We start from the raw sequence: 218,241 nt of genomic DNA on the forward strand, positions 1-218,241 counted from the left end.
CCAGTCTACCTACACCACCGCGGGGTGGAGCAGCCCGGTAGCTCGTCAGGCTCATAACCTGAAGGCCGCAGGTTCAAATCCTGCCCCCGCAACCATGAAACACATAAAAATGTCATGAAATCAATGTTTTATTTGAGTTTTGCTTTGTATGCATGTTGGGTAGAGAATAAATCAAAAATAAAATCAATGGCTTGATTTCGCAGGTTCAAATTGGGGCCGTTATCCCGCAACCAGTTGCGATACAAATTGGTGTGCTTCGTCATATTACATTTTTCACGCGATGATTAATTTCGGAACACGGGCGTTAATTATGCTGGCCGCCAGGGGAGATAGAGAGGCTTATAGCCCGGACCGCCAGTTTTAGGTGTTGCAATTTACTTATACCCTGCAAATACAAATATTGTATTGATAGAGACGGTTCTCTGGAGAATTGAGTTGTTGCAGGCGTCGAAAAAATTTCAGAAAAAAGAATTTTAGGAGCTCCGAAGACTGTATCGGTGCGCATTACGCGTAAAATGGACGATTCATATTATCTGGGCCAACCAGGCCACATGGCGTTGGTCCTTGCCTGATAGGTGGTGTATTTCTCTCCTCTCTTTTCACGCATTGCGGCTTCCAAAGGCGGCACTCCGGTAACGTAGCGTAATACCAGGAACATCAGTAAAGGTGCGGTGAAGGAAAGCCATGTCAATGGTCGCCCAGGTTCCACGGCGATCAGTGGATAGGCAGTCCAGCTTACTGCCTCGAACAGATAATTTGGATGCCGACAGAGCGACCATAGGCCGACCTCGCAGATCTGTTCATGGTTTTCTGGTTTCGTACGCCAAGCGGTTAACTGGCGGTCGGCAAGGGCTTCGCCTGCCAGTGCGGCGACTAGCAGGATCGCGCCGGCGATGTCAGAAACGCGCAAATCCGGGTCGGGTCGTGCGGCGGCGAGATAAACGGAAACGGCCAGCAGCCCACTCACCGGACCTTGTCCGGCGACGAGCCGTAGTATCTGGCGCTGGAAGCGCGGCCCGGCGGCGGTTCGCATCTGTGCATAGCGGGTATCTTCCGGGCCGGTGGCCACGCGATATGCGATATGTCCGCCCAGTCGCCCGGCCCACATCAGAAGCAAGCCAGCCAGCAAGGCATGCCGCCATGAGGCTCCCGGCGCTGCGCAGGCCACGCATGCTAGCGCAATGCCGGTTGAGAATGTCCAGGCCACATCCACCCACCCGGCATTGCCTGCGGCGCGCTGCGCGAGCCACGCCAGAACCATGGCCAGGCTCACGCCAAGCCCGGCATAGAGACACAGGATCATGGGGTCGGCGCGAGCAGATAGTGGCTCACCCCCCATGGCTTGCCGCCGCCATGACCGAACAGTGCCTCGGTGGCGAGGAAGAACAGCCGCCAGCGTCGCGTCCATACCATCGCCTCTGGCCCGTAAACGTCCGCCAGCAGTGGGCGGATCTGCTCGGCGTGACGGTCGTAATTGCCCAGCCATGCCCGCGCCGTACGTGCATAATGCGTGCCTGACCATCGCCAGTCGCGCTCCAGTGTGAACAGATCTGGAAATGACGATGCCAGGGCATGGTTGGGCATGATGCCGCCGGTAAAGAAATGCCGGGCGATCCAGTCCGCCTGATTGGCGTGGTCGAACCGATAAGGGGTATGGGCATGGGCGAACACATGCAGGAACAGCCGCCCCTCCGGCTTGAGCCAGCCGCGTATCCGGCGCAACAGGCCGCGCCAATTGGCCATATGTTCGAACATCTCGACTGATACGACGCGGTCATATCTGCCATCCGGGACGAAATCGTTCATGTCGGCGGTAATGACCCGCAGATTGCCGAGTCCCAGGGTCCGGGCGCGGGCTTCGATATGGCCGCGCTGAGCGCCAGCGTTGGAGACCGCGGTGATGCGCGAGGCGGGAAAGCGGGCGGCCATGAACAGGCTGAGCGAGCCCCAGCCACAGCCCAGTTCCAGGATGTCCTGGCCGTCAGCCAGGCCGGCATGTGCGGCGGTTTCTTCCAACGCATGTTCCTCGGCCTCCTCCAGGCTTTCTCGCCCGGTGGGGTAGAGGCTGCATGAGTATTTACGCTTCGGTCCGAGAACGAGCCCGAAAAATTCCGGGGGGAGTTCGTAATGTTGGCGGTTGGCGTCGGCGGTATGCAGGGCGATGGGGTCATCCGCCATGCTGGCCGCGAAGGCACCGGTCTCTTGCGGCGCGTGGGCAAGATTGCGCCGGGTACGTGCCACGAGACTGTTAATCCCCAGTCGCAGCAACGGGTCGGGTACGCGCAGGCGTTCGGCGGCGCCGGCCATGGTAACGGCGATGCTCATGCGGCAGTCCTTCGGAACGGGTGGTGGGGATGCTGCGATCGGGAAGATCCGGCATGATGCGAAGGCGGTGGCAGCATAGCGGCCTATTTCCCTAGCAGTCGCGTCAGCCAGGGCAGGCGGAGCCCGCCCTCCAGCGACGCCAGGCAGATGCAGCCTTCAGGATCGGCTAACGGCTGGTGGGCGGTGGTCTCGTCCGCTTCACCGAGGTCGCCGGGGCCGTACCGATCATCGCCGTCGCGAAACCCGCCCCAGAGCACCTGAGTCAGTTCCATGCCGCCATGGGAGTGATGTGGCACCCTCCGGCCGCCGCCTACACGCAGCAGCATGAGGTTCTGCGCTGGAGCCCAAGGCAGGCGTACCCTGCTGTAACGCACGCCTGGGGCAACCCAAAACCAGCGGCCGATCTGGGCGTTGCGTAATGCGGCGGGCAGCCGGGTGCCCTGCGGCAAGGCGAGACTTGCCTGGCGGGGAGGGGAAGGTCGCACCGCCGGCGAGACATCCAGCCGGGCCAGTACGCGCTCGAAGGTCGCGGGCTCGAGGGGCGCCGGGGACAGTTCGCCGAGTAACTGGCCGCCCGTGGCGTCAAGCGCGTCCAGTGTGGCGCGACATTGCGGGCAGCCTTGCGCATGAGCCTCCACCACCACGGCGGGACCATCTGCAAGCGTGCCGGCGGCATGGGCCAGCAATGTTTCCAGCGTAGGGTGGTGGCGGATCATGAATCGTTCCCTATCGCGGCGCGAAGCTTCACCATCGCGAGGCGAATACGCGACTTCACGGTACCCAGAGGCAAGGCGAGCGCGCTGGAAATCGCGGCGTGAGGCGTTTCCGAAAAGAAGGACAGCCGCACGATCTCGCGCTGCTCGTCTGTCAGGCCGTCCAGTGCCATCCGTATCCTCTCCTCGCGCTCATCGGCCAGCATGAGCGTTTCGGCGGAAGGAGCATGCTCTTCGGTGTCCAGTTCCGGCATCGTGGATGCAGCGCCGCTATTCCGGCGGCGCAGGTGGTCGATACGCACATTGCGTGCGATGGCAAACACCCATGTTGTCGCGCCCGCGCGGGCTGGGTCGAAGCGGTCGGCCTTGCGCCAAACAATCAGCATGACGTCCTGTGTCGCTTCCTCGGCTTCCGCGCCCTCCATGCCGGCGCGGCGCAGATAGGCCTTCACGCGCGGAGCGAAATATTTGAACAGCGCCGCATAAGCGGTGCGGTCGCGGGAAGCCGCCACGCGGGCGATCAGCGCGGACAGGTCGGCCCCATCCGGTACCGGGGCGTCCAACGCCGTCACCGATGGCACAAGGCCCCGGCATGCTGCCGGGAGGGCGGGAAGTTGATCATGTCCATACACGACCAGTTATACGCATGCGTACGCTACGTGGATCACCGGTGATCCAAAAACTTGCCGGAACCGTATTGATGAGAGAAAGGCAAGGAAGGCGGCATGAAGCAGATTGCGGAGCGGCAGCGTATTGCCGTCGTGGGGGCTGGAATAACAGGCCTGTCCTGTGCGTGGCTGCTCGGTCAGCGTCATGAGGTGACGCTTTTCGAGACCGAACCGCGTCTAGGCGGCCACAGCCGCACGGTGGAGGCCGGTGGCGCCCCGGTGGATACGGGTTTTATCGTCTATAACCAGCCAGCTTATCCAAACCTGACAGCGCTGTTTGCGCATCTGGGCGTGGAGACGGACGCAACCGAGATGTCGTTCTCCGTGTCGCTGCGTGGCGGCAGCCTGGAATATGCGGGCTCTGGCTTCCGCGGAGTGTTTGCCCAGCCCGGCAATGTGCTGCGTCCGCATTTTTGGTCCATGTTGGCGGATATCGCCCGGTTCTACCGTCGTGCGCCACTGGATGCGGAAAGTCTGGGCGAGATCAGCCTGGATGCGTATCTGCAGGCGGGCGGATATGGCGCTGCGTTTCTGCAGGATCACCTTTATCCGATGATTGCGTCCATCTGGTCGTGCCCGCCAGGCCAGGCGGGGGGGCTGCCCGCCGCCGCCTTCATCCGGTTTTGCGAAAATCACGGCTTGCTGAAGTTGGCCGGGCGGCCGCTCTGGCGCACCGTGCGTGGTGGTTCGCGCGCCTATGTGGCGCGGCTGCGTACGGCTTTTTCAGGCCAGGTCCGCAAGGGGGAGGCTGTGCGGACCATACGCCGCGATAACGCGGGCGTGGAGGTTACGAGCGATGCCGGTCAATGGCGGTTCGACCAGGTGGTGCTGGCCTGTCATGCCGATCAGGCCTTCGCGCTGCTGGCCGATCCGTCGCAATCGGAGCGCGACATCATCGGTGCTTTTCGAACCACGCCCAACGAGGTGGTGTTGCATGGCGACCCGGCTGTGATGCCGCGTCGCTGCGCTGCTTGGGCGGCATGGAACTATACCGGCGTCGGGAATGAGGCGGCGGTTACGTATTGGATGAACCGGCTGCAACACCTGCCCACCGCGCCCGACTGGTTCGTGACGCTGAATCCCGGGCGAGCGTTGGATGACGTCGTGTCGCGGTGGCATGTCGCCCATCCGGTGTTCGACGGCGCGGCCCTGCGCGCTCAGTCCCGATTATGGTCGGTGCAGGGAACCTGTCGCACCTGGTTCTGTGGCGCCTGGTGGGGAGCGGGATTCCACGAGGACGGGTTGCAGGCCGGACTGGCCGTGGCGGAAGCCCTGGGTGGGGTGCGTCGCCCCTGGTCGGTCGCGAACGAAGCCGGACGCATTCCGGCAAGGACGCCGGCATGAACGCGCTGTATGCCGTCCGGGTGACGCATACGCGAACCCGCCCGCGACACCATGCGTTGGCCTACCGACTACCCTATCTGCTCCTTGACCTCGATTCCCCGCCTCGGGTCGCCTGGTTTTCCCTCAATCGCTTCAATCTGTTCAGCCTGTATGAGCGTGACCACGGCGACGGTATGGCGGCACCCAACCAATGGGTACGGGCATGTCTGGCTGAGGCCGGGCTGGCCGATGCGGGCGCGCGGATCACGTTAATGACCATGCCGCGCTTTCTCGGGCTGGGCTTCAATCCGCTCAGCCTGTTCCTCTGCCACGATGCTGCAGGGGAACTGCGCGCGGTGCTGTATGAAGTCCACAACACGTTCGGTCAGCGCCATGGCTATCTCTGCCCGGTTGCCCCCGGTGCTGCCATGCCGCTGCGCCAGACCGCCGAGAAGCATTTTTACGTCTCGCCATTCATGGACATGGCGCTGCGCTACCGCTTCACCCTGACCCTGCCGGGCAGCGCAGTGGGGTTGCATATCGCCGTGGAGGACGACCAGGGCACGGTGCTGCGCGCCACACTGGCCGGCCCTCGGCGTCCGCTGACGGGCGCCACGCTGCTGCGTACGGCGTTGTGTCATCCTCTGCTGGGAATCAAGGTTCTCGCCGCCATCCACTGGGAGGCACTGCTAATATGGCGGAAGGGCTACGGCGTGCGCCGCAGGTCGCCCGCCCCCGCCATGTCGGTCACAATCGGCGAAGCGGTGCCGGGGATGTCGGCATGAGCGACCGCTTGCGTATCCGGGCGGCTGGCCCCGCAATCGCCAATCCGCTTCTCGCCGCGCTTTTACGGCGTATGCTGGGAAGATTGCGTCACGGCCGGCTGGTGTGTCGGCTGCCAGGCGGCGTATGTCTGGAGCAGCAGGGCCCATTGCCCGGACCGGATGCCGTGCTGGACGTGCATCAGCCCCGCAGGACCCTGACGCTGCTAATGCATGGGGCCGCGGGGCTGCATGAAGGCTATATCGCCGGCGTGTGGAGCAGCCCGAACCTGCCCGCCCTGCTGACCCTGCTGGCGCTGAATTTCACCCCGGCGCCCCCATCAGCCCCGCTGGCCGGGCCCAGGCGGGTGATCGCCCGTTGGCGTCACGCCGCGAATGCGAACAGCCGTTCCGGGTCGCGGCGCAACATCCTGGCGCATTATGATCTCGGCAATGCGTTCTATGCGGCGTGGCTGGATGCCTCAATGCTCTATTCCTCCGCGCTTTACGCCGCACCGGAGGACACGCTCGAGACCGCGCAGGCTCGCAAGCTGGACCTCGTCACGGATTGGCTGGATGTGCGGGGTGGCGCAAATGTGCTGGACATCGGCTGCGGCTGGGGGGCGTTGGCACGGCGCCTGGGTGCTGAAGGGGGGCGCGTAACGGGCATTACGCTTTCACCGGCGCAGTTGGACCACGCGCGGCTCTTCGCCGACGGCATGATTTCTTTTGCCCTGCGCGACTATCGCGATGAGACCGGCCTGTATGACCGCATCGTTTCGATAGAAATGCTTGAAGCCGTGGGGGAGGTTTATTGGCCGACCTATTTTAGTACGCTGCGCGCGCTTGAAACCAGGTGGCCGCGCCGTGCTGCAGATCATTACCATCGCCGCCGAGCGATATGGTGACTATCGCCGCACGCCCGATTTCATTCAGCGCCATATCTTTCCTGGCGGCATGCTGCCGACCAAGGCCGCGATTTTCGCCCAGGCCCGCCGTGCCGGGCTCGAGCCCGGACGTGTGCGCCATTTCGGCGCCAGTTATGCCCGCACGCTGGCTGACTGGCGGGCCCGTTTCCTGGCAGCCGGGCCACATCTGACAGCCATGGGGTTCGACGCGCGCTTCCGGCGCATGTGGGAATACTACCTTGCATATTGCGAAGCCGGATTTTCTGCTGGCTGCATCGATGTCGGGCTCTATGAGCTGAGGGGATAAAATAATGAAAACGATTGTGGCGACATATATTTTTACCGCTATCGTGTTTCTGGGTCTCGATGCCGTATGGTTGCGGATCATGAGCAGTCGCCTGTACAAGCCCGCGTTGCAGGGGCTGTTGGCCGAGACCGTTCGGCTAGCTCCGGCGTTGCTGTTTTACCTGCTCTATATTGCCGGAATCGTGGTGTTCGCCGTCATGCCCGCGGCGACGCCCGGCCAGGCCCTATGGCGCGGTGCGGGATTGGGACTGGTGGCGTATGCGACCTACGACCTGACCAATCAGGCGACATTGCGTGTGTGGCCGGTGATGGTCACCGTCGCCGATCTCACCTGGGGCATGCTGGTCACCGGCATCGCGGCTGGTGCGGCATTCGCCGCCTGCCGCGTTCTCTTGCTGCGGTGAAGCGAACGGACTCACGGGGCGGGGAATGCCCTGCCGACGGGTGGTCGGAATGGTCATATCGATGGAAGAAATAATTTATCTGGAAATGATTTTTCGATAACGTCCAGAAAGGCGCGTACCCTCGTGCCCGTCAGTCGGCGTGAGTTCTGGAGGGCCCAGATTTCAACCGGTGGGCCGGCGTGGATGCCCCAGCAGGCGAGGCGCCCTGCCTCGATATCTGCGGCGACAAGAAGCCGTGGTAGCGTTGCAGCACCTGCGCCCGCCAGTACGGCCTCGCGCACCATCAGAAGGGAGGAGAGGCGAAGATTGCCCTCCGGCCGAAGGATTTGTGCATTTTTCCCCGCTGATTCCATCCGCCATGTGGCGCCCGGCGTGGCCGTGTTCAGCGAGACTGCATTCACTGTCACCTCGTCGTGGCCTGCCTTCGGCAAGGGCTTCGGCATGTCCCGGGGGGGTACGATCAGCCGCTCGTCCGTGAGAAAGCATCGACCGACGAGGCATTCGTCTGGCGAAGGGTCGATCCGGATTACGAGGTCGTAGCCGTCCTCGACCAGATCGACCTTCCGATCCTCGGCGACGATTTCGAGCTGTACCTCGGGATAGGCGCGCGCGAAACGGGCGGCGATTCCTGGAAGCGCGACATGGGTGAAGACCACCGGCGCACTGACCCGCAGTCTGCCTCTTGGCGTGGCGGCGCCCAGTACGACGGCCTCCCCGGCTTCCGCGATTTCGGACAGGAGCCCATGGGTGTGTTCGTGAAGCGCGCGCCCTTCTTCCGTCATGCGCAGGCTCTGCGCGCCACGGTCGAGAAGCCTGACGCCGAGGCTCTGCTCGAGTTCCGCGACCCGGCGAGACAGCGTGGCTTTGGATCGACCGGAACGGCGGGCAGCGCGGCTGAAGCTGCCGCAGGTGGCGACGACGTTGAAATCGGCCAATGCCTGCAGATCCATTCCGTCGTTCCAATATCGAGACGCCTAGTCTCGATATTGGCATCTCCTCGGCAAAAACGAAACGCCTATCTTTGCCGTCGTGACAGGCTCTCTGTCGCGGAAATCGTGAGGGTTTTCAAAATGACCATTCTCGTGACGGGCAGTACCGGAACCATCGGCTCCCAGGTTCTCGCCCATCTTCAGGATCGCGATGTGGATGTCCGTGCGCTGACGCGCTTGCCCGACAAAGCGCAGTTGCCCGCTGGCGTGGCAGCGATCCGTGGCGATCTGGCCGATCCGGATTCCCTGCGCGTGGCTTTGCAGGGTGTCAGCACATTGTTCCTGCTGGCCCCGAACGTGGCCGACGAACTCACCCAGGCCATGCTGGCGCTTGCGGTCGCGCGGGAGGCAGGTGTCAAAGGCATCGTCTATCTGTCGGTGTTCAAGGGCGACGCCTATGCCGACGTCCCGCATTTCGCCGGCAAGGAAACGGTCGAGCGGATGATCGCAGCACTCGACCTGCCCGCCACCGTCCTGCGGCCGTCCTACTTCATCCAGAATGACCTTCGCATGAAGGACCCATTATTGACGTTCGGCGCTTATGGCGCACCGATCGGTGCTAAGGGGGTCTCGATGGTCGATATTCGCGATATCGGGGACGCGGCGGCCATCGAACTGGTGCGCCGTGAGCAGGCACCGTGGCCGCTCGGTCGCGAGACCTATGCGCTGGTCGGTCCGGACGGCCTGACCGGCGACGGCATCGCCGCCATCTGGAGCGAGGCGCTGGGCCGCGCCATTCGCTACGGCGGCGACGATCTCGCGATCATGGAGCAGCGCATGAAGACCATGATGCCTGCCTGGCACGCCCTTGACCTGCGCCTGATGTTCGCCCGCTACCAGAGCGACGGCGCGGTCGCGACGGCGGATGATATCGCGCGCCTGACGACGCTGCTCGGTCGCGCGCCGCGTTCCTATGCCGCGTTCGCGCGGGATGCCGCCGCCCGGTGGGCGAACGGCTGACCATCCGCAACCCGCATCGGTCAGGGAAACGATTCATGACGAGCATCAATCCTCTTCTCCCCCAGGACGTGGCTGCGGTTGCCGCGATGCGGCAGGCCACGTCAGCGCATAAGGGGCACAGTCTCGGCCCGGAGGCGCGACCGATGTTCGACGCGATGCTTGGCGCCGTCCCTCCTGTAGCGGGGGGACGGGTAGAGGACGCGACGATTGGCGGTATTCCGGGTGTTCGGCTCCGGCCAGACGGGGCACGCCCGGATGCGCGTCTGCTTTACATCCATGGCGGTGGCTATGTGCTCGGCTCGGCGGGAGCCTTTACCAACTTTGCCGGCCAGATTGCCGCGCGCGTCGGCGTCGAGATGTTTATCCCCGATTACCGGCTCGCCCCCGAACATCCGTTCCCGGCCGCGATTGACGATGTGCTTGCGGCCTATCGCGGGCTTGTGGCCGAGGGGGGCGGGCAGATCGCCGTTGCGGGTGATTCGGCGGGCGGCGGCCTGACGCTGGCACTGCTGTCGATCCTGACGACGGCAAAGGGCAAGGGCTTACCCCCGCCCGTTGGAGCGGCGGTGATGTCGCCCTGGACCGATCTGGCGCTGACCGGCGCCAGCATGGAAACCCGAGCCGAGGCAGATCCGATCTTCATGCGGGACATGCTTGAGGCGTTCGCTGCACTGTACCTTCAGGGTCGGGACGCCGCCGATCCTGAAGCGTCGCCGCTTTACGGACGGCTTGAAGGCCTGCCACCGATCCGCATCGATGTCGGTGACGACGAGATCCTGCTCGACGATTCCACGCGCTATGCCGCGTGGGCGCGAACGGCAGGCGTGGATGTCACGCTGGCGATATGGGAGCGCATGCCGCATGTCTTCCAGTCTTCCCTCGGCCGTTTTCTCACGGCAGAGCATGCCGTGAATGCCATGAGTGAATTCCTTTACCGGCAGTTGAGCGGCGCGGCGTTGCCCAATGCAGACCTATCGGGAGCATGACATGAAAATTCTGGTACTGGGCGCCACGGGCGCCACCGGCCGCCTAATCGTCAGTCGGGCTCTGGCGGAAGGGCATGATGTCGTGGTGCTTGCTCGTTCCAGAGCCAGGACCGCCATCCTCACTGGTGTGCAGATTTTCGAGGGCGATGCGCGCGATGGGGCCGTATTGACCCGGGCCATCGCGGGGTGTGACGCCGTCATCAGTGCATTGGGCACGGGCTTGAGCCCGTTCCAGAAGGTCACGATGCTGTCCAGGGCAACGCGGGCGCTCGTGGGTGTCATGAACGCGCAGAATGTCCGCCGGCTGGTCTGTATCACCGGCCTGGGGGCCGGCGACAGCCGGGGGCATGGCGGCTTCTTTTTCGACCGGCTGTTCCTGCCGCTGATGCTGCGCCTCGTCTATGCAGACAAAAACCGTCAGGAAGATGTGATCCGGGCCAGCGCGCTGGACTGGACGATCGTCCGGCCGACAGTGCTGAACGACAAACCTGCCCATGGTCGCGTCCGCGCGCTGACCGATCTATCCGGTGTATATGGCGGAACGATCGCACGCGCCGATGTCGCCGATTTCGTCGTGCAGCAACTCGTTTCCAGTACGTGGCTACACAAGACGCCGCTGATTACTTGGTGAGTCGCGGCATGGGGGGCACGGGCGGGAGAGGGCTGGCATGCATATCCTGCCCTGCTGTGCGCGCTCGAGTGCCGTACCGGCCCCCTTTGGCTGGCCGTTCAATAGAGGAGTAGGCAGAGTGCTCCGCCGAAAAGGATCATGCTCCAGAAGAGCAGAAGCACAAGTTTATGGACCACCGCCCGATGTGCAAGCAGCATCATGAGCGGGTCCACTCCTGCGGAATTCTTGTCGCCGTCCCGTTGCAGGTGTCGGGTCGTACGGCCGCGTTCATCGACATCGACGGTGGCCAGCCAGCGCGCACGCAGAGCGAGGACATCCTCTCGCCGATAGAGTGTCACGTTCCGCACTTTCAGCGACGCGACACCGCAACCGGTCAGGGTGAGCGCACGCATTGTCCCGCGTTCGATCCCTAGCAGCCTGCAGGCTTCGGAGCGATCGAGAAGCGTCTTTTCGGTGGCGCGCAGGATGACGAGTTTCGAATGTTTTTTTTCCTCAAGATCCATGATGTCTCTTTCCTTTTTTGATCTCATCTCATCACGGAATGGAGCGATGGGTGGCCGTGCATCCGAAGCGGGCATCATGGGGGATGTTGTTTGCCGGTGAGGGGCTTTTCAGGCGAGAACCCTCTCTGCCAGCATGACGCCTGACTGCCACGCCAGTTCGATCCGTGGCCCCAGAAGCCAGTCGCCACACGCCCCCAGCGACAGATCGCCATTCCACAGCGCGCCGTGCGAGGAGGGGCGCGTCATCGCATAGCGCCAGCGATGGGCTGCCAGATAGGTCCGGTGAGGTACGGGGGCGCTGCCAGTCTGGTCCGCTAGCCATGTGGCCAATTCCCCGGCGACCTCTTGTGGCTCGGCCTCCAGGTGCCGGGTGGACCATTCCGCGCCTGCCTGCACGACCCATGTTTCGATGGCGCCGCTACGGCATGGTTTTGCACTGTCGCGCGCTGCCCAGGGAATCGGCCCGGCGCGGCGCAGGACATCCGTCTCGATCGGCAACCGATCCTCAAACGCTACCAGCGCCGTCCAGCATGGCCGAGAGCGTGCGGCGGTGGCGTAGATCGCCATTCGAAGATCGTGAGCCCCCAGAAAGGCTGCCGCCTGTTCGGCGGGAAGGGCAAGAATGGCGGCGTCATAAGGACCCTGGCAACGCCCATCTTGCAGCAGAACCTGCCATTGCTGCCCTTCGCGCGCCAACCCCATGACGTGGCTGGAGAAATGCACATCTTGTCGCGTTGCCATGTGTGCGATCGGTGCGTTCATGCCGGGTGTACCTACCCAGGCATCGTCGGCTGCGGCGGGCCACGGGGCGACGATGCCCTTCCTGTGCCATAGTACCACTTGTTCACGAAACGCCGATCCGCGCGCGGTGAAATATTGCGCCCCATGATCGAAGGTCAGGCTCATCCCGTCCAGTGATATGCGCCGTGTCGACATGCGGCCGCCCGCACCCCGCCCTTTGTCGAACAGTGTTACAGTGTGACCGGCTTCGCCGAGTGACTGCGCGCAGGCCATGCCAGCCATGCCCGCTCCGACGATGACGATCTTCATCGCTGCCTCTGCCTCAATAGCTCGTCAGGCTCCAGAGGCCGTGCGGGTCGACGGTAAATGCTCACTTGCAGTCTTGGAGCATTGGAGACAACTGATCGAGAAGAGCTCAGGCTACGTGTCATCGGCCGTTTGGCCTCGTAGATGTTCCGTCGCAGATGAAATGAGTCACAGAATGCATGGTTGCCGCTCCATGGCATGGTAGGAAAGATGTCGTCACGCCTGACGTGTATCCATCTCCCAGCAACGAGTTGTTGTCGGCAATATGGCTTAAAGGGTAGAGTCGATTGGCGAGCAATATCGATGCAGGTTGGTAGCGAGAGGGAGCAGCGACGGTCGATGGCTATTTCCGACATGATCGCTGGCAGCACCGTGGCCGCCGTGATCAGCGACCCGAGACAGCCCGACAATCCTATTATCGAATGTAACACCGCGTTCGAGGCTCTGACCGGTTACACCCGCGAGGAGGTCCTGGGCCGAAATTGCCGCTTTCTGACCGGCGAGGGATCGGAACCTCGACTAGTGGAAGCCTTGCGCGATGGTATCCGCTCGCAACGGCCGGTCATGGTCGAAATTCTCAACTACAAGAAAAATGGACAGGCTTTTCGCAATGCAGTGATGGTTGCACCGATCTTCGACAGCGAGGGACGTCTTCAATATTTTCTTGGCTCGCAGATGCAGATTGCCGACGGTGTCGATGAAAGCAGGGTTGCTGCTGCACGGCTCAGGATCGAGCGGCTGTCGCCCCGCCAGCGTGCGGTGCTGCTGGCGATGGCCAACGGGCAACTCAACAAGCAGATCGCTTACGTGCTAGGCTTGTCGGAGCGCACGATCAAGATGCACCGTGCGGCAATGCTGCGTGCGCTTGGGGTTCATACGACCGCCGATGCGATGCGTCTGGCGATTGAGGCGGGTTTCTGATCTGCCCATAGAGACAGGGTCCGCTCTCGAAGACAGCAGACTAGTTTGCTGGTATGAGAGGAATCATTCTTGTTCTGGGCGACCAACTGACTCCGACGCTTTCCTCCCTGCGGGCGGGCGACCGGGTATGCGATGTGGTGCTGATGGCCGAAGTCGTCGCCGAGGCGACCTATGTGCGTCATCATAAGAAGAAGATCGCTTTGGTTTTCGCAGCGATGCGGCACTTTGCGGCGGAGTTGCGTGTAGATGGATGGCGCGTGGATTATGTCGCACTGGGTGATCCGGCAAAATCCGGCAGCCTGCGCGACGAGGTCGCACGCGCCATCGTTCGCCACGGTGCCACACAAATCATAGTTACGGAACCCGGTGAATGGCGCCTGATGGAAGATATGGCGCAATGGCCTGTCACTAAACTGCTACCTGACAATCGCTTTCTGGCCGATCGCCACGGTTTCGCGGCCTGGGCCGAGAAACGCAAAGACCTGCGGATGGAACATTTCTACCGCTTGATGCGACGCAAGACGGGTCTCCTGATGGAGGGAGATCAGCCTGCCGGGGGAAAGTGGAATTTCGATCGCGACAATCGCAGTCCTCCGCCGGGTGCGCTCGCCCTTCCAGAACCGTTGCGTTTTGAGCCTGATGCCGTGACGTGCGACGTGCTGCAGTTGGTGTCGCGTTATTTCCCTGATCATTTCGGCGATCTGAAGCCCTTTGGTTTTGCCGTGACCCGTGCGGATGCCGAAGTCGCGTTCGCCCATTTCCTGCGTCATGGCCTTCATGATTTTGGCCACTATCAGGATGCAATGCTGAGTGACCACCGTTTTCTCTGTCATTCGGTCACGTCGGTCTATCTCAATCTTGGCCTGCTAGACCCACTTGCAATGTGCCGTGCCGTCGAAGCCGAATGGCGCGCTGGTAGGGTACCGCTCAACAGCGCCGAGGGCTTCATCCGCCAGATCATCGGCTGGCGGGAGTTCGTGCGGGGCATCTATTGGTGGCGGGAGGCTTCTTACGTACGAAGCAACGCGCTGAACGCACATCGGCCCCTGCCGGACTTCTACTGGAATGCCGACACGACCATGCATTGTGTCCATGCCTGTGTCACCCAGACACGTGAGGAGGCTTACGCCCATCATATCCAGCGGTTGATGATCACGGGCAATTTCGCGCTGCTGGCTGGCATAGACCCGCATGTACTTCATGAGTGGTATCTGGCGGTCTATGCCGATGCATATGAATGGGTCGAACTGCCCAACACTCTCGGTATGAGCCAGTTTGCTGACGGTGGTCTCCTGGCCAGCAAACCCTATGCGGCCAGCGGTGCCTATATCCACCGCATGAGCGACTATTGCGACTCGTGTGACTATGATGTGAAGGCGAGGGAAGGAGAAAAAGCCTGTCCGTTCAACCTGCTTTATTGGCACTTTGTTGGCCGCCATGCTGATCGGCTACAAGGCAATTCTCGAATGGCACGAGTTGTCAGCATTTGGCGGGGGTTTGCCGGGGAAAGGCAGGCACAAATCAAACGAGATGCCGAGCGTTTTCTCCTCTTCCTCGATTGTGCGCCGACAGATAGGTATAACGGCTGACTGCTTGGCTTTTACTTCATCCATCTTCTATTTATTTGGATCTCGTGCAATCGCGGCGGCAGGCGCGATTATGCCGTACTGTCAAGTACATATGGAATTGGTCTATCATTATTTAGAATGGTATTTTACCATACGCTTGCTTCAATGAAGAGATGATTTTTGGGAAAGCCATTGACGGATAAAAAAGATATCTCTTCGACTTCATACAATTGAGGGGCGTCTAAAATAGGCCGTCTCCAGCATGAACATGCCCAAAATGACAGGTTTCGCATGCCCTGCCTGTAGAGGATGGTGTCAGCGAAACTCTGTATTGAGGTTTGTGATGCATGTACTGGTGATGGGAGCGTCGCGTGGGATCGGGTTCGAGGTCGCCAGGATTGCGCTTGCTCAAGGCCATTCTGTCAGGGCTTTTGCCCGTAACGCGTATGACATGAAACTGGCACATCCCAGGCTACAGAAATACTCCGGAGATGCTTTGATAGAGCGGGATGTGGAACGCGCATTGGCCGGTGCAGATGCGGTGGTACAGGTGCTGGGCATACGCAATCGTGATCTGTTCCGGCCCGTCGAACTGTTTTCCAGAGCCACAGAAATATTGCTTGCTTTGATGAGCCGTCTTGGAGTGACCCGACTGGCGGCAGTAACCGGCTTTGGCGCGGGCGACAGCGCGGTGGCACTCGGTCCGTTCCAGCGCTTGCCTTTTCGTCTGGTCTTCGGACGCGCCTATGACGACAAGACCCGGCAGGAGGAACTGATTATCGCCAGTTGCCTGGACTGGACGATCTGGCGGCCGGGCGTTCTGATGAATGGTTCAGCCAGTGGAAAAGCCAGAATCCTGCGTCATCCGGCAGAGTGGCGAAACGGGATCGTTTCACGAACTGACATCGCGACAGAAATTGTATTGCATCTCCAAGATACGACGTTCATTCACGAGAAGCCGATTATTGTGCGGTTTTGATAAATTTTGAGAGTGTTTTATATAAACATTTTATTTTTACTTTATTGTAAATGATGTTCTGGTAGAGCTCTGTGTGCATATTGGAGATGAATTTTCTGTCTATTATTAAGGAGAGGCCCCGTTTCCGCAGGTCGGTTCCACGCTTGAGAGCGTAAAAAACTGGGAGCTCTTGACGAACATATGGTGAACATATAGCGTCGGCAGATGGCATCGATGACCCTACAGGACAAGCTGGCGATTCTTTCTGACGCAGCGAAATACGACGCCTCGTGCGCGTCCAGCGGCGGCGAAAAGCGAGATTCGCGTAGGGGTGGCGTCGGCTCGTCCGGCGGCAGTGGCATATGCCACGCCTATACGCCCGATGGGCGTTGCATTTCGCTCCTGAAGATCCTGATGACGAATTTCTGCATCTTTGATTGCGCCTACTGCATCAATCGGGTCAGTAGCAACGTCGAGCGTGCTCGCTTCTCGGTGAAAGAGGTCGTGAACCTCACGCTGGAGTTTTATCGCCGGAACTATATCGAGGGGTTGTTCCTGTCCTCTGGAATCATTCGCTCTCCTGACCAGACTATGAGTGACATGGTCTGTATCGTGCGTACCCTGCGTGAGACGCACGGCTTCCGGGGCTATATCCATCTCAAGACGATCCCGGATGCGGCGCCGGAACTAATCCGCGAGGCCGGCCTTTATGCCGACCGGCTTTCGGTCAACGTCGAACTGCCGCGGGATGAGAGTGTGCGCGCACTCGCACCCGAGAAGCGTCCCGAAATGATCCGCAGCGCTATGGCGCAGATCAGGCTGGAAGGCGAGGCGGCGAAAGAGAAAACCCATACCGGACGAAGAAACCAGCGCTTTGCACCAGCAGGGCAGAGCACGCAGATGATCGTCGGTGCCGATAGCGCTGACGATGTCACCATCTTAAGGAGCGCCACGCGTCTCTATACGGGCTATCGACTGCGGCGAGTCTATTATTCGGCTTTCAGCCCGATCCCCGATGCCTCGGTGGTGTTGCCTCTGATCAAGCCGCCTTTGATGCGTGAGCATCGGCTTTACCAAGCGGACTGGCTGCTCCGGTTCTATGGCTTCAGCGCGGATGAAATCGCGACCGGTGCGCATGGGGGGCACCTGGACCTGGCGATTGACCCCAAGCTGGCCTGGGCGTTGCAGCATCGCGGCCTGTTCCCGCTTGATGCGAACCGCGCCCCGCGCGAGGCGCTGCTGCGTGTGCCGGGCTTCGGGGTGCGCACGGTGGACCGCATCATTGCTGCCCGCCGTCAGGGCGCGCTGCGTTACGAAGATCTCGTGCGCATCGGTGCGCTGATGAAGAAGGCGCGCTCTTTCATCACGGTGCCGGGCTGGCATCCCGGGAGCTTGACCGACAGCTCACGCCTCTCCGATCGTTTCGTGTCGCCCCCCGAGCAACTCAGCCTCCTGTGACCTACTACGCGCCTAATCTGCCCGAGCGCGGCGCCTTCACCGCTTGGCGCACTGCGGCGCGTCGGCTGATTAGCCACCGGATCGCGCCCGAGCAGATCGACTGGACGGGCAACCCTGGCTTGTTCGCAGGCGAGCCGCTACCCGATCAGCAGGGGCTTCATACTGCGAACGTGCCCGGAGCTTTTCTGAAACTGGCCCAATCGGTCATCTGGCATTCAGCGCCGGAACGCTTCGCGCTGCTTTATGAAGCTTTGTGGCGGTTGGACATCAAGCAGGGCGCTCCGCTCTCTCAAGCCGATCCGCTGGGGCGGCGTTTGAACCTGCAGGCGAAAGCGGTCGGGCGTGACATTCACAAGATGCACGCATTCGTGCGGTTCCGGGAGCTGCCTGGTGACGCTCCCCGTCGTCGCTTCGTTGCGTGGTTTGAGCCCGAGCATCATACGCTGGAGCCGGGCAGCCGTTTTTTTGCGAACCGCTTTGCCGACATGGACTGGGTGATCGCCACCCCGCGGCTGGTTGCGCGGTTCGAAGCCGGCGCGCTCGGCTTTCACCCCCCAGGCACGCGACCCGATCTGCCCGAAGATGCCTCCGAAGCGCTCTGGGCCACCTACTTTGCCAATATATTCAATCCGGCGCGGATCAAGCTCGATGCCATGCGTTCCGAAATGCCGAAGAAATACTGGAAGAACCTGCCCGAGACCAGCTTGATCCCGTCGATGCTCGCCGACGCGGAGGCGCGCGTGACCCGCATGCACGAGGCGGCAACTCTTGCATCGCGCCGGGGTTCCGCCGCGGTATCCACCCGCTATCGCGGTGCCATGAAGCAACCATCAGATCTACCCGAGACGCTGGAAGACGCGCGCGACGCGGCGCTCCATTGTCGCCGATGCGCCTTGTGCGAGCACGCGACGCAGACAGTATGGGGAAGGGGGCCGAGCGATGCTTCCCTGATGGTCGTAGGGGAGCAGCCGGGAGATCGCGAGGATTTGGAGGGGCGCCCTTTTGTCGGCCCTTCGGCCCGGCTGCTGAGCGAGTTGATGGCCGAAGTCGGGATCGATCCTGCGCGAACCTATTTTACCAATGCCGTCAAGCATTTCAAATTCGCTGCGCGTGGAACGGAACGAATACAGCAGACCCCTGACAGTGACGAGATCAATCAATGTCGCTGGTGGCTTGGGCTGGAACTGGCTTTTGTCCGGCCGCGTCTGGTGCTTGTGCTCGGAGCGTCGGCCGTCTTTGCGATGACGGGTGACGCAAATCCGTTGCCATCGCGCCGGGGCCGCGTCAAAATCGGACTTCACGGTGGTCCGGTGCTGATCTCGCGGTATCCCGCCCTTATGCCCATGCGGCAGGGCCCGATGGCGGACGCTCTGGCTCGTCGTGAATTGACTGCAGACCTGCGCGAGGTCGCTCGATTCAGTCTTCCTCGTTGAAACTTCCGGTCGTTGCGATCGTAATCCACGGATGGTGCAGGCGGTGCATACAGGGCAGGAATTCTTGCCAGCAAAACAGGCACAACTAACGCGCGACGCCGAACGTTTTCTGATCGGTCTTGGCTGAACGACACCTGTCTGAGCAATAGCGCACGGCGCTCCATTCGCGCGCCCATTTCCTGCGCCAAGTGAAGGGCCGTATATGGGCGCCGAAGCCCATACATGACCGGCGCGATCCGGCATGAATAGACGCATAGCGCCTTGAACGTGCAAGCCGTTCGACGACTGCACGCCCGATACCCCCTCCGGCACCTAATACAACTGCAACCGTCATGTCAGCCATCGCTGTATGGTCGGTCGTACCCTTAGAAAATGGCGGTAAGTCATCTCCAGAGCCCACAAGACCGGGGGCAGCCGGGCGAGTTCGCCGAGTGGTCGCAATGCCGGAATGGCGCGCCACATGGCGGCAAAGGCTGCCGCGCCTTCGTAGGACACCTGACCTTTTCGGGTATGGAAACGATCAAGCATCAATTGCCGGTCGAGTGGGCAGGGCTGCGACGGGTCGGTCAGATCGACAAAGCGGATGCGCCGCGCACGATCTAATCGGCGCATTAATGCGATCTCGCGCAGGCAGAGAGGACAGCCGCCATCGTACCATACGATCAAGATGTTATTGCCATCACGGTCATTCATGATCGTATCGTGTGATACTTTATGCAGTGTGACGACCTGGCATTTCGGGAAGATTGCCGGATGACGCCCTGATCCATCACCGTGACAGGGGCGTTCAATATCTTGCCATGAAACTACACCCAACGCCTGGCCGAGGCCAACCTGGTGCCCTTGGTCGGCAGCGTCGGGGATATTCGTCTGACCCGCCCGGTTCGCCGTGCGGGTTTCAAAAGCCCAGCACGGCGTCGATACCGAAGGTGAACTGGCCGGTATTGCGCAGGTCGTTGAATGGGTGCGTGCCGTTCAACGACCGGTCGAAGCGGATTTCGGGCCGGAGTTCGAACAGCTTGACGGGGTGGCCGAGCGTGGGGTGCCAGGTGGCGCCCAGTGTCAGAGCCCCATACGTGGTGGCGGGGGCGGACTGAGTGCGGGTGGGTTGGCCGAGCGTGGAGCGCATATAGGCATCGTCGGCGACGAAGGATGTGACGAGCAGCCCGGTATCGTCGCGATAAATCTCGCCGCGCGCATTGAGCGTGAGCGAGGAACTGACCTGATAGCTGAGATAGCCGACGGCGCTGTATGTGTTGGCGTGCAGTCCTTCGTCGTGCAGCAGGTTGAGTTCCGCGGTCGCGGAGAAGCGGTCGGTGAATTTGAAGGTGCCGCTGAGGTCGTTCCAGAATCGCTGCGCGGAATTGGCGCGGTTGCCCAGGGCACGCACCGAATCTTCCGGCCCGACGCGCCCCAGATAGGTGACGGACAGCCGGCCGCCGGCCAGACCGGTTGCCGCGAGACCGAAATAGCCCGCCGGAGCGTCGTTGTTGTCACCCTTGCCGAACGAGACCTGATTGCCGGTGTCGATGCCGAACAGCGCATCGAGATGGCTGGTGAGGTGCCACTGGACCATGGCGCCGACATGTTCGAACGGCGTGGAATATTCGGTCGTGTAGGACAGCGTATAGAACGGGCGCAGGGCGGGATCGAGCGATTCCACCCCCATGGGGGACGAGAGGATGCCGGCCTGGATGTCCAGCCCGTGGCGCATCAGCGGCAGGTGCACGTCGAGATGCGCCTGCGGGATGATGAACTGATAGCGGCTGGTGATGGCGCGGTCGGTTATGCCCGCGATGTTGAAGTAACGGCCGTCGGCACCGTAGAGCCCGCGCACGAAGAAACCCACCTGCATCTGCTGGACGGTGGGATCGACGGCGCGCGAGACGGTGAGCGTGAGCTGGTCGAGCTGCGCCTGGTTGGCCCGGTCGCCGAAGAACTGGCCGAAATTGACGCCGTTGGCGGGGCGCGCGGGGTTGGCGTTGATGCCGCCCTCGACCTGGCCGGCGACGGTGATGCCGTGCAGCCAGTCGGCGGCGTCGTCGGCCAGGGCAGCATCGGCCAGCGCGGCCTCGGGCAGGACGATGGCCGCCATGACGGCCATGCGGCCGAACCAGCGTGCGGCGGGAGAGCGGGAAGACGGCCGGGATGACGCGCCGCCCTGTTCTCTGGTTTCGTTTTTCATGTGTCTTCCACAAGGAGTGTCGGGAATCGCCGCGACGGGATGCGTGGTGGCGATAATGGAAGGCAGCTAGGCGCAGGTGATGGCGGCCGACAAGGGCGTGCCGGGACGCCGGCGCGACTTTGTGCGGAATTCCTATGACTTTCCTATGGGATTGGCGGGTGCCTCCTCTGTCATCCCTATGGGGTTCGGCGGGATACTTCCGGTGCGTGAAAGGGAGCATTCACATGCTGGACTGTCTTTACCTTGGCATCGGGCTCGGCGGATTTGTCGTCTGCATGGGCTACGTGGCCTTCTGTGCGCGGATCTGAACGCCATGACATTCGAACTTGTCCTTGCGGGCGGGGTGACGGTCGGTCTTCTGGCCTATGTCGCCGCCGTGCTGCTGCATCCTGAAAGGTTCTGACGCCATGTCGCTTTCCGGATGGATCACCATTGCGGCCTTCTTCCTGTGCGTCGTTGCGATGACGCGGCCGCTGGGTGGGTACCTTCAGCGCGTGCTGGAGGGACAGCCCCATTTTCTGGGACGGATCTTCGGCCCGCTGGAACGCGGGCTCTATCGGGTTGCCGGGATACGGTGGGAGGAGGAGCAGTCCTGGGTGCAGTATGCCACGGGGGTGGTGCTGTTCTCGGCCGTGTCCTTCGTCGTGGTGTACGCGTTGCTGCGCTTTCAGGTGCTGCTGCCGCTGAACCCGGCGGGGTTGGGGCCGGTGGCGCCCGACCTGGCCTACAACACGTCGATCAGTTTCGTGACGAATACCAACTGGCAGAGCTATGGCGGCGAGACGACGATGAGTCATCTCAGCCAGATGCTGGCGCTGGCGGTGCAGAATTTCGTGTCCGCCGCCGTCGGGATCGCGGTGGCGGCGGCCGTCATTCGCGGCTTCGCACGACGGGGTGCGGGCACGATCGGCAATGTCTGGACCGATCTGGTGCGGGTGACGCTGTATGTGCTGCTGCCGATCTCGGTTGTCGTGGCCCTGTTTTTCGTCTGGCAGGGGGTGCCGCAGACCCTGCATGGATCGGTGGAGGTGACGACGCTGGAAGGCGCGCGCCAGACGATCGCGCTGGGGCCGGTGGCGACACAGGAAGCCATCAAGATGCTCGGCACCAATGGTGGCGGGTTCTTCAATACCAACTCGGCCCATCCGTTTGAAAACCCCACGGCGTTGAGCAATTTCGTGCAGGTGCTGTGCATTTTCGCGCTTGGCACGGCGCTGACCAACCTGTTCGGCCGTATGGTCGGGCGCGAGCGCGAGGGGTGGGCCATCTTCTCGGCCATGGCGCTGCTGTTCCTGATCGGCGTGGGTGTGACCTACTGGGCGGAGGCGCATGCCAACCCGGCCATCGCGGCGCTGGGCGTGGACCCGGCGCTGGGCAACATGGAAGGGAAGGAAACGCGCTTCGGTATCGCCGCGTCGGCGCTGTTCGCGACGGTGACCACCGATGCGTCGTGCGGCGCGGTGAATGCGATGCACGAGAGCTTCCTGCCGTTGGGCGGCCTGGTGCCGCTGGTCAACATGATGCTGGGCGAAGTCATCATCGGCGGCGTCGGTGCGGGCCTGTACGGGGTCCTGCTGTTTGCCATCATCGCCGTGTTCATGGCCGGGCTGATGGTGGGGCGTACGCCGGAATATCTGGGCAAGAAGATCGAGGCGCGCGAAGTCAAGATGACGATGCTGGCGGTGCTGTGCCTGCCGCTGGTCATGCTGGGCTTCACCGCGATCGCGGTCGTGACGGGGCCTGGACTGTCGGCGTTGTCGGCCACCGGGCCGCATGGCTTTACCGAGGCGCTGTATGCCTACAGTTCGGCGGCGGCCAATAACGGCAGCGCCTTCGGCGGGCTGACCGCCAATCCGTTCTGGAACCTGGCGCTGGGGATCGGGATGGTGGTGGGGCGCTTCTTCATCATCATCCCCGTGCTGGCCATTGCCGGGGCGATGGCGGCGAAGAAGGTGGCGCCGGCCACGTCCGGCACGTTCCCGACCGACAACGGCCTGTTCATCGCCCTGGTCAGCGGCGTGATCGTGATCGTCGGCGGCCTGACCTTCCTGCCCGCGCTCGCGCTCGGCCCCATCGTCGAGCATCTGACGATGCTGCGCGGCACCCTGTTCTGAGAGGCGGATCCTCCATGACACGTCAATCTTCCCGTTCTTCGACGACGGGCGGCCTTCTGCGGGCGGATCTGCTTCTGCCCGCGATCGCCGAAAGTTTTCGCAAGCTCGATCCGCGCATCATGTGGCGCAACCCGGTGATGTTCGTGGTCGAGATCGTCACGATCCTGACCACGGTGCTGCTGGTGCATGACCTGGCGACCGGTCATGCGCATGCGGGCTTCGCCATCCAGATCAATCTCTGGCTGTGGTTTACGCTGCTGTTCGCGAATTTTGCCGAGGCGGTGGCCGAGGGGCGGGGCAAGGCGCAGGCCGACAGTCTGCGGCGGACCCGCACCGAGACGCTGGGCAAGCGGCTGCTGGCCGACGATGCGGGGTGCTATACCCGCACGGGCCTCTACCAGCCGATCCCCGCACCCGAACTGGCGGTGGGCGATGTAGTGCTGGTCGAGGCCGGGGACCATATTCCCAGCGACGGCGAGGTGATCGACGGCATCGCGTCGGTCGATGAATCGGCCATTACCGGGGAATCGGCGCCGGTGATCCGCGAGAGCGGCGGCGACCGGTCGGCGGTGACCGGTGGCACGCGCGTGCTGTCGGACTGGATCGTCGTCCGCATCACCGCCGCCCAGGGTTCGACCTTTCTCGATCGCATGATCGCGCTGGTCGAGGGCGCGCAGCGGCAGAAGACGCCCAACGAGATCGCGCTGACGATCCTGCTGGCGGGCATGACGCTGATCTTCATCTTCGCCGTCGCGACCATTCCCAGCTTCGTGCAGTATGCGGGCGGGCATATCGGCGTGCTGATCCTGGTCGCGCTGTTCGTGACGCTGATCCCGACCACCATCGGCGCGCTGTTGTCGGCGATCGGCATCGCGGGCATGGACCGGCTGATCCGCTTCAACGTGCTGGCCATGTCGGGCCGGGCGGTAGAGGCGGCGGGGGATGTCGATACGCTGCTGCTGGACAAGACGGGGACCATCACGATCGGCGACCGGCAGGCCGCGCGCTTCGCCCCGGTGCCGGGGGTGAGCGAGCAACAGTTGGCCGATGCGGCGCAGCTGGCCTCGCTGGCCGATGAGACGCCGGAAGGGCGCTCGATCGTCGTGCTGGCCAAGGAGCAGTTCGCGATACGCGGGCGGGAGATGCATGCGCTGGGTGCCGTCTTCGTGCCCTTTACCGCCCAGACGCGCATGAGCGGGGTCGATATCGGCTCGCGCCGCATTCGAAAAGGGGCGGTGGACAGCGTGCTGGCCGCGGTGGGCGCGGAGGCCGCCGGGGCGGCGGAAGTACGGGCGATTGCCGACGATATCGCCCGCCAGGGCGGCACGCCGCTGGCGGTGGCCGATGACGGGCGCCTGCTGGGCGTGGTGCATCTGAAGGACGTGGTGAAGGGCGGCATCCGCGAGCGCTTCGCCGAGCTGCGCCGCATGGGCATTCGGACCGTCATGATCACCGGCGACAATCCGCTGACGGCGGCGGCGATCGCGGCGGAAAGCGGCGTGGACGATTTTCTGGCCCAGGCGACCCCGGAGGCGAAGCTGGACCTGATCCGCCGGGAACAGGCCCAGGGCAAGCTGGTCGCCATGTGCGGCGACGGGACCAACGATGCGCCCGCCCTGGCGCAGGCCGATGTGGGCGTGGCCATGAATACCGGCACGGTCGCGGCGCGCGAAGCGGGCAACATGGTCGATCTGGACAGCGATCCGACCAAGCTGATCGAGATCGTGGGCATCGGCAAGCAGCTGCTGATGACGCGCGGCGCGCTGACGACGTTTTCGATCGCCAATGACGTGGCCAAGTATTTCGCGATCATTCCCGCGATGTTCGTCGGCTTCTATCCGCAGTTGGGGACGCTGAACGTCATGCATCTGGCCACGCCGGAGAGTGCCGTGCTGTCGGCCGTGATCTTCAATGCGCTGATCATCATCGTGCTGATCCCGCTGGCGTTGAAGGGCGTGCGTTATCGCCCGGTGGGGGCGGCGGTGCTGCTGCGGCGCAACCTGCTGATCTATGGGGTGGGCGGGCTGCTGGTTCCGTTCGCCGGTATCAAACTGATCGACATGCTCGTGACGAGCATCGGCCTGGCCTGAGGAGGTCCATCATGACGATCGTGCGCACCATACGGCCCGCGCTGGTGGTTTTTCTGTTCCTGTCGGTTGTGACGGGCATATTGTATCCGCTGGCGATGGCGGGGGTGGCCGGATATGTGCTGCCGCGCCAGGCAGGGGGCAGTCTGGTGATGAAGGGGGACAGGCTGGTGGGGTCCACGCTGATCGGCCAGGATTTTGCCGATGCGCGCTATTTCCACGGCCGGCCCTCGGTGACCGTGGGGCCGGACCCGGCCGATCCGTCGAAGACGGTGGCGCAGCCCTATAATGCGGCGGCTTCGATGGCGTCCAATGCCGGGCCGACATCGCGGGCGCTGGTGGAGCGGGTGGCGGCGGCGGTTTCGCGGCTGAAAGCCGACAATCCGGAAGCGGTGCTGGCGGGATTGCCGGTGCCGATGGATCTGGTGACGAGTTCGGGCAGCGGGCTCGATCCCGATATCTCGCCGCAGGGCGCGCTGTTTCAGGTCGCGCGGGTGGCGCGGGTGCGGCACCTGGGCGAGGAGACGGTGCGCGCGCTGGTGGACCGCATGGTCGAACGCCCGCTGATGGGCTGGCTGGGCGAGCCGCGCGTGAACGTGCTGGAACTGAACCTGGCCCTCGATACGTTGCATTGAGCTGAACGATGGACACGCGCCCCGATCGCCCCGACCCTGATGCTTTGCTGCGCCGTACGGAAAAGGAGGACGCGGCGCGTGCCAGGGGGCGGCTGAAGATCTTTCTCGGCGCGGCGCCGGGTGTTGGCAAAACGTTCGAGATGCTGACGACGGGCCACCAGTTGCTGCGCGACGGGGTGGACCTGGTCGCCGGGGTGGTGGAGACGCATGGGCGGGCGGAGACGGCCGCGCTGCTGGACGGCCTGGAGGTGGTACCGGGCCGGGCGATCGCCTATCGTGGGCGGACGGTGTGGGAGATGGACCTGGATGCGATCCTGGCCCGTCATCCGCGCGTGGTGCTGGTGGACGAACTGGCGCATACCAACGCCCCCGGCTCGCGGCACCCGAAACGCTGGATGGATGTCGAGGAACTGCTGGCCGCCGGGATCGACGTGCTGACGACGGTCAACATCCAGCATCTGGAAAGCCTGAACGACGTGGTGGCCGCCATTACCCGCGTGCGGGTGCGCGAGACGGTGCCGGACAGCGTGATCGACGGCGCCGACGAGGTGGAACTGGTCGATCTGACGCCCAACGACCTGTTGCAGCGCATGCGCGACGGCAAGATCTATGCCGAGCAGACGGCCCGGCGGGCGATGCTGCATTATTTCTCGCCCGGCAACCTGACGGCCCTGCGCGAACTGGCGCTGCGCCAGACCGCGCAGCAGGTGGATGCGCAACTGGTCGACCACATGAAGGCCAATGCCATTTCCGGCCCCTGGGCGGCGGGGGAGCGGATATTGGTCTGCCTGACGTTGCAGGACCATGATGCCAGCCTGCTGCGCTATGCCCGGCGGCTGGCCGACCGGCTGCATGCGCCCTGGATCGTGCTGCATGTCGAGACCAGCCGCGACCTGACGCCGGACGCGCGGACGCGCATGGCCACGCAGATGCATCTGGCGCAGTCGCTGGGCGCGGAGACCGTGACCATCCCTGGCCAGGATGTGGCCCTGGACGCGCTGGCCTATGCCCGCGCGCAGAACGTGACGCAGATCGTGGCGGCGCACCCCGCCGGCAGGGGCTGGGGCGGGCGGCTGCGCCAGTGGTTCGGCCAGGCGACGACCGAGCGGCTGATCCAGTGGGCGGACGGGTTTCCGGTGCATGTGGTGCCGCGATCGGAAGCCGGCGAGCCAGATCTGGCCGGGGCGCCCCCGGCGCGGGCGCGGCGTGTCGGCCCCTATCTGGCCAGCACGCTGATCGTGGCCTGCGCGCTGGCGGTGGCGCTGCTGCTGCGGCAGGGGTTTGCGGTCAGCAATGTGTCGCTGGCGTTTCTGACCGCGATCCTGGGTGCGGCGGTGGCCTACGGGCTGGGGCCGTCGCTGTGGGCGTCGGTCCTGGGGATGCTGTGTTTCAATTTCTTCTTTCTGCCGCCGCTCTATACTTTGACGATCGCGGCGCCGGACAATGTGGTGGCGCTGTTCTTCTTCTTCGCCACGGCGGTGATTGCCAGCAATCTGGGCGCGCGGGTACGCAATCAGGCGGTGGTGGCGCGGCATCGGGCCGAGGTCACGCAATCGCTCTATCTGTTCAGCCGGACGCTGGCGGGGATCGGGACGCTGGACGACCTGCTGTGGGGGGCCAGCCATCAGATCGCCACCGTGCTGGACCGCAAGGTGGTGATGCTGCTGCCTGTGGACGGGCGGCTGTCGGTGCAGGCGTCGTACAATTCCGGACAGCGGATCGGCGAGGAGGATCTGGCGGCGGCGACCTGGGCGTGGAAGCATGACAAGGTGGCCGGCCGGGGCTCGGACAACCTGCCGGGCACGCGCTGGCTGTTCCTTCCGATGCGGACCGGGCGCGGGCCGGTCGCGGTGATCGGGCTGGATACGGACCGCGACGGGCCGATCCTGGATGCCGAGCAGCAGCGCCTGCTGGATGCGCTGGCCGACCAGACGGCATCGGCCGTCGAGCGGATCACGCTGGCGCGGGACCTGGACCAGGCGCGGCTGAATGCGGAAACCGACAAGCTGCGGGGAGCGCTGCTGACCTCGATCTCCCACGATCTGCGTACGCCGCTGTCGGCGATCCTGGGGGCGGCGTCGAGCCTGGACAGTTACGGCGACACGATGGGGCCGGAGGGCCGGCACGACCTTCTGGCGACCATTCGCGACGAGGCCGAACGGCTGAACCGGTTCGTCGCCAATCTGCTGGACATGACGCGGCTGGAGGCCGGAGCGCTGCGGCCCCGCCGGGAGCCGGTCGATGTGGCGGAAATCGTGGCGAGCGCGCTGGGGCGGGCGGCGCGCATCCTGGCCGATCACCGCGTTGAACTGGAGATGGAACCCGAACTGCCGATGCCGCTGCTGGATGACGTGCTGCTGGAGCAGGCCCTGTTCAATGTGCTGGACAATGCCGGAAAGCACACGGCGGCGGGCACGCGGATCGTGATCCGGGCGGCGTTGCGGCCGGAAGGGCTGGTGCTGGAGGTGCTGGACGAGGGGAGCGGGCTGGCCGTGGAGGACACCGAGCAGGTGTTCGGCAAGTTCCAGCGCTTTCTTTCCGCCGATCGCGCGCGGGCCGGGACCGGGTTGGGGCTGGCCATTGCGCGTGGGTTCGTCGAGGCCATGGGCGGCACGATCGTTGCACGAAACCGGCGCGACCGGCAGGGTGCGGTCTTTGTCATGACCTTTCCGTTGGAGGCGAGGGGAGCGGTGTGAGCGATCCGTGCGTACTGATCGTCGATGACGAGCCGGCCATCCGGCGCCTGCTGCGGACGACGCTGGGCAGCCAGTCCTGGCGGACGCTGGAGGCGGCGACCGGTGCCGCCGCGCTGCGGATGGCCGTCGAGGAGCATCCCGATATCGTGCTGCTGGATCTGGGATTGCCGGACCTGGACGGTGCCGAGGTGCTGCGGCGCATGCGCGCGGACAGGCCGGATATGCCGGTCGTCATCCTGTCGGTGCGTGACGACGAGCGCGGCAAGGTGGCCGCGCTGGAAGCGGGCGCGGACGATTACGTGACCAAGCCGTTCAGCACGGCGGAACTGATCGCCCGGCTGCGCAATGCGATGCGGCATGCGTTGCAGCAGCAGGGTACCGTGCCGGTCTTCGTCTCGGCCGATCTGCGCGTCGATCTGGTGCGGCGGCAGGTCTTTCGGGGGGAGGAGGAAATCCGGCTGTCGCCGCGCGAGTGGGATATCCTGCGGATGCTGGTGCAGTATGCCGGCCGTGTCCTGACGCATCAGACCATCATGGGCCAGCTATGGGGGGCGAGCGGCGACGTGCAGCAACTGCGCGTCTATATCCGCCAGATCAGGCAGAAGATCGAAAACGATCCCGAGCGGCCACGGCATATCGTGACCGAGACCGGGGTCGGCTATCGGCTGGTGCAGTCATAGGAGTGAGCGCGCTGGCCGGTAAGCGCGATCACAATGGCTGCGTGCCAACAGGTGATCGGTGCAGAAATTTTCGTAGCCACAATGCTCTCGGTCGTATTTGGCATGAGTATGATGACGATCTGGTTCGGCTAAGTTCGCAGCAGGAAGAAAAGGCAATGCACGGTAATGATTGGTGACAACCAAACGACCGTCTATCGAGCGAGATTCTATAAAACGGCATTTAAAACTAGATTGAAATGGAATCGCAGGTAAATCTCAAATCAGAAAGCACGATGGTCTTGAAAAGTGATAATGCGGAGGGATCGATAGACGCTTCTCTCGTAGAAAATTTCCCGTTCCAAGAAGTGCCGCCCTAATAAAAAATTTGATTATATTGTCCGTGATATTTGAAACGATAAAGGCTACGCGTAATCTCCTGGCGGGAAAATCAATCCAATGAGTTATCAAAGGCAGCCTCCGTACTGGTCTAGGCTCTGTTAGATCTTGATCCAATCTGTGGCTGCGGCGAGGTGAAGGATAGCGAGGAATGAAGCGGCGGTCTTTTCGTATCGCGTTGCGACGGCCCGCCATTCCTTTAGACGGGCCCAAAGGTTTTCCACCAGATGCTGGTTGCGATAAGCCCATTGTGGGCAGGTAACGGCGGCGTCCCGGCGCTTGGGCGAGATCGCTGACGGCCGCATAAACACCGTCCTCTCCGCCGATCGTCATCACAGAAGCCACCAACCCGCTAGAATGCGAGGTTCACGGCAGTGCTGAGGACGATCGCGTCCTTGAAGACGGTCGTTCCTCCGACATGGTTGATATACTGGAAGTCCGGCTTGATGGTGAAGCCCTCCATGATGTGGAAGCCGTAATACGCCTCGTAAATGGATTCGTGGCCCTGGACGCCGTACGGAAGGCCGTAATTGCCCCCAGGGAGCGGGAGGTTGTTGGTCGCCGCGTCTTCCTGCGACAGGGTGGCGGCGCGGCTGAATTTCGACCACAGGAATGCGATGCCGACGCTGTCCAGCGGACGGTTCCACCAGGCGCCGGTATCCATTAGCACGGCCGTAAAGCTGTGGCTGATCTGCGAGGTCTGGCCCGAGCCCCAGCCGAAATAGCCGCCCAGGATCAGGCCATTCATTTCGCCGGGGCCGTGACGGATTAGCATCTGGTCGGCCAGCGCCCAGACCGAGGTCTGTCCGCTTCGTCTGCGCGGCGGCAGGCCTGTGAGCACCCACGGGTTGCCGTGGATGTCGTCGTGGAGGTCGTTGTAGCGGGAATTGTCGTACATGATGCCGACCTTGTAATGCCCGATCAGGTGATCGGGGCCAAAGGCCGGAATCCAGCCGACTTCGAACTGTGACGACAGTTTGCCGAGATTGTCCTGCCCCCAGGCCCAGCCGGAGATGCCGCCATTATAGGCGTGGGGGGAGACGGCAAAGAGGCCGCCCATCAAGTAGAACTGTCGCGTCGGCATCACCCGTAGGGTGGTGCCGATATTGCCCGACGGCCAGCCACGGCTGCCGGCCATGAATTTGGTCGGGGATTCGCCGCCGCACAGCCATACATTCATGTAGTTGCAGACCCAGGGCGAGTTCTGGAAGAACGTGCCCGAGGGTACCCAGCCGACGGCTAGGTCGATCTTGCGGTGCAGCCAGGCTTTTTCGAAATAGGCCCAGACCAGATGCGCCACTACATTGCCACGGCTGCCGTAGATCTGCTGAACCTGGTTGCTGTTGTCGCCATACAGGCGACTGAGGTTGGTACCGTGGCCGTTGACCACCAGCAGGTGCAGCCAGAAATCGTTGGACCAGGCGCCTCCATTCAGGAGTTTCTGCCAGTCGACATCCAGCGTGGAGCCCACCTGTCCGGCGTCGCTGTAGGCGCGCCTCTTACCGCCTGCAACGTTGCCGGCGACATCTTCGTAAACGTCGAGCGCGAAATAGAGCCCCCGCTTCTGCAACCAGGGCTGTACGCCGCCCCAGTCGCCAAACATGTGCGTAGTCCCATAGGGCGGACCAAATGAGGGCGGTCCGTACGATGCCTGGAGGAAACCCGGAATTTCCTCGTAGAGCGGGACGGTCGGCTGGGTTTCGGCGAACGGGGTCGGGTTGGACACGATGGGCGCGCCGGAGGCCTGAGGGCGGTCGCCGACGATCCTTTGCAGCCAGGAGGGCGAGGCGGATTTTACGGTTGTCGTGGGGACGGTTGCCGGCCCGGTCGGTGTCGAGGGCGCCGGGGTGGTGCTGTCGCCAGTTGCCTGCGGCTCGGTTGTGTGTCGTGCGGGAGATGTGTCCTGCGCGCGTGCGGGAAGGGCGTGACAGGCCAGCCAGCCGGCAAGGCAGGCGATGCCGAACGGATAGGCCATGCGGGCATAATGCCGGAAACTGACGGCCTGTGCGGCACCGGATGTCCCGCGCTCCGGGTCAGAGACAAGACGCATATTGTTATTCCTTTGGAACGAGTCCGCTCCCGGCAGCGCAAGCCGTGCCGTGCCTGTGGATCGGATCATTCGGCGCGTTTATTCGTTGCTATTGTTCTTGAAAACATGAACCGTTTGCGGCCCTGTTTTATTTCCTTATCAACCGCTTCCGGTCCACAGAGTTCATTCCGGCCGGCGGGGTTGTTTCATGATTTTTCTTTTTTTGCTATTATTGTGAGTGGAGTTTGCCGAACCGGTCGTGCGTCAGTCCGCCGGGGGATGCCACAGGGTGATGTCGGATGTATTTTCGTACAGTTTTCCGTGCGGGAAGCTGACAAGTTCCATCTGCATACCCCATGGGGTGAGGAAATAGATCCATGTCTGCCCGCCACTGGGGCCGGTGGTGCGGCAGGTCGGGTGGCCCATAAGGCGGACGCCGTGGACGCGCAGGTAGGATAGTGCCGCCTCGAAATCATCGACATAGAAGGCGAGATGATGGCCGCCGACATCACTGTTGAGCGGCAGCGTCTGCCGCTGGCCGGGGGATGTATATTCGAAGATTTCGAAATTCGGCCCGTTCTTGCAGCGAAAGAAGCGGAGTTCGCGCATGACGGTGCCGGGAGGAACGTGGAGATGGACCGGCAGCCAGTCATCGTCAGACTGGAAAGGGCCCAAAGAATAGACATGCTGGCAGCCGATGATATCGACGAAAAAGCGGGTAGCTTCTTCGATGTCGGGCACGGTGAAGCCGATATGCTCCACACCGCGCAGTCCGGGTAATCCTGTCATGGTTGTTGACCCCCATTTTTGATTGTCGACAAGATCAGGTAGGCGTTCAGTCGATCATGGACAGTTTGTTTTCCTCGAATTCCAGGCGGGTACGGCGGATGTGCACCTGGAGCAGGCGTTCCGCATTGTAGTCGTCGCGCCTGCGGATGGCGTCCACAAGCAGGCGGTGTTCGGAATCGACGACCGGGCGGCGGTTGAAGCCAACCTTGTGCATGTAGGCGCGGCGATATTGCTGTGTCGTGTTCCAATATCGCACGATCATCGCGTTCAGCTCGGGCAGTGCGGAATATTCATAGCTGCGCAGATGAAATTCCCGGTCCAGTTGGATGAAGTTCTCGATCGACTTGGCCTGCTCCACCCGGTCGGCCAGGTTTTCCAGCACATCCATCGCGCTTTCCGGCATGAGACGGATGCTTTCGCTCAGCGCCAGAGGTTCGATACGTTCACGGATTTTGTAGATTTCCAGACATTCGACCCGGCTCATGCTGGCGACCCATGCCCCGCTATTGGCCTTCAGCCGCAGGAGGCCCTCGCTTTGCAGCGCCTTGAGTGCTTCGCGCACCGGAATGCGGCTGGCACCAAATTTCGCGGACAGATCTTCCTGCCGGACGCGCGTCCCCGGCGCCAGGGTCCCTGCCAGGATATCGTACCGAAGGGCATCGGCGATGCGCAAGGCCGTGGCGGCGAGTGGCTGATGAAGCGTGTCGTCTTCGATCATAGGCTATCCGATGGAGGGCGATCCGTGGGAGAAACGGTTTCGGCCGCTGCAGGGGCCGGTCAAAGTTGTAAAGGGTCTTCCGGCAGCATGGCTGTGAACTGCCCTGCTGTATGCAATGCCGGGGGTTCTTCAACAGGTGTAAAGGATTTCAGCAGAATGGCAATTGCTGCGCATCCGCCCAACAGCATGACTGACGCGCAGACGAAGGCCGCCCCGAACGAACCGGTCAGGCTGACGAGATAGCCGGTGAGAACCGTCGCGACGATGCCGAACCCATTATTGGCGAAATTGGCGATGCCCGTCACCGTGCCCCCAACACCACGGGGAGCGACCAGGGACGGCAGGCTCCAGATAACCGGTGCCGCGCTGGACAGTCCGCCCAGGGAAATCGAGATCCAGAAGATCGCCCAGTCGAGGCTGCTGGTGAAGATGGCGCCGATCATCGCCAGCCCCAGCACGAACCCAAGCAGCAGCATAATCTTTCTGGTCCGGGTCTCGTCATAACCTTTGCGGCACAAGGCGTCGATCAGCCAGCCGCCAACCAGCAGTTCGCCCGCCGTGGCGACGACCCAGGGCAGCATGGCATACCCCGCCGACTGCATCATGCTGACATGGAACTGCCTGACGAGATAGTTGGGCATCCATGTCAGAAAAAGCGTGAAGAAATAGCCGTAGGCGGCGAAACCGAGGATGATGCCCCAAATTTTCTTCTGCCGCAGCAGGTAGGGCAGCGACGCCCAGCCGCTGCCTGCGCTGGGCGTGCCTTCCGCCGCCGCGCCACCATCGCGGATATAGCGATATTCCTCTTGCGTCAGGTGAGGATGGGCGGAGGGATCGCGATAGGTGGTGAAGAACACCAGCGCATAGGCCAGGCTGAGGCAGGCCGTCATGACGAACGACCATCGCCAGCCCAGATGGACGGCCACCACGGCGACCAGCGGCACGCCGACGACGTTGGCGAAGCGCGCCGACGCGTCGAACAGGGCTGTTGCCGTACCGCGTTCGCTACGTGGAAACCAGTATCCGGTCGCCTTGGTACCGGCCGGGTAGGCCGGGGCTTCGGCCAGGCCCAGCAGCATGCGGGCGGCGAGGAAACCGGGGAAGCTACCGGCCAGGGCGGTCAGGCCCGAGGAGAGAGTCCACAGGATCGTGCTGGCGCGCATCGTCGCCCGCACGCCGAAGCGGTCGGCGAGCAGACCCGAGGGAATCTGCACGAAAGCGTAGATCCAGAAAAAGCCACTGAACAACCAGCCGAGTTGGATGCTCGTTAGCCCGTATTCGGCCTGCAGTTGCGGCGAGGCCACGGAGAGCGCGATCCTGTCAATATAATTGACGAACACGCCGAGCGCGAGAAGCGAGCCGATACGCCATCGTATGCCTGTTCCAGGTCTTGTCGTCATGATGACAGCTTTCATTCCGGGCCGGCCCGCTCGGAGGCGGCCGGCATGCCCTGAGGGGCGTCAAAGATAGCCGTTGGCGGTCCAGCCGCCATCCACAGCCAGGATATGGCCGGTGATGTGTGCGCTGCGCGGTTCGCAGAGGTAGAGCACCGCGTCGGCGATTTCTTCGGCCTGGCCGAGGCGGTGCTGGGGGATGCGGCGTTCCACCGCCGCGAGGTCGAGGCGGCCTGTGGCGGCCAATTCGCGGGTCAGGGCGCTGTCGACATAGCCGGGAGCGACGCAGTTGACGCGGATTCCGAAATCCGCCCATTCTAGAGCTAGGCATTTCGTCATCATGCCGATCGCGGCCTTGGTCGTGCAGTAGGACAGGCGTTGCGGTGCTGCCACGGTGGAATAGATCGAGCCGATATTGACGATGGCGCCCCCGCCTGCTGCACGCATGCGCAGTCCGGCCTCGCGGCTGCAATAGAACGGTCCGTTCAGGTTGATGCTGATGACCCGGTCCCAGTTGGCGTCGTCGAGTTCCAGCGTTGGCCCGTTGCCGCTGACGCCGGCATTGTTGACGAGAATGTCGGGCGCGTTACCTTCGGCATCGAACTGTTCGAACAGGCGCCGCACCGCGTCGGGGTCGGCGACGGAGGAAGTGTAGGACTGGGCGCGGCCGCCGGCTTGGGCAATGGCGGTGCAGGTGGCATGGGCGGCGGTTTCAGACACGTCGTTGACCAGTACCAGCGCGCCGGCCTGTGCGAGGACCCGTGCGGTTTCGCGCCCGATGCCCGAGCCGGCACCTGTGATCAAGGCCTTGCGGCCTGATAATGTCGTCATAATCGGATTCCTTCTGTCTGCGGGCCGTCTGTATGGATGGGCTGCGTGTTTGGTTATTTGATCACGACCGGATTGACCGGCGCGCCGGAGCCACCGACCACTTTCAGCGGTGCCGCGACGTACAGGAAAGTCCATTGCCCATCTGCCGCACAGTCTTCTGCCAGGGCGTCGAGGGCGATGATTTCGGTGAAGGTTACGCCTAGATTGCGCATCAGGGCGCAATGCAGGGGCAGGGTGACGCCGGTTTCGGGGTCCACCGTCACTTCGTTGGCGATCGTGTCGGTGACGAGGTTCGGGATTTCGCGCTCGTGGAACCAGCGCACGAGGTCCGGGCTGTAGGTCAGGCCGGGTTCGAGGAAGTCCTTGTAGAATTCTTCCTTCGGCGTGCAGTAGAATTTGCCGATCCAGCCGGTGCGGACCAGCAGGATGTCGTGTTTTGCGATGCTGACGCCCTGATGGCGAGCAGCGGCCTCAAGATCCTCATGCGTGAAGGTTTCGCCGCGATCGAGGCATTCCTTGCCGCGGAAGCGGGCCATGTCGATCAGCACGCCACGCCCGACCACGCCGCGTTCTGCGATCGGCAGCACGCTGGCCTTCGTCATGGCGCCGACGGTCGTGGTCGCGGGGTAGCCGTTATAGAGCCGGTCGTCGTACCATACATGGCCGAGCGCGTCGTACTGGCTCGACCCTTGCAGATACATCACCACCATGTCGTCCGCCCATTCGCCGCCACCCGACAGGGGCTCCGCCTTGCCGCACATGAAATGGGCGCGATCCATGACGTTGACACGTTGTGCCGTGGCGCGCCCCGGCCAGATGGGGTCGCCCTCCGGCGCGGCGATGCGGACGCCGAGTGTGAAGGGGCGGCCCTGCCGCACGGAGGCGACGCCGCGCAGGACTTCCTCCGCCGTCAGGAAGTTCAGTGAACCGACTTCGTCTTCCTCGCCCCAGCGTCCCCAATTCTTGGGAAGCTGGTCGAGAAGGCGCCCGAGGTCGGGCACGTAGCATTGCAGCTTGTTCTTGGACATGGTGATCTTCCCAGTCTCTTGTTTTTGTGTATGGACCGTTTGCAGAAGAGGGCGTTCAGAGCATCAGCCGCAGCGGCTGTTCGACGATTGTCCTGAACGCGTCGAGCCATTGCGCGGCCAGCGCGCCGTCGACGACGCGGTGGTCGGCGGAGAGGGTACAGGTCATGACCGAGGCGATGGCGACCTGCTCCTGCCGGATGACGGGCCGACGCCCGATCGCTCCCACGGCGAGGATCGCGGCATGGGGCGGATTAATGATGGCCGTCATCGTATCCACGCCGAACATGCCGGCATTGGACAAGGTGAAACAGCCACCCTGCATGTCTTCGGTGCGTAGCCTGCCCTCACGCGCGCGGGCAATCAGCGCCTGGCTTTCGCGGGCGATGGTGGTGAGGGACTTGGCGCCCGCATCACGGATGAGCGGTGTGACCAGCCCGTCGGGCACAGACACGGCTACAGCCACGTCGATCCGATGGTGGAACAGGATGCTGTCTTCAGCCCAGCAGACATTGACTGCCGGCAGAGCCTTCAGGGCCAGTGCCACCGCGCGGATCAGCATGTCGTTGATCGACAGGTGGCAGGCTTCAGCGGAACCGTCTGCTGCGGCGATCTCGTTGACCGTCTGGCGTAGGGCCAGCAATGCGTCCATCTCGACATCAATCGAGACGTAGAAATGCGGGACGGTTTGCTTGGCCGCCGTCAGCCTCTGGGCGATGGTCCGGCGCATAGCGGAAACGGGCACGCCGCGGATGTTTCCGTCGTCCTGTGGAGGCATCGACGTGGGGGGAGGTGTCGGCGTGGCCTGGGGGGCGGCGTTGGACACCGCTTGGGGCGTGGCACCTTCGACGTCGCGGCGCAGGATGCGGCCGGCGGGGCCGCTTCCGGTGATCTGCCGCAAATCCACCCCGCGCAGGTGGGCCAGGCGGCGTGCGACCGGGGACGCTACAATGCGGCGGTCGGCGCCGGCATGTGCGATGGTGGGCGGCGGCTCCGGATGGGTCACCGGCGGTGCAGGTGCCCGCGCCGATATCGAGGCTTGAGCCTCGGCCGGAGGTGGCTGGACGATGCCGGCCGGCGGGATGTCCGAAATTGCTTCGCCTGGGCCACCGACGATGCCGATGATCTGCTCGGCTTCCACGTCGGGCGTGCCGTCGGGGACGAGAATCCGCGCCAGGATTCCGTCAGCAGGGGCTTCGATTTCCATCGTCGCCTTGTCCGCCTCGATTTCCGCTAGTACGTCCCCGACCGAGACCGGGTCGCCCTCTGTCTTGAGCCAACGTGCCAGGGTCGCAAGGCCTGGGGCGGACGAGCCGCTGGGCATGCAAATATTGACAGCCATGGAAAATTCCTTCGCGGCGCGCTTTATCCGGCGATATAAAGGCCGCCATTAACGTGAATGACCTCGCCGTTCACGAAACTGGCATCGTCACTGCACAGGAAGGACACGACCGATGCGACCTCGCGCGGGTGGCCGAAGCGTTGCAGCGGCGTCTGGACGAGCAGGGCGTCGCCCTTCTGGCCGCGCAGGTCACGGGTCATGGCGGTGTCGATGATGCCGGGCGAGACCGCGTTGACGCGGGTTCGTGCGCCGAGTTCCAGTGCCAGGGAGCGGGTCAGGCTGAGAACCGCCCCCTTCGAGGCCGAATAATGCGCGTGGTTCTGGCTCCCCTTGTGGGCCGCTACCGAGGTCATCGTCACCACTGCGCTGCCGTCGCGTAGGGCGGGGATCGCCGCCCTGCAAAGATAGAAAACGCTATCGAGATTGATGGTGATGACCTTGCGCCATTCGGGCCCGGTCATGTGTTCCAGCGGGCTCTCGGGGTAGATGCCGGCACCAGGAACCAGGAAGTCGATGCCACCGAAATGCCGAGTGGCGACGGTGACGATGGCCGCGGCCTCGTCTTCCGCTCCGGCATCGTAGCGTGTTGCCACGACGTGGGTGCCCTGCGGGTCGAGCGTGCGGGCCATATCTTGCACGGCGGCCTCATCGAGGTCGGCCAAGACGAGATTGGCTTCACGCGCTAGGAAAAGCGCCGCGATTTCTCGCCCAATGCCGCCGGCGGCACCGGTCAGAAGCAGGGTGCGTCCCTTGAAAGATGTCATGGTTGATGGGCCTTCCGCGAAAGGAAAAGCGGGTGCGCTGCGTGGAGCGCGGTGAGAGTCATGCCAGTTCGAGCAGGCCGCCGAGGGCGGCCGCGATATCCTCGCGGCTGGCGCAGGCGGCCTGTTCGAGAACTTTCGAGATGCTGGGGGAGGCTTCGCTGCCAGTGACGCGCATTACGGGGCTGTCCAGCCAGTCGAACAGCCGCCGCTGGATTTCGTCGGCCAACCAGCCGCCATAGGAGGTGCCGCGCGCGCCCTGTTCGACCAGAAGTACCCGGTTCGTCTTGCGGACGCTGGTTTCGATCGTCTCCCAGTCCAGGCTGGCGCGGTCCAGCCAACGCAGGTCGATCACGTCGACATTGCCGCCCAGTTCATCGACGATATCGAGCACCGGCTTGACCATGGCGAGGTAGGTGATGACCGTCACCTTGTCGCCCGAGCGCCGCAAGGCCGCGCTGCCGGGGGGGATGATGCCGTCCAGGTCAGCCGGTGTCGGGAAGGATTGCTGGTATAGATCCACATGCTCGATCACCAGGACCGGATCGTCGATCGCGAGCGCGGCGTTCATCAGTCCCGCGTAATCGGTGGGGCAGGACGGGGCGACTATGCGCCAGCCGGGGGCGGTCGCGAAAATTCCTGCCGGGTCCATCGAATGCTGCGAGCCGTAGCCGGTGCCCATGGCGACCTTGGTGCGCAATACCAGCGGTACGTCAATCGAACCGCCGAACATATGACGGGCCTTGCCGACTTGGTTGAAGACCTGATCGGCCGCTACCCACATGAAGTCAGGATACATGAATTCGACGATCGGCCGGAAGCGGCCATCCATGGCGATGCCGCCTGCGAGGCCCATGAACGCGTTCTCGCTGATCGGGGTGCCGAGGACGCGGTCGGGGAAATGGCTGGCCAGGTCGCGGGTCGCGCCGTTGGTGCCACCCTTGAGGCGGTGGACGTCTTCGCCCATCACGACGATCCGCGGGTCCTGCTGCATACGGCGGTCCAGAAGATCGGCGATGATATCGACGAATTTCCTTGGCGTTCCCTCGTCTTTGCTGTCCTGGCGAATGGGAAAGTGGGAGAGTTCGTGCAGGTCGCTGCGGATGCCGACATCCCGGAAAGACGGTGCGGGCCAGAGATCGGCGCGGACGGCGCGGCGGTTGCCGTCCATGACTGTGAGGTCTGCGGCAATGTCTTCCATCACCATGCGGCAGCGCTCGCGCAGTTTGTCCAGCACATCCTGCGTGGCCAGGCTGCGGCGGATCATCTCACGACCGACCTGGGCAATCGGGTCGCGCGCGCGCCAGGCGGCTTCCTCCAGCTTATCTCGATAACCGAAGGCGCTTCCAGGGAGTTTTCCATTCTGGTGGAAATAGCGATAGACCGTCGCTTCGATGAGCGCAGGGCCTTGGCCGCCGCGGGCTACCGCAAGGGCCTGTTCCATCGCCAGCATCGTGGCGACGGGGTCCATGCCGTCCACGCGCCAGGCCGGGATGCCAAAGGACAGGCCGCGTGAGGACAGACGGGGTTCGGCCGTGACTTCGTCGACATGGGTCGAGACGGCGTAGAGATTGTTTTCGATGAAGAAGATCAGCGGCAGTTTCCAGGCCGCCGCTAGATTCATTGTCTCGAGCACCGAGCCGATATTGACGGCTCCGTCGCCGAAGCAGGTCATGGAGACATTGTCGCTTCCCGCATGGCGGTCCGCCCAGGCAGAGCCGGCGGCCAGGGGGACGCCGCCGCCGACGATAGCGTTGGTACCGGTGACGCCGGCATCGGCCCAGCGCAGATGCATTGACCCGCCGCGGCCACGGCAGAACCCGTCCTTCAGGCCCATGATTTCGGCGAGCGCGCCGTGCAGAACGGTGCGGATCGTGCCGTCGAAGACGGTGTCGGTGGTCAAGGGCTGGGATTCCGCGAGGTAGCCCAGGGCTTTGGCCAGAAACTGATGATGCCCCCGGTGGGAGCCGTTGACCTGATCGCCGGCGCGCAGCGGAAGGATGCTGCCGACGGCCCCGCCTTCCTGCCCAATGGACGAATGGGCCGGCCCATGTACCAGTCCATTGCCGGCCAGGTCGAGAACGGTTTCCTCGAACGCCCGGATAAGCGAGAGCCGGACCAGCATGGTGTCGAGGGTTTCGGGCGCGATCCTGTCCCAATCGCCTTGGGTCGACCGGATCTCAGTCCATGGTGCGCTGGGCTCCAGCAGAATGCTCTGCATCACGCCTCTCCTGAAAGGCACCGGATAGGCGATGCCTGATGAGTGATGCCCTTTTGAATACCGCCAAATTGGATACAATCAATGCATAATATCCGCATTAATTGTCACGAATAAGTCATTTAATGCACTATTGGATACATTCGTGCTCAAGTTCGGAACTGGCGCAACGAGATTGCGGCTTCCTGGGTGCAGACGTAGTGAATCCGGAGCCTGTCCGGAGGGGTGCATCGGGGCGTATTTGGCCGGCCGGAGATTGAGGACGCCTGCGAAGCGAAGATGCGCAACCGCGCTCTCCGTCGCGAGCTCCAGCGCGCGACCGCGCATCCGCTTGCCCTTGCCACCCGGTAGATCTGGTACCGCCATACCCTCACGCTATTTTTCGCGGCGTCCCTCGCCATCTTCGCTGCCACTTTTGTCCTGGCGCGTGCGTTGATCCTCCGGCCGCTCTGAAGCCCATAGCCTTGAGGCGGTGTCCGCGTTGCGCACCGCCTGGTCCGCCGAGCGCCGGCGGCGCGTCCGGTGACCATTGCTGCCCGTGCGCTTCACGCGGGGACTCTATCTCTGCGCCAGCCGCCGGGCCTTACGTAATCGCCTTCTGACGCCGTGGAACGCGCGTACACCCACGTCATCGTGAGTGTTTTTCGTCGGTCGTTGAATAGAAAGGGTGAACGGCTAATGGTAGGGTGTTAATCCTTATCTCGAAGGGAGGGCGGTTTCGTGCCAATCCATCATACTCCGCCCAGCCGTCGCCGGGGGCGCCCGGCGAAGGGAACGCCTGCGGCGCGCGACGCCATGCTTGGCGCGGCCCTGCACGGGTTTTCGCGGAAGGGCTATGGCGGGACGGGACTGCGGGAGATCGCCGAGGAGGCGGGGGTCGACCCTGCGCTGATTTCCCATCAGTTCGGTTCGAAATTCGCTCTGTGGAAAGCGGTGGTGGACGAGATCGCGCTGCGATTGGCCGCGGCGCGTCGTTCGATCGAGGAACTGCATGTGGCCTCGGGTTCGACCGAGGAGCGGGTGCGCGAAGGGTTGACGCGCTTCGTCACCGCGAATTGCGACATTCCCGAACTGTCGAAATTCCTCTCCGACGAACTGAGCCAGCCGGGAGAACGCCAGGAATATATCCTGCGCGAAATCTGGGCGCCGTATCAGGATGCGATGCTGCCCCTGTTGCAGGAGGCTCGCGCGGATGGCCTGCTGCGCCATGACGGGTCGCCCGAACTGACCCTGATGATGGTGATGGGTGCGGTCATGTTGCCATTGCTGATGATGCGCCGGCGCGGGCTTTCAAAGCGGGACGAGGCCGAACTGTCCCGGCGTCTGGTCTCGGACGTTCTGCCGATGGTGCTCGCGGCCTGACGGCGGGCTGCGCCGCCAGGCCGGACAATATCAGGACGCTGCGTTGATCTGCTTCGTCCACAGTGGAAGGTTGTAATAATTGGTGACGCGCGCGATCTTGCCGTCGCGGACCTCAAAGAACGCTCCGACCGGCAGAGCGTAGGTCTGCCCCTTGGCGGGCGGCAGGCCCTGTTCGGTTTTCAGATACGCGCCATGCACGACGAATTCCGCCGCGGCGCGTGCCCCGTCGGGCGTCGTCATGATCACGAGATCTTTCGATTCCTCGCGGTAGAAGCCTTCCATGCGCTTCAGAAAGGCCGCGAACTGTGGCCGTCCGATCTCTTGGCCGCCCTGGTTGATGTCATGGACGACATCCTCGGCCAGCAGGTCGAGAACCGCAGCGACATCCTCGCGGTTGAAGGCATCGTAATAGGCGCGGATCAGCGCCTGGGTCTGTTCGGCGGACATGTCTTGCCTTTCCTCAGTGATCGAAAGCGATACGGCGGGCAACGGGGACATTGTGCGGCCAGTCGCGGCAATTACGGACGGCCCCGTTTTCGCGCACCACGTCCAGTGTTGCCGGGTCGAGCGTGGCGAACACCCATCCGCCATGGTCCAGCTTGCCCTCTGCCATGATGCCGTCGGAAGGGAAGCCGCGATCGACGGGACCATAGATTCCGGCACAGCCGTGATTTTCGTCCAGCGTCGCCAGCCAGGGCGCATCGCCCACCGTTGGCGAGACCGCCACGAAGCACTGGTTTTCCAGTGCGCGCGCCTGCGCCGAGATACGCACGCGATTGAAACCGTGCATGGAGTCGGTGCAGGTCGGCACCAGGATCAGCCACGCCTCGGCCTCGATCTGGGCGCGGGCAAGCATTGGGAATTCGGAATCATAGCAGATCGAGGTACCGATCAGGCCCCACGGCGTTTCGAAGACTCCCGGCGGATCGCCAGCGCGCACGCCCCAGGATTCGTTCTCGAATCGGGTCATGACATGCTTGTCCTGGAACGCGACCTGTCCATCCGGCGCGATCAGGGGGGCGCGATTGCGCACGCCCGTTTTCTCGGGCCGGGGCAGGGTGCCCGGCATCAGCCACACTTTATGGCGCTTCGCCGTTTCGCGCATGATCTTCAGCACGGCATCGCTGTGGCGGCAGACAGCCTCCAGTTCCGCCGCCGGGTCGGGACGTTCGGTCAGCGCGGCGGCGACTTCCATGCAGGAATATTCCGGCATCAGCAGCAGGTCCGCGTGCGGCGCGGCTTCCGCCACCAGGACATCCAGATGGCGGGCATAGTCCTCGATCGTGTGGTTGCGGGCGACTTCCCACGCCAGCACCCCCAGTCGGAGTGGTTTGTTCATACAGCATGCTCCTGCGTTGCGAGGCTTGCGGGGATCGGCGCGCCGCGAAGGGATTTAATGAAGAAATCGAGCTTGTGAGATGTCTCGCCGCTCTGACCGGGCTCTTTCCAGTCCAGCGCGCACGTTACGCCGGGCAATGGCTGGAAGCCCCGTTTGGCCCAGAAGCCATGCAGCGTCGTGGCACCCGGCGGGCGCGCCGGATGATCGTCCGCGCGGCGCACCGAACAGAAGGTTGCGAAATTCGAAGCGCTGCTGGCCAGGGCATGACGCTCGCGCTCTTCGAAGAAGCGCACGCCCAGACCCTGACCACGATAGGCATCGAGTAGGACGGACTCGCCGAAATAGAAGAAATCATCCGCGCTCAGTCCGCGTGCCTCGAACGGCGCGCGAATGGCGTCCAGTTCATCGCGCATGGGCAGGCAGGTCGACGCGCCGACTACGCTCTCGCCATCGCGCGCGACGATCACGGCCGCGCCTTCGCTGCGGACATAGAACTGGAGGTATTTTTCCTCATAGGCCACGTCACCGTCATACAGATACGGCCACTCGCGGAAAACCGCGATACGCAGGCGGGCCAGATCCGGAAGGACCGGAAGGATGTGGTCACCCGTCAAAGTTTCGATCGTCACGCTCATGCGGACTGTTTCTCCTGTTCAATGCGTGCCGGTCAGGACATCGCGAAGGGTGCGCCCCAGCGTCGCCGGGCTGGCTGAAACCTGCACGCCGGCTGAGCGCAGGGCTTCGATCTTGGCGGCCGCCGTATCGTCACCGCCGGAAATGACCGCGCCCGCATGCCCCATGCGACGCCCGGGCGGAGCGGTCAGCCCGGCGATGAAGCCCACCACCGGTTTGGTGGCGCGGACATCCTTCAGGTAGCGCGCCGCCGCGATCTCGGACTGGCCGCCGATCTCGCCGATCATGATGATGGATTCCGTCTGCGGATCGGCGAGAAACATCTCCAGGACATCGACGAAGTCCAGGCCCTTGACCGGATCTCCGCCGATCCCCACGCTGGTGCTCTGCCCCATGCCCAGTGCCGATGTCTGGGCCACGGCCTCATAGGTGAGGGTGCCCGAACGGGAGACGATCCCCACGCTGCCGGGACGATGGATCGCACCGGGCATGATGCCGATCTTGCAGGCGCCTGGCGTGATGACGCCCGGGCAGTTCGGCCCTACCAGGGTGCTGGTGCCTCGCGCCAGCGCATCGCGTACCCGCACCATGTCCAGCACGGGAATGCCCTCGGTGATGCAGACGATCAGCGGAATGCCGGCATCGATGGCTTCCATGATCGCATCGGCGGCGCCGGCGGGCGGCACGTAGATTACCGTCGCATCGACTGGTGTGGCAGCGACGGCCTGCTTCACCGTGTCGAAGACCGGAAGGCAGAGATGGACGCTGCCGCCCTTGCCCGGTGTCACGCCGCCGATCACGCGTGTGCCATACGCGATTGCCTGCTGGGTATGGAATGTCGCCTGTGCGCCGGTGAAACCCTGTGTCAGAACCCGTGTCGCGTGATTGACGAGAATGGCCATCAGCCCTGCCTCTTTCCGCGCACCGCCGCCACGATCTTGCGGGCCGCGTCATCAAGATCGTCGGCAGCGATGACATTCAGTCCGGATTCTTCGAGAATTTTTCGGCCATCATCGACATTCGTTCCCGCAAGCCGGACGACCAGAGGCTTGTTCAGCGCAATGTCGCGGCACGCGGCCACGACGGCCTCGGCAATGATGTCACATTTCATGATCCCGCCGAAGATGTTCACAAGAACCCCTTCCACGCGCGGGTCGGCCAGCAGGATCCGAAAGGCCGCTGTCACACGTTCGCGCGAGGCGCCGCCGCCGACATCTAGGAAGTTGGCGGGCGCTTCGCCATGATCGCGGATGATGTCCATGGTCGCCATGGCCAGTCCGGCACCGTTGACCATGCAGCCGATCGTGCCGTCCAGCCCGATATAGGACAGGCCGAAACGCGCGGCTTCCTGCTCTCTCGGATCTTCCTCGTTTTCCTCGCGCAGTTCTTCCAGTTCCGGGTGACGGAACAGGGCATTGTCATCGAAGCTCATCTTGGCATCGAGCGCTATCAGGTCGCCGCCCGTCGTGATCACCAGTGGATTGATTTCGATCAGGGAGGCATCGAGTTGGACGAAGGCATCGAACGCCGAGCACATGAATGCGGCGAATTTGCCGATCTGTCGGTTTTTCAGGCCCAGAGCCACCGCGAGGTCGCGGGCCTGATACGCGCCCAGTCCCTGTGCGGGATGGATGTCCAGGCTCAGGACGCGATCCGGCGTGCGGGCCGCGACCTCCTCGATCTCCATCCCGCCGTCCTGCGAGGCAACGATGGCGACGCGCTGGCGCGTGCGGTCGATCAGGATCGAGAAATAGAGTTCGCGCGCGATGGCACAGCAGGCTTCGACATACAGCTTACGCACCAGGCGCCCTTCGGGACCGGTCTGGCGGGTGACGAGAACGCGGTCGAGCATATCGCAGGCGGCGCTTTCGGCCTCGGTGGCTGACGTCACGACGCTTACGCCGCCGCAGGCCGGATGCCCGACGAAACGACCGGCACCGCGTCCACCGGCATGGATCTGCGCTTTGACGACGACCCTGCCTTCGGGCAGCGCGGATGCGATGTCTCCGGCTTCGGACGCCGAGTGTGCGACATTGCCTGGCGGCACGGGCACACCGAATGATTTCAGCAGCCTTTTGGCCTGGTATTCATGAATATTCATGTGCGCGGGCAGCTTCCTGGCTGGGCTATGGCGAGGAGATCGGGGCGAGAATGGCGCTGGCGGCCATGCATGCGTCCTCGGGCGCGATCTTCACGACCAGGCCGCGCTCCCCAGCATTGACGTAGATATGCGTCTTTTCGGACGCGGCTGCGTCGATCACCACCGCAACCGGGGTTTTCTGGCCGAACGGGCTGATGCCGCCGACCTGAAAGCCGGTCAGTGCCTCGGCTTCCTCCGCCGCGATCATGCGGGCATTGCGGCCGCCGAACAGCGCGGCAACCTGCTTGAGGTTGACCTTGCAGGCGGCGGGAACGACCAGGCACACCGGTTTTTCACGGTCGATACGCACCATCAGCGTCTTGAAGACGAGCGATGGGTCTTCACCCATGGCGGACGCCGCCTGCATGCCGATCAGCGCACCGGCAGGGTTGTAATCGTAACGATGCACGCTGAAGCGTACGCCCTGCTTCGCAAGGAAGGTCGTAGCCGCTGTCTCACTCTGCTGCATGCGGGCACTCCTTCAGCGCATTAATTCACAAGCTGATGAATATAAGCCTGCCGATCGAGCGTCAAGGGATATGGCAGGTCGTCGCTTGGGAGCGCGATTGGTCGATTCTCCAGATCTGGCCGGCCAGCAGTTTGGTCTGGCCCGCTGCCGGTTTCGTGGACAGCAGGTTAAGCGAACATAGCGCAATGCGAAGGGCGAACGGGTTTAGTCTGGGAGCGTGCTCGCATCGAGGCCGGCGATGTAGCCGAAGGTCATGGCGGGGCCCAGATTGATCCCGCCAGAAGGATAGAAGCCCGCCATCACGCTGGCCTGATCGGACCCGGCCGCCCATAGGCCGGGAATGGGTTTGCCTTCCGTATTCAGGACCCGTGCCCGGGCGTCGGCGCGGATACCGGCGAACGTACCGAAACTGCCCGGAACGATGCGTAGCGCGAGATAGGGGCCATTATCGATCGGTGCCAGACATGGATTGGGCGTGTGGGTGGGGTCCCCACCTGAGCGGTTGAAAGGGGTAGAGCCTCGGCCGAATGCCGGGTCCTTGCCCTGCCGCGCGTGCAGGTTGTATTCGCGCACCGTATCGTCCAGTCCTTCAGGGGAAATGCCGCATTTGGCAGCAAGGTCGTGAAGGGTCGCGGCTTCGACGATGTAGCCGGAGCGGACGAACGGACGCAACGGAAAGGGGGCGGGTCGTGAAAAGCCCAGACCCCACCGACGCTGGAACGATCGTGTGCAGATCAGCCATGAAACGGGTGCCTCGCCGGGGGCGAGGGCCCGGAACAGGCTGGTGATGTAATCGTAATAGCCGTCGGCCTCGTTGACGAAGCGCTGGCCGTTTGCACGCACAGCGATGATGCCGGGTTTGGCGCGTTCGATGATATGCGGATAATGGCCTGTGGTGCCGTCGCGAAAGGGCACCAGGGAAACGGGACACCACGCGGCAGGCGATGCGACAGCGGTATCGATGTCCGCGCCGACGGATTCTGCGAGCGACAGGCCATCGCCGGACGTTCCTGGGGCCGCAACGGTCCAATGCTCTTGGCCGGTCGGCGTGTGCGGGAACAGGGCCTTGCGACGGGCGACGTCGTGGGGAAAGCCGCCTGTGGCGAGGATGACGCCAGCGCGCGCATGGATCGTCAGATCGCCCCCCTTCGTCCTCAGATGCGCGCCGACGACCCGGCCTTGTTCCACGATCAGGGTCCGCGCCGCGCTGGAGGGCAACAGGCGTACGCCGGCCTTCGCGGCTGACAGCATCAGGCGGGCGATCAGTGCGCTGCCGTTGACCAGATGCGTCCCGCGGCCGTAGCGGACGAGGTCGAACAGGTGCCGACCGATCCGCGACAGGACGTGCAGGCCAGCCCTGGGCGAGCGGGTCGCGTTGAGAAAGGCGCGCAGGTCGGGACCGGCCTGGATACCCATGCCGGCAAGCGTCGTCTCGCGCATCGGTCGGCGCAACAGCGGCCAGAGCGTGCCGAGTTTGCGTCCGTCGAACGGTGCCGCGACCACGGAGCGCGAGCCGGTGCCGGCGCCAGGGGTGTGGCCGTGAATGTCGCAGATCCAGGTGCCGGACTGAAATGTGACATCGGTTTCGTCGTCCAGGAAATCGACCATCTTCGGGCCGGCCTCCAGCAGGGCGCGGACACGATTTTCGTCGAAACGCTCGCCCAGTTCGTGACGCAGGTAGGTCTCCGGGCCATCCAGCCCTTCCATATTGCCATCGCGCTGGGCGTAGCGTGTGCAGGGCACCCACATCCAGCCGCCGGACCAGGCGGTCGAGCCACCCAGAACCGGCTCCTTCTCGGCGACGACGACCCTCAGGCCGCGATGGGCGGCGGTAACCGCCGCGCAAAGACCGGCGGCTCCGGACCCGATGACCAGCAGGTCGCACTGTTCGACCCGCGCGTGTGCTGCGGACATGATCATGATCCCTCGCAGGGGGTGTTAGAAGGCAAAGTGATTGTGGTGCCGGATCGTGCGGAATCCGTCACGGCGAGGGTGGCGCGCAGTGTCAGCAGCCCTTCGCGGGCATCGACGACCGGACGTTGGGTGCCGCGCGCCACAGCACAGAGATTGCGCAGTTGGGCGACATAGGGACTTTCCTTGCGGTAGCCCGTTGTTTCGCGCGTCAGCGGTTCGTACCAATCCTGTCGTTTCTGATAATGCCAGAGATCGATAGAGGGCAGGGCGAGGGAGCCTTCGCTGCCGGCGATGACGGACGTAGTGACAGGTGCGGCGGGGGAGGGATAGGAGTCGATCTCGCCCGATTGCAGGTCCCAACTCCATGGTGCGACGGTGCAGTCGCTTAGTGCGATCGTCACCAGTCCGCCACCGACCAGGCGCAGCAGGACGGATGCCGTGTCCTCGACCGCGAAACCTCGTGTTGCGTTGCTGGACATGGCATGGACGGAGACGATTTCGCCATAGAGATGGCGCACCAGGTCGATTTCGTGGATCAGGTTGATCAGGATCGGGCCGCCACCCGCTTCGCGTCGCCACGCCGCCGAGAAATAATCGTCGGGTTTGTGGAACATTGCCAGCACGGCGACGGAGACGATCCGCCCCAGTCTGCCTTGTCCGATCAGGTCATGGGCCGTGCGGATGATCGGGTTGTGGCGGCGATGGTGGCCGACCAGAACGGGAATGGTCGTAGCTTCGGACGCATCGACGATCGCCTGGGCGTCCTCAAGCGTGCTGGCGATCGGTTTTTCGACCAGCGTGACGATGCCCGATTCGATCAGGTCGCGGGCGAGTGGCCGATGGGTATGGTTGGGGGTGGCGAGGATGGCGGCGTCGGGCCGGCCGGCCACCAGGGCATCGGCCAGGGTGGGAAACCATGCGACGCCGATGGAATCGGCCCAGGCGTGTCCTTCCGGTGTGGGATCGACCACGCCTGACAGGGTGCAGAACGTACAGGCCCGCATTTCCCGTGCATGCAGACGACCGATGGCACCGGCACCGACCAGCAACACGTTGCTGACAGGGGCCGACGTCATGTCGGCCTGCCCGTGCGCAGAAGGGCGGAGGTCGCATCGAAAGCCATGCTGGCCCAGTGTGACGCGCCCTGCTGAATATGCGCGGCCTGATTGGGAATTTCGACACTGACGGGAAGATCGGGCGGGAGCGACGCGAGGATTGCCGGCAGATCGATCCCGCCGTCGCCGGGCAGCAGACGGGCCTGCCGGGCCGTATGGATCAGTCCCTCGCGCGTGGCGGGAATGTCGGCCGGCGCGTCGCAGATCTGGACATAGGCCAGTCGGTCGCGCGGGATGTTGCGCAGATCGTTGGTGGTCGTGCCCGAGCGGGCGACGTGCAGCGTATCGACGATGATGGTGCCGTTGTCTGCTGCTGCCGTCGTGACGACGGACAGGGCCGTGCGGGCGTCGCGGACGGCTGTCCAGGGCATGAATTCAAGGGCCGGCGAGATGCCGCGCGGGGCGGCCAATGTGCAGAGATCGGCGAAGGACGAGGCCAGACGCGACAGATCCGCGTCGTCGCCTGCGACCAGAATATGGGGGACCGACAGTTCGGCACATAGATCGAGGAAAGGTTCGATGTCGGCAGCGCGAAAATTGCCCGAAATCCGCACGATTTCCATGTCGGTGACCCGAATGGCCTCCTGTCGCGCCAGGTCGCGGATTTGCCGGCGGAACGACGGATCTGTCAGCAGAGGGGGCAGCGTTTCGCCCGGTACAGCGGGAAGGGCCCGCAGGCCGACACCCGCATATCCGATCCGGCGCGCCAGAGGGATCATCTCGACAGGATTCATGGGCGCGGTCGTGAGCCATGCCAGGGAAATCGGACGCGTCATGCCGTTGTCCTTTTTTTGTTCTTATCTGGTCAAATAATGATTTTACTAAAGGGACAATTCCGAGTTCGCCATGAGAGGGGCGGCTGTCGCCGTTTGCTCCGTGATGGCCGTGCCGCCGGCGACATGGTTGGCGATGCGCCATGCCATGACCAGGGCTGGGCCAAGCGTGGTTCCCGGGCCGGGATAGGTGCCCCGGAACAGGGATGTCAGATCGTTGCCGCAGGCATAGAGACCCGCGATCGGCTGGCCGCTTTCGTCGGTCACGCGTCCGTCGATATCGCCGGTCAGGCCGGCGCTGGTCGCGAGGTCGGCGGGCAGGACGGCCATCGCGAAATAGGGGCCGGCTCCTACGGGGCGGAGGCACGGATTGGGCGTGCAGCGCGCATCGCCGTTGAAGCGGTTCATGGCTGAGGAACCGCGCCCGAAATCTGTATCCACGCCGTTTTGCGCCAGGGTGTTGTACCGCGCGACGGTTTCGCGCAGCGTGGCGGCATCGACGCCGATGGCGCGGGCCAGTTCGTCGATCGTCCGGCCGCGGAACAGATATCTGGCGCGGATCAGGTGCCCGATGCGGCGCATTCCCGGCCAGACCATGCCCAGACCGTATTCGCGCAGAAAGGCGCGATCGCAGATCAACCAGGCGGGCATGCAGGCGGTCCGGCGGTTGTCGGCAATCATGCCCATGCAGAAATCGTGATAGGAATTGGACTCGTTTACAAAACGGCGGCCCGCACCGTCGACGGCCAGCAGGCCGGGCTTGGCACGGTCCAGAATGATATGCGGCCAGGTCAGGTCCGTACCGTCCTTCAGGCGCCGGCTGGAACAGGGCATCCATAGCGCCGGGCTGTCGCCGCCGTTGTCGAGGCCGGCACCTGCGCGTAGTCCTGCCTCCACCCCATCGCCGGAATTGGTCGCAGGGGCGAGAGATTTCATATTCCGCAGTGGAAACAGCCGATTGCGCAGGGTGGCATTGGTCGCGATACCGCCTGTTGCCAGGACCACGCCCTTGCGGGCGAGAATGGTCCGGTCTCCCTCCATTGTATGGAACGTCGCGCCCGTCACGCGGCCGTCGGTGACCAGCAGATCGGTCAGCGACCATTCGAACAGGATCGGCACCCCGTGCTTGCGCAGGCTGAGCAGCAGCCGCGCCACGAGGGCATTGCCCATGACCAGGCGCGTGCCGCGCGCATGGGCCCTGCGATCGGACGCCAGGCGCAGGAAGAGCGACAGCGTCTGCCGGAGATGGGAGAATGACGAAAAAGGCTTCAGCAAGACATCCAACTCGTTGCGCCCGACCATCATCCCGCCGGGAGCGAGAAATTCTCGGCGGGGCGGACGGACCCGGGCGAAATCCGTCCCGAGTTCCCGCCCGTCGAACGGCAGGGGGGCCAGGGCGCGGCCGCCATGGGCGGAGCCCGGCCCGTCGAGATAGTCGGGATGGGCGGCAGCGGCGGCGAGTTTGACGTCGGTATAATCGTGCAGTTCGGCAATGGCGGCCGGGGCGGCTTGCAGGAAGCCTTCCCGAAGGGCTTCGCCACCCCGGTCGCCCACCACGGACCGGAGGAAGCGACGGGCATCGTCGGTGCGGTCGCAGGGGCCTACGGTTTCGGACAGGGCCGTTCCGGGAGCCCAGATCGTGCCGCCGGAGGTGGATGTGATGCCGCCGACCTGATCGGTCTTCTCGCACAGAAGAACATCGAGGCCGCGCCGCCGGGCAAACAACGCGGTGCTCATGCCGCCGGCTCCCCCACCGATCACAAGCAGATCGGTTGTCATGATATCGGACGCGTCCGAAGTGGACCGGGCGGATTGGGGTGACCTGGGCATGCTTCGACCTCTTGTCGTCACGTCTGTGATGGGAAGGGAGGAAGGGAGTTCAGAAGGAAATGTTCTGCGGCGTGCGGGAGATATCTTTGGGTACGATCTGCATGTCTCCCAATTCGCGAGCGGTCTCGACCAGGATGGCACCGAGTTCGATCGCCCGCGCTTCGGAAATGCGCAGTGTCGGGCCGGCGATGCTCAACGTGCCGATGGCCTCGCCGGTGGATCGCGAGCGGATGACACAGGCGATTGCCGTCATCCACGGGGCGAATGTCGCGATGGTGACGCTGAAGCCGCGTTTGCGGGTCTGCCGCAGGAGGGTCAGCAATTGCTTGCCGTCGCGTGCGACGTTGGGTCCATACCCATCGGCCGGATTACCGTAGCCCTGTTCATCCGCCAGCTTGACCGCGATCCCGTCGGGCATGGCAGCCAGCCACGCAATGCCGGTCGCCGTAGAGGAGAGATGGGCCACCTGCCCCATTTCCGGGTCGTATTTCAGCCCGCTGCGGCTGCCTTGCGCCCTGGCGATCCATGTCAGTTTCTGCCCGTCGGGTACGGCAAGCCGGACCAGTTCGCCGCTTTCGGCAGCCAGACGGTCAAGCAGCGGTTGGGCCAGATCGGTGATGCCGCAGGATGCCAGAAACGTGAAGGCGATGGACACGGGCTTCATCGTCAGCCTGTAGCGCCCGCCTGCGCCACCCTCCTGATGCACATAACCCAGGGCCTGCAGGTCCGCTGTCAGGCGGTGGGTGGCGCTGAGCGGGATACCGAGGTCGGAACTGATCGAAGAGATCGGCAACCCTGCGGCATGGCGCGAGAGCAACTCGATGATTGCAAGGGTCCGTTCCATGACCCCGGACGGGGTGGCTTTTGCGTCGCTGCTGGCGGCCGGGCTGGTGGAAGGGGCGGTGCGGCGCAAATCGGGTTTGAGGCTCATCGGTTTCTTCGCGGTAGGAGGATGACGACTTGATAGGTATTGATAGTGGAAAATGTTTCCGATATCAATTTCTATCTCTGCATCGTGTTTCCACTTTGGCGATCGGCGCCGGAGGCTCGGCAACGGGGCAGGAACAAGAACCTCAAAAAGAGGCGTGGTTATGAAATATCTTTTCTGTAAAGAAAAATATTCTGTCGATGTCGGGCATCTGCGGCATGGAACGCCGCTCCGGCGATAGAGGCTCCGGGTCCCACGCTGGACCCGATTCCAGGATTTGCTCGGTCTGACAGAAATGGTTCCTGCCGATGTCGTTCTCTCTTTTTCAACGGGCGGTACTGTTCGGTGCCGCTCTTTCCTGTTTCGGCGTTCCCGCCGCTGCTGTAGGGGCCGGAACGGAACAGGCTGCTGATCCTGTGCGGCGGCCAGCCGGCACGCATGCGGTGGCAGGCGGGCGTGGCCCACATCGTCAATCGTCCTTGCGCGCGCAGGCGGGGCGGAGTGACGATAGCATCCAGCCGATGCAGGTGGCTGCCGTGACGGATCGTGTCACGGAACGGCTTTTGCGCGACGTCCGGGGAGCCGTCCAGGACAGCACAGCCGTGTCGCCGCAGGAGCAGGCGAAAACCGGTGTTGGCGCATCGGCGCTGGGATCGTCCTGGACCGAGGTACGGGTGGTCCCCGCGAACGACCGTCTGCTCGGGTCGATCGGTGGCTGGCGTCAGCGCCTGTCCAGGGCGGGTTTCGATTTCACACTCAGTTACATGGCCGAAGGCGTGGCAAACGTAGCCGGCGGACGCAGGACCGGCTTCGACTATTCCCATCAGGTGGTCATGGGAACCGATTTCGATTTGAACAAATTGTTCGGCATGCAGGGATGGTCGTTCCACATGCTGGGCGTCCAGCGCGCCGGTCGCAGCGTGGCGACCGATTATCTTGGCCAGACAGGGTTGATCCAGCCGCAACAGGATTACGGCGTAGGGGGCAATGTCCTGTACAAGCTGGTCTATATGTATTTGGAGAAGACGCTGTTCGATAAGAAATTGACGATCGATTTCGGCCGCATGCCGGCCAATCTGAAATACGGCACGTCTTATTTCGGATGCTATGCGCTGAACAGCGTGATCTGTGCCCATCCGACGGGTCTGTCCGTGGGATCGAAATGGCGGTCCTGGCCGTTTTCGCAATGGGGAATGACGGCGCGCCTCAATCCCGGTCACGGCCTGTATGCCCAGGCCGGGTTCTTCGAAGCGTCGGCCACCGAAGGTGGGCGGGCCGGTTTCAATTTCTCTTTCAAGCCGCTGGGTTATGTCGTGCCGGTCGAACTTGGCTGGGAACCGGCGCTTGGGCATGACAGATTGACCGGGCATTACAAGATCGGCGGTTATATCGATACCTCCAACCATCCCGACCCGTTCACGGCTTTTGATGGCAGTCCGATCCTGATCTCGCACAAGGCGGCACGGATCGAGCGGCAGCGGGGGGCGTGGTATGTCGGAGCCGACCAGATGGTCGTGCGGTTCGGGGCGGCAAAGGACCAGGGGCTGATTCTGTTCGGGATGGCTGGCTGGGATCAGGGGGCATCATTGCCTGGGCAGAGCCAATATACGCTGGGCATCATCTCGCAGGGGATGTTTCCCAGTCGGGTGACGGATGCGATCTCGCTGTTCTGGTCATGGCAGAACGTGAACAGGAAGATCACCCGTTATCAGGAGATGCAGCAGGATCTGGGCTACACAACCCTGCGGGGCGGCCTGAAATTACCCCAATCGAACTTCCAGGTTCTGGAACTGACCTATACCGCCTTCATCACGCGCGGGCTCAAGCTGTTACCGGATCTTCAATATATCGTGCATCCGGATGCCAACCGTACCTACCCGAACGCATTGGAGGCGGGTTTCCGGCTGCTGGCTCAGTTCTGAGCCTCCGGCCGGGAAGCTGTCAGGCCGTGCGGGCCTGTCCGCGCAGGGCGCGGCTGACCGCCATGGCGGCATCGACCACCGCCGGTACCACGAATTTACGCAGATCGCGCATCGGAGTGCGCGTGGCCTGCGTGCTGACATTCAGGGCGGCGACGACCCGTCCATCCGGTCCGCACACAGGGGCCGCCACCGAGCGGAGGCCGGTTTCGAGTTCCTGGTCCTGGATGCAGTATCCGTCATGCCGGATCTGCGAGAACAGATGGGCCAGGGCCGCCGGGTCGGTGATGGTGCGGGAGGTGCGGGCGTCGAGCGTGGCCGGCATGTGACGCGGGCGCTCATCGTCGGGGAGGGCGGCCAGGAGGACGCGCCCCATGGACGTACACCATGCGGGGAGCCGGGCACCGATGCTGAGATCGACGGCCAGGATGCGACGGGTTTCCGTGCGGGCGATATAGAGGATGTCCATTCCGTCCAGGATTGCCAGCGATGCGCTTTCACCCAGTGTCTGGCTGAGGCCGTTGAGAATCGGCTGGGCCAGCCGGGGTAGCGGCAGATCCTTCATGCCGGCCGACAGGTCGAGGACGCGGGGGGTGACCTGAAACAGTCGCCCGGATTGGGTCAGGTACCCGGTGGCGACCAGCGTGAGCAGGGCACGGCGCGCCGCGGCGCGCGGCAGGTCGACCCGTTGCGCCACGGCGGCCAGCGTGATGCCGTCGCGTTCCTGCGCGCAGACGCGCAGGACGTCCAGCCCCCGCGCGAGGGCGGTCACGAAATCGCGGTTTTCAGCCGGCTCGCCGGTGCGGTCGTCCACTGTGGCCATCGCCACTTTTTGCCCGAGAAGGATTGAACGGGCAAGGGAGCCGAAAGTCTCAGCCGGTCTGTCGCTCCTGTCGGAAGGCGCGGATCGTGACGCCTTCCCGGGCGCGGAACCAGCGCGAGAAATAGGCCGGATCGCTGAAGCCCAGCCGTGCTGCGATCTGGGCGGCGCTGAGGCCGGAAAACAGCAGCAGACGTCGGGCTTCCGCCGCGATCCGGCTCTGGATGATGTCCTTGGGGGTCTGCTGGCTCACGCGGATGCAGGCCCGGCGCAAGGTACGTTCCGTGGTGTTCAGAGTAGCAAGATAGGTTTCGAGCGTGGCATGCGCGGTGAAATCCCGTTCGATCAGGGTGCGGAATGCCAGGACCAGCGCGGCGTCGCGCCGGGTTGGAGGTGGGGTATCGGCGGCGTGTAGCAGGCGGCAGACGGTCGCCAGGATGATCTGCGCGGTTGCGTTGCGCACCGTGTCCGACAGCGCGTCTTCGATTTTCGGCTGAAGCTGGGACAGAGCGACGATGCGGTCGAATTCCGCGATGTCGGTCGCGACGGGGCGCGGCCTGGCCTGAAGAGGCGCGATGGTTCGGGTGCGGTCCGCGAGAGCGACAAGATGGCCGAGCCCGACCGTGATCACATGCCCGTGCGTGCGGGGATGGTAGGCCAGCGAATGGGGTGCACCGGCGGGAACCCAGATGAAGCCGGGGGCCAGGAAATCCTGGCTGACCCCATCGAGTTCGATCAGTCCACCACCGGACGCCAGCACGAAAATCTGCGCCAGCGCAGCGTGGCTGTGGCGGCGTACGCGCCAGTTCGCGGGGCGCGAGCGGCGCTCCAGCGGTTCGATGTCCAGGAAATACCGCAGACCGGCATGGTCGATCCCGTCGTGGATCAGGAAAGGGTCGCGATCTACCCTGGTTTTATCGGCTGTTTCTCCATCCGGTCCGGTCATGGGTCGCATTGTCGTGAATTGTCCGAAAACTGCAAGTCGGGAAGGCTTTGTGCATCGACTATGACGGCGCCGCACCCCATTGTGCGTTCATTGGGCCTGACCGCACAGGTGGGGCCGGGAGCGGAAAGGAAATAAAAAGATGGATATGCTCCAATATTCTCCGCAAAATCTCTCCGAGCCACCGTCGCTCTATCCAGGATATGTCAGCACCGTTCCGCGCTCGCCGCGTCAGAAACTGGTCAGCATTCCGCAGACATTGACTGAAGTGACCGGTCCGATCGATTTCGGGGATCGGCTGCTGCGCGCGCCGGTTCATGACATGACCCGCCAGGGCAAGGGGGACCCGATCGGCGAGCGGATCATCGTATCTGGTCGTATTCTCGACGATCGGGGGCGCCCGGTTCCGCATACCGTCGTCGAAGTGTGGCAGTGTAATGCCGCTGGCCGCTATATCCACAAGAAGGATCAGCACGACGCGCCGCTGGACCCGAACTTCACCGGGCAGGGGCGAGTCGTGACCGATGCGGAAGGGCGTTACCGGTTTGTGACCATCAAGCCCGGCGCGTATCCCTGGCGTAACCATCATAACGCGTGGCGCCCGGCGCATATTCATTTCTCGCTGTTCGGCGCAGGGTTTGCAACGCGGTTGATCACGCAGATGTATTTCCCCGGCGATCCGTTGATCGACATCGATCCGATCGCGGGGGCGGTGCCGGCCGATGCGCGACGACGCATGGTTTCCCGTTTCGATATTGATACGACGGAAAATGAATGGGCACTCGGCTATGTCTTCGACGTTGTGCTGAGAGGCCGGGATGCGACGCCGATGGAGAACTCGCTATGAACGACATGACTGCACCGGCCCGTCTGGGACTGACGCCATGGCAGACGGTCGGGCCATTCTTTCATTACGCCCTGCCGTGGGACGGGGGAGAAATTCTGGCGCGTGAGGGCGTGCAGGGCGAGCGGATCGTGGTGCGCGGCCGCGTACTGGATGCGGACGGCGCACCGATCCCCGACGCACTGGTGGAGATCTGGCAGGCGAACGCCGCCGGCCGCTACGATCATCCCGAGGATTGTCAGGCGGATCGCCCGATCGACCCGGCGTTCACCGGTTTCGGTCGCTGCCCGACGGACGATGACGGCATGTTCGCGTTCCACACCGTGCGGCCGGGGCAGGTGCCAGGGCCGGGCAACAGCATGCAGGCGCCGCATATCGCACTCGGCCTGTTCGGGCGTGGCTTGCTGCGTCGGCTGGTGACGCGGATCTATTTTCCGGAATCGGAGGGCAATGCCGTCGATCCGATCTTGGGTCTGGTCGAGCCCGATCGGGTCGGGACGCTGATGGCAACCCGTGAGGGCGAGCAGGACGGCATGCCGGTCTATCGGTTCGATATCCATATTCAGGGTGCAAACGAGACCGTGTTCTTCGATGTCTGACACGATGCCCGCTTCGTTCGAGGCCGGAGGCGACAGACTTCTGGACGGCATGTTCGCGACCCCCGCGACCCTTGCGGCCCTGGGCGATCGCGGGCGGCTGGACGCCATGCTGCGGTTCGAGGTCGCGCTGGCTGAGGCCCAGGCCGAGCTTGGCCTGGTGCCGGCGGATGCCGCCAGGATCATTGCCGGCTGTGCCGACCCTGACGCCTTCGCCATTCCGGACCTTGCGGCGGCGGCCGCGCGGGCGGGCAATATCGCCATTCCGTTCGTGTCCGCCCTGACGGCCCTCGTGGCGCAACGCGACGAGGCGGCGGCCCGCTATGTCCATTGGGGCGCGACCAGCCAGGATGTGATCGATACGGCGACGGTACTGCAATTGCGCGCGGCCGTTCATGCTTGCCGGGTCGATCTGCTGCGATTGGAAACGGGGCTGGCCACGATCGTGGAGGCGCACGCGGCGACGGTGCTGCCCGGCCGGACATGGTTGCAGCATGCCGTGCCCACCACTCTGGGGTTGAAGGCCGCCGGCTGGCTGACCGCCCTGTCTGCCGCACGACGCGAGGTGGATGCTGCCGTCGCGCGGGCCGCGTGCCTGCAATTCGGCGGTGCGGCCGGCACGCTGGCGTCGCTGGGTGGCCGGGGGTTGGAGATCGCACGCGGCATGGCTACGCGCCTTGAACTGCGGCTGCCCGTGCTGCCCTGGCATACGCTTCGCGGCGAACTGGCGGGGTGTGGCGGCGCATTGGGCGTCCTGTGCGGCGTGCTGGGCAAGCTGTCCCGCGACCTGTCCCTGATGATGCAGACCGAAATCGCCGAATTGCTGCCGCCCGGCGGCAAGGGGCAGGGTGGGTCCTCGACCATGCCGCACAAGCGCAACCCGGTCGGCTGCGCGATCGCCCTGTCCGTGGCAACCCAGGCGCCTGGTCTGGTTGCGACCCTGATGGCCGCCATGGTGCAGGAGCATGAACGCGGATTGGGCGGCTGGCATGCCGAATGGCAGACCTTGCCCGCCCTGCTGCGCCTGACGGCGGCCTCGGCGGCGCAGATGGCCGCGACGGTCGACGGGATGGAGATCCACCCGTCAGCTATGCAGGCCGATCTCGGCCGCACCCACGGCCTCATGATGGCCGAGGCCGTCAGCATGGAACTGGCGCGCAGCATCGGCAAGGAAGCGGCGCATCATGTGCTGGAAGAGGCCAGCCGCACGGCACTGGCGCACGGAATGGGGTTGGAACAGGTGCTGAAGCAGGACGACCGGGTAACCGGCGCCCTGTCGGCCGAGGCGATCGCACGACTGATGGACCCGTCGCATTATCTTGGAAACGCAAAAGAATTCTGCACCCGCGCCTTGCAGGCGTGGCGCGGAGGAGAGTGATCGATGTTCGTCACACTGCCCGATCTGAACGTGCATGTCCGCCTGGATGGGCCGCCGGGGGCGCCCGCGCTGCTGTTGCTGCATTCGCTCGGCACGTCATCGGACATCTGGGATGGCATGACGGAGGCCCTGTCCCGCCATTTCCGGGTGATTCGTCCGGATATGCGCGGGCACGGGCTGACCGGCGTGACGCCAGGGCCTTACACGATCGAGGGACTGGCTGCGGATGCCCTGGCGGTTCTCGATGTTCTGGGTGTCGGGACCGCGCATGTTGCCGGCGTTTCGATCGGCGGCCTGATCGCCCAGGCCATGACGCTGCACGCTCCGGATCGCCTGCTATCCGTGGCCCTGATCGACACCGCACCGGTCTTTCCGACCGAGGCCTCGTGGCGCGAGCGGGCGACGACGGTGCGGGCGTCGGGACTGGCCGGGATGGCCGATGCGGTCATGGCGCGCTGGATCACGCCGGCCGGATTGGAAACCCCCGCGGCACGGGGCCTGCGCCAGATCTTTCTGCGAACCGACCCCGAAGGATATGCTGCGGCGTGCGAAGCCCTGGCGGTGTGTGACCTGAGCGCGCGTCTTCACGCCATCACGCTGCCCGCGCTGGTCGTGGTGGGGGAGGACGACCCGTCCACACCTGTCGCCACCGCGCGGACGCTGGCGGAGGCATTGCCATCTGCCCGTCTGGTGGTTCTGTCGCATGCATCGCATATCCCCACCGTCGAGCGTCCCGATGCCGTCGCCCAGGTGCTGGTGGATTTCCTCGTGCCGACGGGTGACGACGAAATGGCGCCTGATTTGTATGCGGTGGGGATGGGTGTGAGGCGCGCGGTACTGGGCACCGCCCATGTCGAACGCTCTACCACCCGGATCACCGCTTTCGACAGATATTTCCAGACATTCATCACGCGCACCGCCTGGGGGCAGGTGTGGTCCCGCCCGCAGTTCGACCGCAGGACCCGCTCGATCGTCACCCTGGCCCTGCTCGCGGGCCTGGGGTGCGAAGAGGAGTTTGCGCTTCACGTAAGGGCCTCACGCAATACCGGCTGCTCGGATGAGGATATTGCCGAGCTTCTGCTGCATGTCGCCGTCTATGCCGGGATACCGAAAGCCAATGGTGCGATACGATGCGCCAAGGAAATCCTGGCCGAGATGGCAGCGGAGAAAAACGGATAGCCTTTTCCAGTATGCGGATTGCGGTGTCCTGTAGCCGGGCCTTCCTGAACGGAAAGCCCGGCGGTGCGCGGTCTTCTACTGAAGGGGAGAGAAGGAGGTGGGCAGTATGATCGTGGCCCGCATGTCGGGCAGCAACCAGTCCGGTCCACCTTTCGGCGGCCACGCGCCAGCACGGACGGACTCCGCTCTCTGGGTATTACGGGCGTCCAGGCTTTCATAAGGCCAGAGATGCGTGATGCGGGGTTCGCCATCCAGCGCATACAATGCGGCTGTCAGCGGTGAAAAGGCGATACGGCCGGGAATGGCGGCTTGCCATTTAGCGAGGGTCGGTTGCAGGCCGCCCGGTTTCAGTCTGTAGCTGCGCAGTTCATAGATCGGACCATAGGAGCCGGCCAGGATTTCGGGCATGAAGGGGAATGAGGCGAAAGTCTCGGTTTCCATCCGGACCAGCCATTCGCCGCAGCCGAACGGCGAGGGTGCATCAAGCATTGCCTGGCGGGCAGTCAGCAGCGCCTCCGCATCTGCGTGACTGCGCAATATGATCACCTGATTGAGGGCGCCGATCTCGGTCGTCCAGCACCCAAGAAAAGTGGCCGTCTGCGCACGATCCGTCAGCGCCTGTTCCAGCGCGGGCAAGGCCCTGCCGGTGGTCGCCGTCTGCAAGGTCAGCGTGATCAGTTCAAAGAGTTTCATGACGAGTTTCCTTCGTGGTGGATGGTGTATCCGTATGGTCGGCAAGGGCGGCGATCCGCCGGGCAGCCAGCCAGCCGAACGTCATGGCCGGGCCGAGCGTGATGCCGCCCGAGGGATAGGCACCGCGCATGATGCCGGCCATGTCATTGCCGACGGCATACAGGCCGGGAACGGGCCGGCCGTCGGTATCCAGTATCTCGGCTGAAGGCCCGGTTTTCAGACCGGCGAAGGTGCCGAGGCTGCCGGGTACAATCCGCACGGCGTAAAAGGGCGCACGCCCGATGGGCGCCACGCATGGATTGGGCCGGTGCATGGCGTCACCCAGCGCGCGTTGATAGGGGGTGCTGCCACGGTGAAAAAGGGTATCGCAACCACGCGCGGCATCGTCGTTGTAGCGCTTGACAGTCTCGACCAGGCCCGTTGCGTCGATACCGCAGGCACATGCCAGCGCGTCCAATGTCCGGCCGCGCTTCAGATAGCCGTTTCGGAGCCAGCCACCGCGCGGAAAGGGAAAGGGTTTGACCGCCCCCAACCCGTAGCGGGCGATGAAAGGGTGGTCGCAGACCAGCCAGGCCTCGCACGGTGCGCCTGGACCTGTGACCGCGAATAGCGCGCGCATGACATCGTGATAGGGCAACGCTTCATTGACGAAACGCCGTCCATCGTGCGCGACGGCGATCACGCCTGGCTTGGCCCGTTCGAGCAGATGGGGAAATGGGCGCATGTGGCCGTCGCGGCCTGGGACGCGCGAGACCGGCGCCCAGGCCGCCGGTTCGGCCAGCGACGTATCGACGATCCCTCCCATGGTTTCGCCCAATGTCAGGCCGTCTCCCGTGCAGGTCGGCGCGGCCGCGGAGCAATGGGCGGTGCCGGCGCGAACGTGCGCGAACAGTGCGCCCTGGCGCTGTGGATCGTGCGGAAACCCCCCTGTGGCCAGAATGACGGCATGGCGGGCCGTGATCGCGATAGCGCCGGACGCACCCTGAACCATGCCGCCGGCAATCCGCGACCCGTCACGGACAAGCGTCCGCAGCGGGGACGAGCACATGAAACGCACCCCGCGCTTTCGGCATTCTGCCGCCAGCGCGGCGACCAGGGCATGGCCGTTGCGATACTGCGTGGAGCGGCCATGAAGAACGATATCCAGGCCAAACTGCAGAAGACGCCTGAGGCTATAGACCAGTGCTGGGAGCGACCGGGTGGCCGCGAGAAAGGCATTCAGATCGCGCCCAGGTGAAAGATCCAGGCCCAGAAGAGTCATCTCGGGAATCGGATCGGCGATCTGGTGGCGGAATGGGCCGAGTTGCCGGCCATCGAACGGACTGGCCACGACGGAGCGCCATCCGGCGGCGGCCCAAGGGGATTCGCCATGGAAATCGGGCGACTGGCTGCCAGGCTCGAAACACACGCCAGTCTCCTGTTCCAGGAAATCGAGCATGGCCGGGGCCTGGTCCAGATACCGCTCCAGGCGATCTGATACGCCGGGAGCGTGATAGAGCGTACCCAGCACGTCTCGCAGATATGCGTGCCATTCCTCCGATGTGCCGCCATGGCCTGCGCGTCGACTTTGTGGATTGCCGGGAATCCACAGCCATCCACCCGATCGTGCCGAAGTGCCGCCGATCCGAGCGGCTTTCTCCGCCACGATGACCGACAAGCCGGCATGGGCCGCTGTCAGTGCGGCCATCAGACCGGCTGCACCCGATCCCGCGACCAGAACGTCGCAATGCGCCGTTTCGGCGGCGGGGCGCGTGTCGTCTGGATGCAACTCTGACACCGCATGCATGCTGGATCATCCATCTGCCTCTTCGCCCGGTCTTCAGGATGCACCTGATCGTCGTGACGCTATTAATGGAAACATTTTCCGATTAATGATTCAAGTGTGGAAAACGAATCCATTTTTTAGGATGCGGCCCACCGGTCACTAAGGAAGGCGAAAGGCAATGGTCTGGAACATCGACGGCACAACCAACATTTATCCTATCATTGGCGATCCGATCGTTCAGGTGAAATCACCTGCGGGCATGACGGAGGCATTTCAGGCACGCGGCGCGAATGCGATCTGCATTCCGGCTCATGTCGTCCCTGACGATTTCGCCGGCTTTACGGGGGCGTTGCTGTCCATGCGGAATGTAGGGGGATTCATCGCCACTATTCCGCATAAATTCGCGACAGCGGAGATTTGCCGGAGCCTGAGCCGGCGCAGCCGTATTCTCGGTGCTGCCAACGTGGCACAGCGCGCGCAGGGTGGCGGATGGCATGGTGACATGCTTGACGGTGAGGCCTTCCTGCAGGCGCAGCGCAACGCCGGGGCCGAACCCGCAGGGGCCTCCGCGCTGCTGATCGGTGCAGGCGGTGCCGGAAGCGCCATCGCCTGCGCGTTGCTGGAAGCCGGCATTGCCGATCTGGGTATCTGCGACTCCGATGAGGGGCGCGTGATGCGGTTGATCGATCGTCTCACCCAAGGGGGATTGGCGGCACGGGCCCGTGTCCATCGCGCATCGGCGGACCCGGAAGGATGCGCGATGATCTGCAATGCCAGTCCCGCCGGCATGCGGCCCGACGACCCGTATCCGGTGCGGGTGGATGGATTACGTGCAGACATGGTGGTCGGTGATGTCGTCACCCAACCTGCCCTGACCCCCCTGATTGCCGCGGCCAGACAGAAGGGATGCAGCACCGCGACAGGAACGCAGATGTATGAGGTTGTTCAGCGGCTTATGCTGGAATTTTTCCTGTCCCATGAAGGGTCGCACAGGATCACATGATCGGGAGATGGCGTATCTGCTCTTGCTCGCAGGTTCGGTTAGGACTGAATAATGTTCATATAACGCCCAAAAGTTCGTATAGCGCACAATGGGCAAGAGCCACGCGGAAGAGGGCACGGGAACGATGATCAACAAGGAAGTCCGCGATATCGCGGACGCTCTGTCCGGCATCGGTGACGGGGCGGTGGTGATGGTGGGGGGCTTCGGCTCCGTCGGTCAGCCGGATGCGTTGATCGAGGGGCTGATCGAACAGGGCGCGCGCGACCTGACCATCATCGCCAACAATGCCGGGGCGGGCCGGGTGGGCCTAGCCAGGCTGATGGAGGCTGGGCGGGTCAGAAAGATCATATGTTCCTTCCCGCGTTCCGCCGGATCGGTCGTGTTCGAAGAGCTGTTTCGTGCAGGCAAGCTGGAACTCGAAATCGTTCCCCAAGGCACGCTGGCCGAGCGCATCCGGGCCGCTGGAGCCGGTATCCCGGGCTTTTACACGGCCACGACGGTGGGAACCCTGCTGGCGCAGGGCAAGGAAACCCGGACGTTCGATGGCCGGACTTATGTGCTGGAACATGCGCTGCATGCCGACGTGGCGCTGGTGGAAGCCTGGCGGACGGACCGGATGGGCAACTGCACCTACCGCGAGAGCGGACGCAACTTCAATGCCGTGATGGCGATGGCCGCGCGTATGACCGTGGTCCAGAGCTGCGGCATGGTCGCCGTCGGCGCCCTCGACCCCGAAATGATTGTGACGCCGGGGATCTTTGTCGATCGGATCGTCGTCGTGCCCGAGGCCGCAAAGGTCGCGGCCGGCGCGGAAGGAGGCGCATGACCATGAGCATCTGCAAACCGCTGTCCCGCAGGGACCTGGCCGCGCGCATCGCCCGTGACATTCCCGAGGGTTGGTACGTCAATCTGGGCATCGGCATCCCAACGTTGATCGCCGATGCGATCCCGGCGGGGCGGGAGGTCATTCTGCATAGCGAGAATGGAATCCTGGGGTTCGGTCCGGCTCCGGCGCCGGAGGCGGTCGACCCCTGGCTGATCAACGCGGGCAAGCAGCATGTGACGCTGAATGCCGGCGGTAGCTTCTTTCACCACGCCGACAGTTTCGCGATGATCCGAGGCGGCCATCTCGATCTCTGCGTGTTGGGGGCGTTCGAGGTCGCCGCCAACGGTGATCTCGCCAACTGGGCGACCTCAGCCGAAGACAGCGCGCCAGCCGTCGGCGGGGCGATGGATCTGGCGGTGGGCACCCCCCGCGTGTGGGTGGCAACCGAACATACGACACGTGAGGGCGCACCGAAGCTGGTGGAACGCTGTACCTATCCGCTGACGGCTCCGGGGGTCGTCACGCGCATCTACACCAATCTCGCCGTTATCGACGTGCGGCATGGCCGTTTCGTCGTAACGGAGATGATCCCGGGCCTGAGCCGCGAGGCCCTTCAGGCCCAAACCGGGGTCGAATTGCAGTTCGAGGTGCCGGAATATGCGTGACGCCTATATCTGCGATTTCACACGTAGCCCCATCGGGCGCTATGCCGGCGCGCTGCGTGACGTCCGGGCCGACGATCTGGCGGCCCATCCCCTGCGTGTGCTGCGCGAGCGGAACGCATCGGTCGATTGGGACGCGCTCGACGATTGCATCATAGGGTGCGCCAACCAGGCCGGCGAGGACAACCGGAACGTCGCGCGCATGGCCGTCCTGCTGGCGGGTTTCCCGGTCGGCACGCCGGGTACCACCATCAACCGGCTCTGCGGTTCGGGCCTCGATGCGGTGGGCCAGGCGGCCCGTGCGATCCGCAGCGGCGAGGCCGACCTGATGCTGGCCGGTGGGGTCGAGAGCATGTCGCGCGCGCCCTTCGTCATGGGCAAGGCGACAGAGGCCTTTTCCCGCGATGCCGCGATCTATGACACCACCATCGGCTGGCGCTTCGTCAACCCCGCCCTGCGCGAGGCATGGGGCTGCGATTCCATGCCGGAGACGGGCGAAAACGTGGCGGCACGCTACGCGATCTCTCGCGCGGATCAGGATGTTTTCGCCCTGGCTTCGCAGCAGAAGGCCGAGCGCGCCCGGCAGGCGGGTTATTTCGCACGCGAGATCACGCCGCTGACCATTCGGACACGCCGCGCCGAGGTCACGGTGCATGAGGACGAACATCCGCGCCCTGAGACCACCGCCGAAGGGCTGGCCAAGCTGAAAACACCGTTCCGTAGGGAAGGGGGCACCGTCACCGCCGGCAATGCCTCCGGCGTGAATGATGGCGCAGCCGGCCTGCTGCTGGCCAGCGCGGAAGGTGCGAAGCGGCACGGCCTGACGCCGCGGGCACGGGTCGTGGCCATGGCGACGGCGGGAGTCGAACCGGCGGTCATGGGTATCGGTCCGGTCCCGGCCGTCCGTCGCCTATTGGAAAAAACCGGTCTTTCACTCGACGAGATCGACCTGTTCGAACTGAACGAGGCCTTTGCCAGCCAGTCGCTGGCCGTGCTGCGCGCGCTGGGGCTGCCCGACGATTGCGAGCGGGTCAATCCGCATGGCGGTGCGATCGCGCTGGGGCATCCGCTTGGCATGTCGGGCGCACGGTTGGCGCTGACGGCCGTCAACGGGCTGGAACAGTGCGGTGGCCGCCGGGCGCTCGTGACCATGTGCATCGGGGTCGGGCAGGGTATCGCGGCCATCATCGAGCGGCTATAGGCTGCTTTCCCGGGGTACCACACCGGTTTTTACGCAGGACTTTCACTCCAACAACAAGAAACGTGAAGAGCGTGGCTCACATGGCCGGCATCTTCAATGGAGTCCGCAATGTCTGGTTCCGTTTCCTATGAAGCGCGCCCCGGCGCGCCTCTACCGCATCACGATGTACGCGATGCCCCGCTGCTGAACGCCTCCGAGCAGCTCGCTCCTGCCGGTTGGACAGTGATGCGTGCAATCATCATCATGCTGTGTTTCGGCGTGAACATGGTCGATGGCGTCGATGTGCTGATGATTTCCTACGTCGCACCGACATTGTCCAAAAGTCTCGGCCTCAGTGCCGAGCAGCTTGGCATCGTGTTCAGCGCGGGCCTGGCGGGCATGGCCTTGGGCGGACTGCTGATCGCGCCGCTCTCGGACAAGACAGGGCGACGGCCGCTGATCATTTTCTCGGTCGCGCTGATGTCGGTGTGCATGATCGCCAGCGGCTACGCGACGTCATTGGTCGAACTCGCGGTCCTGCGTCTGGGGGTCGGGGCGGGCATCGGCGCTGCCCTGGCCGGGATCGCAACGCTGGCTGCCGAATATGCGCCGCCCAAACATCACGATTTCGCCGTAGCCATGTTGCAGGGTGGTTATCCCATTGCCGCGACCATCACCGGCTTCATCGTAGCGCCGCTGATCCATACGTGGAGTTGGAATATTCTTCTGATCGGTGCGGGTCTTTTCTCGGCCTCCGCCCTTTTGCCGTTAATCTTCTTTCTTCCGGAATCCATGGCATTTCTTGCCCAGCGTCAGCCACGTAATGCCCTGCAACGTATCCGGGCCATCGAGCGCCGTCTTCAGTTGCCGGAAACGGAAACGTTGCCCGAACCGGCTCCTCTGGATCGGACGAATGCCGGTGTAGGCGGCCTGTTCCGCGAGGGGCGCTTGGTCAGGACGCTCCTGCTCTGGACGTCGATCGTCTGCGGCTTCATGACGCTGTATTTCATCATCAGCTGGATTCCGAAACTCGCCGTCGAAGCTGGTCTGGACATTTCGGACAGCATCTATGCCGGTGCGCTCTATAATATCGGTGCGTTTTTCGGCTGTGCGACGATCGGCATCGTAGCGATGCGTCTGACGCTGCATCGCACGATCATGCTCTATCTTCTGATCGCTGCCGTGGCGTTGAGCATCTTCGGATCGATCACGATGTCGGTGATGCAGGTACTGGCAGTCGCTTTCGTCATAGGCATCTTTCTGCAAGGCGGCTTCAACGGCCATTATCCTCTTGCCGCCGGCCTGTATCCGGTCAAGGTCCGGGCGACCGGTATGGGCTGGGCCATGGGTGTCGGCCGGGTTGGCGCCGTGATCGGCCCATTCCTCGGCGGAAGCCTGCTGCAACACCATGTGCGTCTTTCGATCATTTTTCAGATATACGCCATCCCGCTGCTGATCTGCATAGGCTGTGTCTATGCGATGTCGGTTCTGCAGCGTTCGGCTGGCAGGGGGGTATGATGAGCTGGCTCTGTGGTCTTGTCGGCGATGGGATCGCCAAATCGCGCAGCCCCGCGATGCATGAGCGCGAAGCGCGCAATCTCGGCATTCCGCTTGTCTATCGGCTGGCCGACACGGCGGAATGGCAGGGGGGGGGCGGTGCGCTTGCGGACATTCTGGAGTGGATGGAGCGTTTCGGTTTCAACGGCACGAATGTGACCCACCCTTACAAGCAGGCGGTCATCCCGTTGCTCGACACGCTCTCCGACGCCGCGCGCGCGATCGGTGCTGTAAACACCGTGGTCTTCAGGGACGGCAAGCGCATCGGACACAATACCGACTGGTCGGGATACGCGGCGAATTTCCGGCGGACCCTGCCCGACGCATCGTTGCAGCGCGTCGGACAGGTCGGCGCGGGAGGTGCTGCCGCAGCCGTCGCATATGCGCTGCTGTCGATGGGGGCGGCGCGTCTCGACCTCTTCGATGTCGCGACGGAGCGTGCGGCGGCCTTGGGGGACAGGCTGGGTAACCTCTTTCCAGAGGCGCAGGTCACGGTTGCGACCTGTGTGGCGGACGTGATCGCCGAGGCCAGCGGAGTCGTTCAGACCTCGCCGATCGGCATGGACTCACATCCTGGAACGCCGTTTTCCGCCAGCCTCCTCCAGTCCAGGCAATGGTTTTCTGAAGTCATTTATTTCCCGCGCGAGACGGAGCTGCTTGCGGCAGCCCGCGTGAAGGGGTGCCAGACCGTCAGTGGTATCGGGATGGCGGTCTTCCAGGCGGCCGATGCGTTCGAACTGTTCACCGGACTGGTGCCCGACCGCGAGCGGATGCTGAAAGAGTTCGATTGATGGCCCGTGATCTTGCTCTTGCGCATCTCACGACGATCACATTATCGCCACCGGAAATGATCCGTGTCGCGGCGCGAACCGGCTTCCAGGCGGTCGGGTTGCGCCTGATCCGGGTCACGCCGACCAGTCCCGGTTATCCGCTGATGGACGACCCGGCATCAATGCGTGCAACCCGGTCCGCCCTGCGGGAAACCGGTCTGCGCGTTCACGATATCGAGTTCGTCAAAATAGAACCGGGGCTGGATGTCTCGTCCCTGGAGTCCTTCTGTGCGGCCGGTGCCGCATTGGGCGCGTCGCGGATTATCGCGGCGCCCTATGACCCGGATCTGGGGCGACTGGCCGATCGTTATGCCACCTTGTGCGCGTTGGCGGCGGGATACGGGCTGGGGGTGGTTCTGGAATTCTTTCCCTGGACCGTCGTGCCAGGTCTGGCCGATGCGCTGGAAATCCGTCGCCGGGCCAGGGCGCCGGCCAATGGCGGGGTGCTGGTCGATGCCCTGCATTTCTACCGCTCCGGGAGTCGCCTTGCCGATCTCGATGGGCAGGATGCGTCGGTTCTCCCTTTTCTGCATCTCTGCGACGGACCGGCGCGGGGAGGTGACACGTTGCAGGAGCGTCTTCTCGAGGCCCGGGCCGAGCGACTGGCACCCGGTGACGGGGCCCTCGCGTTGCGGGCCCTGATCGAGAAAATGCCAGTTGGCATTCCGATAAGCCTTGAGGTACCAATGGACCGGATGACGGCCGAATGCGGTGTGGAAGCAGTTGCACGTCATGTGCATCAGGCCACGATACACCTGCTGGGCAGCCTCGATGGGTCTTCGAGTCCACCGGCGCCGCATTCGACGCCGACATCGTGAAGACTGTCCCGACGGAAAGCAAGAGGATCAGAAACATGCTGGATTCGATCGCGACCGTATCGCTCAGCGGCACATTACGCGAGAAACTGGAAGCGATCGCCGATGCTGGCTTCACGGCTGCGGAAATTTTCGAGAACGATTTTGTGGCCTCCGATCTCTCAGCCGTCGATCTGCGTCTGCTGATGATGGATCTGGGCTTACGGAATGTCGTCTATCAGCCTTTCCGCGATTTCGAAGGACTGTCCGGCGACGCGCGTATCCGGGCCTTCGACCGGGCGGAACGTAAATTCGATCTGATGCAAGCGATGGGCACCGACCTGCTCCTTGTCTGTTCCAGCACTCTGGAAGCGGCGAGCGGCGATCATGCAAGGATCGTCGCCGATTTTCACGAATTGGGTGAGCGGGCGGCGACACGGGGACTGCGCATTGCCTATGAGGCCCTGGCCTGGGGGCGCTACGTTAACGATCACCGGGTGGTGGCGCAGATTGTACAGCAGGTCGGGCTGCCATCGGTCGGGATGGTGCTGGATAGTTTTCATTCGCTTTCGCGAAAGATTCCTGTTTCGTCGTTGGAAAATATTGACCCGCAATCAATTTTTCTGGTGCAGATGGCCGATGCGCCTATCATGGACATGGATCTGCTGCAATGGAGCCGGCATTTTCGATGCATGCCGTTGCAGGGAGGGTTGCCCGTCACGGAATGGGTCGCCGCCCTCATGCAGATTGGTTATCAGGGGCCGCTTTCGCTCGAAATCTTCAATGATCGGTTTCGCGCTGGATTGTCCAAGACCATCGCCGTTGATGGCCGCCGGTCGCTGATCGCATTGCGTGACGATGCCAGCAGACTGCTCGGTAAAGGCGGCACGTTACCCGCACGCTCTCCCGCCGAACTGACGTTCGTGGAGTTCTCCGCGGCGCAGGATGCCGAGGGTGTCATCGCGGGAATGCTGCAAGCCATTGGCTTGCGAAAGGTGGGCCGCCACCGTCATCGCGCCGTCGATCTGTGGCAGGGAGGCGCGAACACGCATGTCGTGGTGAACCGTGAAAGCCATTCCCTGGCCGGCAGTTTCGGCCTGATGCACGGGCAGGGCATCTGCGCGATCGGTGTACGTGTGCCAAATCGTGTCGATGCGGCCCGTAGGGCACAGGCCCTTGGCATGTCCATTATCGAGGACCCTGCCGACAATCTGTCCCAGCACGCCATTCCGGCTGCGCGTGCCGTCGGGGGCAGTCTCGTCTATTTTCTCGACGATGAGGCGCTTGACGGCCTATGGCAGAGGGAGTTCGAGATGGCTCACCCTGATGGCGTTGCAAAGGGGGATCTCCATTTCGATCATCTCGCGGCAATCGTCCGATATGACGAGTTTCTGTCGTGGGTCTTATATTGGAGCAGTTTGTTCGACCTGCACGCATGTCAGGAAGTCGATCTGATCGATCCGGGTGGTGTCGTCCAGAGCCAGGCTCTTGAGAATAAAGACGGATTCCTGCGCCTGACATTGAATGGAGCGCTGGGGGCGCGTACGCTGGCTTCGCGCTTCGAGCGCCATTTTCTTGGTTCGGGCTATCAGCATCTGGCATTGCGAACCGATGATATTTTTGCCTGTGCTATCCGCATGAAGCGGGCCGGATTGCCGATCCTGGCCATTGCCCGAAATTATTATGACGATCTACAGGCTCGTTTCGACCTGGATGGCGCCTTTGTCGCCCGTCTTGCCGCGTCTAATATCCTATATGATCGTGACGCGGGGGGAGGCGAGTTCTTTCAGATTTTCTCACGGGCTATTGACCGCGCATTCTTTTTCGAAATTGTGCAAAGAAAAAATTCTTATAATCAATATGGTGCAGCTAATACGCAAGTTCGTCTTACAGCACAGCGTCGTGCCGGGCAGGCATCGAATATAGACTGGTGTCCGGTATAAGTGTCCGTCCAAGATCATTGTTTTTAATTCAAGATCTTTCTGAGCATCAATCGAACTGACGCCCATTGGAGGAAAGCGAGTGCATTGCGATTGAGGCACTCCCAATCCTTGCTCAGGCGTCGGCAGCGGTTCAACCCGGCGATGGTGCGCTCCACGATCCAGCGCTTGGGCAATGCCACGAATTTCCCGACGTCACAGCGCCGTACGATCTCGACATTCACAGAACGGCAGACTTGAGCCAGTCCCTGGTGAAACTTTGCCCCCTGATAGCCCGCGTCGGCGTAAAGTTTAAGGAGGAACGGATACAGTCCGAACAATGTCGCCATCAGCATGACACCGCCATCACGACCCTGGATATCGGCCGAGTGGACCGTTGCCTCCATCAACGGGCCCTGCGTATCGGCGAGGACATGCCGCTTCTTGCCCTTGATCCTCTTGCCGGCGTCAAAACCGGACGGATCGATGCGCCGCGCCCTTTTTCGGCACTCTTGACGCTCTGGCTGTCGATGATCTCCGCTGTCGGACTGGCCTCACGGTCCGCCTGCTCCGGACACAGGACGTAGAGCGCATGATGCAGACGGTCGAGTGTTCCGTCATGCTGCCAGCGGCAAAAATAGTAATTCACCGTGCTGCGCGGCGGGAGGTCTTTCGGGATCGCCCGCCACTTGACGTGCTCCCCGAAAACCCGGCCAATTTGAGTTGGAATTTTCCACGTATGATCCCGTAAGCGGGACGAGGAGAGTTTCATGAAGGCATCGAAGTTCACCGAGGCGCAGATCGCGTTTGTATTGAAGCAGACGGAAGGGGGCACAGCTGTCGCCGAGGTCTGCCGGAAGGCAGGCATTTCGGATGCGGCGTTCTACAACTGGCGGAAGAAATATGCGGGCCTGATGCCGTCCGAGATGAAGCGGCTGGAGCAGTTCGAAGATGAGAACGCGAAGCTGAAACGGGTCGTGGCGGACCTGTCGCTCGACAAGGCGATGCTGCAGGGCGTGCTGTCAAAAAAGCTCTGAGGCCTGCGCGCAAGCGCGAACTCGTGAACCGTCGTCCGGCGACGCACACCAATGACAGTTGGGCGATGGATTTTGTTCACGACCAGCTTGCGACGGGCCGCAAGATCAGGATCCCGACCGTGATCGACACCTTCTCCCGTTTCTCGCCGGCCACCGATCCCCGGTTCAGTTATCGCGGCGAGGATGTCGTCCAGACCCAGGAGCGGATCTGCGGCCAGATGGGTTATCCCAGGAGCATCCGGGTCGACCAGGGCTCGGAGTTTGTCAGCCGGGATCTGGATCTATGGGCGTATCAGAAGGGGGGGCGTGCTCGACTTTTCCCGCCCGGGCAAGCCGACCGACAACAGCTTCATCGAGTCCTTCAACGGCAAATTCCGGGCCGAGTGTCTGAATACGCACTGGTTCATGAGCCTTGACGACGCCCGGGCAAAAATGGAGGCTTGGCGTCAGGACTACAACGAGGTCCACCCACACAGCGCCATCGGTAACAAACCCCCGATATCGCTGCTGAACGGCTCCCCGGCGGATCTACCGGTGGAGCCTTGAACCCGGAAGTTTCCAGTTCGCGCTGGCCAAAAGTCGGGGGAGCACTTCAGTCTGGGGGACGCCGGATGTGGCGGCGACGGCCACCACAGGGGCAAGCGCCAGCAGCGCGACGGACAAAGGAAAACACTGACGCATTACCGCCTCCTTTACGAGCCAGCCGCGGATGCAGCGTCGTGCTGATCGTGTCCGTACCGTTGACGATAGCCAGAAGCGCCCGTTGATACGTCACCCGACGAGCGGGCATTCCCGCGCCCAGTGTGTGAATCGGCGTTGATAATTGACCCCTTATCAGCCCGCAAAAATGGCCTTCTGAACAAGGCCGGGCGCCGTCTGAACTGGAACGGCATCAATATAAACGCTTTCCAAGCCCTCCCTCATGCTTCCACGCAGATCCTGTCCCGCCCGGTATTCTTCGCCCGATAGAGCGCGGTATCCGCCCTTTGCAGCAGCAGCGCAGCGCTTGGCTCGCCTCGGTGGGAACGCGCCACGCCTGCGCTGAAGGTCACCCGCAGGGCGAGCGTGCCGCCCCAGTCCTGTTTCGCATGGAAGGCCGCGCGCAGGCGCTTGCACGCGGCCTCGCCCGCTTCCAGCGTGCTTTCCGGCATCAGGAGCGCGAATTCCTCGCCTCCGATGCGGGCGACGATGTCCGGCGTGCGGGTGGAAGCCCGCAATACGTCCGCGATCCCTTGCAGCACCTCGTCCCCCGCCGCGTGGGAGTGTTCGTCGTTGATGCGTTTGAAATGGTCGGCATCGATCAGGGCCAGGCAGAAATCGGGTTGACCCGCCATGACCCCCTCCAGGGCCGCAGCAAGCTGTTCGTTGAAGGCTCGGCGGTTCGGCAGGCCGGTCAGCGGGTCTTCCCTGGCCTGCCGCGTCGCGACATCGGCCTGCTGGCGCAGGCGTTCCAGCAGAAGGGTCTTTTCCTGGTCTGCGGCTTGCAGCCGTTCGGCCGTTCGCGTCAGTTCGCCCGTCCGCTCGGCGATGATGTGTGACAGGAGGCGGGCCTGACGCCGGTAGGAATAGGCAATGCCCAGATAAATCCCGACCAGCAGCACGCTGAACGCCGCGATGGCACCGATCCAGATCCCCCGGCGTTGCCACCACATCGGGTCGACGACGATCGGCAAAGCCATGTCGTGGGTGGACCATGCGCCTCCGGGATGGGCGGCGGCAACGCGCAGCGTGTAATCACCCGGCGGCAGGCCGACCAGCCGGAGGCTGCGCGTGTTGCCTTGCTCCGTCCATGATGGGTCCATGCCTTCCAGCCAGGTTCGGTAAATGATCCGGTCGGGCAGCAGATAGCTCAGTGCCGCGTAGCGCACCGTCAGGCCATGGCCGGCGGGAATGTGGATGGCCGCGCCGTTGGCCGGCGGAGGCAGCGGATTGCCGTCGAGATCAAGCAGGCCGAGCGCCACCGAGGGCGGGGGAGGGCGCATGACGAAGACATGGACCTGCGCCGGGTCCGCATGCGCGACGCCGATGGCGGTGGCGATCCAGATCGTGCCGTTCTGGCGCAGGATCGCCGACGGGGACGCGCTGCCGTTGGCCTGGCTGCTGAGCAGGCCGTCGGCCTCATCGAAATGTAGAGGGGCCAGATGCTGAGACCGGCCGTCGGCCACGGTTTCGATATCGGATCGGGCCAGGCGCATGATGCCGCGATTGCTCGTCAGCCAGACATGGTCCTGCCGGTCGGGCAACATGGCAAAGATGGAATCGACAGGCAGTCCCTGCTCGCGCGCCACATGCACCAGCGTGCCGTCGCGGTCGCGATACAGGCCCCGGTCGGTGACGAACCACATATCGCGGCCAAGGGGCGTGAAGCCGAAGATCGTGTGCGCGCCCTGTGGGTCAGTGAAACGAAGCGTCTGTATGGAGGCGTCATGCAGATGGCGCACGCCGTCGAGCGTGCCGATCCACAAATCATCCGCCTGCGCCCGCAATGCGGTGATCAGGCCATGCGGGGCGCCGGCCCCGTCGAGCGGGCGTAGTGGCCCGTCGCCCACGCGGAAGACACCGTGCTGCGTGCCGATCCAGACTGCCCCGTTTTCGCTGGTGCTGATCGCCCGGATATTGCCGGCCGGTAACCCTTCCGCCGCGCCGAAATGGCGGTAGCTGTTGTCCGGCAGGCGCTCGTACAGTCCGTCCGAATAGGTGCCTATCCACAGATTGCCATCTCTGTCCTCCGCGAGGCTCAGGACGGCCGGCTGGTGATCGTGCTCGGCGGTCAGCGGCACGATGGCCATCGTGCCGTCCGGGCCTTCACGCGACAGGCCGGTATCCGTGCCGACCCATAGCCGGCCGTCTCGATCTTCAAGAACCGATCGGGCGAAATTGTCCGGCAGGCCGTCCTGCCGGGTGAGGGTGCTGAACAGGGCTTCGCGCAGACGGTACAGGCCGCCGTTGGAGCCGATCCACAGGCTGCCTTCACTGTCCTCCATCAGGCTGAGGATGCGCCCTGATGCTGGCGCCATGGTATCGGGCAGACGTTCGATGCCGGCGGAGGAAAGACGCAGCAGCCCGTGATCCTCGGTGCCCGCCCACAGCGCGCCGTGGCGGTCCTGAACCAGGGCCGTGATCCGCCCGGTGTCGTGCAGGTCGTATTGCAAGGTGGCGCCGGTCGCGTCGATGCGGAAGATCCGGCTGCCGGCAACGATCCAGAACGTGCCGTCCGGCCCGCGATAAGGCCAGCCCAGCCCGCGCGGCAGGTGCCAGCCGGCCGGGGCGGTGTGGACCTGACCGTGGGCGTCCTGGACCATGACACCGTCATAAGTGCCCAGCCAGAGCGCCCCGCTGCTGTCGAACGCCATCCGGCGATAGACATTCAGCAGCGGCGATTTCGGGGGCGGCCGGACATAATGGAAGGCGCCATCGGCCGTCATGCTTCCCAGACCGTTGCCCTCATAGAGCAACCACAGGCGGCCGGTCGGGTCGATCTGCAGGGACTGGACGATGATGGAGGGCGCACTGGCGGGGTGTGGCCACAGACTCCATGCGCCGTTGGCGTCGCGCCGGCCGATATTGCCCCTGGAATCGCTGAACCATAGATCACCCGCCGGATCGGTGACGATGGTGCCGATCCCGTTATCAAGCAGCGGAACGCGGCTGCCGCGGTCATAGACGGTGAACTCCATCCCGTCGTAGGAGGCCAGCCCTTCCCAGGTGGCGAACCACAGCCGGCCATCCGGCGTCTGCGCAATGTCGCGGATCGAATTCTGCGGCAGGCCGTCGCGTGTCGACCAGTGATCGATGACGTAATTGGCCAGTGGCGGCGGGGGGGGGCCGCCCAGGCCCGCGGGGCCAGCCCGGCCATGCAGCAGAGGAGGGTGATCAGCACCAGCCATGGCGGCGCTTTTCCGGCAGAAGAGGAAAAGATGCGCCACCCGTACCCTGATGGCCGCATGGGAGGAAGCGTACTGAAATCCATCGCCCTCAGCCCGGGGCGCCGTTCACCATGGGCATCGGGATTCAGTCTCCGCGTCCGAGGTCCGGGATTTGCACTGCTTGGATGGCACACATGTTCCATCATGGACGGGGCGTCAATAGCAGGGCGGTTCCAGGCATGGTCGGGACCAATGCTGGAGCCGCCATGCCGAGCGGTGGCAGCCAATGGCGCCGCTTTCAGGCGGGCGTGAGCGGGCGTGCGGATGCTTCCGTGGTGGCGGAGTGCCCGATTTCACCCAGGACCGCCGCCATCAGGCCGGGGAAGCGTCGGTCCAGCATCTCGCGACGCAGGCTGTTCATATGCTCCACGCCCTGGCTGGCCGTGTGCAGCACGCCGGAGGCGCGCAGGATGCGGAAATGATGCGACATGCTCGATTTCGGCCGGCCGAAGCTCAGGTCGCCGCAATTCATGGGCACGGCGCTGGCGGCGAGGGCCCGGACGATGCGCAGGCGATAGGGATCGGACAGCGCATGGAAGATCGCTTCCAGCGACACGGTCTCTTCATCCGGATGAGCATAGCCGCATTCAACTCTTGCCATGGCGCTCACTCTACCCGATATGCCGTTTGTTCGATAAAAGTGGAACTATCCCCTCCCGGACGGGAGAGGCGAGGAAGAGGAAGATCGGATGACACATCTCTTTACCCCCTACACGCTGGGCGACGTGACCTTGCGCAACCGGATCGCGGTTTCGCCCATGTGCCAGTATATGGCCGAGGACGGCATGGTAAACGACTGGCACCATGTGCATCTGGGCACGTTGGCGCGCGGCGGCGCGGGGCTGGTGGTGGTGGAGGCTGCGGCCGTTTCGCCCGAAGGTCGGATCACGCCCGGTGATGTGGGGATCTGGCGCGACGACCAGGCCGAGGCCCTGGCACCGATCGCCCGTGCCATCACCGAGGCCGGATCGGTACCGGGCATCCAGATCGCCCATGCCGGCCGCAAGGCCAGCGCCAACCGGCCGTGGGAAGGCGACGACCATCTTCCGGAATCCGATCCGCGCGCCTGGCCGACGATCGCGCCTTCGGCCGTGGCGTTCGGCGGCAATCTGCCGCGCCAGCCGCGAGAGATGACGATCGCGGATATCGAACGGGTGCGGCAGGATTTCGTATCGGCCACCATCCGCGCGCGCGATGCCGGGTTCAAATGGCTGATGCTGCATTTCGCGCATGGATATCTGGCGCAGAGCTTCTTTTCTCCATTCGCCAACCAACGGACGGATGCCTATGGCAGTTCCGCCGAAAACCGCGCGCGCTTCCTGGTCGAGACCCTGCGCGCCGTGCGTGCGGTGTGGCCGGAAAACCTGCCGCTGTCGATCCGGCTGGGGGTAGTCGAGTTCGCCGGCGACGATGAGGCGATGTTTGCCGAAGCGCTGACCATGCTCCGGGTCATGAAACAGGAGGGGCTGGGCTTCGTCGATGTGTCGATCGGCTTCAATACGCCGACGGCGCAGATTCCCTGGGGGCCAGGTTTTCTGGGAGCGATCGCGGGGCAGGTCCGGCGCGAGACGGGTCTGCCGACCGCCACAAGCTGGAACGCCGCCAGCGCGCCGCAGCTTGCCGATGCGATGGTGCGCCAGGAGGAGGTCGATGTCGTCATGGTCGGGCGCCCGCTGCTCGCCGATCCGCACTGGCCCTATGCGGCAGCGAAGGCGCTGGGCCGTCAGGATGCCGCCTGGGTGCTGCCGCCGCCTTATGCCCATTGGCTGGCCCGTTACCGCTAAAAACGCGAACCCCAGAAAATCAGCGTGCTTCTCAGCACGTTGATGCGGAAATACGGGTGTCTGACGCGACCTGTCGCGGCTGCGTCAGGCACCATCGGTCCGTATGAAGAAAAATACATCTCGATATATCTTGAATTTCGATATATCTGGATGCATATCGGGATCATGAAACACAGAAACAGACATGATGGCGGTCGCGATCGCCGTTTCTTTTCCGCTGAAGGCCCCTCCGGATTCATGGGGGCCGGCTGGCATCACGGCCGGGGTGGCGGTGGCCGCCGCGGTGGCCGCAACCGGCTGCTGGATTACGGCGAGATGCGCCTGCTGGTCCTCAGCCTGATCGCCGACAAGCCGACCTATGGCTACGAACTGATCCGCACCATCGAGGAACGGTTTGGCGGCAGCTACACGCCCAGCCCCGGCGTGATCTACCCGACGCTCACGTGGTTGGACGAAGCGGGCTATGTGCGCCTTGCCGAGGAAGATGGCCGCAAGAGCTATCACATCACCCCGGAAGGTGAGGCGTTCCTGACCGCGAACCGCGCCGGGCTCGATGAAATTCTCGCCCGTTCGGCAGCCGCCGGCGCGGAAGGCGGCGGCGGACGCCGGAACATCCCCGTGCCGGTGATGCGCGCCATGGAAAATCTGAAAACGGCGCTGCGTCTGCGCCTGCGCAATGGCGGGCTGGACCAGGCGGCGGAACAGAAGATCGCCGACCTGCTCGATACCGCTGCCCGCGAAATCGGGCAGGCGTGAGGACATAGGAGGAAAGGCAGATGAACAGGATCGAATCTTTTCACGGTCGCGGGGATGGTCCCGTGATTCAGCGGGTGCGGCATGAACTGAAGCGGCGCGATCTGAAGGTCGCGGCCGTGGAGTCCCTGACCCCGCACATGATCCGGGTAACGCTGACCGGTGCCGACCTCGACGGCTTCGTCAGCGCGTCGCCTGACGACCACATCAAGATTTTCGTGCCCGACCTCAACGGCGAAGTGACGCGGCGGGATTACACGCCGCGCCGATACGACCCGCAGGCCAGGACCCTGGTCCTGGATTTCGTGAACCATGATGGCGGTCCCGCCGCCGCCTGGGCGCGGGCTGCCAGGGTCGGAGACAGGCTGGAAATCGCCGGCCCGCGCGGGTCGCAGGTCATCGCCGGCCCGGTGGATGAATGGCTTCTGATCGGCGACGAAACGGCGCTTCCCGCCATCGGCCGACGGGTCGAGGCGTTTTCGGCCCATGACAGGGTCACGACGGTGGTGGCGGTGCCCGGTGCCGATGACGAGCAGACGTTCACGACACCCGCTCGACATGACGCGCATTGGGTTCATCGGCCCATGGAGGCGGCGGACCAGGCAGGAGGCATCCTCGACGTGCTGGCCGGTATCGAAATCCCGGACCACACCTTCGTCTGGGTCGGGGCCGAGGCCAGCGTGGCGAAGGCGGTGCGCCGCTATCTGCTGGAAGAGCGCGCAATCGCCCCAGCATGGCTCAAGGCATCAGGCTATTGGCTCAAGGGAATGGCCGATGCATCGGTGAAGGATGTGGGCGAGGGCGCCTGACCCCAGGCGCTCACGCTTGGGCCGCGATCAGGCTGTTTTCGTAAGTCGCGCGGATGGCGGTCTGACGGCGGTTTTCCGCGCGTCGGCTCTCCCTCAGCGCGGTTTTTCCCTTTGGCTGTTCAGCGCTGATCTTCGCGGATAGGCGGCGTGATCGGTGCGCGCATCAGCAGATAGGGCGGCTGGCGCAGGTCCTTGCCACCGTTGAACCCCGCCAGACGATTCCACTGCCCCAGCGTGCAATAGACATGGTTGGCGGTGACGAAAATTCCGTCCGGCCAGACGATGCGCGGGTCACGCGCCACGACCTCGATCGTGCCGTCTTCCGGCAGCCAGCGCATGATGGAATCATGCTCGCTTGCCGTCAGGTAAATCCTGCCCTGGGCGTCGGTTGCCATGCCGTCGGTCATGACCTTCTCGCCGTGATCGGTGACGCCGGCGGCAAGCTGTTCCTCGGTCGCGTCGAAATTCGATAGCAGCGCGGTCGGAATGCTGTAGAGGCGGCGGCTGGTCAGCGGCGAGTAATAAAGCCGGGTGCTGTCCGGGCTGAGGGTGATGCTGTCCACCCCGCCGATCGGAAAGGTCGGGTTCTTGGGGTCGTAGCGCAACGGGCGCCCATCCAGTACCGTCAAGAACCCTTTCTCGGCCTGGATTGATGGATGATCGGCCAGCACGCGCCGCTGGCGGCCGGTCGCGATATCGACCACGACCAACGCTGGCGAGGTGCCGAAGGAGGAATCCGCGACATAGGCCGTGCCGAGCGCGCCGTGCGTCAAATCGACGCGCAGATCGTTCATATGGCTGTCGGGCCGCATGGCCGGCGCCTTCAGCACGATACTGGCAATCAGCTTGTCGGTTGCCGGGTCGATGCCGATCACCTTCGCCGCCCCCGGCGCAATGGGCTGGCCGACGATCTTGCCATCGTCGATCGCCCACAGCCGCCCCTTGCTGTCGGTCGTCATGCCGTGGATCGAGATCAGCCGGTGGTCCGGGCTGGCTGAGGATGGCAGGCTGAGGGCCTTGTCGGGATAGGGCACCAGCACGTCGCCCTTCAGTTCGGCGAGCGTGGCCTTGCGGTGGTTCTCGGCATGGCGCGGAAAACCGACGAAGATGCGGTTATCCGGCGTGACGGCAATTCCCGAGGGACCGGGACCATAGAATTCGGCAACGACTTCCAGTGAACCGGTGGGCACCGTGTCGCCCGACACCGTGCCGGCGCGTGACACGCCAGCCAGAGCGGGCAGAAGGGTCGCACCGGCGGCGGCGGTGAAAAGGTCGCGACGATTCAATGGTCATTTCTCCCTTGGACGAATTCAGGGCGGCGCGTGCCACGATTGTCTCTACCCGTCATAAGGTCATGCGCCCGCTGCGCCGAATGAAATGGTTTTTAGATCGGTCCAGTGTTTGCAAGCCTGTCCTGCGCAGGCGTCAAAGAAACGAAACAGGATCGATATCGACGTCGATCCGCGCGCCGCGTTCCGGCGCTACCCGTTCCAGCCATTGCCGCACGATCGGTTGCAGCGCGATTTCGCGCCGGGCGCGCAGGAGCAGCCGCCGTCGGTGACGGCCGCGCAGGATGGCTAGCGGGGCCGGCGCGGGGCCCAGAACCTGCAAGCCGTCGCCGCGCGGCGCACTGGCGCCCAGGGCTTGTGCGGTGGCATCGGCGGCCTCCGGCGTATCGGCGCTGACGATCAGGGCCGCCAGACGGCCGAACGGCGGCCAGAAGCCGGGGCGGCGCTGCTCGGCCTCCTGCCGCATGAAGCTGGCGAAATCGCCCGAGACCAGGGCCTGCATCACCGGGTGTTCGGTACAATAGCTTTGCAACAACACGGTGCCGGGCGCTTCCGCGCGGCCGGCGCGGCCCGCGACCTGATGCAGCAATTGCACCGTGCGTTCCGCCGCGCGCAGGTCGCCGCCGCCAAGCCCGAGATCGGCATCGACCACGCCGACCAGTGTCAGATGCGGAAAATGCCAGCCCTTGGCGACGATCTGTGTGCCGATCACCAGATCGACCTCGCGCCGGGCGATCTGCGCCACCGCGTCGGCGGTCGCGGCCGGCCCGGGCAGCGTGTCGCTGGCCATCACCAGCAGGCGGGCATCGGGGAAGGTGGCGCGGGCTTCCTCGGTGATGCGCTCCACGCCGGGGCCGATCGGGGTCAGGCTGGCTTCGGCATGGCAGGAGGGGCAGGTGGGCGGCGTGGGCTCCTGATAGCCGCAATGGTGGCAGGTGATGACGCGGCGCGCCCGATGTTCCACCAGCCAGGCGGTGCAGTTGGGGCATTGCAGGCGATGGCCGCAGGTGCGGCACAGCGTCAGCGGCGCATAGCCGCGACGGTTGAGGAACAGCATTGCCTGCTCGCCACGCGCCATCGTCGCCTGCATCGCCTCGGTCAGCACGGGGGAGAGAAACAGCCCGCGCTCGGGTGGATTGGCGCGCATGTCGATGGTGCGCACCTCAGGCATCGTGGCCCCGCCATGGCGCGCGGTCAGCGCCAGATGGCGGTAGCGGCCGGCACCGACATTGGCCAGTGTCTCCAGGCTGGGCGTGGCGGAAACCAGCAGGATCGGCGCGTGGTCCATTCGTGCCCGTACCACCGCCATGTCGCGCGCGTGATAGGTTACGCCGTCTTCCTGCTTGAAGGCGCTTTCATGCTCCTCATCGACGATGATCAGCCCAAGTTCTGCAAACGGCAGGAACAGCGCCGAACGCGCGCCCACCACTACCCGCGCCGTCCCTTCGGCCACCGCGTGCCACGTAACACGGCGCAGGCGCGGGCTCAGGTCGGAGTGCCACAGCGCGGGCTCGGCGCCGAAACGCCGGGTGAAGCGGCCGGTCCATTGTGCCGACAGCGCGATTTCCGGCAGCAGCACCAGCACCTGCCGGCCGCGTTCCAGGCAGGCGGCGATGGCTTCCATATAGATCTCGGTCTTGCCCGATCCGGTGACGCCCTCCAGCAGCGTGACGGAAAACCCGCCCGCTCCGGCGAGGTCGCGCAGGCTCTGTGCCGCCTCCTTCTGGCCGTCCCCCAGGGTCGGCGGGCAATGGGCGGGGTCGGGCGCGGCAAACGGCGGCGCGGGCTTCAGCACCACGGCCCGCAGCGCGCCGGCATCGGCCAGGCCGCGTACGACGCTGGTGCCCACGCCCGCGCGCCGGGCCAGTTCGGCGCCGGGCAGCGGGCCGTCGCTGGCGGCAATCTCCAGCACCCGGCGGCGGGCGGGGGTTTCGCGCAGGTCGGGCGGCGGTTCGGCGACGGTCCAGCCCGTGGTTGGGGTAACGGGCGCGGTGGCGGCGGTGCGTAGCGCCATGGCCAGCACCATGCCGGGGGGCGAGAGCGTATAGGCCGCCACCCAATCGACGAAGCGGCGCAGCGCACCGGGCAGGGGGGGCTGGTCCAGCCGGCTGATCACCGGCTTCAGCCGTCCGTCCGCCACCGCTTTCATCGGCGGGGGCGTGAATTCCGGTGGCAGGGCAGGGGTCGGGTCCCACACCACGCCGGTTTCGGTCCGACGGCCCAGCGGTACGCTGACGATGTCGCCCGGTTGCAGGTCGGTCAGCGCGGGTGGCACGGCGTAGTCGAACGGGCCGGGAAAGGGCAGCGGCAACAGCACCGCGACGCGCGGCCGGCCGGCGCTTTCCGGCTTTCGCGCAGGGGGGCGTTTGTCTAGACTCGCATGGACCATGAGGTTTTCTATCGCCCCAGCCGCCCGCTGTCTTGTCCGGCAATCGTCGCGTGCCGCGCGGCTGCCCCGATGACCGGTGCCGAACTGCGCGATGCGTTTCTGGACTGGATGCGCGACGAAAAACGGGCGGCGACGCTAACGCTCACCGCCTATCGGGGTGATCTGGACCGGTTTCTGGCATTTGTCGGCACCCATGTGGGTGGCACGGTGGACCTTGCGGTGTTGGACCGGCTGTCGCTGACCGACCTGCGCGCCTGGCTGGCGTCGGAACATGCCGGGGCGCAAAAGGCGGCGGGCGGCCGTCACACCGGCGGGGCGGATCGCGCGGCGCGAACACGTGCCCGGCGGGTTTCGGCCATGCGCTCCTTCTATCGGTATCTGGCGCGGTATCATGGCGTGACCAACCCGGCGCCGGGTCTGCTGGCGGCCCCCCGTTTCCGCGCCTCGCTGCCGCGTCCGCTGACGACGGACCAGGCGCTGGAGGTGCCCGACGGGCTGGGTGCCATTGCCGCCAGCCCGCTGGCCGAGCAGCGCGACCGGACGCTGTTCCTGCTGCTCTATGGCTGCGGCTTGCGTATTTCCGAAGCGCTGAGGCTGGATATCCGCGATCTCGACCGGGCGCTGTCGGCGGGCGGTACGCTGTTGATCCGTGGCAAGGGGGGGCGGGAACGGCTGGTGCCGATGGTGCCGGTCGTCGTGCGTGCCCTCACGGAATGGCGGGCCAGACACCCGGCGCCGCTACCGGACGCGCCATTGTTCCCCGGTGTGCGCGGCGGTCGGTTGCAGCCGGCGGTGGCGCAGCGCGCCATGCGGGTGTGGCGCGACATGGCGGGCCTGCCCGACCATGCGACCCCGCATGCGCTGCGGCATTCCTTCGCCACGCATCTGATGGAAGGCGGCGCGGACCTGCGCGTGATCCAGGATCTGCTGGGCCATGTCAGCCTGTCGACGACCCAACGCTATACACTGGCGGACGAAGCGCGGCTGATGCAGGTTTGGGCCGGTGCCCATCCGCGCGCCGCCGGGCACGGCTCGTCTCAGGACGCGGAAACAACAACGGGGAAGAACGACCCATGACCATCGCTGCCGGCCGCATGCCATATCCGCCGATCGAGCCCTATCGCACCGGCGTTCTGGACACGGGCGACGGGCACCGTGTCTACTGGGAACTGTGCGGCAATCCGGACGGGATTCCCGTGGTGTTCCTGCATGGCGGCCCCGGCGGCGGCTGTACCCCGGCGCATCGCCGCCTGTTCGATCCGGCCCGCTATCGCATTCTGCTATTCGACCAGCGCGGATGCGGTCGCTCAACGCCCCATGCCGGACTGGACAACAACACGACCTGGCATCTGGTTGCGGATATCGAGCGCCTGCGCGTGCTGACGGGTGCGGAACGCTGGTTGGTGTTCGGCGGCTCATGGGGGTCGACGCTGTCCCTGGCCTATGCCGAGACGCACCCCGAGCGCGTGACAGGACTGATCCTCCGCGGGATCTTCACCCTGCGGCACGCCGAATTGCTCTGGTATTATCAGGAGGGTGCATCCTGGCTGTTCCCTGACAAATGGGAGCAGTTCCAGGCGCCGATTCCGGAGGCGGAGCGTGGCGACATGATGGCGGCCTATCGCCGCCGCCTGACCGACCCCGACCGGGCGGTACGGGTCGAGGCCGCCGTGGCCTGGAGCGTGTGGGAAGGCGAGACGCTGACCCTGCGCCCGGCACCGGCGCTCTCCGCCCAGCACGCCGACGAAGACTATGCGTTGGCCTTCTCGCGGATCGAGAACCATTATTTCGTCCATGGCGGCTGGCTGGAAGAAGGCCAGTTGATCCGTGACGTGGCGCGGATACGGCACATTCCGGCCGTGATCGTACAGGGGCGCTATGACGCGGCCACCCCTATGCGGACGGCATGGGACCTGCATCGTGCCTGGCCCGAAGCCGATTTCCGTCTGGTGGACGATGCCGGCCATGCCGTTTCGGAACCGGGAATCCAGACCGCGTTGCTGGACGCTACCGACCGTTTTGCCGCCGGAGGCTGACCGCGCGCGTCGGTCGCGCTGGCTGGCGGCAGCGCTGCTGTGCCTGCTGCCGGCCTCCGCGCTGGCTCAGGATGGGACGCTGGCTCAGGACGGGGCGCCCGTGCCCTGTGCCGTCACCCGCATCGCACGGGTGCCGCTGCGCGATGACGGCGGCTATCTCTCGGTGCCGGTTTCGATCGCTGGGCGGGCGGCGCAAGGGGCGTACAGCCTCGTGGTCGATACAGGGGCCGAAGGTGGCCTGATCAGTGGCCGGGTGGCCGAGGCACTGGGGCTGTTGATCGATTCCGGACGGCGCACCGTGCTGTACGGCACCGGAGGCGCCGGGGGGATGGTGCCCAATGTCCTGATCGCCGATCTGCGCCTGAGCGCGGAAGACGGGAAGGGCCTCGATCTCGGCCCGCTCTCTACGCCGGTGGGCGACCTGCCGGGGCAGCCGATGATCACGCCGCCGGTTGCGGGGCTGCTGGGTGGCGACGTGCTGTCGCATTTCGATCTGGAATTCGATGTCGCGGGCGGCTGGCTGTCGCTATGGCGCATGCGGGGCGATGACGGCGCGTGCCATGCCGCGCCGGCCTGGCATGGAGCCTACGACACCGTGCCGCTGGTGCGCGACGGCCATCGCGTGGCGGTCGGGGTGGAACTGGACGGACAGGCGCTGAGCGCCCTGGTGGATAGCGGCGCGCGCTCGCGCATTCTCTCGACGGACGCGGCAGCACGGGTGGGGGTGTCGGAGGACCGACTGGCGGTCGATCCGGGGGGCGAGACCAGCGGCGTCGATGGCCGGATGAAATGGTATCACTGGCATCGTTTCGCCAGCCTGTGGGTAGGGAACGAGGTGGAGCACGCGCCGGTGCTGACGGTCGCGCCGCTGCGGGACAGGGTGGACATGCTGCTGGGGGCGGACTGGTTCGCCCGGCATAATGTCTGGATATCCTATGCCGGTAACCGGATGTTCGTGCGGCCGGCCCGGCGGTAGCGGGTTGCGACGGGGCCGGGTGCCCCGTCGCAACCGGCCGGCATCAGCCCTTCAGGTGGGCGTTGCAGACGCTGTAATAGCCGCCGCCCTTCTGGATCCATTTCAGGCCACCATTGGCGTTGGTCGCCTTGTTGGCCTTGTACTGGTCCAGACAGGTGTGCAGGCGGGCCTTGCCCGCGCTCTCGCTGGCATATTGCGCCGAGACCGCGTTGGGCAGCACCGCGCTGCCGGCGGCAGCGGCGGCCGGCGCAGCAGCCGCAACAGGTGCGGCAGGGGCGGCGGGCGTCGCCGCGGTTGCGGGAGCCGCCGGCGTGGCGGGTGTCGCGGGGGCAGCGGCAGCGGCCTCGGGCGTCGCGCACTGCGCCGCCTTGAACTCTTTGTAGGTCTGGCCCTTGACGGTGCCGGCTTTCCGTTCGGCGTTGAATTTCTGGTAGCACGCCTGCGCCGCGCTGACGGCGTGGGCCTGGGGGGCGAGCAGGGGCGCGGCGGGTGCGGCAAGAAGCATGGCAACGGCAATCCGGCCACGAAGCGCAATAGCCATGAAAGTGCGATCCTTTCCGTTCAGAACGAGCCGGCGGGCATCATGCCGCGACGGGCCATCGGGTCTGCATCCTGTTTCATAACATCATGATCCGAATACGGAAAGAAAAAGGCCGGACCGGGGCAATGCCCGGTCCGGCCTGTTCTGGTCGGCGGAAGAAGAGATGGCGACCGATCAGATATTGATGCGCTCCCCATGCTGGGTCATGTCCAGCCCTTCCTGTTCGTCGTCACGGCTGACGCGCAGACCGATGCTGGCATCGATGATCTTCAGCAGCACGAACGACACGACCGCACACCACACGATGGTGACGGCCACCGCCTCGGCCTGCACGCCGAGTTGCGCCAGCGAACCGCTGATGCCGGCGGGGTTGGCATCGGTGGCCGAGAGCGGACCATAGGCGAACACGCCCGTCAGCAGCGCACCGATGATGCCGCCGATGCCATGCACGCCGAAGGCATCCAGACTGTCGTCATAGCCCAGCATGTGCTTCAGCGAGGTGGCGGTCCAGAAGCAGATCACGCCGGCCAGCAGGCCGATGATCAGCGCGCTGCCCGGCAGCACGAAACCCGCCGCAGGCGTAATGGCGACCAGCCCGCCGACGGCGCCGGAAATGATGCCCAGCACGGTCGGCTTGCCGGTCCGTGCCCATTCGGCCAGCATCCAGCCTACGCCGGCGGCGGCAGCGGCGATCTGCGTCGTGGCCATGGCCATGCCGGCGCGCCCGTTGGCCCCCAGCGCCGAGCCGGCGTTGAAGCCGAACCAGCCCACCCACAGCAGCGACGCGCCGATGATGGCGTAGGTCAGGTTGAAGGGCGACAGGTCGTCCTGCCCGTAGCCGACGCGCTTCCCCAGCACCAGCGCGGTGACCAGGCCGGCGATGCCGGCATTGATATGCACCACGGTGCCGCCCGCGAAGTCGATGGCGCCCAGCCCGGCGACCCAGCCCAGCGGGCTCCATACCCAGTGGGCGACCGGCGCATAGACCAGCAGCGACCACAGGACGGTAAAGACGCACAGGGCGCTGAACTTCATGCGCTCGGCGAAGGCCCCCGTGATCAGCGCCGGGGTGATGATGGCGAACGTCATCTGGAACATCATGTAGATGCTCTCGGGGATCGTCATCGTCGTGGCGTTGGGGGTGCCCGCGCCCAGCGTGAAGCCGATATCGGCGCCCTTGGCGATATGCGCGCCGATGCCGTTCAGCATGAAGCGCGACAGGTCGCCGATGAAGGGCGTGCCGTTGCCGAAGGCCAGGCTGTAGCCGGCCACCATCCATACCACCGTGATGATGCAGCAGATCGCAAACGACTGCATCAACGTCGCCAGCACGTTCTTGCGGCGAACCATGCCGGCATAGAACAGCGCCAGACCCGGGATCGTCATCATTAGCACCAGCGCCGTGCTGACCAGCATCCACGCCGTATCGCCCGTGTCGATCGGAGGCGGAGCATCGGCGGCGAATGCCGGAGTGGAGAAGCCGGCCAGGGAAACTGCCGCCACCGCCGCAACGGCGGCCGGCAGGCGGGGTATCGCGCGACAGGCGCCCGGAATGGTCACAGCGCGTCTTCTCCCATTTCCCGCGTGCGGATGCGGATGACGCTGTCCAGACTGGAGACGAAGATCTTGCCGTCGCCGATCTTGCCGGTGTGGGCGGACTGAAGGATCACGTCCACCACCTGGTCCACGATGTCGTCGGAGACCGCGATCTCGATCTTCACCTTGGGCAGGAAGCTGACGTGATATTCCGCGCCGCGATAGATTTCGGTCTGTCCCTTCTGGCGGCCGAATCCCTTCACTTCCGAGACGGTCAGGCCCTGGATGCCCAGGGGCGTCAGGGATTCGCGAACGTCGTCGAGCTTGAAGGGCTTGATGATGGCTGTGACAAGCTTCATCGCGCCACGTCTCCTTGGTTCATTGTTGTAGTCCGTTTTTCCTGATGCGGAATGATGATCCAAATCGCGATTAGGGCAATACAAAAACCGTGCCAAGTACGCGCATGGTTGACGGAGCGCGGTGTCTGGTGTGCCTTGCGCCATTGGTGTGCGGCATGATGTGCCTTAATTATGGGCGCGCGCACCGGAACGGATCATTCTCGCCGCAGGGCCATCGGGCCGGAACGGCTATTGCAGGACCACACTCATGACCGCAGGCACGATGTCCCACCCCCAGACCGGCACCGGGCAGGACGATGTGGATGTCTGCATCGTTGGGGCAGGGCCGGTCGGCGCCACGCTGGCCTGCCGTCTGGCGGTGGCGGGCCTGCGCGTGGCCATTGTCGATCGCGCGGCGCTGCCGCCGATGGAAGACCCGGCCTTCGACGGCCGCGCGTATGCCATCGCCGCCGGCCCGCGTCGTCTGCTGGAGGACGCCGGCGTGTGGGGCCTGCTGCCACTCCAGGCCTGCCCGATCGAGGAAATTCGCGTCTCCGACGGCCGACCCGGCGAGAAGCCTTCGCCCCTGTTCCTGGAATTCGGGCGGCAGGATGCCGAGCAGCCGTTTGGATGGATGATCGAGGCCCGCGCGCTGCGCGTGGCGCTGAACCGTGCACTCCATGCCCATGACCTGCTCACGGTGCTTGCGCCGGATGAGGCGACGATAACCCGCACTGCCGAAGGCGCGCGGGTGCGGATGCAATCGGGCCGCACCTTCGGTGCCCGGCTGATCGTAGCGGCCGAGGGGCGGCGCTCCGCGCTGCGCGATCAGGCGCGGATCGGCATCACCCGTCTGCCCTATCATCAGAGCGGCATCGTCTGCGCCGTGGCGCACGAGCATCCGCATAACAACCGTGCGCTGGAACATTTCTTGCCTGCCGGGCCGTTCGCGCAACTGCCGATGGCCGCGACGCCCGAGCATCCGAACCTCTCCGCCATCGTCTGGTCGGAAAGCGACGCGCTGGCGCGGCGCATGGCGGCCTTGCCGCACGATGCCTTCGCGCACGAGATCCAGCGCCGCATGGGCGACTGGCTGGGCCGGGTGACGCCTGTAGGGCGGCGCTGGGTCTACCCGCTGTCGGCGCAATATGCGCAGCGCTATTTCGACACGCGGATGGTGCTGGTAGGCGATGCGGCGCATGGCATCCACCCCATCGCCGGGCAGGGGCTCAATCTGGGTTTCCGGGACGTCGCGGCGCTTTCCGACGTGCTGATCGCCGCCCATGCGCGGGGCGAGGACCTGGGCGCGCCGTCCCTGCTGCGCCAGTATCAGGCACGCTGTCGCCCCGCCAACATGCTCATGTTGGCCGCGACCGACATGCTGGAGCGACTATTCGGCAACGACAATCCCGTGCTGCGCCGCGCCCGGGACCTCGGATTGGCCGGCGTGCATCGCATGCCCGCGCTGCGGCGTGCCTTCGTCCGCCACGCGATGGGCCTGTAGCGCGTCGTGTCGCAAGGCCGCCTCTGGTCAACGGGGCGGCGCCCTCCCATATCGTTCCTTCCGCTGACAGGACCGGTTTCATGCCTGATATTTCCCCGACCTCGCTGGCCGCGGCCCGCGGCACCCGCGCCGTTGCGGAGCCGACACTGGTTTCCATCGACCAGGAACGGCTGTGGATGGATATCGCGGCAGGCTGCGAGGGCTGTGACGATCCGCTGGTGCGCGGCCTGCTGGCCACCGGCATCCGCAACCACGCCACCTTCGCCAACGGGTTGGCCGCGCTGATCGGGCGCAAGCTGGGCGACCGCTCGGTGGCTGATGACGCGCTGTCGGAACTGGTGACCGAGGCCTTCGCCGCCGATCCGCAGATCGTCGCGGCCGCCGCCGCTGATCTGGTGGCGATCCGCGAGCGCGATCCGGCAACGGCGAACTACGCGACGCCGTTTCTGTTCTTCAAGGGCTATCACGCGGTGCAGTGCTATCGCGTGGCCCACTGGCTGTGGAACAACGGCCGGCGTTACCTGGCCCTGCATCTGCAAAGCCGCACATCGGAACTGTTCGCCGTCGATATCCACCCGGCGGCGCGGCTGGGCCGGCGCATCCTGTTCGATCACGGCACCGGAATCGTGATCGGCGAGACCTCGGTGCTGGAAGACGACGTTTCGCTGCTCCAGGGTGTGACGCTGGGCGGCACCGGCAAGAATGTCGGCGACCGTCACCCCAAGGTGCGGCGCGGGGTACTGATCGGCGCCGGCGCCAAGATTCTGGGCAATATCGAACTGGGCGAGGGGGCCAAGGTCGGCGCCGGGTCGATCGTGCTGGAATCGGTGCCACCCTTCACCACCGTCGTCGGCAACCCGGCGCGGCCGGTCGGCACGCGCCACAGCGCCCTGCCGGCCTTCACGATGGACCAGATGCTCCCCCCAATCGACTACATGATCTGAGACCCTGCCTGTAAATGCGTGCTGGCGGCGAGCCGACGCGTGTTTCCTGCGCTCCGGTGCTCACGGCCATTGAGGCCGCTCCGCTTCGGTGCTCGGAAACACACGACGGACGCGGCCCAGGCGGTCCGCTCTCGCTCACCAGCCCACATTTCCAGGCAGGGTCTGCGTGACCACCTGACAAAGGCTGCTGGTGGCGAGCCGACGCGCGTTTCCTGCGCTCCGATGCTCACGGCCATTGAGGCCGCTCCGCTTCGGTGCTCGGAAACACACGACGGGCGCGTCCCTGGCGGTCCGCTCTCGCTCACCAGCCCACATTTCCAGGCAGGGTCCGTGTGGCCACCTGACAAAGGCTGCTGGTGGCGATCCGACGCGCGTTTCCTGCGCTCCGATGCTCACGGCTGTTGAGGCCGCTCCGCTTCGGTGCTTGGAAACACACGACGGGCGCGTCCCTGGCGGGCCGCTCTCGCTCACCAGCCCACATTTCCAGGCAGAGTTTGCGTGGCTGCCTGACAAAGGTTGTGGGCGGCGCTCCGGTGCACGCGGCCATCAAGGGCGCGTGACATGCCGTCTGACGGTGCTGTGAAGCGTCCTGCCACTCTGGACATGCCGGTCATCGCGCTGAACAGTGGGCGTGACATCGATACGGAACAGGAAGGGCAGGCGGCCGACATGAAGCATGCATCACCGATGGGCGGGACGCGCGCCCGGTTCTGGACGGCTCCATTATGGACGGTCCTGTCGCTGGGTGCCCTGCTGGCAGGCCCGACCGCGGGCGCGCGGGCGGCGCAGCCTATGCTGCTGGAACATGCCACGATCATCGACGGCACAGGCCGTGCGCCTCTCGCAGATGGCGCACTACTGATCCGCGACGGCCGGATCGCGGCGGTAGGGGCCTCCGGCACGGTCGCGGCACCGGGCGCGAAGGTCGTGGACCTGACCGGACGGACGATCGTGCCGGGCCTGATTTCCGATCACAGCCATACCGGGCTGGTGAAAGGCACGAAAAACGACAGTGCCAACTACACGCGCGAGAATATCCTGGCGCAGTTGAAGCAGTACGAACGCTATGGCGTGCTGACCGTGGTCTCGCTGGGCCTCAACAAATCGCCGCTGTTCGACCAGTTGCGGCAGGAACAGCATGCCGGGCGCAATCCGGGGGCCGACCTGTTCGGGGTCGATCAGGGTATCGGCGCGCCGGATGGTGTGCCGCCGCAGGGCATGTTCCATCTGGGGGCGGACCAGGTCTATCGCCCGACCAGCGTGGCCGAGGCCCAGGCCGCCGTCGATCGCATGGCCGACGAGGGCACGGATCTGGTGAAGATCTGGGTGGATGATTTCCGCAATGGCGTGCCGGGGGCCAAGGGCTATCCCAAGATCGACCCCGTGATTTACGGCGCGGTGATCGAACGCGCGCATGCACGCGGGATTCGCGTCGCAGCCCATATCCACGACCTCGCCGATGCCAAGGCGCTGGTCACCGCCGGGGCCGATATCATCGCCCATGGGGTACGCGACCAGCCGGTCGATACCGACTTCATCATGCTGATGGAGCAGAAGGGCGCGTGGTACATCCCCACCCTGGATCTGGACGAGGCGAACTACATCTTCGCCGAACACCCCGAATGGCTGGACGACCCGTTCCTGTCAGCCGGGCTGAACCCCGACCTGCGGGCGCAGTTCGCCGACCCGGCCTGGCGCGCCAGGATTCTGGCCGCCCCCCTGACGGCAGCGGCAAAGAAGGCGCTGGCGCTCAATGAGCGCAATCTGGTCACGCTCTATCGGTCGGGCATCCATATCGGCTTCGGCACCGATTCCGGCGCCTCGGCCACCCGCATCCCCGGCTTTGCCGAACATCGCGAACTGAAGCTGCTGGTCGCTGCGGGCCTGACGCCCATGGAGGCCCTGGCGGTAGCGACCGGCAATGCGGCGGCGCTGATGCATCTGGATGACCGGGGCATCCTGCTGCCGGGCCGCTGGGCCGACCTGATGGTGGTCTCGGGCGATCCGGCGGCGGACATTACCGCAGTCGACAGGATCGAGCAGGTCTGGCATCGCGGTGCACGGACCGAGGGGCCGTTGGTCCCCCGCTGATCCCGGCTGCCCGCGCGCGCCGGCCCGGCGGGTAGCGTGCGAGGGAGCAGGAACAGCATGGCCCATATCGTGGTAATCGGCGGCGGACCGGCCGGTCTGGCCGCCGCCGAGGCCCTGGCTGCCGGCGGATGCGCCGTGACGGTGGTGGAACGCATGCCGACCATCGGCCGCAAGATGCTGATGGCCGGTCGGGGCGGGCTGAACCTGACCCATTCCGAATCGCTGGAGCGTTTTCTGACCCGCTACGGTGCCGCACGCCCGTGGCTGGAGCCCGCCTTGCTGGCTTTTTCCCCCGACGAACTGCGCAATTGGGCGGCAGGGCTGGGCCAGCCCTGTTTCGTCGGCAGCAGCGGGCGGGTGTTCCCCCAGGCGATGAAGGCGTCGCCGCTGCTGCGGGCCTGGGGCGCGCGACTGGCGGAGCAGGGGGTGACGATCCTGACCCGCCACGCCTGGACCGGCTGGGACGGGCCGGGACGGGTGCGCGTGGTCTCGCCGCAGGGCGAGCGCGTACTGGCCGCCGACGCGGTCGTACTGGCGCTGGGCGGGGCAAGCTGGGCCCGCCTGGGTTCCGATGGCGCGTGGACCGGCCTGCTGGCCGGCGCGGGCGTGGATCTGGCGCCGTTCCGCCCCGCCAATTGCGGCTTTCGCACCGACTGGAGCGATACGCTGCGCGCGCGTTTCGCCGGCACGCCGCTGCGCGGCATCGCGCTGACGCCCGAGGGCGGCGGCCCCACCGTGCGCGGCGAGGCGGTGGTGACGGCGCATGGGCTGGAAGGCGGGGCGGTCTACGCGCTTTCGGCCCTGCTACGCGACCGGATCGCTGCCGAGGGGCAGGCGCGCCTGATGGTGGATCTGCGCCCCGACATGACCGAGGCCGCACTGGCCGAGCGCCTGGCCCGGGTGCGGGGGCGCGAAAGCCTGTCGAACACGCTGCGCAAGGCGTTGCGCCTGCCACCGGTCGCGGTGGCGCTGCTGCGTGAGGGGCCCGACGCTCCGCCGCGCGACGCACCATCGCTGGCGCGGCTGATCAAGGCGGTGCCCGTCACGCTGACCGCACCCGATTCGCTGGATCGGGCGATCTCGGTGGCCGGTGGCGTAAGGGCGGATGCGGTGGATGCGCGCTTCATGCTGCGCGCGCTGCCGGGCGTGTTCGTAGCGGGCGAGATGCTGGATTGGGAAGCGCCGACGGGCGGTTATCTGTTGCAGGCCTGCTTCGCGACCGGCCGCGCGGCGGCCCATGGCGTGCTCGACTGGTTGCAGGAGGGGGGCAAGGAACGGTATCCGTCCTGCCCATGACGGTTTCGATCACGATTGGGGATATACGGGGCGGCGGCCCGGCGGTCATGGACCTGGCGGAACTGCTGTCCACCCGCCTGCTGGTGCAGGGCAATTCGGGGTCGGGCAAATCCCACCTGCTGCGGCGTCTGCTGGAGCAGTCGGCAACGCTGGTACAGCAGGCGATCATCGACCCCGAAGGCGATTTCGTCAGTCTGGCGGAACGGTTCGGCCATCTGGTGATCGACGGCTCGGCCCATACCGAGGCCGAGTTGCAGGCGGCCGGCGAGCGCATGCGCGTGCATCGCGCCTCGGTGGTCCTGAACCTGGAAGGCGCGGATGCCGAAGTGCAGATGCGCCGCGCGGCCGCCTTCCTGGGCGGTATGTTCGAGGTCGGGCGCGAATATTGGTACCCGGTCCTGGTTGTGGTGGACGAGGCGCAGCTTTTCGCCCCCGCCGCGGCTGGCGAGGTGACGGACGAAGCCCGGCGCGCCTCGCTCGGCGCCATGACCAACCTGATGTGCCGTGGCCGCAAGCGCGGGCTGGCAGGGGTTATCGCCACCCAGCGTTTGGCCAAGCTGGCCAAGAACGTGGCCGCCGAAGCGTCGAACTTCCTGATGGGGCGTACCTTCCTCGATATCGACATGATGCGCGCCGCCGACCTGCTGGGCATGGAGCGCCGCCAGGCCGAGAGCTTCCGCGATCTGGAACGGGGCTATTTCGTGGCGTTGGGCCCGGCGCTCTATCGCCGCCCGGTGCCGGTGCGCATCGGCGAGGTGGTGACCGAAAGCCGGTCCGCCGGGCCGACGCTGCTGCCCATGGCGCCGGCCGCACCGCCCGAGGATATTCGCGACCTGATCTTGGCCAGACTGCCCGAGCGCGAGAGCCTGCCCCGTCCGGTTCGTCCCTCCGCCCCGCCGCCGCCCGATATTCTGGCACAGCTTGCGGCCCACGCGGCCTCGGCGGCGGTAGAGGCCGAGATGGAAGCGCCAGTCGTGGAAACCCCGGCAGACAAGGCGGAGCAGAAGCGCCGCTTTCTGACCATCCTGACCGAAATCCTGCGTGACGAGGATGCGGGCTTCCGTCCGCCGCCGGTGCTGTACCAGGATTTCCTTGTCCGCTGCCGGATCGAGGGCATGGGGCGCGAGGCGCTGGACATGCCGCGCTTCCGCCGCCTGCTGGCCACCGCGCGGGCCGGCGTGGACGCCGAGACCGCCGAATCCGATCGCTGGATGCAGGCCGAGCGCATCGCCGCTCCGCTGCCGGACGACGTGCGCGGCATCTTCCTGCTGATCGCCCGCGCTGCGATGGAGGGGCAGCCCTGCCCGTCGGATGCGGCGGTGGCACGGGTTTATGGCACGCATTCGTTGGGCCGCGCCCGTCGGCAATTGACCTATCTGGAAGAACAGAACGTCATTGTCCTGCGCATGGACGGCATGGGGCGGCGCAGCGCGGCCGTGATCGGGCCGGGATGGGAAACCGCGCCGTCCGATCCCAGCGACGGAGCATAGTGCCCGCGTCATCCTCGGAGCCTGTTTGGCATGCGCTCCGACGGCGGCCTGACATGCCTTTCCTGCGCTTGAGGCTTGCGGCCACCAAGGCGGTTTTCGCTCGTCGGCCGGCATCTCAAGCCGGTCAATGACAAAGACTGTCACATTGCGACGGGCATGTCGTCGCGTATGTGCCTTTTCCTCACCGGAATCCTGTTGGTCGCCTTTCTTTCGCGAGGCGGAAAAGAACCCGAAATTTCGGGTATTTTTTTAAAATTCCCATGATTTATGCCTGTGCCGATAGCGTGAGCTAGTTCCGTGCCGGCTACCCGACAGTATCATTCTGTCATATTTTAAATTGCGAATAAGTCGCATTATTGCTAATGGTCCCGCGTTCAATGTGTCGAAATGAAACAGGATGCCATGAGCCGCTTTATCAGTCGCTGCCTTCAACCTCTGCCTGTCATGACAGGGCTGGCTCTTGCCGCGTCCGCCGCGCAGGCCGCGTCGCTCGATCCGACGACGGATCCGCACCGGGCGCACGAACGGATCGACGATCAGAAGCGTACGCGCGACGCGCGGTCGGACAGCACGGCGAAGCATGCCGACGCGGATAAGGTCCTGGCAGAGGGCAGCCATGCGCCGGAGACGGTGACGGTCGTCGGCCACGGCTTCAACACGCTGCACGAACCCACCGGCCTGTCGCGGATGCCGCAGGATGTGCTGCACACGCCGCAGCAGATCAACGTCGTGCCGCAGGCCCTGATGAAGCAGCAGAACGTCAAGTCGCTGGACGAGGCACTGCGCAACGTGCCGGGCGTCACATCCTCCATCGGCGAGGGCGCCGGCGGCATGAATGGCGACCAGTTCCTGATCCGGGGATTCCAGGCGCAGAACGACATCTACGAAGATGGCCTGCGCGATTTCGGTGTTTATAGCCGCGACGCCTTCAACCTGGAGACGGTTTCCGTCATCAAGGGGCCGTCGTCCGAGGTGTTCGGTAACGGCACCACCGGCGGCGCAATCAACATGAAGACCAAGACGGCGGGCCTGACCGACCGTTACGCCGCCGAGTTCAGCGGCGGGTCGGGCTCCTACTATCGGGGCACGCTCGATTTCAACAAGCGGCTGGACAGCAGCACCGCGCTGCGCATCACCGGCATGGGCAGCGAAAACAACATTGTCGGCCGTGACTACATCTATTCCCATCGCTGGGGCATCGCACCGTCCATCGCCTTCGGGCTGGGCCGGCGCACGACGCTGGTCCTGCAATACATGCATCAGCAGGAAAATTCGGTCCCCGATTTCGGCGTGCCGGTCGTCAAAAAACCGGGTGCGGCTTTCGGTGCGCCGATTACCGAATACGGCATCCGTCGCACCAATTTCTACGGCACGAACAACGACCAGAACGCCACCAACGACAATATGGAGACTGCGCGCTTCTCCTTCCGGCTCAACAAACACATCACCTTTTATGACGATCTGCGTGGCGGCCAATATTACCGCACCTTCGCAGCGTCCAAGGCGACATGCGATACGACCTGCGTCAACAATTACTTCCTGGGCAACTCCAACGCCGCCCTCGTCGCGCGCTCCGGTCCGGTCGGTGCCGGCAATGGCGTCGGGCCGGGCACTTACATGGCACCGCTGCCTTATCAGCAGACAAGCTGGTCGGTGCAGAATGTCGGCTCCATGGTTGCGGATTTCGACACCGGTTTCCTGAAACACCAGATCGTCGCCGGCTTCGATATCGAGCGCGTCAACGACGTGCGCTCACAATCGACCTATCTGAAGGCCAAGCCCTACGCCAACCTGGTCAATCCCAATCCGTATGTCGGCAATCTCGACCTTGTGCCTGGCGAGGCCAATCCGGGCGGCCTGGTCACGCTGGGCAGCCTGGGCGCCAAGCCGCACAGCAACGGCTATGGATTCGATACCGGCCTGTTCTTCTTCGACCAGATCTGGATCACGAAATGGCTGTCCGTCAAAGGCGGTTTCCGCTGGGACCGCTGGCAGACCAGCTACAATCTGACAGGGGGTAATGTCGCCAAGAACCCCGATATCCATTTCCACAATGTCAGCAGCGTCTTCAACCCGAATGTCAGCCTGGTGCTGACACCCGACGAGCACCAGACATATTATTTCACCTGGGCCAACTCGACCACGCCCATGGGCATGTATGTCACGAATGGTTCCGTCCCGATCCGTCCCGGCACGAACTCCTATGCCAGCCCGGAGAAGGCCAATCTGTATGAAGTCGGCGCAAAATACAGCGCTTTCCATGATCGGATCGGTTTCACGGCGTCCCTGTTCCGGCTGGAGAAGGGCAATGCAATGAATGCCGACCCGGTCACGGGCGAAATCCTCGGAAGCTCCGATCGTCAGCGCAACCAGGGGCTGGAACTGTCGGTCGGCGGCATGGTCATGCGTGGATGGAACGTCAGCGCCACCTATGCCCTCTATGACAGCGACACCACCAGTTCCGCGACCAAGGCCAATCTGGGCAGGCAGGTTCAATATGTGCCGCATAACCAGGCCACGCTGTGGTCGGTGTATGAAGCCTTCCCGGACAAGCCCTATAATATTGCCTTCGGCGGTGGTCTGACCTGGCGTCAGCACGTCTGGCTGGATGCAGCCAACACGATGCGCGCACCAGCCAATCTGGATTTCGATGCCGTCCTCTCGCATCATTTCAACGACCACTGGAAGATCGCGATGAACGGTTACAATCTGGCCAACAGGCTGAATTACCAGAGCCTGTTCTCAAACCGCGCCACGCCCACCGCTGGCCGCACCTTCATGGGGCAGCTCAGCTTCACCTACTGAGGTCATGCGCGCGGGCCGGATCGCCAATCCGGCCCGTGGCCAACGGGTCATGAAAAAACGCGCCGGCTCGTCGCCGGCGCGTTTTTCACAGGGGCCGATCTGCCGGATGGATCAGAATTCGATCCGTGCGGTGACTTTGAACGAGCGACCGGGCTGGCTGTAATACCGTTCGGACAGGCTGCTGCTGGACTGGCCATAGGGCAGCGACGCGGCGTTGTAATAGGTCTTGTCGAAGATGTTGTACATGCCGGCCTGAATGCGCAGGGGGCGGTAGAAGGTCGGGCTGTACCACCCCGTCAGATCGAACAGAACGTAACCCGGCGTTTTCCACTGGCTGGTGGGTGTTCCGGAAGTCGTCAGGTATTTTGCATTGTCCCGTGCCGTCGCAAACGTCGCGGACAGGCTCGTGCCCCAGTTCTCGCCCTTGTAGCCGAAGCCGATGATGCCACGGAACGGGGCGACGGAACTGAGGTGGAAGTTCAGATCCGTATCGCGGCCGTCGGCATAGGCGAACGAACCCCACGCCTGCCAGTGCTTGTCGAACGCCCATTGGGCACTGGCCTCGACCCCGTAAATGCGCACATGTCCCAGATTGGCGTAGCCGTAGCAGTAATAATATCCACTACATCCGCTCACGCCGACCATGTCTATGAAGTTCTTGTAGTAATTGTCATAGAACGAGATATTGGCGCCACGTTCGGAATTGCCATATTTCATGCCCACTTCCCAGCCTCGGCTGGTTTCCGGCTTGATCTTGGGATTGCCGACGACCTGATAGATCGGCGGCGTGCTGTAATTGAGATAGGCTTCGGTCGCCGAGGGGGCGCGGAACGCCTGCGAATACTGGCCGTAAAGCGTCAGGTCGCGGGCCACGCGTGCCTCGATCAGCACCTTGGGCGAGAAATGCCCGCCATGCGCGCCCTGCGGCAGACCGGTATAGCCGGGATTGTTCATGAAGAAGGCGCTGTTCTGCGGGTCGCGCTGGTAATAATCGAAGCGGAAGCCCGGCGTGATATGGAACCATTCGCCAACACCCATGCCGATGCGATCCTGCACGATCGCGCCCAGATCGGTGCCATGAACCTTCGGCATGTCGGCATAATTATCGTGCGTATAGGCGCTCGTCGTGGCCCGCTGCCCGGTCTCGTGCTGGCTGGTATCGGTCAGATAGGCTTCGCCGCCGAAGGTGATGGCGTGATGCAGCGGACCAGTGAAGAGATTGGCCGTTGCCGAGCCGGTCACGCCATAGGACTGCACCGACAGGTTGAGATTCTCATGCACATTCGCAGCGGGACGGAGGCTGTTCGTGTTGCGGATGTCGGTGATCGTGTTGGTGTCCTGCCAATAGGCCAGAAAATGCCCTTCGCTGAACAGGGCGGTCGGACTTTCCGCCTTGTAGTCGTAATTGGCCGAGACGCGGGCACGCTTGTTCTCGCTGCCCGTGCGGTAATGCTGCCCCGCGCTGGTCTCCGATGTCATGGTGTGTTCGTCATAATTGCGGTCGAACCATTCTCCCGTCAGCCCCACCCGGTGGCCGCCCACGAAGTAATGCCGGATCTTGCCCAGAAAACTGCCCTGGTCGTAGGAGGCCGGGTTCCTTTTGGTCCGCGTGCGCCCGCTGCCCCCGCTCTGGCCCATGTTGCCGGTTTCGCTGCCGTTCTGATAACCGCCTTCCAGCAGAAAGAGCGTATTGCCGTAGCGGGCCGCGAACGCCTGGTTAAGGTAGGCGCTTTCGCTCGATCCATCATATGTGGTCTTGGTCAGGCCGCCGAAATTCTTGCCCGGCTTGAGAATATCTTCCGGGTCCAGCGTGCGCAGTGCAACGACACCGCCAAGCGATCCAGTACCGAAAAAGCTGGAATCGGCGCTTTTAACAACGTCGATCGCACCGAGGGAGTTGAAGTCGAAGGCGCTGACGCCGCCCTGGGCTGTATTGTAGGTGCCGGTATAGGCACCATCGTTGGCCCAACTCGTGCGCACGCCGTCGATCGTCGTCAGAATGCGGTTCTGGTCGAGGCCACGGATATTGATGCTGGAATTGCCAGCACTGTAATTGACCGCGGCATCGACGCGACGTGCGTAATCTTCCAGATTATCGATCTGGCGATCACGAAACACTTTGTAGGTTGTGGTGGTCGTCAGCACGGCCGGCTTGCCGGTGCTGCTGTGGTCTGCATCGGGATCGAATTTCATGGAATCGATCACATCGGCACGCCCCGAGACTTTCACCGGCCGGAGGTTGATCGCGGGGGCAGCGGGACGGGCGCCGGTTGCGTTCGCGGGTTGCTGACTGGGGGCAGTGGCGCTGCCGGGCGCCACCTTCCTGGCGGTGAGTGCACCGGTTGCCGGAGCATCAGTCGCGGCACGGGCGAAATCCATGGATGCATATCCGCAGGTCAGTGCGGATGTCGCCAGTATATGACAGAGAATCGTGCGATGCCGTTTTTTTTGCCGCCTTATCACCGCTTGCTCCATAAATGAGAATTGTTCTCATCTAATGCGGGGGCGGTGTTCTGCTTGTCAACATAAAATGCACTTGATTCGCATTTGCATAAACCGCAAAAAACAGGCAATCAACAATTGTCTGATGAAATGGGCACCGCGGAAAACAGACGAAACAATCTGCAAATCATTCGTTACATTCTGTCTGTTTGCGCTGCCCGACATGAATGGAAATAATCGAAGGATTCTTATCGTGAGCGACCCGATCCTGACCTCACCCCTGTCATCACAACTCAAGGCGCATACGCACGCCATTCATGAGCAGTTGGACCATGCCATCATGACAGCCGGCATGTTCTCGGATCGGCCGGGGTATCAAAATTTCGTGCTGGTCCAATATCGGTTCCATCGAGACCTGAACGCACTCTATGGCGATCCAGCTCTTGCACGCATCGTGCCCGATCTGCCCGCACGAAACCGGTTTGCACAGTTGGTCGAAGATATGGCGGACCTGGATATTCCTCCCCCTGAAGCGACGGAAAGCCCTGTCGCCCATGATCCGTCGGAGGCGATGGGGTGGCTGTATGTGGCCGAAGGATCGAAGCTGGGGGCCGGCATTCTGACGCGCCTGGCCGAAAAGCTGGGCTTCGGCGCCTCGTTCGGCGCCCGTCACCTGCAACCCGATCCGGCGGGCCGCAGCCGCTCCTGGTCGGCTTTTCAGGAGGCGATTGATCGCGCCGGGCTGGACCCGGACCGCTGTGTCATCGGGGCCGAAAGCGGTTTTACGCGCGTAATCGACTATCTCGGCAGCGTTACGTCGGCGCGGGCCTGAGGGGGCACCCAAGGGCCGGTGCGGAAGAGATGGAGACCGCAGGCGGCGGCAGGCAGAGCATGACGCGGTTCTGCCGCCTGTTATAACGATAACGTATGGAGTCGCCAGCGCTTCAGGTCTATATTCCGGGCAAGATAGTCATTGACCTCTCAACCGCTCGACGGCCGAGACGGAGTGTGCCGGCAGGAGTTGTGTTGAATGGCAGGACCTGCGCGTCCGTGGACCCAAATCGTCCGATCGTCGCGAAATTGGCGCCCGTTCCGACCGGCCGAGCAGCCGCACGGGCGCGGCTTGATCCTGCTTTTTCTTGTGCTGTTTGGCGGTCTCGTCGTGATCACCCGTTTCCTCACCGAGGATAATGACGGGTTTTCGGCTTTCTGGCCTGCAAACGCGGTAATGCTGGTGGCCCTGAGCCCGACTATGCAGCCTACCTGCTAAATGGCTCGTATCGGCGGCTCATCCGCCGGGCGCGCCATGACGGCGCCCAGCGACGGGATTTCGTTTTCCGTCACCTCGCGCAGCCAGTCGGCCACGGAAACCGGTTCATGCCACCATTGGCGGTCTGCCCCGCCGGTATTCCGGCGGGGCAGGATATAGCCCGCGCCAGCGAGGCAGGCCCCCAGCATGGCCAATGCGGCCATCAACCGGTCGGGAATATCCCCTTCCGGGAAGAGGGGACGCAACGCCCTCCTGAGATCGGTGACACGACCATTCTGCGCGATCTCGATGGCGTCGAGCAGATGATGTTCGACCGTGGTGACTACAGGCGCCTGGAACGGCATGATTCCAGCCAGCCCCATGGTGCCGGGCGGCATCCTGGCTGCGGCATCGGCCAACATCCGGGCGAGATAGGGATAATCCTCCGACAGCAGCGAGAGCGGCAGGCGTGCCATCGTCTCGTCGCGCGACAGGCCGCCCACCGGGCCGCCAGGCATGAAATGGCGCATTGCGTGCACCGCCAGCCGTTCGCTGCGCGAAAGAGCGTTCATGGATGTTTGCGGATGGGTCATGATTATTTCCGATCACTGCCGTGTCGGCTCCCTTGGAGGCTTTCTGCCCGGCCTCCTGCCTTATCCCTTTATAATACTAGATGCAGTTGCCTCGCGTTTGCATCTACAAGATGGCAGGACACCCATGACAAAACAGGGGGAGGGCGACCGGCCGATCGCGGGTGCCCGGCCATCGACAGACCCGGTGGCTAATGAACGAGGCCGAGATTTTCCGGATGCGGCCAGTGATGGTGGCTCATTCCCATATCCAGTTCCTGCCAGCGTGCCATGGCGATCAAGGCGGCGGTATCCGTACCCCGTCGCGGGAGCGCATCGGCCTCACCGGTTTGCATTTCGATCAGGCGGGGCGGCTGGGTAGCGGGGGAGGGGCGGCGGCTGGGCAGCCAGTGCCCCGCGCCGGCCAGGCATGCGGCCAGCACCGTGACGGCGGCGGCGAAGCGCGACTGCACATAATGATGCGGAAAGACCCGCCGCAACGCCCTACGGACCGCAGCCTCGTTTCCGTTCTGTGCCGCCGACGTCGCGTCCAGAAAGCCCTCTTCGGTGGCAGTCAGCATCGTCGTGCCGGGCATGCCCACGTCCAGACGGTCCATGCGCAGTCCGGCCATCCGGTTCATCGCGGCGCGAAACGCCTCCACGACCCCTTCGAGGTCGGCGTGGAACCCCACCATGAACAGGCTCCGGGCCACCGGGCGGGACGATGCGCCGGTGCAGGCGGGCACCTCGCGCCGCGTGATGCATCGGATCATCCAGATGGCCAGCTTCTCGCTGCAGGAGAGGTCGTTCACGTAATGCCGTGCGTGGCTCATTGGGCACTCCTGGCCGGCGACGCCGCCGATCTGTTGCTGTGTCATCGCACTATATGAGAACGATTATCATTTGCAAACATGAAATACGCACATCGTGATGATGTCCGCCCCATCCAGGTGCCGCGCCAATCCATTGGACGCGATTCGCCGGATCAGGCTATGCTGGGGATGCAATGAAAACAGACGACAGGCTGGACTCCCCGATCGCCGCGATGTGCCGCGAGAAGGGCATGAAACTGACCGGGCAGCGGCGCACGATCGCGCATGTCCTGTCCGAATCCGACGATCATCCCGATGTTGAGGAACTCTATCGCCGGGCCACGGCGGTCGATCCGCATATCTCCATCGCGACAGTGTACCGGACGGTGCGGCTGTTCGAGGAGAAGGGCATCCTGCGGCGCCGCGATTTCGGCGGTGGCCGCGCGCGGTACGAGACGACCGATCATGGGGACCATTTCCACCTGATCGATGTCGACACCGGTACCGTCATGGAATTCGACGACGACGAGCTGAAAGCACTTCTGGCGGAAATCGCTGCCAGGATGGGCTACGAGGTCGCGACGACCCGTCTGGAACTCTACGGCCGCCGCAAGAAGAAAAAAGGCCGGTAATCCGGCTGGCACAAGGCCGGCCGGGCTTTCGGCCCGGAACGGTCCACGCCGGATTGCCACCAGCGCGTTTTCGGTCGGATTCTCAGGCGTGGCCGGCGTGCTGCCGTTGCGCATCCGCGTTGGGCAGCCCTTCCAGAGTGGCGGCCTTCAGCGCATTGCGCAGCAGGCAGAGCATTCCCGGAACACAGTTGCCGCACTGCGCGCGGCATTGCCGCGCGGCATGGATTTCGGCGGGGCGCGACGCGCCCGCGCGGATGGCGGATTCGATGTCCGTATGGGACAGCGCATTGCACGAACAGACGATCATGAAGGCTCCGCTCCCGGCGAGGTGTAAGGACGTCTTCATTCTTCGTATTGCAATTGCGATGCGGTCGCAATAATGATCGGAGGCCACGGGACATCCGGCAGTTGCCCGACCGTCGATTTCCCAACCCTGTCCCGTGGAAACTCCGGCGGCATCGATGGCATGCTTTCGCTGTCCGATGCCGCTGTTCTCTTTTCGCCTCATGACGGGAAGCTGTTGACGATGAGCGAGACAATCGGTTGCGACGCCTCCTGGCACCTTACGCACTCACAGCCGCCGCTACTGGTGGATTATTTCGATCCCGGCCGCGGATTCGCCGGGCAGATCAACGGGCTCGTCAGCCGGTTCCAGACGGTCCAGGCCGTGTGCCAGAGTGGCGAGGGGCCGATGCGCTTGACCGAGCTGCGCAATGAACTGGCCTTTCATCTGGTCAAGATGTCGCGCTGGTGGGGGTTCGATTTCTGCCCGCTGGGCCTGACGGGCGTGCGGAATCCACTCTTCATGAGCTACGTGAAAGCGCATGCGGCGCGCTCGGTCGAGGATGAGTCGCTGCTGGATCTCTTCACTGTGCAGCGTCATATGCACGGGGGCGATCCGGGTCATATCCTGGTTCTCGGCCGTGACCCGGAGAGCAGCGGCACGATGTCGATTCTCTACGGCGTCGACGGCCAGAAATCCTTTCGCTTCACGACCAGGGCCAACGGGGCCGCGATTGCGTGGTATCGCCACAGCTATCCCGATTTCGTCAGCGCGTGGCTGGCGGCGTGGACCTATCACTGCCCGGCCGGCCATGTCTGCGCGAACATGCGCGAGCATCTGGCCGCCGAACGCGAACATACCTGGGCGCGAAGCTGGCACCGCCAGCATTTCCACCGCACGGGCGGCAGCCTGATCGTCCGACTCTATCTCGATGCGATGAGCCAGCTTTCGGCATGCCAGTCCCGTTTCGGCCGGACGGAGTTCGAATCCATCGTGAATGCCATCGCCTTCAAGATCGTAAGGCACGCGGTCGAGAGGCGGATTGCCATTGCCAGCCTGCTTGCGGAAGGCAGCGCGCAGGAGATGAGCCAGCGCGTGATCGATGTCATCCGGCAGAGGGCGCGCCTGTATGTCGGCCGGTCGATTGATCCGCTCCAGCGCCCGAAACTCGAGGCGCTGCTCGATCAGTGCGTCCCGTAACCTTCGGGAGCCAGGGTGAAAACCCGCATGGTGTGCTCTGGTCCTGGCCGGGTCGTCAGACCGTCAGCGCGGCCCTGTCGGGTTCGACCCAGTGTGATCGTGCTTCGGGGCCAAACAATGTCTCCTGCGTCCAGTGCCCGAGCAGCCAGTCGCTCCGGCCGGGCGCCCCCGCCATCAGGGCATCCAGGATCAGGCAGAGCGGTGTTTCCGCCGGATAATGTGCGAGGAAAGCCCCTGCCGCCCGCATCGAGGCGATGGTGATCGTTTCGTGATAGCCGCTTGAAAGCGTATTGGCCGTGCCGCTTGCCTCGTTATAGGCCCGGATCAGGCCGCGCATGATCGGCAGTTCCGCCCATTCTGGCCGATGGCGAAGCAGCCACAGGGCAACGGCGAAATGGGCCGTATGCGTCCATTTCGCCTTCGGCAGGGTGCCGCTCAGAAACGCCGATACGATATCGTTGATCTCGGTATCGTCGCTGTAAGCGGGCATGGCGGCGTGCCTTCTGAAAAAACCGTCTGATATGAAGACGTCGCCGCGATGGGGCGGTGTTGCCGGAGGGAGGCAAGGCGCATTCTTCCTATGCCACCACGGCAAAGAGGGGAAGGCCGGTCCATGACCATGCACCGGGAAAAGGGGCATGCCACGACGCGGCCTTCCGGTTAAGACGCGGCCCGTCAGCGATGGCCGCGCACCAGTTCGTCGGCCAGCGCGGGTTCGGCGTAGACCGTGCGGAGTGCGGCGATGATGGCGCTGGTGTCGGTTGAAACCGCACGGTTGTTGCTTATGTCGTAATACAGATCGCCGGCCAGGCTCGGCAGGTTGCCGTCGAAGATCAGCCCGACCGCATGGCCCTGACGGTCAAGCACCGGCGAGCCGGAATTGCCGCCCACGATATCGTTGGTCGAGACGAAATCGAGATGGGTGGACAGGTCCAGCCGGGCTTTCGCGTCCAGCCAGCGTTTGGGCAGGGCGAAAGGCTCGCTGCCGGTGGCATGGCGATACATGCCGGCAAAATCGGTAAAGGGCGGAATGTCCGCGCCGTCCTGCCGCCAGCCCTGCACCGTTCCGAAGGAAAGGCGCGGCGAGAAGGTGGCATCGGGATAGATCGCGTCGAGCCGCCCCGCCGCCTGTGCCTGCGCGAAGCGGGCACGGGCGATGTCCCCCTCTGCCTTGTGCAACGGGGCCGACACCTCGTTGAGCATACGCTCGCGCAGCGCGTCATAGGCGGGGAAGAGCGTCCGGGCGAAGATGACCATCGGATCGGTCGCCTTGTCGATCGCCGCCTGGCCGCCATGCCACAATGCGGTGCGTACGGCAGGGTCCGCCAGCCGGGTCTCCTTCACCAGTCGCGCCGCCACGGCCTCCGGGCTGTCGGTCCCCAGCGCGGTGCGGACCAGCGGATCATCCGCGCCCAGGATCTGACGCAGGCTCGTCAATGCCAGGGCGAAGGATGCGGTTTCCAGTTCCGGATAGACAGGCTCGCTTGCGGCAAGCTCCGTTTCGATTTCACCAAGCTGCGCGTCGTGATAGCCGGCATGCCGCTTTGCGTCGGGTTTTGCGCGTTCGCGGGCCCCTTCGACCAGCGTCATAGCGTCACTGGCCAGACCACGCAGCGCCATATGCAGCGCGAGATTGCGGGCGAACAGGTCCTTCTGCACGCCGATCGCCTTATCTACGACCGCGAAGGGCTGTCCATATTCGGCGCGGCGCGCCGGGTCCGCATCGATCCAGGCTTGCAGGGCCGCATCCTCTTTCGCCCGTTGGGCGACGATATCGCTCGATCGCAGGGCGGCTTCGGTGCCGGAATAGGATTTCAGCGCATTCTGCACGCCGAACAGCGTATCCTCGGCCTGCCGCGCATGCTCGGCGCTTTCGCGCGCGTACTGCCAGAGCATGCCCTCGCGCACCGAGAAGATGTCGATAATGGCCGGATTGGCGATATCGCGCTGGAAGGCCAGGGCCGCGGCGGGCAGGCCGCGCTGGGTGCGGCCCGGATTGCCCGAGGTGAAGACGAGGTCTCCGGCCTTGGGGCCCTTGGGGTCGAACTGCAGGAAGGGTGTGTGGACCGGCTTGCCGTCCTCGTACACCCGCAGCATCGACAGGTCGATATCATAGCGCGGATAGTTGAAATTGTCGGGGTCGCCACCGAAGAACGCGATATCCTGTTCGGGTGCCATCACCACCCGTACATCCTTGTAGCGGCGATAGCGATAGAGCGCCGTCTGTCCGCCATGATAGAGGGCCACCATGTCGCAACGCCAATGTTCGGCATCGCCGGCGGCGCACGCCTTGGTCAACCGGCCTTCGACTTCCTGCACGGCGGCGTTATAGGCAGCACCCTGCCGCCCCTTCGTCGCCTGCGTGACCTGGGACGACACGTCGGTGATGCCGTCCAGCCGGTCGAGTTCCATGCCGGGGCACTGGCGTTCCTCGGCGAGCGACTGCGTGTGGAACCCGTCACGGAAATAATCATGCGTCTTGTCCGACAAGGCGGACAGGCATGAATTGGCACAATGGTGATTGGTCATCACCAGGCCGTCCGCCGAGACGAACGAGGCCGAACAGCCTTCGGCCAACCGGGCCGATGATTGCACGACGTGCTGGATCCATGCCGCGTCCGGCTGAAATCCATAGTTCTTCTGCAACGCAGCTTTCGGAAGGTGGTCGAACGTCCACATGCCCTCGTCGGCGCGGGCACTGACGGAGCCCGCCAGAAGCGACAGGATCGCACCCGACAGCATCAGATAGGATTTTGCAAATGACATACGCGCATCTCGTTATTGAGTTATAATATAACATTATGCACGAGTTCGTATCGCGCGCCAACACGCGAATCCCACGGTGGGAGGCCGCCTGCCTGTCTCGGAGGTTGTTTGAGGCGTGACCCGGAATGGACGCCCGCCCCGCCGGCCGCGTCGTGCGTGGGGGCGGGCGATCCCTTCCTGTCAGGGCGTCTTCATGCCTTGTTACGGGGCCGGTACTGAACGAGATTCGTGCTGTCCGGCAGGCGGAAGCGGCTGACGAGGTGGGTCATCCTGTCCGTCTCGCCCGCCAGGCGGCGGGAGGCAGCGCGGGAATGTTCGGCCACGGCGGCATTGCGCTGCGTCACCTGGTCCATGTCGCTGACCGTGATGTTGATCTGGGTCAGGGTAGAGGCTTGTTCCTGCCCGGCCGTCAGGATCTGGTTCAGGTTATCGCTGATCTCGGCGATGAAGCGGGAAATATCCTGAAGCGCCTTGCCGGTTTCGGTAACACGTTTCGAGCCGGTCTTGATGTCCGATGTCGTGGTCCTGACCAGGGTGCCGATTTCCTTCGCCGCCTGGGCGCAGCGTTGCGACAGGGCCCGGACTTCGCTGGCGACGACGGCGAAGCCCTTGCCCGCATCGCCGGCCCGGGCGGCCTCGACGGCGGCGTTGAGGGCCAGGATATTGGTCTGAAAAGCGATGACGTCGATCGTCTCGACAATGGCGACGATCTGTTTCGAGTTGTCCTCGATCCGCAGCATGGCAGTCTGGGTCTGCTGCATGATATCGGACGAACTGCTGGCGGAACCGCGAGCCTGCACGCCGATCTTCTGCGCATCGCTGATCTGCTGGACGGATTCGCTGACGCTCTCGGTCAGTTCGTTGACCGCTGCCGCCGTCTGCTCCAGCGAGGCGGCCTGCTGCTCCGTCCGCTTGGCCAGGGTTTCGGCTTCGGTCGCAAGCTGCCCGGTGCTCGTGCTGATGCTGCGGCCCATGCCGGCGATTTCGGACAGCGCCTCGGCGAGTTGGCGCACCGACTGGTTGAAATTCTGCCGCAATGGCTCGAATTCGGGCGGCAGGGCGGTGTTGATCTGGCAGGAGAGATCGCCCCTGGCCAGATTGTCGAGCCCGTCTCCCATGGTCCTGATGACGTTGTTGATATTGCGGATCTTGGTTTCCTCTTCCTGCCTCGTCTTCTGCTGAAGCTGCTCATGCTGGGTTCGGGCTTCCGTCGCACGTTCTTCCGCCTCCCGGCCTCTCAGGAGCGTCTTGCGAAAGCCTTCCAGGCCCTGGGCGACCATGCCGATTTCGTCGCCGCGTCCAGTGCCGGGAACCGCCCTGTCATATTGGCCCAGGGTCAGATCGGAAACTGCCGCCAGCAGGTTGCGGAACGGCTCCCTGATCAGCTTCCGCGAGATGAAATAGACGATGAGAACGGAAAGGATCATCAGCAGCACGCCGGAAATCAGCAGGGCGACGATGTTGTTCATCACCGGTGCATCCAGCGCGGCACGGGGGATGTCGACGACGAGGGTCCAGACATTGCTGAAGCCGGGGATCTGGAAGGGAACCATCACCCGCTCCAGGCCCCCGTCATGAAAACCACGGATGATCCGGACCTTGCGGCTGGAAATCGCTTGCGATAGCTCGGCTTTTCCGTCGTCCGTGTAGGGCTGGAGCAGGCGCTTCTTGTCAGGGTGCGAAATCCAGACCATGTCCTGGGACAGAAGCGAAATGCTCTTGCTGCCGAAGACGTCGGATGAGCCGAGAAGGGTGACGATCCAGTCCAGGGGGGTATCGATCCCGGTCACGCCGATTTTCTTGCCGTCGAAGACCAGCGGATAGGAAAACGAGATCATCTCCACGCCGCTGCCTTCGTCGATATAGGGCTCCGTCAGAATGGGCTCGCCGCTGGCCATCGGTTGGGTGAACCAGCTCTGGCTGTAATGCTCGTCGACGGCGTTGAAATCGATCGATCCATCCGGCTTGCGGACATAATAGGGATTGAGAATGCCATGGCTGTTGGTCCCCGGCGCATTGAGTGGCTTCTGCCCGTCGAACCCGCCGGGAATTTCCTCCATCCAAACGGCATAGAGGTTGGGGGAGCGGATCTCGGCTTCGCGAAGCAGGCTGACGACCTCGGTCCGGCTGGCCGTTCCGGCCTTGTGGCTTGCTTCCAGGGCCACCTTGTTGGCGCGTGCGATATCGTTATGGTCCAGCAGGCGCCGCGTGATCTGGTCGACCAAAATCTGGCTGCGGGAGGTCGCTTCGGAAAAAACACTTTTTTCGACTTGAGACTTCATCATCCATGCCGATATCGTCATGGCCACGACCTGTATGGCAATGAAGGCCAGCCCGCATATCAGAACAATTCGTGCAGACAGGTTGTTCCATGAACGACGTTCTGAATGACCGGGCATAAAAAGCATTATCCTTTATGGTCTTGTTACTTTTCGGAATCGGAATGATATTTCCGCTATCGGCCTGCCGATGGTGGCGATTGTGTCGGTCACATTGGAAAGTCAGGCCATGGCCGCCAGACCTGGATCGGAGGATGACAGGGCATGCCGGGGCCCGGCGAAGGTGTCCGAAACGGCGCGCCGTTCCATGCCGCTCGGTCGGCGGTATGCGGGCATGTCATGGAGAGCTTCCGACATGACGATCCTGAACGTTAACAGTCAGCTAACCTAACATATCGTTTGCTTCTGTAAATGAACTAATGCGCCTGCCGCGCAGCACGGAAGGCGCGGACGGTGCGCCGCCGGCGTGCATTTTCAGGCACAGATATTCAGGCCGGCTGGCCGGCCGGGGCATCGCGGTCATGTACCAGCGCGCCGGCCACATATGTTGCACGGACGCTGCGGTCGTCGCCCAGCATCATCAGCACGAACAGCAGGTCCTCGATTGTTTGGCACTGCTCGGCGCGCTGGGCCATCAGCGGCGTGGCATGCGGGTCGAGCACGCACAGATCGGCCTCCATCCCGGGCGAGATGGTGCCGATCCTGTCGTCCAGATACAGCGCGTGGGCGCCGCCGGCCGTCGCCAGCCAGAAGGCCTGGGCCGGATGCAGCCGCCGGCCGGTCGATTGCGCGACCTTGTAGGCTTCGTTCAGTGTTTGCAATTGCGACAGGCTGGTGCCGGCACCGACATCGGTGCCCAGGCCCACACGTACCGGCCGGCGCGGGTCAAGCGCGTCGAACAGGCGAAAGGCGCCGCTGCCCAGAAACAGGTTCGAGGTCGGGCAATGCGCCAGCGCGCATCCGGCCGCGTGGCAGGTATGGAATGTACCTTCGTCGATATGGACCCCATGGCCCAGTACGCTGCGCGGCCCGACAAGCCCGGCATGGGCATAGACGTCGAGATAGGAAGCGCGGTTGGGAAACAGATGGCTGATCCACTCGACCTCCGCCAGGTTTTCCGACAGGTGGGTCTGCATGAACAGCCCTTCGCGCTGGCGCAGCAGGCTGCCCGCGAGGTCGAGCTGTTCTTCGGTGCTGGTGGCGGCGAAGCGCGGGGTGACGGCATAGAGTTGCCGCCCGTGCTGGTGCCAGCGGTCGATCAGGGCCAGGGATTCGTCATAGCCGCGCTGGGGCGTGTCGCGCAGGTTGGCGGGCGCGTTGCGGTCCATCAGCACTTTTCCCGCGACCATGCGGGTATTCAGGCGCGCCGATTCGGTAAAGAACGCATCGACCGACTGGGGATGGACCGTGCAGTACACGGCGGCGCTGGTGGTGCCGGCACGCAGCAATTCGCGCAGGAAGCGTCGCGCCACGTCGGATGCGTAATCCGGGTCGGCATAACGGGCCTCGGTGGGAAAAGTATAGCGCTCCAGCCATTCCAGAAGCTGCTCGCCATAGGCTGCGATCATGGGCAGTTGCGGGTAATGAACGTGGGTATCGACGAACCCGGCCGAAATGATCCCGTCGCCCCAATGTGTGATCGGCGTATCGGGCGGCAGCGTATCGCGTAGCGCGTCGAAGGCGCCGAACTGCGTGATGCGGCCATCCTCGATCAGGATCAGCGCGTCGGCTTCATACACCAGCGCCTGCGCAGGATCGGCCATGAACGGATTGGCGCCGAAGGTGACAGCGCGGCCGCGCAGGGCATGGCGGGCGGGCGTAGGGGGCAGGGACGGGATCATGATCGGGGTACTCGGTCTGGCTCGATCCGATCAGTGTTGCCCGTTTTGTGTCGGCAGGAAAAGGCGGCACGCCGGGCGGACAGGTCTAGGTGGGCGGACGGTAGGACGACGACGTATCGAGAAACGTCGCATTGGCATCCAATTCGTTCGAAATGACCAGCAGATAGGCAATGGCGCGGGTCAGTTCGATGCGGGCACCGATATTGGGTTCCCGGGCCTCGATGCCGCGCAGGCTGGCCACGGCAAGGCGGGCCGCCTGCGCCGTGCGGCCGTGCTTTCCGGTGAACTGTGCCATCCGGCGCAGGACGAGGAGCAGCGGACGGTGCGCCTGGAGAGGCAGTTGATTGCGGGCCAGTACGGTGCGCACGCGGATGATGTTCAGCCCGATCGTCATGACCGAGAGCGTGCCCTGCAGATAGGCCTCGATGGTCGGTGTCGGTGTGGGGCCGGCATGACGGATCAGCCGGGCGAAGCGGTCGGTGTTCAGCCCGATCCAGTCATGGGTCTGCGGAATGGGCATCGCCGACGCCAGATGGTGCAGGTCGTACAGATTATGTTCACGCATGCGCAGGCGCTCGGTCCTGCTGCTGAAAGGCAGGATGGTGCGGAAGATCAGCACGGAGAACCCGATGCTGGCCAGTAGCGAGAGCGAGGAATTGAAATACGCGATCTCGTTCAGCCGGCCCTGGTTCGACGGACCGATCAGGTTGGAAAGGAAGAGGGTATAGGACGCGGCGGCGCCGGCTGTGGCCGGGTTGCGGGTGGCCAGCCCACCGGCGATCATCGGCAGTGCCAGGCAGGCCGCCAGGACCTCGAAATCCGCCGGACGCGGCAGGATCAGCATGACCAGGACGAACGAGACCCCGACCGCCCACACCGCGCCAAGCAGGAAGTTCATGGTGCCCAGGACCGGGTTTTCGCGGGTGGCGAACAGGCCGCAGGTCAGGGCGACCATGATGATGAAGGCCAGACCGCTCGGCCAGGCGGTGATTTCCCAGATCAGTCCCGCCGAGGTAATCGCGACGGCGGCGCGAATGCCGTTATGGGCCGCTTCCTTGAGGTCGCGATGCGCTTTCAGGCGGAAATGAAAACGGTCTCCACGGATGACACGGTGGCTGGCATCGAATTCCTCCAGCGCCTGCTGGAGTTCCGCCAGCAGTTCCTCCAGCGCGCTGTGCAGGATGCGCCCATCCAGCAGCGACTGGATCTCGGGGCTGTCGGGCGGGTGCTGGCCGCTGCTTTCCTCGGTCAGCGCATTGACGATCTGCTGGCGGCAGACGCCGCGCAGCGCGCGCAGGTCGGCCAGCACCTCCGGCAGGTCTTCGTCCTGTTTCAGGCGAGGCGGCAGGCCCTGAAGATAGGTGCGCACCAGCAGCGACGTTTCGGTAAAGCCCGCGTGGGCCGTACCCAGCGCACGCAGGCGCGCGGTCATGCCCAGCCCGCGCGACAGCAGCACCGATACCGTGGCCAGGGCGGCGCGCGCATGATCGCCCTCATGCCCGTGCGGCCCCATCTCGATCTCGCTGAACTCGATCTGGTCGTTGATCGTCAGGATGGTGCCGAACAGGGCGCGCGAGCGGACGAAGGCTTCCTCGTTGCCGGCCAGCAGGTCGGCAATGGCGTTGGAGGAACTGGTCAGAGCCGAGAGCAACTTCTCGCGAATATTGCGGCGCGCGGTATCGGCCAGGTTATGGGACAGCAGGCCGGCGATCAGACTTTCGCACGTAATGCCCAGCACGATGTAGGTCGAGCGCGACATTGCGATCATGAACACGTCGTTCGGGTCGCGTACGGCATCCAGCGCGATGATGGCGCAGGTATAGCCTGACAGTACCAGCGCGTAGGAGCGGAAGTTGCGCACCAGCGTGGCCACGCTGCAGCACAGGCCGATCCATATGCCGATCGCCGGAAAGAACAGCCACGGCGCCTGTGGAAAGGCCGCCACCAGCGCGACGGCGGAAATAGCGCCGATGGCGGTGCCCACCAGGCGCCATCGCGCTTTCGACAGGCTCTCGCCGCGCGATCCCTGCGCGACGATCCACACGGTCATCGGCGCCCATTGCGGGTCGTCCAGTTCCATCCACATCGCCAGGATCAGCGACAGGATGGCGGCGGCGGTCGTGCGTAGCGCAAAGCCGACTGCCTCGGCCTTGGGGGCATATAGCCACCGCAGATGGCTCAGCCGCCCGGCTCCCGGTGGTCGGAGAGTCGGCGGGCGCCATGACAGGAGGCGATCCAGCATGCTGAGGGCAAAGGCGGGGAAGACGGGCACGGCGTGAGGGGTATCCGGCGGCAGGGGCAATTCACGATTAGACTAGGTCACGCTTCTCCGGGACGATAGCCAGACTGTGTATATCAGTCATAAGCAGCGGAAGTCGCATGGCCGAACCGCCGCAGGGAGAGATGAATGACCGATCAATGGCCCGCCTCACATCGTTCCGGTCCGCATGCGTGGACGGACCTGCGGAACTGCGTGGTATCCGGCGACTGGTTCCATGCACCGGCCGCCGGCCGGCTGGAGCGGATGGCTGGCGGATTGCTGGAAATCGGTGCCGATGGGCGGATCGCTGCGGTCTGCCATGCGGGCAGCGAAGAGCATCGCACCCTGGCGCGGGAGGCGGCACAGGCAGGCCGACTGGTGACGCTGGACGGCCTCCTGATCCCTGGCCTGGTCGACCTGCATGTGCACGCGCCGCAATATCCGCAACTCGGCAAGGGGCTGGACCAGCCGCTGGAGGTCTGGTTGCAACGCTACACCTTCCCGCTGGAAGCGCGCTACGCCGACCGCCTGTTCGCGCGGTCGGTCTATCGGCGCCTCGTGGCCGATCTGCTGGCGGGGGGCACCACCACGGCGCTGTATTTCGCCAGCCGGCATGTGGAGGCGACGTGCGAACTGGCCGATGCCTGCATCGAGGCCCGGCAACGGGCGCTGGTGGGGCGGGTGGTGATGGACAATCCCGATCAGTGCCCGGATTTCTACCGCGACGCCTCGGTGGCCGAGGGGGTGGCCGCCACGCGGGCGGTCGCGGCGCATATCGCGGCCCATCCCGCCAATACCGGCTGGGTGCGGCCGGTCATCACCCCGCGCTTCCTGCCCTCATGCACCGACGACATGCTGCGCGCGCTCGGCCATCTGGCCGGGGAGTGCGGTTGCCATGTGCAGACCCATTGTGCGGAAAGCGATTGGGCGCGCGATTACGGCCAGGATCGTTTCGGGCATAGCGATATGGAGGCCCTGGACCGTTTCGGCCTGTTGACCCGCAATACGGTGCTGGCCCATGGCAATTTCATTACCGGGTCCGACATGGACCTGCTGGCCCGGCGGGGCGGGGCTGTGGCGCATTGCCCGCTGTCGAACGCCTGGTTCGCCAATGCGGTCTTTCCGCTGCGCGCCGCGCTGGACAAGGGCGTGCGGGTGGGACTGGGGACCGATATCGCAGGCGGCCCTTCAGCCTCGATGATGGGGGCGATGCGCATGACGGTGGCCGCGTCGCGCATGCTGCGCGACGGCGTGGACCCTGACCGGCCGGCGGCAGAGCGCGGCCGGCCGGGAAGCGCGGTGGACATGATGACGGCTTTCCATCTGGCCACGGCAGGCGGGGGCGACGCGTTGGACCTTCCCGTGGGCCGCTTCGCCCCCGGCCAGCATTTCGATGCCCTGCGCATCGACCCCGACGCCTCGCTAGGCACCATGCGGCTATGGGGCGACGAGAGCGATGAAGACTTGCTGGCCACGGCGCTCTATACGGCGTCGCGCGCCAATATCACCCATGTCTGGACCGATGGGCAGCAGACGGGGCAGGGGGCGCGGCCCGCATAGCGTAGCCGGTTACGCAGGTTGTGTGGCCAGCAGGCGTTCGACTTCCTGCCGGGTCGGCGCGGCGTCCGAGGCGCCCCGGCGTGTGGTGGCCAGGGCGCCGCAGGCGGCCGCGTAACGCGTCGCGCCGGCCAGATCCATGCCCGATGACAGCGCGACCGCCAGGCCACCATTGAAGCAGTCGCCGGCCGCCGTGCTGTCCACGGCATCGACAGTAAAGGGCGACACGAATCCATGTCCGTATTCGTCTGAATACAGAACGCCCCGCGCGCCCAGTTTCACGATGGCCCGTCGCAGACCCAGGCGGTGCAGTCTGTCGGCCGCATGGCGTGCGCTTTCCGCGTCATGCGGGCGCAGGCCGGTCAGGCGTTCCGTTTCGGTCTCGTTCGGTGTCATCAGTTCGGCGAGGGGAAACAGGTCTGCGGGCAGTCCATCCTGCGGCACCGGTGCGGGGTCGAGAATCAGCCGCGCGCCGGCTTGCATGACGGCCTGGGCGGCCGCGCGCAGCGCGTCCAGGGGAATTTCGCATTGCATCAGGACGATTGTGCCTGGTGCCAGAAGGGGCACCAGGCGGGCGATATCGGTGCCGTCGATCGCCATATTGGCACCGCCCACGACGACGATCGTGTTTTCGCCGCCCGAGTCGGTACAGATCATCGCGAGTCCCGTCAGGTCGCCGGCCGAGCGGTATAAATTTTCGGCGCCGACACCATGCCGCCGGAGCGAATCGGCCGCGAAATCAGCCAGCGGATCGTCTCCCGTCCGGCCCACAAGCCGCACATCGGCGCCCAGCCGGGCCGCCGCGACGGCCTGATTGGCGCCTTTGCCGCCCAGACCGAGCCCGGCATCGTGTGCATGCAAGGTTTCGCCCGGAACGGGAAAGTGATTCACGCGTGCGCTGACGTCGATATTGACGCTTCCGAACGCGATGATTGACGGTTTATTACTTCTTGTAACGCTCATCGTTGGTCGTTCCCGTTAAAAATAAAAAATGTTTCGTAAGAATTATTTGTCTGCGCTGTCATTCCAAGATACTTATGATAAAGAAGCGACGCGAATCGGTGATGTCGTAAGAAGTCATAATAACAGAATGGAATTTCGGTATGTCGGAAATCGAGCAGGGTGCCTCTTTGTTGGAACTCACGGCGCAGATCGTATCCGCGCATGTTTCGAACAACAGCGTAGTCGCCGATGGCGTGCCTGATTTGATCCGGCAGGTCTATCAGGCGCTGACCTCGCTCGGCCAGGTTGCGCCGGAGCCTGAGAAGCTGCAGCCGGCAGTGCCGATCAAACGGTCGGTCTTCCCGGACTACATCGTCTGTCTCGAAGACGGAAAGAAGCTGAAGATGCTAAAGCGGCATCTGCAAAGCGCGTACGGCATGACGCCGGACCAGTATCGCGAGCGTTGGGGCCTGCCCACGGATTACCCGATGGTCGCCCCGAACTACGCCGAACGCCGCTCCACCCTGGCGCGGGAAATTGGGCTGGGCCGCAAGATCACCGCGACGGTGGAAGAAACGCCGACCGAGAACGATGCCGCCGCCAAGCCGGCCCGCCGTGGGCGCAAGCCGGCCGCGCCGCAGGAGTAATCGTGCGGTTAGTGTCGCGGATCGTCCGGCAGTCCCATGGCTGACCCCGATCTGGTGGTCGACCGGTTGCGTCTGCGCCGCCGACTGATCTTCTGGCGAGTGGGGGCGGTGGCCTCCTTCGTTCTGGCCTGGCTGGGGCTGGGTGGTCATACGCTGTTCCATCATACCCCCATGATTGGCAGCGACCACTTGGCCAGGGTCCGGGTCAGCGGGATCATCGGGTCGGACAATCGCAAGTTGATCGACCTGATCGACCGCGCAGCAAAGGCCGACAGGGTGCGTGGGCTGGTGCTGTCGGTCGACAGCCCGGGTGGCTCGGTCAGCGGTGGCGAGGCCCTGCACGACGCGGTGGCCCGCTTCGCCGCGCGCAAACCCGTCGTGGTGACGATGGGCGGGGTCGCGGCCTCGGCGGGTTACATGATTTCGGTGCCGGCGCAGCGTATCTTCGCCGGCCAGTCGACCCTGACCGGGTCGATCGGCGTGATCATGCAGGCCCCGGATGTCTCCGGCCTGCTGGATCGCGTGGGCGTGCGGGTGGACGAACTGGTGTCCGGTCCGCTGAAGGGGCAGCCTTCGGCCGTCCAGCCGCTGTCGCCTGAAGGGCGGCAGATGCTCCAGGGTGTCGTGGCAGACCTGTTCGACCAGTTCGTCGCGATGGTGGCAGATGGTCGGCATATGCCGGCCGACAAGGTGCGCACGCTGGCCGACGGTCGCCCCTATACCGGTCGGCAGGCGCTGCCTCTGGGGCTGATCGACCAGATCGGCACCGAGCGCGATGCCGTGGCCTGGCTGGCCCGCAGACAGCACCTTCCCGACACGGTTCCGGTTCTCGATCTGAAGGCGCCGGCCGAGGGAAAATGGATCCCGCGACTGACTCGCAGCATGCTCAGCGTCATTCTTGGTGAGGAATGGGCAGGATCTGTGGTATCGCAAGGTGTTGCGCTCGACGGAGCGGTCGCGCTCTGGAAACCTTGAATCGAAACGGGACAAGACGGATGACCAAATCGGAGCTGATTGCCGAACTGGCTGCTGCCAATCCGCACCTTCTCGGCCGCGATGTCGAACTGATCGTTCAGACGATTTTCAGCGAGATCAGCGCGGCCCTGGCACGCGGGGACCGGGTGGAACTGCGCGGATTCGGGGCGTTCACGGTTAAAAAGCGTGATGCCCGCACCGGTCGCAATCCCCGCACCGGCGAAATGGTGGCGGTAGATGAAAAGGTCGTCCCGTTCTTCAAGGCCGGTAAGGAACTGCGCGAGCGGGTCAATGGCGTCGTCGATTCCGGAGAGGACTGACCGCCCACGCAGGATGGTTGCGACGTGGCACGCCTCCGCGCGCCCGACGGAATGTTCTTGATACGTTCCAGGCTTGGCTGCTACCAATTCTTCTCCATGATTGGCGCCGGACGGCGAGGGTGCGTGAGCGTGCGGGACGTAATCTCTGGTCTTCTTGTGGTGTGTGTCTCGGCGTCCTGCGTTGCCGCGCCGGCCTGGGCCGGTACTCGCACGCATCATCATCGCAGCGGCCTGGCGGCGCATCTCTGCGCATCGCATGACGCGGTGATCGGGACGCACGGCCACAGGCTGCGGGCCATCGGCCAGCGGCATTATTTCGCCCCGATCGGGCAGGCCATGTATTATCGCGACAAATCGCATCGCTGCCGGCTCGGGCGCACCGCCCACCGCCATAGCTAGAACGCCAGGGCAGGGAGAGGCTACGCGCCGTCACCCCTCGCATGGTGCTGCGGCGTGCGTTGCTGAAGGTCGGTTTCAATACCGCCGCTTCCGGCGATCTGACGGCAGCCTCCTGCGCGCCAAGGCTCACGGCCCACGAGACCGCTCCATTCTCGACACATCAGAACTGTCGGCAGAAGCGCAGTCGCAACCGCGCTTCCGTGCGTTATCAGAAGCTTTTGAAACGGCCTCAGTGCAATCGCGCGAAGGCGCCCGGAAAGCGCGCCGTCAACGGGGCTTGTGACAGCCCCTTACAGGGGCCGGTGAGCCCGGTCGATCAGGCGCCGCCAGACCGAGCGCGCCTGCGCCAGCACGGGATTGGGCTGCACCGGAGGGGCGGAGGCGGCCTTGCGGGTATCATCCTTGCGGGCCAGCCAGTTATCCAGACTCACGCCGGCCTTCGCGGCCCGGCGGGCTTCGTAAGCCTGCTTGCCTGAGGCATTGCCCTGCTTGTCGCGGCTGCTCATCGGTCCTGCGGTTCCCTGCGGATGGTATCGGCCCGCTTAGTGATGGCGGCCATTGATTTCCGACAGCAGGAAATCGCGGAACACGGCAACCCGCTTCGAAGTGCGCAGTTCTTCCGGATAGACGAAATACGCATCGACCGTCGGCAGTGGGACGTCGGGCAGGATCTTGACCAGATTCGCATGCGGTCCGGTCGCGTAAAGCGGCACCGAGCCGATTCCGACTCCGGCCGCGATGGCGGATGCCATCGCCGGCAGGCTGTTGACTTCAAGCCGCGCGCCCCGCTTCTCGTCGGACGGCACGCCGGCTTCCGCCAGCCAGTTGATATGCGGAACAGGCGGATGATAACCGCCGAACAGCACCAGCTTGTGGGCAGACAACTCGTCGAGGGTCTGGGGGGTGCCGTATTCCTCCAGATAGCTGGGGGCGGCATAGATCGGCAGCGGGAAATCCGCGAGGTGACGCTGGATCAGGTCGGGCTGGCGCGGCGGATGCATCCGCACGGCGACATCGGCCTCGCGCATGCCCAGATCCAGGTCGTTATCTTCCAGGATCAGGGTGATCGTGATGTCGGGATTGGTTTCCATGAACCGATGCAGGCGCGGCGTCAGCCAACAGGTGCCAAAGCCCGTCGTCGTGGTCACGCGCAGGCGGCCGGCGGCCTTTTCCTTGCTCTCGGTCAGCAGCGACTGCGTCATCGCCAGTTTCGAGAACACTTCCCGCACGGTCTGGTTCAGGGTTTCGCCCTGCTCGGTCAGGATCAGGCCACGGGCATGGCGATGGAACAGCGGAACCTGAAGGGCTTCTTCCAGTGCCGAAATCTGTCGCGAAACCGCAGACTGGCTAAGGTTAAGTACATCGCCCGCATGCGTGAACGAACCGGCTTCGGCCACCGCATGAAAAATACGGAGTTTGTCCCAGTCCAATGCTACGCTCCGATCCTGACAGGAGGAATAGTGAAACCAAAGTTACTTTTGGTGACCGAAACGGGCCGTCCGGTCAAGGATTTGATGGGGGTCAGCCGGGTATTCCAGCCAGGAAACGTTCCGCTTCCAGCGCCGCCATGCAGCCTGTTCCCGCAGCCGTGATCGCCTGACGGTAGATCTTGTCCTGTACATCGCCGGCCGCGAATACGCCGGGCACCGAAGTGCGGGTCCCCCCTGGCTTCGTCACAATATACCCCTCGTCGTCTGTTTCGATCTGGCCACGGAAGATTTCCGTGTGCGGCGCATGACCGATGGCGACGAAGACGCCGTCGACCGACAGATTTTCCGGAGCGCCGGTTTCGGTGTCGCGCAGGGTGATGCCGGTCACCACCGGCGGCTCGCCGTCCGCGATGATCTCTTCGGCCACCCGGTTCCACTTCACCGTGATCTTGGGGTGCGCGAACAGTCGGTCCTGTAAAATCTTCTCGGCACGCAGGCTGTCGCGCCGGTGGATCAGGAACACATGCTCGGCATGATGGGTCAGGTACAGCGCCTCTTCCACCGCGGTATTGCCGCCGCCGATAACGGCCACCTCGCGGCCGCGATAGAAAAAACCGTCACAGGTGGCGCAGGCCGAGACTCCGGCGCCCTGATATTCGGACTCGCCGGGAATGCCCAGCCACTTCGCCTGCGCACCGGTCGCGATCACCACCGTGCGGGCGAGATAGACATCGCCCGAATCGCCGACGAGGCGGAAAGGTTCGTCTGCTTTACGCTCGGCCAGCGCGCATTCCGTAATGATGTCGTGGATGATCCGCGTGCCGACATGGGCGGCCTGTGCGGCCATCTGTTCCATCAGTTCCGGACCCTGGATGCCACGGGCGAAGCCCGGATAGTTCTCCACGTCCGTCGTGATCATCAACTGGCCGCCGGGCTGCAGGCCGGCAACCAGAATCGGCTTCAGGTTGGCGCGGGCGGCGTAGATGGCGGCGGTGTAGCCGGCGGGGCCGGCACCGATCACGAGCAGGTCGGTGGAATGGGTATGGGTCATGGACTCGGCACAGGTCTGTTCAAGCTGCATGGGATATGGCCGCGCGGCGCGCCAGGCACAAGCCATCGCGGGGTCCGATGTCGGCAGCGGGATACTCTTTTCCGCGCGCGGCGCATACCCTATCCTGTGGTCTGATATTCAGGGACGGACAAAACTGACGTGATGGATCTGGATGCGATTGACCGTCGGATCGTAGCGGAACTCCAGGCGGATGGCCGCATGACCAACGTGGAACTCGCGCGTCGGGTTGGCATTTCCGCCCCACCGTGCCTGCGGCGCGTACGCCGGCTGGAAGAGGAAGGGCTGATTCGCGGCTACCATGCCGACACCGACGCGGCGCTTTTGGGATGGACGATCACCCTGTTCGCCCTGATCGGGCTCGACAGCCAGAAGGAAACGGTCCTGACCGCCTTCGAGGCCCAGGTGGCCGGCTGGCCCGAGGTGCGCGAGTGCCACATGATCCGGGGGGGCGGCGATTTCCTGGTCCGGCTGGTGGCGCGCGACGCGGCACATGAAAACCAGTTGACGCGCCGCCTGACCGAAAGCCCGCATGTCAGCCGGGTTCAGACATTGCAGACCATCCGCACCTCCCTCAGCCGCGCCGGCGTGCCGGTGCAGCCGCTGGCCCAGCCTTTCGGCGATACAGACGGCGCATGATGCCCGTCCGGGGCCCGGTCGGCCCCGCATCGGGGGATGGCGCTGGAGAGATCGAAGGCGCCGGCCCGATGCGCTCGGCGCCGGAGGTCAGCATCGTCGTGCCCTGCTATAACGAGCGGGCCAATGTACGCCCACTGGTGGCGGCCCTTTCCCAAGCCCTGGCAGGGCGGGAATGGGAAGTGATCTTCGTCGATGACAGTTCGCCCGACGGCACGATCGACGAGGTCCGGGCACTGGCCGAATGCGACAGGCGTGTGCGCGGGTTGCTGCGCGTGGGGCGGCGCGGCCTGTCCTCGGCGGTGATCGAAGGCGTGCTGTCCTCCTCTGCGCGGATCGTCGCTGTCATGGATGGCGACATGCAGCATGACGAATCGTGCCTGGGCCGCATGATCGATGCCGTTGCGCGCGACGGCTACGACATCGCGGTCGGCAGCCGCCATGTGGCCGGCGGCGACAATGCCGGCCTGGCCAATGGCTGGCGGACATTCCTCTCCGACTCCGGCATCCGCCTGGTGCAGATGACCCTGCCGGTCAGGCTGGGCGATCCGATGAGCGGCTTCTTCGCCATGCGCCGCGACCTGTTCGCGCGCACGGTGCCGCGCCTGTCGGGCACGGGCTTCAAGATCCTGCTTGATGTGTTCCTGTCGGCACCCCAGCGGCCCAGGGTGCTGGAGGTGCCGTTCGTCTTCCGTCCCCGCGCGGCGGGCGAGAGCAAGCTGGATATCCTGGTGCTGGTGCAGTTCGTGGCGATGCTGGCGGACAAGCTGTGCCGCGGGTTCCTGCCAACCCGGTTCGTCGCGTTCTCGCTGGTGGGGCTGGTCGGTATCCTGGTCAACCTGGCGGTTCTGGATGTGGGGCGGCGTCTGGGTGCCGATTTCACGACCGGCCAGTGGCTGGGCACGCTGGTGGCCATGGTGACGAATTTCTGGATGAACAATGCGCTGACCTATCGCGATCGGCGATTGCGCGGGGTGCGGATGTGGCTGGGGCTGGCGCTGTTCATGGTCATCTGTTCGGCTGGCGCCATTGCCGATGTCGGCATCGCGCGGGCGATTTTCAGTCGTGACGGGCAATGGGGGCTAGCGGGCGCCGCCGGGGCTGCGATCGCGGTGGTGTGGAATTATGCCGTGTCCTCGACCCTGATCTGGCGCGTGCGATGAGGGGCGGCGGCGAACGGGCCGGCCTTGCCCTGTCGCGATGGGGCCTGGCCCTCATCGGGGTGACGATTGTGCGTCTGCTGGTGGCGGCCTGCACGCCGCTTTCGCCCGACGAGGCCTATTACTGGGTCTGGTCGCGCGCGCTGGCGCCGGGCTATCTGGACCATCCCCCGATGGTGGCGCTTTGGATCCGTGCGGGCACCGCTCTGCTGGGGAGCGGAGCCCTGGGCGTGCGGCTGCTGGGTCCGATTTCGGCGGCGATCGGCACGCTGTTCCTGGCCCTGGCCGCCCGGGACCTGGGAGCTGGCGACGGGCCGCCGGCCAGCCGGATGGTGCGGGCGGGCGTGCTGCTCAACGCCACGCTGGCGCTGGGCATCGGCGCGGTGATGATGACCCCGGATACGCCGCTGCTGTTCTTCATGACGCTGGCGCTGTGGGCATTGGGCCGGCTGCTGGCCACCGGCCAAGGGGCATGGTGGCTGGTGCTGGGGGCGGCGCTCGGCCTGGCGTGCGACAGCAAATATACCGCCGTGCTGCCCGGAGGCGGCCTGGCCCTGTGGTGTGTGTGCAGCCGCTCCGGCCGCGCGTGGCTGCGCACGCCGTGGCCGTGGTGCGGGGCGCTGCTGGCCGCAATCCTGTTTTTGCCGGTTATCGGCTGGAACGAAGCACATCATTGGGCCAGCTTCGTGCGCCAGGGCGGCCGGGCAGGGGACTGGCGGCCGGCGCGCGCCGTGCAGTTCCTCTCGGAACTGGCAGGCGGCCAGCTTGGCCTGATGACACCGTTGATCGCGCTGGCGTTCGGTGGCGGCCTGTGGAGGGCGTGGCGACGGGCCGGCCGCGATCCGGGGGCTGCGGTGCTGCTGTGGTGGACCATTCCGGCCGAGCTTGTGTTCATACAGCACGCGCTGGGCGACCGCGTACAGGCCAACTGGCCGGTCCTGCTCTATCCCGCCATGGCCATCCTGGCCGCGTCGCCGGTCTGGCGTTTCTGGCGTGCGGGCGCGGCCCTGGGGTTCGCGCTGACGCTAGTGGTTTATATCCAGTCCACGCTCGCGCCGGTTTCCCTCTCGCCGCATCTCGATATCACCCTTCGGCAGATGGCCGGCTGGCAGGGGCTGGCGCAGGCGGTTGACGGGCTGGCAGCGCCTGGCGGGTTCGTTGCGGCCGACGAATATGGGCTGGCGTCGGAACTGGCCCTGGCCCTGCCGCACCGTACCGTGATCGGCATCGAGCCGCGCTGGGCGCTGTTCGCCCTGCCGCGCCCGGTGGAGGGCAGCGGCGTCTTCCTGTGCAGCATGCGGCGGCTGCGCGATCTCGATCTGTCGCCGTTCAGCAATGCCACGCGGATCGGCACGGTGGAGCGGGCACGCAAGGGCAATGTGGCGGAGCGCTATGCCGTCTTCCGTGTGACGCTGGCGCCCGGTTCCCCAGTCGGTGCCGCGCGCCTGCCGGCAGGGGAATAGCGCGCCCCTATCCCGCCGCGCCGGCCAGCGCGGAGCGCACCAGATCCAGCAAGGCGCGGACCCGGAAGGGCTTTTCCAATGTGGGGCCGGGTGCAAAGGCCGCCAGGCGTGCCGGGTCGCCGCTGATGGCGATCACGGGGACGCTCGCCGTTTTCAACCGGGCGACCAGACGGTCCGGCGGCCCGTCGGGCAAGGAAAGGTCGAGAATGGCCAGATCGATCGCTCCCCGTTCCATCGCGTCCAGGGCGGCCTCCACGCTCGCGCAGGCGGTGACGCGCAGGTCGGAGGCTTCCAGCGCCGTGCAGATCAGGTCGGCAATGGTGGATTCGTCTTCCACCAGCAGGATATGGCGGCCAGATGTCATGATGCATGGTCCTCTGCGGGGATAAGACGGCGGAGATCGCCACCAGGGACAGGCCATGGCGCGACCCCCCGGTCGGAAAGCGCCAATGTGCCCAGTTCCAGCAGTCCGGGGCTCATGCGTTCGGGCGCGGCGCGGATCTGGTCGAGCTTGAACCAATCGACGGCAACCGCGTCATCGGCGGCACGGATGTCGGTCTGGCCGGAATCGGCGCAACGCACGACAGCGATGACGTAATGAAAGCGCAGGCGGCCCTCGGGCATGCGGTCCAGCACATCGAAGGCCGTCAGCACGCCCTGCGCGCGGGTCACGAACCCGGTTTCCTCACGCAGTTCGCGTTCCGCCGCCTGGAACAGGGTTTCGCCATGCTCGATCCGGCCGCCAGGAAAGCCCCACAGCCCCTGATCGGGCGGGTTGGCTCGCCGGATCAGCAGCAGGCGCGGCCCACGGACAACGACGGACAGGATGGCGGCCGACACGATGGAGGAAGCAGTCATGCTGGCGATCTTAACCGCATGCCCGCCTCCGGCGCCACCATACCGGGCGGCTTCAGCCTGAAAGGAGATTTGGCCTGGCGCGCGAGAGCGGTCTTGATGGCGACCCGTCGTGACGCACAGGAAACGCGCGCCGGGTCGCCCCCGACGCGCATGTCCGGTCAGGCTGTCAGGGGACGACCGGCAGCCAGATGGCGGTAGACTGTTCCCCGCCCCGATGGATGGTCTGGGTGGCGGCGACATAATCATGCGCCGTGGCACGCAGTATGCTGGGCACGAAGGTCTGCGGGTTGCGGTCGTAGAGCGGGAACAGCGAGGACTGGATCTGTACCATGATCCGGTGTCCGGGCTCGAACACATGATTGACCGCTGGCAGCGTGAAGCGATAGCGCGCCGTCGCGTTGGGCACCGCGGCCACCGAATGGTCGAACCCTTCGCGGTAGCGGCCTCGGAAGATATCCATCGACACTGCCAGTTCGTATCCGCCCATTTCCGGCCGGTCGCCGTTGGTGGCGGGCATCACGTCGATCAGTTTCACCACCCAGTCGGAATCGGTGCCGCTGGTCGCCGCGAACAGGTCGGCCACCGGCACCCCACTGACGCGGACCGACTTGGTCAGCACCGGTGTTTCATAGGTCAGCACGTCCGGGCGGCTCTCGGCGGGGCGCTGGTCCTGTACCAGCCAGGCCTTCCAGCGCGGCCCGTCACTTGCGAAATTGAACGGACGCTCCACGAACGGCACCGGATGCGCCGGATCGGAGACGTAGGAATCCTGCCCCGTAGCCGGGTGGTCGAACGACAGGCTGTAGTCGGCCTGCAGATAGAGCGGCTTCAGCTTATTGTCGCAGCCCTTGTCGTCGCAGGCCAGCGGCCAGTGCGGGAAGCGGTCCCAGTGGTTCTCGCCGGAATTGTAGATGATGGCTTCCGGCAGGTGCGCGTCGGGCGATCCGGGGCGCAGATACTGGTTGAAGAAGGGCAGCAGCACCTCGGCGCGGAACTGGTGCGCGGTGTCGCCATTCCAGTGCAGCGGGCCGAGTTCCGAGCCGTCGTAATTCACCTGGCTGTGGCGCCACGGGCCCATCACCAGCACGTTGGGCACGTTCGGGCTGGTCGCCTTCAGCGCCTGCCAGGAATGGATGGCGCCCCACATGTCTTCCTGGTCCCACAACCCCTGTTCCCAGATGGTGGGAACGGTCAGCGGATGGCGGGTGATCAGCTTGTCCAGCGCCTGGTCCTGCCAGAACGCGTCATAATCCGGGTGGGCCAGCATGCGCTGCCACCAAGGAAACTGGTCCAGCCCGGCGGCGGAGGCGAACTGCGCGGCAGAGCCCGCGCGCAGGAAGTTCGTATAATCGTCGCGATCGACCCGCGGAATGGAAGAGCCCGAGCCCCGCACCGTCATCTGGTCGGTGAAATAATCCAGCCCCCCCTGGCGGAAGGCGCCGTAATGGTACCAGTCATCGCCCATCCAGCCATCGACCATCGGGCTTTCCGGCGCCGCGACCTTCAACGCCGGGTGCGGGTTCAGCAGCGCCATGACGACGGTGAAGCCTTCATAGGACGAGCCCAGCATGCCCACGCGCCCGTTGGACTGCGGCAGGTTGTGCACCAGCCAGTCGATCGTGTCCCACGCATCGGTCACTTCGTCGGTGTTGGTGGGGTTCAGCGGGCCGCGCACCGGGCGCGTCATCACATAGTCACCCTCGGACCCGTATTTGCCGCGAATATCCTGGAACACGCGGATATAGCCGGACTCGACGAACACATCGTCGCCCTGAGGCAGCAGCGCGCGCATGGTCAGCGCGTCCTCGACCCGGTTGAGCCGCTGCGAGGCGTGATAAGGCGTGCGCGTCAGCAGGATCGGCGCATCATGGGCGTCACGCGGGATCACGATCACCGTATGCAGTTTCACCCCGTCGCGCATCGGGATCATGACCTCGCGCTTGACGTAGTCGCGTGCGGCGGTGGGGAAGGTGACATGCGCGGGAATGTCGCTGCCCGTCTGCACCGTCAGGGACGACGCAGCGGCCGGGGTGGCCGGCGGGGGCGGAGCGGCGTGGCCCAGGCTGCTGGTCAGGCACAGGGCGGCCGCCAAGGCGATCGCGCCGCCTGAGCGATGGAAGGAAGGGGTCAAGCGTGGCGCTCCTGCTCTGTCCGCCGTTGCGGAGATGTCACGTTTTTTGCGTGTTCGCACCATGTCGCAACCCGATGGATCAGGCAACCGGCCATCATCGTGGCGTATGCGTCCCTCGGGCCGGTTTCAGTGACCCATGAAATGATCCATGGCGTGCGATTGCGGGCGGGTGAGCACGACATGGGCCCGACAGCGCGGCGTGCCGTACGTGCCCTGTATGGTGGCACCATCGGGCGTGCCTTCGAATACCATCGGAAAGGGCTTGCGGTTCATGTCGTTCAGCATGAGCTGGGCGTGGAACGGGCCCGATGTCGCATCGCGCTGGCCGCGCAGGGTATGCGCGCCGTCGGCAGGCGTGAAGGCGATGCGCTCGCTCCCGATCTGCAAGGTGGAGGGGGCGCGGGTCTCGGGGCAGATGCCGCGTTCGGCGACAAGTGTGCCTGTCCAGATGCCCACCGGGTCCTTGGCGGCGTCGGCCGCCGGTTCCGCCGCCCCGGCCGGCGACAGGCAGCCCGCCGACAGGGCGAAGATGAAGGCACCGGCGATCGCCGCGCGCCCATGGCCGTGTGAACGCGAGGGAAGCAGAGGGCGGTCCAGTCGAAAGAGGGGCACGTTCGGGCTCCGTAACACCTTGGGTCTGTGCGCCAATATGGGCGCGGGCGGGCTGGCGGACCATAGGGTGCCGCCCGCTGCGGGCTTGCACTATACTCTGTGTCGACGCATATCCGGCTCCTGCACGGCCCGCCCGGTCCGCGCAGCGCGCCCTGCGACCGTAACGCCGCGACCGAAAGAGCAACGATGAGCGACGATGTGAAGACCGCCGGTTCCACCCAGACCCTGCCCCAGGATACGACGACGCTGGACGCGGCGTTGCATCAGGACCGGATTCTGATCCTGGATTTCGGCAGCCAGGTCACGCAGCTGATCGCCCGCCGCGTGCGCGAAAGCGGCGTCTATTGCGAGATATGGCCGTTCTCCACCGACGAGGCGAAGATCCGCGCCTTCGCCCCGCGCGGCATCATTCTCTCGGGTGGCCCGGCCAGCGTGCTGGACGACAACGCGCCGCGCATTCCCGATGTGGTGTTCGCCCTGAATGTGCCGGTGCTGGGCATCTGCTACGGGCAGCAGGCGATGTGCCTCCAGTTGGGCGGCGCGGTGGAAACCCACGCTCATCGTGAATTCGGCCGGGCGCATGTCGATATCGTCGAGGATTGCGCGCTGTTCCGTGGCACCTGGACGCGAGGCGGGCGCGAGCAGGTCTGGATGAGCCATGGCGACCGGGTGACGAAGCTGCCGCCGGGCTTCCGGGCCGTGGCCGTCAGCGAGGGTGCGCCCTATGCCATCATCGCGGACGAGGGGCGGCGCCTGTATGGCGTGCAGTTCCACCCCGAGGTGGTGCATACGCCGCACGGCGCGGCCCTGCTGCGCAATTTCACCCACGGCGTGGTGGGCTGCCAGGGTACCTGGACCATGGCCGGCTTCCGCGACATGGAAATCGCCCGCATCCGCCAGCAGGTCGGCTCGGGCCGGGTGATCTGCGGCCTGTCGGGCGGTGTGGATTCCTCGGTGGCGGCGGTGCTGATCCACGAGGCGATCGGCGACCAACTCACCTGCATCTTCGTCGATCCCGGCATCCTGCGTGCAGGCGAGGCCGATGAAGTGGTCAAGACCTTCCGTGGCCGCTTCAACATCAAGCTGATCCATCGCGATGCGTCGGACCTGTTCCTGTCCGCCCTGGAAGGGGTGACGGACCCGGAGGTGAAGCGCAAGACGATCGGCCGCCTGTTCGTCGAGGTGTTCGAGGAAGAGGCCGCGAAGCTGGGCGGCGCGGAATTCCTGGCCCAGGGCACCCTGTATCCAGATGTGATCGAAAGCGTCAGCTTCACCGGCGGCCCGTCGGTCACCATCAAGTCGCACCACAATGTGGGCGGCCTGCCGGACCGCATGAAGATGCAACTGGTCGAGCCGCTACGCGAACTGTTCAAGGACGAGGTGCGCGCACTGGGCCGCGAACTGGGTATCCCCGAAGCTATCGTCGGCCGTCACCCGTTCCCAGGTCCGGGCCTGGCCATCCGCATCCCTGGCGGGATCGACCGCGACAAGCTGGCCCTGCTGCGGCAGGTCGACACGGTCTTCCTGGAAGAAATCCGCGGCGCCGGGCTGTATGATGCGATCTGGCAGGCCTTTGCCGTGTTGCTCCCCGTCCGCACCGTCGGCGTAATGGGCGACGGTCGCACCTACGACTATGCCTGCGCCCTGCGCGCGGTCACCAGCACCGACGGCATGACGGCCGATGTCTATCCGTTCGACATCGGCTTCCTGAACCGCGTCGCCAGCCGCATCGTCAATGAAGTGCGCGGCATCAACCGCGTCACCTACGACATCACCTCAAAGCCGCCCGGTACCATCGAGTGGGAATGATCCCGCGTCTGGCATAGGGTGGCATCATCCTGCATGAGAATGCTCAAAAGCCCGCAGAAATGCGGGCTTTTTTTATTTTAATTCGGCATTGTCTGGCACCTGATGACAGAGGCGATCCGGGGTGACCAAAGGCGGCAAATCATCGACCTGAAACGACCTCGGCTTTCGGTCGTGCGGCAATGCACGGTGTTGCGGCTCAACCGGTCGGGCGTCTGCTACCGGCATGTGCCGCACAGAGCGAGGCGAATCTGGAACTGATGCGGCTGATCGACGCGCAGTTCCTGGAGGCACGAGGCGCAGCGTTCCGCGGTCGGCAAAAGGAATTGCGTTCATGGGCGGCCGCATGTCGTGTTTCGGCGAGGTGCGATCCGGGAATTGAAATCGGCTCGACACCCAACCACATGACCAACATGGCATATGCAGGCACATTTTCCGGGGACGTTCTCCCGCCTCTGACCGACGATGTGGCGCGCCGGCTACGGCGGGTCAAAGCGCTGGCATGGATTCTCGACGCGGCTTTCCGACTGCCGGGCACGAAGTTCCGGCTGGGGTTGGACGCTCTGATCGGACTGATCCCCGGCGGCGGTAGCGCGGTCATGGGGCTTGTCTCGCTCTATATCGTCTGGGAGGCATGGCGGATCGGGGTGCCCAGCCGATTGCTCGTCCGTATGGTCGCCAATGTCGCGATGGAGACGGCTGTGGACACGGTCCCGATGGTGGGCGACGTCTTTGACGCCGCCTTCAAGGCGAACCTGCGCAATGTCGCGCTGATCGAACGCCATCTGAACGGCAAATAACGGCGCCCGGTCTTCCGGACGTGGCGCCGTTATTGGGAATATGGCCTCTGCGCGCGTGGCGCGTCAGCGGAGCTGATCGATAGATTCGACGTGCTTCTCCACCTCGTCGCGTGTCAGCCACAGGTCGCGCAGGGTCTTGCTGCTGAGGTAGGAGAGCTGGTCGGTGTGATGCGGCGAGCCCGGCTGGCTGGAATTGCCATAGCTCAGCAAGCCCTTTGCCTTCATCGGTGTAGAAAAACTGACAAGCGATACCCAGGTTTCACCATGGAACGGCGTCCGTTCGCCGTCTTTCATCGGCCCCCAGGTGATGGTCCGAAAAACGCCGGTATTGCCGAAACCACCATTGCCCGGCAGATTCACATTGCCCAGATGAAAGCGCGAGACCGCGCCGAAGGGCCGATCAATCGCGCCATAAAGCCGCTTCGTCTCCGTGACGGCCTGGGCGAGAAGGTCGACTGCCTGTGTCGGGTTTTTCAGGCCCGATGGGGTGTGAATCGGATCGTCCAGTGACCAGGATATCGCGAAGTTCCCGGAGTCGCCAAACTTAGGGCCCATGAACAGACGGGCCCATGTTTCGAATAGCAGGGCGCCCCTGCTATCGGCATCGTCCGCGCCATCCCAGTTACGCAGGACCCGGACGGCATCCCGGACATCGCGGCGCCTGTCCGTCGCGGCGGCGGCCAGAAGCTCCGGCAGAATGCGCTGCGCCAGCAATGCGTGCGTATTGAGTTTTTTCGACACGATCTCATCAAAGGACATCTTGTCGTTACCCGCCAGCATCGTCGTCGACATCTGGGCCCGGAACGTCATCGGTCCTTTCACGGCAATATAAGCCGGATAGGCCTCGGGATATAATGCGCGCGGATAGGTCGCTACCCACGGAGGATCGTTGGCGTTCTGAACAAAACCCGTCGAAGGGTCAATGATTTTTGGAAGGTCTTCGTATGGGACGATGCTTTTGGGAATGTTCCCGGATCTGTCGCCGGCAACGTAGCTGTTCCAGTCGTTGAAATCTCCGTCCGCGTGCTTCGGAAGGATGCCGTTGTTCAGATACATGATATGACCGTCATGATCCGCATAGACGATGTTGAACATCGGAATCTGCAGTTTTTTGAGAGTGGCCTGGAACTGGTCAAAATTATGCGCCAGCGCCATGTCCCAATATTGCCGAAGCATGAAGGGACGATCGAGGCCGGCCACGTGGAGGGCAAACGCGGTACCGTCGGCCCGTCTGAAAACCGGTCCCTGCACGGCATAATTCTGCGCGAAGCTCTTAGTCGTTACGGTCCCGTCCGGCAGCTTCACCTTGTAGGACAGCGTCTTGGTCGTGAACGCACGCTTCTTGCCGTCCAGACGATATCCATCGCCATTGGGCGTCAGCGTATAACGGGTCGCACCCAGGATCGTATTGACGGTATTGGTAAAGGCGACATCCTTGGTGAAAGCAAAGCGCAGGATCGGAAGCCCGACCTGTGTCGCACCGTAAATGCTGAAGCCCGGCCCGCTGACCTGGGCTTCGTAATAGGTGTAGAAGGCAGTAGCCCATGGCAGATGCGGGTTGGCCAGCAGGACCGCGTGACCGTCCGTGGTGCGTGAGGGGGCAATCGCCCACGCATTCGACCCACCCGCCGCGCGCGACGGCGGGTCGGCCAGCATTTTCTCTTCAGCGGCGATATAGACGTAATTCATCAGCCGAAGAGCATGGGCAATGACATCCACGCCGTTCACGGGCAGGACGGGCCTGACGTCGCTGGCGAGTTCGTTCGGATGGCGTGCCGCGTAATCGTTGATGCCACGTGCGAACGCATCCATATCCTTGCGGAAATCGGGAGATTGCTGCGCGTACCAGGTCTTTGCGCGGTCATACACGCCATTGGCGAGAAGCCAGCGGTCGGAGTCCTCCTCTTTCGGCCCCCAATACTCCGCTGCCCGTCCACGCGCCGTTCCGTATAGCCGCAGCAGGATGTTGCCGTGGCTATGGGCCTGCGCCCACCCGAAACCATAGAAGGCCCCGGCCTCGGTCCGGGCATAGACATGCGGAACCCCGAACGTGTCCCACAGAATCTCTCCCTGGCTCGCCCCCGTTGCGGCGGCCGATGCCTGGCCGCCCATGGCCAGGGACGGGAATACAATCCCGAGACAGAGGGCGGATTTCCAGTTTTGACCAAAGAAAGACAAAAGAGTTCTCCTGAACATTATCTGTATTCAGAGCGTTTCTGTCGGAGCCGGCGGACACATAGGGATAGCGCGGTAAATGCAGCGGCCTCCGCGCCCTGCAAAAAAATCCCGATCCAAAAAAACAAGGCGCTCCGTGCAAGTCAGTCTCTCTGCTCCGCTGGACGGAAATTCCGGGGGAAGGTTTTTTTAGCGTAATGGACCATCCCGAGAAGGGGACGTCAAATCAGACGGTCAGCGGAGCCGATGGCCCGGGACATTGGCAATCTTTCGGCGACCACGATCGCGCTCGTGCCGCAAGGAATCACGCTGCGGTCGCGGCTGACGCCCGGCGTGAACGTGGCGCAGCCGGTGACCAGGCAGATCTATGGAGACCGACCACAAATGGGGATGGCACCTTCTCGCGGTCACTGAGCGGACAATCCCTTGCCCTGTGCCGCCGCACAACGACGGGGCGGCAATCCGGCGACGTATGGCGAAGCTGGGCTGCGTGCAGGGTGGTTGCGGAGACCGGGGATTAAGCGTTTGCTCGCCAGTACGAGGGGCAGCCACCGGGGCGGCTCCCACGTGACACAGGAGGTCTCCATGTCCGACCTTGTGGTTCTCGGTTTCGATACGCTCGACGGCGCGACGCTTGCCCGCGAGGAGATATGGAAACTCGAAAACGAATATCTCGTTGATGTCGATGATGCGGTGGTCGTCCGTCGGACGGATGATGGAAAGATTCATCTAGACCAGTCCGTGCATACGGTGGCCCTCGGGGCGGTTGACGGTGTGTGGAGCGGTATGCTGCTTGGAACCCTGATCGGACTGGTGTTTCTCAATCCGCTGGCCGGTTTCGCCGTTGGCGCGGTGGCTGGCGGGACGGCGGGCACTGTCGGTGGAGCCCTGACCGATTTCGGCATCAATGACGACTTCATGAAACGGATCGGGGCGACCCTGAAGCCGGGCACATCCGCGCTCTTCGTTCTGGTGCGCAAGGTGGAACCGCAGAAGGTCGTGGCCCATCTCCGGGCTCTGAGCGGCCACCCTCATATCGTCCAGACCTCGCTTTCGCCCGAGGCTGAACAGAAGCTGCGCGCGGCTCTGGCAGCGGATAATGGCAGCGCGGCCTGATACAGGCGTGCATAACAGGAGAAATAATGTGGCAGATATTTACGATAAGGTTCAACGGCTTCGCTCCGATCTCGAGACGCTCGGCGCCGATCTGCGGGAGGCCGACACAGCACTGCGGACCGAATTCAAATCGTGGGGCGCGAAGAACGGCGCCAAGGCGCTCCGCAAGACCGCCAAGCGCCTTCAGGAACTCGGCGACACGGCTGTGAGCCAGGCCAACGACCTGAACAAGAAGGTGTTGGAAAAGGTCGGGGACTCGCAGGAGCGTGCGCAGCAGGTCTCCGTGCTGCTGGGCGAGACTGCGGCACGGCTCGAAAAGAGCAATGCCGTGGCCAAATCCGGCGGCATCGTCCGCACGCTGGCCGGCGTAGCCATCGGACTGGCCGTCGTGGGGGGCATCGCAGCACTCGCGAAGCGGTTGTGCAGCAAATCGGAGCCTTACAAGCCCGGACACTAAAAACCGCACACGGGCAGGGGGGCGCGCACGCCTCCCGGCCGATCCGCCCGGTGCTGTTCCGTCGCGTGAAGACGCAGCTTATCCGCGTCCATGCCGGCGGCCTGGCGTTTCGCGACTGGGCGGCGGAGGGCAGGCTGCGGCACACTTCGTTCCGGGGCATTCGCGACGCCGAACCAGCATCGGAGATCGTAAGTAAAATGTCCGCTCCCGAAGCAGGTTCCGCCCGATCCAGGGCCGGACAGAAATGCACCGTCGCCCTGACCCATCCGGACCGCCTTTACTGGCCGGATGCCGGCGTCACCAAGCAAGGTCTGGCCGACTACTACGCCGCCATATGGCCGCGCATCGCGCCGTTCATCGTCGATCGTCCATTGGCGCTGCTGCGCTGTCCGGAAGGCATCGACGGGCCGCGCTTCTTCCAGAAGAACGGCTGGAAGGGCATGAACGCCCACATCCGGACATTGGACGATCCGGCCACCGGCACGGCCGAGCATCTGATCGGCATTCACGATCTCGACGGCCTCATGGGTTTGGTGCAATCGGCGGTGCTGGAGATCCATCCCTGGGGCGCCGCCTGTCGCGACTGGGAGCGGCCGGACCAACTGGTCATGGATCTCGACCCCGGCGAGGGCGTGGCATGGGAACGGGTCATCGACGCTGCGCGCGACGTGGGCGAGCGCCTGGAGGCATCCGGCCTCACGCCCTACGTCAAGACCTCCGGCGGAAAGGGGCTGCACGTCGTGGCGCCTCTGAAACCCGAGGCGGATTGGGAAACGGTAAAGGCGTTCTCGCGAACGCTGGCCCAGACAATGGCCGCCGACCGCCCGGACCGCTACATCGCGACGATCACCAAAGCGAAGCGCCACGGGAAGATCCTGCTCGACTACCTGCGCAACCAGCGAGGCGCCACCTCCGTCGCGCCATACTCGACCCGCGCTCGCGCCGGGGCCCCTGTCTCGATGCCCCTGTCCTGGGATGAACTGGGGCAGATTACCGGATCGGCGCAGTTCACGGTCAACAATGCCCTCACGAGGCTTACCGCACTCCGTGCTGACCCATGGGCGGCATTTCACACGGCGCGCCGCCCGATCCAGCCCTGACAGCCACGTTTTATTACTTACACGGCGGTCGGCATCGCATAGCGCAGTCCCTGAAGCAGTTGACCGAAGCCCGCATGCGCCGAAAGGCCGCGCCATTTCGCTCGGCCATGTCGATGCTGGTCCTCTTCATCAACCGGGCAGAGCGCTCGCTCTCGCCGGAAAGACGCTCCATTCTCAACCGGGCAAAAGGGGAACTCCGTCGGGTCTTCGGGGCTCCCTGGACTGACCCTGCATGCCAAATCTGCTATTGACCGGCATTCTTCCTGCGGGTTTCAGCCGCTTTCTTCGCCGATGCCGAGCGTTCTTCCGGCGAGCGTTCAGCGGCCGCCGCGCCTCCCAGCCTGCCGCCCTTGCGGGAGGGGTCATGGGTTACAGCGTGCCCCCTGCCGGAACCGCTCTTCTTGCCGCCACCGGTCTCCTTGTTGACGGTGGCCCACGCCCGGCGTTCGGCTTCCTCCCCGCTGACGCCACGCTGCTCGTAGCTCTGCTCGATATGCTCGGCCTGTCTCTTCTGCTTGTCCGTATAGGCGGACTTGTCGCCACGCGGCATGGTCGATGCTCCCGGTCCCAAGAGTGGGCGCGGCCCCTGGTTCTTTGCAGGCACGCGACCGCACCCGATGACAAGGCCGGACAGCGGGAAAAGTTCTCCGGGCTGCAAACGAGGGAACGCATTCCCTATGGATCGATAAAAGGAAATGATTATACCTTATAAGGCGTCTTCTGATGTTCAATCAGATGATTTCGTTTCAATATTTTATGCCGGAATGATGAATAAATAGAAAATATATATATTATATCATCAAGAATATTATAAAAAACAACTTTGACGGGACATGATTTCGGAACCTCTCATCAAGCCATGCGTAGCAGCAGGACAATGTTGGGCGTGGCGGTCGATCTCGCGGAACGGCGATCCCGGCGCCCTGTCTGCAATGGCGGCGAGGAGAGAGAGCATGACCATCAAGGGAAAGAAGCCGGGAGCCGCGCCGAAGAAGGCCCCGGATGCGGCCGGAGCCGGTGGCGAGACGCATCAGGTCGCTGGCGGCGACGTGGCAACGCTGACGACAGCCCAGGGCGCGCCGGTCGCCGACGACCAGAACACCCTACGTTACGGCGCCCGAGGCCCCGCGTTGATGGAGGATTTCCATTTCCGCGAGAAGATCTTCCATTTCGACCATGAACGTATCCCCGAGCGTGTGGTCCATGCCCGTGGCTACGGCGCGCATGGCTATTTCGAACTGACCGACAGCCTGGCCGATGTGACGCGCGCGGATATCTTTCAGCGCGTCGGCGAGCGCACGCCGGCCTTCGTGCGGTTTTCGACCGTCGCGGGCGCCAAGGGCTCGTTCGACCTGGCGCGTGACGTGCGCGGCTTCGCGGTCAAACTCTATACGCAGGAAGGCAACTGGGATCTCGTTGGTAACAATATCCCGGTTTTCTTCATCCAGGATGCGATCAAGTTTCCGGACATGGTCCATGCGGTCAAACCGGCACCGGATCGTGATTTCCCGCAGGCTCAGTCGGCCCACGACAATTTCTGGGACTTCATATCGCTGACGCCGGAAAGCCTGCACATGATCATGTGGGTCATGTCGGACCGCGCCATTCCGCGCTCCTTCCGCTTCATGGAAGGGTTCGCCGTGCATACGTTCCGCCTGCTCGATGCGCAGGGTCGCTCGATCTTCGTGAAATTCCACTGGAAACCCAAGCTGCGCCTGCAATCGGTGGTCTGGAACGAGGCGGTCAAGATCAACGGCGCCGACCCCGATTTCCACCGTCGCGATTTGTGGAACGCCATCACCAGCGGCGATTTCCCGGAATGGGAGCTGGGGGTTCAGCTTTTCGACGAGGCTTTCGCCGAGAAATTCGCGTTCGACGTGCTCGACCCCACCAAACTGATCCCGGAGGAAGACGTGCCGGTGCGGATCGTCGGCCGGCTGGTGCTCAATCGCGTGGTCGATAATTTCTTCGCCGAGACCGAGCAGGTGGCCTTCTGCACCCAGAACGTGCCGCCAGGCATTGATTTCTCGAACGATCCGCTGCTCCAGGGGCGCAATTTTTCCTATCTCGATACCCAGATCAAGCGATTGGGTAGCCCCAATTTCACCCATATCCCCATCAACGCGCCCAAATGCCCGATGGCCCATTTCCAGCAGGACGGGCACATGGCAATGCGCAACCCGATCGGCCGCGCCAATTACGAACCCAATAGCTGGGGCGAAGCCGGCGGGCCGCGCGAAGACCCGGTGCGCGGCTTCCGCAGTTTTGCGGCGGAGGAAACCGGCCCCAAGGTCCGGCTTCGCCCCGAGAGCTTCGCCGACCATTACAGCCAGGCGCGGCAATTCGTGATCAGCCAGACGCCCATTGAGCAGAAACATATCGGCGACGCCATCACCTTCGAACTCAGCAAGGTCGAGCGAGCGGACATCCGCGCCCGCGTCGTCTCGCATCTGCGCCATATCGACGAGCACCTGGCGGCAACGGTCGCCGACGGATTGGGCCTGCCGTTGCCCGAACCGGCGAAGGCGGCCCGGCCCGTCATCGCCGATCTGCCCCCCTCGAACGCACTGAGCATTGTCAGGAACGGTCCTCACAGCTTCGCCGGCCGCAAATTCGGCATCCTTTTGACCGATGGGGCGGATGCCGGCCTGTTCGATGCCCTGGTCACGGCGGCGGAAAAGGAAAAGGCCATCTATGAAATCGTCGCGCCGAAGATTGGCGGCGTCACCCTCTCCGATGGCAGGGCCCTGCCGGCACAGCAGAAGATTGATGGCGGTCCCTCCGTGCTGTTCGACGCCGTGGCGGTGATAACTTCGGCCGATGGGGCGACGCTGCTTGCCGGGGATGCGGCGGCCAGGGATTTCGTGACCGACGCCTTCGCCCATTGCAAATTCATCGGCTATGCCGCGGAAGCGATCGCGCTGTTCGCGAAAGCCGGCCTGGCCGATGATCTCGACGATGGCTGCATGGTTCTGAAGACCGATGCCGACGTTGACGGCTTCGTGACGGCATGCCATGCGCTTCGCTTCTGGGATCGCGAAGCGAAGGTCGCTCCTGACGCTGGAGCGTGATGGTCATGCCGGGTGGGGCTCTCGCCGTCACGCGGCCGACCTACGCCATCGCCATACCGGCTCGCGACGAGGAAGGGCGCATTCTCTCGTGCCTTGAGGCGTGCCGCGTCGCGATGGCGCGGTGGCCCCAGCCCGGGGTCATCGCGCTGCTGGTCAATAACACCGGCGACGATACCGCCGCCCGCGCCCTTGCCTGGGCGCGGAAAATCGGTGCGCCGCTTCGGCTGGCGGAATGGCGCTTTCCTGATGCAACCGCCCATGCCGGCACCGCGCGCCGAACCGCTTTCGATTTCGCCCGCGCCCAGCTTGGAACTGGCGGATATCTGCTGACGACGGACGCGGACTCCCGGCCCGCTCCGGACTGGGTCCATGCCAGCCTGGCCCCTCTCGCCGCCGGTCGAGCGGCGATGGTATGCGGCACGATAGAACTGGACCCGTCGGAATTCGCGCAATTGCCGCCGTGGGCGACCGCCAATGGCGCGGTCGAGGACCTCTACGGCCGCACCGCGCGAGAACTCGCCAGCCTGCTCGATCCCGACCCCCTCAATCCCTGGCCGTTTCACGGCACGATATCGGGCGCCAACCTCGCCATGTCCGTCGCGGCCTATGACCGCATCGGCGGCGCGCCGATCGTGCCCCATGGGGAAGATCGCGCACTGGTCCGCCGTTTTCTCGACCACGACTTGCCTGTCCTTTACAGCGATGCCCCGCATGTCGTGACATCCTGCCGGCTGGAAGGGCGGGCACCGGGCGGCATGGCCGATACCATCGCCTCCCGCCTCGCCGGCGGGCAACATTGGTGCGACGAGTCCCTCGAACCCGCGCAGCAGACCTGGTTCCGGGCGCATGTGCGCGCCCGGCTGCGCAGGGCGTTTCGCGACGGCCGGCAACGGGATGCGGCCCTGAGCGAGGCCGGATTATCCGCCGGGCAGCGCCGGACGGCACCAACCTTCACCTGCTTCGGCGCGCTATGGGCATTTGTCGAAACCACTAGTCCCCGCCTCGCACGTCGTAGGATGTCGTGGGAAGATATGGCGGCCGAACTCCCCCTTCTGGAAGCACTTCGCGACGAAGAGGCCGCGGCCGCGACGGGTGCGCGGGCCCGGCAGTCTGGAGAGATCGCATGACCGGCCGTCCAGCCCTCTCGCCTTCCCGGCAGTGCCCAGACCCAGGCGGGCATGACGCGCTGATGCGGTGGCTGGCGAGTCGGGCCGACAGCGCCGAGACGGATCCCGCGGGCCTCGCGCCCGAGATCGACGCCATCCGACAGGTCGGCCTGCTGGCAGCCTGTCTTCCGCATAGCGAAGGCGGGGAGGGGCTGGGGCTCGGCGTGGAGGCCGCACACGATACATGCACATTGTTGCGGCGGCTGGGCCACGCGAATCTCTCGGTCGCCCGGCTGTTCGAGGGGCATATGAATGCGGTGAAACTGCTGCATCTGTATGGTGGCCCGAATGTGTGGGAGCGCGTTGCGCCGGCGATCGGGGACGGTGCTCTGCTCGGTGTCTGGGGCGCGGACGGCCCCCGTCCGCTTCGCGGCTTCCGTGCCGGCGGCCGCCTGCGGCTGCAAGGTGAGAAAATCTTCGCCTCCGGCCTGGGGTTTGTCCATTTCGCGGTCGTGACTCTGCGCGACGGGAACGACGATGACGGACCATCCCGGCTCGCGCTGGTCGATGTATCCGATAGTGCCCGTCAGGATCTCTCCGCCTGGAAAGCATCGGGGATGCGCGCCACGGCCTCGGGCCGTTTCGATTTTACCGGACTGGAGATCGACGCCGATCACCTCGTCGGCCAGCCGGGAGATTATATGCGCGAGCCATATTTCGAGGGCGGCATCTGGCGCTATTGTGCGGCCCATCTCGGCGGGGCGGAGGCGTTGGTCGATCTCTGGCGCGACGCCCTGACCAGCCGTGGCCGGCTGGATAACCCAATGCAGCTTGCCCGTTATGCGCGGGCAGTCGCCCTCTGCCATGCCATGGCAAGCTTGCTGCGGGACACGGCCCAGACCGTCGAAGCCGTGGCAGCGAAGCCGCAGGACATGATCAACGAAGCGGTCGCTGCCGCCCTGCTGGCACGCCAGTTCGTGGAGGAAAGCTGCGTCCAGATACTCCAGCTTGCGGAGAAATCCCTGGGCACCGCTGCCTATGTCACCGGCACTCCGATCGAACGCATCCGGCGCGACCTGTCGATGTTTCTGCGCCAGGCCACGCCCGACGCCAAACTGCTCAAGGCAGGCCGCCTGCTGACCGGCGCGCAGGGGGCGCCGTGGTGACGCCCTTTGCCGAGGGCGCGATCGTCCGGGCCGGACGGCAGGCCCGCACCATCGCGATCGCGGCACTGGCCGGCCCCGGCAACGTGCTGGTGCTGGCGCCGCATCCCGATGACGAATCGCTGGGTTGCGGCGCCGCCGTCGCGGCCGCCAGCCGTGCCGGCAAGGATGTGCTGGTCGTCGCGCTCACCGATGGCCGGCTGTCGCACCCCCATTCGCGGCTCTTTCCACCCGGCAGGCTGATTGCCCTCCGCCAGGCTGAACTGCGCGAAGCCGTACGCATTCTGACGCAGGGCACCGGCAAGACGTTCCTGCTCGGCTTCCCCGACCAGGGCGCGCCCGCAACCCCGGCCGACCGCGCGGCGGTAAGCAACCGGCTGCTGCATCTGATCGACACCCACACCGTAAGCGCGCTCTGGACGACCTGGGAGAAAGACCCGCACCCCGATCACCGCTGCGCCGCCGCGATCGGCCGCGCGGTCGCCCATGCGCGTCCCGGCCTCAAACTGTGGCGCTATCCGGTCTGGGGCCGTTTCATCGAGGACACCCCGGAGGCGGAAGATGTTCTCTACCGTTTCGACAGCACCGCGCTCCAACCCGAAAAACGCGCGGCCATCGACGCGCATCGATCCCAGATGACGGCGCTCATCCCCGACGATCCCGATGGCTTCGTCATGGACCCGCAGGCACGGCGCCATTTCCTCGAAAGTCCGGAATTGTTCATTGGGGACGGTCATGTCTGAACGGACCGCCCGGTTCGACCGGCTCTATGCCGGCGATATCGACCCGTGGCAGTTCCGCAGTTCGGTCTATGAGAGGGATAAATACCGGGCGACCATGGATGCCCTGCCGCGGCCGCGTTACGCCCTCGCGATCGAAGCCGGCTGCTCGATCGGCGAACTGACGCGGCTGCTGTCCTGGCGCTGCGATCGTGTGATCGGCATCGACGTCTCGTCAATCGCGCTGGAAGAAGCGGTGCGACGCAATGCGGATCGGCCGAACACCACCTTCCGCCAGGGCGAATTGCCTGCCGCGTGGGCCGCCGAATATCCGGTTGACCTGATCGTGCTGTCGGAAGTCCTGTATTTCCTCGCGCCGCAGGAAATCGAAGACCTCGCGAACCGGGTCGCGGCGCACTGGTGCCCCGGCGGCGATTGCGTGCTCGTCAATTATCTCGGCCCCACGGCGGAGGCCCTGCAAGGGGCCGAGGCAGCGGATCTCTTCATTGCGGCCATGACGGCGCAGCCTGACGTCCGATCCACCATCAGAGTGACGAAAGACCGATACCGGCTCGATCTTCTGACGCGCGGCATATCGCCGCCAGCATACGCCGCCGGATCAGGCCGCTGACCGGGCGGATCAGATACCAGTAGGGCGTAAAAAGGCGCCTAGCCCTGGCGGTGACGCAGAAAACGCGCGTCTCTGTCACCAGCCTGCGTCGATGGCCTGGCCCAGGGTGCAGGGTAAAGCCAAGCACGAGCTTGCAGACGTCATCCTGCCGATCGGCCTGGAAGATCGCAGGTGCGGGAATCGCGCAAAGTCCATAGTCCGCCTGCCAGAATGCACCGATCAGGCCGTAGACGATCGCCGTGTCGTCCCTCCGTTCGAGCAACGTGAAATCGCTGCGATCCAGAGGGCGTCCCTGCGTTTGGCCCAAGAGCCGGGCCGGCACTTCCCGCAGCCGGATCGCCATGCGGGTCAGCCGGTCATCCTGAGTGCGATAGGCGGCTACCGCATTCATGATGCGCCGAGCCGGCGCGGCGATGTCGATATGATGCCGTTCGCTGAAATCGAAACGCGGAACGAACTGATCCAGCGGGTTCATCATTCCGGCAGACGATATCCATCGCCGCGGTGCCATCCCGATGGCCTCCCGATCGGGAGGCCGTTCAACAGCTTTCCTTCAATGCTCTTTCCACACGCTCACGGCGCCGATGCCCGTCTTCAGCAGGTCCGCCGCCCGTTCGGGGGTGTCGGCTTCGACATAGACGCGCAGTTCCGGTGCGTTGCCCGAGGGGCGCAGATGGATGATCTCGTTATTGGCGAACGTCATGCGCAACCCGTCCGTCTGGTCGACATGCGCCAGATCTTCGGCTTTCTCGATGAAGCCCAGCCCCATCGCGCCTTCGGCCGGGGTTCGGCTGAGCGTCTCGATTTCCGCCAGGCTCTGCGCGGTCGGCATGTTCACCAGCCGATCGCTGAGCGTGAAGCGTGGCGGCAGGGTGGCAACGAGGGCGGCAAGGCTGGTGTTCGCCCGGCGGGCGGCGACCAGGGCGCACAGCATCGGCAGCACGGAATCGCGCGTGGGCAGGGCGTCGAGAGTCCGGCCGTCCTGCGCAATGCCGGTGGCCAGCAGAAAGCCGCCATTGGCTTCATAGCCCACGGAAGGCGTAATCCCGGCCTCGGCTGCGTCGGTCATGGCGGCGACGACGAAAGGCGAGCCGATGCGCGTGCGCCGGACATCGCGTGCAAAGCCGCTTTTCTCCAGCGCCGTATTGCTGCTGACCGGGGTGGTCACGGCCGCCGCACCGAGGAAGCGGGCGGCCAGAATGCCCAGCACGTCGCCTCGCAGCCAGTTGCCCTGCGCGTCGGCCAGCAGCGGCCGGTCGGAATCACCGTCGGTCGTCAGGATGGCATCCAGCTTGCCGTCCGCCGCCCATTCACGGGCCAGCACCGCATCCTCGGGGCGCACGGCCTCGGTATCGACGGGGATGAAGCTCGTCGAACGGCCCAGCGGCACGGCTGTTCCGCCCAGGGCCTCGACGATCAGCATCAGCACATCGCGCCCGACGGCGGAATGCTGATAGACCCCCAGCCGCAGCCCGGCCAGCGCGTCAGGGCCGAAGAACGCGCGATAGCGCGCGACATAGCCCGGTACGACATCCGTCAGGTCGGGCATGTCGACGGATGCGACCAGCACGCCATCGGCATCGAACCAGCCTTCGGGCAGCGCCACATCCTGCGTTCGCATGGCCGCTTCGTCGGATTTGAGGAATTCGCCACGCGCGCGGTTGAACTTGATGCCGTTGCGGTCGGCCGGGATATGGCTGCCGGTGACCATCAGCGACGGATAGCCCTGCGCGAAGGCATGCAGGCACAGGGCGGGCGTGGGCACATAACCGCAGAAGACCGGCTTGCCCTCCATATGCTCGATGGCGGCCACGCAGGCCCGCAGGATGCGCGGCGTACTGGGGCGCAGGTCGCCCGCCACCGCGACGGGCGTTCCGGGGGCGAATTCGCCAAGCGAGGCAAGATGCCGGAGATAGCCGACCGTATAGGCGAAGCAGACCGCGTCCGTCATCGCGGTGACCAGGCCACGGGCGCCACTGGTGCCAAAGGCGACCCCGGACTGTTCCATCCATTCGGCTATTTTCATGCGGGATTCTCTCAAAAAACGACGATCCAGACGGGCGTCTGGGCATCCATTTTCGGCAAACGTATGGCGCAGGACCGGTTTCCCTTCATCAATGGCCTTTCTGTACCATCAGCGGGAAAAAGCGTCCATTCCCGGGGCCGGCAGCAGGCGGCTCGGCCAGCCGATGCGGACAAGCAGGTCGTCCGGACCATTGAGGGCGAATTCGTACATGCCCCACTCGGTATGGCGGGCCGCCTTCACCGGGCCGAGAATGGCGTCCCCCGCCGCCTGGGCGAGTTGATCGACATGGGGCGTGGACAGATAGACGAGACGCCGAACGGGTTTCGGCCGGGCACCACCCATCCGGGCACGGCGGGCTGGAGGTGAATCGCGGCACCTTCCCGGTTGGACAGGATGCGATAATCCCCATCCCCGTCGGCCGGCCCGAAAAACCCCAGCCTGTTCCACCAGCGTTCGGCCGCGTCGATGTCGTTGCAGGGAATGATTGCGCTGATGCGGCAGTCAGGCGGCGTGTCCATTACGATTCTCCCGATCCGCTTGCGGGGGGTGGCGGGTTGAGCGCTTGAGCGGCAACGTACCCGGCGGTCACGCTTGCCATGCCCAGTGTGATGGAGAGCACGATATTCAGCGCCGCCCGCCCCGGCGCCCCACCGCGCAGCAGGTCCAGCGTCTGGAGCGTGAATGATGAAAAGGTGGTGTACCCCCCGCAGATGCCGACCATGAACATCAATCGGGCGGTATCCGACACCTGGAAGCGCGCATTGCCCAGCGTCAGCGTGCCGAAGAACGCGATGGCGAACGATCCGGACATGTTGATCAGGATCGTACCCCAGGGGAGGGTCTGGCTGATGCGCGCGGTCGCCAGACCAATCCAGTAGCGCATCAGGGTTCCGCACGCTCCGGCAAGGGCGATGCCAAGGGTCGTCAAGAGGTTGGAGGTCATGCCGTAAGGTCTTCGATGCCGTGATGACAGGTAAGGATGGGCAGCGTGGCGTGCGCGAGCAGGTCGCGCGTAGGGCCGCCGAACAGCCATTCGACAAAGCGCGCGTGGGTATAGGCGCCCATCATCAGCAGGTCGCCCCCGGCCGCCAGTGCATGCGCGCGGATCTCCTCGCCGAGCCTGTCACGCGGGGCGACGAACCGGTCGATCGTGACCGGAATACCGCGCGCGATCAATTCACCGACCAACTCCGGTGGCGCTTCGGACGTATCGTGTTCCGCGCCGATCACGAAGGTGACGTGCCCGGCCGTGTTCAGAAGCGGGCGGGCCGTATCCAGTACCCGGTCGAGGGCGGGCGAGGGATGCCATGCGACGACAGGGCGCTGGCCGACGGTCGGGTAAGCCTGCAAGGGAGCGATGAGAACCAGTGCCACGGCATCGTACAGCGCGCCGTCCAAGGCCTGCCCGATATCGTCCCGATCCCCGGCGCAGGGGCGACTGATGACCACCAGATCGGCATTCCGCGCTTCCTGGGCCACGATCCTTCGGATATCGCCCGCGATCTCGACCCAACTCGCCTGGGCGACCACCGGGTGGCTGGCCGCACCGATCCACGCCCGGGCGATGCTCTGTAGCCGCTCCGCGCGCAAGGTGACCTGCCGAGCGAAGGCGCCGCGTTGGGCTGGCGTCGGAATTCCTTCGTCGGGTGCCTGGAAGGCCGGATCAGTCGCGCGCTTGGGATGAAGCAGCCGGATCTCCTGCCCGCCCAGCCGCCGGGCCAGTTCCCCGGCGGCCTGAAGCGTGAACAGGGCCGTTTCCGGCCGGTCCAGAATGGCAAGTATCCGCATCGCCGCCCCCTCAGCGCTTCCAGCGCAGGACGATATGTATCATCCCATGGCGGAAACGGGTGCGCGTTCCAGAACGTGCGTAGGGGCGATCAGAGTGCATGAACAGATTCCTCCCATCATGCCCTTTCGGGCCGGGTAGGAATCATCAGCCTCGACGGCGAGGCGGTTCGACCCGGATTGGGTCAGGCAGAATCCATTGCCAGACCCAATGTGGCCACCGGGACCACGGGTCTGTCAAGGGTGCGGGCTGACGGCGCGTTTCCGCCTCCGCCAGCCGCGCGGATCAGAAACGCTGCTCGATACCGGTCAGGATGGTCCGACGCAGACCGTATTGCGGCGCGCCGACACCGATGCCCGAGCCGCTGCGCAGTTCGTAGCGCTTGTCGAACAGATTGATCACGTCCAGCCGCAACTGGGTGCGCTTCAGGAACGGGATATGGAACAGATCCTGGAACGACTGCACGGCAGAGAGGTTGAAGGTCGCATATTGCGGGATCACCCCGCCGTTGGGAATGTCGCTATCCTGACGCAGGCCGCTGCCATAGACCATGGTCGCCGACAGGCGCAACGGGTGGCCGGTCCTGTAGAATGCGGTGTAGCTGCCCCCGGCCGAAGCCGTCCAGCGCTGGTCATGGTCCAGATGCACCCAGCGGTGCTGGATGTAGGCCAGGTCGTCGGGGTCGAAGTTCCACTGGGCCGTGTTGATGTCCTTGCCAATGGCCCGCGACCAGGAAAAATTGCCGTAGACGCTGAAGGGCCCGTGTTCATAATTGGTGGCGAATTCATAGCCATGGACCTGCCCGCGCCGGTAATTGAAGGCGGAGAGGATGATCGGCGAGCCGAACTGCCCTTCATCGATCAGGTTCTTGGCCAGCTTCACATACGCATCGAACGACGCATGCCAGCCGGGCAGGATCTCCTGGGCAAAACCGGCATCGAAATAATGGTCGCGTTCCGCCTTGACGGTCGTGTTCTGGAACGATGCCGGTGCGGACGACGTGTTGGCGAACTTGCCAAGCTGCACACCGCTCAGCAGCTCGAACGGCGGCGGCGTGAAATAGCGCGAATAACCGGCATGGAACGTGCCGCCATGCCAAGGCTGATACACGATGTTGATGCGCGGGCTGACCTGCTTGGAATGGGTATATTCGTCTACCCCGTCGAAACGCAGGCCGTAATTGATGGTCAGGTTGCGCACCGGGCGCCATTCGTCCTGGGCGTACAGACCATACATCCAGCCGGTGCGGCCATTGCCATCATGGATCGAGACGGTCTGGTCGCCGAACTCCGCGTTACCGTCTTCATCGACGCCGGTCTGCGGATAGACGGTCGAATCCGTCTTGGAAATATTGCGTTCGACGTAGACCTGATAACCGAAGCGCACGGTATGCTGGGCATTGGCACGCCAGGTCACGTCGGTCTGCGAACCCGTCGAGAAGACCGAGCGTTGGGCGCGCTGGGCAATGCCGTTATAGACCAGATCACCCAGCGGGTCCGGCGAATAGCCCAGCGAACTATAGCGGACGATGGCGGAACTCTGCAGGCTGACCGTGCCCATATCTTTCTGTAGCGACAGGATGCCGAAATCCGTGATCTGCTTCTGGCGCTCGTTCAGGCTCGCACTATCGACGCTGCCATAAAGATTCTGCGACAGCGCGCTGTTGAGGAAGGACGGATTTGCAAACTGCCTCTGCTGCCCTGGGTTGTTCGGAAGCTGGTATTCAGCGTTCGACACGCCGGCCGTCAGGCTGATGCGCGTGTTCTCGTCCGCCGTGTAACGCAGATGGCCCAGGAAATGGTACTGGTTCGTCAGATCATGCAGGGCGTTGAAATCCGGCGTAGGGTTTTCGACCCCGACGCGGTCATGCACGAAATCGGCGGTAGCGAAATAATCCCATTTCCCGGCATGGCCGCCATATTGCAGCGACGGGAAGAAGTAATCGCGCGCACCGCCATAGATCGACACGGCACCACCCGGATCGGCGCTGCCGGTCTTGGTCGTGATGTCGATGACGCCAGCCTGCAGAAAGCCATATTCACTGGGCAACGCGCCTGTCGTCAGCGACATCGAATGGGCGAAGCGCGTCATCAAAGTCTGGCCGAACACGCTTATGCCCTCGGGCAGCGCAACACCATCCAGACGGAACTGGACCTCGTTATGGTCGCCGCGGATATGGATCTGGCCGTAGCTGTCCTGCGCCACGCCGGGGGCCTGCAACAGCACGGTATTCAGCGGCGCATTGTCGCCGCCGGGGATGGTTTCGATATCGCGCCGCGTAAAACGATAGATCGTGGCACCGGTCGAGGGCTGAAGGGCCGCGCGCGTCACGTCCAGATGCGCGTTGACCACGATATGTTCCTCGTTGGTCGCTTCCACGCTTCCGTCAGGCAACACGCGGTCTGTAGAGCGCGTGAAAGACGACCGGGACGACGTGTCCTGCTGCGCGGCCGTATCTGTGGCTGTGGCTGTGGCTGTGGCGGGGGTCGCGGCGGAAGCGGGCGAGGATTGATCGGCGGTCTGGGCACGGACGGCCTGCGGAAGGGCAAGTGCGGTTCCCGCAAGCAAAATGGCGGCCATGCGAAGCGCAGGTCGAGGCGAACTCATTCAGGGCGATCCTGTTCGTATGAAGGCCCTGAGCCTATATATGGTATGTTATAATGTTGCAATCTGTAGCGGCATGACGAACGAAACGCCGCAAGACATGTTGTATCTCTGCAACATAAACCTCTTGCTCCGTTGAGGGGAAGATGCCCAGGCAGGCTGTCGGGTTGGGAATACGGGTAGAGATAGAGTGACGAAGGCGATGGCGTCTATGCGACCGTCAGTCGGGTGATCCTGCAGCAATTGTATGCAAGGACGACGAGCGTCCATTCTGTTGCGACGTTTGCGAGGCTTTGGAGGTGGAACCGAGTGGAGCCCGTCTCGGCGAGGACGGTTAGCGGTAGACCGATCCATCCCGCCATGCCCAGGATCATGTCGGCAAAGTTGGGCGCGTCGGCCGTGGTCGCAACAATCCCGTTTCCCCCGCGGGCGCGTGCGGACGGGGCCAAGGCGTCTATCGGCCTGCTTTTCCAGGCCCTGAAGCGCAACGGAATGCGTCTGTCAGGATACGGAAAAAGAGCGTTTTTTTGTTTGTGGAGTGCCGCTCATGGCCCACCCGGGCCGCGGAAGAGCAGGAACAGAGCGATGATGATCACGATGATCGGCAACAGGCCCAGCCCGTTGAATCCCGAGCCTCGTGGGCCACCATACCAACCCGAGCGGATACCATAACCGCCGCCACCAATGGCGAAGATGATCAGGATGATCACGAGAAGGGTCAGCATCGTTGGGCCTCCGGAAAGGGTTGTCCTGATAACGCTTCATGGCTCGAATTGTTCATCGGCGACGTAAATGACTCTCCGGACGTGATCGCTCTGGCGGCTGGCCGTCAGGGTCCGACAGGTTCAGGCGTAGACCGTCCTTATCCTGTCCTCCGTGCCTTTCCCTTGGGCGACAAGGAGGCCATTCGACTGCGGAAAAGCGGGATGCCGACGGATTTCTCTCGGCCTATTTGGAAGAGGGCGTGTCTGGCCCAACCGCAAGGGCAGGAAATTTAAGGGATGCCTGCCGTTTTTCCACGGTCGGCAGGGGCGATTTGCCAGGGGCGGCGCCGTTCTCGCGCAGAAGAAACGCGACCAGGGCGGTTGCATCTTCCGTCGATAGCGTACCGGGGGCCATTAACGGCATGGCGCGCTGGATATAGCCAGTCAGACGCGAAAGCGGTGTTCCCGCCCAGCTTGCCACCAGCCGGCCTTTCAGGGACGGCGTCTGGAAATTGCCGCTGAGATCGGCGCCATGACACATGGCGCAGGCGGTCCGGTAGAGATCCGCCCCGTGCTGCGCCTGTTCGGTCGTGAAGGATGGGACGGTCGATGCAACAGGCTTGGCGGCGTGAAGCGGTGAGGCGGAGGCAAGGCTCAGAGCTGCTGCATAAAACGCGTGGGAACGCATGAGGCGGGTGGATGGCTTGCGGGGCATGGGGCTCACCCTTCCGAAATGGGCGAACGGGCGAACAGGTCTGCCAGAACCTTGATCGCTCTTTCCGACTCAGTCCGGTCGGGATGTTCAAAGGAATTTCCGACGCTTCCCATCTCGCCCTCGTTGTCCAGATCATAGGCCTGGACCATCAGCCCGTCTGTTTTCGAGACGGCCGAGGCACCGTGATAATGCAGGCCATATGGCAGGTCCGGACGGGGTGGGAGCCATGCCGTCTGCCCTCGGACGGGGATGAGGCTTTTATCGTTCCACCAGTCACGCGCCGCGTAGCCAGGGCAGTTGATAATCACTTTTTCCGGTAGGGAGGTCAGTTCGCTGGGATCGTGGAACTCCCGGATCACGACATGGCCGCCAGCCTGGAAAAATTCCGACATCAGCAGATGCCCGTAGGAGGCGAAATTATAGAGCATGAGCGAATTGCGCTTGGCGTATGGGGCAGCGAAGGGGCTTTCTGCGGGGGTGAGTTCTTCACCCGCCGGAACGATATCCCTGATGCGATCCGAATAGCGGGCGAATTCCTCGCCATGCTGGGGCATTCCGGTCGAGGCGTAATCACCGGTGCGGCCATCGGGCTTTTCCTCGTGCGGCGCATCGAACGGCCGGTCGGAAAAGGAGAAATGTTCGATGAATTCCACGGGATTGCCGGGAAGGCCGAGATAGTCGCGATAGGTGGCCCAGGAGATCCGGGCCATTCTTTCCCATAAATCGGCGAATTCCGGGCCGGCCGGAGCGGTCAGGGAAATGCGGGAATCCGGTGTCCAACTGCCGTTGGCGCGAACCGACCGCGTCCTGGGCAGCAGGTCTTTCGTGTAGATCGTAACGTCGAAGCCGGCGCGTTGTGCCGTAAGGGCGGTGGTGAGGCCGATGATGCCGCAGCCGATGACCGCGACCTTGCGTTGCAGGGTGGTGGAGACCTTCTCGACAACCACGCTCGCCGAGCCCCAGGAGAGGGACCAGCCGCTGCCGCCATGGCCGTAATTGTGGAAGACCAGCTTGTTTCCCACATGCTCGACGTCAAAACGCGGCCCCATGGCACGAAAGGGGCGCAGACAGACCTTGATGTCGGTGATCTGGTCGGCCCGCAGATCGAAGGGCTGAAGCCTGATGCGCCGCCGGGGGAGCGAGGCTGGCTGCGCGGAGGGAGAAGGTGCAGCCGGCTGCGGGGCTTGGGCGCGAACGAGGCTCCCCCCCCGTGAATGCTCCGACGACGCCGCAGGCGGAGGCCCCCGCGACAAGATGCCTCCGTCCGATAGTCCTGTTCCGATTGGTCATATGCGCGAAGCCCAGTGCAGAAGTGGCGCCGGGGAGGGGCCGTTTGTCCCCTCCCTCCATCCAGATGAAGAGCGGATGTCAGAATGTGGCATTCACGCGCCCATAATAATAGCCACCCGAGATGGGGACCTGCGCGGAGCTTGCATCATAGACCGTGTAGCCGCCGCTGTTGAGGATGTCCGGCAGTCTGCGCGGACGGACATTGAAGACGTTGTTGGCGCCGACCGCCAGATGCCAGTGCCGGTCGAACCGATAGCCGATTTCGAGATCGGTCAGCCAGCGGGGGGTATTCTTGAACTGACCGAAGCAGGAATTGGAGTAGCGCAGGGCGCCCCCGCTCGCGCAGGTGAGCGAGCCGTTCGTCCAGTCCTGATAGGTCATCATATCGGTCGTTTCGCCATAACGGGTCTGGCGAATGTTGAAGTCCCAGTTTGCGATCGTGTAATAGGCGTTCAGGATGATCTTGCTGCGCGGATAGGCGGTGGTGAGATAGCCAATCGTCTGCGCATTGAGCAGGGATGCGCCTGTCCCTGACGTGGCGGCGTGATGCAGGCGCGTGCGGTTGAGGTCCAGCGCCATCGAGAGCATCAGATTACCGTACCGGTGCAGGTGGAATGTGTAATCGGCCTTGATGTCGAGGCCCTGCGTGCGGGTGCTGCCGATATTGGCGAAATAGTAGGCCGAGACGTTCTGCGGATCGATATCGTTGACCGGCAGGGCATAGCCCATGGCCTGAATGGCGTCGATCGCGGTTAGCCCCTTGGTCACGCCGCCCTGGCCGATGCGGTTGCGGAGATTGATCTGATAGACATCGGCCTCGACATGGAAACCATCGACGGGTTCGACGACCAGGCCGCCGCTGGCATTGACCGAATATTCGGGTTTCAGCGGCTGGGCGCCGAGCAGGGCGGCGGCGGCGGAACTAACGGGGAGCAGGCCGGCGGCGCCCGTCGGGTTGACGCTCATGGTGCTGAAATGCTGTTCCGCCATGGTCGGGGCACGGAAGCCCGTGCTGATGGTGCCGCGGATGGCGACCCGTCTCGTGATGTCGTAGCGGGTGGAGACCTTGCCGTTCTGTGTATTGCCGACATCGGTGTAATGTTCGAAACGGCCGGCGAAATCGAGATCCCAGTTCTTCAGCATGTGGAAGTCGCCGTCGATATAGGCCGCCCAGATATCGCGGCTCCAGTTTCCGGCACTTTGCGGTGCGATACCGACATAACCCTGGGTTCCGCCGACCTGGTAGGACGAGGGTTCACCGGCCACGATCTCGTATGTTTCCAGACGATGTTCGCCACCGAAGGCCAGGGTCATCGGGACCGTATGGAAGATGTCGATATGACGCCGGAAATCCAGATTGTTGGTCCACTGGGCGTTGCGGTAGCTTTGCGTATGTACCGTGGTCGGCGTGATACCGCAGCCGACGGTTGAAATATTGGCCACGTTGCCGTTGTTGCATCGGCTGCTCAGCAGTCCCGGATTGGCTGTGTTCTTGTTGCCGATATTATCTTCGTCAGCGCCATACTGGGTGCTGATATCCCAGTCGAAACCGAAGAAATCACGGCCCTTCATGCCGAGCATCGCGGCGTAGTCGTTTTCTTCGATCGTTTCCAGCGGGGAGAAACCGGAAGGATAGACTGTAGGCGCGATATTGGGGACGCGGTAATTCTGGATCGCTTCCGCGTGGCGGTGGGCATAGGTGATCTGTCCGTAGAAATCGACTTTTTCACCAATTGGTTTTCCAAAATCGATGCCGAGGTTTTCGCGCGTTTCTTCCGGCGTGCTCATGATCTTGTTCGAGGTGACGGGAACGGGGAGCGGATTCGCCACGATGCCGGTGTAATAGCCGCTGGTGCTGGCCCCTGCCGGCCAGTAGCCGAGAAGACGATGGTCCTTGGCACCTTTCGTGACGAAATGATCGGTGTGATAGACCTGCCCGCTCAGATGCATGTAACCGTCATTGCCGAGCTTGAAGCCGCCATCGGCATTGACCTGATATTGCCAGCCATCGCCGTTATAGGCGTTTGCGCCGGTCTGTGCCGAGACATTCAGGCCATGGTCGGTTTTTTTTGTAATGATGTTGACGACGCCGGCAATGGCATCGGAACCGTACATGGCGGCCGCGCCGTCTTCCAGAACCTCGATATGGTCGATCATGTTGGCGGGCAGCATGTTCAGGTCGACGCCGGTTGCGCCGAAGCTGGGGCCGGAGTTCTGGATGATGTTGCCTGTGACGTGGCGCCGCTTGCCGTCGACCAGAACGAGTACCTGATTGGGATTGAGGCCGCGCATGCGGATCGACGACGTGAGGGCGGCGGTGTCGCTGCCTTTGGCCTGTATGTTGATGGAGGCGTATGTGCGTGTCAGTGCATCCGCCAGGTTCAACTGCCCTGACCGGGTCAGGGTTGCCGCTGTGATGACCGAAATCGGCGAACTGCTCTGGCGGGCGTGGCGGTTGCTGTCGTGGGTGCCGGTCACGATCACGGCTTCGCCGGCATCGGGCGGAGCCTGATAGGGCGCGACGGCGGCTGCCGCTGTCGTTGCCGTGGGCATTCCGGCGGAATTGGTGGGTATTCCTGATATTTTCCGGCTTTTTGCGGCGGGGCGCTGGCCGGTTGGAGGCGTTGCGGACGTCGTCGCGGTCTGGGCGACCGCACTGGCGACGTCGAACTGGATGGCGAGAATGGTGGCTGTGATCAGGCTTCGCCGTAGGGTCATGGAATGACTATGCTCCCGCGCCATTTGTTGCGACGTCGAGATAACGTGAAGCGGATCACAATTTCATTTCAATATAAAAATATGCAGTTCGAAACGAATCTGTTCTGAGTCTGAACATTGTTGCATATATATCGCACAGAATATTTCTTATTATAATTTGGAAATAAAATGAAAGAAAAGCGCGGGGAGAGGCACGCCGAAGGTGCCGAAGGTTGATCTTGTTTTGTTGTTATGTTTATGTAACGGTTAGCGGTCTTGCTGCGTTGTGCTGCATGCTCTCCCCCCGACGCGGGACGCGATGATCAGCGACCGACCGAGGCGTGGTCGCTGCGCCAGACATAATCCTGCATTGCCGATGCCAGACGTTCGGCTTCGTCCACGCGAAATTTCACGATATCGCCGATGCTCACGATGCCGATGACGGCGTCGTTGTCGACGATCGGCAGGTGACGAGACCGATAATCGGTCATTTTGCGGCCGACCTTCAGGATCTCTTCGTCGAGTGTTGTCGTCGGCATGTTGCGGGCCATGATCTCGTGGGCCGTCAGGTGGGCCACGTCCATGCCGTGGCCGGCCAGCGCTGCGACGAGGTCGCGTTCCGAGACCAGGCCGGCGAGACGGGCGTGTTCGTCGAGAACGGGGACGGCACCGATACGGTTTTGCGTCATGAGACGGGCGATGTCGCGGATCGGCGTGTTTTCGTGGACGGTGAAGAGGTGACGGTCCTTGCTTTCCAGAGCCTGGAGAACGGTGGCGGTCATGACGTCTTCTCCCTTTTGCGGATTGTTGATGTGTCGTGTGCGTCGCGGGCCTGTCCGTATCGATCAGATAGGTGCGGGTCCTGCAAATGACAGGGTCGATGTGTCGTATCGACTTATTCGCTGTACAGGATGTCGTGAGGCGCGATGGGCGGCAGGCTGGCGGCGCGCAGGACGGGCAGGGGTTGCAGAAGGGCGCGGGTCTGCCGGACGAGCATTTCGGGAAAGAGGCCGGCCAGAAGGGTAACGATGGCCAGGGCGGTGATCAGGACGGTATTCGCCTGCGTGCCGCGCACCGCCCGGTGATCCTCCGGCACGGGCTCCATCATCGCGCGCACGACGTTGAGATAATAATAGAGCCCGATGATGCTGCTTGCGACCAGTGCGACCAGCAGCACGACCCGCCGGGCTGAAACGCCTGCGATGACGATGTAGGTCTTGGCGAAGAAACCGATGGCCGGGGGGATGCCCGCCAGCGAGATCAGCATGACGGCCATGGCAAGCGCCAGGGCTGGTCGGCGGCGAAACATGCCGCGCCACCCGGCAATGTCGGACAGGCCGGATGCACCGCGCATGGCGGCGAAGGCGCCGGATGTCGCGGCGGCATAGGCCGCCAGATAGAAGGCCGCGCTGGCCAGGCCGAACGGCCCCGGCGACAGAAGGGCGAGCAGCAGGTAACCGACATGGGCGATGGATGAGCCCGCCAGCAGGCGCTTGAGGTTGGTCTGTCCCAGCGCCAGCAGGTTGCCACCGAACATGCTCAGCACGGCGATGATGGCGAGTTCCATGCCCGCGGCGTCGGGGCGGAGCAGATCGGCGCCTGCGAAATAGCGTGCGAGGGCCGCGAACAGGGCGATCTTGGAAGTAACGGCGATGAAGGATGCGACCGGTATAGGCGCGCCCTCCATGACGTCGGGGAGCCAGGTGTGGAAGGGAACGGCCGACAGCTTGAAGAACAGGCCGGTCAGCACCAGCGCCGTTGCCGCCAGGGGCAGCGCCGGTCCGTCCGGGCCGGCCAGGGATGGGGCGGCAAAGCGCAGGCTCCCGCTTTCGGCATAGGACAGGGCGAGGCCGAACAGCAGGATCGCCGAGGACAGTCCCGCCAGGATCAGGTATTTGATCGCCGCCTCGTCGGCCGTGGGCTGGATGCGGTGGTAGGCGATCAGGCCGAGCAGCGACAGGCTCAGCGTCTCCAGCCCCAGGAAGAAGATCACCATGTCCACGCTGCCGGCCATGACCAGCGCGCCGAGCGTACCGAGCAGCAGGAGCAGGTAGAATTCATCGGCCGGGGTACCGGCCTCGCGCCACGCCATGATGGCGCATGCGGCCGAGGACAGCAGGATCAGGCCGGCGATATAGGCGAACCATCCGTCGGGCACGAACAGGATGCCGACAGGGTCGCCCGGCCAGGACAGGACAGGCGACCAAAGGCTGGCGAAGGCCAGAAAGAGCGTTGCCAGCGCGATGACGATGGCGCGCGCTTCCGAGCGACGCCAGGCGATGGACAGCATAAGCAGCGCGATGCCGCCGCCCAGGATCGGCAGCGATGGCGGCAGGCCCGAAAGCGGGGCGGTCATGGCTGGGGGGCCTCCATCTCCGGCATGGCAAGGGGTGTTGCCGGCAGCGACAGGTTCAGGACCGGCTGGGGATAGGTGCCCAGCACCAGCAGAAGGGCCATGGTGAGGCCCAGCACCGTCATATGCCGGGCGCCGAAATCCGCCGGTGGCGCATGGTCGGTGCCTTGTCCGGCATGGGGCGGGCCGAAGAAGGCGCGGCCGACCATGGTGAGGGAATAGACCGCCGAGAGCACCAGACCGGCGGCACCGAGGGCCGCGATCGGTGGACTGATGCGCCAGGTGGCGAGCAAGACGAGGAACTCGCCGACGAAATTGCCCATGCCGGGCAGGCCGAGCGAGGCGATGGCGAAGAACAGGCCGACGGAGGAAAGGTGCGGCAGGGCCTGCCACAGGCCACCCATGCGCCGCATGTCGCGCGTGTGCAGGCGGTCTTGCAGCGATCCGGCGATGATGAACAGGGCGCCGGTGCTCAGCCCGTGGGCGACCATCTGCACCACCGCGCCGCGCATGCCCATGGGGGAGCCGGAAAAGACGCCCAGCAGGACGAAGCCCAGATGGCTGACGCTGCTGTAGGCGATCAGGCGTTTGATGTCGTCCTGCGCCAGCGATAGCCACGCGCCGTACAGGATGCCGGCGGCGCCCAGGGCCAGGGCGACCGGTGTGAACCGGCTGGCCGCGTCGGGAAACAGCAGCACGACGAAGCGGATCAGTCCGTAGCCACCGGTTTTCAGAAGGATGCCGGCCAGCAGCACGCTGCCGGCGGTGGGGGCCTGCGTATGGGTGTCGGGCAGCCACACATGCAGCGGCACCACCGGCAGCTTGACCGCGAAGGCGGCGAAGAAGCCGAGCATCAGCACCATGGCGGCGGTCGGCATCAGCGGCGTGTCGGCCAGGGCAAAATAATCGAAGGTTACGATGCCCGTGGCATGCTGGTGCAGGATGACGAGGCCGAGGATCGCCACCAGCATCAGCAGGCCGCTGCCCTGGGTGAACAGGAAGAACTTGATGGCGGCGCGGCGCCGGTCCTCGTGCCCCCATTGCAGGATCAGCACATACATCGGCACCAGCATCAGTTCCCAGAAGAAGAAGAACAGGAACAGGTCCGTGGCCAGGAAGACACCGTCGATGCCGGCGATCGTCGCGAGCAGGAGCAGGTGAAACAGGCCCGGCCGCTCGCCGACGTCGCGCGCGGACAGGATCACGCAGGGAAAGGAGAGGATGGTCGTCAGCCACAGCAGCACGAGGCTGAGGCCGTCCATGTCCATGCGCGCGGCGATGCCCAGGGCTGGAATCCAGGGGGCGGAAAAATGGGCGAGCCACGGACCATGGCCCCAGTCGGCGGCGCAGGTGACGGAGAGCAGCAGAAGCGTTTGCAGAACGATGGTCGTGATCGCGACCCACCATGGGCGGTGGCGTGCCTCGGGGCCGCGGTCGGACAGCCACGCGGCGAGGCCGCCCGTTGCTGGCAGCAGAACGAGCGCGGGAAGAGCGATCATGGCCGGACTCCCAGACACAGGGCGACGACCGTGCCGGCCGCGATCCAGCCGGCATAGCGACGGACCTGCCCGCTTTGCATGCGGCCGAGCATCCGGCCGCCGGCGCGCGCCGTTGCCGCCGTGGCATCGGAAAGGCGATCGCAGATGTCGCTCTGGTTCAACTGGCCCAGCGTGGTGAAGGGCCGGACGATCAGCACGTCGTAAAGCGTATCGAAGTCCCAGCCGGCACGGGCCACGCGGGCGAGGGCGTTCTCCGGCGGTGTCCGCGTTCTGGTGCGGGGTTGCCACAGCATCCATGCCACGCCGATGCCGGCGAGGGGGACCAGCGATCCTGCCCACAGCAGCCAGTGTGGGCCTTCCGGCATCGACGCGCCGAATAGGGGGGACAGCAGGTGGGACAGCAGATGCACCGGGGCGATGGCATCGGGCATTCCCATCCATCCGCCGGTCAGTGCGAGAACGGCGAGGCAGACGAGAGGAATGGCCATGGTGGCGCCCGTGCGACCGTGAGGCTCCGTGTGGCGGGGTCCAAAAAACACGATGAAGACGCAGCGGAAGATATAGATCGCCGTCGCGAAGGCGCCGAGCAGGGCACCGGCCCAGAGCATGGGATCGGCATGCCAGGCGCCCTGGAGAATCATTTCCTTGCTGTAGAAACCGGCGGTCAGCAGCGGCAGGCCGGCCAGTGCCGCGCTGCCGGCCAGGAAGGCGGCGAACACGCCCGGCATCGCGTGGGCCAGGCCGCCCATCTGATAGATATCCTGCCGATGATGGACGCGCAGGATGATCGCGCCGGCCGCCATGAACAGCAGGGCCTTGAAGAAGGCGTGGGTGACCAGATGGAAGATTGCCGCCTGCCACGCCCCGGTGCCGAGGGCGAGGAACATGTAGCCGATCTGGCTCATGGTCGAATAGGCGAGGATGCGTTTGATGTCGGTCTGCACCAGGGCGCTGCCGGCGGCCAGCAGAAGTGTGATCAGCCCGATCAGGGCGACGGCCGTCATCGCAACCGGGAGCGACGCAAACAGCGGATGAAGCCGCGCGATCAGATAGACCCCGGCGGTCACCATGGTTGCGGCATGGATCAGGGCGGAGACGGGAGTCGGGCCGGCCATGGCATCGGGCAGCCAAGTCTGAAGCGGCACCTGCGCGGATTTGGCGACGGCACCGCCCAGCAGCAGGAAGGCGGCTATTGCGGCTTGCAGGTCGGCCGGGCGGGCGGTCACGGTCTGGAGAACTGACGCGACATCCAGCGTGCCCGCCCGCGTGGCCAGCAGCAGCAGGCCGCACAGCATGGCGGCATCGCCGATGCGGGTGACGATGAACGCCTTGCGCGCGGCGGTGACGTTGGCGGTGTCGGCATGCCAGAAGCTGATCAGCAGGTAGGAGCAGATGCCCACGCCTTCCCAGCCGATATAGAGGCTCAGCAGGTCCGACGAAAAGACGAGGACCAGCATGGCCGCGACGAACAGGGTCATGCAGCCGAAGAAGCGCGCGATGTCGGGGTCGTCGTGCATGTAGCCGCAGGCATAAAGAAGGATCAGGAAGCCGACGCCGGTGACGATCAGCATCATGACGAGTGACAGCGGGTCGAGCATGAAGGCGATCCGGGCGCTGAAGCCCTCGACTTGCATCCATGACCATAGCGTGGCGTGCAGGGCGCCGGTGGGTGGGGGCGTCCGGAGAAAGCCGATGGCGAGCACGGCCGCCATCAGGGCCGAGAGCCCGACCGATCCGGCGCCGATCACGCAGGAAGGGAGCGGGGGCATGCGGCCCGCCGACAGGAACAGGACCCCGGCCGCAAGGAGGGGGCAGGCGACGATCAGCGGCAGAAGCAGCGCGTTCATGACCTTATCCCTTCAGTCGGTTGCCGGTATCGGCGTCCAGCGTCGGGCGGCCGGCGGAATGCAGACGCAGGATGATGGCCAGCCCGACGGCGGCTTCGGCGGCGGCGAGGGACAGGATCATCAGGAACATCACCTGCCCCTGTGCGGCGTGCCAGCGGGCGCCGGCGGCGATGAAGGCCAGGGCCGCCGCGTTCAGCATGATCTCGATGGACATCAGCATCAGCAGCAGGTTGCGCCGGGCCAGCACGCCCAGCATCCCGACCGCGAATAATAGAGTGGCCAGCAGCAGCGCATGGGTGGGGGAGGCGGCGCTCATGTCACGGCTCTCCCGTGCCGGTGCCGCGGATGTTGCGGCCGATGTGAAAGGCGCTGACCAGACCTGCGAGAAGCAGGAAGGAGGCCAGTTCCACGCTCAGCACGTAGGGGCCGTACAGCAGTAGGCCGACCGATTGCGGCCCGATCGGAACCATGGCATCGGAAGCCGCCGTGGGGGGGATGGTGCGCAGCGTGATGCAGAGTGCGATGAGCAGGAGGCCCGACAGGAGAGCCGGCCCGATCCAGACCGCCGGTGCCATCCAGTGCCGTTCGCGGTCGCGGTCGCTCCGGCCCAGATTGAGCATCATGACCACGAAGACGAACAGCACCATCACGGCGCCGGCATAGATGATAACTTCGAGCATCGCGGCGAACGGCGCGCCCAGCGTGAAGAATACGCCGGCGAGCGACAGCGGGACCACGACCAGATACAGCAGCGCATGCACCGCGACGGCGCGTGTGACGACCATGATGGCCGCCCAGGCGGCGACCAGCGAGAACAGGATGAAGGGCAGGTCCGACATGGTGCCTCTTCCCCTCTACGGCAGCAGCGTATGGAGGTCGATCGGGGCAGCTTCGCGCTCGGCTTCGCCCTTGTCCTTGCCGAGAATTTTTACGCCTGCGACACGGAAAAAGCTGTAGTCGGGGTATTTTCCCGTTCCGCTGATCAGCAGGTCTTCCTTTTCGTAGACCAGGTTCGGCCGCAGATATTCGCTCATCTCGAAATCCGGCGTAAGCTGAATGGCGTAGGTGGGGCAGGCTTCCTCGCACATGCCGCAGAAGATGCAGCGGGAGAAATTGATGCGGAAATAATCGGGGTACCATCTGCCGTCCTGCTCGGCTTTCTGCAGACTGATGCAGTCGACCGGGCACGCCACCGCGCACAGGTTGCAGGCTACGCAGCGTTCCATGCCGTCAGGGTCGCGCGACAGGATGATGCGGCCGCGATAGCGCGGCGGCAGGGGGGGCTTGTGCTCGGGATAGCCCACCGTCACGCGACGGTGGCCCGCATGCAGGAAGGTCAGCCAGAGCGTGCGCAGGATTCCGAACATGGCATGCCTTCCTCTTGCTTTTTCTATCCCGGCGCGTGCAGGAGCAGGATTGCGCCGGTGGCGGCGATGTTGATCAGGGACAGCGGCAGCAGGATCTTCCAGCCCAGGGCCATCAACTGGTCGTAGCGCGGGCGGGGCAGGGCCGCGCGCAGCAGGATGAACAGGCAGATCAGCGCGCCGGTCTTGAGCGCGAACCACAGCATGGGCGGCAGCAGCGGCCCCTGCCAGCCGCCCAGATACAGCGTGACCAGCAAGACCGAGATCAGGACCACCCCGGCATATTCGGCCAGGAAGAACATGCCGAACTTCATGCCCGAATATTCGGTGTGAAAGCCGGCGCCGAGTTCGTTTTCGCCTTCCGGCAGGTCGAAGGGCAGGCGGTGCGTCTCCGCGATGCCGGCCAGGGTAAACACCACGCAGCCCAATGCCTGCGGCACGACGAACCACAGGCCGGACTGTGCCAGCACGATATCGCGCATGGTGAACGAGCCCGCCTGCATCACGACGCCCAGCACCGACAGGCCCATGAACACTTCGTAGCTGATCATCTGCGCGGCGGCGCGCATGCCGCCGAGCAGCGCGTATTTGCTGTTGGAGGCCCAGCCGGCCAGCACCACGCCGTAGACGCCCATGCCCATCATCGCCAGCACGAACAGCAGGCCGACATTCAGGTCGCCGGCAACGCTCCAGAACGCGGTGACCGGCACGACGCCGAAGGACAGCAGCACCGTCATCATGCCGATCGCCGGCGCCAGCACGAATACGCCACGGTCGGCAAAGGGTGGAATCCAGTCCTGCTTGAACAGGATCTTGATGCCGTCGGCCACGGCCTGAAGAATGCCGCCAGGCCCGACGCGGTTGGGGCCGTACCGGTCCTGCCACAGGCCCAGCAGCCGGCGTTCGAACCATGTCAGGAATGTTGCCAGACCCAGCAGGACCGCGAGGGTTACGCCGATGATGACCGGCATCGGGGCGGTCATGGCGCATCTACCCGGCGAAGCCGCACGCGGATGGGGGCATTGAAGGCGCGTGCTGCCAGATGTGGAGGGCACAGAGCGATGCCGGGAGGGAGCGCGGGATCGTGGCGAACCGGCAGGGTGATGGGTTCGCCGGCCAGCGTGATGTTGGCCATGGCGCCGTCCTCCAGTCCCGTCGGCAGGGTGCTTAGGCGCAGGGCGGCCGGTGCCGCGCGTGCGGCGATGGGGGGAGAAAGGGCACTGAGTTCCTCTGTGCCGAACAGTCGGTGCTCGGGCAGCAGCAGGAAATCGTCCGGGCCGAAGCTGAAAGGGGCGGGGATGTCGTAATGCCAGTCGGACGGTGCCTGGGCGGCGTCATCCAGCAGGCGGATGCCGGCGTCGCCACCGCGCATCGGGCCGCCGATTTCCTGCTGGAATCGGTTGAGGGACTGGACGGAATTCCAGCCAGGAACCTGATAGAAGGGCACCAGTGCCCCTGGCATGTCGGGGGCGTAGGCGCCTTCCATCGAGGGGGAGAGCGGTGTGTCCGGCGATTGCGGCAGGGGACGGTCCTGAACGCTGATATTGGCCCGTACGGCGGTGCGCCCGCTGATCCTCGCCGGTTCGCTGCGGACCCTGCGGCCGTCGAGCCGATAATCGGCGCCCGGAGCGGCGCTGCCGACCCTCGACAGGGCCGTGATGTCTTGCGCCATGGCGGCGATGATCTGGTCGAGGTCCGTCCAGTGGGGGGCGTCGGTCATGGTGTGGGTAAGATGTTGGGCCCAGTGCCAGCTTTCCTGAACCGGCATGTCCGGGAGAATGGCCGGCAGGAAGCGCTGGGCACGGCCCTCGGTGCTGACCAGCGTGCCGCCGCTTTCGGCGAAGCTGGCGGCGGGGAGTGCCAGATCGGCTAGAGGCGCCAGAGGCGTGGCGATATGGTCGATGACGACCAGATGGGGGACGGCGGAGAGAAGGTCGTGCAGGGCCGCAGCATCCAGCCGGCGGGTCAGGTCGTTTTCCATCACCACCAGCGTGCCGATGCGGCCGGCGCGGGCCATGGCGCGCACGTCGTCGAGCGGCAGACCGCCGAGGAGCGCCATGCCCATGCTGTTGCACTCGGGCATCACCAGCGAAAGCGCCGGGTCGGTGCCGGCGGCATGCAGGGCGGTGGCGATGTTCGCGGCGGCATGCAGCAGGGCGGCATTGGCGTATTGCAGGCCGGCGACGATCAGGGGGCGCCGGGCGGCCCGCAGGGCGTTGGCGAGCCTGTCCGCCAGTTGGATTTCCGTTTCCGACAGGTCCGGTGCGTCGGGCGCCGAGGCGTCGATCCGGTGGGCGATGGCAAAGCCCAGCCGGGCGAGGGTGTCGGGGGCCGCGCGGTGGGTCGTGGCCGCGACCGGGTCCAGGTCGGTGGGGGCGGGGGTGAGCACCCGCAGCGGCGAGGGGGCGTCGGTCCCCAGCATGCGCACGGCGGCATCCATCCAATGCGGCACCCTGGCCGTGTCGGCGGCGGGGTAGGCGGCCCGGCGCAGCGTCTGGCGGAGCGCCAGGCCAAGGCGCGGGGCGGTGACGCAGACATCCTCGCCCAGGACCAGAACGGCGTCGGCGGATTCCATGTCGTGCAGGCTGGGATTGCGCGCTTGCGTCGTGCGCAGCAGAGCCGGGACCAGCATCGCCAGGTCGTGGTCGGGCTGGGCCAGCCCGGTCGAGAATTGCGCGGCGCCTGTGAGGGCACGCAGGGCGAAATTGGATTCCAGCGATGCGCGTGTCGAGCCGATGCCTACGATCGGGCCGTCGGCGGCCATGGCGGCGAACCGTTCCAGCGCGGTCGCGATCGAGACGGGAACGGGGATGCCGTCCTGCCGCATCATGGGCGCGCGCGGGCGGGTGGGCGCGGACGTGAAGCCATGGCCGTAGCGCCCGCGATCGCACAGGAAATAGCGATTGACCGCGTCGTGATAGCGGTTGATCACCCGGCGCACCGTGCCCTGTCGCGCATTGACGATGGTATTGCAGCCGACGGCGCAGTGCGCGCAGACGGAGGGGGCGCCGCGCATGTCCCATTTGCGGCTGTAGATCCTGGAAAAGGGTTTGTCGGTGAAGACACCGGTGGGGCAGATTTCGACCAGATTGCCGCTGAAGGCGTTTTCCAGCGCGCCGTCTTCATGGCGGCCGAAATAGAGGTCGTTGTGGGCACCGAAGGCTGCGAGATCCTCGCCGCCGGCATAATCGCGGTAGAAGCGCACGCACCGATAGCAGCCGATGCAGCGGTTCATTTCATGATTGATGAACGGGCCCAGATCCTGGTTGCGGTGCGTACGCTTGGTAAAACGGTAGCGGCGCCGGTCATGCCCGGTCATGACCGTCATGTCCTGCAAATGGCATTCGCCGCCTTCGGGGCAGACGGGGCAGTCGTGCGGGTGGTTGGTCATCAGCCACTCGACGACACCGGCGCGGAATTCCCGTGCCTGGGGATCGTCGATCGACAGGATCGTACCGTCGGTGACGGGCGTCATGCACGCCATGACGATACGACCGGTCTTGTCGTCCGGGCCGCTGAACTGCTTGACGGCGCACTGGCGGCAGGCGCCGACCGAGCCGAGTTCGGGGTGCCAGCAGAAATAAGGGAGATCGGCGCCGGCTTCCAGACAGGCTTGCAGCAGATTTTCATCCGTGCGGGCGGGGCAGGCGCGGCCGTCGATGAGGATCGTCGCCATCGTCCCGTTCCTTCTAGGCGGTTTCACGCAGCGGGCAGCGCTGCTGGTGGATGTGGGCGTCGAAATCCTCGCGGAACAGCTTCAGCCCGCTGGCCAGCGGGGCCATGGCGCCGGGGGCATGGGCGCAGAAGGTGCGGCCCATCGGGCCGAGCATGCGGGCATGGTCGTGCAGGCGGTCCAGATCCTCGGGTTCGCCGGTGCCGGACTCGATGGCGCCGAGCAGGCGCTCCACCCAGGGCAGGCCGTCGCGGCATGGCGTGCACCAGCCGCAGGATTCCTGGGCGAAGAAATGTTCCAGATTATGCAGCATGCCGACGGGGCAGGTGCGGTCGTCCAGCAGGATGGCAAGGCCGGTACCCAGCCGGCTGCCTGCCTTTTCCACCGTGCCATAATCCATCGTCACGTCGATCTGTCCGGCGTCGAGAAAGGCGGTGGAGGCGCCGCCGGGCAGGAAGGCGCGCAACCGGTAGCCGTCGCGCATGCCGCCGGCATGGTGCTCGATGATCTCGCGAAGCGGGGTGCCCATCGGCAGTTCCCACGCGCCGGGGCGGCGCACGCGGCCGCTGACGCCGTAGATCTTGGTGCCGCTGTCCGGGCCGAGACCGAGCGAGAGGAACCACGCCGCGCCGTTGGTGACGATGTGCGGCAGGTTGCAGAGCGTCTCGACATTGTTGACGACGCTGGGCGCGCCCCACAGGCCGCCGACCTGCGGAAAGGGGGGCTTGCTGCGCGGCTGAGCCCGGCGGCCTTCAAGCGCGGTCAGCAGGGCGGTTTCCTCGCCGCAGATATAGCGGCCGCCGCTGGCGTGGACGTGGATTTCGAACCCGAAGCCGGAGCCGAGGATGTTCTCGCCCAGCCACCCGACCTCACGGGCTTCCGCGATGGCGTGGTTCAGGCGCTCCAGCGCCAGATGGTATTCGCCGCGCAGGAAGATCACGCCGTGGCCGGCCTGGATGGCGTAGCCGGCGACGATCATGCCTTCGATCAGTTGCAGCGGATTGCCTTCCAGCAGCAGCCGGTCCTTGAAGGTGCCGGGTTCCATCTCGTCCGCGTTGGCGATGAGGTATTTGCGGCGGGTGGTGGCCGGGTCCCTGGGTACGAAGCTCCATTTCTGGCCGGTGCCGAAGCCGGCGCCCCCGCGTCCGCGCAGTTTCGATGCGGTGACGAGGTCGATGACCGCCTCGGGTGTCATGTCGCGCAGGGCGCGGCGCGCCGCCTGCCAGCCGCCGGCGCGGCCATAGGCGGCGCAATCGGGCGGCCCGTCCGGCAGGCCGATCATGGCGGTCAGGGGCCGTTCGGACGGGCTCATGATGCGGCCCCTCGCAGGCCGTCGGCCAGCCGTTCCGCTGTTTCGGCGTCCAGGTCGCCATGCAGGGTGCGGTCCACCAGCATGGCTGGCGCGTGGTCGCAATGGCCCAGGCAGACGATGGGCAGCAGCGTGACCGCGCCGTCCGGCGTGGTTTCGCCCGGCCGGATGCCCAGCCGGGCTTGCAGACGTGCGCAGACCGTGTCGCGGCCCATGATCCAGCATGAGACGCTGTCGCACAGCATGATGACGTGCCGCCCCACCGGGCGGCGGAAGATCAGGTTGAAATAGGTGGCGATGCCGTCGAGATCGGCCGGCGACATGCCTAGCAGGGAGGCTGTTTCGGCCAGGTGCGCGTCGCTGACCCAGCCGAACCGCTCCTGCACCATCGTAAGGGCGGAGACCGAGGCCGCGCGGGGCCGGTGCTCGGCGCGGGCGAGGTCGGCGATCCGCGCCCGCAGCTCGGCGGGGAGGGGCGTGTCAGCGGTCGACATCGGCCATCACGAAATCGATGCTGCCGATGATGGCGATCAGGTCGGCGATCATGGCGCCACGGCTGATCAGCGGGATCATCTGCAAATGCGGGAAGGACGGGGTGCGGATGCGGGTGCGGTAGGACATGGTGCCGCCGTCGCTGATCAGGTGATACTGGTTGAGCCCCTTGGTGGCCTCGACACAGCCCCGCGCCTCGCCGGGCGGAATGACCGGGCCCCAGCTCACGTTCAGGAAATGATGGATCAGGGTTTCGATGTCGTGCATCGTCCGCGCCCTGGGCGGCGGCGTGGTGAGCGGGTGGTCCGCCTTGATCGGGCCGGCCGGCATGTTGTCGACGCACTGGCGGACGATGCGCAGGCTCTGGCGGATTTCGGCGATATGCACCACCACGCGGTCGTAGCAATCGCCGTTCGTGGCGGTGGGGATATCGAATGCGAGTTGGTCGTAGCAGGCATAGGGGGCCTGACGGCGGTAATCCCATTCCAGGCCGCAGGCGCGCAGGCCGGGGCCGGTGACGCCCCATTCGATCGCCTCGCGCAGCGTGTAGGCGCCCACGCCCTTGGTGCGTGCGCGGAAAATACCGTTGCGCATCACCATTTTCTCGTACTCGTCGAGGCGTTTGGGCAGGTAGTCGAGGAACGTGCGGATCAGGCCGTCCCAGCCCACGGGCAGGTCCATCGCCACGCCGCCGATGCGGAAGAAGGCCGGATGCATCCGAAAACCGCAGATGGCTTCGATAATCTCGAACACCCGCTCGCGGTCGGTGAACATGTAGAAGACGGGCGAAAGCTGGCCCACGTCCTGGCTCATGGTGCCGTAGAAGACCAGGTGGCTGGCGATGCGGAACAGTTCGGCCAGCATCACGCGGATCATCTGCGCGCGGGGCGGAACCTGGATGCCGGCCAGGGTTTCCACCGCCATGACATAGGGGAAATTGTTCATCACGCCGCCCAGATAGTCGACGCGATCGGTATAGGGGATGTAGCTGTGCCAGGATTGGCGCTCGCCCATCTTCTCGGCGCCGCGATGGTGGAAGCCGATATCGGGCACGGCATCGACGATCCGCTCGCCCTCCAGTTGCAGCACGATGCGGAAGACACCGTGCACGCTGGGGTGATTGGGGCCGAGATTGAGAAACATGAAATCGGTGTTCGCCGAATGCCGGCGCATGCCCCACTGGCCGGGGTCGAAGCGCAGGGCTTCCTGCTCGCGCTTTTCCGCGTCCTCGGTCAGGCTGTAGGGCGGCATTTCGGTGGCGCGGGCGTAATGGTCCTTGCGCAGGGGGTGGCCGGTCCATGTGGGGGGCGTCAGGATGCGGCGCAGGAACGGGTGGTCGTCGAAAACGATGCCGAACAGATCCCAGGCTTCGCATTCGTACCAGTTCGCGTTCGGCCACAGGTCGCTGATGGTGGGGGCGTGCGGGCGCTCTTCCGGCAGGGGGACTTTCACGCGCAGTTCGTCACCGGCGTTGGCGAACGCGAGCAGGTGATAGACCAGCGTGAAGGCGGATGCGGGCTGCCCGTCGCGATGCGTGCGTTCGCGTTCGTCGATCACTGTGAGATCGAGCAGCATGCGGAGCGCCGTGTCCGGCTGTTTCAGGCGGGCGAGTGCCGCATGCACGTCCTGCCGCGCGATCCACACCGTCGGGACACCGTCGCGCGTGGGCTCGATGGCCAGGATCACCGGCGTGGGGGCACGCGCCACCTGTTCGAACATGGTTTCGGACGTGCGAAGATCGGCTGGCCGGGGTGGGGTGGCCACGATCATCATCGCCTCCGTTCAGAGCGCGTCGGGGGAGCGGAGGTCCCGTGCCGCCCGGCGCGCGTCGCGTTTGGCATCGCGCATGCTGGGCGGGGTGACACGCTCGATGCCTTGCGGGCCGACCATCCAGCTTAACGGGCGCCGCTGGGTGCCGATGGCGTTCTGCAACAGCATCAGCCCTTCCAGCAGAGCATCGGGGCGGGGTGGGCAGCCCGGCACGTAGACATCGACCGGCAGGAAGGAATCCACGCCCTGGACCACGCTGTAGATATCGTACATGCCGCCCGAATTGGCGCAGGAACCCATCGAGATGACCCAGCGCGGCTCCAGCATCTGATCGTAGAGATATTTGATGATCGGCGCCATTTTCACGAATACGGTGCCGGAAATGACAATCAGGTCGGCCTCGCGCGGGGTGGCGCGCAGCACTTCGGACCCGAAGCGCGCGATATCGTATTTGCTGGTGAAGGCGGTCGCCATTTCGACATAGCAGCAGGACAGGCCGAAATTGAACGGCCAGATCGAATGCTTCTGGCCCCAGGACACGAAATCCTGCAAACGGCCCATGACCAGGTTACGCCGGATCGTTTCGGTTGCGCTCGGGTTCTCCGGTTGCACGGGAGGTGGCGCGTCCGTGGCCGATGTCATGGACCAGCGCATGCTAGAGAACCTTTCGGGTCAGTCGTTGCGTCGGGCCCCATTCCAGGCCACCGCTGCGCCACAGATAGGCCAGCGCGATGGCCAGGAAGCCGAGGAACAGAAGCACCGCCGCGTAGCCCTGCCACCCGGCCTGTCGCGCCACCGTGGCCCATGAGAACAGGAAAACCGCCTCGGCATCGAAAATCACGAAAAACACGGCGATCAGGTAATATTGCACCGGCAGGCGCAGGTGGGCCGAACCCACCGGCAGGATGCCGGATTCGAACGGCAGGTTCATCGACGCGCCACGGGCCGGCCCGACCCGGCGGTTGCCGGTGACGGATGCCAGGGCCAGCATCACCGACAGCAGGACCGCAATGGCGATGGCGTAAAGCATCAACGGATGCAGCACACAGAAGCTACACATGGACGACACCATCGGGTTGTCGCGGCTACCAGGAGTGGCGACGCCGCGTGCGTCGGTGTTGGGATCGCTCAGGGGCTGTTCTGAAAATATCTATTCTGGGTCGGGAACTGATCGGCGCAGGTTGCGGCCTGCGTTTTTTTCTGGAAACGGTCTGTTCGAACCATCTCGCTATGCCGGCTGAACGTGGGGTGCGGAGACCGGGTTGCCGGCCGGGAAACCTTTAACGGCGATTTAACGATGTCGCGGACTGGCTGCTTGCCCCGCCCGCCATCCGCCGCCCATGGCCCGCACGAGGTCGATCCCCGCGACCAGGCGGCGGGTAGCGATGGCGATCATGCCCTCGCGTGCCTGAAGTTCCGCTGTCTGGGCGATGACGACCTGAAGATAATCCACCGCGCCTTCGCGATACTGGATGGATGCCAACTGGTTGGTGCGGGCGGCGGCGGTAACCGCTTCCTCCTGTCGCGCGGAGGCGTCGGCCAGATGGTTGAGCAGGGCAAGCTGATCCTCGACCTCGCGGAAGGCCGTAAGGGACGTTTGCCGGTAATTCGCGGCCATTTCGGCATAGGCGGCATGCATGGCCGCCAGATCGGCGAAGCGCCGGCCGCCGTCGAAGACCGCCAGTGTGGCCAGTGCCGGGCCGAGTGCCCATACGCCTGTGCCGGCGGAGAGGAGCATGCCGGTTGTCGTCGCCGATCCGCCCGAGGCGCCGAGGGTAATGGCGGGGAAGAAAGCCGCCCGCGCGATGCCGATGCGCGCGTTGGCCGCCGCCATATGCCGCTCGGCGGCGGCGACATCCGGCCGGCGTTGCAGCAGAGCAGACGGGGCCGTGGTGGGAATGACCGGGACCGGGTCCAGCGCGCCGGCCGGCGGAAGCGAGAAAAGGGAGGGTTCCTCGCCGATCAGCACTGCGATGGCATGTTCGGTCAGGGCGCGATTGGCCACCTGCTGGTCCAGTTCGGACTGTACGGAGGCCAGTTGGGTGCGGGCTCGGCCGACATCGAGTTCGCTGGCGGCGCCGCCGCTAAAGCGCGTCGTGGTCAGGTTCAATGCCGCCTGGTAGGCGCTGACCGTGCGCCGCAGTACGTCGATCCGGGCATCCAGTCCGCGTAACTGGAAATAATCCTCGGCCAGTTCGGCCTCCAGGCTGAGGCGCATGCCAGCCAGATCGTCGGCGCTGGCCTGGGCCTCGGACCGCGCGGCGGCGACGAGGTTGCGTATGCGGCCCCAGATGTCGGGCTCCCACGAGACGGTGCCCCCAGCCGCGTATGTGCGATAATCGAAATAATTGCCGGTCTGCGGAAGGACGGCCCGTTCGCGCTCGGCGCTGGAGGACGCGTCGATTTGGGGAAAGAATTCGGCGCGCGCGCGTCGCACCAGGGCTCGGGCCTGATCATATCGTGCGACTGCCGCCGCGAGTTGCGGGCTGCCAAGTTCGATCCGGGCTTCCAGATCGTTCAGTCGGGTATCGGCCATGATCGTCCACCAATCCTGGCGCGCCGATGTGTCAGACGGCTGGGCTGGGGTCCAGGGGCCGGTTTCCTTGAAGGTGGCGGGCAAGTTGGGGGGCGAGGGGGGCTGGTAATGCGGGGCCAGGTTGCAGCCGGCGAGCAGGGAGAGGGTCAGAAGCAGGGGGCCACCCTGCACCCGGCCGGGAAAAATTGCCCCTGTCACCCGTGCTCGGGAGAAACGCCGGCGCTCAGGCGCCATGCGGGTGCTCCGGTTCCCGCGGTTCGACCGCGTCGCCGTCGCGCAGATCGTCCCTGGGATTGTCGATGACGGCGCTTTGTGGCGGCAGGCCCGTGACCGCGAGTTCGGTGCCAAAATCGGTTACGATGGTGATGGGCTGGATTTTGACATGGTGGCTGGAATCCATCAGGGCGACGGTCGTGCCATTGCGTCGGAACAGCAGGCTGCTGGCGGGCACGCGGACGAGATCGTTATCCCTGCTCGGATCGGTGCCGGGGAAGGTGAAGGCGATCTGGGCATAGGCCCCCGGTTTCAGCAGGTTTTCGCCATTATCGTAGACAAGCTGCACCAGCATCGCGCCGGATTGGGGATCGACGGCGTCCGAGGAATGAATGAGGTGGGCCTGAAAGGTTCGGCCGGGATAGTCGGGCACCGTGAACGCGACCACCATGCCGTCCTGCATTCTTGCGGCATAGGCCTGGGGGACGCTGACATAGAGCCGTAGCCGGACGACATCGGAAACGGTGAAGAGGGGCTGCGCCGCCGAAGTGCCGGCGGCGATCAGCGCGCCGATGTCGGTGGCGCGGCTGGTGACCACGCCGGTGAACGGCGCCACGATATGTTTGAAGCCGGAGAGGGTCTGCAGCCGTTCCACCTCCGCCGCCGCCTCGTGGCGCGTGGCTTCGCTGGCGGCGAAATTGCCTCTTCGTTCGTCGGTTTCCTGTTGCGAGACCGCGTTCTGCGCATTGAGGCGGTCCCAGCGGCGGGTGGTGATTCCGGCGAGGTCGCGCTGGGCGGTGCGGGTCGCCAGCACGGCGCGAGCGGCGGCGAGTTGCTGGTCGACGTCCGGGGTGTCGATCTCTGCCAGTAACTGCCCTTCCTGCACCTTTTGTCCGATATCGACGTACCAGCGCCGGAGATAGCCGTTGGTCCGCGCATAGACCGGCGCGCTGTACCAGGCCTGCAACCGGCCGGGCAGGACCAGCCTGTCCATTGCCATGCCGCCTGGGTGGACGATGCTCACCGTCGGGATGGCGGCGGCTTGTGTCGACGCATGAAGCAGGTGGCGGGCGTGGAGGCGCAAAAGCGTGCCTGCCACCAGGACCAGCGCAAAGACCGCGCCCGCGATCAGCACGAACCGGCCGAGCCGGGGCTGGGGCCGGTCGCCCTGTATCGTCCCTGGCGCGGGGTCAGGCATGGGCCGAGGCTCCCCGCGTGGCCGGCCGCGCGCGTCGTTCGTAGATGATCGCGAACAGGGTCGGCACGAAAAACAGCGAGGCACAGGTGGCGAAGACCAGCCCGCCGACGACGGCGCGACCGAGGGGGGCGTTCTGCTCGCCGCCCTCGCCAAAACCCATCGCCATGGGCAGCATGCCGATGACCATGGCCAGCGCGGTCATCAGCACGGGCCGCAGGCGGGTCTTGCCGGCCGTCAGCGCCGCTCGCAGCGCATCGCCATGTTCGTCGAGCTGTTCCCGGCAGAAGGCGATGACGAGGATGGAATTGGCGGTTGCCACCCCCATGCACATGATCGCGCCGGTAAGGGCCGGGACAGATAGCGGCGTGCCGGTGGCGAACAGCATCCAGCAGATCCCCGCCAGCGCCGCTGGCAGAGCGAGGATGATGATGCAGGGATCGGTCCAGCTCTGGAAATTGACGACGATCAGCAGGTAGATCAGCACAACCGCGCCCAGCAGCCCGGCACCCAGGCCGGTGAAGGCGGTATTCATGGATTGGTATTGCCCGCGCAGCGTGACTGTGACGGTTGCCGGGCGCTGGTGTTCCAGACGGACCAGCACGCTTTGCACATCGGACGCAACGGCGCCGAGGTCGCGGCCGTCATTCCCGGCGAAGACGTCGATCAGCGGGCGGATGTTGTATTGCCCTTCGACGGGCGATGTCGTGCCGCGCGTGATCGTGCCCAAGGCGCCCAGCACCTGGGGGCGGGTTGCCTGGGCGCCCGTGCCGGTTACGGGCAGGCCGATCACGTCCGAAAGCGCGCCGATGCGGTATTCCGGCATCTGGACCGCGATCGGGTAGGTCACGTTGTTCTGCGGGTTCAGCCAGTACAGCGGCGCGGTCTGGGACGTGCCGGCGATGGAGGTCGCGATGCTGCTGGTGACGTCGCCCTCGGTCAGGCCAAGCTGGTTGATACGGGTGCGGTCGACTTCGAACCGCAGTTCGGGGTAGTTGGCGGGCTGCTGGATTCGGGCATCGACCAGCCCGTCAATGTGGCGGATTTCCCGCAGGACAAGTTCGGCGAACTGCCGTGTTTCATCCGGGTGCGGGCCGCTGACCTGGACGTCGATCGGGGCCGGGGCGCCGAAATTGAGGATCTGGCTGGTGATGTCGGAGGGCAGGAAGGCGAAGCTCGCCTGCGGGAACAGGCGGGGCAATTCGGCACGCAGGCGGCGGATATAGCGTTGGGTGGCGTGATGATTCTCCTTCAGGGCGATCAGAATGTCGCCGTCCTCGGGGCCGATGGTGCCGGAGGCGCTGTAGGAGACGTTGATGGCGCTGTTCGGCAGGCCGATCATGTCGGCGATCGATAGCACCTCGTCCGCCGGGATGCGCGCGCGGACCGCTTTCTCGATGTCGAGGAACAGAGCGGCAGTTTCCTCGATCCGCATGCCCACCGGGCCGCGCACATGCAGCGTCATCGCGCCGGCATCGACCTGGGGGAAGAAATTGCGCCCGAGGAAGGGGAGAAAGACCAGGCTGAGGACGGCAAAGCCGAGGAAGAGGCCGACGAAGCGGCCGCGATGTGCCAGCACGGCTTCCAGCACCGTGCCGTATCGCTCGCGAAAGGCGGCGAAGCGCCGTTCGAACCCCTGCTGGAAGCGGGTGAACAGGCCGCCGGCCGGTTTGCTCTCATGCCTGTGGGCACGCAGCAGGAACATGGCCATGGTGGGAACCAGCGTGCGCGAGAGGATGAAGGACATCGTCATCGCGAACATCACCGACAGCGCCATCGGCACGAAGAGGAAGCCCGAAACACCCGGTAGATAGAACATCGGCACGAAGACGATGCAGATGCATAGCAGCGACAGGAAGGCCGGAACGATGATCTCGCCCGATCCGTCGATGATGGCGGCATGTACATCCTTGCCCATTTCCAGATGGCGCTCGATATTTTCGATCGTGACCGTCGCTTCGTCCACCAGGATGCCGACGGCCAGGGCGAGGCCGCCCAGCGTCATGACGTTCAGGGTCTGGCCGAGGACCGACAGGAGCGCGACGGCGCCCAGGATCGAAAGCGGGATCGACGTGGCGACGATCAGGGTGGAGCGCCACGAGCCGAGAAAGAGCAGGATCATCAGGCTGGTCAGCCCCGCCGCGATTGCACCTTCGCGCAGCACGCCGCTGACGGCGGCCCTGACGAACAGCGACTGGTCGTTGACGGGCGTGATCTGCAACTGGGCTGGCAGGCCGCGCCTCGCGTCGGGGATCGTGTCGCGAATGCCCTGGACGATGGCGATGGTAGAGGTCTCGCCCGATTTCAGCACCGTCAGCAGGGCCGAGCGCTGGCCGTCGACATGGACGATATTCTGCTGCGGCAGCGAACCGTCGCGCACATGGGCCACGTCGCGGATGCGGACCACGGCGCCATTCACCGTTCTTATCGGCAGCGTGTTGAGCTGCTCGACGGATAGCGGGGCGTTGTTGAGCCGGAGATTGTACTGATATTCGCCGATTTTCACGAATCCGGCAGGTGTGATCTGTGTCTGGATGGAGAGGGTATTTGCCACGTCGAGGCCGGAGACGCCCCGCGCCTGCAACTGGCTGGGGTTGAGATCCATCTGGATCTGCCGCACCCGCCCACCAGTGGGGAAGGGAATGGCGGCTCCGGGCACCATCACCAGCCGGGTGCGGATAAAATTGAAGCCGAAATCATAGAGCTGCTGTTCGGTCAGCCCCGTGCCCGACAGGCCGAGCTGAAGGATCGGCACGGTGGAGGCGTTGTAGTTGAGGATCAGCGGTGGGGTCGTGCCGAGTGGAAGCTGGCGCAGCAGCGTCTGTGCGATGGCGGTGACCTGTGCGTTGGCGAGGCGGATATCGGCACCGGGCTGGAAGAAGACCTTGGTGATTCCGATCCCGGTCAGCGCCTGACCCTCGATATGCTCGATATCATTGACCGTTGTTGTCAGCGCGCGCTGGAAAGGAAGCTGGATGCGGCCCGACATGTCCTGCGGCGAGAGGTTGGTATAGGTCCATGCGACTGCGACCACCGGGATGCTGATAGTGGGGAAGATGTCCTTGGGCGTACGGATGGCCGACAGCGTGCCGGCAATCACGATCAGGATCGCCATAACCACGAACGTGTAGGGCCGTGCGAGCGCCAGCCGGACGATGGCGTTCATGGGCGCGTGATGCAGGCTTGTAGCTGATCTGGGGGGAATACCCCGCAGGACGGCATCTCCGTCGGCCACCTTCTTCGGGTGCCGCGCGGTCCCTTACGCCTCCGAGAGTGCATCAGGCAGCATCTTTCCATGATCCGGGGGTGGAGCCGTCGCGTGGGGCATAGCTGCCCATCAACAGGTATATAGCCGCCGGCAGGGATCGGAGGTTTGTCACATACGAGCGATCAGGATGAATTTTAGCGTCTCAGCAGCCCATGCGGCGCACCTTCCATCCCTTTCGCCCTCCGTTGGGGAGCGAGGAATGGAAGGTTTCGCGAGCAGGTCGTGTCATGTCGGCTGGAGCGCCGCTTCCGGATTGCTCTCGCGCTCGGCGATTTCGGTGAGGAGGGCGTCGGTCCGCTTCTCCTCTTCGAGTGTCTCGGCCAGCAATTCCTCTGCTTCCGTGAACCCGAGCGTGGCAGCCCAGGCTTTGAGCGTGCCGTAGCGGGAGATTTCGTAATGCTCGATGGCTTGAGCGCAGCCGATCAGGACCGCGTCCGCCGCCTCGGTGGAGCCGAACGTCTCGAGATCCTCCTCCATTTCAGCCAGGATGCCCTGTGTTGCTTCGCAGGTCTTGCTGCGTGGCGCCTTGCCGATCAGTCCGAACACCTCATTCAGCCGCTCGACATGACGGGCGGTTTCGGTGGCGTGGGTTTCGAACGCTTTCTTGAGATCCGGCGCCTGGGCGGCGCGGACGGATCTCTTGAGGGCCTTCAGGATCTGCTTCTCGGCAAAGTAAATGTCCTTCAGCGTTTCATAGAACGCATCGGATAGCGTCTTCTCCTGAGTGGCCATGATGAACTCCTTTCCGTTTCAAGGGGGGGGCGCGGAGCCTCGGCAGATGTCATCCGCTGACGCGCCAGCCGGCCTGCGTCTCGGGAATGGTATGGTGCGCGAGATGCCGGTCGATCACGTCCGGGGACGGGCCTTACCCGCCGGGACCGCCTCGAGAGCGCCATCAATAATGGCAGCTCCCCCGTCGGCAGGCATGTCTGACCCTACGCGCCTGTCGCGGGAGGGTTGCGGGGTCTTCGAAATTTCTGCTGATGCACGCGTGCATGAACGAATGGGAAGCGATGCCGGAATCCATTGACCGGATGGCTTGGAGAGCAAACTTCGGGGAACCGGACACGTTGGGGAAAGGAACGTAACAGGAGGACCCCGTCATGCCGATTCTGCTCTGGCTCCTTGGCGTTCCGATCCCGATCATCATTCTCCTTCTTCTGTTCTATCATTGAGGAGCATCCGCCATGCCTGCTCTCATGACGGACGAGGTGGCCGTGATATCGCCGGATGCCGGGATATCGTGGCCAGCCGTTCTCGGTGGTGCCATCGTCGCGACGGCGGTGGCGATCATGCTCATGTCGCTTGGGTCCGGCCTCGGCCTGGCCTGGGTTTCACCTGTTTCCGACGATAACCCGTCCGGAATGACATTTACCGTGGTGACTGCGATCTGGCTGATCGTGGTGCAGTGGATTTCCTCGTTTTTCGGCGGGTATCTGGCGGGTCGCCTGCGCCCGGCTGCGCTTGATGTGGACGGTCGGGAAATCCTGTTCCGCGACACGGCAGCGGGTTTCGTTGCCTGGGCGATTGCCGCTGTGCTTGTGGTTGGCCTGGTGGGTTCGGCGGCGTGGTCGGCGGCCGGGGGCGTGGGGAAAAGCGCCGCGACGATGCTCGCGGGCGTGGGGGCTGGGGCTTCCAGCCATGCGTCGTCGGGTCCGGGCGATTATATGCTCGATACGCTATTCCGGACCGCTCAGCCGGACGCGTCGCTGCCCGGTCATGACGTGAAATCCGAAGCGGGACGCATCCTGGCAACCGCCGCAACCGGACAGGTCACGCCTGCGGACCATGATTATCTTGCCCAGTTGGTTGCGGCCCGCACCGGTATTTCACCCGAGGATGCGGGAAAGCGGGTCGATCTGGCGATTTCCACCGAGACTCAGGCTGTGGCAAAGGCCCGGCATATTGCGGACCTTGCTCGCAAGGCGGCTTCCTCCTTCGCCCTCTATACGTTTTTCTCCATGCTTGTCGGGGCGTTCATTGCCTCTGTCGCCGGGGCGATCGGTGGGGGCCAGAGAGATGCGTTCTAAAGGACGCGTTTGAAGCGCTCTCTTGCCGATATAGGCAGGCGGCCCGCCTGCCTATACTGCCATGCGCCTGCTATCCGACAAGCGGCCGAAACTGCCGAAGCGGCATATCGTTGGTGATTCAACAGCAATCGCTATCGGACGTTCTTCCTGATCGACCCGCCGGTCCGGAAAGACAAGACATCATGATCGACGGAAATATCTCGCAACGAGCGCGATTGGCCCTTGCCATATGGTCAACATAGGTGGCGGCGCATTTCGTTTGAGAGAAATGGAAAAACATTGAATATGTAGGGGTTTTCATGAGGGCACTTCTTGCCATCGGGCTTTGTCTTCTTTTTTCCTCAGGCGCCTATGCGCAGACGGTGGCGCCCTCGGGGCAGACACCTCTTGCGCGAATGCAGGAGGATGAAGTGAGTGGGTCCGCCCAGCAGGCGATCGAAAATGCAAAAAAGCAGTCGAACGGCAAGACCGAGCACAAAAGCGCTGAAGAAAAGAGCACGAGCACTGCCCAGAAGCGCCAGCATGAAGAACGAAAGGACAAGGGGAAGCGAGATGCCCCGGTAAAAAATGGAGATTCTCCTCAGCCATAGGAACGGCTTCCACTGGAGAATCTGCCGATCATTGGCTGTAGGGAAGGATATGAAAAATGAAAGACATTCGAGATCTCCTCCAGAAAGCACGTACCGTGAGGCGCAACCCGCCAGGGTCGCCGCCTCAATCCGGCGCGATCGTACGGGCCACCGTATGTCTTGTCTTTGGGAGCGTCGCGATGGGGCAGCCGGCATCGGCTCAGGAGCCATCTGCCGCACCATCGACGCCTCCTTCGCCATCGACGTTGAAGCCACCATCCAGTGGCGGCTATTTACAGAAGGACAAGAAGGTTCCGCCTTCAGAAAAATTGTCTGACTGGCCGCAGCTCAAGCGCGATCAGGTTTCGCCAACTCCGCATGCGCCATGCCCCGGCAAGACGGATTGTAAAATGGTGCCGATGTCGCACGAAGAGGCGACGAAACGCCTGGGTCATGCTCCGCCGACCGGCGATATGCCCAGGTGAAGCAGGGGTATGAAGGTCGGCCCCGAAACTGACCGGAGACCCCGCGTTATGGAGGATGGTTGGAAAGTTGGCCTGCCGAGTGAGAGGGCCGCCGCGCTTTGCGACCCGAAGGTATTATTTTGTGCACCGAAGTGCAGAAAATACCCTCCGGGTCGCCCACAGGCTGACTTTGCAAACAGCCTTCTATATCGATGCGGATAAGGGGGGCAGCATCACTTCGAATGGACGATGGCGCGTGATTCCTGGTTTTCAGTATCCACGCTGATACGCTGGTAAACCGCCAGGGAAAGCACGATTACCGTCGCTGTCGCGAGCAGTCCGATGGGATAGAATATCTGCTGTATGTGTTCGCGGCTTACTTCGAAAACCGCAACCAGCCCTTCGATGAAAATCGCGATGATGATTGTCGTGATGAATTTTGTGAGGCTCAGGCGGGCCTCAAGAGGTGACACCTTGGCACGACTTTGAATCACCTCCTCTTCCATGAAGTATTTTGCCACATCGAAAACGGCGATGGCGATAACGACGTAGCTGATGGCAAGAAGCAGCGCGTCGCGCCCGTCGTGCCAGGATGTCAGGAGCGTGAAGACCAAATTGAATATGCCGTAAAAGATGAGCCCGATGGATAGGGCCATCAGCATGATGCTTGCAGTGCCGAAGGCAGCGCGCGAAACTTTCTTCAATATACTTTCATAGGTGATCGACATCTTCTAACCCGACCTTGTTGGGGAAATCCGCATCACGGGGCGTATGATGAATGACCGGTGGGATCGTCGGTCGTTTCCGCACACCGGAACATTCGACCGGGTGCGTCGAATAGCTAATGTTCGAGGGGCCTGAGCCTTGGCCGGTGGAGTCTGCAATGCGTCCGGAGTGCCGGGGCCGAGAACGCGGCCCGCGACGGCGGGTGGGGTGCTCAGCTTTCGGTTCCGGGCAGGCGAACCGCATCTTGGGCGCGGGTGAATCGACGGTGGGATACGGACTGAATGCCGGAAACCCGTCATGTGGGATGATGGGTTTCCGGTGTTCCAGATGCCGCCCTCTGGGCGGTAGATCAGAAATGACGTTCGTAAATCTTGATGACGTCGTCTGGCTTCACGTAATCCTGTGGTTCGATGCGGCCGACGACCGCGCCGCCAGGTTCCTGGCGAACGACATAGGCATAGTCCTGGAACGCGCGATAGGAGAAGCCGCCGGCGGCCGCCACCGCCTTCAGCATGGTCATGCCTGGCTGATAGGAGAATTGGCCGCCATGCTCGACTTCGCCGATGACGGATACGGGACGGTAATCCAGGACCTGCACGGTCACCCGTGCGTTGCTGAGAATATGCTGGTCCTTCAGGGTCGTGGCGACGCTCTCGCTGAGTTCCCTGGTGGTCAGCCCCTCGGCCTTGACCATGCCGATCAGTGGAAAGGCAATGCTGCCGTCGACCGGCACGCGCGCATCGGTCTGGAACTGGTTTTCGCCGAATGTCGACACATTGATCCGGTCGCCGACACCGATCGTGTAGCTTGCCGGGTCATAGCGCGGTATCGGCGTCAGATCGCCTCCGGGCGCGCAGCCGGCGAGGCATGCTCCCGTGATCACGAACGGGAAGCCGAGTCTTGCAGTACGAGCACCAAGGGTATGACGAAGCGGCAACATGTCGGAACTTCCCTGTTGAGGTTGATTGGGCGATGATCGTTTCAGGTCACAGATTTACGTCCACCCGTATCATGACGGTGTTGACGGTGAATTTTCCCGTCGTGCCCAGGACGTTCTGATTTGAGATATCATAATCGAGATTTAGCCTGAGATGCCGGTTCACGAGCCACTGGGCCGAAAGCCCTCCTCCGAAAATGGTCTGGTCGCCGCCGGCCTGCGTGAGGATGCTGCCGACGAGACGTGTCGGCGTGTTCTGGTATTGTCCTTTCTGAAAGGTGAAGTGACCGGAAAGGATAACGTCGCGCCGATACTGGTGGCTGAGGCCGAGCTGCAAATTCGTATAGGTGAAGCCGGCCACGTTTTCGAAGGCGCTGTCCTCGATCCCGTGCTGGACATCCAGTTGGAGGCGCGTCAGGCGCGAGGGTGCCCAGCTTGCCTGGGCTTCCACGATCGGAGTGGCGTAATCGGGATAAGCGGCGTTGCGGTAGAAACGACGCTGGTATCCGGCCAGAACGCGCACGTCGATCAGATGAATGGCGCTGTAATCAATGCCCGCCATAAGGGCCAGCCCGTTGGAATCGCGGCCTGGATAGCCTGCGAGGCCATGCGTGTACCGAATTTCGGTACCCCGCAGCATGACCAGCGCGCTGGCGGCTTCGGTCCAGTGATAACGGCCGGTGAGACTTTCGACTATCACTGCCCGATTACGATAGGTCTGAGGGACGGAAATGCCGATGGCCGATGGGAGGCGGGCTCCCTGATCGAATGAGAAATTCGTTATGTTCCCTTCTGGAATCAGGGAAAATCGTCCATCGCGTGCCACGGTATAGCTGAGAGCCGCCCGGTCGACCTGGTATTTCACGGGCTGGATCGTGGCAAAGCTTCCCAGCGTGTTGGGTGTCTGGACGAGATTGAGGTGGGAATAGTCGAAACCCAGCCTGTCGTTCGCGATATCGTGGTAACCGCCGATCCCGGCTGTCCAGGTCGTCTGGTTCTGCGAACCCTGGCTTGGATAGCGCAGATCGGAAACGGAAGCATTGGTGTAGAGCCGGTCCACCGACCAGTCCGAGGTAAGGCCGATCTGCGCGACGGTGGAGATGATCGCGCTCTGCCCGCCGCCGGGAAGGCGATTGGCATTGTCGATGTAGCCGACGCCCTCGTTCAGATCGCCGTTCAGCTTGAACCCGCCGAGATGCAGGCCCTGCGGCTGGAATTCCCTGCTGATACGGATCTGTTCCGAATCGACCCAGGTTTCGCCGACACCTCGCCCGATTTCGGGGAAATACTGGCTCAGGACCTGGGCGGAAGCATGGGTTGGAAATAACGGCGCGGCACAGGCGACGGCTCCTACGATGCGGTACATGCCTGTTCTGCGCATTGGTCTGTATGGCCCGTTCACGACGGGAAATCGTATTGTCACGGTGTGATCACCCACGAATGCTGGAGGGGGCGGTTCCGCGTATCCTGCCTGGGTTCGGGCTACGGCGTTCGGCGGGAGGGAAGAGGGAGGCGGGCGCCTTGCTTGCCTGTGTGCCTTCCGCCCGGGCGATGCCGGAAATCAGCAGGGCAAGAAAGACATAAAAAGATGCAGTGGTAATCGTCGGTGCGGAAAGGCATGCCGAAACCAGATAGCCCGCGAGGGCCGCGCTGGCCCCGTTGACGACCTGGATATCCTCCAGCTTCCGGTCCATCCGGCGCAATGACCTGACACGGGAGATGAGGCGCCACGCGAACCAGATGAGGCCGAGCATGCCGGGAATGCCGATTGCCGCGAGCAGGCCGGGGATCAGGCTCGACGAACGGTTATTGCCCCAGCCGACGCCGAAGCCGAACGTGTCGATGGCCGCTTGCAGGCTGTCGAGATCGGTGGAACTGCGGGCATTGTAAGATTCACTGTCCTGCTTGTTCGTCACGCTGTCGACGATCGTGCCGAGACTGGTCAGCAGGTCTGGGATCATGACGGTCACAAGGACCATGATCACGATACTGAAAATCAGGAACTGGATGGCCCGCCGCTTTATCATGGGCAGGAAGCGCTTCGCGTGGATTGTAACGCCCATGAGCACCACGATCAGCGCGCCGATCCCAAGCGTGACGATCCCTGTTGCTGATGTGGAAAGAAAAACGCCGGTAACGGCTGCGGCCAGCGTGATTCTGACAAGGGTGCCAGGGAAGTCATTGAGGATCAGCCATCCTGCACAGAAGGCGCCAGCCGCCATGTAGCCGCCAAACGCGGATGGCTCTGAAAAAGTTGCATTGATTCGGGGGAGAGAACCAACTGTTTGTTCGGTAAGGATCGACCATCCCGGATTCGAATAAAGCATGTCCGAAGGGAAGGGGACATGCGCGACATGGCTGGCGAATTGCCAGACGCCGAAACCGAAGGCGAGCAGTACGCTCGCGAAATAGGCTCGCAGGATGCTGACAGGATGCAATGGCCGCCCTGGAGCGCCCTGTCGGGTCATGTATAGCGCGACCATCACGAAAATGATGATGTTGAGAAGGAGATAAAGGTCCTGGTTGAGGTTCGCCGAGCTGGGCGTGAGGGGGGTGATGACGAAGGGAGGTGTGGATTTCTGGGGCCAGACATAGACGCGCCCTTCGAAAAAGCGCGGGCTCAGCCAGGATGTCAGGATCGCCCAGCCAGCGACGACGAGCAGCGGGATAAGAAGCGGCCAGACCCGTGCGCGGCCGGGATAGCGGGCGCCGAGCAGAAACTGCGCGCCGATATAACAAACCATTGCTATGGCCGGCAGCGTGTTGGGGGCAATGCCGAAGCCGCCGATCGTGATCGCGGCGCTGGCCTCGAATATGCCCATGATGATCATGAGCTGGATCAGCCGCTCGGGCCGATTGATCCATATGAGGCAGAGAGGCGCCAGGACCAGGAAGAAAAGCGTGATGCCCACGTGACTCCCTTCCACCGCGGCCAGGCGGCGTTGCGCATCGAACGTCCAGGGGTAATGAATCGAAAAGATGGACGAAATGCGTTGAATGTATTAACCATCGTCTACGTCCAGGCGAAGATCAAGTTTCTTTTCAGGCGCGTATCTGTCTTCCGGAATATGGAAGGGGAGGTGACCTCTGATCGGCGGGTGGCGAGGCCACATCGCAAGAAACAGTCTTTGCCCAAGGAGGCGCCATGACCATGTCCATTTCAGCGATCGTCGAAAGACTGAGGCAGCGTATCATCCCCGCGGTGGCAGGCAGTTTTGCCGCCCTGGGTGTCGGATGGGGTGGGGGCGCGCTCGGGGCCGCTCCAGGTGACGGGATCGATCTTGAAGGCAGGGCCGTGATCTTTAATGAGGAGTTCGACCATCTCAGTGTCTCGCCGCACGGACCTGATACGGTCTGGAGCGCGCATACGCCGTGGGGCGGTGATTTCGGCGATGCCACCTTCCGTGACAAGGAACCGGGTTTGCCGTTCAGCGTTCGGGACGGAATCCTTCGCATCGAGATGCGTCACACGGCGGACGGCAAATGGCAGTCTGGTTTGCTGTCGTCCGCACCTGGTTTCGGCAGCGGTTTCACTGCGCCTTACGGCTATTTCGAGATGCGGGCGCGCCTGCCGGCGGGGGACGGGGTGTGGCCTGCCTTCTGGCTGGAGGAACTGACACCGACAGGTTCGGGGAAACATGCCCTGGAAGTCGATATCATCGAGCATTACGGTCGTTTCCCTGCCGCCTATAACGTGACTGTTACGGAGCGGAATCCAGCGAACAGCCGTGAAAACCATTCGGAGATGCATACCCAGGCCGTTCCGAAAGGAAGTCTGTCGCAGGCATTCCACACATACGGTGCCGATGTGACGCCGCAATGGGTGATCGTCTATTTCGACCGCCGGGAGATCTGGCGTACGCCGACCCCGCCACGTCCGCTTGCAGGCCTCGATGTGCTCGTCGATCTCGGATTGGGCGGCGGCTGGCCGATCGACAAGACGCCGAGCCCGTCGATCATGGAAGTTGACTATGTCCGTGTTTATCAAAGCAGGAAGGCGCCATGAAGATTGTCGTCGGAATTGCCACGGCGGGACGGGCGCCTGTCCTTGCCGAAATACTTCGTGACCTCAGGGGCCAGATCCGCCAACCCGATGAAATTATCGTCTGCGCGCCATCCGATGAGGATATGCAGGGCGCGGCGGAGGCGTTTCCCGGTGTGCGCCTGATTACCGGGCCGCGTGGATTGACCCGGCAGCGGAATGCGATTCTGGCCGCTGTGCCCAACGCCGATGTCGTCATGTTCTTCGACGACGACTTTCTGGCTGAGGCGCATTACCTCCAGGCGGTCGAGAGACACATGGAGACGAACGCTCGTACGGTTGTCGTGACCGGAGCGGTTCTAGCCGACGGAATCAAGGGGCCGGGCCTTGATATTGCCGAAGGGCGGGCGATCCTGGCCGCGCGCGGAGAAGACTATGGCCCATCAGGGCCGGAGCCCGTCTTTACCGGATATGGCTGCAACATGGCGCTTCGCTTGGCGCCCATGCGCGCATTCGGCCTGTCGTTCGACGAACGCCTTCCGCTCTATGGATGGCAGGAAGATGTGGATCTTTCGCGCCGGCTGGCGGCCCATGGCGATGTGCGGCTTCTGCCGGACGCACGGGGTGTTCATCTGGGTGTCAAACGCGGCCGCAGTTCCGGGATCAAATTGGGCTATTCGCAGGTTGCAAACCCGCTTTATATCGCGGCAAAGAAGGAGGGGTATCCGCGAACGCGCGCCTGGGAGCATATTATCCGCAATCTGCTCTCCAACATTGTGAAGGCTATCCGTCCGGAACCCTATATAGACAGGCGCGGGCGCCTGGTGGGCAATATGCTGGCTTTTTTCGACCTCGTGCGCGGCCGGATGACACCGGAACGGGCGGCGACCTTATGAGGCCCTGTTTTTTTCGATATACTGATTCATGGGACGATCGCGCACAGGCATGATCCAGACAATTCTTGCCGCTATCGGCGCCTATATCGCTCTCAGCTTTCCGATTGCTCTGCTGATCGGTCGCTGGATCAAGATTTCACGCAGGAAATAACCGGCTAAGGAACAGAGGTTCCTTCGCCGGCGACTTGTCGTCACGTACAGAATGTTTCTCGTTCAGAATAAATCATTCTCATTCCGGAAGGCCCGTCAGGTGCAATGCGGTCGCGAGTTTGGTGCGGGCCCCTGCGGGGAGTGACGGATTGCTCATCATCACGCGGTGGATCGTGAGTTCCGGGTCGAGCGCCGAGAGCCGGGCAAGGATGGCGGTGCGTTCTGCACCGTTCTCTTCGGTGGTGAGTGCCACGAGATGGTAGACAAGCGCTGATGGAAGCTGAGGATAGAGTGCGGCGACCATCCGCCCGATCCGGACTGCTTCCGTGGGCAGATCGGCGAGGAAGAGGTAAAGAACCGCGCAGGGATCCATCGCGACGCTGAGCGGCTGCGCGTTTCCCGATATGCGATAATGCTTCAGAAGATTTCGTGCGGTTTCCTCTCGGCCGTTTACCAAGGCAAGGAGGGCCTGAAGCACCCGATAGGGGGCGAACCATGCCTGATCAGTGTCTTCGTCATTGCTCTTGAATGGAGAGAGCAACGCGTCGGCCGTATCCGCGTATCCGGGAATATGACAATAAACGAAAGCGAGCAGGAAGTTCCGGCTGATATTGTGCTGTGAAAGAACCGCCGCATGTTGGGCGGCTGCCAGGGCGCGCGCCACACTCGCCGCATAATCGCCTTGGAGGAACGCGTTGGCGCGGGTCATCTCCGTTACGGCGCGGGCAATGGCGACGAGTGGCTGGTTGGGGCCAAGCCATTCCGCGAATTTGAGAAGGGTTTCAGCTTCGTGTAGGGCATGAGGCTGGGCCTGTAGCAGCGTGACCAGCGCCCGGGCCGCCAATTGATCGGGAGCCAGCGCCTGGATACTGCATTTCAGAAGATGACGGGCATGGCGGAGGATGGCAGCCCATTGCGCCGACAGAACTGCCCTGGCTAGCAGGGGGGCGGCGAGGCCGGGATTCTGCCGGGTACCGGATGGCAGGGCGGCGCGTACTGTCCAGATCATCTCGCCGCCATTCTGCACGTCGATCAGTCGCAACAGCAGGGCCGGGTGTTCCTCGTTGCCTTTCACGCTGGAATGCAGGATGCCCGTGCATAGAAAATCGATCTGCTTGCCACGGAGGGCTTCGATCCAATCGCCTGTTGCATCCAGTTCGTCGCGAGGCGGCTGGGAAATAACCAGCGTAAAGGCGTCGGACCCGACGAACATCACGTTGAGCACGCTTCCCAGTTCGTCCGCCAACGTCTTCAGGGATGGGTTTTTCGTCTCGATCGGCATGAGGGTGAGACTGAGGGATCGCACTTTCGCCGAGGGAGCCGGGGGTTGAGAGTCACCTTCTCCTTCTCCGTTCTGTGGGCGTGGCCCGGTCGCGGGCGGATCAGACAGGCGGCGCAAGGTTTCGAGCGCCGGGGCACCGTTCTTCAAAGGAAAATGGCCAGCCGAAAGCGAATCGTTCGGCTGCACATGAAACTGGCCCGCCCGGGCAATCGGGGGAGGGGTCTCAGGACCAACGTCGCCTGGCATGGGGTCTTTGTCTGATGGAGAGCAGGAGGGGAGAATGCGCACCAGGCTGTCCGGGCTCACCTGGTCGGACTTCATCAGATGCTGGATATGACGGGAGAAGCGCGCTCTCTGGGTCTGGAGCCATTGATCGAAGGCTGGATCGATTCCGTTCAGGTCAGTGAACAGCATCTCCTCCGGCTCAACCGTATCGTCCAGTGCACCGAGGCCTCCGGCATATATATCCTCGACATCGACCGACGTCAGGTCTGGCCTGAGCGTTAATGTATGTCGCCCGATATCGATGATCTCGGTGCCGAAAGGCTGGAGGACGTCGAGCAAGCGATGAATTTCCTGCCGCAGGGAAGCGCGAGCAAGATCGGTCGGACGCTTGCTCCATAGAAGTTCGGTCAGGCGCTGACGCATGACGGGCTTGCGGTTGGAGAGAGCCAGAATGGCCAGCAATCCGCGTGTTCTCCGTGCGCCCGCCGGAAGAATGTTTTTGCCCGTCGGGGTCATGGCGACCATGTGCCCGATCAGTCGAATTTTTAGGATGTTCGCCCCCGTCGTCGGCACGTCATGCTAACTCCACGCTCGCGATGCGCAGGCTCTGTCGCCGGGCCGTATCCCGAGGACATGTGAAAAGCCAACTGTCGGCAACCGGCCGCCCCGCTTCTGTACAATGACCAGAAAGACAGGATACGGCGTGACGAAGATATTATAGAGAATTCTGACAGAAAAAAGGCTCCGTGCTCCAGATTGCCTCCGGATCGGTTCAGGTCGATATCGAACCTGTTGTGTTAACGGCCTTCCAAGTGTTTGGTTTCTGCGACATATACCGTTTCCTGTTCGTTTACCGTCAAATAACAATGGCGTCACAAGCCGGGGCGCCCATGCCGGTTGCGGGCCGCCCCACCTTTGGCGGAAGGACGGCAGAGGACGGAGTGGTTCGAGCGGCGTGAACATGCAACGCGGTTCCATCAACGTGGCGATCAGAGATCCTGTATGGGTTTTCATCATCCTGCCAAACTTTTCGAGCATGATCATAACCCCTTGCGTTCTCGCTATAGTCTACGCTCACGCGCCATGTCCCAGGCTGCTTTATGCGATGCCACGCCCCGCTGCCGACATAGAATAATCACGATGCTTTACCGTTGAACGTATCCATGAATTGATGGTGCGAGGAACAACGTCCAGCATGCCAGCAAGATGCAGGAAAAGGCGGATGTTTGATAATATAAGAACTGTCCAGGCCCATCGTTTCGTAGAGTAATGAAATATTACGTGAAAAAGAGAGAATTTCGTCGTTAATTTTTTGTCGGCGGTCATCGCGGATTTTTCTCGCAATCACTGCGGAACTCGCATTTGCGTGATCAGAATTTCGGCCAGAAGGGACGAGATTCAGGCATTTTCTGGCACATCAATAAAGTGATTTCAAGATTCAAACAGTATTTTAACAGACAAATAACGATGTATTAATGCATGTAATACTTACGAAAATGATTAAAAACACATTACGGCTTGTTTTTATTATTGCGCTTTGCTCATCCGCGCAGGCAACGTCCCGGTCATACCAGGGAGGTAGCGATCTGATTGAGATCACGCCGCTTCAACTTGCCTGCCAGCTTCATTCTTCGCTGATGACGAGGTGTTCGTATGTCTGGTCTGCAACAGGAAAAATTCATGGGGGCAGCCTTTCTCGCGGATGATGCGACGGTGGTTGTCCCCTATGCCGGGCTTATCGGCGTGCAAGTCGCCAGGCCCGAGAATGCTGTGCCGATCCGCGATCCGCGCAAGCGCGTGATGGATGTCATGATTGCGGCTGCGATGTTGTTCTTCGCCATGCCCGCCATGCTTGCGATCGTCGTGCTGGTCCGGCGTGATGGGGGGGCGGCGCTGTTCGGCCATAACAGGATCGGTGAGAACGGACGGATTTTCCGCTGCCTCAAATTCAGGAGCATGGTGGCGAATGCGGATGACGTCCTGAAGGAGCTTCTGGAACGGGACGAAGCCGCCCGTGAGGAATGGGCCAGCACGCAGAAGCTGCGCCACGATCCCCGCATCACGCGGCTGGGCCGCTTCCTGCGGGCGACCAGCCTGGATGAGCTTCCGCAATTGCTGAATGTTCTGCGCGGTGACATGAGCCTGGTCGGGCCGCGTCCGATCGTTCAGGCCGAGGTCGAGCGGTATGGTGAGAACATCACCTATTATTATGCGACCCGACCGGGCCTGACCGGACTCTGGCAGGTCAGCGGGCGCAGCAATACCAGCTACGCCCGGCGCGTGGCCCTCGACAGCGCCTATGTCAGGCACTGGACGTTCTGGAAAGACGTTCTGATCCTCCTGAAGACCATTCCCGCCGTGCTCCGGCACGACGGCGCGCATTAGGCGACCCGCCATGACAATACTTTCTGTCCGCGACGAAACATTCGTCGGTCCGCCGCCCCTGCCGCTTGCGGCAGCGCCGGCGGAGCATGTGCCCCTGGGAAATGCGCTGGTCATCATGCGGCGCAGGAAATGGACGGTCATGTTGATCACGGCCGGGCTGTTCATTCCCCTGGCGAGCGTGATCTTTTCCCTCCCGCGCTATTATGAAACCCAATCCTCGCTTCTTGTGGATACGGGAAAGACGGAATTTACCGACCTGCAGGCCCATGGCGGCGCGGTAAGCGGCGACACGCTCATGATCCATACCCAGACCGACATTCTGCTTTCGCGGGATATGGCGGGAAAGGTGGTCGATCGCATCGACCTCGTCCATCGACCAGAGGTCCAGCAGATCATTTATCCGCCCGCGCCGATGCCCGGCCCGTGGGGCGTGTTCGACATGGTTCGTCATCGCCTGGGCCTTGATCGTGTCCGCCTACAGTTGCTGACGCGCGCAGAGCAGCGTCAGGTCGCGGTCGACTGGCTGCTGCGGCATGTCACGGTCAGGAATGACGGGCGCTCGTACACGCTCGCGATCAGTGCCAAGACGAACGACGCCGCGCTGAGTGCGCGGATCGCGAATGCCTACGCCTCCGCCTATCTGGATTTCATGCGTGATCTCAAGATCACCACTGTCGCCCACGCCCATGAATGGCTGAACGAACAGATCGGGGCGCTTCAGGCCCGTGTGGCCAAGGCCGAAAGCCGGGTCGAGGAATTTCGTCGCGCGCATGGCCTGGTTCTGAGCCAGGAAGTCTCGCGCGATGGCGACCAGACGACTCTGACGGGTCGTCGGATGAGCCGCGTGGATATTGCGCTGACCGAGGCTTCCAACAAGCTCGCCGAGCAGCAGAGCGCCTACGACCAGGTGCAGGCGGCGCGGCGCAGCGGGTCTCTGGGTGCGTTGCCCGCCGTGGTGGCCTCTCCGCTCGTCCAGCGTCTGTCTGGCGAACTCGCGGAACTGGAAAAACAGCGGGCTGGCCTCGGGACGACGGATATGTCGGAAAGCCCGCGCCTGCGCCAGCTCGATTCCTCGATTGCCGGGCTTCGTGCCCAGCTTGGCGCGGAAGAGGGCCATATCGCCGGAAGCCTGCGGGCCCAGGTCGAGGCGACCCGCGCACAGGTCGCCACGCTGGAGGCGCGCGTGCGTGACCTCAAGGGGGCGGTCGCGGGTGAAAACGTGGCCGAGGTGCAGCTTCGCCAACTCGTCAGCGAGGCAGAGGCCGCCGAAGTGGTCTATCGCGACTATCTGACCCGGTTCGAGCAGACATCCGCCCAGGCGGCGATGCAGGAGCCCGATGCCGTACTGATTTCGTACGCGCAGACGCCACTTGGTCCGTCGGGCCCGCATCGGGGACAACTGACAGGTGCGGCGGGCCTTCTTTCGCTCGCGCTGGGCTGTTTCGGTGCGATCATGCTCGAAAGGCTGAGGCCGGGCGTGCGCACGCTGGAACAGCTTGAGCAGAAGACGACATTGTTTCCGCTCGGGGTCGTTCCCTTCGCCGGCCGCGAGCGCCGGCCGCTCATGGAATACCGGACATCGTCCTACACGCTCTCGGTCGATCATATCAGCAACATGCTGCGTCATGGCGACGACCGGTTCCGCGCGCAGGCTGTCTTGGTGACGTCCGCCCTGCCGGGGGAAGGCAAGACGTTTCTTTCCGTCGCCCTCGCCGCGAGTACCGCGCGGAATCATGGGCGGGCGCTGATCATCGACGCCGACATCCGCCGCAGCCAGGTCGGCCTGTCGATCCGTCCGACTTTCCGGCCGCCGCAGGGGGACGGCCCGAATGGATCCGGCCTGCCGGGGATCACGCGCGACATCATGCAGAATGTCGACCTGATCACCCTGCGCGGCGCGCGCTCCAACGGGAGTGGACGGTATCTGCTGGACCTGAAGCAGCTTGGGGCGATCATTGCCGAGGCACGGAATCTCTATGATCTGATCCTCGTTGACATGCCGCCGGCGCTGGTCATTCCGGATGCGGCTTCCGCCGGGCGGCTGGTGGATGGCGCGGTCATCGCCGTGCGGTGGCAGCGGACCGAGATGGATGCCGTGCTGACCACCCTTCGCCGGCTCCACGCATGCGGCGTGCGCGTGCTGGGCGGTATCCTGACCCAGGCCGACATGAACGATCTTGGACGGGAAAGTGGCATGCATGCCTATCTGGCGCAGGATCTGGACGGCTATGACCGCGCATGAGGCGCGGGAACGCCCCGTCTATCTGAACGGCCGTTTCCTGCGGCAGGCGCTGAGCGGTGTCCAGCGTTTTGCCACCGAAATTTCCGCCGGACTTGTGCGGCAGGGAATCATTTCGGAAATCTTCGTCCCTCCATCCGGCAAGGGTGGGGGGGGGACTGGATGTGGCGCGTTCCGGACAGGTCCCGATCAGGCCGTTCGGCTACGGCAGCGGCCATCTGTGGGAGCAGGCGATGCTTCCGTGGGCGACGTCGGACGGCCTTCTGGTCAATCTGGGCAATACCGCCCCACTCCTGGCGCGACGGCAGATCGTCGTGATCCATGATTGCGGATGGGCGAGCGTGCCGGACGCCTATTCCGCGCGCTTCCGGGCAACCTATCGCGTAATGCAGACGGGCCTGATTGCGAGAAGGAGCAGGATCGTCACGGTGTCGGAATTTGCCCGAGGCGAGATCATACGCCATCTCGGTGCCCGGCCCGAGCAGGTTTCCGTCATTCCTGAAGGTGGGGAGCATGTCCGGGCTGTTGCGGCCGATGCGACGGTTCTCGCCGCGAACGATCTGGTACCGGGACGTTATGTGCTCGTCGTGGGCAATCTCGTCGCGCACAAGAACCTGCGCGTTCTGGCAAAGCTCGGCGAGGCGCTGGAGGCACGCGGCATGGTGCTCGCCATCGCGGGAGCCCGGCGGGACGGGATCTTCCTGCAGCAGGGCGGCGCAGACATGCCGAGGGCTGCACGCTATCTCGGCCGGGTATCGGATGGCGCCCTGAGGGCGTTGTATGAACATGCCGCCTGCTTCGTGTTTCCTTCGCGCTACGAGGGGTTCGGATTGCCGGCGGTCGAGGCGATGGCCTGCGCCTGCCCGGTCGTCGCGAGCGATATTCCTGTCCTGCGCGAAGTCTGCGGTGAGGCCGCCCTATTCGCCGATGCGTTCTCGCAGAACGATTTCGTGCGCCAGGTCATGCGTCTTCTTGACGAGGACGGGCTGGCCGGTCGGCTCCGCGAGGCCGGGGCCGCGCGTCTGCTGCGCTACAACTGGGCGGAAGCCAGTACCGCCATGGCCAACGTCATCCAAGCCGCCCTGCATGCCGTGCCGACACATGTTCGCCGTCCTCCCAGCATGGAGCCATCCACATGATGCGCAATTCACATGCCGTGCCGACGCAAGAGGTTGCCGAGCGCAGAAAGTCCGGCCTCCGGATTGCCGTGATCCATGAATGGCTGGAGAAACATGCCGGGTCGGAGCAGGTGCTGGAGCAGATCCTGCTCTGCTACCCGACGGCGGATGTCTTCGTGGTCGCGGACTTCATGCCCGAGAAGAACAGGGGTTTCTTAAAAGGGCATAATGTCAGGGCCTCGTTTATTCAGAAGCTTCCCTTTGCCCGGCGTCATTTCCGTAAATTCCTTGGGCTGATGCCGCTGGCTGTCGAGCAGTTCGACCTCACAGGGTATGACCTCGTGATTTCCAGCCATCATGCGGTCGCGAAAGGGGTGATCACCGGACCGGACCAGCTTCATGTCAGTTATGTCCATAGTCCGATGCGCTATGCCTGGGATCTTCAGGCACGGTATCTTGAAGAACGCGGGCTGGGTTGGGGGGGCTTGGGTCTTTATACGCGATGGCTTCTCCATCGGCTGCGGAACTGGGACGCGCGGTCGGCCGCCGGGGTCGATCTGTTCGTCGCCAATTCACGCTATATCGCCCGGCGCGTGCAGAAAGCATGGAGGCGGGAGGCGATTGTTCTCAACCCTCCGGTTTCCGTAGATAAATTTCGCCTTTCATTGGACAGGGAGGATTTCTATCTCGTCGTCTCGCGGTTCGTTCCATACAAGCGGATCGATCTTATCGCAGAAGCATTCAGCAAGATGTCCGATCGTCGGCTTGTCATCGTGGGAGAAGGCGAGGGCGATGCGGCGATCAGGGCGGCTGCTGCGGGTTGCCCGAATATCGAGATCCGCAAGCCCGTGCGGATCGACGAACTGGTCTCGCTGATGGGGCGGGCGCGCGCGTTCGTTTTTGCGGCTGCCGAGGATTTCGGGATTGTCATGGCGGAGGCGCAGGCCTGCGGTACGCCCGTCATCGCCTACGGGGTGGGCGGCGCCTGCGACATCGTGATTGCAGAGAATGCAGCCGACCCTACCGGGCTGCTGTTTGCCGAACAGACGGCCGAGGCGATCGTTACGGCCGTGCGGAGGTTCGAACAGAATCGCCATCGTATCCATGCCGAAACCTGCCGTGCCAACGCCATGCGTTTTTCGGAGGAGGCATTCCGTCGCCGTTTCATGGAAATCGTCGATGAGGCCGTGGCGGCGCGTGCCGGCCAGCCATCCGCGCCCGCAGATCGGATTCCGATGATGCGGGGCACGGAGGCCGTCATGGCGGACCATCCGGACGAGCTGCGACGCCACGGACTGAAGGATCAGGTAGCATGAACGATTTTTCCAGATCACGAAGGACGATTGTTCATCTGTCGAAGCATTGCGGACGTGGAAACGGCAATGTGCATGTGGCTGTTGACCTGGCATGCGAGCAGGCGAGAGCAGGGCATCATGTCTATTTCTGTAGTGGCGGAGGAACGTTTGTCCGCCTGCTGGAACGCGAGGGCGTCCATCATCTGACGCTGCCGCAGGACCAGCGGAAGCCTTTTGCCCTGCTGCGCAGCATGGCGGTGTTGACGCGACTCTGCCGCGCCATCAGCGCGGACATCATTCACGCTCACATGATGGGAGGCGTGCTGGTCGGCGCCGTCGCTTCCCGCTTCGCGGGGGTTCCGTTGGTGACGACGGTTCATAATTCCTTCGACCGGCATTCGGTTCTGATGCGCCTGGGAGACAGGATCGTCGCCGTCAGCGAGGCAGACCGGAAGTCTCTCATCGATCGGGGCTTTCCACAGGACCGCACGCGGGTGGTGTGGAATGCGCCGGTCGCATCGGCCCGGAACGTAGACGTAGCTGACAGGGCGCCGGGGAGCGTGCCCCGGCTGCGCCGTCCCAATATTACGCTGATCTGCGGCCTTCACGCGCGCAAGGGTGTGTTCGACGTGATCGAGGCTGCAGCGTCGCTTCTGTCGTCGATGCCGGAATGGACACTCTACATCGCCGGGGAAGGCCCCGATCGGGCTGAACTGGAAGAACGGGTCGGCGCCTTGGGGCTGGCGGAGCGGATCATCTTCCTGGGCTATGTAGAAGGCCCGGAAGTTCTCTACAGTCAGACCGACATCTTCGTACTGGCCTCCTATGCCGATCCGGGCAGCCTGACGATCGGGGAGGCGCGCGCGGCGGGATGTGCGATCGTCGCGACCTCGGTGGGCGGAACGCCGGAAATGCTCGGCTTTGGGACTGCCGGGCGGCTCGTCCCGCCAGGGCGGCCGGATATCATGGGGCGGGAGCTTGGCGAGATCATGCGCGACCTGCCGCGGCGGGCGGCCATGGGGCGGGCCGCGCGGCGGGGGGCGGAGATATTCGAGGCGCGGCGCCTGGTGCCGGATTATATGCGTGTCTACGAGGAAATCGTTCGACGACAACAGCCTGCCAAGAGACATTCGGCCGCCAGTCGCGTTTCGGAACATGGCATCTCCTCCGGACCCACGGGGAAGATGGGGCGGCAGGAGAACGCATGTCCGAGATAGCGCAGCCGGCCAATATCGGCTCGCGCGCCGCGACGGGTGCGGCGCTGATGGTTGCGGCACGCCTGCTGACGCGATTCATCGACCTCGCCAGCATGCTGGTCCTGACACGCATCCTGCTGCCTGCTGATTTTGGCCTGGTGGCGATTGCCGCCAGCCTGTGCGGGCTGACGGAGGCGATCCTTGAATTGCAGATCAATCAGGCCCTGCTGCGCCTGCCGACCGTCGCACGGCTGCATTACGACACGGCTTTCACCATCGGCCTGATCCGGGGCGTTGTCCTGATGGCCGTTCTCGTGGCCAGCGCGTTCCCTGTTGCGCGGTTCTACCATGACGCGCGCCTGTTTCCGCTTGTCTGCTTCCTCGGCCTGAGCCCCTTCATGCGCGGGATCGTGAGTCCGCGCATGGTTGCGTTTCAGAAGCAGCTCAGCTTCTGGCGTGACTTCGCCATCGAATTGTCCGGCAAGGGTATCAGCTTCGTCTTCGGCACAGTGATCGCGCTGCTGACGCACAGTTATTGGGCCATCGCACTGAATACGGTGATATATTCCGGTGCCATGATGGCGCAATCCTACTATTTCGCACCATACCGGCCGCGACTGAGCCTGCGTGAGATACATGTTTTTGCGGGCTTCGCCGGATGGATGACGATGGCGCAGATCGTCAGTGCCCTCAACTGGCAGTTCGAACGCCTGCTCCTGGGCAAGGTGATGAACCGGTCTGCCCTGGGTATGTTCTCGACTGCGATCGATATTACAAATATCCCGTTTCTGGCCCTCTTCACCCCGATGGCGCGGCCATTGCTGGCGGCGTTCTCTCATCTCAGCGAAGACAGGGAGCGATTGGCCGCGAGTTACCAGAAGGCATCGGTGGCGATGGCGACGGTCGGGTTGCCGCTGCTGATCGGCGAGAGCCTGGTGGCGGATAGTACGGTGCGTGTGGTCGTCGGCCCGGCCTGGGTGGGGGCGGTGCCAATGGTCCGCTGGCTGGCGCTGAGCCTGACGCCGGCGGTGTTCACGCTGGCGACATGGCCGCTCCTGCTGACCTTCGGACGAACAAAGACACTTCTGAAACGCAACCTTCTCGAATTCGGCGTCAAATTTCCGCTCGCGATCGCAGGCGTGCTGTGGGCGGGGTTCTCAGGTGTTATCGCCGCACGTTTTGTATCGGAACTCGCGTCGGATGTTTTTGGCCTTTTCCTAGTGCGCGGCCTGACCGGCCTTGGCGTCTGGGAGCAGGTGCTGGGGTGGAAGCGTAGCGTCGGGGCATCCCTGTTCATGGTGCTGGCGGTCGAGGGGCTGAAATGGCTGCTGCCGCCCGTCGATACGCTGGCGCATGCGGCGGTCGATCTGTTTGCCTGTTCTGCATGCGGAGCCGTTGCCTACACGTTCGGTCTTTGCATGCTCTGGATTCTTTCGGGACGTCCGGAGGGGATCGAGAAACTTGTTTTCGATCGTGCCCGTCATATCGTATCTTCGAGAAGGGGAAAGGAAAGCAGCGTCTTTGGCAAGTCGGTGTCGTTTCCTGTCAGCCAGCCGATCGTCGAACAGGGCTCCCAGGACTCCTTTCACTGACAATCCGGTGTCGATGCGCGGCATCTGGGGATTATGTTCTTGATCGAGGAAACGGATGACAAAAACGCTCATTCGCGTGATCAGCGTTGCAGGTAGTGCCCGACGCGACACGTTTCATCGCCCTCCCGTTGGGGTGGAGTGGGAATTCTTCGATGCATCCACCGGTCTGGCCGAAGGGTTCGAATATGATCTCGACGTGGCATGGGCGCACATAAAGCGCGCGCTCGCGCCGGGCGAGATCGGGTGCTATTGCAGCCATGTCCGGGCATGGCAGGCGCTTCTTGCCGACCCGACGGCAGATCAGATCCTGGTCGTTGAAGACGACGTTTACGTCGACTGGCCCGTCACACTGCATCTGACAGAGGTCGACTGGGCGTCGAAGGGCGTGCATTTCCTGAAGTTCTTCGGACGGTTCCCGGCAAAATTCCATGTCGCAGAGAAAAATTATCCGATATGGGACCGTCATGTGGTGCAATATCAGACGCAGCAGTTCGGGACGCAGATCTATCTTCTGACCCGCCATGCGGCCGAACGTTTCGTACGGAATTTCCGGCGGATCTCGCGACCGATCGATGTCGAGATGGAGCGTCCATGGGCAACCGGCATTCCCGTTGCCGGGATCGTCCCGCCGACGGCCCTTGAACTGTCGGTGCCAAGTTCGGTCGTCGACCGACGCGCCGATCGGGAGCCTACGCATCTTGAAAGCGCTCGCTATTATGGCGGCCGTGTCATCGAGCGTATTCGTGGGCGCGTATACCGTACGGCCGGGCCGCGGGTGAAAATAAACGGACGGGATCGGTCTCAATCCGTATTCGACTATCGGAACCAATGAAGGTTCACGAGACGTGATGGCCGATAATTGTCGAGAAAATCATTTCTAAAATGATATGATAGAAAATACGTGAAATCCAATCGCAATCGAGAACGTTTATGTCCAGGTCATGCGTCGAAACCTCGTGGCCGTGGCAAGGAGTGGAAGCCGGATTCATCGACTTGTTCCAGTCCATCTGTGTGATCGAACGCCATTAGGAGAGCATGATCCGATGCGAACCCGAGAGCCCGAGCAAATCGAACAGAAGCCCGAGGATATGCGGAGAATCTGTGTCTGCTACACGCCGGATCAATCTTATCTCTTTCCGAGCTTCGTAAGCGCGTTGCAGGCGCGTCGGTTCACGCCGCGCAATCTGGCGGATATCGTCATTATCGCATTCGGGATCGATCCGGTCGCCGAAGTGATTTTCGCCGAGGCTTGCGCACGCGCGGATATCGTGTTTCTGACCCGAAGCGAGGCCGATATCGGAGGCGCTCCTGCCATGTTGGCACGGCTGTTTCTGGCGGACCTTCTCCCGAAACACTATGATTTTTTTCTTTATGTGGATGGCGATACCCAGATCCGTGGTCCGCTGGACGACCTGTTGCTGAATTCCGTTCCTTACGGGATGTTTTACGCTGCCGCCGATCCGATGACATTCGTGGGAGACGATTCGGACCGGCTGAGTCGTACCATCGCGGCGCATTTTGCGTCGCTTGGGCTCTCGTCGGTCGACGCATGCCGGTATTTTAATTCCGGCGTGATCTATGCGGAGCGCAACGGATGGGCGCGTATCGGAGCCGAAGCATGGAAGATGTTTTCCGGGCAGTCCGGCGCATCGCGTTTTCCCGATCAGGATGTTCTGAACCTCGTTGGTCTGCCGCACTGCCTTTCGATGTCGCTGGCATGGAATTTCCCGGTATATATGAATAGTATTCGCGTTCTTTCCGTTATACGGCCCCGAATCGTCCATTACATGTCGCGACCGAAGCCGTGGGAAGGCGCTTTCCCACCCTGGAACGCTGAAGCCTCTGCGGTGTATGGCAAGGTCGCATCTGCTTATCCGGAAACGGCGCGATATTGGCGTCGCATGAAACGCTCCACCTGGTTCCGCTATCATCTTCAGCAGCGTTATAAGCGCTTGCACGCGATGGTCACATGGGGGTTTGGCGCGAAAAGACGGCGTATTCTTGCTTATGAGCGCGGTTTGAAGCAGCCGCAGGCTTTGCAGGGGGCACCCGAACGGGACGTGGAGGCGGTCCAGTCTGTCCTCACGCCTTCCGTCGGAGCATCCTTTTGACACCGTTGAGAGAGCCGTCTGAAACGGCGGAGATCGTTCCATGGTGTGGCGTCGTCTTTTTTACATGCGCCCCAGCTTTCTCCTGCTTGCAGATGGGATCGGCTGAAGGCGTGACGCCCCGATTATGATCATGCGACGAGATTGGCGGTTTCTACGCTGATATTGTGGCTGAATAGAGCAGTAGGGAGGATGCCATGTCTGACACGACGCTTCCGGTGATTGGCGCGCAGGCGGCGAGCACGACGAAGATTGTTCCGGTCATACTGTCTGGCGGGACGGGGAGCCGGCTGTGGCCGCTGTCGCGTGCGAGCTATCCGAAGCAGTTGTGGTCGCTGGTGGGGAACCGGACGATGCTGCAGGAAACAGCGTGCCGTGGGGTCGGGGCAATGTTCGAGGCCCCGATCGTGATCTGCAACCACGACCATCGCTTTCTGATTGCCGAGCAATTGCGCGAGGCGGGGATCGAGAATGCGCGGATCGTGCTGGAACCGGCCGGCCGCAATTCGGCGCCGGCGATTGCCGCGGCGGCCCTGCTGGCTGCGGAAAGCGATCCGGATGCGGTGCTGTGGATCATGGCGGCCGATGCGGTGATGACCCGGCCGGAAACGTTGGAACAGCTTCTTCCGGTGGCGGCGGCTGCGGCGCAGCGGGGCCATATCGTCGTCTTCGGCATGCATCCGACCCGGCCGGAAACCGGTTATGGCTATATCGAGGCCGGCAAGCCTTTGGCCAGACTGCCCGACGCGAGCACGGTCGCGGGGTTTATCGAAAAGCCGGACGCGGAGACCGCCGCCGAACTAGTGGCGTCGGGCAAGTATATGTGGAATTCGGGGATGTTCGTCTTTACGGCGCACACCCTGCTCCAGGAAATGGAAGTCCATGCTCCGGTGGTACTGGCGCCTGTGCGGCAGGCGGTGGAGCGCCGCACCGGCGACCTGATCTTCCAGCGCCTCGACCCGGCGTCGTTTCTCTCGGCGCCGGATATTTCCTTCGATTACGCGGTGATGGAACATACCGACCATGCGGCGGTCATCGCCGGAGATTTCGGCTGGACCGACATCGGAAGTTGGAATGCGCTGTGGGATATCGGCGAGAAGGACGGCGAAGGCAACGTGACGCAGGGTCATGTCTGCCTGGAAGGGGTGCATAACAGCTACATTCGGTCGGACGAACTCCTGACCGCCGTTGTCGGGCTTGATGATGTCGTTGTGGTGACGACCCGTGATGCGGTGCTGGTGACGCAGAAGAACCGGGCGCAGGACGTGAAGAAGATCGTGACCCGGCTGCAGGCCCAGGGGCGCAAGGAGGCGGAGGCCCATAACCGGTGCTACCGGCCATGGGGTTTCTACGAGAGCCTGATCCAGGACGCGCGCTTCCAGGTGAAGCGCATCGTCGTGATGCCGGGCGAGAAGCTGTCGCTCCAGAAACATTATCATCGGGCGGAACATTGGGTGGTCGTCAGTGGCGTGGCGCTGGTGACGCGCAATGCCGAGCAGATCACCGTCCATGAGAACGAGAGCATCTACCTGCCGCAGGAATGCACCCACCGGATGGAAAATCCGGGCCGTATCCCGCTGGTGCTGATCGAGATCCAGACCGGGTCCTATCTGGGAGAGGATGATATCGTCCGCTTCGAGGACACCTATAACCGGACCTGATGGTTGCAGATTGCAAGAGAAGTCGAGGCAGCGAAGATGACAGAGCGATCCCGTTTTCTGGTGACCGGCGGGGCGGGCTATGTGGGCAGCCATGTCGTCGCCGCCCTGCGGGATGCGGGGCATGATGTGCTGGTGTTCGACAATCTGCGGACGGGGCATCGGGAGGCGGTGCCCGACGGGGTGACGTTCGTCGAGGGCGACCTGGCGGACCGCGCGCTGGTCGATACGATCCTGGCCAGCGGCCCGTGGGACGGGGTGCTGCATTTTGCGGCGCTGTCGCTGGTCGGGGAGAGCATGCAGCACCCGCTGCGCTACATGGAAGCCAATGCGGGGCTGGGCTTCACGCTGATCGATGCCTGTATCCGCCATGGCGTGAAGCGCTTCGTGTTTTCCTCGACGGCGGCGCTGTTCGGGCAGACGGAGGATGCGCTGATTACGGAGGCGACGCCGATCGTTCCCGGTTCTCCCTATGGCGAAAGCAAGCATATGGTGGAGCGTGCCCTGCTGTGGGCCGACCGGATCCATGGGCTGCGCAGTGCGTGCCTGCGCTATTTCAATGCCGCGGGCGCCGATCCCGACGGGCGGCTCGGGGAGGACCATCGGCCGGAGACCCATCTGATCCCGCTGGTGATCGATGCGGCGCTGGGGCGGAGGGAGGCGCTGCATCTGTTCGGCGACGACTATCCGACGCCCGACGGGACCTGCATCCGCGACTATGTCCATGTCACGGACCTGGCCCATGCCCATCTGGCGGCCCTGGATGCGATCCATGAGCGCAGCGTGGTCTATAACGTCGGCACCGGGCGCGGGCATTCGAACATGGAGGTGATCCGCAGCGTAGAGCGGGTGACCGGGCGTGTGGTGCCGTGGCATCTGGCGCCCCGCCGCCCAGGCGATCCCGCACGGCTGGTCGCGGGCGCCGACCGGCTGCGGCGGGAAACCGGCTGGACACCGCGCTTCGTGGAACTCGACGAGATCGTCGCTACGGCTTACCGCTGGCGCCTGGAACACCCCGAGGGTTATGGCCCCAATCTGGGTACGTGATAAGCGCGGCGACGGTCGGTCGGCCCATGTAGCGGCCATTTCGGCCGCGATCCGGGCTTGCGCGGGCCAGGTCGGCTACGCAGGAAACGATACCCAGGGAGAGACGACATGAAACTGAGCGCACGCAATCAGATCAAGGGCACGGTCACGGCGGTGACCAAAGGCCAGACCACCGGCCATGTGACGATCGATATCGGCGGGGGCGTCGTGATCACCTCGGCGATCACGAACGAGGCGATCGACGATCTCGCCTTGGCCGTGGGCGATGAAGCCTATGCCGTTATCAAGGCATCGGACGTGATGGTGGGTAAATAGAGCGCGGCACGCTGGCGGCCTCTATCCCCACATGTCGCGTAGCCGTGCGGCCATGTCGATGCGGACCTGTTTTGCCGCGTCCTGACGTTTTGCATCCTCGGGCGTGACGATCGGCCAGGCGCGTGTTTCGAAGAGGGACAGCATGGCCGGGTCGATGAAGCGGGTTCGGGCGGCATAGACATGGCGGTCGCCCATGCCATGCTGTCCGTGGATGTGGAAACGCTGTGGCACGATCAGGTCGAGGGAGTCCTTCGCCCGTGTCATGGCGACGTACAGCAGGCGGCGTTCTTCATCGATTTCCTCGGTTTCACCGGTACCGAGGTCGGAGGGGATGCACCCATCGACAGTGTTGAGGACGAAGACGCTCCGCCATTCCTGCCCCTTGGCGGAATGGATGGTGGAGAGGATCAGGTAATCTTCATCCAGCAGCGGCACGCCGGCCTGATCGGAAGTCGCGGCCGGCGGGTCTAGCGTCAGGTCGGTCAGGAACCGCTCGCGGGACGGATAGCCGCCCGCGATCTGTTCCAGTTGCCGCAGGTCGGACAGGCGGGTGGTCGCGTCCTCATGCAATCGTTCCAGATGGGGTTCATACCAGTGGCGGATCAGGCCGATTTCCGACGGCCAGCCGGCGGAGCGGTTGCGCAGGCCGTGCATCATGTCGACAAATCCGGCCCAGCCTTCGCCCGCACGCGCGGGTGCCCTGACCTGCATCAGGGCGGCGATCGGGTCCGGCGCGTCCTGCATGGCGTCCAGCACACGCCGGGCCGAGGTGGGGCCTACGGCGGGCAGCAACTGCATCACCCTGAACCCAGCGACCCGGTCGCGCGGGTTTTCCGCAAAGCGCAGCATGGCCAGCACGTCCTTGACATGGGCGCTGTCGAGAAATTTCAGCCCGCCGAACTTCACGAACGGGATGTTGCGCCGCGTCAGTTCCACTTCCAGTGAGCCGCTATGGTGCGCGGCGCGGAACAGCACCGCCTGCTGCTTCAGCATCGTGCCCTGTTCGCGGTCTTCCAGCACCCGTTCGACGATATAGCGGGCCTGGTCGGAATCGTCCTTCACGCAGACCAGGCGGGGGAGGGCGTCGGATGCGCGGTTGGTCCATAGATTCTTGGTGAACCGTTCGGAGGCCTGTTCGATCACCGCGTTGGCGGCGGCGAGGATCGGCTGGCTGGAACGATAATTGCGCTCCAGCGTCAGGACGGTGGCCGGGGTAGGGAAGGCGGACGGGAAATCGAGGATGTTGCGCACCGTCGCGGCCCGGAAGGCATAGATGCTCTGGGCATCGTCGCCCACGACGGTCAGCCCTGCGCCGTCGGGCTTCATGCCCAGCAGGATCGTAGCCTGCAACCGGTTGGTGTCCTGATATTCGTCGACCAGCACATGGTCCCATGTCCCGCCGATTTCGGCGGCCAGGATCGGGTCGCCCATCATCTGCGCCCAGACCAGCAGCAGGTCGTCATAATCCAGTACGTTCTGGGCCTGCTTGGCCGCGACATAGGTGCCGAACAGCGTCTTGAGCTGCTCCTGCCAGCCCGCGCACCACGGGTAATGCTTCAGCAGCACATCGGCCAGCGGTTGCTCGGCGTTCACTACGCGGGAATAGATCGCCAGACAGGTGCCTTTGGTCGGGAAGCGACTTTCGGTCCGGGAGAACCCCAGTTCGTGCCGAACCAGATTCATCAGGTCGGCGGAATCCTCGCGGTCATGGATCGAAAAGGCCGGGTCCATGCCGATCTGTTCGGCATGAGCGCGAATGATCCGCGCGCCGATCCCATGGAACGTGCCGGTCCAGCCCAGGGCACCGGCCAGTGCGCCGGCCCTGTCGCCCAGCACCTGGGCGCAGATCCGCTCCACCCGCCGTGCCATCTCGGCGCTCGCGCGGCGGGAGAAGGTCATCAGCAGGATGCGGCGGGGATCGGCACCGTTGACGATCAGGTGCGCGACACGGTGGGCCAGCGTGTTGGTCTTGCCCGATCCGGCCCCGGCGATGACCAGAAGAGGCGCGGCCGGAGGGGCTGTACCCTGTGCGACTCCGTGCGTCACGGCGGCGCGTTGCGCGTCATTCAGCCTGTCGAGATATCCGTCGGCCACGATTGCTCCCGTAACGCCCTGAAAATGGGGTTATTCCCTGATGAGTGCCTGTAGTTTCCGCCATGGCGCGCTGTGGATCAAATGGGGCGGCCTGTTGCGAAAGTCGTTGACGCCTGTCCCTGATATGGAACAAATAGAGAACATAATGACCCGTCCACCGATTGGGAAGCCTCGGTGAGACGCCATGGATGGACTGTCCTGCCACATGCCCGCATCCGAATCCCGTCCCGCGCTGGAGGTGCTGCGGGAGCAGATCAGTCGTCTGGAGGGCCGCTCGGGGCGCAGGCGGGCTATCCTGCCATTCGGTCTGGATGAGATCGACAGCAGGTTGCCGGGTGGGGGGGCTGATGCTGGGGGCTCTTCATGAAGTGGCGGGAGGTGGATGCGATGCCCTGCATGCCGCGGCGGCCGGCCAGTTCGCGGCAGGGATCGCGGGGCGCACGCGGGGAAAGGTGCTGTGGATCGTCAGCCGTCAGGATGTGTTCGCGCCGGCCCTGATGCAGGCGGGGCTGTCGGGGCGGCGGGTCATCTATGTCGAGGCCCGGTCGGATGTGGATGTGCTGGCCTGTTTCGAGGAGGGGCTGCGACATGGCGGCCTGGGGGCCGTGGTGGCGGAAGTGGCGCGCCTGTCGATGACGGCGTCGCGCCGCCTGCAACTGGCGGCCGAGACCTCGGGGGCGCTGGGCATCGCGCTCCGACGCTGGAGGCGGCCGACCGGGGCGGCCGATTTCGGTCAGTCGACGGCCAGCGTCACGCGCTGGCGGGTGTCGGTTCTGCCATCGGTCGTGCTGCCGGTGCCCGGTGTGGGGCGGCCACGCTGGCGGCTGGAACTGATCCGGGCGCGGGCCGGGGATGAAGCCATTTTTGAAGTGGAGGCCTGCGATGGCCAGGGGAGGCTTGCCCAAAACGGGCTTGTCGAGAATCGTCTCGCTCTACCTGCCGTTCTGGCCGACGGATCGGATCAGGAGGCGGTTGGGCGCCGACGCGCCCGCGCCTGAGGCGGCGCTGGCGCTGGTGGGCCGTGTGGGACGGCGCCGGGTCGTGCGCTCGGTCGATCTCGTCGCCCGCAAGGCGGGATTGTGTCCTGGCACGCCGGTGGCCAAGGCACAGGCGCTTTATCCCGATCTGACCATCATGGACGCCGATCCGCAGGGGGACCGCGTGGGGCTGGAAAAATTGGCCCTATGGTTTCAGCGCCGTATTGCCCCTGTCGTGGCCGTCGACCCGCCGGATGGCATTGTGCTGGATACGACGGGGGCCGATCACCTGCATGGGGGCGAGCAGGCCATGCTTGCGGCGATGGTCCAGCGGCTGCGGCGCACCGGGGTCACGGCCAAGGCAGCCGTTGCCGATAGTTTGGGGGCCGCCCATGCGCTGGCGCGCTACGGGCGGGCGCGGATGCTGGTTGTACCCCCCGGCGAGGCGGCCGCCGCGATGGCGGATCTGCCCATCGCGGCACTGCGCCTGCCCGATGATATCGTCGATGGGTTGCATGCTCTTGGCGTATCCCGCATCGGCCCGCTTGCCGGTATGCCGCGCGCCCCGTTGGCACTGCGTTTCGGGCCGGATGTCGCGCGCCGGCTGGACCAGGCATTCGGGCGGGTGGCGGAGGCCATCGTCCCGATCCGCCCCGTCGAGCCGGTGGAGGTCGGCCGGAATTTCGCCGAGCCGATCGGTGCCGCCGAGACGATCGCGCGCATGATCGGCACGTTGGTGCCGCCACTCTGCCAATTGCTGGAAGAGCGCGGGCAGGGTGGCCGGTGTTTCGACCTGCTGCTGCACCGCGTAGACAGCCGCGCCGAGGCGATCCGGATTACCACCGCCCAGCCGGTGCGGGCCGCTGGCCGGCTGGTCCGGCTCTTGTGCGAGAAGATCGAGACGATCGACCCTGGTTTCGGGATCGAACGGATGGTGCTGACGGTGTCGCGGGCCGAGCCGATGGGCGTGCGTCAGGCCATGTCGTTGCTGGACGAGGCGGATGAGCCTGATGTTTCGGGCCTGATCGACAGTCTGGCCAACCGGGTGGGTACGCAGGCGCTGTATCGCTTTATGCCGGTCGAAAGCGACATACCCGAACGCTCTTTCTGCCGCGTGCCGGCGCTGGCGCCGGACGAGGCGAAGGACTGGCCGGATCACTGGCCGCGCCCGATGCGCCTGCTGCCCCGGCCCGAGCCCGTGCATGCCATGGCCGAATTGCCCGATCAGCCGCCGGTCTTCTTTATCTGGCGCGGTATCAGGCGGAAGGTGCGATGCGCCGACGGGCCGGAGCGCGTGTTCGGCGAATGGTGGAAGGGGGATGCGGAACTGACCACGGCCCGTGACTATTTCCGGGTGGAGGATACCTCCGGCGAGCGGTTCTGGATCTATCGGGCCGGCGATGGGGAACATGGCGAGACCGGGTCGCAGGGCTGGTTCCTGCACGGGATCTTCGGATGACCCGCTATGCCGAATTGCAGGTGACGAGTTATTTTTCCTTCCTGCGCGGGGCGTCGTCGCCGGCCGAACTGTTCCGGCAGGCGAAGGCGCTGGGGATCGAAGCCCTGGGGGTGTGCGACCGGAATACGCTGGCCGGCATGGTGCAGGCCCATGTGGCGGCGAAGGAGGCCGGGATACGGCTCGTCGTCGGCTGTCGCCTCGACCTGGCCGATTTTTCGCCCGTGCTGGTCTATCCGACCGATCGGGCCGCCTATGGCCGCCTGTGCCGCCTGCTGACCATCGGAAAGACGCGGGCGGGGAAGGGAGGATGCCATCTGCTGTGGGAGGATCTGGTCTCCTGGGGCGAGGGGTTGCTCGTTCTCCTGATTCCGGACAGGGCGGATGAGGGCTGTGCGCAGCATCTGCGGATGCTGAAGGCCGCGTTTCATGATCGGGCCTTTATGACGCTGACGCTCCGACGGCGGCCCAATGATCAGGTGCGGCTGTATGAACTGGCCGGTCTGGCGCACCGGGCGCGGGTGCCGACGGTGGTGACCAACGATGTGCTGTTTCATACGCATGATCGACGCATTTTGCAGGATGTCGTGACCTGCATTCGACATAATACCACCATAGACGAGGCCGGGTTCGCGCGGGAGCGCCATGCCGATCGCTATATCAAGCCGCCTCACGAGATGGTGCGTCTGTTCGGCCGCTATCCCGAGGCGATCGACCGTACGATCGAGATCGTGGAACGCTGCACATTCAGCCTGGAAGACCTGGCCTACCAATATCCCGACGAGGTGTCGGTGCCGGGGCAGACGCCGCAGCAGGCGCTGGAGGCATTGACCTGGAAAGGGGCAGGAAAATTCTATCCCGAAGGGATTCCCGGTACGGTCAGGAAAAGCCTGGAGCATGAGCTGGCCCTGATCGGGCGCATGCAGTACGCGCCCTATTTCCTGACTGTGAACAGTATCGTCCGCTATGCTCGTTCCCAGGACATTCTGTGTCAGGGGCGGGGATCGGCGGCCAATAGTGCGGTTTGCTACGTGCTGGGCATCACCGCCATCGACCCCGCGCGCAATAACCTGCTGTTTGAACGGTTCGTTTCCGAGGCCCGGCGCGAGCCGCCCGATATCGATGTCGATTTCGAACATGCACGGCGCGAGGAGGTGATCCAGTGGGTCTATGGCCATTATGGCCGCGATCGGGCGGCCCTGACGGCGGTGGTGATCCGTTATCGCGCCAAGGGGGCGTTGCGCGATGTCGCCAAGGTCATGGGATTGCCGGAAGATTTGATCCGCACGCTGTCCGGCCAGATCTGGGGTTGGTCGAAGGAAGCGGACCCCGCGTTGTTCAGGGATACCGGCATCGATCTGTCCGACCGACGCATCCGGCTGACGCTCGATCTGGCCTGCTGCCTGATCGGCGTGCCGCGCCATCTCTCCCAGCATCCGGGGGGCTTCGTGCTGACCCATGACCGGCTGGACGAACTGGTCCCGGTCGAGCCGGCGGCGATGGATGATCGGCAGATCATCGAATGGGACAAGGACGATATCGGTGTTCTGAAATTCATGAAGGTCGATTGCCTGGCTCTGGGCATGCTGACCTGCATGAAGAAGGGGCTTGACCTGCTGGCCAAGCATAAAGGGGAGCATGTCACGCTGGCCACCATTCCGGCCGAGGATCCGGAGACCTACGACATGATCTGCAAGGCGGATACGATTGGCGTGTTCCAGATCGAATCCCGCGCCCAGATGTCCATGCTGCCGCGTCTGAAGCCGCGTGAATTCTATGATCTGGTGATCGAGGTCGCCATCGTCCGGCCGGGGCCGATCCAGGGCGATATGGTCCATCCTTATCTTCGCCGCCGTGAAAAGCTGGAAGAAGAGGATTATCCGACGCCGGAGCTGGAGAGCGTGCTGAAGAAAACGCTCGGTATTCCGTTGTTTCAGGAACAGGCGATGCAGGTGGCAATGGTCTGCGCCGATTTTTCGGCGGGAGAGGCGGACCAGCTTCGCCGGGCCATGGCCACATTCAAGCATACCGGCAACATGTCGCAGTTTCAGTCCCGGCTGATCGAGGGGATGAAGAAGAAAAACTATTCCGAAGCCTTTGCGCAGCGGATCTATCAGCAGCTCGAAGGGTTCGGGTCTTACGGTTTTCCAGAGAGCCATGCCGCCAGCTTTGCGATCCTCGCCTACTCCTCGTCCTGGATGAAATGCAAACACCCCGATGTCTTCCTGGCAGCACTGCTCAATTCCCAGCCGATGGGGTTCTATGCGCCGGCTCAACTGGTGCGGGATGCGCGGGAGCATGGGGTCGAGGTGCGGCCGATCTGCGTCAATGCCTCGCGCTGGGACAGCACGCTGGAAGAACTGGCGACGAAAAAGGGGTGTTTCGCCGTTCGGCTGGGGATGAGTCTGGTCAAGGGCCTGACCGAGAAGGATGCGGCGCGCATTGTGGGCGTTCGCGGGCAACGGCCCTTTGCGTCAGTCGATGATCTCTGGCGCAGGGCAGAGGTCAGAGGGGCAGCATTGACGCATCTGGCCGAGGCCGATGCGTTCCGGCCGAGCCTTGGCCTGCCACGGCGTGAGGCGCTGTGGGCGATCAAGGCGTTGCGGGACGAGCCCTTGCCGCTGTTCGCGGCAGCCTCTGTCGCGCGGGAGACGAACGAACCCGCTGTGCTGCTCCAGCCTATGCGTGAGGGGGCCGAGGTGACGCGGGATTACAACCGCATCGGCCTGACTCTTCGCGACCATCCGGTCGCCTTTCTGCGTGACGACCTGCGCCGTATGGGTATCGCGTCCTGCCGGCAGGCAATCGAAGCCAGGGATGGCAGGCGCCTGATGGCGGCGGGGCTGGTTTTGGTGCGCCAGCGCCCCGGTTCGGCTGAGGGGGTGGTGTTCCTGACGCTGGAAGATGAAACCAGCGCGTTGAACGTCATTATATGGCGGGATCTGTTCGATCGATATCGCAGCCGGGTCATGGCGGGGCAGATGCTCGCCGTCACGGGAAATGTGCAGAAAGAAGGGGATGTCGTGCATCTCGTGGCGCGCGAGATCACGGATCTTTCCGATCTTCTGGCCGATGTCGGAAATCGGAGCACAGGCGGAGCCATCGGGGCGGATAAAGAGCCGCAAGCTGAGAGCGTTCTCGTAAAATCGAGAAATTTTCACTAGAGCAGATCCTGTTTGAAAGCGTTCAAACACTTAAAAATGCTCATGAAAACTATAAACGAGAGCATTTCTACCGAACCGCTTTTCGGTGGAAATGCTCCGGAGGACGGGGCTGTAAGTTCAGAAGGGGGAGGGGCCGCCTGCCTCGGGGTCCGGTTCCTGCTGGTCGATCGACAGAACGGCCTCTTCCCTGCTGGAAAAGGGGCCTGCCAGAAGGATGGTGGGGCCATCCATGATGTACCATCCGTTTTCACGAGGGGCGACGGGATCGCTCCTGTCGTCGAGATAGACTGCGATCATCCGAAGCCTCCCACGGTGTTATCTGTCTGATCGGGTCCTCTGCCGGGACTGTCGGGCGCGCGTCAGATACCCTTGTGGCCCAAGTGCGTCAGGCCTCGTCTTTCAGGGCTTTTTCTTCTTCCTGCCGTGTCGCGAACGGGGTTTCCCGCTTGTTGTCCAGTTCGTTCATGAAACCGCCGGGATTGCCCAGATTGTCTTCCAACCGCGCATCTTCGATGGGCTGACCGTTGGCGTCGAGGGGAACGGGAGATTCCACCGGGATCTGCCCGGCGTCGGCATTGAGTTCCATCCCGATCAAGTCGGACGCGGTTTCCTTGTAGGCATCCGGTCCGGCGCCGGGCTTGCCGTCGGCAATCCACATCTCCTTGGCCTTGGCGAGAATGCGTGCATCTCGTTCGGGAGAGGATTCCAGGGGGTTTTCCATTCCAATTATCCTCGTACGGGCTTCTGATGAGTCTGTCTGGTTCGCTGGGGCCGGCCGAGGCCTGTTGGTATAAAACGCTCCAGGCCCGCATCCGTTGCCCGCGCCCGTTCGGGGCGCGGGCGGGCGATCAGGCCGCGGGCTGTGCGGCCGGCTCGATGGCGACGGTCGCTTCGCTCGTCAGGACGCGGAAGACGAAGCTTTCCTGCAGGTAAAGCTCGACCGCGTCCGCCGAGTGGGACAGGTAGCCGATCGAAAAATCCTGCCCGATATCCAGCGCCAGGTCGCCGCCGCGCATCGACACGACGAACGCGCCCTCGATGGCCGGTGCCCAGATGATTTTGCCGTCGATCATGCTCTCGATATGGTTGAGGACGGGATAACCGTCATCATCGCCGCCGCTGACATTCGCGAAAGCCTGCGCCCCCAGGACCACCGAATAGGGGCCGTTCACGCCGGCCAGACGCAACGCGCTCAAAGCGTCGGCGATGGTATGCGCGTAGTCCTTGGCCAGGGGGGGCAGCTTCAGATGGGCATTCGATGTGCCGTTACGGATGCCGGGGATACCCGCTGCCGCGTAGCCGTCGAAGATCGCGCGATCCTCGGCAAAGGCAATCTGCCTTGCCGCGTCCTTGACCGGCTGCCAGTCGGAATCCAGAGACCCGCGTTCGACGGCGTCGATCTCGTTACGCAGCAGCGTAAAGGGAACGCGCAGTTCCACCAGCGGGAGAACGTCACGCCGCAGGGCACGGATACCGTGTCCGGGGGCGTCGATCAGCGTGCCGCGTCCAGTGCCGACCCCCGCGAATGCGGTGCCTTTCGGTTCCGCCGTATCGACGACGCGCCGGCCGGCGAGGTGGCGGCGGATGGTGCGGGCAGCTTCTTCCTCGATCTGCGCCCAGGCCGCGCTGGAAATGGGGGCCAGATGTCTGTGGAGATTATTCATGTCAGATTTCCTTACTTCAAGGAGCCGATGCCGAGCGAGCCGTCCTGCGGGCCTACGCCCTGTTGATCGGTGGATGAGGCGGGAAGGGGGAATTGGCCGGCCGGTTCTGGCGGTTCGGCGCCCATGTCTGGCGCGCCATCGAGGAACTCGCCGGTAGGGATGAAGAACAGGGTGCCGGTTACGGCCGTGCTGACATCGAGGAGCCGGTCGTAATTGCCGGGCGGCTTGCCGACGAACATGTTCTGCAGCATCTGCTCGGTGCGCGCGGGAGAGCGCGCATAGCCGATGAAATAGGTGCCGAACTCCCCTTTGCTCACTTCGCCAAAGGGCATGTTGTCACGCACGATCTGTAGTTGCTGCCCGTTTTCCTCGATATTGGTGAGGACATTATGGGCATAGCTGGGCTTGGCCGCGTCCGCGAGTTCGATATCCGACACCTTGCGGCGGCCGATGATATGTTCCTGGACTTCGGTGGGAATGGCATCCCACTTCTTGAGGTCGTGCAGGTATTTCTGGACGATGACATAGCTGCCGCCCGTGAAGGCGGGGTCTTCGTCTCCGACGATGGCCGCGTCGCGTGCCGGCTGTCCGGTGGGGTTCTCGGTTCCGTCCACGAAGCCGAGCAGGTCGCGCTCGTCAAAATATTTGAACCCGTGGACTTCATCCACGATCTCGCCGGCGCCTTCCAGCCGGGAGACGATGGCGGCCGCGAGTTCGAAGCACAGATCCATCCGGGTCGCGCGGATATGAAAGAGCAGGTCGCCCGGCGTGGCGGGAGCGTGGTGTACACCCCGGATTTCCTGGAACGGATGAAGGTCCCGCGGACGGGGAGTGCCGAAGAGTTGATCCCAGGCATGTGAACCGATGCCTGTGATGCAGCTTAACCGTCCATCGGGCACCCGAAAGCCGACCCCGCGCACCAGAGATGAGAGATCTCCCAGAAGATCGCGGACCTGGGCGTTGATCGAAACGCTCTCGCTTAATGTTGCGACAAGAAAGATGGCTGCCTGCGTCAGCTTCGTACCAACGGGTTGCGGTGTGACCAACGGACTGAAACTCCCTGCGGACGGGTTCGTATATACAACGCGCACTGATGTTCAGCATAGGCGGATGGCTGTTTATGACAAGCGGCCGGCGTGAAGGAAGTAACCGGCCCGGTCAAAATCTGCTTCCGCTTACAAGAAGAAATAATTCCATAAGGAAAAGATATTGGACGCCCGTTTGGTGAATGATCTGGCAGAAATACCGGAGCATTGTGGCATAGCCGAGGGGGATCTGTTCTCGGGGCGGCGTGCCGATGCTCCGCTTTTAGGAAGGTGCTGATGCAGACCGCTCCAGACCTCGCGCTCCTCCTTGCGCGCTTTCAGTTCGCCTTCACCGTGGGCGTTCATATCATCTTTCCGGCCTTCTCCATCGGGCTGGCGGCCTATCTGGCCGTTCTGGAGGGGCTGTGGCTGAAGACCGGACGGCAGGTTTTTCTTGATCTGTACCGATACTGGATCAAGGCGTTTTCGATCGTCTTCAGCATGGGGGTCGTGTCAGGGCTGGTCATGTCCTATGAATTCGGGACCAACTGGTCGGTTTTTTCGAAGAAAGCCGGGCCGATCACGGGCGTCCTTCTGTCGTACGAAGTCATGACTGCCTTCTTTCTGGAGGCCGGGTTCCTCGGCGTCATGCTGTTCGGCATGAACAAGGTGGGGCGTGGACTGCATTTCGCGGCCACCTGCTGCGTCTCGGTCGGAACGCTGATTTCGATGACGTGGATACTGGCATCGAATTCGTGGATGCAGACCCCGCGCGGCTACACGATCGACCCGGCCACCGGGCGTTTCATGCCGGATGACTGGCTGGCCATCATCTTCAATCCGTCCTTCCCGTTCCGGCTGGTCCATATGGGTCTGGCGGCGTTCCTCTCCGTTGCGTTCGTGGTGGGGGCGACCGGTGCGTGGCATCTGCTGAAGGCCCGGCGAGTTGGGGCAACGGCGCGCGAACCGGTGCGGGTGATGTTCTCCATGGCCATGTGGATGGCCGCCATCGTGGCGCCATTGCAGATCCTGGCTGGGGACGCGCATGGCCTGAACACGCTGAAATACCAGCCGGTGAAGATCGCGGCGATGGAAGGCGACTGGGAGACCGAGGGGCGGGCATCGGAGCTTCTGTTCGGGATTCCTAACATGAAGACGGAACGGACGGATTATGCCGTGAAGGTCCCGCTGCTCGGCTCGTTGATCCTGACGCACAGTCTCGACGGCAAAGTGCCGGGCATGAAGGATTTCCCCCGCGACCAGCGTCCGCCGTCACCGGTCATTTTCTTTTCGTTCCGCATCATGGTCGCGCTCGCCATGCTGATGGCGCTGGTCGGGTTCTGGTCGCTGTGGCTGCGCCGGAAAGGGGCCCTCTTTACCAGCCCGTTCTTTCATCGTGTGGCAGTGTGCATGGCGCCAGCAGGGTTCATCGCACTGTTGTGCGGCTGGGTGACCACAGAGGTCGGCAGGCAGCCCTGGACGGTCTATGGCCTGCTACGGACTTCCGAGAGTGTTTCCCCCATCGTCCTGTCCAGCATGGCGGTGACGATGACGGCCTTCGTCGTGGTCTATGTGATCGTGTTCGGGTCGGGCCTGGTGATCCTGCTTCGTCTGCTGGGCCGCGCGCCGGAGGAAGGCGAGCATAATGCCAGTCCCGCACATGCCGCCGATGTTCTGGCAACGCACACGCATCCGGGGATCGCCGGCCCCATTCCCGGTGAAGGAGCCTGATCATGATGGATTTCGCATATTGGCTCCCCATCGTGTGGGCCGTCATCCTGGTGGCCGCGATTACGATTTACGTCATTCTCGATGGGTTCGATCTGGGCATCGGGATGCTGTTCGCTCTGGAACGCAATCAGGGCCGACGGGATGTGATGGTCAATACGATCGCGCCGGTGTGGGACGGAAACGAGACGTGGATGGTCCTGGGGGGCGCCGTGCTCTACGGCGTGTTTCCGGGTGCCTATGCAACTCTTCTGCCCGCCTTCTACCTGCCGATCGTGCTGATGTTGCTGGCCCTGATCTTTCGTGGCGTGTCGTTCGAATTCCGCATCATGACGCGGGGGACCGCGCGTGAGGCGTTATGGGAAGTCGGCTTCATGGCCGGGTCGGGCATTGCCGCCTTCAGTCAGGGTGTGATCCTGGGCGGGGTGATCCAGGGTATTGCCGTTACCAATGGTGAATTTACCGGCGGCGCGCTCGACTGGCTGACGCCTTTCAGTGTTCTGTGCGGGCTGGCAGTCATGTGCGGATATGCCCTGCTGGGTGCGACCTGGCTCGTGTGGCGGACGACCGGCGTGCTGGAGGCATCCTGCCGCAAATGGGCCGCGTGGCTGGCTATCGGCCTGTTCGCAGGTATCGTGGCGGTCAGCCTGTGGACGCCGCTGCTGCATGCACCCTATCTGCGGCGCTGGACCGACTGGCCGAACATTCTCTTTGTGGCGCCAGTGCCTGTGCTGGTCGTCGTGTTGGGCGCGCTGCTGGCCATGGGGTTGCGTCGCGGGCATTCCAGGGTGCCGTTCCTATGTGCTCTCGGCTGGTTCTTCCTGTGCCTCTCGGGCCTCGGGATCACGGTCTGGCCGTATGCCGTGCCGCCCAGCCTGACGCTGTGGGATGTATCGTCACCGCCATCGAGCCAGTTCTTTCAGCTTGTCGGCACGGCGATCCTGCTGCCGATCATCCTCACCTACACGATTTATTCCTACCGCGTGTTTCGCGGGAAAGTGACGGAAGCCGATGGTTATCACTGAAATCGTCAAGGGAAATGGAGATGACGCGCCGAAGCGCCTGGGCACACGGATCGGTTGGTTCGTGGCCATCTGGGCGCTCAGCACGGTGGCGTTTTTTGTGGTGGCGTCCGTGCTCCATCTGATGGTTCCCAAATGATGGGTCAGTTTCTGGACTGGTCCAGGTAGAATTCGATCGGAACAGTAAGGGTGATCGCATCGCCCGGAATGCTGTCAGGGGGAACCGGTAGGGGTTCCGCCCGGTGTAAAAGGGCAAGCGTCTCTTCATCCAGGGTTGCATGGTGCGAGCTGGCACTGATCCGTGCCGACAGCACATGCCCTTTGCGATCCATGGCGAAATGCAGCATGGCGATGCCCTCTTCATGACGCGCCTGGGATTCGGCTGGATAACGCTTGTATTTTTCAAGTCGTGCCAGCAATTCACCCTGCCATGTGACCGGATCAGGGCTCGCCTGCGATGACGAGGCGCTGGAAACGGATGTCGCGGAGGACGGTGCGACAGGAGTTTCCGAGGCTGGGGGCCCCGTTGTTTCCTGAGCCGGTGGGGTCCTGTCCGGAACCGGCTTTCGTTCATGCGTATGGAGCGGGATCTTTTTTTTCAGCGGGCGGGGCCTCTCGGGCCGCGCCACTGGAACGGGCGGTGTCGGCGCGGGGGAGGGGGGAACTGTTATCTTGGGCGGCGGCTCGGGTTGCGGATCGGGCACCGAGACGGTCTGCCGCGGGCCGACCGGGGCATCGATCGGCGGGGTGGGGGTGGAGACCGGCTCGGGCGCAAGGTCGATGGCGATCGCGGCGGAGGGCGGCTCGGGCACCGGCATCACGGGCGGTGGCAGGTGCATGACCCACGACACCACGCTACCCGTCACGGCCAGCACGGTGACGAAAGATACCCCCCAGCGCACGGTCTCGCGCCGCCGTTCGCGGCGAAGCTGCCCGGTCCGCCAGTCGGCGAAGGACAGGAGCATACCGCCGTCCGCCGTATCGCTCACGGCGTGCCTCCGGGCGCGGGGATGGGAGCCGCGGGGACGGGGGCCGCAGCGGCCGCGCTGCCTTCTTCCTGGCCCTGAAGATTGACCAGCGCGACCTTGAGGTAACCCGCGGCCCGCAGCTTATCCATCACGCCCATCAGGGTGCCGTAATCGACCGTCTTGTCGGCGCGCAGGAAGATCCGCTCGTCCTTGTTG

Annotated in this window: 188 protein-coding genes, 1 tRNA gene, 6 pseudogenes and 1 riboswitch; of the genes and pseudogenes, 92 read left to right on the forward strand and 103 right to left on the reverse strand. The window is 63.9% G+C overall.

Translation table 11 applies throughout. The annotated features are described in order from the left end of the window. The first annotated feature begins 18 nt into the window (after positions 1-18). Positions 19-95: transfer RNA gene (locus C7453_RS12485), tRNA-Met, on the forward strand. A gap of 434 nt (positions 96-529) precedes the next feature. On the opposite strand, the gene C7453_RS12490 is transcribed toward C7453_RS12485, so the two are convergent. The 4 genes from C7453_RS12490 to C7453_RS12505 form a co-directional block, all read right to left on the reverse strand. Next, positions 530-1,303, reverse strand: a complete 774-nt coding sequence (locus tag C7453_RS12490) for a DUF1295 domain-containing protein (protein WP_114727887.1) — start codon at positions 1,301-1,303, stop codon at positions 530-532. Beyond that, positions 1,300-2,325 (reverse strand): SAM-dependent methyltransferase, encoded by a 1,026-nt coding sequence (locus C7453_RS12495; protein ID WP_114727888.1) that lies wholly within the window; start codon positions 2,323-2,325, stop codon positions 1,300-1,302. The genes C7453_RS12490 and C7453_RS12495 overlap by 4 nt, the downstream gene beginning before the upstream one ends. A gap of 83 nt (positions 2,326-2,408) precedes the next feature. Next, complete coding sequence (locus tag C7453_RS12500) at positions 2,409-3,041, reverse strand: ChrR family anti-sigma-E factor (RefSeq protein ID WP_114727889.1); 633 nt, start codon at positions 3,039-3,041, stop codon at positions 2,409-2,411. After that, positions 3,038-3,601, reverse strand: a complete 564-nt coding sequence (locus C7453_RS12505) for a sigma-70 family RNA polymerase sigma factor (protein WP_114728040.1) — start codon at positions 3,599-3,601, stop codon at positions 3,038-3,040. The genes C7453_RS12500 and C7453_RS12505 overlap by 4 nt, the downstream gene beginning before the upstream one ends. Positions 3,602-3,763: 162 nt before the next feature. Here C7453_RS12505 and C7453_RS12510 point away from each other — a divergent pair, with 162 nt between their 5' ends. From C7453_RS12510 to C7453_RS12525, 5 genes are read left to right on the forward strand one after another with little or no spacing between them, the layout of a single operon-like run. Beyond that, entirely contained in the window at positions 3,764-5,050 is a 1,287-nt protein-coding gene (locus C7453_RS12510) for an NAD(P)/FAD-dependent oxidoreductase (RefSeq protein WP_114727890.1), read from the forward strand. Then, positions 5,047-5,814: a DUF1365 domain-containing protein gene (locus tag C7453_RS12515; protein ID WP_114727891.1), complete on the forward strand. Its 768-nt coding sequence runs from the start codon at positions 5,047-5,049 to the stop codon at positions 5,812-5,814. Before C7453_RS12510 ends, C7453_RS12515 begins: the two co-directional genes overlap by 4 nt. Then, a complete protein-coding gene (locus C7453_RS19660; RefSeq protein ID WP_255318209.1) occupies positions 5,811-6,698 on the forward strand; it encodes an SAM-dependent methyltransferase in 888 nt (295 codons plus the stop codon). Before C7453_RS12515 ends, C7453_RS19660 begins: the two co-directional genes overlap by 4 nt. Next, the gene (locus C7453_RS19665) at positions 6,658-7,005 is read left to right on the forward strand and encodes a class I SAM-dependent methyltransferase (RefSeq protein ID WP_255318208.1); all 348 of its coding nucleotides are present in this window, start codon (positions 6,658-6,660) and stop codon (positions 7,003-7,005) included. The genes C7453_RS19660 and C7453_RS19665 overlap by 41 nt, the downstream gene beginning before the upstream one ends. Before the next feature lie 4 nt (positions 7,006-7,009). Then, positions 7,010-7,408, forward strand: coding sequence for a DUF2177 family protein (locus C7453_RS12525; RefSeq protein WP_114727892.1), 399 nt, complete (start codon positions 7,010-7,012; stop codon positions 7,406-7,408). A 53-nt stretch (positions 7,409-7,461) separates the two neighbouring features. Here the strand turns inward: C7453_RS12525 and C7453_RS12530 are convergent, their stop codons facing one another. Next, positions 7,462-8,358, reverse strand: a complete 897-nt coding sequence (locus C7453_RS12530; protein WP_114727893.1) for a LysR family transcriptional regulator — start codon at positions 8,356-8,358, stop codon at positions 7,462-7,464. Between the two features lie 120 nt (positions 8,359-8,478). Here C7453_RS12530 and C7453_RS12535 point away from each other — a divergent pair, with 120 nt between their 5' ends. The 3 genes from C7453_RS12535 to C7453_RS12545 are packed head-to-tail and all read left to right on the forward strand — an operon-like array spanning position 8,479 to position 10,974. Continuing rightward, complete coding sequence (locus C7453_RS12535) at positions 8,479-9,357, forward strand: NmrA/HSCARG family protein (protein ID WP_114727894.1); 879 nt, start codon at positions 8,479-8,481, stop codon at positions 9,355-9,357. A 35-nt stretch (positions 9,358-9,392) separates the two neighbouring features. Then, on the forward strand, positions 9,393-10,343 hold the full coding sequence (locus C7453_RS12540) for an alpha/beta hydrolase (protein ID WP_114728041.1): 951 nt from the start codon (positions 9,393-9,395) through the stop codon (positions 10,341-10,343). Between the two features lies 1 nt (position 10,344). Continuing rightward, positions 10,345-10,974, forward strand: coding sequence for an NAD(P)-dependent oxidoreductase (locus C7453_RS12545; RefSeq protein WP_114727895.1), 630 nt, complete (start codon positions 10,345-10,347; stop codon positions 10,972-10,974). Between the two features lie 98 nt (positions 10,975-11,072). On the opposite strand, the gene C7453_RS12550 is transcribed toward C7453_RS12545, so the two are convergent. Next, positions 11,073-11,477 carry a hypothetical protein gene (locus C7453_RS12550; RefSeq protein ID WP_114727896.1) on the reverse strand — a complete coding sequence of 135 codons (405 nt, stop codon included), beginning with the start codon at positions 11,475-11,477 and terminating at the stop codon, positions 11,073-11,075. Between the two features lie 108 nt (positions 11,478-11,585). Further along, positions 11,586-12,527: an NAD(P)/FAD-dependent oxidoreductase gene (locus C7453_RS12555; RefSeq protein ID WP_114727897.1), complete on the reverse strand. Its 942-nt coding sequence runs from the start codon at positions 12,525-12,527 to the stop codon at positions 11,586-11,588. A gap of 336 nt (positions 12,528-12,863) precedes the next feature. Between C7453_RS12555 and C7453_RS12560 the strand changes: the two genes are divergently transcribed. The 5 genes from C7453_RS12560 to C7453_RS12580 all read left to right on the forward strand — a co-directional run bounded on the left by C7453_RS12560 (position 12,864) and on the right by C7453_RS12580 (position 18,862). Continuing rightward, positions 12,864-13,445: a PAS domain-containing protein gene (locus C7453_RS12560; RefSeq protein WP_174787991.1), complete on the forward strand. Its 582-nt coding sequence runs from the start codon at positions 12,864-12,866 to the stop codon at positions 13,443-13,445. Between the two features lie 53 nt (positions 13,446-13,498). Further along, positions 13,499-15,034 carry a cryptochrome/photolyase family protein gene (locus tag C7453_RS12565; protein ID WP_114727898.1) on the forward strand — a complete coding sequence of 512 codons (1,536 nt, stop codon included), beginning with the start codon at positions 13,499-13,501 and terminating at the stop codon, positions 15,032-15,034. Positions 15,035-15,356: 322 nt separating this feature from the next. Then, entirely contained in the window at positions 15,357-15,992 is a 636-nt protein-coding gene (locus tag C7453_RS12570; protein WP_114727899.1) for an NAD(P)-dependent oxidoreductase, read from the forward strand. 204 nt (positions 15,993-16,196) lie between these two features. Beyond that, positions 16,197-17,429: a putative DNA modification/repair radical SAM protein gene (locus C7453_RS12575; RefSeq protein WP_114727900.1), complete on the forward strand. Its 1,233-nt coding sequence runs from the start codon at positions 16,197-16,199 to the stop codon at positions 17,427-17,429. Continuing rightward, on the forward strand, positions 17,426-18,862 hold the full coding sequence (locus C7453_RS12580) for a UdgX family uracil-DNA binding protein (protein ID WP_114727901.1): 1,437 nt from the start codon (positions 17,426-17,428) through the stop codon (positions 18,860-18,862). The genes C7453_RS12575 and C7453_RS12580 overlap by 4 nt, the downstream gene beginning before the upstream one ends. An 85-nt stretch (positions 18,863-18,947) precedes the next feature. Here the strand turns inward: C7453_RS12580 and C7453_RS19805 are convergent, their stop codons facing one another. The 3 genes from C7453_RS19805 to C7453_RS12595 form a co-directional block, all read right to left on the reverse strand. Beyond that, positions 18,948-19,205 carry a DUF2256 domain-containing protein gene (locus C7453_RS19805; RefSeq protein ID WP_375285432.1) on the reverse strand — a complete coding sequence of 86 codons (258 nt, stop codon included), beginning with the start codon at positions 19,203-19,205 and terminating at the stop codon, positions 18,948-18,950. Continuing rightward, positions 19,193-19,555: a DCC1-like thiol-disulfide oxidoreductase family protein gene (locus tag C7453_RS12590; RefSeq protein WP_114727903.1), complete on the reverse strand. Its 363-nt coding sequence runs from the start codon at positions 19,553-19,555 to the stop codon at positions 19,193-19,195. Before C7453_RS12590 ends, C7453_RS19805 begins: the two co-directional genes overlap by 13 nt. Before the next feature lie 205 nt (positions 19,556-19,760). After that, entirely contained in the window at positions 19,761-20,957 is a 1,197-nt protein-coding gene (locus C7453_RS12595; protein WP_371858499.1) for an outer membrane beta-barrel protein, read from the reverse strand. A gap of 403 nt (positions 20,958-21,360) precedes the next feature. Here C7453_RS12595 and C7453_RS12600 point away from each other — a divergent pair, with 403 nt between their 5' ends. Genes C7453_RS12600 through C7453_RS12625 form a run of 6 tightly spaced genes read left to right on the forward strand, consistent with a single transcriptional unit; the run spans position 21,361 to position 29,259 of the window. Then, a complete protein-coding gene (locus C7453_RS12600; RefSeq protein WP_114727904.1) occupies positions 21,361-21,450 on the forward strand; it encodes a potassium-transporting ATPase subunit F in 90 nt (29 codons plus the stop codon). Positions 21,451-21,454: 4 nt separating this feature from the next. Further along, positions 21,455-23,161: a potassium-transporting ATPase subunit KdpA gene (kdpA, locus tag C7453_RS12605; RefSeq protein WP_114727905.1), complete on the forward strand. Its 1,707-nt coding sequence runs from the start codon at positions 21,455-21,457 to the stop codon at positions 23,159-23,161. Positions 23,162-23,175: 14 nt separating this feature from the next. Next, positions 23,176-25,251: a potassium-transporting ATPase subunit KdpB gene (kdpB, locus tag C7453_RS12610; protein ID WP_114727906.1), complete on the forward strand. Its 2,076-nt coding sequence runs from the start codon at positions 23,176-23,178 to the stop codon at positions 25,249-25,251. An 11-nt stretch (positions 25,252-25,262) separates the two neighbouring features. Continuing rightward, complete coding sequence (gene kdpC / locus C7453_RS12615) at positions 25,263-25,883, forward strand: potassium-transporting ATPase subunit KdpC (RefSeq protein ID WP_211311057.1); 621 nt, start codon at positions 25,263-25,265, stop codon at positions 25,881-25,883. 8 nt (positions 25,884-25,891) lie between these two features. After that, complete coding sequence (locus C7453_RS12620; RefSeq protein ID WP_114727907.1) at positions 25,892-28,579, forward strand: sensor histidine kinase; 2,688 nt, start codon at positions 25,892-25,894, stop codon at positions 28,577-28,579. Beyond that, complete coding sequence (locus C7453_RS12625; protein WP_114727908.1) at positions 28,576-29,259, forward strand: response regulator; 684 nt, start codon at positions 28,576-28,578, stop codon at positions 29,257-29,259. The genes C7453_RS12620 and C7453_RS12625 overlap by 4 nt, the downstream gene beginning before the upstream one ends. Positions 29,260-29,735: 476 nt before the next feature. Here C7453_RS12625 and C7453_RS12630 read toward each other — a convergent pair. From C7453_RS12630 to C7453_RS12675, 10 genes and pseudogenes are all read right to left on the reverse strand, one after another. Then, positions 29,736-29,927: pseudogene (locus C7453_RS12630) on the reverse strand (transposase); the annotation flags it as partial. Positions 29,928-29,986: 59 nt separating this feature from the next. After that, complete coding sequence (locus tag C7453_RS12635) at positions 29,987-31,684, reverse strand: carbohydrate porin (protein WP_245949016.1); 1,698 nt, start codon at positions 31,682-31,684, stop codon at positions 29,987-29,989. 243 nt (positions 31,685-31,927) lie between these two features. Further along, complete coding sequence (locus C7453_RS12640; protein WP_114727909.1) at positions 31,928-32,452, reverse strand: VOC family protein; 525 nt, start codon at positions 32,450-32,452, stop codon at positions 31,928-31,930. Positions 32,453-32,498: 46 nt separating this feature from the next. Then, on the reverse strand, positions 32,499-33,170 hold the full coding sequence (locus tag C7453_RS12645; protein WP_114727910.1) for a GntR family transcriptional regulator: 672 nt from the start codon (positions 33,168-33,170) through the stop codon (positions 32,499-32,501). A gap of 59 nt (positions 33,171-33,229) precedes the next feature. Further along, positions 33,230-34,570 carry an MFS transporter gene (locus C7453_RS12650; protein ID WP_114727911.1) on the reverse strand — a complete coding sequence of 447 codons (1,341 nt, stop codon included), beginning with the start codon at positions 34,568-34,570 and terminating at the stop codon, positions 33,230-33,232. Between the two features lie 60 nt (positions 34,571-34,630). Continuing rightward, positions 34,631-35,395, reverse strand: coding sequence for an SDR family NAD(P)-dependent oxidoreductase (locus C7453_RS12655; RefSeq protein WP_114727912.1), 765 nt, complete (start codon positions 35,393-35,395; stop codon positions 34,631-34,633). Between the two features lie 53 nt (positions 35,396-35,448). After that, positions 35,449-36,423 carry a cyclase family protein gene (locus C7453_RS12660; RefSeq protein WP_114727913.1) on the reverse strand — a complete coding sequence of 325 codons (975 nt, stop codon included), beginning with the start codon at positions 36,421-36,423 and terminating at the stop codon, positions 35,449-35,451. Between the two features lie 55 nt (positions 36,424-36,478). After that, entirely contained in the window at positions 36,479-37,762 is a 1,284-nt protein-coding gene (locus tag C7453_RS12665; protein ID WP_114727914.1) for a pyruvate dehydrogenase complex dihydrolipoamide acetyltransferase, read from the reverse strand. Positions 37,763-37,785: 23 nt separating this feature from the next. Further along, positions 37,786-38,526: an SDR family NAD(P)-dependent oxidoreductase gene (locus C7453_RS12670; protein WP_114727915.1), complete on the reverse strand. Its 741-nt coding sequence runs from the start codon at positions 38,524-38,526 to the stop codon at positions 37,786-37,788. 58 nt (positions 38,527-38,584) lie between these two features. Next, the gene (locus tag C7453_RS12675) at positions 38,585-40,744 is read right to left on the reverse strand and encodes an alpha-ketoacid dehydrogenase subunit alpha/beta (RefSeq protein ID WP_114727916.1); all 2,160 of its coding nucleotides are present in this window, start codon (positions 40,742-40,744) and stop codon (positions 38,585-38,587) included. 717 nt (positions 40,745-41,461) lie between these two features. On the opposite strand from C7453_RS12675, the gene C7453_RS12680 reads away from it, so the two are divergent. Continuing rightward, positions 41,462-42,103, forward strand: coding sequence for a TetR/AcrR family transcriptional regulator (locus C7453_RS12680; RefSeq protein WP_141289020.1), 642 nt, complete (start codon positions 41,462-41,464; stop codon positions 42,101-42,103). Between the two features lie 30 nt (positions 42,104-42,133). On the opposite strand, the gene C7453_RS12685 is transcribed toward C7453_RS12680, so the two are convergent. The 11 genes from C7453_RS12685 to C7453_RS12735 form a co-directional block, all read right to left on the reverse strand. After that, entirely contained in the window at positions 42,134-42,550 is a 417-nt protein-coding gene (locus C7453_RS12685) for a ketosteroid isomerase-related protein (RefSeq protein WP_114727918.1), read from the reverse strand. Positions 42,551-42,563: 13 nt separating this feature from the next. Further along, positions 42,564-43,442, reverse strand: coding sequence for a carbon-nitrogen hydrolase family protein (locus C7453_RS12690; RefSeq protein WP_114727919.1), 879 nt, complete (start codon positions 43,440-43,442; stop codon positions 42,564-42,566). Further along, complete coding sequence (locus C7453_RS12695) at positions 43,439-44,077, reverse strand: GNAT family N-acetyltransferase (protein WP_114727920.1); 639 nt, start codon at positions 44,075-44,077, stop codon at positions 43,439-43,441. The genes C7453_RS12690 and C7453_RS12695 overlap by 4 nt, the downstream gene beginning before the upstream one ends. 18 nt (positions 44,078-44,095) lie before the next feature. After that, positions 44,096-44,977 (reverse strand): succinate--CoA ligase subunit alpha, encoded by an 882-nt coding sequence (gene sucD, locus C7453_RS12700; RefSeq protein ID WP_114727921.1) that lies wholly within the window; start codon positions 44,975-44,977, stop codon positions 44,096-44,098. Next, positions 44,977-46,176 (reverse strand): ADP-forming succinate--CoA ligase subunit beta, encoded by a 1,200-nt coding sequence (sucC, locus tag C7453_RS12705; protein ID WP_114727922.1) that lies wholly within the window; start codon positions 46,174-46,176, stop codon positions 44,977-44,979. Before sucC ends, sucD begins: the two co-directional genes overlap by 1 nt. A gap of 25 nt (positions 46,177-46,201) precedes the next feature. Then, on the reverse strand, positions 46,202-46,684 hold the full coding sequence (gene ybaK, locus C7453_RS12710) for a Cys-tRNA(Pro) deacylase (RefSeq protein ID WP_114727923.1): 483 nt from the start codon (positions 46,682-46,684) through the stop codon (positions 46,202-46,204). Positions 46,685-46,888: 204 nt separating this feature from the next. Beyond that, positions 46,889-48,598 (reverse strand): FAD-dependent oxidoreductase, encoded by a 1,710-nt coding sequence (locus tag C7453_RS12715; protein WP_114727924.1) that lies wholly within the window; start codon positions 48,596-48,598, stop codon positions 46,889-46,891. A 2-nt stretch (positions 48,599-48,600) separates the two neighbouring features. Continuing rightward, a complete protein-coding gene (locus C7453_RS12720) occupies positions 48,601-49,674 on the reverse strand; it encodes a Gfo/Idh/MocA family protein (protein ID WP_114727925.1) in 1,074 nt (357 codons plus the stop codon). Further along, positions 49,671-50,489, reverse strand: a complete 819-nt coding sequence (locus tag C7453_RS12725; protein WP_114727926.1) for a sugar phosphate isomerase/epimerase family protein — start codon at positions 50,487-50,489, stop codon at positions 49,671-49,673. The genes C7453_RS12720 and C7453_RS12725 overlap by 4 nt, the downstream gene beginning before the upstream one ends. Before the next feature lie 45 nt (positions 50,490-50,534). After that, positions 50,535-52,265 carry an FAD-dependent oxidoreductase gene (locus C7453_RS12730; RefSeq protein WP_114727927.1) on the reverse strand — a complete coding sequence of 577 codons (1,731 nt, stop codon included), beginning with the start codon at positions 52,263-52,265 and terminating at the stop codon, positions 50,535-50,537. 100 nt (positions 52,266-52,365) lie between these two features. Continuing rightward, positions 52,366-53,247: an IclR family transcriptional regulator gene (locus C7453_RS12735; RefSeq protein ID WP_114727928.1), complete on the reverse strand. Its 882-nt coding sequence runs from the start codon at positions 53,245-53,247 to the stop codon at positions 52,366-52,368. Positions 53,248-53,552: 305 nt separating this feature from the next. Between C7453_RS12735 and C7453_RS12740 the strand changes: the two genes are divergently transcribed. Continuing rightward, positions 53,553-55,166 (forward strand): carbohydrate porin, encoded by a 1,614-nt coding sequence (locus C7453_RS12740; RefSeq protein WP_114727929.1) that lies wholly within the window; start codon positions 53,553-53,555, stop codon positions 55,164-55,166. Between the two features lie 19 nt (positions 55,167-55,185). Here the strand turns inward: C7453_RS12740 and C7453_RS12745 are convergent, their stop codons facing one another. Both C7453_RS12745 and C7453_RS12750 read right to left on the reverse strand, forming a co-directional pair. Continuing rightward, the gene (locus tag C7453_RS12745) at positions 55,186-55,986 is read right to left on the reverse strand and encodes an IclR family transcriptional regulator domain-containing protein (RefSeq protein ID WP_114727930.1); all 801 of its coding nucleotides are present in this window, start codon (positions 55,984-55,986) and stop codon (positions 55,186-55,188) included. 49 nt (positions 55,987-56,035) lie between these two features. Then, positions 56,036-56,929 carry a helix-turn-helix domain-containing protein gene (locus C7453_RS12750; protein ID WP_170143215.1) on the reverse strand — a complete coding sequence of 298 codons (894 nt, stop codon included), beginning with the start codon at positions 56,927-56,929 and terminating at the stop codon, positions 56,036-56,038. 139 nt (positions 56,930-57,068) lie between these two features. On the opposite strand from C7453_RS12750, the gene pcaH reads away from it, so the two are divergent. The 4 genes from pcaH to pcaDC are packed head-to-tail and all read left to right on the forward strand — an operon-like array spanning position 57,069 to position 60,923. Further along, entirely contained in the window at positions 57,069-57,773 is a 705-nt protein-coding gene (gene pcaH / locus C7453_RS12755) for a protocatechuate 3,4-dioxygenase subunit beta (RefSeq protein WP_114727932.1), read from the forward strand. Next, positions 57,770-58,369, forward strand: coding sequence for a protocatechuate 3,4-dioxygenase subunit alpha (gene pcaG / locus C7453_RS12760; protein ID WP_114727933.1), 600 nt, complete (start codon positions 57,770-57,772; stop codon positions 58,367-58,369). The genes pcaH and pcaG overlap by 4 nt, the downstream gene beginning before the upstream one ends. Further along, a complete protein-coding gene (gene pcaB / locus C7453_RS12765) occupies positions 58,362-59,744 on the forward strand; it encodes a 3-carboxy-cis,cis-muconate cycloisomerase (protein WP_211311060.1) in 1,383 nt (460 codons plus the stop codon). The genes pcaG and pcaB overlap by 8 nt, the downstream gene beginning before the upstream one ends. 3 nt (positions 59,745-59,747) lie before the next feature. Next, positions 59,748-60,923, forward strand: coding sequence for a bifunctional 3-oxoadipate enol-lactonase/4-carboxymuconolactone decarboxylase PcaDC (gene pcaDC, locus C7453_RS12770; protein ID WP_114727934.1), 1,176 nt, complete (start codon positions 59,748-59,750; stop codon positions 60,921-60,923). A gap of 75 nt (positions 60,924-60,998) precedes the next feature. Here pcaDC and C7453_RS12775 read toward each other — a convergent pair whose 3' ends face one another. Both C7453_RS12775 and C7453_RS12780 read right to left on the reverse strand, forming a co-directional pair. Then, positions 60,999-61,616 carry an NIPSNAP family protein gene (locus C7453_RS12775; protein ID WP_114727935.1) on the reverse strand — a complete coding sequence of 206 codons (618 nt, stop codon included), beginning with the start codon at positions 61,614-61,616 and terminating at the stop codon, positions 60,999-61,001. Beyond that, the gene (locus C7453_RS12780) at positions 61,603-63,402 is read right to left on the reverse strand and encodes an FAD-dependent oxidoreductase (protein WP_114727936.1); all 1,800 of its coding nucleotides are present in this window, start codon (positions 63,400-63,402) and stop codon (positions 61,603-61,605) included. Before C7453_RS12780 ends, C7453_RS12775 begins: the two co-directional genes overlap by 14 nt. Before the next feature lie 157 nt (positions 63,403-63,559). Here C7453_RS12780 and C7453_RS12785 point away from each other — a divergent pair, with 157 nt between their 5' ends. The 8 genes from C7453_RS12785 (at position 63,560) to C7453_RS12820 (ending at position 72,176) form a co-directional block, all read left to right on the forward strand. Further along, positions 63,560-64,384, forward strand: a complete 825-nt coding sequence (locus C7453_RS12785; protein WP_114727937.1) for a shikimate dehydrogenase family protein — start codon at positions 63,560-63,562, stop codon at positions 64,382-64,384. A gap of 124 nt (positions 64,385-64,508) precedes the next feature. Next, positions 64,509-65,210, forward strand: coding sequence for a 3-oxoacid CoA-transferase subunit A (locus C7453_RS12790; protein ID WP_114727938.1), 702 nt, complete (start codon positions 64,509-64,511; stop codon positions 65,208-65,210). 2 nt (positions 65,211-65,212) lie between these two features. After that, on the forward strand, positions 65,213-65,875 hold the full coding sequence (locus C7453_RS12795) for a 3-oxoacid CoA-transferase subunit B (RefSeq protein WP_211311062.1): 663 nt from the start codon (positions 65,213-65,215) through the stop codon (positions 65,873-65,875). After that, on the forward strand, positions 65,868-67,073 hold the full coding sequence (pcaF, locus tag C7453_RS12800) for a 3-oxoadipyl-CoA thiolase (protein WP_114727940.1): 1,206 nt from the start codon (positions 65,868-65,870) through the stop codon (positions 67,071-67,073). The genes C7453_RS12795 and pcaF overlap by 8 nt, the downstream gene beginning before the upstream one ends. A 108-nt stretch (positions 67,074-67,181) precedes the next feature. Next, positions 67,182-68,570, forward strand: a complete 1,389-nt coding sequence (locus C7453_RS12805; protein WP_114727941.1) for an MFS transporter — start codon at positions 67,182-67,184, stop codon at positions 68,568-68,570. Next, the gene (locus C7453_RS12810) at positions 68,567-69,400 is read left to right on the forward strand and encodes a shikimate dehydrogenase (protein ID WP_114727942.1); all 834 of its coding nucleotides are present in this window, start codon (positions 68,567-68,569) and stop codon (positions 69,398-69,400) included. The genes C7453_RS12805 and C7453_RS12810 overlap by 4 nt, the downstream gene beginning before the upstream one ends. Continuing rightward, positions 69,400-70,257 (forward strand): sugar phosphate isomerase/epimerase family protein, encoded by an 858-nt coding sequence (locus tag C7453_RS12815; protein ID WP_114727943.1) that lies wholly within the window; start codon positions 69,400-69,402, stop codon positions 70,255-70,257. The genes C7453_RS12810 and C7453_RS12815 overlap by 1 nt, the downstream gene beginning before the upstream one ends. A 35-nt stretch (positions 70,258-70,292) precedes the next feature. Next, the gene (locus C7453_RS12820) at positions 70,293-72,176 is read left to right on the forward strand and encodes a bifunctional sugar phosphate isomerase/epimerase/4-hydroxyphenylpyruvate dioxygenase family protein (protein ID WP_114727944.1); all 1,884 of its coding nucleotides are present in this window, start codon (positions 70,293-70,295) and stop codon (positions 72,174-72,176) included. A 23-nt stretch (positions 72,177-72,199) separates the two neighbouring features. On the opposite strand, the pseudogene C7453_RS12825 reads toward C7453_RS12820, so the two are convergent. Continuing rightward, positions 72,200-72,843: pseudogene (locus tag C7453_RS12825) on the reverse strand (IS5 family transposase); the annotation flags it as partial. 79 nt (positions 72,844-72,922) lie between these two features. Here C7453_RS12825 and C7453_RS12835 point away from each other — a divergent pair. Beyond that, positions 72,923-73,735: pseudogene (locus C7453_RS12835) on the forward strand (integrase core domain-containing protein). 374 nt (positions 73,736-74,109) lie between these two features. Here C7453_RS12835 and C7453_RS12840 read toward each other — a convergent pair. Together C7453_RS12840 and C7453_RS12845 are read right to left on the reverse strand one after the other, a co-directional pair. Then, positions 74,110-77,076, reverse strand: a complete 2,967-nt coding sequence (locus C7453_RS12840; RefSeq protein ID WP_114727947.1) for a ligand-binding sensor domain-containing diguanylate cyclase — start codon at positions 77,074-77,076, stop codon at positions 74,110-74,112. 277 nt (positions 77,077-77,353) lie between these two features. Beyond that, positions 77,354-77,716: an ArsR/SmtB family transcription factor gene (locus tag C7453_RS12845; protein WP_114727948.1), complete on the reverse strand. Its 363-nt coding sequence runs from the start codon at positions 77,714-77,716 to the stop codon at positions 77,354-77,356. Between the two features lie 88 nt (positions 77,717-77,804). Here C7453_RS12845 and C7453_RS12850 point away from each other — a divergent pair, with 88 nt between their 5' ends. The 3 genes from C7453_RS12850 (at position 77,805) to C7453_RS12860 (ending at position 80,461) form a co-directional block, all read left to right on the forward strand. After that, complete coding sequence (locus tag C7453_RS12850) at positions 77,805-78,899, forward strand: NADH:flavin oxidoreductase/NADH oxidase (RefSeq protein WP_114727949.1); 1,095 nt, start codon at positions 77,805-77,807, stop codon at positions 78,897-78,899. Between the two features lie 165 nt (positions 78,900-79,064). Next, positions 79,065-79,655, forward strand: a complete 591-nt coding sequence (locus C7453_RS12855; RefSeq protein ID WP_114728047.1) for a PadR family transcriptional regulator — start codon at positions 79,065-79,067, stop codon at positions 79,653-79,655. A gap of 20 nt (positions 79,656-79,675) precedes the next feature. Further along, positions 79,676-80,461 (forward strand): siderophore-interacting protein, encoded by a 786-nt coding sequence (locus C7453_RS12860; RefSeq protein WP_114727950.1) that lies wholly within the window; start codon positions 79,676-79,678, stop codon positions 80,459-80,461. 119 nt (positions 80,462-80,580) lie between these two features. Here C7453_RS12860 and C7453_RS12865 read toward each other — a convergent pair whose 3' ends face one another. Both C7453_RS12865 and C7453_RS12870 read right to left on the reverse strand, forming a co-directional pair. Next, complete coding sequence (locus tag C7453_RS12865) at positions 80,581-81,747, reverse strand: L-dopachrome tautomerase-related protein (RefSeq protein ID WP_114727951.1); 1,167 nt, start codon at positions 81,745-81,747, stop codon at positions 80,581-80,583. Positions 81,748-81,886: 139 nt separating this feature from the next. Further along, positions 81,887-84,139, reverse strand: a complete 2,253-nt coding sequence (locus tag C7453_RS12870; RefSeq protein WP_114727952.1) for a primosomal protein N' — start codon at positions 84,137-84,139, stop codon at positions 81,887-81,889. Between the two features lie 69 nt (positions 84,140-84,208). Here C7453_RS12870 and C7453_RS12875 point away from each other — a divergent pair, with 69 nt between their 5' ends. Genes C7453_RS12875 through C7453_RS12885 form a run of 3 tightly spaced genes read left to right on the forward strand, consistent with a single transcriptional unit; the run spans position 84,209 to position 87,151 of the window. Further along, a complete protein-coding gene (locus C7453_RS12875) occupies positions 84,209-85,216 on the forward strand; it encodes a tyrosine recombinase XerC (RefSeq protein ID WP_114727953.1) in 1,008 nt (335 codons plus the stop codon). Beyond that, positions 85,213-86,175, forward strand: a complete 963-nt coding sequence (gene pip, locus C7453_RS12880) for a prolyl aminopeptidase (RefSeq protein WP_114727954.1) — start codon at positions 85,213-85,215, stop codon at positions 86,173-86,175. The genes C7453_RS12875 and pip overlap by 4 nt, the downstream gene beginning before the upstream one ends. Further along, positions 86,159-87,151: a pepsin/retropepsin-like aspartic protease family protein gene (locus C7453_RS12885; RefSeq protein WP_245949018.1), complete on the forward strand. Its 993-nt coding sequence runs from the start codon at positions 86,159-86,161 to the stop codon at positions 87,149-87,151. The genes pip and C7453_RS12885 overlap by 17 nt, the downstream gene beginning before the upstream one ends. A gap of 43 nt (positions 87,152-87,194) precedes the next feature. Here the strand turns inward: C7453_RS12885 and C7453_RS12890 are convergent, their stop codons facing one another. The 3 genes from C7453_RS12890 to C7453_RS12900 form a co-directional block, all read right to left on the reverse strand. Then, complete coding sequence (locus tag C7453_RS12890; RefSeq protein ID WP_114727955.1) at positions 87,195-87,692, reverse strand: hypothetical protein; 498 nt, start codon at positions 87,690-87,692, stop codon at positions 87,195-87,197. A gap of 174 nt (positions 87,693-87,866) precedes the next feature. Beyond that, positions 87,867-89,246: an ammonium transporter gene (locus tag C7453_RS12895; RefSeq protein WP_114728049.1), complete on the reverse strand. Its 1,380-nt coding sequence runs from the start codon at positions 89,244-89,246 to the stop codon at positions 87,867-87,869. Between the two features lie 2 nt (positions 89,247-89,248). Then, complete coding sequence (locus C7453_RS12900; protein WP_114727956.1) at positions 89,249-89,587, reverse strand: P-II family nitrogen regulator; 339 nt, start codon at positions 89,585-89,587, stop codon at positions 89,249-89,251. Between the two features lie 247 nt (positions 89,588-89,834). On the opposite strand from C7453_RS12900, the gene C7453_RS12905 reads away from it, so the two are divergent. From C7453_RS12905 to C7453_RS12930, 6 genes are all read left to right on the forward strand, one after another. Next, positions 89,835-91,070: a UbiH/UbiF/VisC/COQ6 family ubiquinone biosynthesis hydroxylase gene (locus C7453_RS12905; protein WP_114727957.1), complete on the forward strand. Its 1,236-nt coding sequence runs from the start codon at positions 89,835-89,837 to the stop codon at positions 91,068-91,070. A 176-nt stretch (positions 91,071-91,246) separates the two neighbouring features. Further along, the gene (gene cysE / locus C7453_RS12910; RefSeq protein ID WP_245949031.1) at positions 91,247-92,014 is read left to right on the forward strand and encodes a serine O-acetyltransferase; all 768 of its coding nucleotides are present in this window, start codon (positions 91,247-91,249) and stop codon (positions 92,012-92,014) included. Between the two features lie 687 nt (positions 92,015-92,701). Continuing rightward, positions 92,702-94,105: an amidohydrolase family protein gene (locus tag C7453_RS12915; protein ID WP_114728050.1), complete on the forward strand. Its 1,404-nt coding sequence runs from the start codon at positions 92,702-92,704 to the stop codon at positions 94,103-94,105. Positions 94,106-94,162: 57 nt separating this feature from the next. Then, a complete protein-coding gene (locus C7453_RS12920; RefSeq protein ID WP_114727959.1) occupies positions 94,163-95,401 on the forward strand; it encodes a TIGR03862 family flavoprotein in 1,239 nt (412 codons plus the stop codon). Further along, the gene (locus C7453_RS12925) at positions 95,398-96,891 is read left to right on the forward strand and encodes an ATP-binding protein (protein ID WP_114727960.1); all 1,494 of its coding nucleotides are present in this window, start codon (positions 95,398-95,400) and stop codon (positions 96,889-96,891) included. Before C7453_RS12920 ends, C7453_RS12925 begins: the two co-directional genes overlap by 4 nt. 402 nt (positions 96,892-97,293) lie before the next feature. After that, on the forward strand, positions 97,294-99,696 hold the full coding sequence (locus C7453_RS12930; protein WP_245949019.1) for a TonB-dependent receptor: 2,403 nt from the start codon (positions 97,294-97,296) through the stop codon (positions 99,694-99,696). A gap of 111 nt (positions 99,697-99,807) precedes the next feature. Here the strand turns inward: C7453_RS12930 and C7453_RS12935 are convergent, their stop codons facing one another. Beyond that, positions 99,808-102,075, reverse strand: coding sequence for a TonB-dependent hemoglobin/transferrin/lactoferrin family receptor (locus C7453_RS12935; protein WP_114727961.1), 2,268 nt, complete (start codon positions 102,073-102,075; stop codon positions 99,808-99,810). A 316-nt stretch (positions 102,076-102,391) separates the two neighbouring features. On the opposite strand from C7453_RS12935, the gene C7453_RS12940 reads away from it, so the two are divergent. Next, a complete protein-coding gene (locus tag C7453_RS12940) occupies positions 102,392-102,970 on the forward strand; it encodes a biliverdin-producing heme oxygenase (RefSeq protein WP_245949020.1) in 579 nt (192 codons plus the stop codon). Positions 102,971-103,404: 434 nt separating this feature from the next. On the opposite strand, the gene C7453_RS12950 is transcribed toward C7453_RS12940, so the two are convergent. Together C7453_RS12950 and C7453_RS12955 are read right to left on the reverse strand one after the other, a co-directional pair. Then, on the reverse strand, positions 103,405-103,980 hold the full coding sequence (locus C7453_RS12950; protein ID WP_141288897.1) for a hypothetical protein: 576 nt from the start codon (positions 103,978-103,980) through the stop codon (positions 103,405-103,407). Between the two features lie 188 nt (positions 103,981-104,168). Beyond that, positions 104,169-104,789 (reverse strand): hypothetical protein, encoded by a 621-nt coding sequence (locus tag C7453_RS12955; protein ID WP_114727964.1) that lies wholly within the window; start codon positions 104,787-104,789, stop codon positions 104,169-104,171. Between the two features lie 173 nt (positions 104,790-104,962). On the opposite strand from C7453_RS12955, the gene C7453_RS12960 reads away from it, so the two are divergent. Continuing rightward, the gene (locus C7453_RS12960; protein ID WP_114727965.1) at positions 104,963-105,400 is read left to right on the forward strand and encodes a Fur family transcriptional regulator; all 438 of its coding nucleotides are present in this window, start codon (positions 104,963-104,965) and stop codon (positions 105,398-105,400) included. Positions 105,401-105,482: 82 nt separating this feature from the next. On the opposite strand, the gene C7453_RS12965 is transcribed toward C7453_RS12960, so the two are convergent. After that, the gene (locus tag C7453_RS12965; RefSeq protein ID WP_114727966.1) at positions 105,483-105,707 is read right to left on the reverse strand and encodes a (2Fe-2S)-binding protein; all 225 of its coding nucleotides are present in this window, start codon (positions 105,705-105,707) and stop codon (positions 105,483-105,485) included. Between the two features lie 219 nt (positions 105,708-105,926). Between C7453_RS12965 and C7453_RS12970 the strand changes: the two genes are divergently transcribed. Beyond that, positions 105,927-106,883, forward strand: a complete 957-nt coding sequence (locus tag C7453_RS12970) for a hypothetical protein (RefSeq protein ID WP_114728053.1) — start codon at positions 105,927-105,929, stop codon at positions 106,881-106,883. Between the two features lie 55 nt (positions 106,884-106,938). Here the strand turns inward: C7453_RS12970 and C7453_RS12975 are convergent, their stop codons facing one another. From C7453_RS12975 to C7453_RS12995, 5 genes are all read right to left on the reverse strand, one after another. After that, a complete protein-coding gene (locus C7453_RS12975; protein WP_114727967.1) occupies positions 106,939-107,373 on the reverse strand; it encodes a hypothetical protein in 435 nt (144 codons plus the stop codon). A gap of 185 nt (positions 107,374-107,558) precedes the next feature. Next, positions 107,559-109,649 carry a S46 family peptidase gene (locus tag C7453_RS12980; RefSeq protein ID WP_114727968.1) on the reverse strand — a complete coding sequence of 697 codons (2,091 nt, stop codon included), beginning with the start codon at positions 109,647-109,649 and terminating at the stop codon, positions 107,559-107,561. Between the two features lie 191 nt (positions 109,650-109,840). Beyond that, complete coding sequence (locus C7453_RS12985) at positions 109,841-111,934, reverse strand: methyl-accepting chemotaxis protein (RefSeq protein WP_170222027.1); 2,094 nt, start codon at positions 111,932-111,934, stop codon at positions 109,841-109,843. A gap of 482 nt (positions 111,935-112,416) precedes the next feature. Continuing rightward, on the reverse strand, positions 112,417-113,769 hold the full coding sequence (gene guaD, locus C7453_RS12990; protein ID WP_114727970.1) for a guanine deaminase: 1,353 nt from the start codon (positions 113,767-113,769) through the stop codon (positions 112,417-112,419). Between the two features lie 85 nt (positions 113,770-113,854). Next, positions 113,855-116,041, reverse strand: a complete 2,187-nt coding sequence (locus C7453_RS12995) for an FUSC family protein (protein WP_371858486.1) — start codon at positions 116,039-116,041, stop codon at positions 113,855-113,857. A 135-nt stretch (positions 116,042-116,176) separates the two neighbouring features. On the opposite strand from C7453_RS12995, the gene C7453_RS13000 reads away from it, so the two are divergent. After that, positions 116,177-117,589 carry an amidohydrolase family protein gene (locus C7453_RS13000; RefSeq protein ID WP_211311064.1) on the forward strand — a complete coding sequence of 471 codons (1,413 nt, stop codon included), beginning with the start codon at positions 116,177-116,179 and terminating at the stop codon, positions 117,587-117,589. A 9-nt stretch (positions 117,590-117,598) separates the two neighbouring features. Here C7453_RS13000 and C7453_RS13005 read toward each other — a convergent pair whose 3' ends face one another. Further along, complete coding sequence (locus C7453_RS13005; protein WP_114727971.1) at positions 117,599-118,549, reverse strand: ribokinase; 951 nt, start codon at positions 118,547-118,549, stop codon at positions 117,599-117,601. Positions 118,550-118,689: 140 nt separating this feature from the next. Here C7453_RS13005 and C7453_RS13010 point away from each other — a divergent pair, with 140 nt between their 5' ends. From C7453_RS13010 to C7453_RS13025, 4 genes are all read left to right on the forward strand, one after another. Further along, a complete protein-coding gene (locus tag C7453_RS13010) occupies positions 118,690-119,175 on the forward strand; it encodes a MucR family transcriptional regulator (protein WP_114727972.1) in 486 nt (161 codons plus the stop codon). 36 nt (positions 119,176-119,211) lie between these two features. Further along, positions 119,212-120,150 (forward strand): signal peptide peptidase SppA, encoded by a 939-nt coding sequence (sppA, locus tag C7453_RS13015; protein WP_114727973.1) that lies wholly within the window; start codon positions 119,212-119,214, stop codon positions 120,148-120,150. Positions 120,151-120,170: 20 nt separating this feature from the next. After that, complete coding sequence (ihfB, locus tag C7453_RS13020; RefSeq protein WP_114727974.1) at positions 120,171-120,470, forward strand: integration host factor subunit beta; 300 nt, start codon at positions 120,171-120,173, stop codon at positions 120,468-120,470. A 123-nt stretch (positions 120,471-120,593) separates the two neighbouring features. Further along, positions 120,594-120,869, forward strand: a complete 276-nt coding sequence (locus C7453_RS13025) for a hypothetical protein (protein ID WP_245949021.1) — start codon at positions 120,594-120,596, stop codon at positions 120,867-120,869. A 290-nt stretch (positions 120,870-121,159) separates the two neighbouring features. Here C7453_RS13025 and C7453_RS13030 read toward each other — a convergent pair whose 3' ends face one another. The 3 genes from C7453_RS13030 to trxB form a co-directional block, all read right to left on the reverse strand. Next, the gene (locus C7453_RS13030; protein ID WP_114727975.1) at positions 121,160-121,375 is read right to left on the reverse strand and encodes a hypothetical protein; all 216 of its coding nucleotides are present in this window, start codon (positions 121,373-121,375) and stop codon (positions 121,160-121,162) included. Between the two features lie 36 nt (positions 121,376-121,411). Further along, positions 121,412-122,299, reverse strand: coding sequence for a LysR family transcriptional regulator (locus tag C7453_RS13035; protein WP_114727976.1), 888 nt, complete (start codon positions 122,297-122,299; stop codon positions 121,412-121,414). Positions 122,300-122,390: 91 nt separating this feature from the next. Then, positions 122,391-123,350 carry a thioredoxin-disulfide reductase gene (gene trxB / locus C7453_RS13040; RefSeq protein WP_114728057.1) on the reverse strand — a complete coding sequence of 320 codons (960 nt, stop codon included), beginning with the start codon at positions 123,348-123,350 and terminating at the stop codon, positions 122,391-122,393. Between the two features lie 162 nt (positions 123,351-123,512). On the opposite strand from trxB, the gene C7453_RS13045 reads away from it, so the two are divergent. The 3 genes from C7453_RS13045 to C7453_RS13055 all read left to right on the forward strand — a co-directional run bounded on the left by C7453_RS13045 (position 123,513) and on the right by C7453_RS13055 (position 126,627). Next, positions 123,513-124,007 (forward strand): Lrp/AsnC family transcriptional regulator, encoded by a 495-nt coding sequence (locus C7453_RS13045; protein WP_114727977.1) that lies wholly within the window; start codon positions 123,513-123,515, stop codon positions 124,005-124,007. Positions 124,008-124,075: 68 nt separating this feature from the next. Then, entirely contained in the window at positions 124,076-125,167 is a 1,092-nt protein-coding gene (locus C7453_RS13050; protein ID WP_114728058.1) for a glycosyltransferase, read from the forward strand. Then, entirely contained in the window at positions 125,164-126,627 is a 1,464-nt protein-coding gene (locus C7453_RS13055; protein ID WP_114727978.1) for an ArnT family glycosyltransferase, read from the forward strand. The genes C7453_RS13050 and C7453_RS13055 overlap by 4 nt, the downstream gene beginning before the upstream one ends. 7 nt (positions 126,628-126,634) lie before the next feature. On the opposite strand, the gene C7453_RS13060 is transcribed toward C7453_RS13055, so the two are convergent. The 4 genes from C7453_RS13060 to C7453_RS13075 form a co-directional block, all read right to left on the reverse strand. Beyond that, positions 126,635-126,991: a response regulator gene (locus C7453_RS13060; protein ID WP_114727979.1), complete on the reverse strand. Its 357-nt coding sequence runs from the start codon at positions 126,989-126,991 to the stop codon at positions 126,635-126,637. Beyond that, a complete protein-coding gene (locus tag C7453_RS13065) occupies positions 126,988-127,485 on the reverse strand; it encodes an NUDIX hydrolase (RefSeq protein WP_114727980.1) in 498 nt (165 codons plus the stop codon). Before C7453_RS13065 ends, C7453_RS13060 begins: the two co-directional genes overlap by 4 nt. Positions 127,486-127,651: 166 nt before the next feature. Continuing rightward, on the reverse strand, positions 127,652-129,583 hold the full coding sequence (locus C7453_RS13070) for a CocE/NonD family hydrolase (RefSeq protein ID WP_114728059.1): 1,932 nt from the start codon (positions 129,581-129,583) through the stop codon (positions 127,652-127,654). A 159-nt stretch (positions 129,584-129,742) separates the two neighbouring features. Further along, complete coding sequence (locus C7453_RS13075; RefSeq protein ID WP_174787968.1) at positions 129,743-130,228, reverse strand: hypothetical protein; 486 nt, start codon at positions 130,226-130,228, stop codon at positions 129,743-129,745. Between the two features lie 186 nt (positions 130,229-130,414). Here C7453_RS13075 and guaA point away from each other — a divergent pair, with 186 nt between their 5' ends. The 3 genes and pseudogenes from guaA (at position 130,415) to C7453_RS13090 (ending at position 132,834) form a co-directional block, all read left to right on the forward strand. Beyond that, positions 130,415-132,037, forward strand: coding sequence for a glutamine-hydrolyzing GMP synthase (gene guaA, locus C7453_RS13080; protein ID WP_114727981.1), 1,623 nt, complete (start codon positions 130,415-130,417; stop codon positions 132,035-132,037). Positions 132,038-132,160: 123 nt separating this feature from the next. After that, positions 132,161-132,324: pseudogene (locus tag C7453_RS13085) on the forward strand (IS3 family transposase); the annotation flags it as partial. Positions 132,325-132,447: 123 nt separating this feature from the next. Continuing rightward, entirely contained in the window at positions 132,448-132,834 is a 387-nt protein-coding gene (locus tag C7453_RS13090) for a DUF4112 domain-containing protein (protein ID WP_371858487.1), read from the forward strand. 63 nt (positions 132,835-132,897) lie between these two features. Here C7453_RS13090 and C7453_RS13095 read toward each other — a convergent pair whose 3' ends face one another. Beyond that, a complete protein-coding gene (locus C7453_RS13095; protein ID WP_307723113.1) occupies positions 132,898-135,030 on the reverse strand; it encodes a penicillin acylase family protein in 2,133 nt (710 codons plus the stop codon). 564 nt (positions 135,031-135,594) lie between these two features. Here C7453_RS13095 and C7453_RS13100 point away from each other — a divergent pair. Genes C7453_RS13100 through C7453_RS19670 form a run of 4 tightly spaced genes read left to right on the forward strand, consistent with a single transcriptional unit; the run spans position 135,595 to position 137,933 of the window. Next, positions 135,595-136,125 carry a DUF1269 domain-containing protein gene (locus tag C7453_RS13100; protein ID WP_114727983.1) on the forward strand — a complete coding sequence of 177 codons (531 nt, stop codon included), beginning with the start codon at positions 135,595-135,597 and terminating at the stop codon, positions 136,123-136,125. Between the two features lie 28 nt (positions 136,126-136,153). Continuing rightward, the gene (locus C7453_RS13105) at positions 136,154-136,582 is read left to right on the forward strand and encodes a hypothetical protein (RefSeq protein ID WP_114727984.1); all 429 of its coding nucleotides are present in this window, start codon (positions 136,154-136,156) and stop codon (positions 136,580-136,582) included. 50 nt (positions 136,583-136,632) lie between these two features. Further along, entirely contained in the window at positions 136,633-137,682 is a 1,050-nt protein-coding gene (gene ligD, locus C7453_RS13110; protein WP_245949022.1) for a non-homologous end-joining DNA ligase, read from the forward strand. Continuing rightward, on the forward strand, positions 137,640-137,933 hold the full coding sequence (locus C7453_RS19670) for a DUF3175 domain-containing protein (RefSeq protein WP_114727985.1): 294 nt from the start codon (positions 137,640-137,642) through the stop codon (positions 137,931-137,933). The genes ligD and C7453_RS19670 overlap by 43 nt, the downstream gene beginning before the upstream one ends. On the opposite strand, the gene C7453_RS13120 is transcribed toward C7453_RS19670, so the two are convergent. Then, complete coding sequence (locus C7453_RS13120; RefSeq protein WP_114727986.1) at positions 137,927-138,232, reverse strand: plasmid stabilization protein; 306 nt, start codon at positions 138,230-138,232, stop codon at positions 137,927-137,929. The genes C7453_RS19670 and C7453_RS13120 overlap by 7 nt on opposite strands. Before the next feature lie 403 nt (positions 138,233-138,635). Between C7453_RS13120 and katE the strand changes: the two genes are divergently transcribed. Genes katE through C7453_RS13145 form a run of 5 tightly spaced genes read left to right on the forward strand, consistent with a single transcriptional unit; the run spans position 138,636 to position 144,372 of the window. Further along, positions 138,636-140,753 carry a catalase gene (katE, locus tag C7453_RS13125; protein WP_114727987.1) on the forward strand — a complete coding sequence of 706 codons (2,118 nt, stop codon included), beginning with the start codon at positions 138,636-138,638 and terminating at the stop codon, positions 140,751-140,753. Positions 140,754-140,758: 5 nt separating this feature from the next. Then, positions 140,759-141,880, forward strand: a complete 1,122-nt coding sequence (locus C7453_RS13130; protein ID WP_170143218.1) for a glycosyltransferase — start codon at positions 140,759-140,761, stop codon at positions 141,878-141,880. Next, a complete protein-coding gene (locus tag C7453_RS13135; protein WP_211311066.1) occupies positions 141,877-143,025 on the forward strand; it encodes an acyl-CoA dehydrogenase family protein in 1,149 nt (382 codons plus the stop codon). Before C7453_RS13130 ends, C7453_RS13135 begins: the two co-directional genes overlap by 4 nt. After that, positions 143,019-143,765 (forward strand): PIG-L deacetylase family protein, encoded by a 747-nt coding sequence (locus tag C7453_RS13140; RefSeq protein ID WP_245949023.1) that lies wholly within the window; start codon positions 143,019-143,021, stop codon positions 143,763-143,765. Before C7453_RS13135 ends, C7453_RS13140 begins: the two co-directional genes overlap by 7 nt. Continuing rightward, a complete protein-coding gene (locus C7453_RS13145; RefSeq protein WP_114727989.1) occupies positions 143,758-144,372 on the forward strand; it encodes a class I SAM-dependent DNA methyltransferase in 615 nt (204 codons plus the stop codon). Before C7453_RS13140 ends, C7453_RS13145 begins: the two co-directional genes overlap by 8 nt. Here the strand turns inward: C7453_RS13145 and C7453_RS13150 are convergent. The 29 genes and pseudogenes from C7453_RS13150 to C7453_RS13290 all read right to left on the reverse strand — a co-directional run bounded on the left by C7453_RS13150 (position 144,287) and on the right by C7453_RS13290 (position 178,445). Next, entirely contained in the window at positions 144,287-144,850 is a 564-nt protein-coding gene (locus tag C7453_RS13150; protein WP_114727990.1) for a hypothetical protein, read from the reverse strand. The two genes, C7453_RS13145 and C7453_RS13150, sit on opposite strands and share 86 nt — an antisense overlap. Before the next feature lie 75 nt (positions 144,851-144,925). Next, the gene (locus C7453_RS13155; protein ID WP_174787970.1) at positions 144,926-146,380 is read right to left on the reverse strand and encodes a phosphomannomutase; all 1,455 of its coding nucleotides are present in this window, start codon (positions 146,378-146,380) and stop codon (positions 144,926-144,928) included. Positions 146,381-146,506: 126 nt separating this feature from the next. Continuing rightward, complete coding sequence (locus C7453_RS19160; RefSeq protein ID WP_211311067.1) at positions 146,507-146,740, reverse strand: VOC family protein; 234 nt, start codon at positions 146,738-146,740, stop codon at positions 146,507-146,509. 175 nt (positions 146,741-146,915) lie between these two features. Next, complete coding sequence (locus C7453_RS13165) at positions 146,916-147,341, reverse strand: CrcB family protein (RefSeq protein WP_114727992.1); 426 nt, start codon at positions 147,339-147,341, stop codon at positions 146,916-146,918. Beyond that, entirely contained in the window at positions 147,338-148,186 is an 849-nt protein-coding gene (locus tag C7453_RS13170; RefSeq protein WP_114727993.1) for a universal stress protein, read from the reverse strand. Before C7453_RS13170 ends, C7453_RS13165 begins: the two co-directional genes overlap by 4 nt. A gap of 129 nt (positions 148,187-148,315) precedes the next feature. Beyond that, positions 148,316-148,396: riboswitch (Fluoride riboswitch) on the reverse strand. A 73-nt stretch (positions 148,397-148,469) separates the two neighbouring features. Next, positions 148,470-150,791, reverse strand: coding sequence for a TonB-dependent receptor (locus C7453_RS13175; RefSeq protein ID WP_114727994.1), 2,322 nt, complete (start codon positions 150,789-150,791; stop codon positions 148,470-148,472). Between the two features lie 206 nt (positions 150,792-150,997). Continuing rightward, positions 150,998-151,207: pseudogene (locus C7453_RS13180) on the reverse strand (hypothetical protein); the annotation flags it as partial. Positions 151,208-151,333: 126 nt separating this feature from the next. Beyond that, positions 151,334-151,513 carry a hypothetical protein gene (locus C7453_RS13185; protein ID WP_114727995.1) on the reverse strand — a complete coding sequence of 60 codons (180 nt, stop codon included), beginning with the start codon at positions 151,511-151,513 and terminating at the stop codon, positions 151,334-151,336. A 223-nt stretch (positions 151,514-151,736) separates the two neighbouring features. After that, positions 151,737-152,207 carry a c-type cytochrome gene (locus tag C7453_RS13190; RefSeq protein WP_114727996.1) on the reverse strand — a complete coding sequence of 157 codons (471 nt, stop codon included), beginning with the start codon at positions 152,205-152,207 and terminating at the stop codon, positions 151,737-151,739. Between the two features lie 5 nt (positions 152,208-152,212). Further along, positions 152,213-153,460, reverse strand: a complete 1,248-nt coding sequence (locus C7453_RS13195) for an FAD-dependent oxidoreductase (RefSeq protein ID WP_245949024.1) — start codon at positions 153,458-153,460, stop codon at positions 152,213-152,215. Between the two features lie 115 nt (positions 153,461-153,575). Then, complete coding sequence (locus C7453_RS13200; RefSeq protein WP_114727998.1) at positions 153,576-156,215, reverse strand: TonB-dependent receptor plug domain-containing protein; 2,640 nt, start codon at positions 156,213-156,215, stop codon at positions 153,576-153,578. 302 nt (positions 156,216-156,517) lie between these two features. Continuing rightward, positions 156,518-156,976 carry a CBS domain-containing protein gene (locus C7453_RS13205; protein ID WP_114727999.1) on the reverse strand — a complete coding sequence of 153 codons (459 nt, stop codon included), beginning with the start codon at positions 156,974-156,976 and terminating at the stop codon, positions 156,518-156,520. A 113-nt stretch (positions 156,977-157,089) separates the two neighbouring features. After that, positions 157,090-158,550: an NADH-quinone oxidoreductase subunit N gene (locus tag C7453_RS13210; RefSeq protein ID WP_114728000.1), complete on the reverse strand. Its 1,461-nt coding sequence runs from the start codon at positions 158,548-158,550 to the stop codon at positions 157,090-157,092. Then, the gene (locus tag C7453_RS13215) at positions 158,547-160,046 is read right to left on the reverse strand and encodes a complex I subunit 4 family protein (RefSeq protein WP_174787971.1); all 1,500 of its coding nucleotides are present in this window, start codon (positions 160,044-160,046) and stop codon (positions 158,547-158,549) included. Before C7453_RS13215 ends, C7453_RS13210 begins: the two co-directional genes overlap by 4 nt. Continuing rightward, positions 160,043-161,893 carry an NADH-quinone oxidoreductase subunit L gene (gene nuoL, locus C7453_RS13220; RefSeq protein WP_114728001.1) on the reverse strand — a complete coding sequence of 617 codons (1,851 nt, stop codon included), beginning with the start codon at positions 161,891-161,893 and terminating at the stop codon, positions 160,043-160,045. Before nuoL ends, C7453_RS13215 begins: the two co-directional genes overlap by 4 nt. A gap of 4 nt (positions 161,894-161,897) precedes the next feature. Next, positions 161,898-162,209, reverse strand: a complete 312-nt coding sequence (gene nuoK, locus C7453_RS13225; protein WP_114728002.1) for an NADH-quinone oxidoreductase subunit NuoK — start codon at positions 162,207-162,209, stop codon at positions 161,898-161,900. A 1-nt stretch (position 162,210) separates the two neighbouring features. Next, positions 162,211-162,732 (reverse strand): NADH-quinone oxidoreductase subunit J, encoded by a 522-nt coding sequence (nuoJ, locus tag C7453_RS13230; RefSeq protein WP_114728003.1) that lies wholly within the window; start codon positions 162,730-162,732, stop codon positions 162,211-162,213. Positions 162,733-162,747: 15 nt separating this feature from the next. Continuing rightward, positions 162,748-163,260, reverse strand: a complete 513-nt coding sequence (gene nuoI / locus C7453_RS13235) for an NADH-quinone oxidoreductase subunit NuoI (protein ID WP_114728004.1) — start codon at positions 163,258-163,260, stop codon at positions 162,748-162,750. Positions 163,261-163,283: 23 nt separating this feature from the next. Continuing rightward, positions 163,284-164,240 carry an NADH-quinone oxidoreductase subunit NuoH gene (nuoH, locus tag C7453_RS13240; RefSeq protein WP_114728005.1) on the reverse strand — a complete coding sequence of 319 codons (957 nt, stop codon included), beginning with the start codon at positions 164,238-164,240 and terminating at the stop codon, positions 163,284-163,286. After that, on the reverse strand, positions 164,237-166,933 hold the full coding sequence (gene nuoG, locus C7453_RS13245; RefSeq protein ID WP_114728006.1) for an NADH-quinone oxidoreductase subunit NuoG: 2,697 nt from the start codon (positions 166,931-166,933) through the stop codon (positions 164,237-164,239). The genes nuoH and nuoG overlap by 4 nt, the downstream gene beginning before the upstream one ends. 13 nt (positions 166,934-166,946) lie before the next feature. Continuing rightward, complete coding sequence (nuoF, locus tag C7453_RS13250; protein ID WP_114728065.1) at positions 166,947-168,245, reverse strand: NADH-quinone oxidoreductase subunit NuoF; 1,299 nt, start codon at positions 168,243-168,245, stop codon at positions 166,947-166,949. Continuing rightward, positions 168,239-168,733, reverse strand: coding sequence for an NADH-quinone oxidoreductase subunit NuoE (gene nuoE / locus C7453_RS13255; RefSeq protein ID WP_114728007.1), 495 nt, complete (start codon positions 168,731-168,733; stop codon positions 168,239-168,241). The genes nuoF and nuoE overlap by 7 nt, the downstream gene beginning before the upstream one ends. Further along, entirely contained in the window at positions 168,720-170,504 is a 1,785-nt protein-coding gene (nuoC, locus tag C7453_RS13260; RefSeq protein ID WP_114728008.1) for an NADH-quinone oxidoreductase subunit C/D, read from the reverse strand. Before nuoC ends, nuoE begins: the two co-directional genes overlap by 14 nt. A gap of 9 nt (positions 170,505-170,513) precedes the next feature. Next, complete coding sequence (locus C7453_RS13265) at positions 170,514-171,143, reverse strand: NADH-quinone oxidoreductase subunit B (RefSeq protein ID WP_114728066.1); 630 nt, start codon at positions 171,141-171,143, stop codon at positions 170,514-170,516. 13 nt (positions 171,144-171,156) lie between these two features. Further along, entirely contained in the window at positions 171,157-171,561 is a 405-nt protein-coding gene (locus C7453_RS13270; protein WP_114728009.1) for an NADH-quinone oxidoreductase subunit A, read from the reverse strand. Positions 171,562-171,792: 231 nt separating this feature from the next. Beyond that, the gene (locus tag C7453_RS13275) at positions 171,793-173,271 is read right to left on the reverse strand and encodes an efflux transporter outer membrane subunit (RefSeq protein WP_114728010.1); all 1,479 of its coding nucleotides are present in this window, start codon (positions 173,269-173,271) and stop codon (positions 171,793-171,795) included. Then, on the reverse strand, positions 173,261-174,448 hold the full coding sequence (locus C7453_RS13280; RefSeq protein WP_114728011.1) for an efflux RND transporter periplasmic adaptor subunit: 1,188 nt from the start codon (positions 174,446-174,448) through the stop codon (positions 173,261-173,263). Before C7453_RS13280 ends, C7453_RS13275 begins: the two co-directional genes overlap by 11 nt. Continuing rightward, positions 174,441-177,611: an efflux RND transporter permease subunit gene (locus C7453_RS13285; protein WP_114728012.1), complete on the reverse strand. Its 3,171-nt coding sequence runs from the start codon at positions 177,609-177,611 to the stop codon at positions 174,441-174,443. Before C7453_RS13285 ends, C7453_RS13280 begins: the two co-directional genes overlap by 8 nt. A 327-nt stretch (positions 177,612-177,938) precedes the next feature. Next, entirely contained in the window at positions 177,939-178,445 is a 507-nt protein-coding gene (locus C7453_RS13290; RefSeq protein WP_114728013.1) for a YciE/YciF ferroxidase family protein, read from the reverse strand. A 455-nt stretch (positions 178,446-178,900) separates the two neighbouring features. Here C7453_RS13290 and C7453_RS13295 point away from each other — a divergent pair, with 455 nt between their 5' ends. The 3 genes from C7453_RS13295 to C7453_RS19165 all read left to right on the forward strand — a co-directional run bounded on the left by C7453_RS13295 (position 178,901) and on the right by C7453_RS19165 (position 180,797). Further along, positions 178,901-179,743, forward strand: coding sequence for a hypothetical protein (locus tag C7453_RS13295; RefSeq protein ID WP_114728014.1), 843 nt, complete (start codon positions 178,901-178,903; stop codon positions 179,741-179,743). Positions 179,744-180,042: 299 nt separating this feature from the next. Further along, complete coding sequence (locus tag C7453_RS18715; RefSeq protein WP_141288905.1) at positions 180,043-180,333, forward strand: hypothetical protein; 291 nt, start codon at positions 180,043-180,045, stop codon at positions 180,331-180,333. Positions 180,334-180,389: 56 nt separating this feature from the next. After that, entirely contained in the window at positions 180,390-180,797 is a 408-nt protein-coding gene (locus C7453_RS19165) for a hypothetical protein (protein WP_147280872.1), read from the forward strand. A 212-nt stretch (positions 180,798-181,009) separates the two neighbouring features. Here the strand turns inward: C7453_RS19165 and C7453_RS13305 are convergent, their stop codons facing one another. The 4 genes from C7453_RS13305 to C7453_RS13320 form a co-directional block, all read right to left on the reverse strand. Next, entirely contained in the window at positions 181,010-181,504 is a 495-nt protein-coding gene (locus C7453_RS13305) for a hypothetical protein (RefSeq protein ID WP_245949025.1), read from the reverse strand. A gap of 347 nt (positions 181,505-181,851) precedes the next feature. Further along, positions 181,852-182,442, reverse strand: a complete 591-nt coding sequence (locus C7453_RS13310) for a polysaccharide biosynthesis/export family protein (RefSeq protein WP_220791227.1) — start codon at positions 182,440-182,442, stop codon at positions 181,852-181,854. Positions 182,443-182,488: 46 nt separating this feature from the next. Beyond that, positions 182,489-183,805: an outer membrane beta-barrel protein gene (locus C7453_RS13315; RefSeq protein ID WP_170143219.1), complete on the reverse strand. Its 1,317-nt coding sequence runs from the start codon at positions 183,803-183,805 to the stop codon at positions 182,489-182,491. A gap of 64 nt (positions 183,806-183,869) precedes the next feature. Beyond that, positions 183,870-185,270: an O-antigen ligase family protein gene (locus C7453_RS13320; RefSeq protein ID WP_141288907.1), complete on the reverse strand. Its 1,401-nt coding sequence runs from the start codon at positions 185,268-185,270 to the stop codon at positions 183,870-183,872. A 314-nt stretch (positions 185,271-185,584) separates the two neighbouring features. Between C7453_RS13320 and C7453_RS13325 the strand changes: the two genes are divergently transcribed. Beyond that, complete coding sequence (locus tag C7453_RS13325; RefSeq protein ID WP_114728018.1) at positions 185,585-186,445, forward strand: glycoside hydrolase family 16 protein; 861 nt, start codon at positions 185,585-185,587, stop codon at positions 186,443-186,445. Beyond that, positions 186,442-187,317: a glycosyltransferase family 2 protein gene (locus C7453_RS13330; protein WP_114728019.1), complete on the forward strand. Its 876-nt coding sequence runs from the start codon at positions 186,442-186,444 to the stop codon at positions 187,315-187,317. The genes C7453_RS13325 and C7453_RS13330 overlap by 4 nt, the downstream gene beginning before the upstream one ends. A 229-nt stretch (positions 187,318-187,546) precedes the next feature. On the opposite strand, the gene C7453_RS13335 is transcribed toward C7453_RS13330, so the two are convergent. Further along, positions 187,547-189,547 (reverse strand): AfsR/SARP family transcriptional regulator, encoded by a 2,001-nt coding sequence (locus C7453_RS13335; RefSeq protein WP_141288909.1) that lies wholly within the window; start codon positions 189,545-189,547, stop codon positions 187,547-187,549. 1,107 nt (positions 189,548-190,654) lie between these two features. Between C7453_RS13335 and C7453_RS13340 the strand changes: the two genes are divergently transcribed. The 11 genes from C7453_RS13340 to C7453_RS13390 all read left to right on the forward strand — a co-directional run bounded on the left by C7453_RS13340 (position 190,655) and on the right by C7453_RS13390 (position 203,927). Next, the gene (locus tag C7453_RS13340) at positions 190,655-191,359 is read left to right on the forward strand and encodes a sugar transferase (RefSeq protein ID WP_245949026.1); all 705 of its coding nucleotides are present in this window, start codon (positions 190,655-190,657) and stop codon (positions 191,357-191,359) included. 10 nt (positions 191,360-191,369) lie between these two features. Continuing rightward, entirely contained in the window at positions 191,370-193,601 is a 2,232-nt protein-coding gene (locus C7453_RS13345) for a GumC family protein (RefSeq protein WP_114728022.1), read from the forward strand. Positions 193,602-193,762: 161 nt separating this feature from the next. After that, positions 193,763-194,737 carry a glycosyltransferase family 4 protein gene (locus tag C7453_RS13350; RefSeq protein ID WP_114728023.1) on the forward strand — a complete coding sequence of 325 codons (975 nt, stop codon included), beginning with the start codon at positions 193,763-193,765 and terminating at the stop codon, positions 194,735-194,737. Then, positions 194,734-196,032, forward strand: a complete 1,299-nt coding sequence (locus C7453_RS13355; RefSeq protein ID WP_307723114.1) for a glycosyltransferase — start codon at positions 194,734-194,736, stop codon at positions 196,030-196,032. Before C7453_RS13350 ends, C7453_RS13355 begins: the two co-directional genes overlap by 4 nt. Continuing rightward, the gene (locus C7453_RS13360; protein WP_114728024.1) at positions 196,029-197,228 is read left to right on the forward strand and encodes a glycosyltransferase family 4 protein; all 1,200 of its coding nucleotides are present in this window, start codon (positions 196,029-196,031) and stop codon (positions 197,226-197,228) included. Before C7453_RS13355 ends, C7453_RS13360 begins: the two co-directional genes overlap by 4 nt. Beyond that, positions 197,216-198,799, forward strand: a complete 1,584-nt coding sequence (locus C7453_RS13365; protein WP_114728025.1) for a lipopolysaccharide biosynthesis protein — start codon at positions 197,216-197,218, stop codon at positions 198,797-198,799. The genes C7453_RS13360 and C7453_RS13365 overlap by 13 nt, the downstream gene beginning before the upstream one ends. Positions 198,800-198,854: 55 nt before the next feature. Then, on the forward strand, positions 198,855-199,631 hold the full coding sequence (locus C7453_RS13370) for a glycosyltransferase family 25 protein (RefSeq protein ID WP_114728026.1): 777 nt from the start codon (positions 198,855-198,857) through the stop codon (positions 199,629-199,631). Positions 199,632-199,842: 211 nt separating this feature from the next. After that, positions 199,843-200,910 (forward strand): glycosyltransferase family 8 protein, encoded by a 1,068-nt coding sequence (locus C7453_RS13375; protein WP_245949027.1) that lies wholly within the window; start codon positions 199,843-199,845, stop codon positions 200,908-200,910. Positions 200,911-201,104: 194 nt separating this feature from the next. Continuing rightward, a complete protein-coding gene (locus tag C7453_RS13380; RefSeq protein ID WP_114728027.1) occupies positions 201,105-202,568 on the forward strand; it encodes a mannose-1-phosphate guanylyltransferase/mannose-6-phosphate isomerase in 1,464 nt (487 codons plus the stop codon). Positions 202,569-202,604: 36 nt separating this feature from the next. Further along, complete coding sequence (gene galE / locus C7453_RS13385; RefSeq protein ID WP_114728028.1) at positions 202,605-203,612, forward strand: UDP-glucose 4-epimerase GalE; 1,008 nt, start codon at positions 202,605-202,607, stop codon at positions 203,610-203,612. A 108-nt stretch (positions 203,613-203,720) separates the two neighbouring features. Then, positions 203,721-203,927 carry a TOBE domain-containing protein gene (locus C7453_RS13390; protein ID WP_114728029.1) on the forward strand — a complete coding sequence of 69 codons (207 nt, stop codon included), beginning with the start codon at positions 203,721-203,723 and terminating at the stop codon, positions 203,925-203,927. A 21-nt stretch (positions 203,928-203,948) separates the two neighbouring features. Here the strand turns inward: C7453_RS13390 and C7453_RS13395 are convergent, their stop codons facing one another. Next, on the reverse strand, positions 203,949-206,021 hold the full coding sequence (locus tag C7453_RS13395) for an ATP-dependent helicase (protein WP_114728030.1): 2,073 nt from the start codon (positions 206,019-206,021) through the stop codon (positions 203,949-203,951). A gap of 205 nt (positions 206,022-206,226) precedes the next feature. Here C7453_RS13395 and C7453_RS13400 point away from each other — a divergent pair. From C7453_RS13400 to C7453_RS13410, 3 genes and pseudogenes are all read left to right on the forward strand, one after another. Continuing rightward, positions 206,227-207,019 (forward strand): annotated as a pseudogene (locus C7453_RS13400) (ImuA family protein). Next, positions 206,904-208,457, forward strand: coding sequence for a DUF6504 family protein (locus C7453_RS13405; protein ID WP_114728031.1), 1,554 nt, complete (start codon positions 206,904-206,906; stop codon positions 208,455-208,457). Before C7453_RS13400 ends, C7453_RS13405 begins: the two are co-directional and overlap by 116 nt. Continuing rightward, entirely contained in the window at positions 208,454-211,618 is a 3,165-nt protein-coding gene (locus C7453_RS13410; RefSeq protein ID WP_114728032.1) for an error-prone DNA polymerase, read from the forward strand. The genes C7453_RS13405 and C7453_RS13410 overlap by 4 nt, the downstream gene beginning before the upstream one ends. Before the next feature lie 117 nt (positions 211,619-211,735). Here C7453_RS13410 and C7453_RS13415 read toward each other — a convergent pair whose 3' ends face one another. From C7453_RS13415 to C7453_RS13430, 4 genes are all read right to left on the reverse strand, one after another. Further along, positions 211,736-211,915: a hypothetical protein gene (locus C7453_RS13415; protein ID WP_114728033.1), complete on the reverse strand. Its 180-nt coding sequence runs from the start codon at positions 211,913-211,915 to the stop codon at positions 211,736-211,738. 88 nt (positions 211,916-212,003) lie between these two features. Further along, positions 212,004-212,339: a hypothetical protein gene (locus C7453_RS13420; RefSeq protein ID WP_114728034.1), complete on the reverse strand. Its 336-nt coding sequence runs from the start codon at positions 212,337-212,339 to the stop codon at positions 212,004-212,006. A gap of 127 nt (positions 212,340-212,466) precedes the next feature. Continuing rightward, positions 212,467-213,282 carry a family 1 encapsulin nanocompartment shell protein gene (locus C7453_RS13425; protein WP_114728035.1) on the reverse strand — a complete coding sequence of 272 codons (816 nt, stop codon included), beginning with the start codon at positions 213,280-213,282 and terminating at the stop codon, positions 212,467-212,469. An 11-nt stretch (positions 213,283-213,293) separates the two neighbouring features. Next, positions 213,294-214,328: a Dyp-type peroxidase gene (locus C7453_RS13430; RefSeq protein ID WP_114728036.1), complete on the reverse strand. Its 1,035-nt coding sequence runs from the start codon at positions 214,326-214,328 to the stop codon at positions 213,294-213,296. Between the two features lie 276 nt (positions 214,329-214,604). On the opposite strand from C7453_RS13430, the gene C7453_RS13435 reads away from it, so the two are divergent. The 3 genes from C7453_RS13435 to C7453_RS13445 are packed head-to-tail and all read left to right on the forward strand — an operon-like array spanning position 214,605 to position 217,196. Then, positions 214,605-216,038, forward strand: coding sequence for a cytochrome ubiquinol oxidase subunit I (locus C7453_RS13435; RefSeq protein WP_114728037.1), 1,434 nt, complete (start codon positions 214,605-214,607; stop codon positions 216,036-216,038). 2 nt (positions 216,039-216,040) lie between these two features. Then, positions 216,041-217,060 (forward strand): cytochrome d ubiquinol oxidase subunit II, encoded by a 1,020-nt coding sequence (gene cydB, locus C7453_RS13440; RefSeq protein ID WP_114728038.1) that lies wholly within the window; start codon positions 216,041-216,043, stop codon positions 217,058-217,060. Next, on the forward strand, positions 217,047-217,196 hold the full coding sequence (locus C7453_RS13445) for a DUF2474 domain-containing protein (protein WP_114728039.1): 150 nt from the start codon (positions 217,047-217,049) through the stop codon (positions 217,194-217,196). Before cydB ends, C7453_RS13445 begins: the two co-directional genes overlap by 14 nt. Positions 217,197-217,200: 4 nt before the next feature. On the opposite strand, the gene C7453_RS13450 is transcribed toward C7453_RS13445, so the two are convergent. Beyond that, positions 217,201-218,022: an energy transducer TonB gene (locus C7453_RS13450; RefSeq protein WP_114728071.1), complete on the reverse strand. Its 822-nt coding sequence runs from the start codon at positions 218,020-218,022 to the stop codon at positions 217,201-217,203. 20 nt (positions 218,023-218,042) lie between these two features. Further along, positions 218,043-218,241, reverse strand: a 199-nt coding sequence (locus C7453_RS13455; protein WP_245949028.1) for a biopolymer transporter ExbD, incomplete at its 5' end; no start/stop codon positions are given.

The sequence above is a fragment of the Gluconacetobacter liquefaciens genome (genome assembly GCF_003350405.1).
Taxonomy (GTDB): domain Bacteria; phylum Pseudomonadota; class Alphaproteobacteria; order Acetobacterales; family Acetobacteraceae; genus Gluconacetobacter; species Gluconacetobacter liquefaciens.

What these genes read in the sequence shown, in the direction of transcription:
- C7453_RS12490 (WP_114727887.1), bottom strand. Translation starts at nt 1,303, where the DNA reads ATGATCCTGTGTCTCTATGCCGGGCTTGGCGTGAGCCTGGCCATGGTT.
- C7453_RS12495 (WP_114727888.1), bottom strand. Translation starts at nt 2,325, where the DNA reads ATGAGCATCGCCGTTACCATGGCCGGCGCCGCCGAACGCCTGCGCGTA.
- C7453_RS12500 (WP_114727889.1), bottom strand. Translation starts at nt 3,041, where the DNA reads ATGATCCGCCACCACCCTACGCTGGAAACATTGCTGGCCCATGCCGCC.
- C7453_RS12510 (WP_114727890.1), top strand. Translation starts at nt 3,764, where the DNA reads ATGAAGCAGATTGCGGAGCGGCAGCGTATTGCCGTCGTGGGGGCTGGA.
- C7453_RS12515 (WP_114727891.1), top strand. Translation starts at nt 5,047, where the DNA reads ATGAACGCGCTGTATGCCGTCCGGGTGACGCATACGCGAACCCGCCCG.
- C7453_RS19660 (WP_255318209.1), top strand. Translation starts at nt 5,811, where the DNA reads ATGAGCGACCGCTTGCGTATCCGGGCGGCTGGCCCCGCAATCGCCAAT.
- C7453_RS12525 (WP_114727892.1), top strand. Translation starts at nt 7,010, where the DNA reads ATGAAAACGATTGTGGCGACATATATTTTTACCGCTATCGTGTTTCTG.
- C7453_RS12530 (WP_114727893.1), bottom strand. Translation starts at nt 8,358, where the DNA reads ATGGATCTGCAGGCATTGGCCGATTTCAACGTCGTCGCCACCTGCGGC.
- C7453_RS12535 (WP_114727894.1), top strand. Translation starts at nt 8,479, where the DNA reads ATGACCATTCTCGTGACGGGCAGTACCGGAACCATCGGCTCCCAGGTT.
- C7453_RS12540 (WP_114728041.1), top strand. Translation starts at nt 9,393, where the DNA reads ATGACGAGCATCAATCCTCTTCTCCCCCAGGACGTGGCTGCGGTTGCC.
- C7453_RS12545 (WP_114727895.1), top strand. Translation starts at nt 10,345, where the DNA reads ATGAAAATTCTGGTACTGGGCGCCACGGGCGCCACCGGCCGCCTAATC.
- C7453_RS12550 (WP_114727896.1), bottom strand. Translation starts at nt 11,477, where the DNA reads ATGGATCTTGAGGAAAAAAAACATTCGAAACTCGTCATCCTGCGCGCC.
- C7453_RS12555 (WP_114727897.1), bottom strand. Translation starts at nt 12,527, where the DNA reads ATGAAGATCGTCATCGTCGGAGCGGGCATGGCTGGCATGGCCTGCGCG.
- C7453_RS12560 (WP_174787991.1), top strand. Translation starts at nt 12,864, where the DNA reads ATGGCTATTTCCGACATGATCGCTGGCAGCACCGTGGCCGCCGTGATC.
- C7453_RS12565 (WP_114727898.1), top strand. Translation starts at nt 13,499, where the DNA reads ATGAGAGGAATCATTCTTGTTCTGGGCGACCAACTGACTCCGACGCTT.
- C7453_RS12570 (WP_114727899.1), top strand. Translation starts at nt 15,357, where the DNA reads ATGCATGTACTGGTGATGGGAGCGTCGCGTGGGATCGGGTTCGAGGTC.
- C7453_RS12575 (WP_114727900.1), top strand. Translation starts at nt 16,197, where the DNA reads ATGGCATCGATGACCCTACAGGACAAGCTGGCGATTCTTTCTGACGCA.
- C7453_RS19805 (WP_375285432.1), bottom strand. Translation starts at nt 19,205, where the DNA reads ATGGCTGACATGACGGTTGCAGTTGTATTAGGTGCCGGAGGGGGTATC.
- C7453_RS12590 (WP_114727903.1), bottom strand. Translation starts at nt 19,555, where the DNA reads ATGAATGACCGTGATGGCAATAACATCTTGATCGTATGGTACGATGGC.
- C7453_RS12595 (WP_371858499.1), bottom strand. Translation starts at nt 20,957, where the DNA reads ATGGCGGCCATCGTCCTGCCCGAGGCCGCGCTGGCCGATGCTGCCCTG.
- C7453_RS12600 (WP_114727904.1), top strand. Translation starts at nt 21,361, where the DNA reads ATGACATTCGAACTTGTCCTTGCGGGCGGGGTGACGGTCGGTCTTCTG.
- kdpA (WP_114727905.1), top strand. Translation starts at nt 21,455, where the DNA reads ATGTCGCTTTCCGGATGGATCACCATTGCGGCCTTCTTCCTGTGCGTC.
- kdpB (WP_114727906.1), top strand. Translation starts at nt 23,176, where the DNA reads ATGACACGTCAATCTTCCCGTTCTTCGACGACGGGCGGCCTTCTGCGG.
- kdpC (WP_211311057.1), top strand. Translation starts at nt 25,263, where the DNA reads ATGACGATCGTGCGCACCATACGGCCCGCGCTGGTGGTTTTTCTGTTC.
- C7453_RS12620 (WP_114727907.1), top strand. Translation starts at nt 25,892, where the DNA reads ATGGACACGCGCCCCGATCGCCCCGACCCTGATGCTTTGCTGCGCCGT.
- C7453_RS12635 (WP_245949016.1), bottom strand. Translation starts at nt 31,684, where the DNA reads ATGCGTCTTGTCTCTGACCCGGAGCGCGGGACATCCGGTGCCGCACAG.
- C7453_RS12640 (WP_114727909.1), bottom strand. Translation starts at nt 32,452, where the DNA reads ATGACAGGATTACCCGGACTGCGCGGTGTGGAGCATATCGGCTTCACC.
- C7453_RS12645 (WP_114727910.1), bottom strand. Translation starts at nt 33,170, where the DNA reads ATGATCGAAGACGACACGCTTCATCAGCCACTCGCCGCCACGGCCTTG.
- C7453_RS12650 (WP_114727911.1), bottom strand. Translation starts at nt 34,570, where the DNA reads ATGACGACAAGACCTGGAACAGGCATACGATGGCGTATCGGCTCGCTT.
- C7453_RS12655 (WP_114727912.1), bottom strand. Translation starts at nt 35,395, where the DNA reads ATGACGACATTATCAGGCCGCAAGGCCTTGATCACAGGTGCCGGCTCG.
- C7453_RS12660 (WP_114727913.1), bottom strand. Translation starts at nt 36,423, where the DNA reads ATGTCCAAGAACAAGCTGCAATGCTACGTGCCCGACCTCGGGCGCCTT.
- C7453_RS12665 (WP_114727914.1), bottom strand. Translation starts at nt 37,762, where the DNA reads ATGGCTGTCAATATTTGCATGCCCAGCGGCTCGTCCGCCCCAGGCCTT.
- C7453_RS12670 (WP_114727915.1), bottom strand. Translation starts at nt 38,526, where the DNA reads ATGACATCTTTCAAGGGACGCACCCTGCTTCTGACCGGTGCCGCCGGC.
- C7453_RS12675 (WP_114727916.1), bottom strand. Translation starts at nt 40,744, where the DNA reads ATGCAGAGCATTCTGCTGGAGCCCAGCGCACCATGGACTGAGATCCGG.
- C7453_RS12685 (WP_114727918.1), bottom strand. Translation starts at nt 42,550, where the DNA reads ATGTCCGCCGAACAGACCCAGGCGCTGATCCGCGCCTATTACGATGCC.
- C7453_RS12690 (WP_114727919.1), bottom strand. Translation starts at nt 43,442, where the DNA reads ATGAACAAACCACTCCGACTGGGGGTGCTGGCGTGGGAAGTCGCCCGC.
- C7453_RS12695 (WP_114727920.1), bottom strand. Translation starts at nt 44,077, where the DNA reads ATGAGCGTGACGATCGAAACTTTGACGGGTGACCACATCCTTCCGGTC.
- sucD (WP_114727921.1), bottom strand. Translation starts at nt 44,977, where the DNA reads ATGGCCATTCTCGTCAATCACGCGACACGGGTTCTGACACAGGGTTTC.
- sucC (WP_114727922.1), bottom strand. Translation starts at nt 46,176, where the DNA reads ATGAATATTCATGAATACCAGGCCAAAAGGCTGCTGAAATCATTCGGT.
- ybaK (WP_114727923.1), bottom strand. Translation starts at nt 46,684, where the DNA reads ATGCAGCAGAGTGAGACAGCGGCTACGACCTTCCTTGCGAAGCAGGGC.
- C7453_RS12715 (WP_114727924.1), bottom strand. Translation starts at nt 48,598, where the DNA reads ATGTCCGCAGCACACGCGCGGGTCGAACAGTGCGACCTGCTGGTCATC.
- C7453_RS12720 (WP_114727925.1), bottom strand. Translation starts at nt 49,674, where the DNA reads ATGACGTCGGCCCCTGTCAGCAACGTGTTGCTGGTCGGTGCCGGTGCC.
- C7453_RS12725 (WP_114727926.1), bottom strand. Translation starts at nt 50,489, where the DNA reads ATGACGCGTCCGATTTCCCTGGCATGGCTCACGACCGCGCCCATGAAT.
- C7453_RS12730 (WP_114727927.1), bottom strand. Translation starts at nt 52,265, where the DNA reads ATGACAACCGATCTGCTTGTGATCGGTGGGGGAGCCGGCGGCATGAGC.
- C7453_RS12735 (WP_114727928.1), bottom strand. Translation starts at nt 53,247, where the DNA reads ATGAGCCTCAAACCCGATTTGCGCCGCACCGCCCCTTCCACCAGCCCG.
- C7453_RS12740 (WP_114727929.1), top strand. Translation starts at nt 53,553, where the DNA reads ATGTCGTTCTCTCTTTTTCAACGGGCGGTACTGTTCGGTGCCGCTCTT.
- C7453_RS12745 (WP_114727930.1), bottom strand. Translation starts at nt 55,986, where the DNA reads ATGGCCACAGTGGACGACCGCACCGGCGAGCCGGCTGAAAACCGCGAT.
- C7453_RS12750 (WP_170143215.1), bottom strand. Translation starts at nt 56,929, where the DNA reads ATGACCGGACCGGATGGAGAAACAGCCGATAAAACCAGGGTAGATCGC.
- pcaH (WP_114727932.1), top strand. Translation starts at nt 57,069, where the DNA reads ATGGATATGCTCCAATATTCTCCGCAAAATCTCTCCGAGCCACCGTCG.
- pcaG (WP_114727933.1), top strand. Translation starts at nt 57,770, where the DNA reads ATGAACGACATGACTGCACCGGCCCGTCTGGGACTGACGCCATGGCAG.
- pcaB (WP_211311060.1), top strand. Translation starts at nt 58,362, where the DNA reads ATGTCTGACACGATGCCCGCTTCGTTCGAGGCCGGAGGCGACAGACTT.
- pcaDC (WP_114727934.1), top strand. Translation starts at nt 59,748, where the DNA reads ATGTTCGTCACACTGCCCGATCTGAACGTGCATGTCCGCCTGGATGGG.
- C7453_RS12775 (WP_114727935.1), bottom strand. Translation starts at nt 61,616, where the DNA reads ATGAAACTCTTTGAACTGATCACGCTGACCTTGCAGACGGCGACCACC.
- C7453_RS12780 (WP_114727936.1), bottom strand. Translation starts at nt 63,402, where the DNA reads ATGCATGCGGTGTCAGAGTTGCATCCAGACGACACGCGCCCCGCCGCC.
- C7453_RS12785 (WP_114727937.1), top strand. Translation starts at nt 63,560, where the DNA reads ATGGTCTGGAACATCGACGGCACAACCAACATTTATCCTATCATTGGC.
- C7453_RS12790 (WP_114727938.1), top strand. Translation starts at nt 64,509, where the DNA reads ATGATCAACAAGGAAGTCCGCGATATCGCGGACGCTCTGTCCGGCATC.
- C7453_RS12795 (WP_211311062.1), top strand. Translation starts at nt 65,213, where the DNA reads ATGAGCATCTGCAAACCGCTGTCCCGCAGGGACCTGGCCGCGCGCATC.
- pcaF (WP_114727940.1), top strand. Translation starts at nt 65,868, where the DNA reads ATGCGTGACGCCTATATCTGCGATTTCACACGTAGCCCCATCGGGCGC.
- C7453_RS12805 (WP_114727941.1), top strand. Translation starts at nt 67,182, where the DNA reads ATGTCTGGTTCCGTTTCCTATGAAGCGCGCCCCGGCGCGCCTCTACCG.
- C7453_RS12810 (WP_114727942.1), top strand. Translation starts at nt 68,567, where the DNA reads ATGATGAGCTGGCTCTGTGGTCTTGTCGGCGATGGGATCGCCAAATCG.
- C7453_RS12815 (WP_114727943.1), top strand. Translation starts at nt 69,400, where the DNA reads ATGGCCCGTGATCTTGCTCTTGCGCATCTCACGACGATCACATTATCG.
- C7453_RS12820 (WP_114727944.1), top strand. Translation starts at nt 70,293, where the DNA reads ATGCTGGATTCGATCGCGACCGTATCGCTCAGCGGCACATTACGCGAG.
- C7453_RS12840 (WP_114727947.1), bottom strand. Translation starts at nt 77,076, where the DNA reads ATGGCTGGTGCTGATCACCCTCCTCTGCTGCATGGCCGGGCTGGCCCC.
- C7453_RS12845 (WP_114727948.1), bottom strand. Translation starts at nt 77,716, where the DNA reads ATGGCAAGAGTTGAATGCGGCTATGCTCATCCGGATGAAGAGACCGTG.
- C7453_RS12850 (WP_114727949.1), top strand. Translation starts at nt 77,805, where the DNA reads ATGACACATCTCTTTACCCCCTACACGCTGGGCGACGTGACCTTGCGC.
- C7453_RS12855 (WP_114728047.1), top strand. Translation starts at nt 79,065, where the DNA reads ATGAAACACAGAAACAGACATGATGGCGGTCGCGATCGCCGTTTCTTT.
- C7453_RS12860 (WP_114727950.1), top strand. Translation starts at nt 79,676, where the DNA reads ATGAACAGGATCGAATCTTTTCACGGTCGCGGGGATGGTCCCGTGATT.
- C7453_RS12870 (WP_114727952.1), bottom strand. Translation starts at nt 84,139, where the DNA reads ATGGTCCATGCGAGTCTAGACAAACGCCCCCCTGCGCGAAAGCCGGAA.
- C7453_RS12875 (WP_114727953.1), top strand. Translation starts at nt 84,209, where the DNA reads ATGACCGGTGCCGAACTGCGCGATGCGTTTCTGGACTGGATGCGCGAC.
- pip (WP_114727954.1), top strand. Translation starts at nt 85,213, where the DNA reads ATGACCATCGCTGCCGGCCGCATGCCATATCCGCCGATCGAGCCCTAT.
- C7453_RS12890 (WP_114727955.1), bottom strand. Translation starts at nt 87,692, where the DNA reads ATGGCTATTGCGCTTCGTGGCCGGATTGCCGTTGCCATGCTTCTTGCC.
- C7453_RS12900 (WP_114727956.1), bottom strand. Translation starts at nt 89,587, where the DNA reads ATGAAGCTTGTCACAGCCATCATCAAGCCCTTCAAGCTCGACGACGTT.
- C7453_RS12905 (WP_114727957.1), top strand. Translation starts at nt 89,835, where the DNA reads ATGACCGCAGGCACGATGTCCCACCCCCAGACCGGCACCGGGCAGGAC.
- cysE (WP_245949031.1), top strand. Translation starts at nt 91,247, where the DNA reads ATGGATATCGCGGCAGGCTGCGAGGGCTGTGACGATCCGCTGGTGCGC.
- C7453_RS12915 (WP_114728050.1), top strand. Translation starts at nt 92,702, where the DNA reads ATGGGCGGGACGCGCGCCCGGTTCTGGACGGCTCCATTATGGACGGTC.
- C7453_RS12920 (WP_114727959.1), top strand. Translation starts at nt 94,163, where the DNA reads ATGGCCCATATCGTGGTAATCGGCGGCGGACCGGCCGGTCTGGCCGCC.
- C7453_RS12925 (WP_114727960.1), top strand. Translation starts at nt 95,398, where the DNA reads ATGACGGTTTCGATCACGATTGGGGATATACGGGGCGGCGGCCCGGCG.
- C7453_RS12930 (WP_245949019.1), top strand. Translation starts at nt 97,294, where the DNA reads ATGAGCCGCTTTATCAGTCGCTGCCTTCAACCTCTGCCTGTCATGACA.
- C7453_RS12935 (WP_114727961.1), bottom strand. Translation starts at nt 102,075, where the DNA reads ATGGATTTCGCCCGTGCCGCGACTGATGCTCCGGCAACCGGTGCACTC.
- C7453_RS12950 (WP_141288897.1), bottom strand. Translation starts at nt 103,980, where the DNA reads ATGACCCATCCGCAAACATCCATGAACGCTCTTTCGCGCAGCGAACGG.
- C7453_RS12955 (WP_114727964.1), bottom strand. Translation starts at nt 104,789, where the DNA reads ATGAGCCACGCACGGCATTACGTGAACGACCTCTCCTGCAGCGAGAAG.
- C7453_RS12960 (WP_114727965.1), top strand. Translation starts at nt 104,963, where the DNA reads ATGAAAACAGACGACAGGCTGGACTCCCCGATCGCCGCGATGTGCCGC.
- C7453_RS12965 (WP_114727966.1), bottom strand. Translation starts at nt 105,707, where the DNA reads ATGATCGTCTGTTCGTGCAATGCGCTGTCCCATACGGACATCGAATCC.
- C7453_RS12970 (WP_114728053.1), top strand. Translation starts at nt 105,927, where the DNA reads ATGAGCGAGACAATCGGTTGCGACGCCTCCTGGCACCTTACGCACTCA.
- C7453_RS12975 (WP_114727967.1), bottom strand. Translation starts at nt 107,373, where the DNA reads ATGCCCGCTTACAGCGACGATACCGAGATCAACGATATCGTATCGGCG.
- C7453_RS12980 (WP_114727968.1), bottom strand. Translation starts at nt 109,649, where the DNA reads ATGTCATTTGCAAAATCCTATCTGATGCTGTCGGGTGCGATCCTGTCG.
- C7453_RS12985 (WP_170222027.1), bottom strand. Translation starts at nt 111,934, where the DNA reads ATGATGAAGTCTCAAGTCGAAAAAAGTGTTTTTTCCGAAGCGACCTCC.
- guaD (WP_114727970.1), bottom strand. Translation starts at nt 113,769, where the DNA reads ATGATCCCGTCCCTGCCCCCTACGCCCGCCCGCCATGCCCTGCGCGGC.
- C7453_RS13000 (WP_211311064.1), top strand. Translation starts at nt 116,177, where the DNA reads ATGACCGATCAATGGCCCGCCTCACATCGTTCCGGTCCGCATGCGTGG.
- C7453_RS13005 (WP_114727971.1), bottom strand. Translation starts at nt 118,549, where the DNA reads ATGAGCGTTACAAGAAGTAATAAACCGTCAATCATCGCGTTCGGAAGC.
- C7453_RS13010 (WP_114727972.1), top strand. Translation starts at nt 118,690, where the DNA reads ATGTCGGAAATCGAGCAGGGTGCCTCTTTGTTGGAACTCACGGCGCAG.
- sppA (WP_114727973.1), top strand. Translation starts at nt 119,212, where the DNA reads ATGGCTGACCCCGATCTGGTGGTCGACCGGTTGCGTCTGCGCCGCCGA.
- ihfB (WP_114727974.1), top strand. Translation starts at nt 120,171, where the DNA reads ATGACCAAATCGGAGCTGATTGCCGAACTGGCTGCTGCCAATCCGCAC.
- C7453_RS13030 (WP_114727975.1), bottom strand. Translation starts at nt 121,375, where the DNA reads ATGAGCAGCCGCGACAAGCAGGGCAATGCCTCAGGCAAGCAGGCTTAC.
- trxB (WP_114728057.1), bottom strand. Translation starts at nt 123,350, where the DNA reads ATGACCCATACCCATTCCACCGACCTGCTCGTGATCGGTGCCGGCCCC.
- C7453_RS13045 (WP_114727977.1), top strand. Translation starts at nt 123,513, where the DNA reads ATGGATCTGGATGCGATTGACCGTCGGATCGTAGCGGAACTCCAGGCG.
- C7453_RS13050 (WP_114728058.1), top strand. Translation starts at nt 124,076, where the DNA reads ATGCGCTCGGCGCCGGAGGTCAGCATCGTCGTGCCCTGCTATAACGAG.
- C7453_RS13055 (WP_114727978.1), top strand. Translation starts at nt 125,164, where the DNA reads ATGAGGGGCGGCGGCGAACGGGCCGGCCTTGCCCTGTCGCGATGGGGC.
- C7453_RS13060 (WP_114727979.1), bottom strand. Translation starts at nt 126,991, where the DNA reads ATGACATCTGGCCGCCATATCCTGCTGGTGGAAGACGAATCCACCATT.
- C7453_RS13065 (WP_114727980.1), bottom strand. Translation starts at nt 127,485, where the DNA reads ATGACTGCTTCCTCCATCGTGTCGGCCGCCATCCTGTCCGTCGTTGTC.
- guaA (WP_114727981.1), top strand. Translation starts at nt 130,415, where the DNA reads ATGAGCGACGATGTGAAGACCGCCGGTTCCACCCAGACCCTGCCCCAG.
- C7453_RS13090 (WP_371858487.1), top strand. Translation starts at nt 132,448, where the DNA reads ATGGCATATGCAGGCACATTTTCCGGGGACGTTCTCCCGCCTCTGACC.
- C7453_RS13095 (WP_307723113.1), bottom strand. Translation starts at nt 135,030, where the DNA reads ATGTTCAGGAGAACTCTTTTGTCTTTCTTTGGTCAAAACTGGAAATCC.
- C7453_RS13100 (WP_114727983.1), top strand. Translation starts at nt 135,595, where the DNA reads ATGTCCGACCTTGTGGTTCTCGGTTTCGATACGCTCGACGGCGCGACG.
- C7453_RS19670 (WP_114727985.1), top strand. Translation starts at nt 137,640, where the DNA reads ATGGGCGGCATTTCACACGGCGCGCCGCCCGATCCAGCCCTGACAGCC.
- C7453_RS13120 (WP_114727986.1), bottom strand. Translation starts at nt 138,232, where the DNA reads ATGCCGCGTGGCGACAAGTCCGCCTATACGGACAAGCAGAAGAGACAG.
- katE (WP_114727987.1), top strand. Translation starts at nt 138,636, where the DNA reads ATGACCATCAAGGGAAAGAAGCCGGGAGCCGCGCCGAAGAAGGCCCCG.
- C7453_RS13130 (WP_170143218.1), top strand. Translation starts at nt 140,759, where the DNA reads ATGCCGGGTGGGGCTCTCGCCGTCACGCGGCCGACCTACGCCATCGCC.
- C7453_RS13135 (WP_211311066.1), top strand. Translation starts at nt 141,877, where the DNA reads ATGACCGGCCGTCCAGCCCTCTCGCCTTCCCGGCAGTGCCCAGACCCA.
- C7453_RS13145 (WP_114727989.1), top strand. Translation starts at nt 143,758, where the DNA reads ATGTCTGAACGGACCGCCCGGTTCGACCGGCTCTATGCCGGCGATATC.
- C7453_RS13150 (WP_114727990.1), bottom strand. Translation starts at nt 144,850, where the DNA reads ATGATGAACCCGCTGGATCAGTTCGTTCCGCGTTTCGATTTCAGCGAA.
- C7453_RS13155 (WP_174787970.1), bottom strand. Translation starts at nt 146,380, where the DNA reads ATGGAACAGTCCGGGGTCGCCTTTGGCACCAGTGGCGCCCGTGGCCTG.
- C7453_RS19160 (WP_211311067.1), bottom strand. Translation starts at nt 146,740, where the DNA reads ATGGGTGGTGCCCGGCCGAAACCCGTTCGGCGTCTCGTCTATCTGTCC.
- C7453_RS13165 (WP_114727992.1), bottom strand. Translation starts at nt 147,341, where the DNA reads ATGACCTCCAACCTCTTGACGACCCTTGGCATCGCCCTTGCCGGAGCG.
- C7453_RS13170 (WP_114727993.1), bottom strand. Translation starts at nt 148,186, where the DNA reads ATGCGGATACTTGCCATTCTGGACCGGCCGGAAACGGCCCTGTTCACG.
- C7453_RS13175 (WP_114727994.1), bottom strand. Translation starts at nt 150,791, where the DNA reads ATGAGTTCGCCTCGACCTGCGCTTCGCATGGCCGCCATTTTGCTTGCG.
- C7453_RS13185 (WP_114727995.1), bottom strand. Translation starts at nt 151,513, where the DNA reads ATGCTGACCCTTCTCGTGATCATCCTGATCATCTTCGCCATTGGTGGC.
- C7453_RS13190 (WP_114727996.1), bottom strand. Translation starts at nt 152,207, where the DNA reads ATGCCCCGCAAGCCATCCACCCGCCTCATGCGTTCCCACGCGTTTTAT.
- C7453_RS13200 (WP_114727998.1), bottom strand. Translation starts at nt 156,215, where the DNA reads ATGACCCTACGGCGAAGCCTGATCACAGCCACCATTCTCGCCATCCAG.
- C7453_RS13205 (WP_114727999.1), bottom strand. Translation starts at nt 156,976, where the DNA reads ATGACCGCCACCGTTCTCCAGGCTCTGGAAAGCAAGGACCGTCACCTC.
- C7453_RS13210 (WP_114728000.1), bottom strand. Translation starts at nt 158,550, where the DNA reads ATGACCGCCCCGCTTTCGGGCCTGCCGCCATCGCTGCCGATCCTGGGC.
- C7453_RS13215 (WP_174787971.1), bottom strand. Translation starts at nt 160,046, where the DNA reads ATGATCGCTCTTCCCGCGCTCGTTCTGCTGCCAGCAACGGGCGGCCTC.
- nuoL (WP_114728001.1), bottom strand. Translation starts at nt 161,893, where the DNA reads ATGAACGCGCTGCTTCTGCCGCTGATCGTCGCCTGCCCCCTCCTTGCG.
- nuoK (WP_114728002.1), bottom strand. Translation starts at nt 162,209, where the DNA reads ATGAGCGCCGCCTCCCCCACCCATGCGCTGCTGCTGGCCACTCTATTA.
- nuoJ (WP_114728003.1), bottom strand. Translation starts at nt 162,732, where the DNA reads ATGTCGGACCTGCCCTTCATCCTGTTCTCGCTGGTCGCCGCCTGGGCG.
- nuoI (WP_114728004.1), bottom strand. Translation starts at nt 163,260, where the DNA reads ATGTTCGGAATCCTGCGCACGCTCTGGCTGACCTTCCTGCATGCGGGC.
- nuoH (WP_114728005.1), bottom strand. Translation starts at nt 164,240, where the DNA reads ATGACCGCCCCGATGCCGGTCATCATCGGCGTAACCCTCGCGGTCCTG.
- nuoG (WP_114728006.1), bottom strand. Translation starts at nt 166,933, where the DNA reads ATGGCGACGATCCTCATCGACGGCCGCGCCTGCCCCGCCCGCACGGAT.
- nuoE (WP_114728007.1), bottom strand. Translation starts at nt 168,733, where the DNA reads ATGTCGACCGCTGACACGCCCCTCCCCGCCGAGCTGCGGGCGCGGATC.
- nuoC (WP_114728008.1), bottom strand. Translation starts at nt 170,504, where the DNA reads ATGATGATCGTGGCCACCCCACCCCGGCCAGCCGATCTTCGCACGTCC.
- C7453_RS13265 (WP_114728066.1), bottom strand. Translation starts at nt 171,143, where the DNA reads ATGACATCGGCCACGGACGCGCCACCTCCCGTGCAACCGGAGAACCCG.
- C7453_RS13270 (WP_114728009.1), bottom strand. Translation starts at nt 171,561, where the DNA reads ATGTGTAGCTTCTGTGTGCTGCATCCGTTGATGCTTTACGCCATCGCC.
- C7453_RS13275 (WP_114728010.1), bottom strand. Translation starts at nt 173,271, where the DNA reads ATGGCGCCTGAGCGCCGGCGTTTCTCCCGAGCACGGGTGACAGGGGCA.
- C7453_RS13280 (WP_114728011.1), bottom strand. Translation starts at nt 174,448, where the DNA reads ATGCCTGACCCCGCGCCAGGGACGATACAGGGCGACCGGCCCCAGCCC.
- C7453_RS13285 (WP_114728012.1), bottom strand. Translation starts at nt 177,611, where the DNA reads ATGAACGCCATCGTCCGGCTGGCGCTCGCACGGCCCTACACGTTCGTG.
- C7453_RS13290 (WP_114728013.1), bottom strand. Translation starts at nt 178,445, where the DNA reads ATGGCCACTCAGGAGAAGACGCTATCCGATGCGTTCTATGAAACGCTG.
- C7453_RS13295 (WP_114728014.1), top strand. Translation starts at nt 178,901, where the DNA reads ATGCCTGCTCTCATGACGGACGAGGTGGCCGTGATATCGCCGGATGCC.
- C7453_RS18715 (WP_141288905.1), top strand. Translation starts at nt 180,043, where the DNA reads ATGAGGGCACTTCTTGCCATCGGGCTTTGTCTTCTTTTTTCCTCAGGC.
- C7453_RS19165 (WP_147280872.1), top strand. Translation starts at nt 180,390, where the DNA reads ATGAAAGACATTCGAGATCTCCTCCAGAAAGCACGTACCGTGAGGCGC.
- C7453_RS13305 (WP_245949025.1), bottom strand. Translation starts at nt 181,504, where the DNA reads ATGTCGATCACCTATGAAAGTATATTGAAGAAAGTTTCGCGCGCTGCC.
- C7453_RS13310 (WP_220791227.1), bottom strand. Translation starts at nt 182,442, where the DNA reads ATGTTGCCGCTTCGTCATACCCTTGGTGCTCGTACTGCAAGACTCGGC.
- C7453_RS13315 (WP_170143219.1), bottom strand. Translation starts at nt 183,805, where the DNA reads ATGTACCGCATCGTAGGAGCCGTCGCCTGTGCCGCGCCGTTATTTCCA.
- C7453_RS13320 (WP_141288907.1), bottom strand. Translation starts at nt 185,270, where the DNA reads ATGATCATCATGGGCATATTCGAGGCCAGCGCCGCGATCACGATCGGC.
- C7453_RS13325 (WP_114728018.1), top strand. Translation starts at nt 185,585, where the DNA reads ATGACCATGTCCATTTCAGCGATCGTCGAAAGACTGAGGCAGCGTATC.
- C7453_RS13330 (WP_114728019.1), top strand. Translation starts at nt 186,442, where the DNA reads ATGAAGATTGTCGTCGGAATTGCCACGGCGGGACGGGCGCCTGTCCTT.
- C7453_RS13340 (WP_245949026.1), top strand. Translation starts at nt 190,655, where the DNA reads ATGGGGGCAGCCTTTCTCGCGGATGATGCGACGGTGGTTGTCCCCTAT.
- C7453_RS13345 (WP_114728022.1), top strand. Translation starts at nt 191,370, where the DNA reads ATGACAATACTTTCTGTCCGCGACGAAACATTCGTCGGTCCGCCGCCC.
- C7453_RS13355 (WP_307723114.1), top strand. Translation starts at nt 194,734, where the DNA reads ATGATGCGCAATTCACATGCCGTGCCGACGCAAGAGGTTGCCGAGCGC.
- C7453_RS13360 (WP_114728024.1), top strand. Translation starts at nt 196,029, where the DNA reads ATGAACGATTTTTCCAGATCACGAAGGACGATTGTTCATCTGTCGAAG.
- C7453_RS13365 (WP_114728025.1), top strand. Translation starts at nt 197,216, where the DNA reads ATGTCCGAGATAGCGCAGCCGGCCAATATCGGCTCGCGCGCCGCGACG.
- C7453_RS13370 (WP_114728026.1), top strand. Translation starts at nt 198,855, where the DNA reads ATGACAAAAACGCTCATTCGCGTGATCAGCGTTGCAGGTAGTGCCCGA.
- C7453_RS13375 (WP_245949027.1), top strand. Translation starts at nt 199,843, where the DNA reads ATGCGAACCCGAGAGCCCGAGCAAATCGAACAGAAGCCCGAGGATATG.
- C7453_RS13380 (WP_114728027.1), top strand. Translation starts at nt 201,105, where the DNA reads ATGTCTGACACGACGCTTCCGGTGATTGGCGCGCAGGCGGCGAGCACG.
- galE (WP_114728028.1), top strand. Translation starts at nt 202,605, where the DNA reads ATGACAGAGCGATCCCGTTTTCTGGTGACCGGCGGGGCGGGCTATGTG.
- C7453_RS13390 (WP_114728029.1), top strand. Translation starts at nt 203,721, where the DNA reads ATGAAACTGAGCGCACGCAATCAGATCAAGGGCACGGTCACGGCGGTG.
- C7453_RS13405 (WP_114728031.1), top strand. Translation starts at nt 206,904, where the DNA reads ATGGCCAGGGGAGGCTTGCCCAAAACGGGCTTGTCGAGAATCGTCTCG.
- C7453_RS13410 (WP_114728032.1), top strand. Translation starts at nt 208,454, where the DNA reads ATGACCCGCTATGCCGAATTGCAGGTGACGAGTTATTTTTCCTTCCTG.
- C7453_RS13415 (WP_114728033.1), bottom strand. Translation starts at nt 211,915, where the DNA reads ATGATCGCAGTCTATCTCGACGACAGGAGCGATCCCGTCGCCCCTCGT.
- C7453_RS13420 (WP_114728034.1), bottom strand. Translation starts at nt 212,339, where the DNA reads ATGGAAAACCCCCTGGAATCCTCTCCCGAACGAGATGCACGCATTCTC.
- C7453_RS13425 (WP_114728035.1), bottom strand. Translation starts at nt 213,282, where the DNA reads ATGAATAATCTCCACAGACATCTGGCCCCCATTTCCAGCGCGGCCTGG.
- C7453_RS13435 (WP_114728037.1), top strand. Translation starts at nt 214,605, where the DNA reads ATGCAGACCGCTCCAGACCTCGCGCTCCTCCTTGCGCGCTTTCAGTTC.
- cydB (WP_114728038.1), top strand. Translation starts at nt 216,041, where the DNA reads ATGATGGATTTCGCATATTGGCTCCCCATCGTGTGGGCCGTCATCCTG.
- C7453_RS13445 (WP_114728039.1), top strand. Translation starts at nt 217,047, where the DNA reads ATGGTTATCACTGAAATCGTCAAGGGAAATGGAGATGACGCGCCGAAG.
- C7453_RS13450 (WP_114728071.1), bottom strand. Translation starts at nt 218,022, where the DNA reads ATGCTCCTGTCCTTCGCCGACTGGCGGACCGGGCAGCTTCGCCGCGAA.